This is a genomic window from Paenibacillus sp. J53TS2 (assembly GCF_018403305.1).
Classification (GTDB): domain Bacteria; phylum Bacillota; class Bacilli; order Paenibacillales; family Paenibacillaceae; genus Fontibacillus; species Fontibacillus rhizolycopersici.
The window spans coordinates 1-230,686 of record NZ_BOSK01000003.1 but is presented as its reverse complement, the minus strand read 5'-3'; the positions used below and the strand labels follow the sequence as shown (position 1 = coordinate 230,686).

Genomic DNA, 230,686 nt, shown 5'->3' with positions numbered 1-230,686 from the left:
GGCGACATCCGCCAGACTACAGTGCGGGAATTGCTCCCTTACGCATTTGCCCCCTCCCATCTGGAGGAGCGGTAACCTTCGGCTCTCGTTACCCCAAACCCGCCATACTGTTCGTAAAGACGTCAGTTGAGCAACGCTAACGGACACCAGGGCCGCTATTTGCTTGCATATGGGTGCGGTCAGATTCTAACGGACTCAGGAGTCGTTATTTCGGACAAAGTGGCAAATATGACCGACTAGAAGGCTAGATAAGGTCCTTGGAGTCCGTTACACTGGGAAATCACCGGGGATTGAGCGAATAAGGTCATTACGGTCCGTTAGCGAGCGGTTCGGCATGTACAAACACGGATAAATAGAACATCAAGCACCTTTGCGGTCAGAAACGTTGATCAGGTCATAACGAAAGGAACTCAAATATGGCAAAAGCAAAATTTAAATCCGGCTTTGTGGCGATTGTAGGTCGGCCGAACGTGGGCAAATCGACGCTGATGAATCAGATCATCGGTCAGAAAATCGCCATCATGTCTGACAAACCGCAAACGACGCGGAATAAAATTCACGGCGTATATACATCGGAATCGATGCAGATCGTCTTTTTGGATACGCCAGGGATCCATAAACGCCAATCCAAACTTGGCGATTATATGAATACGACAGCGCTCAACACGCTTGGCGAGGTCGAGGCGGTGTTATTCCTCGTCGACGCCGCGGAAGGGCTGGGCGGCGGGGATCGCTTTATCATTGAACGACTAAAGGATCTGCGCACACCGGTCATCCTTGTGTTGAACAAAATCGACCGCGTGGAGCCGGAGCAATTGCTGCCTCTCATCGATGAGTACAGCAAGCTTCACTCGTTTAGCGAAATCGTGCCGATTTCGGCGATGCACGGCAATAATGTCAATACGTTGCTGGAGCAAATCGGCAAATATCTCCCGGAAGGCCCGCAATATTATCCGGAAGATCAGGTCACCGACCATCCGGAGCAGTTCGTCTGCGCGGAGTTGATTCGCGAGAAAATTCTGCACCTAACCCGCGAGGAAGTGCCGCATTCCATTGCCGTCACGATCGAAGACATGCGTGTCCAGGAGAACGGCGTGGTGAATATATCCGCAGTGATCTTCGTAGAGCGCGATTCTCAGAAGGGGATTATCATCGGCAAACAGGGGTCTTTGCTGAAGGAAGTTGGTAAGCAGGCCCGGCATGACATTGAGAACCTGCTTGGTTCGAAGATTTTTCTCGAGTTATGGGTCAAGGTCAAGAAAGATTGGCGCAACCAGGAGCGTATTCTAAAAGACCTTGGTTTCCACAAGGACGCTTAAAGGGATATTATTTCATCGACATTATGAACATCGTCTATACTGGGAGTTATTGCAACGCATAGATCTCGCTCTTGGGCACATCCTATCTTTGAAGATGCAGGCGTCATTTCCGAAGAAAGGGTGAATACGAATGCGAGATTTTTCGTGGAAGTATTTTGCGATGACTGGAGATGTCGATGCTTACTTGCTTTATAAAGAAGCCAGTGGCCCGTACGAGGAGGAGGTTGCGGCTGCTGAAGAGCTGATCATAGAGGAAGAGGCTGAGTAACACGATCTGGCGGGAGAGGCGAGTTTGGGGGAAATGGAATGCTCTACAGAGTGGAAGGAATCGTCATCCGCAGCATGGACTATGGGGAAGGCAATAAAATTATTACATTATGCACGGAAACAAGCGGTAAGATCGGGGTGCTGGTGCGCGGCGCCAAAAAGGTCAAGAGCCGCCATGCGGCCCTGACCCAACCTTTTACACATGGAGAATACGTGTTCTTCCGTCAAAACAGCGGTTTGGGCACCTTAAACCAGGGTGAGATTATCGAATCTCACTTTTCTTTGCGTGAAGACCTTTTCTTGGCCGCATACGCCTCGTATGCCTGCGAGCTGCTGGATAAAACGCTGCAGGATGAAGAAATCGGCAGCTTCTGGTATACCCAACTGAAGGCTTGTCTTGAAGGCTTATCATCCGGCAAGGATCCGCAGATCGTTATCCACCTGTTTGAAATGAAAATCCTGCAGGCGGCAGGCTACGGACCTTCGTTTGAGAATTGCGTCTCTTGCGGCCGGAATGACGACTCGCCTTATGTCAGCCCGCGATTGGGCGGGAAACTGTGTCGAGGCTGCCGTCATCAGGATCCAGCCGCGATGCAGGTGACGCCCGGTGTCCTCAAGCTGCTTACATTGTTCGAACGAATGGACCTGCGCAGGCTCGGTAACGTGGAGGTTAAAGAGGAAACGAAGCAGGAGTTAAAAACGGTAATGCGTGCCTTTATGGACATGCAGCTGGGGCTTAAGCTGAAATCCCTCCATTTTCTCGATCAATTGGATAAGTATGAAATTTGACGAACGAGATAAAATTAGTTAAGATAGAAAAGAATTTCTGTGCGTTGAACGGGAAGAGTAACGAGGCAAGGTCTATAAAGTCAGCTTAAGGATCAGTGGCTGATTAAGCGACCGGGGGTGGTGAGAGCCCGGATAGGCGGCCTGGTGAAACGGCGTCCCTGGAGCATAAAAGAACGATCGTGAAAAGCGGATTTGTCGGCAAAGGTCACTGATAAGCGACCTCGGCGAATCAAGTAGGGTGGAACCGCGGGAACTTAACAGTGCGAGATTAATAAGTGTTACTTCTTGATTCACTTCGTGATCAAAAGCGGACTTATTAAACAACCACTTCACAGCTCTCGTCCCTACGTCTGACAGCAGGCGTAGAGGCGGGAGCTTTTTGTATTGCCTCTCTAACTCATGCTTGCTGAACAAACCTGAAGGTTAGGAGATGAGGTTCGCCATGAGTATTAACTTTCAACAAATGATTTTGACGCTGCAGCAGTTCTGGGCAGAACAGAATTGTATCGTCGTGCAGCCGTATGACGTGGAAAAAGGGGCAGGTACCCTGAACCCGATGACGTTCCTGCGTTCCATCGGCCCGGAGCCGTGGAACGTAGCCTACGTTGAGCCTTCCCGGCGCCCGGCTGACGGCCGTTATGGGGAGAATCCCAACCGGCTGTATCAGCACCATCAGTTTCAGGTGATTATGAAGCCATCCCCGGACAACATCCAGGAAATATACCTGGACAGCTTGAAGCGGCTTGGCATTAACCCGCTGGAGCATGACATCCGTTTCGTGGAAGACAACTGGGAGCATCCGGGACTGGGCGCCTGGGGCCTCGGCTGGGAAGTCTGGCTGGACGGCATGGAAGTGACGCAGTTTACTTACTTCCAGCAGGTTGGCGGGATCGAAACCAACCCGGTGGCCGTAGAAATTACCTACGGCATGGAGCGCCTGGCTTCCTATATCCAAGACAAGGAAAACGTGTTTGACTTGGAGTGGGTGGACGGCACGTCGTATGGCGATGTTTTTCATCAAGCCGAGTTTGAGCACTCGAAATATACGTTTGAAATCTCCGACGTTAAAATGCTATTTACGTTGTTCAACATGTACGAACAGGAAGCAGGCAAAGCGATGGAGCAGCATTTGGTGTTCCCGGCATACGATTACGTGCTGAAATGCTCGCACACGTTTAACCTGCTGGACGCCCGCGGGGCGATCAGCGTCACCGAACGGACGGGGTACATCACGCGGGTACGGAATTTGGCACGCCAGGTTGCCGCGACCTATTTGGAGGAACGCGAGAAGCTCGGCTTCCCGATGCTTCAGAAAGGGGGTGCTGCACGTGGCTAAGGATCTGCTGTTCGAAATCGGTTTGGAGGAAATGCCGGCCCGGTTCATCCGCGCTGCGTTGGAGCAGTTGAAGGAGCGGACGGTCAAGTGGCTGGAGGAATCCGTCATCCAGCACGGAGCGGTGGAAGCTTATGCGACTCCGCGCCGGTTGGCTATTCTCGTTAAGGATGTGGCCGAGAAGCAGGAAGACGTGCATGAAGAGGTCAAAGGACCTTCGCGCAAAATCGCCTTGGACGAAAAAGGCGAATGGAGTAAAGCGGCACTTGGTTTTGCCCGAAGCCAAGGGGCGAGTCCGGAGCAATTCACATTCCGTGAAGTTGGCGGCACGGAGTACGTTTATGTCAATAAGAGCCGTATCGGCGTAGAAACCTCAAGCCTCGTCGCTGAGGGATTGCTGGGGATTTTGCAGGCGATGAATTTCCCGAAGAACATGCGTTGGGGAAATTACGATTTTAAATTCGTTCGCCCGATCCGCTGGATGGTGGCTTTGTTCGGCAAAGACATCATCGATCTAGAAATCGCTGGCGTGAAGGCCGGGAACGTGACACGGGGACACCGGTTCCTTGGGAATGAAACGGTGATTGAAGAGCCTGCAGCTTATGTGGAAACGCTACGCGCTCAGCAGGTGATCGCGGACGTGAACGAGCGTCAACAATTGATTCAGAACCAAATTGATGCCTTGGCCAAGGAAAAGGGCTGGCATATCGCGGTGAAGGAAGATTTGCTGGAGGAAGTGCTATTCTTGGTGGAGACGCCAACCGTGTTGTTCGGCACGTTCGAGGAATCGTTCCTGAACATTCCGCAGGAGGTGCTTATCACCTCGATGCGTGAGCATCAGCGTTATTTCCCGGTGCTGAACGAACAAGGAAACCTGCTTCCTTACTTCGTGACCGTGCGCAACGGCAACAACACCTCGCTGGATGTGATCGCCCGCGGCAACGAGAAGGTGCTCCGTGCCCGCTTGTCCGACGCGAAGTTCTTCTATGAAGAAGATCAGAAGCTGGCGATCAAGGACGCGTTGTCCAAGCTCGAGAGCATCGTGTTCCATGACGAGCTCGGCACGATCGGGGACAAGGTGCGCCGTATTCGCCGCAATACGGAGAAGCTGGCGGCGATGCTTGGCGCCGATACCGGGACGGCGGAGGCTGCCGCGCGTATTGCGGAAATTTGCAAGTTCGACCTGGTGACGCAAATGGTTTATGAATTCCCCGAATTGCAAGGGGTGATGGGCGAGGATTATGCCCGCAAAACCGGCGAGCCCGAAGCCGTTGCACGAGGCGTCTTCGAGCATTATCAGCCGCGTTTTGCGGACGATGCCGTGCCGGCTTCTTCCGTAGGCTCGATCGTCAGCATCGCCGACAAAATCGACACGATCGCCGGGTGCTTCTCGATCGGTATCATCCCAACCGGTTCCCAGGATCCGTACGGACTGCGCCGTCAAGCGGCGGGCATTGTCCAGATTATTGTCGAACACCAGCTGTCCGTTTCATTGACCGATATCTTCAAGCTGGCGCTGGAAACCCATCAGCAATTCCGCGGACTTAAACGCAGCGAAGAGGAAGTGCTGAAGGATCTGATGGAATTCTTCGGACTTCGCGTCAGAAAGACGCTTTCGGACGAAGGTCTCCGTTATGACGTCGTGGACGCCGTCCTGTCGGCCGGTTATAACGATGTCGTCTCCTCGGTGGCTCGTGGCAAGGCGCTGATGGATGCTGTTAACGGGAAAGAAGACTTCAAGGCGACGGTTGAATCGTTTGGACGCGTGAGTAACCTCGCAGCAAAAGCCACCGGCGAGAAGGTTCGTTCTGATTTGCTCTCCGAACCGGCGGAACAAACGCTCTACGAGGCATGGCGTTCGGTATCTGAGAAGTACCGGGAGACGCTGGCTTCCCGCGACGCTGCGGGTGCGCTGGAGCTGATTGGCGGCTTGAAGGAAGCGATCACGGTCTTCTTTGAAGCGGTTATGGTTATGGCCGAGGACGATGCCATCCGGACAAACCGCTTGGCACTGCTGGCCGCGATTGATGAAGATCTCAAGTCGTTTGCCGATTTTGGCAAACTGGTTTGGGCATAATAGAAGAAGGAAAGTAAAGCGAATGTGTGGCTGACGGCAAACGAAGGGCTTGCCGTCAGCCATCCATCGCTTATCGGCATAAATCGATAAGATTCGGCGTAACGCTTGTTTAGATTAGGCCATTTCGAGGTTATATTGTATTACATGGAGGCATGGAGGATGCGAATCGTCGTCGATGGGGACTCCTGTCCGGTAAAGGCGGAAATTGCCGAAACTGCAGGCAGGTTCGGCGTGCCGGTGTTGATGGTGGCTTCATATGATCATGTCTTACAACCGGGGCCGGGTGTAAATATCGTTCAGGTTGATCGAAGCGGACAAAGCGCGGATTTGTATATCGCCGCCCATGTGGAGAAGGGCGATATCGTTGTGACCCAGGACTACGGTCTGGCGGCTTTGGTCATCGCGAGAGCTTGCTACGGTTTATCCCCGCGCGGCGACGTCTACCATGCGGATAATATCGACTATTTGCTAGAACGCCGCCACCACCAAGCGAAGGCGAGGCGGGCAGGGCATCACAGCAAAGGGCCGAAGCCGTTTACCGGCGAAGACCGCGAACGGTTTACGGACGCTTTGTCAAAACTTTTGTCACGTTTGCAGGAGAATGTATAGTTTTAGCGAATTACTATTTACGTGTCACCCGAGAACATCAAAATGTCGGTCATTTTGACATTTTGGATGATTCTCACGCGTGAAAGATGAAGGTGATTTGGATGAGTACCGGGCGTGGCATTCCGGAGGAAGTCATCGAGGCGGTTCTGCGTCAGCACGATATCGTCGACACGGTCAGCAAGCACGTTCATCTAACGAAACAGGGGAAGTACATGAAGGGGTTATGCCCGTTCCATTCGGAGAAAACCCCGTCGTTTACGGTAACGCCCGAACGGCAAATCTTCCATTGTTATGGCTGCGGCAAAGGCGGGAACGCCATCAAATTCAGGATGGAAATCGAAGGATTAACCTTTCCCGAGGCAGTCAGAATCATGGCGGAAGAGGCGCACATCCCTTATGAGGATAAGGGGAGAGGTTACGGTGATTCACCGCGTAACCAAGAGTTGGAGCAACTGCTGCAGGCCCATGAATGGTCCTCCAAGCTTTATCATTACTTGCTGAAGAACACCGAATACGGCAAGCCGGCGATGGAGTATTTGAAATCCCGCGGCTTTACCGACAAAGCCATCGATACGTTCCAGATTGGTTACGCACCCGCTAGATGGGATACGCTCGTCCAGTTTTTGGACAAACGATCTTTTGAACTGGAAGCGATGGAGAAGGGTGGATTGCTCTCGTCCAGGCAAGACGGTTCCGGTTTCGTGGATCGTTTCCGTGACCGGGTGATTTTCCCGTTGCACAATCGAAGCGGGAAAGTAATCGCGTTTGCAGGAAGAGTGCTTGGCGACGGACAACCGAAATATTTGAACTCGCCAGAAAGCAAGCTGTTTACCAAAAGCCGAGTTCTCTACAATTTGCATCAAGCGAAAAATGAGATCCGCAAAACAGGTCAAGTTGTCCTGTTCGAAGGTTACGGCGACGTCATTAGCGCGTGGGAGGCCGGGGTTCATAACGGCGTGGCTACGATGGGGACCGCATTAACGGAAAGTCATGCGGCTATCTTGCGTGGCATGGCCGAGGAAGTGTTGGTCTGCTATGACGGCGATTCCGCGGGACAAGCTGCGGCGTTGAAGAGCATTCCGATTCTTGAAGGCGCAGGTTTTTTTCAGGTAAAAATCGCATTGCTCAGCGAAGGGCTGGATCCCGACGAATTCATCCAAAAGTACGGGGCCGAGCGGTTCCGCCATCAAGTTTTGGACGGCGCGGTTTCTTCCGTCAAATTTAGGCTTATATATCTGAGAAAAAACCATATACTGCTAGAAGAAGATGGGAAAGTCGCTTATATCAGAGAGGCGATGCCGATTATTGCGGCGCTTTCCTCCCCAAGCGAACGCGAGATTTATCTAAAGGAACTCTCCGCCGATTTGCAAGTCTCCTTCGACAGCTTAAAGCAGGAATGCAACGAACTGAGAACGGTTATGCAAAAAAAGGCAGATGCCGGGGATAATAAGCCCGAAAGGTGGAATAATGGTAGGCATAAAAAAGGGCAGGCATCCATGCCAACGTTGCTGCCCGCTTTTCATGCGGCGGAACGAAGACTGCTGTCTTTCATGCTGCAGGACGAAGAGGTGTCCCGTTATGTAGGCGAACGCCTAGGGACGAACTTTAACATCGAAGATCATGTGGCGATTGCCGCTTATCTATACGCCTATTACGCACAAGGGAAGAACCCGGATGCTAGTCATTTCATTTCCTCACTTCAAGATGAGCGATTGGAGCAGACGGTCATTTCGATCGCGATGATGGATACGCCAGCCGAATGGACGACGCAGGAGCTGGACGATTGTATTCGTGAAATTCAGAAGGTGCCTTTGCTCGAACAGATCAAGCGCAAGAAAGAGGAAATGGTATCGGCCGAACGAGCCGGAGATTTTATGCGTGCGGCACAAATTGCAAGTGAGATTATTGCCCTAGAGAGACAGTAAGACGAACGGACTTTCGGTGATGTTTCTAGGGAGGAGGGAGCCAGATATGACGAATGACCAACATACTGAACTAGAAACGGAATTAACGCTGGATCAGGTAAGGGATCAATTGATCGAACAAGGGAAGAAAAGGTCATCCTTAACTTACAAAGAAATTATGGAGAAGCTTTCGCCTTTCGATCAAGATCCTGAGCAGATGGACGAGTTTTTTGAGCAATTAGCCGATCTTGGCATTGATGTAACAGGCGACGGCGACGAGGATCACCGGCGCGGCGATGGAGACAACTCGCATGAGGGCGACGATTTCAACTACGATGACGACCTCTCGCTTCCTCCGGGGATCAAGATCAATGACCCTGTACGGATGTATCTGAAAGAGATCGGGCGGGTACCGTTGTTGTCGGCGGACGACGAGATGGAGCTTGCCAAACGGATTGAAAACGGGGATGAAGAGGCGAAACGCCGTTTGGCCGAAGCCAATCTGCGTCTGGTCGTCAGCATCGCCAAGCGTTATGTCGGTCGCGGCATGCTGTTCCTGGATTTGATTCAAGAAGGAAACATGGGATTGATTAAAGCCGTGGAGAAGTTTGACCACAAGAAAGGCTTCAAATTCAGTACCTATGCCACCTGGTGGATCCGTCAGGCGATTACCCGCGCGATTGCCGACCAGGCGAGAACGATTCGAATCCCGGTTCATATGGTCGAAACGATCAATAAGCTGATTCGGGTATCCCGGCAGCTGCTACAAGAGCTGGGACGCGAACCTACGCCGGAGGAAATCGCTGCGGAGATGGAGCTTAGCGTAGAGAAGGTCCGGGAGATCATGAAGATCGCCCAAGAGCCGGTTTCGCTGGAAACGCCGATCGGGGAAGAAGATGATTCCCATCTCGGTGACTTTATCGAAGATCAGGAAGCCTTGGCTCCGGCGGACGCAGCGGCTTATGAGTTGCTGAAAGAACAGCTGGAAGATGTGCTGGACACGCTCACCGAACGCGAAGAGAACGTGCTCCGATTACGCTTTGGACTCGATGACGGACGCACAAGAACCCTCGAAGAAGTGGGGAAGGTATTTGGCGTAACGCGGGAGAGAATCCGGCAAATCGAAGCGAAAGCGCTCCGTAAGCTGCGCCATCCCAGCCGCAGCAAGCGGCTGAAGGACTTCCTCGAATAGGCGTGATCGCCTGCAACCTTGACCTTCTGCAGCTAAGCAGTAAGGTCATTTTTGTTGTATGAGGTGTCCGTTTCTTCTATAGGGCGCCAGTTGCTAGCTTGTAGCCGTTAACGGACCGTAAAGACCTTATTTGCCGATTTCCCGGCAATTTCTCGCTGTAACGGACTCAAAAAGCCTTATTGGGCTTTCCTTACGGTTATTTAACTGATTATGACCGAAATAAGGTCTCTACAGTCCGTTAGAGTTCGGAATTGCCTGGAATCAGGTTAATAACGGCTCTAGTGTCCGTTAGCCGTCGCATCTGTGCTTCTGCTTCGTGATTTAAAGTTGACTAAGTGAACAACCATATGGGAGAAGGTGTTCTGTTGAATCAGGATAAACGCAAGATCATCCTGAAGGAAATCGATCATTGGCGGAGAAGTCGGCTGCTGCCCGAGCAATATTGCGATTTCCTGGAAAACTTATATAAAGATCAGACCGAGGGATCGTCACCCCGCTCAGGCTTCACGCTAAACACACTGATTCAACAGGGAAGCTTGAAACTTTGGTCCCTTTCATTTGGAATAATTTCCTTCTTTTTCTTTATTGTTTTTTATTTTAACGTTTTTCCCTGGGGTTTGCAAATCGCCATAACGCTGTTGCTTTCGGCGGCTTGCTATGCCCTTGCGGCTTATCATCGGCGTGATAAAGCGCTGTTCTCCATGTCGATGGCCGGACTTGGCAGTTTAATGCTGCTAGGCTTCGGCAGTTGGATCATTGCCATCCAGGGTTGGCCGCCCGGTATCGGTACGACGCTGCTAATCGCTTTCTGCGGGTTCGTCTGGCTTGTCTTGGGATACGCGCTGCGGTTTGGTATCATCAGTTACTGCGGATTTGCTTGCGGTATGCTGCTATATGCCTTTTTGCTCGGGCAACTAAATCCGGATGCATCTTGGGGAATGCTACAAGTGTTTTGGCTGCCGTTGGCAGCAATCTTCTTCTGGCTGAGCTGGCTGGGTTATCATCGGCTTAAAGCGATGGCTCCCGTGTTCTTTGCCGTATCCGTGTCATTATGGTGTATGCCGGAAGCGGATGCTCTCCTACTGCGGGACGCCGAGATAGCAGCTATGCCGGCGCTGATCCTAATGAAGATCGTTGCGGCTTTTCTCCTCTTGTTTGGACTACGTAAAAAATGGGTGGTGTGGATTACTTCATGAAATTGTCAGCTAGATTACAGCATATTGCCGACTGGCTCCCGGCCGGTTGCCGATTCGCCGATATCGGATCGGATCACGCGCTGCTGCCCGTGGCTGCGGTACGCAGCGGGCGGGCGGCCTTCGCTATCGCCGGAGAAGTGAATGACGGCCCGCTCGAGGCGGCTCGCCGTCAGGTGGCCGAAGCCGGAGAGACGGGGCGCATCTCCGTTCGCAAAGGAGACGGACTTGCTGTCATTGCCCCGGGCGAAGTGGACGCGATCACGATCGCCGGTATGGGTGGGGCGTTGATCGCTTCGATTCTAGACGAAGGCCAAGCGAAGCTGGTTGGCGTAAAGCAGCTCGTGCTGCAACCGAACGTCGGCGGAGAATTTGTCCGCCGCTGGCTGCTTAAGCACGATTGGTATTTGGTCGAAGAGGCTATCCTGGAGGAAGACGGTAAAATATACGAGGTGATGAAGGCCGAAGCGCGGACCGATGCGGGCGAACAAAACAACGAGCTGTATCGCGAACGCGAACTGGAGGGGTGTCAGGTCAAATTGACCCGCGAGCTTCAGTTATTGATGGGGCCGAGATTAATGGCGGCTCCGAATGAAGTCTTTTTCGCAAAATGGGAATCGGAGCTGCGCAAGCTGGAGAGTATTCGTCAATCGGTTGCTACGTCGGCACTGGAGACGTCCCGTCAGAAGGAGGCGGAGCTTACCCGGCTATCGGAACAGTTGAAGGAGGTGCTGGCATGTTTGCCAAAGGACAAACCGTAGTGCAGTACATGGAGCTATTGGCTCCCAAGCATGTAGCGATGGAGGGAGACAAAATCGGACTCCAGCTGGGCAGCCTGCAAAAGGAGATTCGGAACGTCCTGGTAGCGCTTGACGTTAATGAAGAAGTCGTAGATGAGGCGATCTCCCTGGAAGCAGATCTGATTATTGCCCATCATGCGATCATTTATCGTCCGCTGCCTCATTTGCAAAGCGATACCCCGATGGGGAAGGTGTACGAAAAACTGATCAAAAACGATATCTCCGTTTATATCGCCCATACGAACCTCGACGTCACAGACGGCGGGATGAACGATTGGATGGCGGATGTCTTGGGAATCGAAAGCTCCGGTTCGCTCGAAGATGTGCATACGGACAACCTTTATAAGCTTGTCGTCTTTGTGCCGAAGGACCACCATGAGCAGGTACTGAAGGCTATGCTGAACGCGGGCGCAGGCCATATCGGCAACTACAGCCATTGCAGCTTCAACTTGGAGGGCTATGGCACGTTTAAGCCCGGGGAAGGCACTGATCCCTATATCGGGACCGAGGGTAAGCTCGAACGGGTGGAGGAGATCCGCATCGAAACGGTCGTTCCTCATAGCCTGCGTAGTAAGGTCATCCAAGCGATGCTGAAGCAGCATCCTTATGAAGAAGTAGCTTATGACTTGTACTCGATGGACCTGAAGGGGCGCACTTTCGGACTCGGGCGGGTTGGTAAGCTGTCGGAGCCGGTTACGCTGCGGGACTTCGTGGAGCGCGTCAAAACGCGGCTGGATGTGCCGATGGTTCGGGTCGTCGGCGATCTGGACCGGCCGGTTCGCAAAGCGGCTGTCCTTGGCGGTTCGGGAGGACGATATTGGAAAAGCGCTCAGTTCCGTGGAGCGGACGTGCTCGTGACCGGGGATGTGGATTACCATACCGCGCAGGATGCCTGGATGGCCGGGGTCGCGATCGTCGATCCGGGACACAATGCCGAGAAGATCATGAAGCCTCGCGTTGCGGCTTGGCTGACCGAGAAACTAACAGAGGACAAATACGCAACTCGCGTGCACGTATCCCAGGTCAACACCGAACCGTTCAGATTCATGTAGAGTATCGAAAGCAGCGAGAAAATACGCGACAGAAGCTGGTAGGATACGTCAGGTTTACCGTCAAATCGCTCTTGTCAGCAGGCAGCAATGCCTGTATACTATCAAGTGTTGCCTTTCGAAAGTTTGACAGACAATCGCCGGCGGCTGAAGAGCCGCGGGAGGAAAGTCCGGGCTCCATAGGGCAGGGTGCTGGATAACGTCCAGTCAGCGCGAGCTGAAGGATAGTGCCACAGAAATGGACCGCCGATGGACGACTTCTCACTTCGTGGGAAGGAGTCACAGGCAAGGATGGAACCGAGGTGTAAGAGACCCCGAGGAACGCTGGTGACTTCGTTCCTGGTAAACCCCACTTGGAGCAAGACCTAATGGGACGCAGCTTCTTCGCGAAGCGGCCTTTGCCCGAGGCGCGTCCGGGTTGGTTGCTGGAGCCGCCCAGTAATGTGCGGCCTAGATAGATGATTGTCACTCAACGCGGGAGGGTTGTTCCCGTTCTACCGCAACGAGTACAGAACCCGGCTTACGGCAAACTTTCAACACTAAAGGGAACATGATCTATTTCTATGGATAAAGCCTCCGCATCGCTTGGAATGAATTCCGGCGATGTGGAGGCTTTTGGTTTTAGAGCGTTTATTTGGCGCGGTCCACGGCGCGGTCCATTTTACGCTGAATCGACTGCGGCCAAAACTGCAGCGGCGCCTCGCCACCTCCGGCGGCTTGCAGCGCAGCGTAAACGTCGATCTGCCCGTATCCGTAATATTTATCGCGTCCGGTATCTCCAAGATCGATGACGTTTTTCCGGATGATGTCCATGACCTCGGTGTTTTTCAGTTCCGGATTCACCGATCGAATCAAGGCGGCAAGGGCTGCAACGTGCGGGCTGGCCATCGACGTGCCGGACAACGCCGCATATTGATTATCCGGATAGGTGCTGGCGATACTTTCGCCTGGTGCCATGACGTCGATGTAATCGCCGTAGTTGGAGAAGGAAGCTTTCTGCAGGTTGTAGTCCGTCGCGGAAACCGACAAGACTTCGGGGTAGGCGGCCGGGTAGCCCGGGCGTTCGGTATTGTCGTTGCCCGTAGCTGCGATCAGCACCACGTCCCGATCATAAGCGTACTTGATCGCCTCATGTAAGAACTGGGCGTCTGCGTAGTTACCCAGACTCATATTGATCACTTTGGCGCCGTGGTCCGTTGCCCAAATGATACCTTGGGCCACCGAATAGGTTGTACCCGAACCTGACTTATCTAGCGCCTTCACAGGCAGGATTTTGCCGCCCCACATCATCCCTGCGATGCCCTCGCCATTGTTCACGTTGGCGGAGATGATACCAGCCACATGGGTGCCATGCCCAACGTCGTCGGACGGTTCCTTGTCGGGTTCGATGACGTTATAGCCCTTCAGCAACCGACCTTGCAAATCAGGGTGCTTCAAGTCCACGCCGGTGTCGACGATCCCCACGATCACATCGTTGCTGCCTTTGGACAGCTGCCAGCCGCGGTTCGTTTCGATGATCGGCAGGTTCCACTGGTATTCGGAGAACAACATGTCGTTCGGAACTTCCGGCGTCTCTTCGGCATAACTCGTATCGTCTTCGTTAAAGAAACTCCCCGGATCGTCCCAATAACTTCCTCCGCTTTCGTTGGTCAAATACAAATAATGCGGCTCGATGTACTTCGGTTGCCATTTATTCAGGAAGTACTGCCGAAGTTGTTTCATGGTCATCGTATCCGAACGAAAAATGTAGGTGCTATTCAGGTTGCGCGGCTCTTTGCCGGAAATCTCCTGCACGATTTGCTTCATTTGCTCCGGAGTCGGCTTGCTGTGGAACGTAACAACGATTTCGTTTTCGTAATAGTGACTCGCTTTTTCGTTATCATGCCCCGTTTTGACGGTGATGTCTTTAAGCGTATCCGCATGCACCGATTCAACCTTAAATTTACCTTCTCTCGGATAAGGAATCAAACGCAGGTTTTTGTGTTGATGGTCCTGTACCCGTCCTAAAATCCCGATGTCCATCACCGCGATGACCCCTTGCTTCTTATCCTTGGCCGGCTCAGCGGCAACGAAGTATTTCGGCTGCTTCGCCGGGAAAGCAGGCGATTCGTAAGCCGTCGATTTGTTCAGCGCTTTTTTGGCGTAATTTAAGTACATGTTCAGCTGCTTCTTCACCGCTGGATCCGGGTTGAAATCTTCTCGCCGAAATTGCTTGGTTTGCCCGCTTGCGGCATCGTACCACAGAATCGCTTGAAACTGCTTATGGTCCTTTTGCAATTCTTGGGCAGAGCCGGGCAGCTTACCGCGCTTACTTTGGCTAAAGTCGGCGGCAAGTGAACGAAGGTGACCCCGGGCGTCCAATCGGGATAACCGTTCGGTTGCGGTCATGTCGCGCTTCAGCATACTCTGCTTCAACTTTTGTTCCTCAGCCGGTTGGGGTACGGAAAGCCGATTTACGGTATTCCGCGGCGTTGCTTTGTCATTGTCCGAGGAAGGGAATAGAAACGAAACCGCGACCACTGTGGCTGCTCCCGCCAGCCCTAAGGCAGCCCATCTGCGCCATTTCATCGGTTAGCCTCCTTTAAGATGTCGATAGCCATAGCGTGAGGTGATGTCCCTGTTTTTATTCCTTGAGGGATACCGTATTCGGTTAAATTGTGTTACGATATTTTCGTTAATGACTATACCGATCATTACAGGTGAAGGAGAATTGTTCGCATGTCACAAGCCAATAACATCAGGCAGTTGTGTGAAGCCACTCGAGAGAATTTGAAACGTGCGGCCGAGAAGCTTGAAGCGTTTTTGAACGAGCATTCGCTGCCGCAGCTTATGGAAGGTCAAGAAGAGGACAGAGCTTTGTTTTACCAAGGATTTTTATCGGATCTCCGGCATCTGCTCGTGTTCAGCGAGGTTTGCTACGAGAAGCTGGGCGTCGCTCTTCGGCGCGGGACCTTTGACGAGGAAGCTGCCGAGAAAGTGCTGTACCATGTATATCATGACTGTGTTAACAATTTCTTCTATCCTAAAAATGAAAGCTATTCCGAAGATGGAAGATATGCTTATACCGGGCAGGATGCGATCCGGTTCCGTAAAAAGCCGGTTCGGGCAGCACGTGATATCGTGTTGGACATTACGGGGATGTTCGAGGAATTACGTGACGACCTGACTTATTATGAAAGCGATTATTTGACCCAACTGCGATTAAATCGTTCCGCCAAATAGAAAATTGAATTAACGACAAGATGCCGAGATCTCGGCATCTTTTTCTTTTTCGGAACGATTTGCTAATGGCTTGGCGCATAAGGGGATGGGGGCGAGGAGAAAATGATACGCGAGGTGATCAACATGCCAAATGGGGAAAAACCCATGGTCAAATGTAGCGTATCCAACTGCACCTATTGGGGAGACAAAAATGTATGCAACGCCGACGTCATTATGATCGATGTCGATCAGCATGCGAACAGCCGTTATTCGGCGGAATTTGCCGGCGAAACGTTTGATACGGAACACCGAGACTCCGCCCAGTCGTCCGCCGCTACTTGCTGTCATACGTTTAAGCCTAAATCGAAATAGTCGTAAGTAAAACATTAGTTAACGGAGGTGCTTTTGATGACGGATACCAAATCAGACAAACCGGAACAACTCTCATCCGGCAAAAGCCGTACCGATTATCCGCGCAAAGTTGACCGCGAGTATCACGAGGAGTATGCGGCAGAGGTCACGCCAGCGGGGACGTTTAGCGGTAACGTGGTCCGCGGTGAAAGAGCCGAGAGAACTCGCGATGCAGATCGATCCGATCGTGTCGATGGGGTTCGTACGGCCGGTCGGACGGTAGGCTACGTTGGCGTCGGTCTGGGGATCGCTTCGCTCTTTATGTGGTCGATTATCCTGGGGCCGCTGGCGGCGGTGATGGGCTTTTACGCCTATAGCCAGGGCAACAAAACGTCCGGAGCTTGGGCGATCGGTCTGGGTATCGTATCTACGTTAAGTTATTTCGTGCTCATGCCGTTTACCCGCTAATCCTTCGGCGGTCGTTAACGATGAAATCATGAATGTCATACCCTCAGGCTAACGTCGTCTTACGGACGTTGGCCTTTTTCCCTTTTTGCGAATTTTATCGAAAAAGGGTGGTGCGAGGCGTTGAATGCGTGTAAAATATAGGCATTGAACTAGTTAATCCCCAAAGAGGAGACTTAGAAGGCATGCAAATCGATCCGCGAACGATGGGACAATGGATCCAGCTTCAGTCCTTGAACCCTGTAGACTTGCAAGGAACGTCGGCACAGCGGGCTTCTGGCGATATGGATGGTTCATTGTTTGATATATTGCTGCAAGAAATGATGCTCTCGGAACAGGATTCGCAAGGATCATCCGATTCTGCGGGCGCCAATTCTCGTTCGGTGTTGGAATCGCTTCAGGGGTACCTGTATTCTGGCGGGCTCAATGATACGGACACTTTGGACGGGCTGTTTGCGGAGTTACTTCCTAGTTCCGGGACCGTAGCCGGAATGGGGTCAGCGGAGGATTTCGCGGAAGTGACTTCGGAAGGCACATCGGATTTGCAATCCCTGATTACCCAGGCCAGTGCCAGGTACGGCGTGCCGGAAAGCTTGATCAAAGCCGTGATCGCGACCGAGTCGTCGTTTAACCCGCAGGCGGTTTCGTCCGCCGGTGCCAAAGGGCTGATGCAGCTGATGGACGGGACGGCTAGAGGGCTAGGTGTTAGCGATCCATTTAATCCGGCGCAAAACATAGACGGGGGCACCAAATATCTGTCGTATCAGATCAATCGTTACGGCGGAGACGTTAAAACAGCCCTTGCGGCATATAATGCCGGACCTGGAAGACTGCAACGACTTGGGATCGGCAACGATGAACAATTGATGGAGAAATTCCATTTGTTGCCTCAGGAGACGCAAGGTTATATTGCTAAGATTATGAGAGCACAGGCAAAGTTCGAGGCTTGATGCAGTTTGCAGCTTATCGAATATGGCGTTACATGATAAGAAAGATCAAATGGAAAACGCTCCGACCGCGGTTGTTTCGGGTATACGCGTTTTCAATTTGGTCTTTTTTGAGATGAAGGTGAAAAGATGATTTATTTCGACCACGCAGCAACGACACCCCCTTATGAGGATGTTGCCAAGACCGTAGCGGAAGTGATGGCTCGGCATTATGGGAATCCGTCGTCACTGCATCGGCTTGGCGAGGAAAGCTCGAAGCTGTTGGATAAAGCAAGGGAAGTTAGCGCCGCGGCATTGGGAGTTCGACCGCGGGAAATCGTATTTACCGGCGGGGCCACGGAAAGCAACAATATGGCGATTAAAGGCGCGGCCCTTCAGTTTGCCGGACGAGGCAAGCATTTGATCACAACCGAAACGGAGCATCCGTCCGTGCTGGAGAGCGTGAAGCAACTGGTGTCCTGGGGCTGGGAGGCGACCGTTCTTCCGGTTGACGGGAATGGAAACGTAACTGCTGAACAGGTGCGGGAAGCGCTGCGTCCGGATACCGTTCTTGTGTCGGTGATGCATGTCAACAATGAAACAGGAGCCGTACAGCCTGTGGAAGACATTGGTCGGCTGCTGAAATCCGCGGCGCCCCGAGTCCTGTTTCATGTGGACGGTGTTCAAGGCTTTGGCAAACTGCCGTTATCCTTGACGGATGGCGGCATTGATTTATACAGCTTATCTGCGCACAAACTAAGAGGGCCCAAAGGCGTCGGTTTGCTGTATGTTCGCGAGGGACTACAGCTTGCACCGCTGCTGGCAGGCGGAGGTCAGGAGGGGGGCTACCGTTCCGGAACGGAGAACATTCCTTATATCGTGGCCTTCTCCAAAGCTTTGCGTTTGGCGGCGGAAGGCCGGGACGCCCGGGCAACCGTGATGTACCGCTTGCGAGAGCAGTTGATCCAAGGGCTTGCGGAGCTCCCGGAGCTAGCGGTAAATTCATCTGCACAGGGAGCTCCGCACATCGTGCATTTTTCTTATCCCGGTATGAAAGCGGAAGCGTTGCTGCACATGCTGGAGGAGGAGGGATTTTACGTATCGACCCGCTCGGCTTGCTCTTCCAAACGGAGTGAACCAAGCCGCATTCTGCTGGCTATGGGTAAATCCAAGGAAATCGCCTCGTCGGGCATTCGGATCAGTATGGGCGATGAACACGAAGAGCGAGACATAGATGCCTTGCTCGCTGCGTTGAAGCAATCGGTCAAGCGGCTGCAGGCTTTACGATAGGAGAGAAATGTCAAGATGCTGGAATATGATATGCTGTTGCTCCGTTTTGGAGAAATTATTCTTAAAGGGCGGAACCGGTCTCGTTTCGAGAAGGTGGCCCACAAGCACGTTAAGGCGCTGCTGCACCCTTTTCCCCGCGCGGAGATCATCAAGGAATATGGACGGATCTATATTGCCTTAAAAGGAGAGCCGCTAGAGCCAATCGTCGCAGCGATGAAGAATGTGTTCGGCGTTACCTCGATCTCGCCGATCCGGGTTACGCCGTCCCGGCTGGAGGATATCATCCCAACCGCTGTAAATTTCGTTAAGGAGCTTGGCGTCGCGCCTGGCACGAGATTTAAAGTAAGCGCCCGCCGGGTCTGGAAGCCATTTCCCCACTCGACGCATGAAATGAATAAACTGGTCAGCGGCCCGATCCTAAACGCCTGTCCCGAGCTGAAAGTGGACGTACATGACCCCGAATTGGAGCTTCGCGTGGAAATCCGGGAACAGGGCACCTATTTGTTCAGTGAAGTGATTCCCGGTGCGGGGGGATTCCCGCTCGGAACCAACGGTAAAGCGATGTTGCTGCTATCCGGCGGTATCGACAGCCCTGTCGCCGGTTGGTCAGCGCTGCGGCGTGGTTTGGAAATCGAATGCGTTCATTTTCACAGCTATCCGTTTACGAGCAAAAAAGCCGAACAAAAGGTCATCGACCTGGCCACCGTATTGGCGGGGTTTGCAGGCTCGATCAAGATGCATCTCGTCCCTTTTACCGAGATCCAAACCACATTGGCGCAATCCGGTCAAGAGAACCTGATCATCACTCTGATGCGAAGATCGATGCTGCGTATCGCCACCAAGCTGGCTGAACGTAATGGAGCCTTGGCCTTGGTAACGGGAGATAGTCTGGGCCAGGTGGCCAGCCAAACGTTGTCCAGCATGAATGCGATCGGACGGGTGACCGATCTGCCGTTGCTGCGGCCGTTGGTCATGACGGATAAGGTGGATATTATCGCGATGGCACAGCAGATCGGCACGTATGACTTGTCGATTTTGCCTTACGAGGATTGCTGTACCTTGTTCGTGCCGAAGTCACCGGCAACCAATCCCAATCTGCATGTGCTGGAGAGCGTCGAGCACTCCCTGAAGGATTTGGACCAGATGATTGCCAAGGCGGTGGAGGACACGGAAACCATCGTCATTCGGCCTGGTCGCAGGATCGTGCGGCGGGAATCGACAGAAGCTGACGTCGTCCAGGAAAATTGGTTCTAATGCTACAAAAAAACCGCCAAAGCCATGTTTGAAGGCTGAGGCGGTTTTTGCTGCTCTTAACGGGTTGCCGGATGGGTCTGACGGCTATCCGTTTCCTTGCGATGCTGGCGTTTCTTCATGTAACCGGCCAACAGCACGCCGGCGACCACAATCGCGATCAGCAGATAGCGTAGAACCGGATTTTCCTCGAAGAAATGCAAGAAATGGCGTTCCTCGGTAACCATATTGGCGGCAGTGTAAGCCAGTACCGCGGAGCCAAGGTAAGCAATCCAAGGGAACTTGTCCAGCAATTTAATAAAGAGGGTACTTCCCCATACGACGATGGGAACACTGATTAGCAGGCCAATTACGACCAGAACCATATGTTGTTTGGACGCCCCTGCGACCGCGATGACGTTGTCGAGCCCCATCGCCGCGTCGGCAATGATAATGGTACGGACGGCAGGCCACAGTTTGTCCTTGGCTTCGATGTTGTCATGATCGCCTTCATCCGCTAACACCTTGTAAGCGATAAAGACCAACATCAAACCGCCGATGGCCAGCAGCCAGGGGATTTGCAATAACCAGACGACAATAAGGGTCGCGGCGATTCGCAGTACCACAGCTCCGGCCGTCCCGTATAGGATCGCCTTCTTCTGGACCGAGTTGGGCAGCTTTCTTGCCGCCATCCCGATGACGATTGCATTGTCACCCGCCAAAATAAGATCGATAAAAATAATGTTGATCAGGGCGAGAAAAAAAGCAGCACTAAATAAGTCCACGTTATGTCACTTCCTCTATAGACGTATATACGTATTAAATCGCTAAAAGGATTCATTTGTCCAGAGTTGTTTTTGTAAAGTGGCATAGCTTGGCTCCATTCCTCATACAAGTTGTAGGGGAGGGATGAGCTTGGAACAATTGCTGCTGTTGTCGGAAATTCTGATCATCAATTTGGTGCTAAGCGGCGATAATGCCGTTGTTATAGCTATGGCCAGTAAGAACTTGCCGCTTAAGCAACGCAAACGGGCCGTGTGGTGGGGCGCACTGGGAGCTGTGCTGCTGCGCTGCATTTTGACCTGGGTGGCAGTTTTACTGTTGAAAATCCCGTTTATTCATGCGGCAGGAGGCGTGCTGCTAGCGGCCATTGCCTTTAAGCTGCTGCTCCCTCAGGAGGAGCATTCTCGCGTGTCCGGCGCAGGCTCATTGTGGAAGGCGGTGCAGACGATCCTCGCCGCCGACTTCATTATGAGCCTGGATAACGTGCTGGCGATCGCCGCGCTGGCGGAAGGCGACGTATCCATCCTTGTCATCGGGATCGCCATCAGCATTCCGATCGTGGTGTGGGGCAGCAACCTGATCGCCGATTGGCTGCAGCGAATGCCGATCCTCACCTATGCCGGAGCGGGTATCCTCGGATACACTGCAGGGGATATGCTGCTGCAGGACCCTCAACTCGGTCCGGTCCTGGAAGCTGCCATCCCCGCATTGGCACATGCCGTACCTGCGGTGACTGCCGCGGTCGTTATTATGTTCGGCTGGCTGCGAAAATATAACGCTGGACGCGGGTAACTCGCTTCGGCAGTTCCATCCACACGATCCGAAAAAAAACATCCGTCCTAGGCCGTGGGCCGAGTGGTTTTTTGGGCAGATTTCATATAAACTGGAAGGGAAGGGGATGTCGTAATTTGCTGCGTCTTGTCCCTCATTGTCTTCTGGAAGGTGTGTGATGGATATGTCCGACAACAACAAGCTGATGACTGGCGTCTTTATTCTCGCTGCCGGAGTGATTATCCTGCTCGGGAAATTAGGGGTGTTCAGCTTTCTTGGAAAGGCGCTTTGGCCGCTGCTGCTGCTGATTCCGGGGATCGTGCTTCATGTATGGCATTTTTGGCGTAAAGGCCCGGCAGAGCTGTTGCTTCCCGGCGCAATTCTGGTTGTCTACAGCCTCGTGTTTTTCACCGGGGTTATTGGCGGATGGCAAACGCTGAAGTTTACCTGGCCGCTCTTCTTCCTCGGCCTGGCCGTCGGCCTGTTCGAATACGGCTACTTCTCGCCCCAGCGCCAGAACGGAATATTCATCGCCGCTATGATTCTGGGAGCCTTCTCGATCCTTCTGCTCGGCTGGACATTGTTCGCTTCCTCGATTGTATATTTCCTGGCTGCGCTCTTGATTATTGCCGGGATCTGGCTGATCGCCGCCCGCGGCAATCGCCGGAGATCCTGGTAATGTTGGGTTAGTTCTTGAATTATTCAAAATTTCACGTATAATATAAGGGATATGTCAAGCGTCGGCATCTAGTCGACGCTTTGTTTTGTGGTTAATGAGGCTGCACTTGGTCCTGTCGATTAAATACCGTTCGAAGTGCAAACTTTATATATAATTCATTACGCTTGACAACTGCTTGATAATCTATAGAGACGAAAGGATTTGGAGATAAACCTATGCGTGAAGAAAACGAAATTCGCAATATTGCGATTATTGCCCACGTCGACCACGGGAAAACGACGCTAGTCGACAAACTGCTGCAACAATCCGGGATTTTCCGGGAAAACGAGGCCGTACAGGAACGGGCTATGGACTCTAATGATTTGGAACGGGAACGCGGGATTACCATTTTGGCGAAGAATACGGCCATTACGTACAAGGATTACTTGATCAACATCGTGGATACCCCGGGACACGCCGACTTTGGCGGAGAAGTGGAACGGATTATGAAAATGGTCGACGGTGTATTGCTTGTTGTTGATGCCTACGAAGGCTGCATGCCGCAAACCAAATTCGTGCTTCGCAAAGCGCTGGAGCATCACTTGACGCCGATCGTTGTCGTGAACAAAATCGACCGTCCGGCTGCACGCCCGGCCGAAGTCATCGACGAGGTACTGGACTTGTTTATCGAATTGGAAGCCAGCGACGATCAATTGGAGTTCCCGGTTGTTTATGCTTCGGCTTTGAACGGCACATCCAGCCTGGATCCCGAGAAGCAGGACGACAATATGATGGCGTTGTACGAAACGATTATCGATCATATTCCGGCGCCTACGGAGAAGGTAGACGAGCCGCTGCAATTCCTGGTTACGTTGATGGACTATAACGAATATTTAGGCCGGATCGCCATCGGCCGGGTAAACCGCGGCATCATTCGCCAAGGCCAATCCGTGGCGGTTATGACACGCGACGGCGGCAAGAAGACCGCTCGCATCGAGAAGCTGTTCGGATTCCAAGGCCTGCGCCGCGTGGAAATCGAAGAAGCTGGAGCTGGCGATATCGTAGCCATCGCTGGGATCAAGGACATTAATATTGGCGAAACGATTGCCGATCCTAACCAGCCGGAGGCTTTGCCGGTATTGAAGATCGACGAGCCGACGCTGCAGATGACGTTCCTCGTCAATAACAGCCCGTTCGCCGGACGCGAAGGGAAATGGGTGACCTCCCGCAAACTGCGCGAGCGTCTGTTCAAGGAGCTTGAAACCGACGTTTCCTTGCGCGTCGAAGAGACGGACAGCCCGGACGCCTTTATCGTATCCGGACGCGGGGAGCTTCACCTGGGTATCCTGATCGAGAACATGCGCCGCGAAGGCTACGAGCTGCAAGTATCCAAACCGGAAGTTATCGTACGGGAAATCGACGGAGTCAAGATGGAGCCGCTTGAACGTCTGCTGATCGACGTGCCCGAAGAAAGCATGGGTGCGGTTATGGAAAGTTTAGGTTCCCGCAAAGCGGAAATGGTCAACATGATCAACAACGGAACCGGTCAAGTTCGCTTGGAGTTCTTGATTCCGGCTCGCGGTTTGATTGGATATACCACGCATTTCCTGACATTGACTCGCGGTTACGGTGTAATGAACCACGCCTTTGACAGCTATGGTCCATTCCTTGGCGGTCAAGTAGGTGGGCGTCATGAAGGGGTATTGGTATCCAGTGAAAACGGCGTTTCGACGCTTTACGGGATTTTGTCGATCGAGGATCGCGGGATTTTGTTCTTGGAGCCTGGTACCGAAATTTACGAAGGGATGATCGTTGGGGAGCATACCCGTGACAACGACATCGTCGTTAACATTTGTAAAGAGAAGCAGTTGACGAACGTGCGCTCGGCCACGAAGGACGACACGGTGAAGATGAAGACGCCACGTCTGTTCTCGCTGGAACAAGCGCTGGAATATTTGAATGATGATGAATATTGCGAAATTACGCCGAAATCGGTTCGCCTCCGCAAGAAGATTTTGAACAAAAGCGAACGTGAACGGGCGGAAAAACATCGCAAAATGTCGGAAGCCAACTTATAATAATTGTAACGTTGCCATTTGAAGGAGGGGTTCGATATGCAGGCCTGGTTTGCTGAGCATCCAGTCGTTTCCTACGTGCTGATCTTCGTGCTGATCGTTTTCGTTTACAATAAAGTATTTCGCGCACAGCAGAAGCTGCCGCTGTTTAAGGAGATCATCCTTTACCTTCTCATGGCGTTGGGTTCGTTCCTGCTGCTCATTTTTCAAATCGACAAACTGCCGATCATTCAATGCTTGCTGGTCGCTGTTGTTCTGATGCTCATGGTACGAATCCGCTATTTTGTCGAGGGACGACGGAACAAGGAGAAAAAGGCAGGTCCGCCGGCTGGAGATAAATCGGCATAATTTGGCTCCCGCCTAAATTCGGTAACTTTTTCGAAACCCGGTACGTCTTTATGGATGCGACAACATTTTTATAGAAATAAGGTGTTTGAGTTCATGAGTTCTAACCGCAGCGGCTTACCTCCTCGGGGGCATAGCCAAAGAGGCTCGGCAAAAGGTGCGAAGAATGGGTCCACCGGAAAAAAGAAGTCCAGCGGCTTTAAACGATTTTTTAAATTTGTCCTGACGCTCCTCATTATCGGGGTGGTTGGGGTTGGCCTTTATGCAGGTTATTTGTTTTATACCGCAGATCAGGTGATCGATGCGACCGGGACCACGGATAAAGTGGCACCGGGAAAATCCGCTAAGGTGAAGCCAATCACGATGCTGCTGCTCGGCACGGATTATCGACCGGAGACCGGCACACATCTTAGCGACGTAATGATGATGATCGCGATGAATCCGGACACGAAGTCCGCTACTGTCGTATCCCTGCCGAGAGACACGAGAGTGAAGATGGACGGATATAAGACAAACAAGATCAACGCGTTTTATCCCAATTTTCTAGCGGCAGAGAAAAAAACGGGTATTTCCGCCACGCAGGAAATGAAAACGATGATGAGCAAGTTTTTTGATATCGATATCGACTATGTTACGGTTCTGAATTTTCAAGGATTCCGTGATGTGGTGGACGCACTAGGTGGCGTCGACGTGAATGTCGATGCAAATATGTGTTACCGCGATACGGCGGACGGTACCGATATCAATTTGAAGCAAGGGGCTCAGCACCTAAACGGGGAAGATGCGCTTGGTTACGTTCGATACCGTAAATCGAACTGCAGCCCTCGAACGAAGGGCTCGGATGACTTTGACCGCAACCGCAGGCAGAATGAAGTGCTGCATGCCCTAATCGACCAAGCGAAGTCGCTTAATGGTGTAATGGGCGCAGGTAAAGTGATCGAGTCCGTCGGCAAGAATATGGATACCGATCTGGAATCGCAGCAGATGAAGAATATGATTCAAGCCTACTGGAGCATTTCCAAGGAAAATGTTGATTTCATGCCGGTAACCGGTGATTGGAAGAGTCCGTACGTTTATTTGCACGAGGATGAACTGGATGCGGCCAAACAAGCCTTAAGGAATCAGATTGCCGGCATCAAAACGTCTGACTCGCAGCAAGGAAATGGCGGGCAAGCGGAAAACGAGCCGGTCAACTGACGATTGAATGCAAGTTTTGCCACATGTTATAATACAATTAACTGACAGGATAGCTGAAGCGTCTTAAGTGGAATCTCATGCAATGCCGTACAGGAGGGCTGGTCGTTATGTCCGAAGTCGTTACCCAATTGTCCGATTCGCTTTATTCGATTTTCCAGTCCGAAACGTTTGTATTGCTGAACACGGTGGATCAGGAATCCGGAGGGCCCACGTCCAGCGCGATCTCTTGGGTTTACGCCGTCGATCATTCGAAGCTGCGGCTCGCTCTGGACCATCGCTCCAGGCTGGTCGGCAATTTGAAGGCCAATCCGCGAGTTACCGTCACGGTATTCGGTCAAGAGACGATTTACTCGATTAATGGCCGTGCTTCCGTTGTGCAAGATCCCCTAGACGGCGTGCCGTTCAATATGTGCTGCTTCGATATTCATATCGATGCCGTACGGAATGCGTTGTTTTATGGTGCGCAACTGGTATCGCCGCCGGAATATGCCAAAGTTTACGACCAGCGTGCTGCGGACATGCTGGATCGTCAAGTGTTTGACGCCATGAAGAAAGCCTAGCGAGGTTATCGCTAGGCTTTTTTTCCATCTTGGGACAAACTTAACGCAAGTTTTGCCGCGTCGTGCCGCCGCCAGGGGCCATTTTCATTTGTTTCGGGTTCACGCCTTCGGGAGGTCGCGTATCGCTCGGGAGCTGAGGAACGATTCGTCCGATGATATCGGCAAGCTCGGTGGCGAAACCGGAAACCGGATGGCCTTCGCGAATTTTCTTGCCGATCTCGGTAATCCGTTGGTTCAAATCCATATCGGCGGTTACGATGGCGCCAGCTCCGTGCGGATCTTTTCGAAGCGCTTCAGCGACTGTATATTTAATGCTCCCAACCCTTGCGCGCTCGAGGCGGCTATCCACATCGATGCCCACGATGGCGGTTTTGCCCATAATGACGCAATGTGCGCCTTTGACGCCGGGAACCTTTTTCACAAGCTGCTCCAAATAGACTTGTCTGTCACGGTCTGACATTGCCCTGTTGCCGTTTGTACCGGTTGTGGCGTAAGGGTCCACGCTTTGCGCTCGGGGCGTATTCTCTGTTTGATTCCTTGGAGAGGGTGATGCCTTTTCAGAACCAGTTCCGCAGCTTGTAAGCAGGGAAGCCGTCACTAACAAACACAGCCATATTCGCATGTTCGATCCGTCCTTTCGGAATTGATCTCTCGTTATCGGAGTTCAGATATCGAGATTAGATTTCCCTGGGCGGAAAAAAATATGTATGAATCACATAAGGCTGCAATGACCGCGGTTGGAGGGGTTAATGGTGAAGAAAATCTTTGTATTGGATACGAATGTATTGCTGCATGATCCGGGGGCTGTTTTCGCTTTTGACGAGCATGATGTGGTCATTCCGGCGGTCGTGCTGGAGGAAATCGACACCAAAAAGCGCAATGCTGACGAGATCGGGCGCAACGCGCGAGGCGTATCGCGCTTGCTTGACGGATTGCGGGAAACGGGTCATCTGCACGACGGCGTGCCGCTGGAGGGCGGCGGGCGAATCAAGGTGGAATTAAACCACCGCAGCTTTGTCAAGGTCCAGGAAATGTTCGGGGAGGTCACCAACGATAACCGGATTCTTGCCGTTGCCCTGAACTATCATCTGGAACAGGCGGAGCTGGCTTCGCCGCGTCCGGTCATCCTGGTGAGTAAGGATGTACTCGTTCGGATCAAAGCCGATGTCCTAGGACTGCATGCCGAGGATTACTTGTCGGACCGGACCGTTAGCCCCAGCGATCTGTACGGAGGTTACTCGACCCTCAAGGTTCACCCGTCGGTGATTGATGAATTTTATACGTATCGTTTTTTGCCGATCAAACCGCTTGGACTTAATTATTCCCTTTACCCTCATGAGTTTGTAATATTAAAAGATGAAATGGGCACCGGCAAATCCGCTTTGTTAAAGGTTAACGAAGACGCCACACGCATGGAGCCGCTGTATCTCAGCAACGAGCCGATCTGGGGGATCAGTGCTCGAAATGCCCAACAACGTATGGCTTTGGAGCTGCTGCTCAATGATGATATCCCGCTGGTTACCATCACCGGTAAGGCGGGTACCGGGAAGACGTTGCTCGCCTTGGCCGCCGGCCTGCTGAAGGTTGAGGACGAACACAAATACAAGAAGCTGCTCATCGCTAGGCCCGTTGTTCCGATGGGGAAGGATATAGGTTACCTGCCCGGGGAAAAAGAAGAAAAGCTGCGTCCTTGGATGCAACCGATTTATGATAACCTGGAGTTCTTGTTCGACACGAAAAAGTCCGGCGATATCGAGAAAATCCTGATGGGACTCGGCAGCATTCAGGTGGAGGCGCTCACGTACATTCGAGGCCGCTCGATCCCGGGGCAGTTCATCATTATCGACGAGGCGCAGAACCTGTCGCGCCATGAAGTCAAAACGATTGTGTCGCGCGTCGGGGAAGGCAGCAAGATCGTCCTGGTCGGCGATCCGGAGCAAATCGACCATCCATATCTCGACGCAACGAGCAACGGCTTGACCAGCTTAGTCGAGCGTTTCCGCGACCAAGGCATCAGCGGGCATATCACGCTGGAGAAAGGCGAACGCTCGAAGCTGGCGCAGCTGGCGGCGGATTTGTTGTAGGAGGACGTCTGGTTCCCGGACTCGTCCGGCCGGTCACCGTGGCGGAAACCGTGGTAGCCAAGTCAACGGAAGCAAGTAACGCCTTCGGCCCGCTCTTGTCCGCCGGTTGTCCAATGATGAGATGGAAGGAAGACAACCGGCTCCCAAATGCGGACGTAAACTTCATCTGGTTCGTTACTTGCTTTCCTGGAGTGGAGAAGGTGCTATTCGAGTGCTCGCCACTCGTCCTTCGCGAAATAATAGTAAAAGCCCGGCGAATCGGTATAACGTGATTCGCCGGGCTATTTTGGCCGTATGGAGGAGGGCTAACGGAACGGAGAGACGTTATTCGGTTGCAAATGAGGGAACCTGAGCTCTAACGGAACCAGATGACCTTATTTGGACACTTTTGGCGTCTACAGTTAGGTTTTTGACTAAATAGCGGCTCGTGATTCCGTTAGAACGGGAAATGTCCGGGAAATACACAAATAGCGGCTCTCAGTTCCGTTACTGAATAACATATCGCGCGCGAGCCTCCCTAGGCACAAATTAGTTAGTTTCTTAGTCCGGCGAATCGTTATAACTTGATGCGCCGGGCTATTTTGGCCGTATGGAGGAGGGCTAACGGAACGGGGAGACGTTATTCGGTTGCTAATGGGAGACTCTGAGGTCTAACGTAACCAGATGACCTTATTTGGACACTTTTGGCGACAATAGTTACGTTTTTGGCTAAATAACGGCTCGTGATTCCGTTAGAACGGGAAATGTCCGGGAAATACACAAATAGCGGCTCTCCGTTCCGTTACAGAAGAAAATTTCGCGTGCGTGCCTCCCTCGGCGCACTTAAGCTAACATAGTAGCAGGCGAATCACTATTTAAGATTCGCCGTGCTTTATTACACCATCGGCGGGAGGAGCCGGAATGGTAAACTCAATTAAGAGCGCGAAAGGCCAGAGGGGGAAATGATTCTGAAGAAACTAAAAGCTTTCTGAAAGAAAGCTACTTCGGAAGCATAGGCTGTGTTCGCCTTTGTGAGCGGATTTCTACTCCATCTGAATTAGTTCAATCAAAGGAATCCGCGAGCAACAGCGATCGTAAGAACATTTCACCCGGCGGCCCCTAGCGCTCTTGAACTCTTTGTATCGCCCGAATCCTCCCGCGACCTCCCCATATACAATTTTTTACGGGACAATCCATTCCACGATTTGCTACAATACGGAGTATCGGAATGTTTATTGACTTACGCTCCTAAACTGAGGAGAGGAAGAACAGGCGTGAAGCGAAAAAATCATTGGGTGCTTTTTGCAATCCTGCTGCTCGCTTTAATCAATCTGTCCCCTAGCGAAGAAACGACGTTGGTTCGCCCGGAAGACCGCGGTGAGACCTTGCCGTTTACACCGCCCGAAGCGAGTAACCTTCAAGAGACTGGCCATATTCAAGTCGCGGTGCAAATGGACGAGTCCGATTTCCGGCGCTTGGAGGAAATGAACCGGCAGTTTACGGTGATCCATCCGGTGGAGGTCGATCTGGTGAATGTACCGGCAGAGGAGACCTATGCTTCTTTTCAGCGACAACTCATGAAGCTAGGGGATTCGCCGGACGTGCTGCTATTGGACAATGTCTGGATTCGCCGCTTTGCTGCGGATGGTTACCTGCTGCCCACAGAGGGATATTATTCAGGTTCATTGTCTGGAGAAGTGTTAAGTGCTTCCTTGATTCCTAACGAATGGAACGGTTATGTCTGGGGAGTTCCGCTGGACGTAGACCCCTATGTGATGGTCTATAACCCGGCCAAGCTAAAGCAGTTGGGCCTGGAGCATCCGCCAGCATCGGTGGACGATTGGAACGCCTTGTTATCCGCTTATAAAAAACAACGTTCCCAACCCTACCTATTGGGCTTGGATTATCGCGATCCATATGCGGCGGCAACGCTGCTTTGGCAAATCGGGGGAGGCTGGAAGCCGGGGGGGACCGAGCCGTTTTTTGCGGTAAAGGGCAACATGCCGTTCTCACTGCAACAGATGGAGCAGATTCAACCTTGGCTACTGGATTCGGGTGCGGCGGGAGCTGATGCGTGGGGGAAATTGAATAGCGATGAGTTGGCCATGATGATCGTCCCGGCAACTGACGCCCAGAAGCATACGCATCCCCAAATGAAAGTGTGGATGCCGGAGGTGCAGCCGAATTTGGCGTCATCCTGGATACGAGGACGTAGTTATGCCGTCTCCTCCCAAACGGACAATCCCGAAGCGGCAGGTTTGTGGATCTCGGAGATGACCTCCGCGTTAAATCAGATGCGCTGGCAGGAATCATCGGGGCAGCTTCCGGTAGTGAAAACCATTTATTACGAAGCTGCTCGAAACGAGCTGCCGGCTTGGATTCCCGCTACATTGGCTGCCGGGGCCGGAGCTGCACTCCCGGCGAGTCCGGCGTTGCCAGGACAACTTGAAGCGTTCGCGACACTCACTTACGATTATTTGAGTGGGGCGATAACCGCCAAGCAATATCGCGGCCGGTTGGCTGAGCTTAGCCAGTAACGCCGCTTTACTTACAAAGCCAATTTTAATTTCACCGTCAACGTTCCCTCGGAGATGGCCGCATCGGTGGCCTCAACGAAGGGGACGATTTTTTTAGGATAAAATCCGAGATCAAAATCCCGTTCCAGCTCGGCCCGCGTCGTATCCGGCAGCGCCAAGCCGTTAAACAACAGGCGGTCAACGTGAAAGACGATTGAATTCTCCGGTTCTTGCTCTACCGTATAATGTCCCTCAACCTCGAGCTTCAAGCCCTCCCGGCTACCTCGCGCAACGATCTTATCTTTTTCGAAGCGAAAACTCATATCTTTCAACAGCTCGTTTTGACTATATAGAAAGGCATTAAGCTCTTCTTCGCGGATTTCCAGGCGATAACCGCCTTTTTCGGCAATCAAGCTGTTCTCGTTTTGCTGCAGGAAGTCGGGAAAGTGCGACATGGCGGAACTGAGTGCCTGAAAATACTTCCGCAACTCATATAATCCGACATTCTCCCAATAAGCCGTGAGCTCTTGAATCAGCGCTTTGAGCTTTTCGGGGTCGGTACTGAGCCCAAGCGTTTCATCGACCCTTTGCTGAAGAGCGGCGACACGGCTACGTTGGAGCTGAAGCTCTTCTTTCATGCGAGCCAATTCAATGGAAGTATCATCCAGTTTCTGCTTTGTACGCTTTAGCTTGGCGTAGTCCGACTTGTATTGGTTTAATACGACGCGATCCCGATCCATAATGAGTTGGTAATAGTCCAATACGGTAAAAAAATCCTTAAGGTTGTTCACGCTCAGCAAAGCGTACATTAGATTTTCCCGTTCTCCCATATAATAAGCACGCAGCCTTAAGCCGGCTTGCTCCCGGCTGACGCGAATTTGTTGATTCTTATCGGAAAGTTGTTCCTGCAAATCACGAATGGCCGATTCTGTTTCCTGCTGGCGGGACTCAATCCGTTCGATTTCCCGGTCGATTTCCTGAATCGACAAGCTTTGCTCCAGGATTTGTTGTTCTTCGGCGGTGAGCGGTGCGGCAACGGCAGGCATGCCGGTAATATGGAGGGCAGTCAATGAGAGCAATAGACAGAGCGATATGAGGCGTTTCTTCAACAGCGATCCTCTCCCGTCAATAGTTGTACTATATATATGATAACAGGTTCGGAAATAGCAGAAGCAACGAAAAAAGGCGTTCCGGCCCACAGCCGAAACACCCTTTTGGAACACTTATGAACGCTTGGGATTAGAGGGGCAAACCCATTTTAAAGATCGTCCAGTAGCTGAAACCGGTAAAAGCGACGATCATGTATCCCCAAAACAGCAGGATATAGGTTCTCTCGGTAAACTTCAAGTAGCCGAAAAGTACGAAAAAGGCGGTTTGCAAGAAAAATAGCAAGGCCATTTCCGTCATATCGCCCGCAAAGGCCATAAGCCCAATAGCCAAAGTGAAGAAGCCAAGGACGCGGAACATGCGTGCCACGAGGTAATCCCCCTTTCTTATGTATCAACGAACCTTCCATTTCTTTTCTCATTATACCCGTTAGGCCGAAAAGTGTAAACGAAAAGTCAATATTTAGCCAGATTCTGCAAATGACAATGTGAGCAATATAACAGTATTATCGACTGTCATATGCTTATGTTATTCGTTTCCGCGAACGTCATGTATGGAGTTCCTTGATTTTGGAAATACATTTTAGTATCAAATAGATTCTATGAACTCTATGAGAGGCATAGAAATGGAGTAAGAAGCATTTTACCCATACGCCTGCCGGAGACCGCCGGTTGGAAGACGGTTAGACTAGGATGTCGTTAGGAGGTTTTTATAGCATGACAGCTGTGAGACAAGATGCATGGAGCGCAGAAGACGATTTGATTCTGGCCGAGGTGACTCTTCGGCATATACGGGAGGGCAGCACCCAATTAAACGCTTTCGAAGAGGTCGGGGAACGGATTGGCAGAACGGCGGCGGCCTGCGGTTTCCGATGGAATAGCTGCGTACGGAAAAAATACGAAGCGGCCATCAGCATCGCCAAAGCACAGAGACAGAAACGGAATTATATGAAAAAGCAAACCCCGCTCATCGCGGGTTCCGGCATGGCTTCCCTCGCTTCCGTCGAAATGGACGACGGCGGTTATCGCGGCAGTGATGGAGTAACCGAGGAAACGATATCCATCGATGCGGTGATCCGTTTTTTGCGCGGATGGAAAAGTACGGTTCAGGAGACGAACCGTCAAATGAAATCGCTGGAGAAGGAGCTGCGTGAGAAAGAAGAGGAGCTTGCCGCACTTCGCGAAGAAAACGAACGGTTATCGACGCAGGTCAATGAGGTACAGACCGATTATCGGGTCGTCAACGACGATTATAAGGCGTTAATTCAGATTATGGACCGGGCCCGGCGGTTGGCTTTTTTGAACGAAGAGGACGAGGAAAGTAAATCTCGATTTAAAATGGATGCGAACGGAAATTTAGAACGAATCGAATAAGAGGGACGAGACAGAAAACTCCTGCCGAAACGGCAGGAGTTTTGTGTTTTAGGGGAAGGGTTTGGTATAAAGGGAATAGGAGGAAAGAAAGGACGTGGAGCTTCAATGCAATTTGATATTATTGGCGCAGGAGCGCTGGGGTTGCTTTTTGGTGGCAAGCTAGCGTCGTCCGGCGAGTCCGTTCGATTTTGGACAAGGACTCCCGAGCAAGCCATTTCGCTGAAGCAGGAAGGAATCCGGCTCGACGAACCGAACGGGACCTCATTCAACGTAGAGGGAAATCAGTTCGAAGCTTATTATATGGAAGAAAGCGGTTCGATCGAGATCGCCAAACGAGCCGATTGGCTGCTGCTAACGACAAAACAACGGCATCTGGATACCAAGCTGCTGAATTCCGTCGGCCAACTTGCGGGTCCGGAGACGAAGGTCGTGTGTTTTCAAAATGGAGTAGGACATATGGAGTTGATTCGCAGCGCATTGCCTGGCGTACCGGTATATGCGGCGATCACGACGGAAGGCGCGAAACGGATAAACGAATATAGCGTCGTCAGGGCCGGCCATGGGACAACGCAAATTGGCGAGAGCGGTAGCTCGCACGATCAAGTGGGGTATGGAGAAAGTTTGGTAAAAATGCTTGAGACAGCAGGATTTACCGCCCTTTTGTCGAAAGACATCGAGAGGGAAATCTATAAGAAGCTACTGATCAATGCCGTCATCAATCCGTTAACAGCTCTATGGAGGGTTGCGAACGGACAGTTGCTTGAAAAAGAGGAGCGACTCCTCCTGCTGCGGCAGTTATGCGAAGAAGGTACTGCAATCTATAACTCCAACGGGATTCCCTGCGATAATGACATGTTTGATCAAATCGTAGCGGTATGCCGGGCAACAACCACCAATATCTCATCGATGTTAAAGGATGTGCAACAGGGCACGCCGACGGAAATCGATTATATTAACGGGCGATTGGTCGAAATGGCACAAACCAAGGGGATTTCAGCCCCCGGTCATGAAATGGTATGGCGGCTGGTCCGCGCATTATAACCTGACATGAATATAAAAATATAGTTACTTACTTGGCAAGTCATCTTTTTAATTACAAATTGATGTGGAGGTGGGGCTTTGGAAGCGTTGGTCTCTTCCTTTATCGTGTTGGCCATGATCCCAATCATTCCTTTTGGGCTGGTTTATTTCATTCATTTCCAAGTGAGACGGGATAAAAAAGCGGCGCTGAAGCTAGCTATGGACGTGACGACGCTGTTTCTGATCTTTTCAGTATCCGCGTTGTTCAATAACGTGTTTCATTCAACCTTTGGCTTCTATCTCATTCTCATCATTCTGCTGGTTGTCGGAGGGTTGATTGGCGGCGCACAGACTCGCCTGAAGGGGAAGGTTGACGGTCGTAAGCTGTTTCGCGTAGTTTGGCGCCTGGCGTTTGCGGGAACCGGTGCGGCTTATGTCCTGTTATTTTTGATTAGCTTCATTACATATATTACAGCGGCATAGATCAAACTACGGATACAGGTGAATACCGAATAAATGAATGACATCTTTGGTTAATTGTTAAGGAAAACAAATGTCAATATTGTATATTGGACTATTTTGTTAAAGAAAAGCGCTGAATTTATCAAATCGCGCGAAAAATCTTTAAATTTATGTTGGATTTTTTTGACCGCTGGTTGTATAATCTAAAAACATATACCAAAACATTTTAAGGGGGATATTGCTAGATGAAGAAGAGTAAAAGTCTTTTGCTTCTTCTGACGCTCGTTCTTGCAGTCGGCACTTTGCTTGCCGCATGCGGTTCGAACGGCGGGAACAATGGCGCTGCCAATAACGGCGCAGCTAACGGAGGCAATACAGCTTCCGACAGTGGCAACAGCGGTGGAGAGAAATTGGCCGCAGATCAAACGCTTAGAATTAACCTGAGCGCGGAGCCGCCAACATTCGACCCGGCTCAAGCTCAAGACAGCCAAGCCAACACCGTTCTGAAGTTGATGTACGAAGGACTTACGCGCCAGGACGAATCTGGTCAAGTCATCCCCGCTGCAGCTGAAAGCTGGGACATCGACGGTACGAAGTATACGTTCCACCTGCGTAAAGACGCGAAATGGAGCAATGGCGACCCTGTAACCGCGAACGATTTCGTCTTCGCATGGGAACGCGTCCTGAGCCCGAAGACAGATCCGGCTGCACCTTATGCATACCAATTGTGGTACCTGAAAAATGGTCAAGAATATAATGAAGGAAAAGTTACGGATTTCAGCCAAGTCGGCGTTAAAGCAGTTGACGACTACACGCTGGAAGTTGATCTGGTAGCTCCGACACCGTACTTCTTGGGTCTGACTTCTTTCTATACGCTGTATCCGGTTCACCAATCCGTGAAGGATGACCCGAAATGGGCGGTTGACCAAAGCAAAATGATCGTGAACGGTGCGTTCACCTTGACCAACTGGGTGAAGGGCCAAACGATTGAAGTGGCCAAGAATGAAAGCTACTGGGATGCAGCCAACATCAAGTTGAGCAAAGTTACGATGTCCTTGGTAAACAGCAGCGCGACTGAGCTGGCATCTTACCAAAACAACGAATTGGATCGTGCCGGTGCGCCTAACGGTGAAATTCCGACCGACCAAATCCCGATCCTGAAGGATCAATTGAAAGATGAATTGGAAATCAAAGGTATTTCCAGTACGTACTACTATGAATTTAACGTAACAGCTAAACCGTTCGACAATGTGAATATCCGCAGAGCATTCTCGATGGCTGTCGATCGTCAAGCAATTGTTGATAACGTAACACTTGGCGGCCAAGTACCGGCGTTTGGCTTTGTACCTCCGGGTATCAAAGGCGTTAACGATGAATATCGTAATGAGCACAAAGACGACTACTTCACAGAAAACCTGGAAGAAGCGAAGAAGCTTTTGGAACAAGGGATGAAAGAAGAAGGCTACACCAAACTTCCTGAAATCACTTTGATCTACAACTCCAGTGAAGCTCACAAGAAAATCGCGTTGGCTGTTGCTGACATGTGGAAGAAAAACCTGGGCGTTGACGTGAAATCGGAAAACCAAGAATGGGCGGTATTCATTGAAAACCGTCAAAACTTGAACTACCAAGTCGCTCGTGCAGGTTGGAGTGCTGACTACAACGATCCGATGACTTACTTGGATATGTGGGTAACTGGCGGCGGTAACAACGACACTGGTTTCTCGAATGAAGAGTATGACAAGCTGATCCAAGAAGCGAAAACTAGTGACGATATGGCGAAACGCGATGCAAACTTCGCAAGAGCCGAAGAAATCTTGATGAAGGACAATCAAGTCCTGATGCCGCTCTACTACTACACGAACGTTTCGGCTACGAAACCGTACCTGAAAGGCGTAGTATTGGACTTCAGTGGCGCGATCGATTACAGCCGCGCTTACCTGTTGGAGCATTAATCGGTAAGTATCAAACTTCATAGGAATTTCGGGATATATATGTGGGTATTCCATATATATCCCGTTTTTTTTGTGCGCGGATTTCTTCCAAGCATTTCGTCCTTATACAATTATATGGAATAGACAAAGTGGTTTTTTTCACCTAAAATCGATATATGTCGAAATTTATAAGAAGGAGGTGTGAACGGGCATGGTGCGTTATATTGCCAATAAGTTTTTCTATATGTTGGTTTCGCTGTTTATACTCATTTCGGCGACCTTCTTTCTGATGAAAGCCATTCCGGGGAGCCCCCTGACATCGGAGAAGCAGGTGCCACCGGCAATCAAAGAACGACTAGTTGAACAGCTGGGACTCGATAAGCCCGTTTATCAGCAGTATCTGAAATATTTGGGTGAGATTGCGCAGGGCGATTTGGGAATTTCCATGAAACAGATCAACCAGGATGTTTCCCACATTATCGGTCAAACGTTTTCAGCGTCCTTGAAGCTGGGAGCCGTAGCTATCGTCGTCGCGTTAGTTGTCGGGGTGGTACTTGGTATGCTGGCAGCGCTGTATCATCGCAAATTGATTGACAATGTGGCGATGGTGTTAGCGGTGCTGGGCATCGCGGTGCCGAGCTTCGTCGTCGCTTCTTTGCTGCAATATGTATTCGCTTCGAAGTTGCACTGGCTGCCGACGATGGGCTTTAAGGGACCGTTGTATTACGTGTTACCGGTGGCGGCCCTAACCGCGCAACCGATTGCGTTTATCGCGAGGTTAACCCGCTCTAGCATGCTGGAGGTCTTGCATGCCGATTATATCAAAACCGCCAAGGCAAAAGGCCTCGGTTGGATGGCTATCCTGTTCCGCCACGTGATCCGCAACGGCATTATGCCGGTCATCACCTATATGGGACCGATGACTGCGAACATTGTTACCGGTTCTGTGGTAATCGAACAAATCTTTGGGATCGGCGGCATTGGCAAACAGTTCGTGCAAGCGATCAGCGTCCGCGATTATCCGCTGATTATGGGGATTACGATCTTCTATGGTGTATTGCTGATGTTGGCTCGTTTCATCACAGATATTCTCTATGTGATCGTGGATCCAAGAATTAAACTTTCGAAAGGGAAGGAGGGATAATGCGCATGGAATCGAATCCGATCAAAATGATGCCGACTCCAGCCGATCTAACCGCGGACGATTTTCGCAAAATCGGCACGGACGAGAAAGAAGCCGAAGTGATCCAACGCGAAAGTATATCCGCCTGGCGCGACGCTTGGCAACGGTTACGCAGCAACAAGCTTGCGATGACGGCTTTAATCATCTTGGCGTTGATTACGCTAACCGCGATTATCGCTCCTTGGCTCGTCGGCAAGATTTACGGCTATAACTATTATTCGAACGATCTCTTGTATACCAACAAAGGCCCTTCGGCTACGCATTGGTTTGGAACGGACGACCTCGGTCGCGATATGTTCATCCGGACCTGGATGGGGGCGCGCATTTCCCTGATCGTCGGTTTGGCTGCAGCCTGTATCGACCTGTTGATTGGCGTCATTTACGGCGGTATCATGGGCTACTATGGCGGCCGTGTCGATGAAATTATGAATAAGTTTTCTGAAATCTTGTACTCCATTCCTTACCTGCTCGTTACGATTCTTTTGCTGGTAGTGATGGAGCCAAGTTTGGGGACAATTATCCTGGCATTAACGATTACCGGCTGGATTAACATGTCGTGGATCGTGCGCGGTGAAATTATGCAGTTGAAAAACCGCGAATACGTGCTCGCTTCCCGCTCGATGGGCGCAGGCCATGGACGCTTGTTGTTCCGCCACCTGTTGCCGAATGCGGTGGGCCCGATCATCGTTACGGTCACGTTGTCCGTGCCAAACGCGATTTTCGCCGAAGCGTTCCTAAGCTTCCTTGGTCTGGGCGTACAGGCTCCGGTTGCTTCGCTGGGTTCGATGATCAACGATGCGCTGACCGGTTGGTTGTACTACCCATGGCGTATGCTGTTCCCAGCAATTCTGATCAGCTTGACCATGTTATCGTTTAACATTTTTGGCGACGGTCTTCGCGACGCGCTGGATCCTAAATTGAAGAAATAGGAGGTGGAATGAATGGAGCCGATTTTACAAGTCAAAGATTTGCATGTTTCCTTCCAAGTCAAAGGTGGAGAAGTGAAGGCCGTCCGCGGCATGAACTTTGAAGTGGGGAAAGGTGAAACGGTTGCGATCGTCGGCGAATCCGGCAGCGGCAAAAGCGTCACGGCCCAAACGATTATGCGCCTGATTCCATCCCCTCCTTCCATCATTAAACAAGGTGAAATTGTTTTTCAAGGGCAAGACCTATTGAAGAAAAGCGATAAGCAAATGGAATCGATCCGCGGGAAAGATATTGGCATGATATTTCAGGACCCGATGACCTCCTTGAATCCTACGATCAAAGTAGGCCGACAAATTACTGAAGTATTAATCAAACATCAGAATATGTCAGCGGGCGAAGCGAAGAAACAGGCTGTCGAAATGCTCAAGCTTGTTGGCATCAAGAATGCGGAAGCCCGCTTTAACCAATATCCACACGAATTCTCCGGGGGCATGCGGCAGCGTGTTATGATCGCCATTGCCCTGGCTTGCCGGCCTTCACTGCTGATCGCGGATGAACCGACGACGGCGCTCGACGTTACGATCCAGGCCCAAATCATGGACGTGATGAAAGAAATGCAATCCCGGCTTGGAACTTCCATCATTCTGATCACCCATGACCTTGGTGTCGTGGCAGGCATGTGTGACCGCGTTATCGTTATGTATGCCGGGGAAGTGGTGGAAACCGGGACGAAATGGGAGATCTTTAAGAACCCGCAGCATCCTTATACAAAAGGTTTGCTCCGTTCGATGCCTCGTTTGGACCAAAAGAAAGGCGAACCGCTTATTCCAATTATCGGCACGCCACCGGATTTGATTAAGCCGCCAATCGGTTGTCCTTTCGCTGCTCGCTGCGACCAGGCGATGAAGATTTGCGAACGCATCGATCCAAGCGCGACCGTATTCAGCGAGACGCATACGGCTCGCTGCTGGGATCTTCATCCGATGGCCAAGGAGGTACAGTCGTCATGAGCAAAGGCAAAACCTTGATTGAAGTTGAAGGTTTGAAAAAATACTTTAATGTCGGCGGCGGCAACGTTCTGAAAGCCGTCAACGATATTAGCTTTTCGATCGCTGAAGGCGAAACGCTTGGCCTCGTTGGTGAATCGGGTTGCGGTAAATCGACCGCAGGCCGTACGATCCTTCGTTTGTATGAACCGACAGCCGGCAGTGTCCGCTTTAACGGCGTGGATATCAACCAATTGTCGCCAAAGAAGATGAAGGCCATGCGTCGCGATATGCAGATGATCTTCCAGGATCCATATGCATCGCTGAACCCGCGCTTTACCGTTACGGATATCATCGGCGAAGCGTTGGATATCCACGGGATGGCCGGTTCTCACGCGGAACGCAAAAAACGCGTCGAAGAGTTGCTCGATATGGTTGGTTTGAACCCGGACCATGCAACGCGTTATCCGCACGAGTTCTCCGGGGGTCAACGTCAACGGATCGGGATTGCCCGCGCGCTTGCGGTAAATCCGAAGTTCATCATCTGCGATGAACCGATCTCGGCGCTCGACGTATCCATCCAAGCGCAGGTCGTTAACCTGCTTGAAGATCTTCAGGATCGCCTGGGATTGACGTATCTGTTTATCGCGCATGACTTGTCCATGGTCAAACATATCAGTGACCGGGTTGCGGTAATGTACCTGGGCCGGATCGTGGAACTTGCAGATAGTGAAGAACTGTATGCAAACCCGATGCACCCCTATACGAAAACGCTCTTGTCCGCGATTCCGATCCCGGATCCGGAAATTGAAGCCAACAAGAAACGGATCCAGTTAGAAGATACCGCAAGCGGCCCGATCGGCAAAGAAGGCACATCCGGCGGCGGATTGTTCGATTTGGACAACTCTGAGCTGGTTGAAGTGTCCAAAGGACATTTCGTCTCCATGCCAAAGAAAGGCTGATTGAACCTGCGAGCTCCCGCAGCCGTAAATGACGGTTGCGGGAGTTTTTTTGCGCTTAATGGTTACGGAAAGTTAGAAGTTTCGCAAAAGTAAGGATTTCTTTGACGGAGCGGCCGGACATCCGGTACAATCAAGGAAGGTTTTGATGCAGACAGGAGGACGCTACCTGATGAATGTCGTTCAAGAGCAACTTTCGTTCGCGGGGCCGCTGGCTGAGGTATATATCAATCAGTTCTCCGCGGTTGAACTATTATATGAGAGCGATCCGAGCCAGTCCGAAAGTTGGACTGAACGGGCCGTGTGGTTAGATCAAACGGAACATACACGCGTGGATCGGAAGGCTTTGGCCACCCGACTACGTGAATATAACGGACGTTATAACCCCGATCCGGCCGTTGGATGGGCGATCGGCCAACTGGAGTTGCCCGGTACAGCGGTGATTGTTGGTGGACAGCAGAGCGGGGTATTCACCGGTCCGCTGCTCGTCGTCTATAAAGCGGTGACGATCCTTAAAGCGGCAAAGGCGGCTTCGGATCGGTTAAACCGCCCGGTTGTGCCGGTATTTTGGATCGCCGGCGAGGATCACGATTGGGACGAGGTCAATCATACCTATGTGTTATCGCCGGATTTGCAAGTGCGTCGAATTCGTATGCACCGTGGGGCGATGGACCGGCTGCCGGTTAGCTTTACGAAGGTGGAGGCCGAAGCTTGGGATAAGGCCGTGTCAGAACTGGAGCAGCTGCTTCCGGACAGCGAGCATAAGGCGGGCATCATGGAACTGGTACGATGTTGTTCAGAGGATGCGGATAATTTGACGGCGCATTTTGCCAAGTTGATCGGGGCCTTATTCGGAAAGCATGGCCTGGTGCTGCTGGATTCGTCGGATCCTGAGTTGCGCCGACTGGAGATGCCGGTGTTCGAGCGGATGATCCGTCAAAATGATGAGCTGGAGTCGGCTTACCATGAGACGGTACGCGATATGGCAGGGTTGGGGTACGAACCGTCCGCGGAAGTGGCCGAAAACGGGGCTAATTTGTTCTACATAAGCGAGCGGGAACGTCTATTGTTGTTTAAGCGGAACGACCGGTTTGAAGACCGCAAGGGCAAGGTTACCTTTACGGCTGACGAATTGTTGGAGGAGCTAAGGAAACATCCGGAGCGATTCAGTAATAATGTACTGACTCGCCCGCTGATGCAAGACAGCCTGCTTCCTGTTCTAGGCTCGGTGCTGGGCCCCGGCGAGATCGCCTACTGGGGGCTTACGCGCAAGGCGTTTCAGAAGCTTGGGTTGAAAATGCCGATGCTGCTGCCCCGGGAATCTTTTACCGTGATTGACGGGACGATACAGAAGCATATGAAGAAATACGAGCTTAGCTGGAATGATGTAAAGGATCCTGAGGTCTTCCATCGCAAACGGAGCGCTTGGCTCGCTGCTCAGGAGCGTATGCAGGTCGACGAACGGTTCGATGAAGTTGTTGCTGCGTTTGGGGAACTGTATGCGCCACTCCTTGAGGAACTAGCCGGGGTCGAGAGCGGGTTGTCTCGACTTGGGACGGTGAACAGGGACAAAATTCTCGATCAAATCGATTACCTACGCGGCAAGGCGAAGGATGCGATGGAGAAAATCCATGAAACCGGCCTGCGTCATTTTGACCGGATTCAATTGTCGTTATTCCCTTTGAACAAGCCGCAGGAGAGAGTTTACAATCTATTTGATACTTTGAATCGGTTCGGAATGGATTGGATCGAAGACCTGCTGGATATTCCTTATGAGTTGACTGGCAAACATCGAATTATTTATTTATAGGAGGAGACGAATATGAGCTCAGAAGCAATTCAGAACAGTATCATCACCGACTTGAAGCTAGCCCCGGAAGGACATTTGAAAATCGATTGGGTGGAAGCCCATATGCCGGTGCTGAACCGGGTTCGTAAGCAATTCGAGGCCGAGCAACCATTTAAGGGATTGAAAGTCACGATCTCGCTTCATTTGGAAGCGAAAACGGCTTATTTGGCCAAGGTCGTGCAAGCAGGCGGTGCTGAGGTGACCATTACCGGAAGTAATCCGCTGTCGACGCAGGACGACGTCTGTGCGGCATTGGTTGAAGATGGCGTGACGGTTTATGCCAAATATAATCCTGAGCCGGAAGAATATAAGGCGTTGTTGATCAAAGCGCTTGAAACAAAACCGGATTTGATTATCGACGATGGCGGCGATTTGGTCACGATTTTGCACTCGGAACGGACGGATTTGCTGGAGAACGTACGGGGCGGCGCTGAGGAGACGACGACCGGTATTTTGCGGCTGAAAGCGATGGACAAAGAAGGAAAACTCAAATTCCCGATGGTGGCGGTCAATGACGCCTATTGCAAATATCTGTTCGACAACCGCTACGGAACCGGTCAATCGGTGTGGGACGGAATTAACCGGACGACGAATCTGGTGGTGGCCGGCAAAACCGTCGTTGTGGTCGGTTACGGCTGGTGCGGCAAAGGCGTAGCGATGCGAGCCAAGGGCCTTGGCGCGAACGTCGTCGTCACGGAAATCGACGCGATCAAAGCGGTCGAAGCCGTCATGGATGGCTTCCAAGTGATGCCAATGCTGGAAGCGGCGAAGGTTGGCGATTTCTTCATCACCGTGACCGGTAACCGAGATGTCATCCGCGGCGAGCACTATGATGTCATGAAGGACGGCGCTATTTTGTCCAATGCGGGTCATTTTGACGTGGAAGTGAACAAGCCGGAACTTAAAGAGCGTTCCGTATCGATCCGCACCGTACGTCGCAACATCGAGGAATATCAACTGAAGGACGGGCGCAAAATGTATCTGCTCGCGGAAGGCCGTTTGGTCAATTTGGCTGCGGGTGACGGACATCCAGCCGAAATCATGGACATGACGTTTGCGCTGCAAGCGTTGTCCCTGAAATACGTAAACGACCGCTATAAGGAAATCGGCAAAACGGTCGTCAACGTCCCTTACGAGCTCGACGAGCAAGTTGCCCGCTTCAAGCTGGAAAGCCTTGGCGTAAATATCGATACATTGTCCGCCGAGCAGCGCGCTTACCTGGATAGCTGGCAAGAGCATTAATTCGGTTGATCCTTGGGGCTTGAGCGGAGTTGAATTTATAGCTGCGTCGCATCGGGGGAGAATTAACGGTATTTTGCACCGCTAATTATTGCTTTTCAGCCGGTAGATGATAATTAACGGTAAATCGTACCGCTAATTCACCGGTTTGGGCAAAGTCGGGCGATGATGAAAGAAATAACGCTACAAATTACCGTTAATTCAGAATTAGGACGATCTCGTGCAGAGGAATCTGCCGGGATCGTCCTTTTTGTCGTGTTTTGGCGATCGCTGGCTCCGCCCTTCAATAGTCACGCTAACGCCACTTCAAAAAAAATTATGAACAATAGAAGGATTTTCTCTTCCAATGTGGAATAGTTACATATCACGGTGGTGTAAAGTGGTGCAAAGTGGGGGAAAGAGGTAAGGAGTGAGTCACCAATGTTTATGGGGGAATTCCAACATAGCATTGACGATAAAGGCCGGATTATCATACCGGCTAAGTTTCGTGATCTCCTCGGCAGCTCTTTCGTCGTTACCCGCGGCTTGGACCAGTGTCTTTTCGTTTATCCGATGCAGGAGTGGGAAGTCCTGGAGCAGAAGCTGAAGGCACTGCCGTTGATGAAGTCCGACGCCCGCGCATTTACCCGTTTCTTTTTCTCAGGAGCGACGGAATGCGAATGGGATAAACAGGGAAGGGTAAACTTGCCAGGTACTTTAAGACAGTATGCCAAGCTGGAGAAGGATTGCGTTGTTCTCGGCGTGTCGAACCGGGTAGAAATATGGAGTAAAGACACTTGGGAGCAGTACTTCCAGCAGTCGGAAGATACTTTCAATGAAATTGCGGAAAAACTGGTCGATTTCAACTTCGATCTTTAAGTGTGTTCAAAAAGTCAGGTTTTCAAGATGACTTTTTGAATAACCTCTTAAAATGAATTCAGGTTTGGGGGCGTAAGTCTTGTTCCATCACATCACGGTACTCAAAGAAGAAGCGACAGAAGGGTTACGCATCAAGCCGGACGGCATTTACGTGGATTGTACGCTGGGGGGCGGCGGTCACAGCTCTGTGATCTTGTCCAAGCTGGGTCCAGGCGGAAGGCTGATTGCTTTCGACCAGGATGACTGGGCGCTGGACAATGCCAAAGAGCGGCTCACAGCCTACGCAGACAAATTAACTTTGGTAAAAAGCAATTTTCGCTATATCGAGCAAAAACTGCTGGAGATCGAGGGAGTGCCACAGTTAAACGGGATTCCCCAAGTGGATGGCGTTTTGTTCGACCTCGGCGTTTCCTCTCCCCAATTTGATGAGGGGGAGCGGGGGTTTAGCTATAACGCGGACGCGCCGCTCGATATGCGGATGGATCAGTCCGCGTCCCTGACGGCGCGGGAGATCGTCAATTCGTGGTCGGAACGTGAAATTGCTCGTATTTTGTTTCAATACGGCGAAGAGAAATTTTCCAGGCGAATCGCTAGAGTCATCGTGGAACGGCGCGAGCAGGAACCAATCGAAACGACGGAGCAGCTTGTCGAGCTGATTAAGGAAGGGATCCCTGCGGCGGCAAGGCGGACGGGCGGACATCCGGCCAAACGCAGCTTTCAGGCGCTGCGCATCGCCGTGAACGACGAGCTGGGAGCCTTCGAGGAAGGGCTGCATGCGGCCATCCGCTGTTTAGCGCCGGAAGGCCGGGCTTCGGTCATCACCTTCCATTCGCTTGAGGACCGAATTTGCAAGCAGATTTTTGCTAGCTATGTTGAGAAATGTACTTGCCCACCCGACTTTCCGATGTGTGTGTGCGGAGGCAAAGGTTCACTGAAATTAATCAATCGGAAACCGCTAGTCCCGTCGGAGCGGGAACTGGCAGATAATCCACGGGCCCGCTCGGCGAAATTGCGCGTGGCGGAGAAATTGCAAACTGGTGTGGAGGTATCGTAAATGGCTTATACGCGAGGGAATCTGGCAGTTAAAGAGAAGCAAACGGAACGCAGCTATCAATCGCAGCGTTATCGGGAAACGACGAAGGTGGTCACCCGCCGATCGCCGCTGCCGGTTCGTGAGAAGCTTTTGTATATGATGACGGTCCTGTTTTGCGTGGCGATCATGGGCGGATTGCTATGGCAAAATGTGTCACTTTACAACATAAAGCGGCAAATGTTTAATTTGAATACGGACATTCAAACCATTAACGCCGAAGTGAAGGAATTGACGATCCAGAAGGAAAAGCTGGAGGAGCAGATTCCGTTGAAGGCGAATGAGCTCGGTTATGTACAGCCTGAGGTGGAAGGTTTCCACGTCCAAGTTCCTACGGGAACTGACGAGAATAACGGCGTCAACGCGGGCACCGAAACGGCGGCTGCGGCAGATGGCGTGGCTACGGCCAAGAAATAAAGTCTAAAGAGGTTTTGCCATGATCAAGCGAATAAAGCTTCGAACACTGCTGATAGGGGGATGTATTACCCTCTTTTTTGCTGTATTGATGGGTAGAGCGTTCTGGTTGCAGGTTGTGCAGGCTGATTTTTGGCAGGCGCATGCAGAGGAACTCTGGTCAACCAAAAAGCCGCTGCCGGCGACACGGGGAACGATCACCGATCGAAACGGCGATGTTTTGGCGGTGGACGCTCCGGCCTATACGGTGGCCGTGAATCCTGAACTCTTAAACAAATACGACCTTCAGGACGAGGTGGTTGAAGGACTTGGCAAAGTCCTCGGGAAAGACGAGAACGAGTTGCGGGACATCGTAAACGCCAAGAAAGAATCCGGCGAGTATTTTACGCAACGCGAAGTTCGGAATGAAGGTTGGAAAATTGACCAGGACTTAAGAGACCAGGTACAAGCCTTCATCGGCGAGTTGAAAGAAAAACATCAAGACATGCAAGACGTCGGCATTTATATCATCAAGGATCAAAAACGCTATTATCCGAAGCAAAGCTTAGCTTCCCACGTTTTGGGTTATCTCGACCGTGAAGGTAAGGCGGTATCCGGACTCGAAGCTTTTTACGACGAGCAGTTGAAAGGCGTTGACGGTTCGATCGAATACAAGCGCGATGGTCGCGGAATCGAAATTCCGAAGGCGAGTGAGATTTATACGCCGGCGAAAAACGGGGATAATCTGAAGTTAACGATCGATTATACCATTCAATATTATATCGAGCAGGCGATGATAGAAGCTTACGCTCAGCTGCAACCAATCAGTATGACGGTGATCGCAGCCGATCCGAACACGATGGAAATTCTCGGCATGGCCAATATGCCTACATATAACCCAAACGAGTATTGGGCGGACGTCGATCAGAAGAATTTTTACAACCATGCGATCAAGTCGGTCTACGAGCCGGGCTCCACATTTAAAATCGTGACCTTGGCAGGAGCGGTACAGGACGGCTTGTTCAATCCGAACGCAACGTACATGTCCGGGAGCATCCGGGTACCGGGACAAACCATCCATGACTTGAAGCGATCCGGTTGGGGCGAGATCACTTATTTGGAGGGCGTCAAGCGCTCCAGTAACGTTGCTTTCGTCAAACTCGGTTACGAGATGCTGGGACCGGAAAGGCTGAAAACTTACGTTGACCAATTTGGATTCGGCAAAAAGACGGGCATCGAGCTTCCGGGCGAATCCAAAGGGATCGTGGATCCGGTACAGCAAGCCGACTTTGCTGCGATGGCATACGGTCACGGCAAGCTGCTCGTCACGCCGCTGCAGCAAATCGTAGCGGTATCGGCGATCGCCAACGGCGGAAAGCTGATGGAGCCCCATATCGTGAAGTCGATTACGGATCCGCAAACCGGTGAAGCGCAGGACACCAAACCCAAGGTCGTTCAACAGATCCTCACGCCGGAAAAGGCTAAAGAAGTCGGAACCTATTTGGAACAGGTCGTCTCGGACCAAAAGATCGGGACCGGACGCCACGCCTACATTGACGGCTACCGGATTGCCGGCAAGACCGGGACCGCGGTAAAAGTTGTGAATGGACAATACGACTATACGAAGCAGGTCGTGTCGTTTATTGGCTACGCGCCGGTGGACGATCCGAAAATTGCGGTCATCGTTTTGATCGACGAACCGAAGGATTCCGAGCTGGGCGGGGGAACCGCAGCGGCTCCGGTATTCAAGAAGATCGTGAATCAAACGCTGCAGTACATGGGAGTTCCGAAAAAATTGGAAGGCGCGGCCGATGCGCAGTTGAAGACCAGCGTTACGGGGCCGAAGGTGCCTGACGTGGGCGGTCTTGCGGTCCAGCAGGCGAAAGATAAGCTGACGGCAAGCGGCATTTCCTATGCCACTTATGGGAAAGGGACGGAAATTATTTCCCAATTCCCTAAGGCGGGAAGTACGCTGAAAACCGGACAATTCGTTTACCTGCTCACGGAGAAAGGGTCGGATATCAACGTGCCGAACCTGCAAGGCGAATCGCTGCGCGATGCGATGGAATTGCTGTCCGTGCTGCAGATCCCGGTCACAGCGGAAGGTGAAGGGTATGTCGTTTCACAGGAGGTCGTTAATGAAAACGGAGGGAGACGTGTCATTCTTACACTGGAACCTCCTGACAAAGAGGAAGTATCTACCGACGGCGGACAGACGGAAGATACCGGCACCGATGGCGGAGAAGGCGATGGTACGGGCGGAAATGCGGTCCAGGACTCGCCATAGCTTGTTCTAACCCCTGGTTGTCCTGAATAGTCATGTGATGAGTACACTCATGATGAGGTTTCAGGATGGGTTAGGAGGGCGACCTGTGAAAGTATCCAAGTTTACCGTCAGACGAAGATTGTTCTGGCTGTTAATGGTGTTGTGTTTGCTGTTTGCGGCTCTGGCCGTACGTCTTGCCTACGTTCAAATCGGAAAAGGCGCCGAATTGTCTGCCAAAGCGGAGGATTCCTGGCGCCGAAACATTCCCTATTCGGCAAAACGTGGCGAAATCAGCGACCGTAACGGCAACGTGCTCGCTTATAATATTACGACGCCAACGGTGATGGCTATTCCGGTGCAGATCAAGAATCCGGAACAGACGGCCAAGAGTCTGGCGCCGCTCCTAGGGATGACCGAGGAATCGGTTCTGAAGTCGATTACCAAGAGACAATCCATAGTCAGGCTGCAACCCGGCGGACGCAAAATTACGATGGAAAAAGCGCAGCAAATTCGTGATTTGGCTCTTCCGGGTATTGTTGTCGCTGAAGATAATAAGCGCTACTACCCATTTGGCGGACTTGCCGCACATATTTTGGGCTTTACCGGCGGGTACAACCAGGGGTTGACCGGTGTGGAAAGTAAATACGACAGCTTGCTTAGCGGGATGAACGGCAGCGTATCTTATTTGTCCGACGCCGGCGGGCGGTTAATGCCGGGCTCCTCAGAGAAATATGTAGAGCCGAAGGACGGCTTGAATCTCAACTTGACGATCGACAAAACGATCCAGAGCATTATCGAACGCGAGCTGGATCAGGCCATGGACCGGCTGCAAGCCGATTCGGCGCTGACGATCGCGATGAATCCGAAGACGGGCGAAATCCTCGGCATGGCCGCCAGACCGGGGTACGAGCCGGGAGCCTACCAGGAATACGATTCGGCGGTTTATAACCGGAATTTACCGATCTGGATGACCTACGAGCCAGGTTCCACGTTCAAGATCATTACACTGGCGGCGGCATTGGAAGAGAAGAAGGTCGACCTACTGAATGACCGGTTCTTCGATCCCGGTTACGTCAAGGTCGGCGGAGCGACGCTCCGCTGCTGGAAGAAAGGCGGCCACGGCAGTCAAACGTTCCTTCAAGTTGTTGAGAATTCCTGCAACCCTGGATTTGTGGCCTTGGGCCAACGGCTGGGTAAAGAAACGCTGTTCCAGTATATCAAAAACTTCGGGTTCGGCAGCAAAACAGGGATTGATCTGAATGGGGAAGAAAACGGGATTTTGTTTAAGCTGCCCCAAGTTGGCCCCGTCGAACTGGCGACAACCTCGTTCGGACAAGGCGTATCGGTCACGCCGATTCAGCAAATTACCGCAGTGTCCGCGGCGATTAACGGCGGCAAGCTGTTCAAGCCTTTCGTCGCCAAGTCGTGGACGAATCCGGATACGGGCGAGGTCGTTTCCGAGACAAAGCCGCAGCTGGTGCGGCAGGTGATTTCGGAGGAGACCTCCAAGCAGATCCGCACGGCGCTGGAAAGCGTCGTAGCCAACGGGACAGGCGGGAACGCGTTTATCGATGGTTACCGTGTCGGCGGTAAAACGGGGACGGCGCAAAAGGTCGTGAACGGACGTTATTCGCAAAATGAACATATCGTTTCGTTTATCGGCTTCGCTCCGGCAGACGATCCGCAAATCGTCGTTTATACCGCAGTCGATAACCCGCAGGGCATCCAGTTCGGCGGCGTGGTGGCAGCGCCGATCGTACGTAACATCATGGAAGACGCGCTGGAATATATGAAGGTTCCGCCGCGTCAGCAGCAGGTCACGAAGAAATACAAATATGGGGAGATCCCGATCGTTACGGTGCCTGACCTTATCGGCCACACGACGCAAGAGATCTACGAGGATATGAACATGAACTTTAATCTAGCTAGATCCGGCGCCGGCAACGTGGTCATTAACCAAGCGCCGAAAGCGGGATCTCGGGTGGAGAAGGGCTCTACCATCCGCATCTACATGGGCAGTGAAGCTGAAGCAGAACTACAACATGATCATAATCCGATCACAAGTGAATAATATTCCTGAACTGAGCAATTTTTGGTGATAATATAGAATGAGTGTGTAGAGCACGTAGTTGAAAGACGGAGGGGTATCCTATGCTGCTTAAGGAACTGGCAACTTATTTAATGGCTTCGCAGATCAGAGGGGATGGGGAAACGTCCTGCACAGGGATCGCCATCGATTCGCGCAAGGTAGAACCGGGAGATCTGTTTATCTGCCTTCCCGGCCACACCGTGGATGGTCATGATTATGCTCGGCAGGCTGCTGAGCAAGGCGCGACTGCTCTTGTGGTGGAACGTTGGCTGGATAACGCCGGGCTGCCTCAGCTTAAGGTGAAGGACAGCCGACTGGCGATGGCTGTGCTTGGAGGCGTGTTTTTCGGTTCGCCGAGCTCGCGACTGAAGGTGATCGGCGTGACCGGCACGAACGGCAAGACGACCACGACCTATTTGATCGAGCGGATTTTGCAGGATCAGGGCCGGGAAACGGGCTTGATCGGCACGATCCAACGCCGGTTTGCCGGGCAAACCTATCCAATGTCGGGAACAACGCCGGAATCGCTTGAACTGCAAAATTATTTGCATGATATGGCCAAAGGCGGCGGAGAGTATTGCGTGATGGAGGTATCCTCCCATGCGCTGGACCAGGGCCGTGTCAAAGGCACTCGCTTCCGTACCGCCGTATTCACGAACTTGACCCAGGATCATCTGGACTATCATAAAACGATGGAGGACTACCGGGGGGCCAAGGCGTTGTTCTTCTCCCGGCTTGGCAATACGTATGCGGAGAACCCGGAGGAGCGCAGCTATGCGGTGCTGAACGCCGACGACCCGGCAAGTGCTTTCTTTGCCAAACAAACGGCGGCGGAAGTAATCACGTATGGGGTGGAGCAAGAAGCGGATGTGCGAGCCTCAAACATCTCCATTACCGCCCGGGGGACGTCCTTCCATGTAGATTCGTTCTGCGGCAGCACGGATATCTCCTTGCGGATGGTTGGCAAATTTAATGTCTACAATGCGTTGGCGGCCATCTCTGCAGCTTTGCTGGAAGGCATTCCGCTGGAGCAGATCAAAGCTAGCCTCGAATCCGTCAAAGGCGTAGAGGGTCGGGTGGAGGCCGTCGACGAAGGTCAAGAATTCGCCGTGATCGTCGATTATGCACATACTCCGGACGGCTTGGAGAATGTGTTGCGCACGGTAAATGAATTCGCTAAAGGACGGGTCATTTGCGTGTTTGGCTGCGGCGGGGACCGGGATCGTACGAAACGACCGATTATGGGACGCATTGCCGCGAAATACGCGCAGCAGGTGATTGTCACCTCCGACAATCCGCGGACCGAAGATCCGGATGCGATCCTACGGGATATCGAGCAGGGACTCATCGACGACAGCGTAGATCAAGAGCGTTACGAGTTGATCGTCGACCGCCGCGAAGCCATCCAAAAGGCTATTGAAATGGCAAGCCGTGAGGATGTAGTATTGATTGCGGGGAAGGGACATGAGACCTACCAATTGATCGGATCCAAGGTGCTCGATTTTGATGATCGAATCGTAGCAAAAGAAGCGATAAGGGGTTTGGCAAAGTGATTAGAAGAAACTTAGCGGAAATTGCCGCGATGTGCGGCGGACAGATTCGAGAGGCGGGCGATGCCGGCATCCTGGTGCGAGGCGTGGTTACGGACTCCCGGCAAATAACGGAAGGCTGTTTGTTTGTACCGCTGGCGGGAGAACGGTTCGACGGCCATGATTTCGCCGCGGACTGCCTGCAGGCGGGAGCAGGCGCTTGCCTATGGGCTCGATCGAAGGGAACGCCGCCGGGTCCGGCCGTACTCGTGGACGATACGCTGATCGCGCTGCAGGCGCTGGCCAAATCGTACTTAACCGAAACCGGGGCCAAGGTGGTCGGCATCACCGGGAGCAATGGGAAGACGACAACCAAAGACCTGGTATACGCTCTCTTGTCTACTACCTATAAAGTGCATAAAACCAAAGGGAACTTTAACAACCATATCGGCCTTCCGTTGACACTTCTGGCCATGCCGGAGGATACGGAAATCGTCGTGCTCGAAATGGGCATGAGCGGCCGTCATGAAATCGAGTTGCTCTCGAAACTGGGCGAACCCGAAACGGCGGTGATCACCAACATCGGTGAATCCCACCTGCAGCAGCTCGGCTCCCGGGAGGAGATCGCAAGGGCTAAGCTGGAGATCCTGGCGGGCATGAAGGCGGGAGGGCTATTCGTATACAATGGGGACGAACCTCTGATCCCTCAGGTGTTGGCCGAGCCGTCCACTGCGAAGCCGGAAGGGCTGCAAACAGCAACGTTTGGGCTTCAACCGGGAAATGACGCCTATCCAACCGGCATTCTCTTCACCGCCAATCGAACATTGTTTACGCCGCATGGCAGCGAAGGGGAGCCGCCGTTTGAGCTGCCGCTCTTAGGTGAGCATAACGTAACCAACGCGCTCGCCGCAATTACCATTGCCCGTCACTACAAGGTGAGCGAGTCGGCGATCCGCGAAGGCTTCAGCAACGTGGAGCTCACCGGGATGCGCATCGAGGTCGTTGTCGGCCGCAGCGGCATTACAATCCTGAATGACGCCTATAACGCTAGTCCCACCTCCATGAAGGCGGCAATCGGCGTTTTGGATCATATGAAGGGGTACCGCAAGAAGGTAGCTGTGCTTGGCGATATGCTGGAGCTTGGCGCTTCTGAGTTGGAGTACCATCATGGAATCGGAGAAATGTTGACGCCGGGCATGGCGGATCTGCTGTTCGCTTACGGCCCGCTCTCCCGCCAAATCGCCGAAGGAGCCAAGAAACAGATGGACCCGGACTGCATTTTTGCATATACTGATAAGTCTGAACTGATCCGTAAGCTGGTTTCACTGCTGCATCCGCAGGACGTCGTCTTGGTTAAGGCTTCCCGAGGCATGAAACTCGAAGAAGTCGTCGAAGCGATCAAAACTAGCGAGCTCACACCATAATACCAGCGAAAGGGGGGGATCCCATGGATTTTGGACTTATCTTGTTAACGATCGGCGTATCCTTTATTCTGGCGGTCATCTCGGCTCCGCTGGTGATTCCGCTGCTGAGACGGCTCAAATTCGGCCAGCAAATCCGCGGCGAAGGGCCGCAAAGTCACTTGAAAAAGGCCGGAACGCCAACGATGGGCGGCATGATCATTCTATTGGCGTTTACGCTGGCCTATCTAAAATTTTCGGTCGTGAATACCGACTTCTATGTGCTCTTGGTCGCTACACTTGGCTTTGGGCTGGTTGGGTTTCTCGATGATTACATCAAAATTGTGTTTAAACGGTCTTTGGGTCTCACGCCCAGACAGAAATTGATTGGACAATTGCTATTCTCCGGCATCATGTGCGTTTTGCTGATCTCGGAAGGTCACAGCACCGCGATCAGCGTTCCGGGAACGCAGTTTGCGTTGGATTGGGGGCCGTGGTTCTATTATCCGTTTATTGTCATTATGATGATGGCGGTGACCAACGCGGTTAATTTTACCGACGGGGTTGACGGCTTGCTGTCCGGCGTCAGCGCGATTGCATTGGGTGCGTTTGCGGTGATCGCCATGCAGGTGACCTCGCTTCCAGCTGCAGTTTGCGCGGCGGCCATGATCGGTGCCGTGTTGGGCTTCCTCGTATTTAACGCCCACCCGGCCAAGGTGTTCATGGGCGATACCGGTTCGCTGGGCATCGGCGGGGCGATCGGAGCGATTGCCATCGTTACCAAAACCGAGCTGCTGTTCCTGGTGATCGGCGGAATCTTCGTGATCGAAATGCTGTCCGTCGTCATTCAAGTGGTCTCATTTAAGACGCGCGGCAAACGGGTATTTAAAATGAGCCCGATCCACCATCACTTCGAGTTATCCGGATGGTCGGAATGGCGTGTCGTCGTTACGTTTTGGTCGGTTGGACTGGTGTTGGCGATCATTGGACTTTACTTGAACAAGGGGTTGTAAAAGATGAATCATCCAGAAGATTACCGGGGGCGTCAAGTCGTCGTTCTCGGTTTGGCGAGAAGTGGCGTTCAGGTCGCCAAAACCCTGCACAACTATGGCGCCCTCATTACGGTCAACGATAAAAAGGAAAGAGATCAGTGTCCCGAAGCATCCGAATTGGAGGCTTTGGGAATTTCTGTTGTATGCGGCGGTCACCCGGAGGGGTTGATCCATGAAGGGATTTCGCTGGTTGTCAAAAACCCTGGAATCCCATACACCGCTCCTCCTGTGGCCCGCGCGCTCGAGCTTGGCATCGAGGTAGTAACGGAGGTCGAGGTAGCCTATTTGCTTAGCCCGGCACCAATCCTCGGCATCACCGGTTCCAACGGGAAGACGACGACGACAACCTGGATCGGCAACATGCTGGAGGCCGCTGGGATGAGACCGATTGTCGCCGGAAATATCGGAACTCCACTGTGTGAGGCTGCGGAGGAGGCGGATGCAGGCAACTGGCTTGTCGCCGAGCTGAGCAGTTTTCAGTTGAAGGGCACGAGGGAGTTTCGACCTGAAGTAGCTTGCCTATTGAATGTCGCGGAAACGCATCTGGATTACCACGGAACGATGGAGGATTACATCTCGTCCAAAGCCAAGCTGTTCGCGAACCAACGAAAAACCGACCGCGCCGTCATCAATTGGGACGACCCTGTGTGCCGGGAGCTTGTGCCCTATATTCACGCGCAGCTGATTCCCTTCTCGATGGCCGAGGAATTGAAATCGGAGGGCGTCTATGTCCAGCCGGCGTACATACCGGACGTAGAGGATGGGTTGGTCCGTCGCATCATGTATCGAGGAGCCGACGGCGAGGTGCGCAGTATCGTCGATATCGCCGATATCGCCTTGCCGGGGCGCTTTAACGTCGAGAACGCGCTGGCGGCCGTTGCGGCGTCGATTGCCGCAGGAGCTGCGCCCGAGGCGCTAGCTGAGCCGCTACGGACCTTCCGCGGCGTGGAGCATCGCTTGGAGTACGTGGACGAGAAGCAGGGCGTCGCGTACTATAACAACTCCAAAGCGACCAATTCGAAGGCGACGGTCATGGCCCTGGGCGCGTTGCAAGCACCGATCGTATTGATCGCCGGCGGTTTGGATCGGGGTTCCGATTATATGGAACTGCTGCCGGTTTTCAAAGAGAAGGTGAAAGCCGTCGTTACCCTCGGCCAGACGAAGGAAAAAATCGCTAGAGTTGCCGAGCTGGCGGGTCTAGCGAACATCGTGCTGGTCGATACTGTGGACAGCGCCGCGGAAACGCTGCGTACCGCGCTGAAGGAAGCGTCCGGCCTGGCGGAGCAGGGAGATGTGGTTCTACTCTCGCCGGCATGTGCCAGCTGGGATATGTTCCCTTCCTATGAAGAGCGTGGACGCATTTTTAAAGAGGCGGTGCATACCCTTTAAGTAGGGGGGTGGAAAAGCCCCTACTTTCTGTCAAGAGGTGGCATCCACGATGGGCAAGAGCCGTACTGCGCCGGACTTTTGGCTGGCGGCCAGCATTCTAGGACTGCTGGCGATCGGAATCGTGATGGTATACAGCGCGGGTTCGGTACTCGCTTTCCATGATTACGGCGATTCATTTTATTTTGTCAAAAGACAGCTGTTGTTTGCCGTGCTCGGATTAATCGCGATGGTTCTGATGATGAATCTGGACTACCGCTTGCTGCGGAAATACGCCAAAATCGGGCTGGTTCTCTGTTTTGCCCTGCTCGTCATCGTGCTGATTCCCGGTATCGGGGTCGTGCGCGGAGGGGCGCGCAGCTGGCTGGGGATCAGCTCGTTTGGCATCCAGCCGTCCGAGTTCATGAAGCTGGGGATGATTTTGTTTCTATCCTACTGGCTCAGCAAAGAAGATTACAAGATCACGCATTTTACCCGAGGTTTGCTGCCGCCGCTTGGCATCATCGGACTCGCCTTCGGCTTGATTATGCTGCAGCCCGATTTGGGGACAGGCACGGTGATGCTGGGCGCGTCCCTGTTAATTGTGTTTACCGCAGGCGCTCGCATTCGGCATTTGGCCGGCTTGGCTGCGGTGGGCGGGTTAGGTTTCGTTGGCTTGATCCTGGCAGCGCCTTACCGGCTGAAACGCATCACCGCCTTCCTGGACCCGTGGTCGGATCCATTGGGCGCGGGTTATCAGATCATTCAGTCGCTGTACGCGATCGGACCGGGAGGTTTGGCCGGGTTGGGGCTCGGAATGAGCCGGCAGAAATACAGTTATGTGCCGGAGCCGCAAACGGATTTTATTTTCTCCATCCTAGCCGAGGAGTTGGGCTTTATTGGCGGACTCTTAGTCCTGTTGTTGTTTTTGATTTTGGTGTGGCGCGGCATGCGCGTGGCAATGACGATCGAGGATACCTTTGGCAGCTTGCTGGCTGTCGGTATTGTCGGGATGGTCGGCGTACAGGTCGTGATCAACATCGGCGTCGTTATCGGCCTCATGCCGGTCACCGGCATAACGCTGCCGCTGATCAGTTACGGGGGGTCGTCGCTTACGCTGATGCTGACCGCGCTAGGCATTTTACTTAATTTATCCCGTTACGCGAGGTGAGGATATGCGCGTCGTACTTAGCGGCGGCGGAACCGGGGGTCACATCTACCCGGCACTAGCCGTCGCCAGCCAATGCGCCGAGGAATTTCCCGGATCCGAGTTTTTGTACATTGGAGGCAAGCGCGGGTTGGAAAGCTCGCTGGTCCCCAAGCAGGGAATTCCGTTTGAAGCGATTGATATTACCGGCTTCCGTCGGAAGCTGTCGTTCGATAATGTGAGAACGATCATGCGTTTTCTCAAGGGAGTGCAGACGTCCAAGAAGCTACTTAGAGAGTTTAAGCCCGACGTAGTCATCGGAACAGGCGGTTATGTCTGTGGTCCGGTCGTTTATGCCGCGGCCAAGCTGGGTATCCCTAGCATCATCCATGAACAGAATGCCATCCCGGGTTTGACGAACCGGTTCTTGAGCAAATACGTATCGACGGTTGCCGTCAGCTTCGAGGGATCGGGTTCCGCATTTCCTTCGGCCCGACATGTCGTATACACGGGGAATCCGCGAGCAACTACCGTTTACGCAGCGGATAAACGAAAGGGCTTCGCAACTCTTGGGCTACCGGAATCCAGCTTTGTCGTGCTGGTCGTCGGTGGCAGTCGCGGCGCCAAAGCGATCAATGAAGCGATGGTAGAGATGGCACCGTTGTTGAAGCAATCGGAGCATTTACAATTCGTTTATGTGACCGGGGACAGCTACTATACCTCGACGGTGGAAGCGATCAAGGCGAAGACCGGTGAATTGCCCGCCAATTTGCAAGTCCTTCCTTATGTACACAACATGCCGGAGGTCCTGGCCTGCACTTCGTTGATCGTAAACCGCGCCGGGGCTTCTTTTTTGGCGGAAATTACGGCGCTGGGCATTCCAGCTATCCTGATTCCTTCGCCGAACGTCACAAACAACCACCAGGAGGAAAACGCCCGCACGCTGGAGAGCTCTGGCGCGGCGGAGGTGATTCTGGAGCCGGAACTGACGGGGGGCAGCTTGTATGCATCTATAGAGCGCGTGATGAACGATCTGCCACGGCATACCGCCATGTCAACCGCCTCTCGTGCGCTAGGCAAGCCGGATTCCGCCCATCTCGTTGTAGAGCAGATGCGGAGACTGTCGCAAAACCGTCAAAGCAGCTAGCGGCGGACAGCCTGGTTCCCATGGTCTGGGCGATTGTCACACTCTCCGTGAGGGAGGCATAAGATACTCTATAAATCGTGACAACCAAGCGGGGAGGGCTATCCCCCTCCGCGGGACCCGGGCTCCGGCAGTCGTTGACTGCCGATTTGGAACAGCGGCACCCGGCGTTTGACGCCGAAGGAATCCGCCATACAAGTCAAGGAGGGTTATACGATGCAGCAGTGGATATCACATTTGACCAGGCTGGAAGCCTTAGAGGTCTTGCCGAATGAGCCAATGTCAAAGTACACAACATGGAAAATCGGCGGACCGGCGGATGCGATGGTCGTTCCGGAGAATTCCCAACAGCTTGCTGAGCTGATGCGTCTACTCTATGCGGAGGGGATTCCGTGGATGATCATCGGAAAAGGCTCCAATCTCCTTGTTTCTGACAAGGGAATCCGAGGCTGTGTCATTCGGTTGGGAGCAGGGCTGGAACAGATTGCTTTCACCGGCACGGAAGTCTGCGCTGGAGGCGGGGCGTCCGTCGTCAGACTCAGCATCATGGCGGGCAAAGAGGGGTTAACCGGGCTGGAATTTGCCGGAGGAATCCCGGGAACGGTCGGCGGCGCCGTCTACATGAATGCTGGTGCCCACGGGTCCGATGTGTCACGTATATTTAAATCCGCTGACATTGTTCTGGAGACAGGTGAATTGGTCACATACACAGCGGAGGATATGAAGTTTGCCTACCGGCATTCCGTCCTGCATGAACAACGAGGGATCGTGGCACAGGCATGTTTTTCGCTTGCCGTGGGCGATCGGCTGGAAGTCGCGGCGGCTATGGCGGCCTATAAGGACCGTCGCCGTAAAACGCAGCCGCTGACGCAGCCTTGCGCAGGCAGCGTATTTCGCAATCCCCCCGGAGATCATGCCGCGAGGCTGGTCGAAGCGGCGGGACTCAAAGGGACGAAAGTCGGCGGGGCCGAAGTATCCACGCTGCACGCCAATTTCATCGTCAATACCGGGCAAGCGACAGCAGAGGACGTTCTTGCGCTCATGGAGCAAGTCAAGGCCACCGTCCAAGGCAAGTTCGACGTGGCGCTGGTGCCGGAGGTCTTCTTCGTGGGTGAACGGTAAACTCGGAGGTGATACATTGGACAAATTGGTGATCGAAGGCGGGAAACCCCTATCAGGAACCATTCGTATCCATGGAGCGAAAAATGCCGCACTGCCGATTCTGGCCGCATCGCTGTTGGCGGAAGGCAAAGTACAACTTCGAAATGTCCCCCGCCTGCTCGATATTGATGTCATGTTAGGTATCCTCGGCCGATTGGGCTGCAGAGCCGTCCATTTGGGAGATACGGTGACCGTAGATACGTCAGGAGCGGACTCCAGCCATGTGCCGGAAGATTTGATGAAACAGATGCGCTCTTCCATTTTTTTGATGGGGCCGCTCCTCGCGCGGTTCGGGGAAGTGTGCATTTATCAACCGGGAGGCTGTGCGATCGGAGAAAGGAAAATCGATCTGCATTTGAAGGGACTTGAAGCTTTAGGGGCGAAGATTGAGGAGTACGATCAGCAAATTTGGTGCAGAGCCGGAAAACTGATCGGTACGGATATCCATTTGGATTTTCCCAGCGTAGGTGCGACCGAGAACATCATGATGGCTGCTGCGCTGGCCGAAGGAACCACCATTATAACCAATGCGGCGCGGGAGCCGGAGATTCAAGATTTGCAGAACTTTTTGAATGCCATGGGCGCAAGCATTATCGGCGCCGGGACCGACACGATTACGGTCAAAGGGGTGGAACGACTTCTCCCTTGCGATTACGAGATTATCCCAGACCGTATCGTTGCAGGAACGGCATTGATTGCCGTCGCCGCAACCCGCGGCAGCGTGACCCTCACCCATAGCAACCCTTCGCATCTGGTATCCCTGCTGCATGTGCTGAAGCGGGCTGGTGTTCAAATCGGAGTGACGGATGATATAATAACGTTGAGCAGCGCGGGCCGCCCCAAAGCGGTTGAGCGGATCGTCACATCACCTTACCCTTCATTTCCTACCGATCTACAGTCTCAGGTGATGGTGCTGTTATCTTTAGCAGATGGTTTGAGCGTCATGAAGGAGACCGTGTTCGAAGGCCGGTTCAAGCATGTCGACGAGCTTGTCCGCATGGGGGCCGATATTACGGTGGACTTGAATTCTGCGTTCATTCGCGGGGTTCCCCGGCTTTACGGCGCGACCGTGGAAGCGACCGATTTGCGAGCAGGTGCGGCGCTGGTCATCGCTGGTTTGGCAGCCCAAGGGCAAACGGTGGTTGAGCAAGTTCATCATATTGACCGCGGCTACGATCGGATTGAAACGATGTTTCAGCGTTTAGGTGGCGTAGTGCGCCGAGAGTCTCCTGCCATGCGGCAGTTGGATTTGGCCTAAGCTGAAAGGCTTTCTGTTTTCGCGAACCTTCATTGGTGATAGCCCAAAACTTTTGTCCCCTCCCCTGGAGGGGATAATAGGCTTTGTAATACTTATTCAGAAAGTTGCGGAGAAATGACATGCCAAAAGCAAATGTACCCGTCCTAAAAGAACCCGCGCCTAAGAAGAAAAGCGGCCGGAAAATCAAAACGATTCTCATCTTGCTGTTCCTCGCCCTGCTGTGCGTCCTTTTCTTTCGTTCATCTCTTAGCAAAATTTCCGCAATTACGTTTGAAGGCAATACGTATACGACCGAAGCGGAACTCCTAGGCGTTACCGGCCTTCAGGTCGGTTCCCCGTTCTTTGCTGTCAGCGCGGATCATATCGCCCGCAAGCTGGAAGACGTTTCCTCGGTGAAGCAGGCGACAGTGGACAAGACGTTTCCCGGCAGCGTGAATATTCGTATCGAGGAATATCCAATCGCGGCCTATGCATTGACCGGAGAAGGTAAACTGCAGGGGTTACTCGCCAATGGGACGCGAATCGAACTCAAGGACGGATCGATGCCGGTGGACAAGCCAATCTTGACCGGTTGGAAGGCGGATGACGAGAGTCTGGTCAAACTTTGCCGAACGTTGTCGCAAATTCCGGACGAGCTGACCGCCGATATTTCCGAGATTGTCCCATCGCCTACGTTATCCTATCCGGACCGGATTAAGCTCTATACGAGGTCCAAATTTGAAATCATCTCGGCTACTTCGCTTCTGGCTAAAAAAGCGGAATACATGAACGAGATTCTGCAAACCCAGGACCCCGGTAAGCTGACGATGCTCGATGCCGATTCCTATGTTCCCTACTCCACGGCGGAGAACGAGAACGATGGACAAAATGATACTACTCATGATTGAAAAACAATGTTAAAATACATTTTATGGGCTAGTTGACGTTCTCCCTCTTTTTTCTTCTAATTTTGCAGATATGGCCAGGATCCTATTCCGTAGGATCATCGAACTTCCGCCTATTGGATGTAAAACTTGGAAGTCAAAAAATTTGTAGAAAAAAGAGGGAAAGGTTAAATGGCGTTGAATTAAGTAGATAGTGAATCTAACACGGTAAGTATATTTGATGGGGAAATAGGAGGTGCCAGGGGCTTGAGCAACAATGACATCATTGTTAGTTTGGACATCGGTACATCCAAAGTTCGTGCTATTATTGGGGAAATTAGTAATGGAACCTTTAATATTATTGGGGTTGGATCTGCCGACTCGGAAGGAATACGAAAAGGCGCGATTGTAGATATTGACCAGACGGTGCAGTCGATTCGCAGCGCTGTGGATCATGCGGAACGGATGGTAGATATTCAGATATCGGAAGTGTATGTCGGCATTTCGGGAAATCACATCGGACTCCAAACGAGCCACGGGGTAGTAGCCGTACAAAACGAAGACCGAGAGATCGGTGAAGAGGACATTGAACGTGTCCTGAAGGCAGCCGAAGTTATTGCGCTGCCGCCGGAACGCGAAATCATCGATGTTGTAGCCAAACAGTATATCGTAGACGGGTTGGAAGGCATTTCGGATCCGCGCGGTATGATCGGCGTGCGACTGGAAGTTGAAGCGACGATTGTCACGGGATCCAAAACGGCGATTCATAACTTGCTTCGCTGTGTGGAGAAGGCCGGACTTAAGATTCGCGATCTGGTTTTGCTGTCGTTAGCATCGGGACAATTGGCGTTGTCAAAGGACGAAAAAACGATGGGATCCGTCCTGGTGGACATCGGTGCGGGTTCCACAACGATCGCTGTATTCGAAAGCGGCACGATCGTAGCGACATCCACGCTTCCGATTGGGGGAGAATTTATAACGAACGACATTGCTTACGGACTCCGGACGTTAACGGACCACGCGGAAAAAGCGAAGCTGAAATACGGTTGCGCTGCAATCGAGGACGCGGCGTCGGACGTGACTTTCAAGGTGACGCGGATCGGAAGCAATGTGGACAAGGAGTTTACGCAGGAGGATCTGGCCGCTATTGCGGAGCCACGTGTACAGGAGATTTTCCAACTGATTCGTCAGGAAGTGAAACGTCTTGGCTACAGCGAGCAGCCGGGGGGATATATCCTCATCGGCGGAACCGTATCTATGCCGGGACTGCTCAAGATTGCCCAGCAGGAGCTGGAAGCTTCCGTACGGATTGCCGTGCCCGATTTCATCGGCGTTCGCGATCCGGCTTTTACCGGCGGGGTAGGGATTTTGCATAAGGTCATCAAGAACATACGTGTCCGCAGCAGCGCAAGTCCCAAGAAGAACGCGAACCGGAGCAAGGCTCCGGGACCGCAGGAAACCGCTCGGAAGACGGGCTTGATGGAACGACTTAAGAACTTGTTTAGCGAATTTATATAGTGGTTTAGGAATGATGCACGGGCCATCCATGCATATTGAGGGGGAGATGGAAGAGTATGTTGGAATTTGATTTCGAAATGGAGAGCTTGGCACAGATCAAGGTAATCGGGGTTGGCGGCGGCGGTAGCAACGCCGTGAACCGGATGATCGAGAACGGTGTGCAGGGCGTGGAATTTATTACGGTCAACACGGACGCTCAAGCGCTGCATTTGGCCAAGTCTGAGCATAAATTGCAAATCGGGGACAAGCTTACCCGCGGTCTAGGCGCCGGTGCTAATCCGGATGTCGGTAAGAAAGCGGCGGAAGAATCCCGCGATTTGATCGCCAATACGTTAAAGGGCGCGGACATGGTGTTCGTAACCGCTGGCATGGGCGGCGGAACCGGGACCGGTGCTGCACCGGTCATCGCCGAGATCGCCAGAGAATGCGGCGCGCTGACGGTTGGCGTCGTAACCCGTCCGTTTACCTTTGAGGGCCGTAAGCGCTCTTCGCAAGCAGAACTCGGTATCGAAGCCTTGAAAGAGAAGGTCGATACCCTGATCGTGATTCCGAACGACCGTTTGCTTGAGATTGTGGATAAGAAAACGCCGATGCTGGAAGCGTTCCGCGAAGCGGACAACGTATTGCGTCAGGCGGTTCAAGGGATTTCCGACCTGATCGCTGTGCCGGGTCTGATCAACCTCGACTTTGCCGACGTGAAGACGATCATGACCGAACGCGGCTCCGCCTTGATGGGTATCGGTCTTGCGACCGGCGAGAACCGTGCAGCTGAAGCTGCGCGTAAAGCGATCATGAGTCCGCTGCTCGAGACTTCGATCGAAGGCGCGCGCGGTGTCATTATGAACATTACCGGCGGGGGCAACTTGTCACTGTACGAGGTGAATGAAGCCGCCGAGATCGTAATTTCCGCTTCCGATCCAGAAGTGAACATGATCTTTGGTGCGATCATTGACGAGAACATGAAGGAAGAGATCAAAGTGACGGTGATCGCCACGGGGTTTGAGAACAAGCCGCTGCCTAACCGCAAGCCGGCGGCATCCGCTCCTGGCGCGCCAGAACCGCAGGATTCCCGTCAAGCTTCCACGCTGAGACCTTTTGGCAACCAGCCTAGCGGCGACCAACTGGATATTCCGACGTTTCTCCGTAACCGTTCGCGGAACAATAACGAATAGGTTATCAATCTTTAGATGTCTTCCCCAAGACCTTGTCCCGAAGTTGGACAAGGTCTTTTTTCTACGCCCCGATGATGCGAATCTCTTCGGTTATGTCGACAAAAATAGTGGCATTCTACTTTCAATTTTAGACAGACTTTCTCGTTCGTTCTCTTTATACTGATAACCATCTACCCAGGCAGGTGAATGCCGTTGATTGTCTATATCGATCTCCTATTCCTCATGAACCTATTGATCGATGCAAGCTTACTCCTGGTCACGGCTTGGATGCGAAAGCAAAAAATCATCTTCTGGCGTCTGGCCTTGTCGGCAGGCGTTGGAGCGATGTACGTCGTGATGATGTTTTTGCCGGAGCTCTCGTTTTTGTACACGTTTCTGGTGAAGTTTCTATTCTCTGTCGTGATGCTTTGGCTCGCATTCGGATTTGGAAGTTTGCAAAATTACTTAAGGAATATGGGAGCTTTTTATATTGTCAATTTTGCGGCGGCCGGCGGGATACTGGGAGTGCATTATTTGCTGCAGGACTCTGGTGAAATCTGGAGTGGGATTTGGTATTCGGCGTCCGGCGGGCTTTCGTTTTCGATCAAAATCGGAGCGTTCTTTATCCTGGTATGTTTTTTTGTCGTTTTGTTTTGGTTTAAACGGGTGATCGCTGCACGCCAGCGTCAGGAGCGGATTCACTCCTTTTTGGCCGAGATGGAGGTGCGTATCGGAGATACGACGATTGCCTGCACGGGATTGATCGACACAGGCAATCAGTTAACGGATCCGCTCAGCCGGCTTCCGGTAACGGTGATGGAAGCTTCGCTTTGGGAGCGGGTTCTCCCCCCATCGTATCGGGGGAAGCTGGCTGACGAGCGTGCGGACAACCTCATCCTGGAGTTGACGGAAGCCGGTGATTTTCCTTGGCCGGAGCGGTTGCGGCTGGTTCCTTATCGGGGCATCAACAAAGGCACGCAATTTATGCTGGCGCTCAAACCTGATGAGGTGACGGTGCGTCTGGAAGGACGGGAACATCGTACGACTCGGGTGCTGATCGGCTTGGACGGGGGGCGATTATCGACGGAAGGGACTTACCGGGCGATCGTTCATCCCGCCCTGATTGAGTCAGCGGAGACGAAGGATAACCCAGACACCATCAGTAAAACGGGAACGTAACTTAGGAGGACATGAAACCATGCATGTTAAGTGGAAAATGATGCTGCGGCTCCAGTATTACCGGCTGCTGTTTCTTTTTGGGCTAAAAAGCGAAGAAATCTATTATATCGGGGGTAGCGAAGCGCTGCCACCTCCCTTAACGCGCGAAGAGGAAGAATACTTGCTTCAGCGACTGCCTAGCGGCGATTCGGCGATTCGGGCCATGTTGATCGAGCGCAACCTGCGACTCGTCGTATATATCGCCCGGAAGTTCGAGAATACGGGAATTAACATTGAGGACTTGGTATCCATCGGTGCGATCGGGTTGATCAAGGCGGTCAACACTTTTGACCCTGAGAAGAAGATCAAGCTGGCCACCTACGCTTCTCGATGCATCGAGAACGAAATTCTGATGTATTTGCGCCGGAACAGCAAAATTCGCACCGAGGTGAGCTTTGATGAGCCGCTTAACATCGATTGGGACGGCAACGAGCTGCTGCTCTCCGACGTCTTAGGCACGGAGAACGATACGATCTATCGTAATATCGAAGAGCAGGTAGACCGCAAGCTGCTGCACAAAGCGCTCGACAAATTGACCGAGCGGGAACGCATGATCATGGAGCTGCGGTTCGGTCTGGTCGACGGAGACGAAAAGACGCAAAAGGATGTGGCCGATCTGCTAGGCATCTCGCAATCGTACATTTCGCGCTTGGAGAAACGTATCATAAAACGGCTGCGCAAGGAATTTAACAAGATGGTCTAAATGCGGTATTCAAACCGTCAGGTTTACAGGACTGAGCAGGTTGGATGAAGTTAGGGACTGAGTAGCGGAGCGTACATGGGGGTACGTGAGCAACGGAAGGCTCGGCTGAATTCATGATTCGACGTCGAATCGGCTTCGAGATTTTGCTTGGTCATGGAAAGATGGCTGCGGAATAAAAATGCAGTCCCGGGAGATACTGTTCATTAGTTTCTCCTTGGGAGGTTTAGACACGATGACCCGAAACAAAGTCGAAATTTGCGGTGTCGATACCGCAAAATTGCCCGTTCTAACCAATGCGGAAATGCGTGAATTGTTCCACTCGTTGCAGCAGGACCACGTAAGATCAGCCAGAGAAAAGTTAGTAAATGGCAATCTGAGACTCGTGCTGAGCGTCATCCAACGGTTCAACAATCGGGGGGAGTATGTGGACGACCTGTTCCAGGTTGGCTGCATCGGACTCATGAAAGCCATCGATAATTTCGATTTATCGCAAAACGTCAAATTCTCTACTTACGCCGTGCCGATGATTATTGGGGAAATCCGGCGTTACCTTCGGGACAACAACCCGATCCGCGTCTCTCGCAGTCTGCGAGACATCGCCTATAAGGCGCTGCAAATGCGGGACAACCTGACCAACCAGAACTCGCGCGAGCCCACGATTTTTGAAATCTCAGAGGCATTAGGCTTGCCGAAGGAAGACGTTGTCTTTGCCCTCGACGCCATCCAAGATCCGGTCTCCTTGTTCGAACCGATCTACCATGATGGCGGTGACCCGATCTACGTGATGGATCAAATCAGCGATGACAAGAACAAGGACGTTTCCTGGATCGAGGAGATCGCCCTGCGCGAAGCGATGCAGCGGTTGGGCCGCCGCGAGAAAATGATCTTGTCCATGCGTTTCTTTGAAGGAAAAACGCAAATGGAGGTTGCCGACGAAATAGGGATCTCCCAGGCTCAAGTGTCCAGGCTCGAGAAATCCGCCATTTTACAAATGCAAAAGCATGTGAAGTCGTAAGTCCGGTCCCTGCGGGGACCTTTTTTAATGTGAACATTCCCATATCTCGATTCTCTTCTCCTTCGGTATCATAGAAGTGGTGCGATAGGCTTGCGGACGTGAGATACGCTAGGAGGGAAGGAACATGAAATATTGCATTGGCGAGTTTTCCTCGCTGCTGGGTATCACCCGGGATACGCTAAGGTTGTATGAAAAGCATGACATCGTCAAGCCGATGAAGGATCGTCACAACAGTTACCGCTATTTCAACGACCTTGATGCTCGGGATCTATTGATGAGCCGTTGGTATCGAAGTCTGCAGATTCCGCTGCAGGACGTAGCTGAACTCATTCAAAACGCCTCGCTTGACGACATTCTCGATAAGATGGAGAACAGCAAGCAGGAGCTGACGGAAGAGATTCGCAAAAGCACAATGTTGCTGCATAAGCTAAACGAATTGAGCCGAGAAGTTCAGAGTATGGAGAATCGGCTATACCAATGCACGCTTGTGGAAAGGCCGGGACTTTATCGATTAAAGCAAACAGATAAAAACAACCTGCTGAACACGAAGGGTTTGGAAGGCACTATAAACACTTTGATGGAACTGTTGCCTTACTCTTTTTATTGCTTCCGCATCGAGCAGAACTCCATCAAATCGGAGGAGGAGCTTTTGGATTACAGCTGGGGCTTGTCAATCTCGGATGAAGACGTGCGTGAGCTTGGGATTGGATTAGACGAGCATCTGGAGCATATTCCTCCGTCCCGTTGTGTATCTTCGGTGATTTTGTCGCCGCAGAGCGAGCACCTTTCCATAGAGGCATTCCGATTTATGCTGGATTACATGGTTGAACATCAATATGTAATTTCCGGCGCGACAACCGGACGGTTGATGTTGACCGAAAATCATGAAGGCCAGAAACGATCGTTCTTGGAAATACATATCCCCATAGAGGAATCCTATTGACCTTGGTGCCGCACCAAGGTTTATGCTTGTAGAGAAGCCTTAGTTCATCCGTTTATGTGAAAACAATCACAAAAGGCTTCAATATGCAGTAAGGGGAGAAGAGGGAATGCGCAGCAATCGTTTTAACAAAATGCTCATGTTTTCCATCTGCATCGTATTGGTCGCATCGATGTTCGGCTGGGGGTGGCAATCCGGGAAGCTGGTAAACAGCCCTTCAACAGCGGCGGCGGCCTCGGCATTTAAAGCCGGGACGTATACCGGAGAAGCCGAAGGCAAAGACGGCGTGATCAAGGTGCAAGTGACGATGGAGCAAGCGGATCGGATCAAAGATATCAAAATCCTCAGTCAAACCGAAACCGAAGGTCTGGGCGATTCGGCGCTAAACAAAGTCAAGGAGCAAATCCTGGCTAACCAATCGCTGGCCATTGACGCGGTAAGCGGTGCAAGCGTATCGAGCGATGCCATGCTGAAAGCGGTAGAGAACGCCGTGAAGAAAGCAGGCGGCGATGTGAACGCTTTGAAATCGGTTAGCGTCAAGAAACCTGGCGTAGGCAAGACGGAGAAGCTCCAAGCGGACGTCGTTGTCGTTGGCGCTGGTGCTTCCGGCGTATCGGCAGCGGTGACGGCAGCGGACAAAGGGGCCAAAGTCGTGATCATCGAAAAGACCGGTGTGATCGGCGGTGCCAGCAACCTGTCTTGGGCAGGTAAATTCTATAACTCTTCCGCCGCGGTTGACAGCGGGTTAAAGGTGAACGTGGAACAGGAAATCTCCAACTGGATCGTCAATAACCACTGGAGAGTGGATGCGGCGGCTGTCCGCCAATACGTCACGAAATCCGGGGACACTTACGATTGGCTGAAGAGCAAAGGTTACGTTACGACCTTTATGAACTTTGGCGGAGAACAGCTTCATCTGCTTCCGGCTTATAACACCCGCGAACAGACGCTTCGCAAGATGCTGGCAGCTTCCGTAGAGAAGAACGGCGGCAAGGTCATTACCGAAACGACCGCGAAGAAACTGATGACCGACGCGAAAGGAACCGTAACCGGCGTCGTAGCGGAGAAGGCGGACGGAACAACGCTGGAAATCAGCGCAAAAAGCGTCGTCATGGCGACGGGCGGATACGCTGGCAATAAAGAAATGGTGAAGGAAGCCTTTGGCTTTGAGGGCGTTAACGGCGGACTCGCGCAGAACATTGGCGAAGGTCTGAAAATGTCCTGGGCGGCAGGCGCGAAGGTCCCGGATAACTTCGGCGGGCAAATGCTGCACCAGACGTTGGCCAGAGCGACCGGAGATTTGAAGAAGCAGTATACGTCTTTTGAAGCGACCTATCCAATGATGTTGAGTTATCTGCCTACTTTGATGAACGTCGGTCCTTCGGGAGCCCGGTTCAGAGACGAGACGGCTACCCTAACGGCGGTTGCGGCAGCCAATACAAGCGCCTTTAACGGGCCTTACCATCTGGTGGTCGTTTCACAATCACAGCTGAAAGCTTTGGAATCGAAGGGCATGAACGGCGTTAACGCGTCGAAGTTACCTGGACTTCCTCCCGAATTTTATGCGGATTTCAAGGATGAGTTCAAGCTGGACACCCCTTGGAAAAACGTCGTATCCGTATTCGATACGATGGTGAAAAACGGAGACGGCTATAAAGGCAACACGATCGAGGAATTAGCCAAAAACGCCGGAATGGACGTAGAAGTGTTCAAGGATGCATTTAATAAATACACCCAAGCAACCAAAACTGGCGTAGACACAGAATTTGGCAAAACCAAAGATTATTTACTGCCAATGGGCGAAGGCCCATACTACGCGATCATTGCCGAGATCAACAACCTGGGTTCGGTTGGCGGCTTGCTCGTAAACCCTAAATTCCAAGTGCTGAACGACAAACGCGTGCCGGTGAAAGGACTTTATGCCGTCGGGCTTGAATCCGAAGGTGTGCTGTTTAATGACACTTACGTCGGCAATGGCGTAGGCATTGGCTATTCGTTCACTTCCGGACGTCTGGGCGGCGAAAACGCGGCTGCCGGGGCGCTGGGCAAAAAATAGAAAAAGATAGAACGTGACTGATCAAAGGACGGCTTCTTCCGGTATCAAACGATTCCGGAGGGGCAGTCCTTTTTTGCATTGCCGGAGCGTCTCTTTTCCCGTGGCCAAGGGCGCATGCGCCGAATTCCTCGCACATATAGTAAAGGGACGGAGTGAAACAGACGGGATGGGGGCGGTAAAACCATGGACAATGTGGTGAGGGCGAGTATGAAAATATCCGATTTCCAGACAAAAGACGTCATCAATGTCGTGGACGGGAAGCGGCTCGGGCATATCAGCGACCTGGAGCTGGATCTTCGGCAAGGGGTTATCGAGGCGATCGTCGTGCCCGTCGGGGCGAAATTTATGGGGTTGTTCGGCGGCGGCAGCGATTTGATCATCCCTTGGAAAAATATCGTGAAGATCGGATCCGACGTCGTTCTGGTTAAAATGGAGGAATTACGCGAATCCAGAACGCAGACGACCTACGATACGACCGTGTACATCGACCGGGACGGACGGGCAGAGCGGCGGAGCTAGAAACCGCAAGCGGCGCCAGGCTTGTTTGTGGTAGACTTGAAGGAAAAGCAGTGTGAGTGACTTGAAATTTTACGAACCTCAGAGGCGTTATTCTGGCACTGATTAATTACCTTAAGGAGATGGATGATGGAACCGTTTGTAAGGAATGCTAAAGATAAACAAGTGGAACGGTTCGAGTTGGCTCCGTGGTTGGACCTGATCCCGGGGATCAGCGTCGGTTTTACCGGCCGGTCAGGCGGGGTCAGCGAGCCGCCGTACGATCGCTTGAATCTCGCATATCATGTCGGCGACGAACCGTTGCATGTCCTGGAGAACCGGCGCCGGTTATCCGAGGCCCTGGGTTTCTCGCCTGAAGGCTGGACCTGCGGCGAGCAGGTCCACGGCAGCGCCGTTGCCGTGGTCCGAGCCGAAGATCGCGGCAAGGGGTATCTGGATCGCAGCAGCGCTTTCCAGGAAACGGACGGGCTGGTGACGAACGTGCCGGGAATCCTGCTGACTTCGTTTTATGCGGATTGCGTACCGCTTTATTTTGTCGATCCTGTGCAGAGGGTCGTCGGTTTGGCCCATGCGGGCTGGAAGGGCACCGTCCGCCACATTGCCGCGGAAATGATCGAGACAATGGAACGTAAGTTTGGCAGTCAGCGCAGCGAGATTCGCACCGCGATCGGCCCCAGCATCGGTGGATGCTGCTACGAGGTGGATGAAGCGGTGATGGAGAAAGTCCGCGAGGCACTGCCCGATGAGGGAGGCTCTGCGAAGGAGAAGCCCTATGCTTCGGCGTCAGACCATGCAGGGAAAACGATGCTGAACTTGAAAGAATTGAATCGAATCATTATGATTAAAGCAGGAATATTGCCGACTCATATCGAATGTACAAGGTGGTGTACAAGCTGTCATCCGGAGTATTTTTACTCCTACCGGGCGCAAGGTGGCGTCACAGGAAGAATGGCAAGCTGGATAGGCATAAAAGAGAGGTGATCCTTCCCGTGTCGCTGAAGGAACGAATACAGCACGTGGAAGAGCGGATTAAAGCTGCCTGCGAGCGGAGCGGAAGAAAGCGCGAGGAGGTTCATGTCGTCGCCGTTACCAAATATGTGTCGACTGAAGCCACCCGTGAAGTTCTGGCGGAGGGAATTGAGCATATCGGCGAGAATCGTCCGCAAATCGCCGTCCCCAAATGGGAAGCCCTCAATGGGCAAGGGACTTGGCATTTTATCGGCCATCTGCAGAGCAATAAGGTCAAGGACGTCATCGGTAAATTTCAATATATTCATTCGTTGGACCGGCTGTCGCTAGCCCGGGAATTGGAGAAGCGGGCCGCGGCGCTGGGAACGAACGTGACTGCATTCTTGCAGGTGAATGTATCAGGTGAGGAGTCGAAGCAGGGAATTACGCCGGATACGGCGGCCGACTTTCTCAGGGAAACCGCTGAATTGAAGCATATTCGTATCGCCGGGCTGATGACGATGGCTCCGATTGAGGATGATCCAGAGCGGACAAGACCGGTCTTTCGCCGGCTGCGCGAGCTGCGTGATCAACTGAACGCCTTGTCGATTACTGCGGAGCCATTGACAGAATTATCGATGGGGATGTCGGGAGATTTTGAAGTGGCGATTGAAGAAGGGGCGACCTGGGTGCGCCTTGGAACGCTTTTAGTGGGGAAAGGGGAATTGACGTAATGGGAGTAATGAACCGGTTCATGAACTTTCTGGGCTTGCAGGAAGAAGAAGAGATTGTGGAGCGCGAACGGTTTTCCGGCCAAGAGGACACGGAAATTGAAACCCCCAGCTTTGAATCCCGTAAAAATCAGAGAGGAAACAACGTGGTCAGCATTCACTCCCAGAAGAACGTCAAGGTAATCCTGTATGAACCTCGCTCTTATGAAGAGGCGCAGGAAATCGCTGATCATTTGCGTTCCCATCGGTCGGTCGTGGTTAATCTGCAGCGGGTTCGCAATGATCAGGCGATGCGCATCATCGATTTTTTGAGCGGAACGATTTACGCGCTGAGCGGCAGTATATCCAAAGTCGGGGCGAATATTTTTCTATGCACGCCGGATACCGTAGAGATTCAGGGATCTATAACCGAGATTTTATCGGAGGATTCCGATTACAACAGAATGAGGTGATGACAGCTTGGTAGGCTATATCGATTCTATTGTTGGGCTGCTATACAATATTTATTTTTATATGATCCTGGTTTACATTTTGATGTCTTGGGTACCTAATGTCCGTGAGAGTTTCATCGGCGAGCTGCTCGGCAAGCTTGTTGAACCTTATTTGGCTCCTTTCCGGCGGTTTATTCCTCCGATCATGGGGATGATCGACATATCTCCGATTATTGCCTTGTTCGTACTCCGCTTAGCTGCCTTCGGATTGATCAGCGTTCTGCACTATATCTTCGGGTATTGAGATGAAAGCGGATGTTTATGAACATTTTAAACCGGAGGAACGGCCGTTCGTCGACCGGGCCTGGGAATGGGTCGTGAATGCCGGGGATTACCATGAGGTCAAGCTAAGTGACTTCCTGGATCCGCGGCAGTGTTATATTCTGGAGTCTTTGGCCAATCGTCATCCAGACGCGATCATCCGGCTGGACGGCGGTTATGAAGGCGCGGAACGGCGTCGTGCACTCATTGCTCCGGATTACCGGGACCTAAGCGAGGAACCGATGGAAATGAAGGTGCTCGATATCTCGTCGGGAGACCAGAAGTTTCTTACCCTTCAGCACGGCGATTATTTGGGAGCAATTCTGGGATTGGGCCTCAAGCGCGATAAAATCGGCGATATTCATGTCCGCGAGGACGGATGCCATGTGGTGATCGCCGAAGAGATTGCACCATTCCTGCAACTGAACCTTCATCAGGTGCATCGCGTTAGCGTTTTTACAGAGGTGCTGAACCTTAGCGAATTGAGAACGATGGAGAAAGAGCTTGAGCCGCTGGAATTGACGGTGGCTTCTTTGCGACTGGATGGCATTGTCAGCGATGTGTTCCGCTTAAGTCGCAGTAAAGTGCTAATTCCGATCAAAGCGGGGCGTTGCCGGGTGAACTGGAGAACGGAGGAGGATCCCTCTACACCGCTGAAGGCCGGTGACGTAATCGCCTTGCAAGGCTTTGGGCGGTTTAAAGTGCTCGAGGCAGGCGGCCTGACCAAAAAAGGCAGACATCGTGTCAAAATCGGTAAATTTGTGTGAGGTCTATTGCAGGAGATGGCGGATTCTTGTCGAATAAGATAGTTCGAACTGTTATGAAGGGTTCTCGTAACTGTATTGACCACGTCTTCCCGCTGAAGTGCGAGTTCAAAAAAGTCAGGTTTTCAGCAATTCAAGATTCGATGTCGAATTCGCTTCTCGAGTTACCTCGTGATCAAAAGTTGACTTTTTGAACAACTACTTTAAGGGAAGTTTCGAAATTTCTAGGAGGTGGGGATCATGCCATTAACGCCGCTGGATATACATAACAAAGAGTTCTCCAGACGTATTCGCGGTTACGACGAAGATGAAGTCAACGAGTTTCTCGACCAAGTGATCAAAGACTATGAGATCGTGATCCGGGAGAACAAAGAGCTTCACAACCAGTTGATGACTTTGCAAGAGAAACTGGATCATTTTGCGAATATTGAGGATACGCTGAGCAAAACGATTATCGTTGCGCAGGAAGCGGCCGATGAAGTGAAGAACAATGCGAAGAAGGAAGCGCAGTTGATCGTGAAGGAAGCGGAGAAGAACGCGGATCGAATCGTCAACGAATCGCTCTCGAAATCACGTAAAATCGCCATGGAAGTGGAAGAGCTCAAGAAACAGGCTTCTATCTACCGGGCGCGGTTCCGTACGCTGGTGGAAGCGCAGTTGGATTTGCTCGGAAGCGACGGCTGGGATACGCTGGAGACCCGCGAACGCGCTACCGAAAAAGGGCAAGAGGTGCAAGAGTTGTATTAATCAAAAAACGCCATTTGGCTTCCTAGTAAGGAGCGCCAAATGGCGTTTTTTATATCCCCCCGTTAAGCCAGTCGGTTTGGCGGGTTTGCCGGCGATATACCGAAGGAGAGAGGCCGGTGGTTTGCTTGAAAAGGGTCAAAAAATGCTTTCTGTCCGCATATCCGACATTCCGCATGATCTCGTTCACGGGCAGCCTGGTGGAGGTCAGCAGCTCGCAGCTCCTTTCGATCCTTTTCTTCTGTACGTAATCGTTAAATGTGCAGCCAACGTATTGCCGGAATAAGCGATGAAAATGGCGTTCGCTTAAATGGCTGGCGGCGGCAAGGTTGCGGGCAGTTAAGGGGTTCTGAAAGGACGTATTGATCTGGCGAACGACTTCCTTGATGACCTGATTGTCTTGTGCAGCGGGAGGACTGGACTCCCCGAACTCTAGCTGGCGTTCCAGCATGACGGCTAGCTCGATGAACAGACTGTACAGCTTGATGAGATAGCCGGGGGCTCTATCTGTAAATTCGCGGTAGGCGGTTCGGAACCAAGCATTCCATTGGCCGTCGCTATCTCTCAAATGGAGCCACCCCGGCCCCGGCAGAACTGCAGCATCCTCCCCGAACAGACAGAGACTGGAGCGGCCCAGTTCCTCAAAGCCTGGGAGGTGCTGCAGACAGGACCGAAGTTTGCTCGGCTCATACAAGCAATTGTATACGGTCAGCGGCCGATGCGGGCCCGTGTGGCCAGGGCGAAATACATGCTTTGCTCCGGCTGGGAGCAGGAACAAATCGTTTTTGGCGACGCGTACGACCTCATCGTCGATAAAGTGAAACCCTTCTCCATCGTTCACGAGCACGATCTCCACAAATCGATGGCTGTGCATCTGCAGATCAAATGTCTCCTCGGCCCGGTTAAAGTAAAAGGGCAACGTATCTGTAAAAAAGGCAGTCCCGTCCAATACCCTCTCCCCTCGGTATAAAGACAACCTGGATCCCTCCTTCGCTGCGGTTGCCCCTATTATAGGCGTCGGCCTCGGCAGGGGTCAATTAAGGCCGAGTTTCTTGCATCGGATCGGAGCATAAGGCTACACGAATATGCTCGATGACGACCTCCACCTCTCCCGGAGGTTGAACCTCGATATGAACCGCCTCTGGGGAAACGATGCGCAGATGCATCCGGACGGGAATGGTTGGCGTATGTTCTTGACCCGCTGTCACGCCGGTGGAATTCGGCGACTCCAGCCGCCAGGAGACGTCGATTCGACCGCCACCCGGAACGGGAACTGTGCCACGTGCCCAAGATAATCCGCCGCAAGGCTGGGGTGCGATGAGGACCCGGCTCCAACCAGGCTCAAGACTGCGCACCCCGAGAACGTAGGCGCCCAGGAAGTAAGCCGGTCCTGCGGACCAGGCATGGCAATGGCTTCGGGTCAACAGGTCCGGGTTCGCCCGATTTTCGGAGAAATGCGGATACATCTCCCAGCAGGTTGTGGCCCCCCAATCGATCATCTGCCCGTACTGGTGGCGGATGTCTTCGATCAAGACCTCCCATTCGCCCAACTTGGCTAGCGCTTCGTAATAGAAGAAGGACATAAATGGGCTGCCGATTTGCACGAAGGAGCTAGGTTGCCGCCGGATGTGGCTTTCGATGGTCGCGAGCCTGCTCGTTTTGGAATCGGCTTGCTCGGGAATGCCGCACAACAGTGCCACCACTTGCGTTTGAACGCTGAAGATGTCGGAGGGGCGTCCATCCGCATGGATGCAGTCGAGATAAGCCTGGCGCTCATCCGACCATAAATGCGCATTGATGGCGGCTGATAAGCGGCTTGCCTGGACGGAGTAGAACGCTTCGGCTTCGACATTGCCAAGGACCGTAGCGAAAGCGGCGGCGGCCGACAACGCTTTGACAAGGAACATGTTCTGGTGCGAAACGATGCCTTCGTTCGGTTGGTCGATCGGAGCCCAGTCGAGCAGGTTCCAACTGCGAATCTGAAGCAGTCCCTGGTCGTTCAGCCGGCTTAAATAATGCTTCAGCGTGTACTCAATATGCGGGAAAATGTCCGCGGCAAAGGATTTGTCACCATTTTGGCGATAGAGCTCCAAGCAAGCGATAACCCAGAAGAAGGTCCAGTTTGGAATCACGCTGTTCCATCCGCTTGGCACTTGGTTCGCGTATAACGGGGTTTGGAATTTTGAGCCGGGGACTAATCGTAGGCATCGTTCCACGATCCGGTCAGCTCCAAATAAATAATAATTGATGAGCGCCTCATTTCGGGCATCGCCAACCCAGAAGGTCTGCTCGTACATCGGACAGTCGACGAAAGTATCCTCCATGCAGAGCCGGGTCGTATGTTGACTGATTTGCCAAATCTCATTTAAGCGTGGATCCGAAGACTGGAACTGCCCGATCTCGGCGATGGGGTAGTTGCTTTGCAGCATCCGAAGGTAATAGATGCGAACGGGGGCAACCGCGTTTCGTACCGTAACCTGACAGTAACGCAAACCTCTTCTTACCGGAGAAGTGTAGCGACGGCGTCCGCCCGCGCAGATGTATCGAAGCGTGTGATCCAATCCATAGGTATCCTGGTGTTGACCCTCATGCATAAATTCAAATCCATAGAAATCAAGAACTGCCCCTTCCGGCGCTTCCACCTCAAACTCCAAATACCCTGACAGCTCTTTACCAAAATCAATCACCAGCTCAGTATCCGCGTCAGGAAACCAGGGGACTTCAGCAGGCTCCGGTCCAGGAATGACCGCATTCTGCAAGGTGCCGGGAATGGACAAGGGGACTTCATGCCTTTTCCATACGGAGAGGATAAAGACATCCTCCCGGCTGACCAGCGCTTCGGGGACGGACCGGACCCAAGAGGCAAACGGTAGAAGACCGGCTACATCCGAGATCTCTTTGGCCCGTAAATAATCCGGGTGCTCCTCATCCATCGGCGGGCTAGGCAGATGATCGTAACGGATGCCGCCGTCGAAGGGGCCTAGGGTCACAAAGGCGGTTTTATCGTCTTCTTGGGTGAGGTTGCCAGCCGGAAGGAACGTAAGGGGAGACAGGAACTCTAACGTCTCTTCCGCATCCATCGCAAAATGATATCCGCCTCCGTGCGTACCTCCACTTACATCGATCAGCAGAAAATGATCGCCAGGCTCAAGGTCAAAGTGAATAAAGCGTTCTGGGGCTTCTCCCGTTAATGAGGACTCATCGTAATGAACTCCGTCCAGGCTGCAACCCCGAAAAGTCCCCCCAACATCGATAAGCGCTAGCGTGGCCTTGCAATGTTGTTTACAGCGTACGACCGTTGCCAGCATGCCGAGAAATTCCGCAGGGTTAGCCGTATTCGTGCTCTCTGCGTAAAAATGGTTGCGCAGGTCGATCGCCGCGGTAAACTGGACCGGCTTGACCTTGCCCAAACGTTCGACGCGCCGAGGATAGACGGGCTCCTCCGTCAAATAAGGAATGTCCCTCGATACCGGTATTCCCCAAGGCTCGCATCCCACTGGCCCAATTACGGCAGCAGCATGCCACTCCGAACCGGGTTTGTAATCCGACTCCGTCCAGGCTTCGTCCCAAAGTCGGGCATCGATTTTCTCGGCAAAAGCGTGCTGGCAGGACATTCTGGGAGAACGACGGTCATGACCCGGGTGAGTTACGGTTAACCACGTGTCGTCGGTTACGGCCATCACATGGGGTTGCCCTTCGCCTTGAAGAGGCGAGTTGCTTTCGACCTCCAATTGGGCAAGCAGCCCACCGCGCCCCCGCAGATAATAGAAGTTACTGATGCCAAAATGCATCACCATTACAGCTATGGCATTGGTCTGTCCCGGTTTCAGCAGATGGCTGATCTCGTATTCGTCATAGGCTAATCTGAACGGCCAGGACCGCGGGGGGCCTTGCCCGACCCGGTGTCCATTGACATATAGCACATATCTGGAGTCAGCCGTCAATTTTAGACTTACTCGCCGCCCGTTCTCCTCATCCGGCCACGCAAATGTTTTGCGAAAACAACTCCAATCGTTACGTGGGCTAGCCTCGCCGGGGTGCCAGATCCATTTGGCTTGCCAGAGGGTTTCCATCAATTTACTCGCTCCTTTTCGCGTCAAATCATATCCCTTTCATTATAAAAGAGGAGTGGCTGGAACAGAGGAGGGGGAAACCGTACCCGTGAGGGGGAAAACGGACATTTCAGAATTCATGATTCGATGCCGGGTCGTCCACTGGGTCTGCTTCGAGATCTAAATCCGATGATGTTGACATGGGGGAGGCAATACGATATAACTAATTACATATTGTACTTGCATAATGGAATCATTCGATGATGGGAACCAGTACGCTGCGATTTTGTTCTCCAGAGAGTTGGCATCCTGCTGAAAGCCAACGTTCAAAGCGCGGACGGAAAATCATCCCGGAGAAGCAAGGCTGAACTCTTCTTAGTCGGATTTTCAGCACCGAGAAGGTTGGATGAAACTAGGGACTGAGTAGCGGAGCGTAGCTGGAAGCTACGTGAGCAACGGAAGGCCCGGTTGAATTCAAGATTCGACGTCGAATTATCTACTTGATCTGCTTCGTGATCAAAATCCGATTCAGTAAGCTTTGCCGGTTGTTGGCCGTTATACCAACCCCATATGAAGCGTATGGGATCAAGGTGTCATGTCCTTTTGCGGCCTCGTCCAGACGGCGGCTGCTTTCAGAGCATGAAACAAGGGTGGTAACGCGAGCAAACGTCTCGTCCCTTCTAGGGACGGGGCTTTTTTGATTTTCCAGGCTGAATTGAAGAAAGGAAGAGAAACATGAAGAAAGTCGACGTCAAAGAAAATGCGCGTTCGCGCGACTTGCGGATTCTGGACAAATGGAGCCGCGAAAATACGTTTAAACGGAGTATCGAAAATCGGGCGGGTCGGCCAAACTACGTCTTCTTCGAAGGACCGCCAACCGCCAACGGCTTGCCGCATATCGGGCACGTGCTGGGGCGCGTCATCAAGGACTTCGTTGGCCGCTATCAAACGATGAAGGGCTACCGCGTCGTCCGCAAAGCGGGCTGGGATACGCACGGATTGCCGGTTGAACTGGGCGTGGAGAAGGAGCTGGGCATCTCCGGCAAGCAAGAGATCGAGAAATACGGCATTGAGGAATTCGTGAAAAAATGTAAAGACAGCGTCTTCGGTTATGAGAAGCAATGGCGCGAATTTACCGAAGCGATTGCTTATTGGGTCGACTTGGATGATCCGTATATCACCCTGAATAACAGCTACATCGAAAGCGTCTGGAACATCCTGGCGACGATCCACGACAAGGGTTTGCTGTACCGCGGACACCGCGTCAGCCCGTATTGCCCTTGCTGCCAAACGTCGCTGAGCTCCCACGAAGTGGCGCAAGGTTATGAAGACGTGAAAGACCTCAGCGCCACGGCTAAGTTCAAGCTGAATGACTCCGGCGAATATGTGTTAGCCTGGACGACTACGCCTTGGACGCTGCCATCCCACGTGGCCCTCGCTATGAATCCGGACATGGAATACGCCCGAGTAAAACAGGAGGACGGCGTATACATCGTCGCCAAGAACTTGGTCGAGAAAGTCATGAAAGGCGATTACACGGTATTGTCGACGCATAAAGGTTCGGAATTCGTGGGCAAATCCTATACGCCGCCGTTCACCTACATTCAAGCCGAGAACATCAACGTGATCGTAGGCGCATCGTTCGTTACCGACGCCAGCGGTACGGGGATCGTACACATGGCTCCGGCACATGGCGAAGACGACTACCGCGTCTGCCGCGAGAACGGCATCAGCTTTGTCAGTGTTGTTAATGGCCAAGGGCGTTATACCGACGTGGTGACCGATTTTGCCGGCCGTTTCGTAAAGGATTGTGACCTCGACATCGTTAAGATGCTGTCCGAGCAAGGGACCCTGTACAGCAAAGAGAAATACGAGCATAGCTATCCGTTCTGCTGGCGTTGTAAATCGCCGCTGCTCTACTATGCAATGGAGAGCTGGTTTATCGAAACGACTGCGGTGAAGGATCAACTGATCGCCAACAACAATTCGGTTGAATGGTATCCAGGGCATGTCCGTGAAGGCCGCTTCGGCAAGTTCCTCGAAGAACTGGTCGATTGGAACATCAGCCGGAACCGCTATTGGGGCACGCCGCTGAACGTGTGGGTTTGCCCAGACTGCGGCGGGCAGTTTGCGCCGCACAGCATCGCCGAGCTGCGGGAACATGCGGTAGGTCATGTCAGTGAAGATCTTGAGCTGCATAAACCGTATGTGGATGAAGTGAAGGTCCATTGCCCGCACTGCGAAGGCGGAGTGATGGAACGGACGAGCGAAGTGATCGATGTGTGGTTCGACAGCGGTTCGATGCCGTTTGCACAACATCATTATCCGTTCGAGAACCAGGAGACATTTGGCGATCAATTCCCGGCGGACATGATCTGCGAAGGGATCGACCAAACGCGCGGCTGGTTTTACAGCTTGCTGGCCGTGTCCACGCTGTTCACCGGTAAAGCGCCGTACAAAGCGGTCATCGCCACCGGTCACGTGCTGGACGAAAACGGGCAGAAGATGTCCAAATCCAAAGGCAACGTTATCGATCCTTGGGAAATCATCAAAGAGTTCGGCACGGATGCCTTCCGTTGGGCCCTCCTGTCCGACAGTGCGCCTTGGAACAGCAAACGGTTCTCCAAAGGAATCGTTGCTGAAGCTAAGTCCAAAGTGGTCGACACGCTCGTAAACACCCATGCGTTCTTGACGCTGTACGCCGGCATCGACGGCTACAATCCCGAGGAGCATGCATACCGGCCTTCGGAGAATAAGCTGGATCGCTGGGTCCTGTCCCGTCTGAACAGCTTGATTCCAGTCGTTGACAAAGGATTGGCGGTTAATGATTTCGTCAACTCCTCGCAAGCGATTGAAGGGTTTATCGACGAGCTGAGCAACTGGTATATCCGTCGTTCTCGCGACCGCTTCTGGGACAGCGGCTTGACGGAGGACAAATTGTCCGCCTACCAGACGCTGACCCACGTGCTTCTTACAGTATCCAAGCTAATCGCGCCATTTGCGCCAATGATCGCCGAGGATATTTACACCAACCTGGGCGGCGGGGAGAGCGTTCACTTGGCCGACTATCCGCAGGCGGATGAATCGCTGATCGATCTGGATCTGGAAAAAGACATGGAAAGCGCACGTCAAATCGTCGAGCTGGCTCGTAATGTTCGCAACGAGAGTGGCATCAAGACGCGTCAACCGTTGTCTAGCCTGATCGTTTCCATGGATCGCGAGTTTGCAGTTAGCGAATATGAAGACATCATCAAGGAAGAGATTAACGTCAAGGCGATCGACATCGAAACCAGCGACAGCGGCATCGTTGATTTCACCTTGAAAATGAACCTGAAAGTGGCCGGCAAGAAATACGGTAAAAACATCGGTTTCCTGCAAGGATACCTGAAGAACCTTGCGGCGGAGCAAACCCGTACGATCGTAGAGCAAGGTCAATTCACCGTAACTTCTCCGGAAGGCGAAGAACTGGTTGTAACCGCGGATGAACTGCTCGTTGAGAAGCAGGCGAAGCCGGGATACGCTTCCGCTTCCGGTTACGGGTTGACTGTAGCGCTGAATACGGATATCACACCGGAGCTGGAGCAAGAGGGATGGGTACGCGAAGTCGTGCGCGCCGTTCAAGATACCCGCAAGAAGCTGGATCTGCCGATCGAGAAGCGGGTGCACCTCACCCTGGACGTTGACGACGAATTGAAAGCTGCCATCACCGCGTTTGAGCATGTGCTGCGCGAAAACGTACTGGTTACGAACGTCGCCTTTGGCAAGCCGCAGGGCTCTGTTGAAACGGTGGATCTCGGCAGCAAATCGATCGGGATTGCGATTGACGCCTAAACGCTTGAATGGAGCTTTTCCATCAAGGCCATAATAATAGCAATTGAAGCAAACGAGCCTGCGGTCTCCTTCTAGGAAGACCGGGCTCGTTTGTGTTTTAGGATACTTTGGGGAGCAAAGGATGGGGTGTAAATGACTCGTCATAAACCGGCGCCCGAATCCACGGTGGAGCCTATACCGGGCACGCCGGAGGAACAAATGAATGCCGTATATCGCCTAACCTTGAACTGGACCAGGCAACTGGAGAGATCGCGCATTGCCGAATACACCGAATTGTTGAATCGACCCTGGCGTCTTATTTGGTTGAATGTGTTGTCCGGTACGGCCCGTGGGGTTGGCGTCGCGATCGGTTTTACCTTTTTTGCGGCAACGATCATTTACGTTCTGCAGGTACTTGGGGCGTTGAACTTGCCGATCATCGGCGATTATATCGCGGACATCGTGCGCATCGTGCAAAGACAGCTTGAGCTTAATACTTATTAGAGCCGGTTCCCAGCGAGTCCTCGCTTTCCAAATGCTCCGTGGCACTCATATGTTTCCGGTAGACCCCGTTACGGAAAAAGCAAACGTTTTGGCCATAGATATCGGTAGCAATGAACGATTCATAAGGCTCGACAAATCCGTCCAGCTCTTCGGACGCTTCGATTTCCATGTCATTGTAATCATCGATTTCTGAATCCTCGGCCATTGCCGGCGAATTCGAGGTCCCGAAGCTCTCGACGATCTGCCAGGCATCCTCTCCGTCGAACCCGTTTTGGTCGTCGCGTTCATCCAAGCTCGTTCGTCCGAACGGAGGAGACAAGAAGATCTCTTCGATCGGTCGTTTGGCGGAAACGAACGTTTGCGGGCTGTGATCCTTACAGTACGCCGTTTCAGGGATAGCGCTGAGCCGTTCGAAGCTGATTGGTTTGCCGCAGGTCGCGCAGTAACCGTAGCTGCCTTCCTCGATCCGTTCAAGCGCATCTTCTACCCGAGCCAGGTGAAGTTCATGATGCTCGGCGAGCGCCAGGTCTTTTCCCCGTTCATATACTTCTGAACCAAGGTCTCCGGGATGATTATCGATCGGGCTGAGCTCATTCGTATTATCGCGCATCGATTCATTCATTCCATAGTGATCATTATCCGACAATTGTTCGACTAAGGCTGACTGAGTTTCCTTCAGCTTTGCGGTGAGTTCCGCCAGCTGGGTTTTCGTCAAATGCGGCATAAGGTTGCTCCTTCCTTTCTGTGTCTAGAGCGGTTGTTTGAAACGTCTCCTCTAGCGGTATTTTGTGCAGAACCATGACGAAATACCTAAGGAAAATCCTTTCGCGCATGGACGGGTCATTTCCGGCTGTGCTACAATAAACAAGGCTTAGAAGAGGGATATCCTGCCGCTTAGTTGCGGGCAGGAAATGAAAAACGAGGTGACTGACCGCGTGGTATATTTTTTGATTGCATTAATCGTTTTTCTGGTGGATCAAGGCACGAAATATTGGATTGCGACTGGACTTACGATCGGGGAACAGATTCCGGTGATCGGCGACTTCTTTATCATTACCTCCCATCGGAACCGCGGCGCAGCGTTTGGCATTTTGCAGGATCAACGCTGGTTTTTTATCGTGGTGACCACGGTTGTGGTAGTAGGGATTGTCTGGTATTTGCTTAAAGTAAGAAAACAACCAAACAAGCTTCTGCCGGTTGCATTGTCCCTGGTCCTCGGCGGGGCGATCGGCAACTTCCTGGATCGTGCTGTCAGTGGGGAAGTCGTCGATTTTCTGATGTTCAATTTCGGGACGTATACCTTTCCGATTTTTAATGTTGCGGATTCCTGCATTGTTGTCGGTGTTGCCCTGATCATTTTGGATTCGCTGTTGGAAATCCGTCGAGAGAAGCAAGCCGCAGCCCATCAGGAGCATGAGGAAAACGTATGAGTTTGAACAAATCAGAGGAATTCGAAGAAGAGAAGCTCGAGTGGGTGGCTGGATCGGCCGACGCGAAAGAGCGAATCGATAAATATGCAAAAACGCAGCTGGGAGAGGACGTCTCCCGCAGCCAGATTCAATTGTGGATTGAAGCGGGGAATCTGGTCGTAAACGATGCGCCGGTCAAAGCGAATTACAAGCTGGCAGAAGGCGATCGAGTGGAATTGACCATACCCGAGGCAGAACCTGCGGAAATCGAGCCGGAGAACATTCCGCTCGATATTTATTATGAAGACAGGGATGCCATCGTCGTTAACAAGCCGCGAGGTATGGTTGTGCATCCTGCGCCGGGTCATTCTTCCGGCACACTCGTCAACGCCTTGATGTACCACTGCAAGGACTTATCGGGGATCAATGGAGAGCTCCGGCCCGGTATCGTGCATCGTATCGATAAGGACACGTCAGGGCTGATTATGGCAGCCAAGAACGATAAGGCGCATGCCTCGTTGGCAGCTCAGCTCAAAGCACACAGCGTGACACGGAAATATTATGCCCTGGTGCACGGCAATGTCAGCCATGATCAAGGAACGGTGGATGCACCGATCGGCCGCGATCCCCATGACCGCAAAATGTACACGGTGATCGAACGGAACAGCAAACAGGCGGTGACGCATTTTCAAGTCGTTGAACGGTTCGGGGACTATACACTGCTTGAGCTCAAGCTGGAAACCGGTCGAACGCATCAAATTCGGGTTCATATGAAGTTCATTGGCCATCCGTTGGTGGGAGACCCGCTATATGGCCGCAGCAAAGGAATCAAGATGGACGGACAAGCGTTGCACGCCGCCGTATTAGGGTTTGAACACCCTGACGATGGGCGTTATTTAGAATTCAGCGCTCCAATTCCTGCAGATATGGAAGCGGTGCTGCAATCGCTCCGAAACCGTTAAGCAACCATTCAATTGTTCACCTCCAGGAGACAGCTTGATCAAAAAGTACAAACGATCAGGTGATTAATCCATTCTCTAAATGGGCCGAATTCCTGCATATTTAAAGTGCGAGTTCGAACCATTTGAGAATGGATTTTTTAATGTATACAAAGGAGATGGACGTCTGATATGAGTACGCTGAACGGACAAGAAACCTATATTCAACAACAATTTGCGGAGCGCATTGGCGGGGCGAATTACGGCAAAGACACCGCTATTTATAAATTTGAGAAAATCAAACGGGCTAAAGCGGCGGCGAAAAAGGATTTCCCCGAGGTCGAGCTGATCGATATGGGCGTCGGTGAGCCGGATGACATGGCCGATGCCGGTATCGTGGCCAAGCTGGCGGAGGAAGCGGCCAAACGCGAGAACCGTGGTTACGCCGACAACGGGATTGCTGAGTTCAAGGAGGCGGCAGCGAAGTACCTCCATGATGTATTTGGCGTCGAAGGCATTGATCCCGTCGCAGAGGTCGTACACTCGATCGGCTCAAAACCGGCGATTGCCATGCTGCCTTCCTGCTTCATCAATCCCGGCGATATCACGATTATGACCGTACCGGGTTACCCGATCATTGGAACGCATACGAAGTACCTCGGCGGCGAGGTTTATACGGTGCAGTTGACCGAAGAGAACGATTTCCTGCCGGATCTGGATGCGATTCCGGAAGAGATCGCCCGTAAGGCCAAACTGCTGTATTTGAATTATCCGAACAATCCGACGGGTGCGAGCGCGACAAGAGAGTTTTTTGCCAAAGTGGTGGATTGGGCGAAGAAATATCAAGTTGTCATCGTACATGACGCGCCTTATGCGGCATTAACCTATGATGGGCTGAAGCCGCTAAGTTTCCTTTCCGTCCCAGGTGCGAAGGATGTGGGCGTCGAGCTGCACTCGTTGTCCAAGTCGTACAACATGACGGGGTGGAGAATCGGATTTGTGGCCGGGAACCCGCTGGTTGTTAAGGCGTTCAGCGACGTGAAGGACAACAACGATTCGGGTCAATTCATTGCGATTCAAAAAGCAGCCGCTTATGGGCTTGCCCATCCGGAGATTACGGAGCGGATCGCTGCCAAATACTCGCGCCGTCACGAACTGCTGGTGAGCGCGCTGAATGATTTGGGCTTCAACGCGAAGAAGCCAAAGGGATCGTTTTTCCTCTACGTTGAAGTGCCGAAAGGCGTGGAAGGCGGACCGACATTTGCGACGGCCGAAGATTTTTCGCAGTTTTTGATCCGTGAGAAGCTGATTTCCACTGTGCCGTGGGACGATGCGGGGCATTACGTCCGTTTCTCCGTCACGTTCATCGCCGACGGCGAGGACGAAGAGCATCGCGTTATTTCCGAAATCAAACGCCGCCTCGGCGACTTGAAGTTCATATTCTAACCGACGACTTATACTAACCAAGCCGCTCCAAGGGTTTTATGCCCGAGGGGCGGTTTTTCTGTTTTGTCTAATTGCCCGCCGAATTGCCGGGGTTGTCCTTGTTGCCACCTTTTCACGATTATCCCTTTCGTTCAGTGGCTGAAGTTGGTGACGAGGAAGAGAAAAAGGTATTAGTACAAGATGTCTCGCCAATCGAGTTTAGGTTGTACTGATCTGCTGCTGCCTAATCTTTACCTGACATATTGGTTAAATATGCGTGTTAACAATAGAAACATACAAAATGATCAGGCGAATACTAAAGGGAATATAGCGATTCAATGCGGATAAGCCGACAAAACTCAGGGTTGAATAAATATAACATACTATGTATAATTATAAACAATCATCAACACAGCAGGCTTTCAAAGGGAGTTGGAATAAACCTCAGCATTGGGGATGTATGAACTGGGTTGGGTGTCTTGACAGGCTAGCCTCATTCTGTCATAATTCATGTAAACCATAAGCACCTTTAATTCAGTCCCGTGAGGCTGGCAAGGTAACGTGAATGGGGAATTGGGCGGACTTCGCTTCTTTGTGGCGGAACCATATACCCAAGACCTACATGACAGTCATAGTATAACTGTGGCTAAAGACTCCTTGCCTGGATTTCCGGCAAGGAGTTTTTTTATGCGCCTATCACGGACGATGCAAGGTGACCCTATCCCTTAAGGAGGTCGCAGGCTGTGAGCAACGAAAGTCATATCATAATGGACGAAACGGCGATTCGGAGGGCACTGACAAGAATTGCACATGAAATTTTGGAAAGAAACAAAGGCATTGAGGGATGTGTACTGGCCGGCATCAAAACAAGAGGTGTCTACCTCGCGAAACGACTGGCTGAACGCCTAGAGAGCATCGAAGGAACAGCTATTCCATGGGGTGAGCTCGACGTAACGAACTACCGTGACGATAAAGAGGAATCCGCTCTGGGGTCTGGCAAAGCAACTTTCCCGGTATCGATTCAAGGCAAGAAAGTGATCCTGTTCGACGATGTGCTGTACACTGGCCGTACGATTCGGGCAGCGATGGATGCGATCATGGATTGCGGTCGTCCCGAGTCGATCCAACTGGCGGTACTCGCCGACCGGGGGCACCGAGAACTTCCGATCCGTGCTGACTACATCGGTAAGAACGTGCCGACCTCGCGGGCGGAAGAAATCGAAGTTCTCCTGACGGAGCATGACGGCACCGATCTGGTTCAGATCCTGCAGGCACGGGAGGGGAACTAGGATGGCGCTGACGGCAACCGCTGTGAAGGAACGTAGCCTTCTCGGACTAAAGGATTTCAGCGCGGCGGAAATTTCCGCGATCCTCGACCGAGCGGCCTACTGGGATGCAAAGGAAGAGAAGATGATCCCGGTGCTGAAGGATCATTTCGTCGCAAATATGTTTTTTGAAAATAGTACGCGCACCCGCTTCTCCTTCGAGATGGCGGAGAAACGGTTAGGCGCTCAGGTGCTCAACTTCGCGGCAGCCGCTTCCAGCGTGGAGAAGGGCGAATCGATATACGATACCGTCCGCACGCTGGAATCCATGGGGATCGACGCCGGCGTGATCCGGCTGAAGCCCATCGGTATGCTGGAGGAACTAGCCAAGCGGGTATCGGTGCCGCTGGTCAATGCCGGCGACGGCAATAACGAGCATCCGACGCAAGCGTTGCTGGATCTATATACGATGAAACAACACTTCGGAGAACTCAGCGGACTAAAAGTGTCGATTGTCGGAGATATCAAGCATAGCCGGGTCGCTCGCTCCAATTTGTGGGCGTTGCAGAAATTCGGCGCCGAAGTGAAGCTCTGCGCGCCGGAGAATATGCAAGCGCCGGAACTGAGTACGCACGCATCTTACATTCCGATGGACGAAGCGCTTTGTGCCGATGTGGTCATGATGCTGCGAGTACAGTTGGAACGCCATACAGACGGGCTGATCAAGTCGGCCGAAGAATACCGCTTGCAATACGGCTTGACGGAAGAACGGGCCGCAGCGCTTGCGCCGCATGCGCTGATCATGCATCCAGCTCCGGTGAACCGGGGCGTGGAGATCGACGATGCGGTGGTGGAACATCCGCAATCCCGAATTTTTAAGCAGATGCAAAACGGGGTTCCGATTCGCATGGCGGTTATGGAACGCGCTTTGCTGTAAGCGATAGCGGAGTAGTAGAGGCTGCAAGACGGTCGATGGACGTTTTTCGGTACGTACTCAAATCAGCGGGGGGATTAAAGCATGCGGCTTGTCATTATCAATGCCAACATCTTAAACGAACTAGGGGAGCAAGAGTTATCTCAAATCACGATCGAAGACGGAGTCATCGCCAAGGTTGAGAAAGCAGGGCAACTTGGTCAGGCAAACGCAGAAGCCGGGACCCAGGTCATCGATGCCGGCGGCAGACTGGTCACTCCGGGATTTATCGATATGCACGTTCATTTGCGTGAACCGGGGTTCGAGCATAAAGAGACGATCGAAACCGGCTCAAGGTCAGCAGCTCAAGGCGGATTTACCACGATCGCCTGTATGCCGAACACTCGGCCGGTGACTGACAACCCGGATACCGTACGGTTTGTGTTACAGAAGGCCACAGAAGCCGGATTGGTGAATGTGCTGCCTTATGCGGCCATCACCAAAAGCGAGCTTGGCCGGGAGCTGACCGACTTCGCGGCCTTGAAAGACGCCGGGGCCATCGGCTTTACCGACGACGGCGTCGGCGTGCAAAATGCACAGATGATGAAGGATGCAATGCGGCAGGCAGCCTCACTGGGGATGCCCGTGATCGCCCACTGCGAAGACAATTCGCTTGTGGAAGGAGCACCGGTGGCTGAAGGGGAATTCGCCCGAAAGCATGGTCTAAAGGGAATTCCGAATGAATCGGAGGCGATTCATGTCGGGCGGGATATTTTGCTCGCGGAAGCGACCGGGGTTCACTACCATGTGTGCCACGTAAGCACAGAGCAGTCGATTCGGCTGATCCGCCAAGCGAAGCAAATCGGCATCAACGTCACTGCGGAGGTATGCCCTCACCATCTGATTTTGTCCGAAGAGGATATTCCGGGCCTTGATGCCAACTGGAAAATGAATCCACCGCTGCGTTCGCGCCGAGATGTCGAAGCGTGCATCGCTGCGTTGGAAGACGGCACGCTCGATATTGTCGTAACCGACCATGCCCCGCATAGCGAAGAGGAGAAAGCGAAAGGCATGCAGCAAGCGCCGTTTGGCATCGTTGGTTTCGAGACGGCCTTTCCGCTGCTGTACACGAAGTTCGTGGCCACGGGTCGCTGGAGCCTGGCGATGCTGGTGCAGCGGATGACGGCGGATCCGGCCCGTGTGTTCGGCTTGGAAGCGGGACGGTTGGTATCGGGAGCTCCAGCCGACCTGACGATCGTGGATCTGAACGCGGAACGAACGGTTGATCCGGCGGCTTTTGCCTCGAAAGGGCGGAACACCCCATTTACGGGGTGGGATCTAAAAGGCTGGCCTGTCGCAACGATCGTCAAAGGGAAGCTGGTATGGAACGACGCGCTCGAACTAGCCCGTTAATGGGCGGATGTGAATATAGTAATTCAGCTTATGGATAAAGGAGTGCTGCAGGATGCAGGCAAGACTATTGTTGGAAGACGGCACGCTGTTTACCGGAACCTCATTTGGAGCGGAAGGGGAAAAGACGGGGGAGGTCGTTTTTAATACGGGAATTACGGGGTACCAAGAGGTGCTGTCCGATCCTTCTTACTGCGGGCAAATCGTCACGATGACGTATCCGCTGATCGGGAACTATGGCATTTCGCGCGACGACTTTGAATCCGTTGCACCATCGATTCACGGCTTTGTGGTTCGCCGCTATGAACCGACCCCAAGCAACTGGCGGGCCCAATACAATTTGGGTGACCTGCTCAAGGAATACGGCATTCCCGGCATTACCGACATCGATACGCGCATGCTGACGCGCCTTATCCGCCATCAGGGAACGATGAGAGGAATTCTGACCACCTCGGCGAAATCGATCGACGAGTTAAAGGAAATGATGCTGGCCACCAGCATTGCCGAGTTGCGCAATCAAGTCGCGCAAACTTCAACGCATCATGTATACAGTAGTCCGGGATCCAAGGAACGGATCGTGCTGGTCGACTTCGGCGCAAAAAGCGGGATTCTGCGCGAGCTGAACAAACGCGATTGCGATGTAGTGATCGTGCCGCATAACACGACCGCGGACGAAATCCGCCGCCTTCACCCGGACGGCATCCAACTGTCCAACGGACCTGGGGACCCGAAAGACGTTCCTTACGCCGCGGAGATGATCGCCGAGCTGCTCGGTGAGTATCCGATTTTTGGGATTTGCCTGGGCCACCAGCTGTTCGCCTTGGCTTGCGGCGCCGATACGGAGAAGCTGAAATTCGGCCATCGCGGCGGTAACCATCCCGTCAAGGAGCTGGAGTCCGGCCGCTGCTACATTACGTCGCAAAACCACGGCTACACCGTAAACGAAGCGTCCATTGCCGGCACGGAGCTGGAAGTGACGCATATCAACAATAATGACAAAACGATCGAAGGACTTAAGCATAAGAAATATCCGGCCTTTTCTGTCCAATATCATCCGGAGGCGGCTCCGGGACCTTACGACAACAGCTACTTGTTCGACCGGTTCATTGAGATGATCCGCGAACATAAGCGGCAGAACCCGCAAAAGCCCCGCCAAGCCAAACTGATGGCCGCTGCGAAAGGAGAACTGTAAACCTATGCCGATCAACAAAGACCTTAAGAAAATACTCGTCATCGGCTCTGGACCGATCGTGATCGGCCAGGCAGCCGAGTTCGATTACGCCGGAACGCAAGCCTGTCAGGCGCTGAAAGAAGAAGGCGTCGAGGTGGTGCTGATCAACAGCAACCCGGCGACGATCATGACCGATACGAACATGGCCGACAAGGTTTACATCGAACCCATCACCCTGGAATTCGTAACGCAAATCATTCGTCAGGAGCGGCCTGACGGCTTGCTTCCAACGCTTGGCGGGCAAACCGGCCTGAACATGGCGGTTGAGCTGGCCCGCGCAGGTGTACTGGAACGCGAAAATGTGAAGCTCCTCGGCACGCAGCTGACTTCGATCGAAAAAGCGGAGGACCGCGACTTGTTCCGCGAGCTGATGCGTGAACTGGAGCAACCGGTGCCGGAAAGCTCTATTATCACCACAGTGGATGAAGCGCTGCAATTCGCTGATGAGATCGGCTACCCGGTCATTGTCCGTCCGGCGTATACGCTTGGAGGTACCGGCGGCGGGATCTGTGCCACGGAAGAGGAACTCCGCGAGACGGTAGCTTCAGGCATTCGCTACAGCCCGATCGGTCAATGCTTGATCGAGAAATCGATCGCCGGCATGAAGGAAGTCGAATACGAAGTCATGCGCGACGCCAACGACAACTGCATCGTGGTCTGCAACATGGAGAACTTTGATCCGGTGGGCGTACATACCGGGGACAGCATCGTTGTCGCGCCGAGCCAAACGCTCTCCGACCGTGAATATCAGATGCTGCGTTCGGCCTCGCTTAAGATCATCCGGGCGCTGAACATCGAAGGCGGCTGCAACGTGCAGTTTGCGCTGGATCCGCAGAGCTTCCAATACTATGTCATCGAAGTAAATCCGCGGGTCAGCCGTTCTTCGGCGCTTGCGTCTAAAGCGACAGGCTACCCGATCGCTAAAATGGCGGCTAAAATCGCGATGGGTTACACGCTCGACGAAATCGTCAACCCGGTCACAGGGCAGACCTACGCTTGCTTCGAGCCGACGCTTGATTACATCGTCAGCAAAATCCCACGCTGGCCGTTCGATAAATTCATCCACGCGAACCGTAAGCTAGGTACGCAGATGAAGGCGACCGGCGAAGTGATGGCCATCGGCCGCACATTTGAGGAGTCCATTCATAAAGCGGTCCGGTCGCTCGAGATCGGCACGCATCGCCTGTACCTGAAAGGCGCGGAGAAAATCGACGAAGAGACGTTAAACAACCGTCTGATCAAGGCGGACGACGAGCGGCTATTCTTGATCGCCGAAGCATTCCGCCGGGGCTACAAGCTGCAGCAAATCCAGGAATTAACCGGAATCGACTGGTGGTTCCTCGACAAAATCGAACGCTTGGTGGAATTCGAGAAGCAAATTGCGGGGGAAGAGTTCTTTTCCTATGATACGCTGTACGAAGCGAAGCGCTTAGGGTTTACCGACCGGGCGATCGCCGAGCTGCGTACTGCCGGGCAGCCATCAGGCACGCACCGGACCGAAGCTGAAGTAAGAAGCTTCCGCAAAGAGCACGGGTTGAAGCCGGTTTACAAAATGGTCGACACGTGTGCAGCCGAGTTTGAGGCCTCCACGCCTTACTACTACTCGACCTATGAAACGGAAAATGAAGTCCTCCAAACCGACAAAGAAAAGATCGTCGTGCTTGGCTCCGGACCGATCCGGATCGGGCAAGGGATTGAATTTGACTACTCGACGGTACATGCGGTATGGGCGATTCAAAAAGCCGGTTACGAAGCCGTCATCATCAACAACAATCCGGAGACGGTATCCACTGACTTTAACACGTCGGATCGCCTGTACTTCGAGCCGTTATTCTTCGAGGACGTGATGAACGTAATCGAAGAGGAGAAGCCGGTGGGCGTCATCGTGCAATTCGGCGGCCAAACGGCGATCAACCTGGCGGCGCCGCTACAAGCGGAGGGCGTGCGCATTCTCGGCACCTCCCTCGAGAGCATTGACGAAGCCGAGGATCGGAAGAAGTTCGAAGCTCTCTTATCGAAGCTCGACATCGCGCAACCGAAGGGCAGCACGGTCACTTCTGTGGAAGAAGCCGTGGGGACGGCACAGTCCCTTGGTTATCCGGTGCTAGTCAGACCGTCGTATGTACTCGGGGGCCGGGCGATGGAAATTGTCTACTCCGATGAGGAACTGCTCCGCTACATGGAGGAAGCGGTGAACATTAACCCGCAGCATCCGGTACTGATCGACCGCTACATGCTGGGCAAGGAAGTGGAAGTTGACGCCATCTGTGACGGGGAGACGGTGCTCATCCCGGGGATCATGGAGCATATCGAACGCGCTGGGGTACACTCGGGCGACTCGATTGCGGTTTACCCACCGCAGCATTTGTCCGAGGAATTGAAGGGTAAAATCGCCGAGATCACGATGAAGATCGCCCGTGAGCTGAAGACGATTGGCTTGGTCAACATCCAATTCGTCATCTACAAAAACGAAGTGTACGTCATCGAAGTCAACCCGCGCTCGTCGCGGACGGTACCGTTCCTGAGCAAAGTGACGAACATTCCGATGGCGAACGTGGCCACCCAATGTATCCTCGGTACGAAGCTTAGCAATCTTGGCTACCAAAACGGCCTGTGGCCGGAAAGCACCCAGGTTGCGGTCAAGGTTCCCGTGTTCTCCTTCGCCAAGCTGCGCCGTGTTGAGCCGACACTTGGACCGGAAATGAAATCGACCGGCGAGGTGATGGGCCGCGATCCGCAATATGCCAAAGCGCTGTATAAAGGTTTGATTGGCGCGGGCATGAAGATCCCTGCTACCGGAGCGATCATCGCCACGGTAGCCGATAAAGATAAGCAGGAAGCGGTTGACTTGCTGCGCGGCTTCTACCGCCTGGGCTACAAGATCATCGCTACGGACGGCACGGCTTCCGCGCTGATTGAGGCAGGCATCCACGTAACGACCGTCTACAAGCTGTCGGAAGGGGTGCCGAACATCCTGGATCTGATCCGAAACGGCGAAGCTCACTTTGTCATCAATACGCTGACCAAAGGTAAAGAGCCGGAACGCGACGGCTTCCGCATCCGCCGGGAAGCGGTGGAGAACGGCGTCGTCTGCATGACCTCGCTGGATACGGTCCGGGCACTGCTGGAGATGTTGGAGACGATCAACTTCTCCTCCCAAGCCATGCCTACGCTTTAAAGAGGAAGTTCAAAAATCGACTTTTGATCACGAAGCTGGGTAAAACGAAACATTAAGCGGCGGCTCGGAAGCATCATGCTTCGGAGCCGCAAGCATGAATGGAGGAGAGCGGATTTGCGATCGTTTGAAGATGCGGCAGGGAAACTGATCGTCGGCCTGGACTTCCCCGATGCGGATCAGGCGCGGAAGCTGCTGAAGGAGCTGGAGGGGATCCCTTGTTACATGAAGGTGGGGCTGCAGTTGTTTTACGCGGCTGGTCCAGAATTGATCCGCGAATTGAAGCAGCGGGGGTACTCCGTTTTTCTAGACGTGAAAATGCATGACATCCCGAACACGGTCAAGGGCGGGGCAAACAGTGTCACGAAGCTAGGCGTGGATCTGTTTAACGTGCATGCCGGTGGCGGGCTGGACATGATGAAATCGGCTCGGGAGGGGGCTTTGGCCGCGCTGGAGAGCGACCGTTCGCTGACGATGCCGAAGATCATCGCGGTCACGCAACTGACGAGCACGAGCCGCCAAGTGATGAACGAGGAAATCGGCATTCCGGGCGAAGTGGAGCGAGCTGTTGTGCATTACGCGGAATTGGCCCGCCAAGCCGGGCTGGACGGCGTTGTCGCTTCGCCTCTTGAGGTGACGGCGATCAAAGCGCAATGCGGACAAGCCTTCCTGACCGTGACGCCGGGAATTCGTCCGGCGAACAGCCCGCAAGGCGATCAGTCGCGCACTTTGACACCAGGCGAGGCGATGGCCCAAGGCACGGATTACATCGTCGTTGCGCGGCCGATCATTGCTGCCCCAAATCCGCGTGAAGCGGCGGAATCGATCATTAAGGAGATGATGTTGTCATGACTAACACTCAATCGGTAGAAGCGCAAATCGCCGGAAGTCTGCTGGACATCGGGGCGGTGGCGCTCCGTCCGCATCAGCCGTTCACTTGGACCTCAGGTATCAAGTCGCCGATTTATTGCGACAACCGGCTTACGATGTCGTACCCTGAAATCCGCGACTTGATCGCTGAATCGTTTGCAGCCATGATTCGCGAAACGTACCCGGATGCCGAGGTGATCGCCGGAACGGCAACGGCCGGCATCCCGCACGCGGCGTTCGCTTCGCAGAAGCTGGGCCTGCCGATGGCCTACATTCGCGATAAGGCCAAAGGGCACGGCAAAGAGAATCAAATCGAAGGTTTGATCAAACCGGGGCAAAAGGTTGTCGTCATCGAGGATTTGATCTCCACCGGCGGCAGCTCGATTAAGGCGGCGCAAGCCGTTCGCGACGCCGGGGCGGAGCCGTTGGCCGTATTGGCGATCTTCAGCTATCAGTTGGACAAAGCCGTGCAGGCCTTTGCCGATGCGGGCTTCCCGCTGCAAACCCTGTCCAACTATACGGCGCTGATTGACGTTGCCGTGAAGCGCGGCGACATCCAGTCGGAAGATCTGGAACTCCTCCAGTCTTGGCGGAAGGACCCCGCTTCTTTCGGTAACGCGGAATAGACGTGTGAATCAGACTATTGTTATACAGAAAAGAACCACCCCTGAGAAGCGCGCATTCGCTTATCTCACGGGTGGCCTTTTTTTACTTAAACGAAAATCCCTCGTATTTCTCCGCATTCTTCAGGCTGGTCCATACGTCCGGCGAGTCTCCGCCGATATGCCAGTAGGCATACCCGGCGATGCCGTATTTCGCCCCTAACCGGTATTTCTCGGATAGAGAACGGGCGTCCTCCAGCCATATTTTGTGCAGCGTGCCGTTCTTCCGATATTCCACGGTATACTGGCCTGCCGCCGCGTTCCATTTCGGCTTTACTCCATATTGGCTGACCCGGTTATTTTGCTCGGGGAGGGAAATGTCCTCCGATGACAACGTAGCCCCATTGCCACTCAGGCTCCAATCCCGCGTGTATAGCGGCATCCCAAGGACGAGCTGGTCGGCGGGTACTTTGGCGAGCAGTTTATCGATGTGCTTTTGTACCCAGCCGAGCGAAGCGACCGAACCGGCCGAAGCTCCGCTCCAGTGCTCGTCATAGGCCATGACGACCAGGTAATCGGCGCTCTTGGCCAATTCGGCGTAATTGTAAGCATCCGACCAGTCGGTGCCAAGATCAGGCGGAAGATCGACGGACAATACGGCGGAAACGGAGTGAAGCTCCTGGGCTAGCTTGCTGATAAATGATGTAAACAAGCTCCGGTCGGAGGCCGCAATATTCTCGAAATCCACGTTAATGCCGTTCAACCCGTATTTTTGTACATAGGACTTCAAACTCTGAATCGCATCCGAAGACAACGAGCTGGAAGCGAGCATCTTGTGCGTCGTTTCCTGATCAAACCGGTTGCCGACCATGGCCCATACCTGTTTGCCGTTACTTTTGGCCCAGGTTACTAGGGGAGGAACGCTGGAATCGGAGATTTTGCCGGTGCTTTCGAGAAAATACCACCTAGGCGCAAGCACGTTTACGTTCGATTGCAGAACCGACTTCTTATAAGCTTCAGTGGATTGTCCATATTGCCAGCCGATGCGAATCCCCGGATTACTATTCGTTGCAATCGCATCGGTCCAGCGCTTGTCCTGCAGCAACCGGTCCAGGATGACCGCAGTCTCCTGACGGGTGATCGCCTGCGCCGGGTAGAACATTCCGCCGCTGCCCTGCATCAGTCCCAACTGCGAAATCGAGCCGATATACGGTTTGGCCCAGACGGCGATCGACGTTTCGTCCTTGTAGTTGGTCGGTGCGTTAGCCGACGACCCTGTTTGCTTCAGCGCGCGAACTAGCCAAGCCGCGGCCTCCTGGCGGGTCAGCGGCTGTTCGGGCTGGAAAATGCCGTCGCCCATACCCTCCGTCAGGCCAAGCTCGGTTGCAGCCTGGATCGTACCGTAATACCAAGCGCTCTTCGGAACGTCGCGATAGGCCGGAACGGCGGATTCCGCCGGATTGACTTGGAAGATCCGCGTTAGTGTCGTCATGAATTCCGCCCGAGTTATCGAGCGGGTAGGGGAAAACAAAGACTCGGATGTTCCTTTCATCACGTTATTGGCATGTAATCGAATGATCGCATCTTTGGCATAGCTGGCCGATATATCCGTATACGGGAGTTTGTCGGCAGCTGCCGGCTGCAGGCGGAAAACAGCGGCGGTAAGCAATAACGTCACTGCAAGCAAAGGGGGAATCAATTTTTTCATGAAGTAGTTCTCCTTGCCGATTCTAGTAGAATTCTCCTTAATTCTAACAGGATTGTAACCTAGCATCAGCGCTTAAAATCTGGAAGAAAAATGTTCCCGTTCGTTCATTTCGTTGTAACTTTTTGCCATAGTATTTCGTTTATAATGCAAGACGTAAATGAATTGCTAGACAAGGTCAAGAAGAGCAAGACGAGGCAGAATCACAAATTAGGAAAATGGGAGAACGATACACGATGATGCGATGGCTTCGTAAACCAGAAAAAGTCGAAGTTCAGTCCGGAGCGGACTCTCCGGTCCCGCAGGCGGAAGCGGAAGTCGCTATCGCCTCGGAGGAGACGGCCATAGAGGATGCAACCGCCGAGGTCATTGCAACTCGTGCGCTAGAAGAAGAACCGGAGAAAGAGACCGGACCCATCTTGTCGGTCAGAGAAGTTCGGCGTTCTTTTCCGGTTGGCGGAGGAGAAATCCAGGTTTTGAAAGGGATCAACATGGAGGTGCTTTCCGGTCAGTTGGTGATGCTTAAAGGGCGTTCCGGCTCGGGCAAAACGACGCTGCTCAATATGCTCGGCGGATTGGATCAGCCGACGTCGGGCGAAATTTGGTTCCGAGGCCAGCCGCTTCATGAGTTGAACGACGATAAACGGACGCTGCTGCGCCGGGATCAGATCGGCTTTATTTTCCAAGCGTATGCTTTGCTTCCGTTGCTGTCTGCCTGGGAGAATGTCGAGCTGTCGCTCCGAATGGCGGGAGTTCCGCCCCAAGAATGGAAGCGGCGCGTAACCCACTGCTTGGAGCTCGTAGGGCTGGGCAAGCGGATGTTCCACCGCCCGTTCGAACTGTCCGGGGGGGAACAGCAGCGGGTGGCGATCGCCAAAGCGATCGCTCACCGTCCAAAGCTACTGTTGGCGGATGAACCGACGGCCAATCTCGATTCGCAAATGGGAGCACAAGTCATGGCAGTATTCAAGAACATCATACAGACCGAACACGTAACAATCTGTATGACCACACACGATCCTACAATCCTGGAGGTAGCGGACCATGTTTACGAAATGGTGGATGGCAAATTTATCGGGTAAAGGAGGGAAATCGGGGCTATTTCGAATGCTGGGGATTTTATCCCTAAGCTTGTCTTTGGTGGCATCCACGGGCTGTGCCTTGCTTCCGAACGAAGAAGCGGAGGAGGACCTGCCGGTCATCACGCCGCCGACGATCTCGAAGAAACCGGAGTATGAGGTACGCACGGAGACGATAGAGCTCAAAGTCAGTGCGGTTGGCAAGATCATGAGCCAGCGGGAGGAGCCGTTATTTTTTACGGAGGATAATCTCCACGTGAAGGAAGTCATGGTCAAGGCGGGAGATAAGGTCAAGCAGGGCGACGCTCTGATTCAACTGGACGTAGAAGACCTGCAGAAGGACTTGCGCAAGAAGAAGCTGGAATTCCGCAAGCAGGAGATCTCCATGAAGGAGCTGCTGCGTACGAAGGATGAGAAGGACCCGATCGAATTCGAGGAAGCCTCTATCGTTTTTGAGGAACAGCGCCAAGCGCTGGAGGATTTGGAGAAAACGATTGCGGACGGTACCTTGCGGGCGCCGTTCTCCGGCACGGTAGTTTCCGTCTCCGCCCAGAAGGGTGCGGCGATTAAAGCTTACGACACGGTAGCGGTGTTGTCCGATACATCGTCACTGGTGGTAGCGGCTCAGTTTGCCAAGGAAGATTTGGCGAAGGTCGCCGTTGGCATGAAGGCGAAGGTCGACATCAATGCGGCCGGCGTATTCGACGGTAAAGTAAAAGTGATGCCGGTCGATACCGGTTCATCCGATAACGGAAACGGTAACGGCGGCGGGGGTGGAGCCACTCCTCCAGAGAAAGATACGATCGATAAATATCTGGTCGTTCAACTCGATAAATGGCCGGCGGGCATTGAACGCGGCCGTCCGCTTAGCGTGTCCATCGTGACGGAACGCAAGGAAAACGCCATATTGATTCCGATTTCCTCCCTGCGGACGATCGGCTCGCGCACTTACGTCCAGGTCGTAGAGGAGGACGGCACGAAACGCGAAGCCGATGTCGAGGTAGGCATTCAAACCTCGACCGACGTGGAAATCGTTAAAGGACTCACGCCGGGACAGAAAGTAGTGGGTCGTTAATGGGAGTACCTTTATTACGATTGCTGTTCCGCAAAATGTGGAACACGAAATGGCTGACGTTAAGTACTTTACTGGGCCTGATCGTCGCCGTCTCGTTTACGGTCAGCATTCCGATGTATTCCGACGGGTCGTTGAAACGGGTCGTCGCGACCACCCTGAAAGCCGAAAGCGAAGGGCTTCCTGCGGGTTCGCTGATCATGAGCTATCAGGCTTCGGGCGGCACGAAGACGGATCCCGCTGCTCTTGCGGCCGTTAATCAATATATCGTCGACGAGGTGCCGAAAGAGATCGGCTTCCCTCATGACGCCTACGTCAATACGCGGTCGATCCGGAGCACGGAGGTATTCCCGGAGGATCCAACCAAAGTGGATGCAAGCCGTACCCGGACGATGTCGATTGTGTCTATGAGCGGATTGCAGGATCATATTTCCCTATCCGGCGGCCAGCTGTACTCAGATCGAGCCGACGGCGATACGCTTGAGGCTCTGATGCTGGAGGAGGCGATGTACCGCCAGGACCTGCACGTTGGCGACGTGATGGAGTATCCTGTGTACAGCGGTGTTGACGTGACGCTGAAAGTCAAGATCGTCGGCACCTTCCAGTTGACTAATGAAAATGATCCGTATTGGTACCAGGGTTTTGAAGGGATGATGAACAACTTCTACGTCCCGGATCAAGTGTTTAACGAAAACTTGCTGAATCGTTTATCGATTCCGTTGCATAATTCCAGCTGGTATTACGCTTTCGATCTCGGTGAGATCAAAACGAGTCAGCTGTCTCCATTGTCGGACACGTTGGACCGACTGAATGTGGAGTTGTACCAGAAGCTGAAAGACACAAAGGTGGACGTTTCCTTCGGCAGTCTGTTGAATGATTTCCGCAAGCAAAGCTTGCAGATGCAGACCCTGTTGTTTACGCTGGCGGCACCGATGATTGCTATGGTGTTCTATTATATCGTCATGAACGCCCGCCAAGCCCTCGACAAGCAGCAGAGCGATATCGCCGTGCTGCGAAGCCGCGGAGCTTCCACGAAGCAGATTATCTTGATCTATTTATTTGAAAGCTTGATTCTGGGTGCGGTCGCGTTGATCGCGGGCCCATTGCTTGGTTGGTTTATGTCGAAGAGCATCGGATCGGCGGACGGCTTCCTGACCTTCGTGAATCGAAAGTCCATTCCGGTCGGATTCAATTTCGACGCTCTGGCATTAGGCGCGGCGGCGGTCATTATCGCCATCCTGGCTACTTTGCTGCCTGCGGTCTCGTTCGCCCGATCTTCGATCGTCAAGACCAAGCAGAAGCAAGCCCGCTCCGATCGGGCTCCGTTCTGGCAGCGGTGGTTCCTGGATATCGTCCTGATGGGGATTTCGGGTTACGGCTATTACATGTTTAATCAGCGCCAGATGTTGACGTTCCAGACGGGGATGACGACGGATGAGTTGCAAGTACAGCCGTTTTTGTTCTTCGTTCCGGCGTTGGCGATTTTCTCGATCGGGCTATTTTTCCTGCGGGTATTCCCGTGGTTGCTGAAGTTGATCGGCTGGATTGGCAAGAAGTGGTTGCCGGTTCCGTACTACCTAAGCTTGACCCAATTATCCAGGTCGTCTTCCTCCTATTATCCGTTGATGATCCTGCTCGTGTTAACGCTGGGACTAGGGGTATATAACGCCTCGGCAGCCCGGACGATCGACCTGAATTCGACGGAGCGGACGCTGTATAAATACGGAGCGGACGTGATCATGCGGACGGTATGGGAAGGCACGCCTGAGATTACTCGCCCTTCCCAAGGAGGCTCCGGCCAAGGTCAAGGCGGGGGCTCTGGAGGTTCAGGCGGCGGCGGGAACCCGGGAGGAAGACCGGGTGGCGGACCGGGCGGCGGTGGGCAGAACCCCACTCCGACAAAGGTGAATTATTCCGAGCCCCCGTTCGAGGTCTTCCGAAAACTGGATGGGGTCGAGCATGCGGCGCGCGTGCTGCAGACGAAAGGGAATATCATCGTCTCCGGCCGTTCGGCGGGCCAAGGCAACGTGATGGGGATCGACAATGTTGATTTCGCCCAGGTGGCTTGGTTCCGGAACGATCTGTTTCCGACGCACCCATTCAACTATTTGAATTTTCTCGGCATGAATGAAAGCGCGGCTTTGGTACCGTCTACCTTGGCGGAGAAATACAAATTGAAGCCGGGCGACGTGTTTACGGTGGCCTTGGGTGAGCAGACGGTGGAATTTGCCGTTTATGGAATCTTGCCATATTGGCCTAGCCAATACCCGGACCAAACGCCGTTTATTATCGCGAATTTGGATTATATCTACGACCAGGTTCCCCTCATTCCGTATGAGGTATGGCTCAAAATGAAGCCGGGAGCCAAGGTTGCGCCGTTGATTACCAAGCTGGCGAACGAAGGGATCGAACTTTATTCGGTTGACGATGTACGCAGCGAATTAGCGGCCCAGAGCAAGCACCCGACTCGGGGCGGCGTATTCGGGATATTAAGCCTCGGCTTTCTCGTCTCGGTGATCGTTTCGTTGATTGGGTATGTGCTTTACTGGTTTTTCAATTTGTCGGGCCGGGTCGTCCAATTCGGGATCTTGCGGGCAATGGGCTTATCTCGTAAGCAGTTGACGTTTATGCTGCTGGCTGAACAAATCCTAACCGCAGGCCTGTCGATCGTGCTTGGGATCGTCATCGGGAAAATCGCCGGCAAGCTGTACTTGCCATTCCTGCAAACGGCAGACAACGTGACAACGCAAGTGCCTCCGTTTCGGATCGTGTTCGATTCCCAAGACACCCTACAGTTGTACGTCGTCGTGTTCGTGATGCTGTTGATGGGAGCCGGCCTGCTCTTCTGGCAAATCCGGCGACTGCGCGTGCATCAGGCGGTAAAAATGGGAGAGGAGCGCTAAGGGATGATTCATTGCGAAGGACTTGTCAAAATTTTTAAATCCGAAGATATCGAAGTTGTTGCGCTCCAAGGCCTGAACTTAACCGTAGAACAGGGCGAGATGATGGCGATCATCGGCAATAGCGGTAGCGGCAAATCGACGCTCTTGAACATCCTCGGCGGTTTGGATCGCCCGTCGGCAGGTCAGGTTACGGTCGGAGGTTGGGATTTGCTCAAGATCCGCGATGACCAGTTGGTGGAGTATAAACGGAATACGGTGGGCTTTGTTTGGCAAAATAACGCTCGCAACCTGCTTCCTTATTTGACCGCACTGGAGAACGTGGAAATGCCGATGCTGCTCACCGGCAAGCTGGATCGGGCTTATGCAAGAGAACTGCTGGAACGAGTGGGTCTGAAAGACCGAATGCATAACAAGCTGCATCAGCTCTCCGGCGGGGAACAGCAGCGGGTCGCGATTGCCATCTCGCTATCCAACCGGCCGAAGTTGCTGTTGGCCGACGAACCGACGGGTTCGGTCGACACGGCAACCTCCGATCAGATCATGCAGATCTTTCGCGAGGTGAATCGGGAGCTTGGAATCACGGTTGTCATCGTCACGCACGATTTAACGCTCGCAGGGAAAGTGGACCGCGTGGTCGCTATCCGCGACGGATTGACGAGCACTGAATTCTTGAAGCGGAATCCGAATCTCGATTTGGCGGCAGCGGAACTCGGTGCGGGCGGACTTCAGGAAGTTCACGAAGCCTTCGTCGTTGTCGACCGCGTGGGGCGCTTGCAGGTTCCGAAGGAATATTTGGAATCCGTCGGGATCAGCGGCCGGGCGAGCATGGAATTTGACGGGGAGAAAATCATTATTACCGCACCTAAATCATTGGAGGGGGATCCATCATGAGGTTGAAAAAATTATTATCCGTTTCGCTAGCGGCAACGCTGGCATTAGGCCTGCTGGCTGGCTGCAACGGCAGCAAGGCAGCGGACCCTGAACAGGAGAAAGTACTGCGTATCGGCGTGCTTTATGGCAGTTACGACGATTCTTATTTCCGGCAGCAATATACCGATGTCTATGAGTTTACGCATCAAAACGTACGTATCGAGGTTGTGCCTGCCATCGACCAGTCGCAATACCGTTATCAAGATAACTCGCAGCCTTACGTGCAACCCGATTATCTGGATAATATGAAGAAAATTATGACGGGTAGCAATCCGGTCGACGTTGTCGTAACCGACACATCGGTGCTGAACCAACTGATCAAGGAAAATATGGTGAAGCAGCTGGATCCCTTGATCCAGGAAGACAAATTCGATACGTCCGACTATGTCCCGGCAGTCATTGACGGAATTAAGGATCTCGGGGAAGGCAGCTTGTACGCCTTAACGCCTAGCTTCTCTTCTTCGGCCCTGTTCTACAATAAAAAGATGTTCACGGATGCCGGCGTAGAGCCGCCAACCGATAACATGACTTGGGATGACGTGTTTAACCTGGCACGGCGGGTGGCTAAAGGGGAAGGTAAAGACCGAGTTTACGGATTCTCCTTCAACCGTTATGTAGGCAATGACCCGTTCTGGGATATGCAATACAGCTACGTCAACTCGCTGCAGTTGAAGACGTACGACGACAAAGCCGAAACGATGACGGTCAACACGCCGCAGTGGACCAAGGTTTGGGAAACGATCAGCAAGCTATCGAAAGACAAAGTAATTCCGGACAACACCAGCAATCCGATGGACGGTAGCGATTGGTCTTCGATCAGCAGCGATCTGTTCCTATCTGGGAAAGTCGCCATGACCATAGGCGAGAGCTACTACATCAATGAAATTTCCGATGCCAATAACAATGCTTCGAAAATCAAAAACTTCAAGCCCGTAGATTGGGATGTCGTGACTTTGCCGTCTCATCCAGAGAAGCCGGGCGTTGGCGGCAACATTTGGCTCAGCAATACGTTCGCAATTAACAGCGCGGCTCCGAATGCGGATACGGCCTGGGACTTTATCAAATTCATTAATGGAGAAGATTGGGCGAAATTGAAATCGCGCAGCAACTCGTATGAGATGCTGGCCCGTAAATCGTATATCAAGCCGAAATCCGGGCTCGATTACAATATCCAGGCGTTTTATTTGCTGAAGCCAACACCTCCTAACGATCCGAAGCAGGATAAGCTGATGAGCGAGAAACCGGGGCTTTACAGCGTGACGGACAGTGGGCGTAAGTTCTTCCAGGAGGTCCTGGAGAACAAGAAAACGCCGGCAGAGGCGCTCAAGGAATGGGAAGAAAAGGGCAACAAGATGCTGCAGGAGATTAAGAACAATCCGAAGACCCAATTCCAGGAGGATGGTACGCCATTCGTTCCGCAAGAAGGAGCTGCCGCTGACGGAACCATTATTAAAGGTTAATCCGCAGTTTCAGGAAAAAACAGAAATTACCAGAGCAATCCGAGGCCGCCGGGCAGAATCCGGCGGCTTTTTTTGTTAAGGTTGGGTATTCTATAGGCAAGGACAATTTGCTCTAGTTGAAGAAAGGATGGACGAAAAAGTCATGCGGTGGATCTATTTCAATAAATTGTACAGAACGAAATTCCAAGCCGGATGCCTGGCTCGACGATTGGAGCAAGACGGCTGGATCTACGGTTTCGACGACATGCGGCAAATTGAAATTTTTCGCTCGCGCAAGGGCAAATACGGCGTACGCTTCATTCCATAATGTATTGCTTGACGTGCCCCGCAGGAATCGTGTATATTATTAATTGTCGCTATTTATTGACGCGGGGTGGAGCAGCCCGGTAGCTCGTCGGGCTCATAACCCGAAGGCCGCAGGTTCAAATCCTGCCCCCGCAATCCAAGCTTCCCCGGGCCCTTAGCTCAGTTGGTTAGAGCGGTCGGCTCATAACCGATTGGTCACAGGTTCGAGTCCTGTAGGGCCCATACGTGCGAAACCCCCTTGATCATCAAGGGGGTTTCTTTTTATGTGGTTATTAAGATTGGGGAATATTCGATGAAACGTCACCGGCTCGGATCCGTCGGAAAAATGAAAGCCCCACTAACACTCAAGTTAGTGGGGCTTTCATTTTCGCTCAATCAACGAAGATAGTCATTGTGACAATAGCCTGATATTGACTTGCCATTTATATCTTTGCCCCATACATAAGTCCAATCTGCAGAAGGTATAGGGTCTATAGCGCCATAATTGACGACAGTTCCATTCGCGAATTTACCTATTATGGAATAATTAGTTCCTGGACCGCTGCGTACATTCAAGTTCGATCCATCGGTTGTTACCACCGCAGTCCACTCATCACTGGCGTGAGCTTGTTGGACGGGCGCGATAGAAGGTGAAAGGAAAAGCAAGAACATGGATAAAATGATCATTGTTCCTATCTTTTTCATTGAAAAACCTCCTCTTCGAATGTGAAATTTGGAACATATATTATCAAAAAAATAGGTTGGCCAACCTTAATTTACCATAACATAATAAGGAAGGTATGTATATAGATGTTTTGGATTGTCGTGGAATATATTAACCTCTAATGACGATAAACAAGACAAATCATCCAAATGATCGCAACGATCCATACGAGTAGGATGAGACTTCCTGCGAACCAGTTTCTGGGTTTGCCCTTCTTCAATCGTTCTTCGGCAATGGCTTCATATTCTCGGATCACGGACTCGGGGATCATTCTTAAAGCGATCGCAATACCGAGCGGAATGAGTATCACATCATCCAGATACCCTAATACAGGGATAAAATCGGGTATCAAATCAATTGGACTGAAGGCATAGGCGACGACGCAAACGGCAAAAATTTTGGCATACCAAGGCGTCCGACGATCCTGATAGGCAAAATAAAGCAAGAAGATCTTTTTTTTTAGTTTTCTTGCCCACGTCCTAATTTTTTGAATCATTCCGCTACTCCCGTGTGCTTTTTTCTTCATGTTACCATGCGGCGCTGAGGTTTGCATAACGATAAGACCCATCCAGTATTATAGAAAGATCACTAGCAGTGCCCAAGTTAGAAAATACCCTCCGATGATCAGAGAAACGAACCCCTTGAATCTCATGGATTCCAGATAGGACTCGCTAGGTTCCGCGCTACCTCTAACTTTCCAAGCCTCATCCATTCGCCAGAACACATCCTGATGAAAAAAGGAGCCGCTCTCGCGGCTCCCTGAATCATTTGACTTGCTGTTGGATCACCAATCGATGGTATTCGTTGAGTAACTCGTCCAGTCGTTGACTTACCATGACCAGTTCCCTATCGACCAGACGTTTGCTTCCGGCGAGTCTGTTTAGTTCCATCCGGAGCTCTTCAATTTTGAGGATAAGATCCAAGGCGAACAACTCCCAGAATTGAAGTATCTATTGTATACGTCCGCTGTGCACTGGCGACCGTCCTGCGGATCCCACTTTATATCTGTCCGCACCAGGCTAAAGTGGTAACTATACTTTCTATGTCCGTTTTTGTAAATCCTCCCTAAATCCTGAGATAATATGCAAAAAACTGTCGATTCAGTGAATTTTATTAAAATTGAAGGTTTTTCGAAAGGCAGAAAAGGACCGCGGGTGGGCGGTCCTTTATCGGCGAAAGCGACGCGATTATTTGCTATCTTGAGTCGGCGCAGGGTGCGCAGCCAAATATTCGACCGCGTTGTAAGTCAGTACGGCGGCCTCGGCCCGGGTGATTTGATCCCCCGGATGGAATTGCTTGTTCTCATCCAGCTTGGCGATCCCCAGCACGAGCGCACGCTGAACGGTTCCCTGATACGAAACGGTGAGCTGGTCGTCATCGGTAAATTCGATCGGTTTAATATTGATCTTTGGCAAATCGCCATGCTCCTCCATCGCCAAAATCAGCTGATGGGTAAATTCCTCACGCGTCATCGGCTTGTCCGGGTTCACGGCTGCTTCCAGATCAAAACCGCTATTTTTCGCGATCACGAACGCCGGGGCATACCAAGCATCTTCCTTGACGTTAGTAAAGTAGTCGCTTGCTCCCTGGTTGACCTCCGTTTTGAGCTCCAACCCCAGCAGGTTAACGATGAGCTGAACGCCTTGGCTGGTGGTCAATTGGTCGTCCGGCAGAAAACTGTCGGCGCCGACGCCGCGAACGATTCCTTTGGCCTGCAGTACAGATATACTATCTTTGGCGGTGGAGTGGCTTACGTCTTTAAAGGCGCCTGCGGCGGCAAAGCTTTCTCCGGCAAGCGACAGACTCAGAATGGCAGTGGCGGACAACAGGGCTAAATTACGTTTAAACATGGGGTCATCACCTCGTCTTGTTATTTTTGACAACTACTAGACGAGAGCTTACTGAAAATGTTGCAAACTATCCGAAAGATTTTCCAAACGGGATGATTCGCGTCACATGATTGATTTCGTCAAGCTGAACCCACACAGCTCCTTCTGTTGTTCGCAGCTGTACTTTGTCTGGTGCGGAACCCCATTTAGGCAGTCCCGTCATCATTTGTCCATCTTGGAGCTGAACGACCACTTGATGGCCGAGAGTAACCGCCATTTTTAATTCATGCATGAAACCAAACCTCACCTTTCCTGAAATTCGAGCCGATCAACGTGCTACAACTAACTTATCATAAATCCCAATCGAATAGTTTATCGGAAAAGTCTGGTCCAGATTTTTGGTTGAATTTGATTCGAAATCTGTATATAATCATAAATACGGGATTTTTCTTGACGTGCCGGGGTGGCGGAATAGGCAGACGCACAGGACTTAAAATCCTGCGATGGGTGACCATCGTACGGGTTCGACCCCCGTCCTCGGCATCTAGAACAAGAAAGAGCGTATTCGATAAACGAATGCGCTCTTTTTTTATAGGAAAAAAGGATTATTTTCGCCAAAAAACGTTACGAAATATGTACCAAATGTCGATATAAAACCCAGAGGGCTGGAAAAAGGTTCCGGTAATTTAGCAATGAAGATAAAGGAGAGAAATCAATGATTGCTAACAGGAAAATGACGTATTGGATGCTCGTCTTGACGCTGCTCCTTTCGGTAATGGTTCCGACGGGCGTGTTTGCGGCAACGGGGGACATCAACTCCATTGCGATCGATGGAGAAAATACGACCATCGAACTTGGCGTGGGTAAAACGAAACAGCTCAAGGTTTCGGCTTCGGTAGAGGGGTCCACCTCAAAGAAGGACGTGACCAGCACCGTGGTTTGGACCACTTCCGACGCGAGTATCGTCAAGGTTGACGAAGGTTTGGTGACAGCGCTCAAGAGCGGCACAGCTACCGTTACGGCGTCTTATAATAATCCGTCAACGCAAGTCGGTTCCAAATCGTTGATCACGATTAAGGTTACGGACACCTACACCGCGTTAACCTTGGATTACAAACTGGACGGGAAATATAGCCTGGACAGTTCCGCATCGGATCTAACCGTTACGGCTAAGGCGAAGGTGGACAACGCCTCGATCGAACCAAAGGATGTTACGGCCGATGCGGAATGGACCTCCTCCAATGCTGGGGTTTTAACCGTTGAGAAAGGCCAAATAACGTTAACCGGTTCAGGGGAAGCCACGATTACGGCCAAATATGCCGGACTGACTGCTTCTTTTAAAGCTAAGGTAACTTCGCCGTACTCCGGTTTGAAATTGTATCAGACGGTTGGAACGACCGACACCGAGATTCAGGAGAAGGAAGACCTTGAGTTGATCATGGCCGACAAGGAAGTGAAGCTTCGGGTCAAAACAGTGTTGGCTAGCGATTCTACCACCAATAGCGACGTCTCGGATAAAGCGACTTGGGCTTCGACGGACAACGGCGTAGCTACGGTGGAAGATGGAACGGTTAAGATCGTATCCACGGGGAAAGCAACGATTACGGCATCGTATCTGGGGGAGCAAGTCAAAGTTGATATTTATGTGCGCGCTCCTTATGAGGCGATCCTGTTGACGCCATCCGGCGATCAAATGATGTTTATCGGCGAAGCGCTGGCCATGGATGCCGGCGTGCGCGTCAAAGCGAACGAAACGCAGGACGTTAGCGATGTCGCTGATTGGTCTTCTTCCAATAAATTAATCGCCACCGTGGACGACAAAGGCGTAATTTCAGCCAAGTCAACGGGGACGACCACGATTAAAGCCAGCTACCAAGGCGTAAGCAAGAGTATGAAATTAACGGTACTCCCTACAGTGACCAAACTAGAAGTCGAGAAAGACCAACTGGACGTTTATCTAGGGGGATCTGCCAGCTTGCCGAAAGTCACGGGCACGAAGTTGGACGGAGAAACCGTTGATCTAAGCAATGCAATCGCTTGGACCTCAAGTCAAGAGAATATCGCGATTGTGGAAGACGGGAAAATCGTTACGAAAGAATTGGATGATTCGGTAGTATCCGCCGAGGTAACGTTAACCGGGAAGCTTACGGAAGCTGGAACAGGACTGACGCCAAACGCGAGCTTCCCGATTCGGGGGACGACCGTCGAGGTTAAGGTGAGCGTAAAGGAGAAGGTATTAACCTTGCTCGCTTCGGAAGATTCTTTGAGTATCGTCATCGGGACGGAAACCGCTCTGCCGCAAATCACGGCTGTCTACGAAAACGGGGTAGAGCAAGCGAACCCGACGGGTGTAGAGTGGACGGTATCGGGTTCCAATGCAGTGTTGAAGACGACGGTAGACGGGAAGAAGCTCAAAGGTCTCAGCAAAGGCTCCGCTACGCTGAAAGCGACTTTTGAGAACAAAACGGTCAGCTTTTCCGTGACCATCGAACCGAAAATTACCAAGATTGTTGTGGAGCCACAATCGTTCGAGCTGAATATCAAGAAATCGAAATCGATTAAGGTAACGGGGTATTACACGGACGGCAAAAAGGTAACCCTCTCCTCCAAAATGGGCTGGGTTTCCTCCGACGAGAATATCGCTACGGTTTCTTCCTCTTCGGTGAAGGCCATTGCTGAGGGTTCGGTGACATTGACCGGCTCTTACCAAGGCCAAACGGTAACCGTGAAGGTGAACGTGATTCCGAAGCTGATGAAACTGGAGGTTAGCGAGAAAAAACTGCAGTTGGCTCCAGGATCGGCTAAAACGCTCGTGCTCACGGCTACTTATGATAACGGTAAAGTAGTCTCCGTGACCGGCAGCGCCAACTGGACGAGCTCGAAGACGAATGTTGCCAAAGTGTCGGCCGGCAAGATTGAAGCGGTAGCGAAAGGCTCTGCTTCCATCAAAGCGCAATACGACGGCAAAACGGTGACGGTTAGCGTTTCGGTAAAGTAATGTAGATCGTTTTTTCCAAGAGTCTGCCTTCGTAAAGGTGGGCTCTTTTTTTGCGAGTTAGCAAGTTTTGGTTGATTTTAGGCTAGGGCTTCCCCTATAATTGGAACAAATGTTCTGGGAAGAGGACGATCATCTATGATTAGACAGAAGACAAGAAGGACGTTAGTTTGGGGATACCTGCTTTGGTTCTGCGTTCTGATTACGGGTTGCTCGCTGGGAGGCTGGGAGGCGGCTGGGGGACAACCGGGGGAGAACGCGTCATGGATTTCCAAAGAGCAGGACGAAGGTCAACTTCGCGTCCTATTCCTGGATGTCGGACAAGGCGCTTCACAGTTGCTGATCAGCCCCTCCGGGCACACGATGCTCATCGATGCCGGCAACAATGACAAGGAAGATGAGATGCTAGGCTATCTGCAGGCTTATGGGGTACGCCACCTGGATCTCGTGATCGGGACGCATCCGGATGCGGATCATATTGGCGGTTTGGATCGGGTGATTGATCGCGTGGACATTGGCCAGGTGTATATGCCGAAGGTTCAGTCCAACACGAAGACGTTTGAATCGTTGTTGATTTCGATTCGCAACAAAGGATTGAAGGTCAAGACGGCCAAGGCCGGATTGGATCTGGCATGGGACGAACAGGTACAAGTGAAGATGCTCGCCCCGGCAACGTCAACCGACGACAACAACAATATGAGCGCTGTCGTTAAGGTGACCTATGGCGATACCTCGTTTCTACTGACCGGAGATGCGGAATCCGAAAGCGAACGGGCGATGCTCGAATCAGGAGCGAACCTTCACGCCGATGTCCTGCTAGTAGGTCACCATGGCTCAAAATCGTCAACCACGGCACGGTTCTTGAACGCGGTTAAACCAAAGTACGCGGTGATCCAAGTGGGCGAGAATTCCTATGGGCATCCGACGAAGACGATTTTGGACCGACTAGCCAAACAGAAGGTGGAAGTGTATCGCAACGATCAACAGGGTACTGTGGAGATCGTCAGTGATGGTAAAGAATATCAAATTATAACGGAAAGGTAGGAATGGGGATGGTCCATATCGTTGAAGGTTTTGAAGGTGAAGCCTGCATCCTGGAGTCGGGCGGGAACCTCCGGAACATCCCGCGGTCCCAGGTTGATCCTTCAGCCAAGCCGGGAGACGTTGTGGAATGGGATGGAGAGAAATGGGTTCCCAACAAGCAGGAAACCGAGCGGAGGACCCGCCAAATCCACGCCTTAATGGAAGAAGTGTGGGAAGAAGAATAACGCTTAATCTTTACCAGTAATCTTAAAATAAGAGGAGGAATGAAGTAAATGTTGACTAGACCGCAAACAGGGGAATACGCGGAGCATTTTGCACCCTACATTAACGAAGTGCCAGAAGGCGATCTGCTTGCCTTCCTGGAGTCGCAGACGAAGCAATTGCGCGAGGAATGGGGCGGAGCCAGCGAGACGCAGGCCAACTATCGGTACGCCGAAGGGAAATGGAGCGTCAAGGAAGTGCTGGGCCACATGGCCGATACGGAGCGGATCATGAGTTATCGAATGCTGCGGATCGCTCGCGGCGACACGACGCCGCTTGCAGGATTCGACGAGGAATTGTACGCCCGTCATGCCGGGTTTGATCGGCTGTCTCTAGAGGAACTGCTGCGCGGCTTTGAGATCGTGCGGGAAGCCACGCTGGTATTGGCTCGCCAGTTGTACGACGCTGCATGGGCCCGCACGGGAACCGCCGCCGGCGGACCTGCCTCCGCTCGTGCCTTCGCCTACATTCTCGCGGGGCATGCACAGCACCATACACGGATTTTGAGCGAACGCTATACCCAAGCCCAAGCTTAAACAGGCGGACCTAAACGCAAAAACGGACGGGATCAGCCATCCTGAGGATGGTAGCTTCCGTCCGTTTGTTTTGAATCGGGATTATTCGTGGGACATGATCATTTCCAGCTCTCCGCTTAAGCGGTAGGGGCCAAAGCCGGCTGGCAGGATGAAGTGCTCGCCTTTGGCCAAGTCGTAGCTTTGTCCGCCTGCTGTCAACGTACCGCTGCCAGCGAGTACGCTGAAGATCGTATATTTCTCGTTTGCTTGAACTTCGGTTTCCCCGCCGGAAACGTTCCATTTTTCCACGGTAAAGAAAGAGTTGGAGACGAAGGAGGTGACCGTCAGCGCGCCATTAGTTGAGGTTGCGTAGGATGCCGGAACATAGGCTTGCGGTACGGTGGTGACATCAATCGCTTTCTCCAGATGCAGCTCGCGGGTGTTGCCGTTCTTATCGCGGCGATCGTAATCATAAACGCGGTATGTCGTATCCGAGCTTTGCTGCGTTTCGAGCACCACGATGCCTTTGCCAAGCGCGTGTAGAGTACCGCTAGGGACGTAGAAGAAGTCGCCCGGCTTTACCGGTACTTTGGTCAGGAAATGTTCCCAGTCGCCGTTTTCGATCATCGTGACGAGTTCTTCTTTCGTTTTTGCCTCATGACCGTAAATGATCACAGATCCCGGTTCGGCATCCACGATGTACCAGCATTCGGTTTTGCCGAGCTCGCCGTTTTCGTGTTGGCCGGCATATTCGTCGTCCGGATGTACCTGTACCGACAAATCGTCGGAGGCGTCAAGCAGCTTCGTCAGGAGCGGGAATACGTTGGACGTGGAGCGGAACAGCTCCGGATGCGAGGTCCACAAATCCCCCAGCTTCATGCCTTGGTGTGGTCCGTTCTGAACAACGCTTTGTCCGTTGGGATGAGCGGATACGGCCCAGCATTCGCCGGTACGGTCATTTGGGATGTCGTAGCCGAACAGGTCTCTTAATTTCGTTCCGCCCCAAATGCGTTCTTGAAAAATCGGCTGTAGAAAAATCGGTTCATTCATGGATTTCGCACTCCTTTATCTATAGATCAATATGAAATGTGAACTAATGCAGCGGCGCCAATTAAGCCGGCATCTTGGTGCAGCGCGGCAGGGACGATAGGTGTTTGACGACCCGAAGGGTTCAGCGCGTACTTGGACACATAGTCCCGCACCGCGTCAAACATTGGAGCACCGACTTGAGAGACGCCGCCGCCAATGACCAGCTTCTCTGGATCAAAGGTGTTGATCAGAGTTACGCAGCCTACGCCGATGTTCTCAAACACCTTGGCGACGAGCTCCTGAATCGAAGTATTCCCGGCCGCCGCCAAATCAAAAGCTTCCTTCGAGGAAACTTCCCGGCCGAGCAAGGCCGAGGCTTGTCTCGCGACCGCCGTGCCGGAGGCGACGTATTCCCAGCATCCTTTTTGCCCGCATACACAGGTGCCGGCCGAGGGATCAACGACGAAATGCCCGACGTCGCCGGCATTGCCGGAAGCGCCGGTAATGAGTTTGCCGTGGGAGTAGATCCCGGCGCCGATCCCCGTGCTGATCGTGATAAATACGAAGTGTTCGGCATCCTTAGCAGCTCCCAGCCATTTCTCGGCCAAAGCAGCGGCAGTAGCGTCATTCTCCAGCCGGATCGGCCGGCTGAAATGGCGCGCCAGCGAGGCGACGACAGGGAAGTTCCACCAGCTTCGCAAATTCGGCGGTTCGGCTATCTTCCCTTCCTTCGTGTTCAGCGGTCCTGGGGCCCCAACCCCGATTCCCAAGAGCTCGGCTTCCGTAATACCTTGTGCGGTAAGGATGTCCTGGATGGCAGCAGCCATTCGGTCGACCATCACCTCCGGCGTTACTGTCTGATCGGTCGGCAAGGAAACCTTGGCGCGAACCTCGCCGTCTGCGCCAACAAGCCCGATGGCGGTTTTGGTGCCGCCGATGTCGATACCTATTGCATAACTCAACGTTCATACCTCCTGTGGAAGTGAAGATTCATTAACAACTTGACAAACTTGACAAAAACCGTATTTGTAAAGTAGGATGTAGGCTAAGTGTAGCATGATTCGAAAGGAATGAAAAGAATGGGCCGCAAAAAGAAAATATCCATGCAGGATATCGCTGACCGCCTCCAGATTTCCAAAAATGCGGTGTCGCTTGCGCTGATGAATAAAAAGGGGGTCAGCGAAGAGATGCGCCGCCTCGTGCAGCAAACCGCCAGGGAGATGGGCTATGGACCCTATGCTCCCCAAGAAAGCGGAAAGGCCAACATTCTGGTGCTCGTTCCCGAGCGAATCATGAGTTATCAGGATAATGATCACTTTCAGTTTTTTCACGATATGATCTGGGGTTTGGAACGGAGTGCCCGTAAAAAAGGCTTTAACGCCGTCATAACTCCACTTGATCGCGAGACGGAAACGTCGCTTTCTTTGCCTGGAACGTTTGCCGATATTCCGTATCGTGGGGTAATTTTATTTGGTATCACGGATCGGGCTTATGCCGGGCGTATTTGGGAAATGGATACACCGCTCGTGCTGATGGATTCCTATTACCGCGACCTGCCTTGTCCGGCGGTCACTTCGGCCAATCTGGAAGGAGCTCACGCTGCGGTAACACATTTGATTGAAGCCGGTCACAAGCGAATCGGCTTCATCGGGCCAACGAACTTGTCGACCAGTCATGAGGAGCGCTGGTTTGGGTATGAGAAGGCAATGAAGGAGCAGGGGCTTGCTATCCGAGACGCGGATTGCTTAACGATCTCTCGGGGGTATGATTACACCACGGCGGAAATGGATGCCTTTTTGGAGGGGCTCGGCGAATGGCCGACGGCGTTCTTTTGCAGCAATGACCGGATTGCTTATTTGCTTGCGGGCTTGTTGAAGGAGAGAAACCAGCGATTGCCGGAGGACGTTTCGATCGCCGGGTTTGACGATTTGCCTTACGTGAACGGCGAAGGGCTCAACATGACGACGATGCGGGTGGAGAAGGAGCGTATGTGCGACGCGGCGATCAGTCTGCTCTTGTCGGAGCTTGGCCGTACCCGGGAAGCGATTCATTGGCAGGTCCAGCCGACGTTGGTGGTGCGCGAGTCGGTGGTCTGGAGGTCATGAGGAGCCGGGAGCAGGCATGGAGTCGATGGATAAAAAAAAGGGTGCCCCAGGGAGCCGGTTAACCGGTCCATCGGGACACCCTTTCTTAGTCACGCAGGCGCTTAACCCACATTCCAACTTATTTGTTCAACGCTGCTTCGTAACGTTTCTCTACTTCAGACCAGTTGATAACGTTAAAGAAAGCGGCGATGTAGTCAGGACGTTTGTTTTGATATTTCAGATAATAAGCGTGCTCCCATACGTCCAAGCCAAGGATTGGCGTTTTGCCTTCCATGATCGGGGAGTCTTGGTTCGGCAAGCTGTATACGGACAATTTACCGCTGCCGTCTACAGCCAGGAACGCCCAGCCGCTGCCGAAACGAGTTGTCGCAGCTTTGGAGAAGTCTTCCTTAAATTTGTCGAAGCCGCCGAGCTCGCCGTTGATCGCTTCAGCCAGCTTGCCAGAAGGTTGGCCGCCGCCGTTAGGTCCGATCGTTTCCCAGAACAGGGAGTGGTTCGCGTGACCGCCGCCATTGTTGCGAACTGCGGTGCGGATGCCTTCCGGAACGCTGTCCAGATCAGCGATCAGCTCTTCAACGGATTTGGATTGCAGTTCCGGAGCGGACTCCAAAGCTGCATTCAGGTTCGTAACGTACGTATTATGGTGACGATCATGGTGAATCATCATCGTTGTTTCATCAATATGAGGCTCAAGTGCATTGTTCGGGTAAGGCAAAGCAGGCAATTGATGTGCCATTCCAAATCAATCCTTTCTTCTCCGATATGTAATAGTAATTCCGACAAATTTAATTATAGATCTGGACGCCAACTTAGTCAACATAAATGTATGTTAAGTATGTTAAATGATTCGCAAGCATTGACAAATGATTTTGGTATCCTCATAATGATGGTTCAAGCAGAGTTATCGACAAGTTTGGGGTGAAAGACGTCATGGGTTTGGGCATTGTGATCGTTGAAGTGTGCGATAGCAACCTGATGAGCGCGCTTGAGCTGGAGCAACTGGAGGAGGATTATCCGGAAATTGCCGTGATGCGCCAGGACTGTCTTAGTTTATGCGGCTTATGCAAGCTTAGACCGTATGCGCTAGTTAACGGCAAACGGGTTGCCGCCAAGACAACGGAGGAATGTATCCGGCTCGTTAAGCAAGCCATTGAGGACGAATTAAACGTCTATGACATATAACGTAGAAAAAGCAGCCCAAGGGCTGCTTTTTTTCTATTCGCGGTTTCGCTGACGGATTACATATACGCATTTCTTCCCTTGCTGGGCCAAGCATTCCGTGCGCTCGACGTCGGCGTCCAGCAAGGATTCGAACAAATTCAGCTCGCAGTCGCAGGCATGGTTGTAACGATTGGCGATTTGTGAGATCGGGCAGTTATGCTCCATGAGCACGTATTCGCCGCGATCGTTCTGTTCAAGCTCCGTCATATAGCCGTTATCATTTTGGATTTCCGAGAGCGTGCGCACTTTTTCGGTTAGCGATTTGCCTTGCATGTCGGCCATGTATTTACGGCTCAGCTTCTCCTTGCGCCGGTCAAATAGGCGATCCACCATTCCTTCGCCGCTTTCCTCGGCCAGTTCATCCAGCAGGTCCAGGGTGAGCGAATGATATTTTTTTGGAAAAATCCCCTCGGCCAGCTCTGTTAATCCATACACCGCCGTTGGCCGGCCCTGCGTTTGCCGGATCATCTTCGACTCGATCAGCCCGTCGCGCTCCATCGTTCCGAGATGCCGGCGTACGGCCATTTCCGTAATCTGCAGCTCTGTCGTGAGCTCTTTCGCGCTAAGAGGTCCGGCGGTTTTCATTAGATGAAGAATCCGCTCGCGGGTAGAAAGGTCTTTGTTCGTGTTCATGCGTGACACTCCCTCTCGGGTGATAGGTTCCGGCAATTCTTAGCTTTGCGGGACGGCGAGGGCTGCCTCCCGGCATGCATCCGAACAGAAGCCGTGATGCTCGTCTTCGCAATCCTCGCAGCATACATACTGAAGGTTGCACACAGGACAGTTAATGTACCGGTCATGCGTTATGCCGCAGTGGAAACAGCTGGCGATTACGATATCCTCGTCTGTGCGGTTGATCGGCACGGAGATTCGTTCGTCAAAGACATAACATTTGCCGTCAAACAAACGTCCGTTGACCTGCGGGTCTTTACCGTAAGTCACAATCCCGCCCTCCAGTTGGGCGACGTCGTTAAAACCTTCATTTAACAGGAAGCCGGTCAGCTTCTCGCAGCGGATGCCCCCGGTGCAGTAAGTCAAAATCTTCTTATCTTTGTGATCGCCAAGATTCTGCCGGATCCATTCCGGAAACTCGCGGAAGGAATCGATCTCTGGCCGAATCGCTCCGCGAAAATGGCCGATGTCGTATTCATAATCGTTGCGCCCGTCCAGAACGATCACATCATCTTGTTGCAGTTGCTCGTAAAATTCGGCAGGGGAGAGGCGTTTGCCGCTGATGACGTTCGGGTCAAGCTCCTCCTCGTAACGGAAGGTGACCAGCTCTTCTTTATGGCGAACGAACATTTTCTTAAAAGTATGGCCTTCCGCTTCGTCGATCTTGAACACGATATCGGCGAACAGCGGGTTGGTTCTGAGGTCGTTCATATACTTCTCGGTTTGCTCCACCGTACCGGACAATGTTCCGTTAATGCCCTCGGCGGCGATCAGGATGCGTCCCTTGAGGCCCAGTTCTTTGCAGTATTGCAGATGCTCGGCCGTGAAGGCGGCAGGATCCTCGATCCGGACAAACTTATAAAATAATAATACGCGGTAAGCGTGTGGCTCCATTAATTTAATCACCCATCTATTCTATGTTGAATTCTACTGCATTGTAGTTCAAGGTTCCCAACTTAGTCAATATATAAGTATAGTAAGTATATTAATGCAGGTCTAGCGGATATTCTTTCCTTGCAGACCCTAGAATGAATTAAATTTGAAATAAGGGTTGCCGACAAATCAAGATTCCCGGTAAAATAACTTGGATTCGGGTGAATGTTTGGAGAGAGGGGAGAGTCGGGTTTGAAAAAATGGTTTTGGCCGGTCCTTCTGGCCGTCTTGTTTACGGTGCTGAGCGGGTTCATCCATACGGAGGGGCTGCGCTCCATTGACCGTAGTATTGGGGATTTCTTCTATGGGCTGCGAAGCGATAGCTTGACTCCTGCGGTGAAAGCTCTTGCTGAGCTGGGGACGACGACCGGTTTCGTTGTGGTGCTGTTGCTCACTCTCGTCTGGACCCTGGTATACTTGCGTAACGGACGTTATGCAGTTTGGCTGACGGTCAGTTTGGTGGGTGGGTGGTTACTCAACAAAGGATTGAAAGCCTTGTACTCTCGTGAACGTCCGGACTTGTGGGACTATCTTGTCGTGCCGGACGGGTACAGCTTTCCCAGCGGAAATGCGATGATCTCCGCGGCTTTCTTCGGGCTGATCGCCCTGTTGCTGCTGCGCTCCGGCAGGGCGGGGAACCGCGTATGGGCAGTTATCGTGCTGCTGATCATTTTACTGATCGGGGTCAGTCGCTTGTATTTAGGCGTACATTATGCCAGCGATATCGTCGGCGGCTTCCTGGCAGGAGCGGTGATTGCCGAGGTTTGCTCATGGGGGGCCGTACGGCGGCGCCGCAAATAAAGAAGAGGGCCTTCCATTTGGAAGGCCCTCTTTCATTCACGCGGCTATTATGCCGTGCGTTTTGCGTTCAGCGGTTGTTTAGGCGCCGGGGTTTGCGTACCGGCATCGTCTTTCTTATGAAACAGTTTGCGGAGGTAAGGAAGTACGTAGGTGTCGAGGCCGATTTTGCCGGCGTTGGCGGCGGCGACGAGGACCAGCACTTCAAGAATCAACATTTGCGCGTTGGTGCTTACCGTACCCGAGAAGAGGAACGCGGCGTTCATCACGAAGCCCATCAACACGGCGAAGGTGGTGAAGGTACCGAGAATGAGCCCGATGCCGACCAGGAATTCGCCGTAAGGCACCATCACGTTGAAGAGGTCGACGTTCGGCAGGGCGAAGTGTTGCAGGAAGGTTGCCCACCAGCCTTGCACGGCGGGATGGTCACCGGTGCTGTTCGCAATCGCTCCGGTCAGGAAGCCTGCGGCGTCGAAGCCGCCGGTCAGTTTATGATAGCCGGCTTCGATCCATTGATAGCCGAGGTAAACGCGGATGACGGTCAAGAGCCACATTGCCACTTTGTTTGTTCTAAGGAAATTGTTAAACATGATTCCCACTCCTTTGGTTTGTCGTTCGATTTTGTTTTTCGGATGATCATCTTTGATGTCTTTATTATATGTGATTTTTTTCACTATATATGTGATTTAAATCACATATATTAAAAATTGAGAAAATAAAATTTAAATAAAACAGCAAGGTGGATTTGCTCCCACCTTGCTGCGAATTCGTACGTTCGTTATTTGGCTTGTTCTTTGCCCGGATCCTTGCCTGTCAGCGTCTCCGACCATTCCTCCATCATTTCGCCAACGAGATCCTCGAGGTTCTCCGTAGCTGAGGTGGGGTGTTTGGGTACGGGAATCGGATCGACACCGGAACCTTTTCCAGGCGGCAGGGTGTCCTGTTCCTGCATCTTGTCCACTCGTTCTTGCTCCTTTCTGAATTAGGATAGGATCGCAAACGGCTCGTTTTCCAAGCTAATGATTGACCTTGATATGATGATCCGGCGTGACCTTATGGGTCAGCAGTTCAGAGACGGTAACGAACCGATATCCCCGGCTTTGGAGTTCAGGCAAAATCACCTTTAGCGCCTCGATGGTTTGCGTACTGTTATGCACGTAATCATGCATGAGGATAATGTCGCCGTTTCGTGCGTTATTTAGTACCTTGCGAACGATCTTGTAAACGCCGGGCGTTGCCCAATCCTTTGTATCTTGATGCCAAGACCAGAGGATCATCTTCAGGTCGTTATCTTTGGTTAACTCGACGATGGCTTCATTATAGTAACCGCCTGGTGGACGGAAGAGGACCGGTTTGCTTCCGGTTGTCTCTAATACGGCCTGCTGGGTCATCGCCATCTCTTCCGTTAAGGTCTTTAAAGCCAACCGGTGAAAGGAAGGATGGTGATAGGAGTGGTTGCCGATTTCATGCCCCCCGGCTTGTTCCAATCTAACGATTTCGGGGAAACGTTTGACGCGGTCGCCAACGACGAAAAAGGTCGCTTTCGCTTGGTACTGCTCCAGAAGTTCAAGGATTTTCGGGGTTTGATGCTCATCCGGCCCGTCGTCAAACGTCAAGGCGATGTATTTTTCCTGCATTGGCACTTCCCAAACAATGTCCCCGCGTTCCTCGTAGTAGCTCCTTTCCTTGCCCTGGGCCGGGGAAGATGCCTCCACGGCAGGGGTGAGAAGCGAAGCCGAGAGGGCGATAGCGAGCGCTGCCCCCAGTTTGTTTTTTAACATCGTTTCTGCGTGCCTCCATCAACTAAACTTAAAGAGATTGTCCAGCCCAGCCAGCAAGAAAACTCTTATTCCCGGCGGTCGGCGCTGTCCGTTTAGTGTGGCTGATCTCCGGCACTTTTATCCTTGTACGGGAGAATCGTCCTCTCTTTCAAAAAAATCGCCGCTCTGCAGTCGGTCGACGAACTGCTGCAGCCACTCGTAATAGCTTGTGGCATGCTTCAGCTTGTGCAGATCCTCCAGGCACCGCTTCCGCTCTTCCTCGGAGGTCTCCATATCCAGAATGGTCTCCGAGAGCGACGGAATGACGGAGTCGAGAGCTCCGCGCATGACATCGATTTCTCGTTGCAGCTTCGTCGCAAAAAAGGCCTGAAACGCTTTGAAAAAATCGGTTTCCGCGGCATACAGATCTTTGCGGGCGTCTTTTTCGTCCAATTTGCTCACCATCTTCGAATCGACAAGTGAGCGGACGGCATAGCTCATATTGCTTTTGCTCATGTTCATGCTCTGTTGCATTTCCTCTAGCGTCATGGGCCGATCCTCAAAAAATAGGATGCCGTACAGCTGCCCATAGGAGTAATTTACGCCGTAGAGGTCCATCGTTTGCGCAATCGCATCAATGACCTTGGCGCGAAGCACTTCCCGGAAATTTTGCGGTTCCGGCATTTTCCCCGACGTTGGCTTCTTCACCTTCACACCTACCTGCCTCGAAAAATTTTACACAAAATTAATCGCCGCTTCACGCAGAGATAACCCAATAAACGCAAAACGAACGTACAATAAATATTGAACACAAGAGATTATTAACGTGATTTATCTACCATTATAACAAATATTCAATGATTACTGAATGGAACAAAAGGAGGATCCATGAAACGTTCGCTTTGGGTGGAAGATGTCCGGGCCTTGTTGTTTACGCTCCCGGCGATGGTTCCGCTGACGTTGTTTTGGTTTTATCCGTTGGGGTACATCATCTATCTCAGTTTCACGGAATGGGATTTCATGAGCCCCGATAAGTTGTTCGTCGGACTGCAAAATTATCGCGACCTGTTTACGGATCCGTCGTTTTATCAGTCGCTCCGGGTCACTGCGTTATTTTGCGCAGGCAGCGTACTGCCCGTCGTTGTGTTCGGCTTAGGGCTGGCCTTGCTGCTCAACCGGAATATGAAGGGCGGATCCGTCTACCGGATGCTGATGTTCTCCCCTTGGGTGACGCCGACAGTGGCTGTTTCGATTGTTTGGTCCTGGATTTTTGAGCCCGAGGTGGGCCTAGCCAATACGTTGCTGAAAAGTTTCGGGATCGAAGGTATTCGTTGGCTGGAGGATCCGAACTGGGCGCTCGTGGGTGTCCTACTCGTTACCGTCTGGAAATCGGCCGGTTGGGGGATGATCTTCTATCTCGTGGCGCTGCGCAGCGTGCCCACAGAGCTGCTGCAAGCGGCCGAGCTCGACGGCGCAAGCCGCTGGCACAAGTTCTGGAACGTGACATGGCCGCTGATTTCGCCGACAACCTTTTTCCTGGTGATTGTTCAACTGATTCAGGCTCTGCAGGCGTACGACCAAATCAATGTGCTGACGCAAGGCGGGCCGGCCGGTTCGACACGCACGTTACTCTACCTCTATTATCAGTCCGCCTTCGACGCGTTTCAAATCGGGCAAGCCTCTTCGGTGGCGATCACGCTTATCGTCGGGTGCGTTGGATTATCGCTGCTGTCGTTCTGGGTAGGGCGGCGTACCGTTCATTACTCTTCATAGAAGAAAGGGGACTAAACCATGCAAGGGATCGAAAAATGGGGCACCGCCATTCGCCATGTCTTGTTGGCGGCGGTATCGCTGATCATGGCGTTTCCGTTCTACTGGATGGCGACCAGCGCGTTGAAGAGCAATGATGAGATCTGGCAGTTTCCACCGACGCTCTGGCCGCACAGTCCGAAATGGGGACAATTCGCCGAGGCTTGGGTCGCCGCTCCATTTGAGCGGTACATGTACAATAGTATCTTCGTCGCTGCGGCCATCGTAGCCATCCAGGTTGTGAATTCAGGAATGATGGCCTACGCCCTGACCCATATGAAATTTCGCCTGAAAGGGGCGTTTACCGCATTGGTTCTGGTCGGGTACATGGTGCCGAGCACCGCGGTGTACCTCCCGGGTTATATCGTCTTGGGCCGGCTGGGCTTGCTGGATTCCTATGCCGGGTTGATCTTCTCCAACTGCGTGAGCGTGTTTTCAATCTTCTTGATCCGGCAATCTTTCCTGCAAATCTCGCATGAGCTGGTGGAGGCCGGGCAAATTGACGGGGCGTCGCATTTCCGTATCCTTTGGACGATTCTGCTGCCGTTGACACGCTCCTCCTTTGCGGTACTCGGACTGATTACCTTTATCGAGCAGTACAACAACTACTTCTGGCCGATGCTGATCACCAAAAGCCAACACCTCCAGCTTGTTTCGGCCGGTCTGCGCAGCTTCTTAGTGGAAGGGGGTGCTTACGGGCTGAAGTGGCCGTTGATCATGGCCGCCAGCGCCTTCACGATCGCGCCTTTGCTTGCGTTGTTCGTGCTGACCCAGAAAACGATCATGCAAAGCGTCAATTTGTCCGCAGGTGCTAGTAAAGGATGAGAGAACAAAACTGAAAACCATTTATGGAGGTTATGAAATGTCGAATTGGAAAAAATCGTGGTTCGGATTGTTAATGACTTGTATCTTCCTCGTAATCAGTGCTTGCGGCGGGGGTTCCGGTGCGGCGGGGAATACGGCCGATCCCGCTCAGGCTGCGCCGGCGGGGAATGCGGCGAATGCCGGAGACCAAGCGCAATCGGTAGAACCGGTAACGATCGAGTTTTGGTATGGTCTTGGCGGCAAGCTAGGCGAAAATATGCAAGCCCTCATTGACAAGTTCAACAGCTCGCAGCAAAATGTCATCGTGAAGCCGGTCGTGCAAGCCGATTACAGCGAAACGGAACAAAAGCTGCAAGCGGCCATCGCCGCCGGCACCGTGCCGGCCGCCGTTCTATCCTCTAACGTAGACTGGGCACGCAAAGGGTATTACGCACCGCTGGACGAGTTGATCGCCGCTTCGCCGGATTTCCATCCGGAGGATGTCGTGCAGACGTTCCTGGAGCAAGGGAAAGTCGACGGCCAACAATTTTTCCTGCCGATGTACGGCACGACGCAAGTGATGTATTACCGGAAGGATGCCCTCGAGAAGAGCGGCCTTAAAGCCGAAGATTTGACCACCTGGGAGGCGCTTGCCGATGCAGCGGCGAAAATGACGGTTAAAGAAGGCGGCAAAACCGTGTTCTACGGCTGGGAGCCGATGTGGGGCGCGGAGAACATGATGGATGCCGTATACGGCAAAGGCGGTAAAATCCTCAGTGATGACGGCAACACGGTACTGATTGATTCTCCGGAATGGGTGGATACCTGGGAGTTATTCCGTAAATGGATCCATGAAGATAAAATCATGCGTATCCATTCTGGCGGTCAAGGCTGGGAGTATTGGTACAAAACGATCGACGACGTGATGAAAGGCCAAGCGGCGGGGTATACCGGTTCCAGCGGCGACCAAGGTGACCTCGATTTTAATATCGTGGCGGCTATGGAACAGCCGGGCTGGGAAGGGATCGGTGCAGGAAAGCCAGTCGCCCAGGCGATCATGGCAGGTATTCCGGCAGCCGCCAGCCCCGAGCAGCAACAAGCAGCGATGAAGTGGTACAGCTTCTTTATGAGCCCGGAGAATACCGCATTCTGGTCGATGAACACCGGTTATATCGCGGTCCGTCAATCCGCGCTGAACGATCCGGAGTTCGTAGCCTACAGCGAGCAAAACCCGCAGGCGACCGTGCCGCTGAAGCAGGCGACGCATGCCTCGAAACCGTTCCAGGATCCAACGGGCGGGAAGATTACGGACGCGCTGAAAATCGCTGCCGACAAGGTACAGATCAGCAATACTCCGGCAGCCGAAGCGCTGAAGGAAGCGAAGGAGACGGCGCAGCGTGAACTCGACCGAATTCGGAAATAATCGTACCTCCGCGGCAACATTAGATGTCGCAGGAATCAAGTTTAGGGTCGATGCAATTTTGTTCGATAAAGACGGAACGTTGATGGATTTTATCTATACGTGGGGAAGGTGGGGCGAGCGGTTGCTCGCCCATTTTTCCTCCGAATTGATGAAACGGCAACGATCGCCGCTACCTGCCGATCAGTTGCAGGTCTGGGGAATCAGCTACGACGCGGAAGGGCAGATCTCCGGGTATGATCGGAACAGTCCGTTGTCGATGGGCACGGTGGATGATCTGCTGACGCTGCTGGCAATGGAAGGTTACAAGGCAGGCCTCTCCTGGGCGGAAGCAAAGGTGCTGGCGGCGCAGAGTCGCGTGGCCGCGGACGAAGCACTGGAGGGTTCTCGCACGGCTCGGCTACTTCCAGAAGTGCTGCCGTTCTTGGAGCAATGCGGTCAGGCGGGGCTCCGCCTTGGGATTGTCACCTCCGATGAAACGGCGGCGGCGGAGAAACATCTGGAATGGCTCGGGATTCGCCCCTATTTCTCCGTATGTGTTGGCGCGGATCGGGTGAACTGGGGGAAGCCTTTTCCGGACATGGTGGAGTTAGCTTGCCGTGAACTTGGTGTGGAGGCGGCTCGGGTAGCCGTCATTGGCGATACGGACGGCGATATGCAGATGGCTCGCTCCGCCGGGGCGGCTGCGGCCATCGCCTTGGATGAGGGTCATACATCGGGGAAGGAGGGCTTCCCGTCGGCGGATGTCGTGATGACCAGTTATCGCGAGCTCCGGCTCGGGGAAGTTCGGTAATTCCGGAAAGGTGGAAGAAGAAATGGGTTGGTTATTCCTGGCTCTAGCCATCGTGCTGGAGTTGTCCGGCACGGTATCGATGAAGCTGTCGGATAGCTTTACCCGGTTGGTTCCCTCGGTACTGATGTTTCTTTTTTACGGGGCCAGTTTTACCTGCTTGAATTTTGCGCTGGGGTATATGAAGGTGAGCACCGTTTACGCGGTTTGGTCGGGAATCGGGATCGTGTTGATCTCTGTCGCGGGCGGAATTCTGTTTCAGGAGAAATTGTCGGTACCCTCGATCTTGTGGATCGGGGTGATCGTTCTCGGCGTCATCGGGTTGAATTTGAGCGGCAAGGGAGGTTAAAGAAATGGTGGATCGAAATGAGTTGCAGGTAGGGAAAGGTCAGCGGGACGAAGGGATTTTGCTAACTTTTCAGGTGATCACCGATACGCATGTCCGGACAGATGGGCAGCATACGCATAATGTTAACCTGGAACAGGCTTTACGGGATATCGCGGAGAATGGTGCCGGAAGCGCCGGAATCATGCATGCGGGAGACGTGACCGATCATGGATTCCCGGAGGAGTATGAAGCCTGGAACCGAATCTGGGAGCAGTTTGGTGGGACATTACCTCCGCTGTATGTGACGATGGGCAACCACGATGTCGCGTTGGGGAACTGGGAGGCGCGTTTGGGGCAGTTTTTGCGTGGTACCGGCACGGAGGGCATCTATCATGATCATTGGATTGACGGCTATCATTTCGTCTTCCTCGGAACGGAGGAGGGGCTGGAGTTATTTAGCTCCTTATCAGAAAAGCAGCTGGCCTGGTTGGACGATAAGCTGGGGGAGAGCGCTGCGGCGGACCGTCCAGTATTTGTATTCCTGCATCAGCCGCTAATGAACACGGTGGCCGGCTCTTATGAAGCACAACGCTGGTATGGCGTCGTGCAGGACGCCGAACTACTTGCCGTACTCGCCCGTCATCCGCAGGCGATCCTGTTCACGGGGCATACCCATTGGGAGTTGGATGCACCTAACACTTCTTTTGGCGTTCGAGGCGAAGGGCCAGCGATGTTCAATGCCGCTTCGGTTGCTTACCTGTGGACCGATGAAGACGAACACAAGGATGGCAGCCAAGGCTTCTACGTAGAGGTTTACCGCGACCATGTCCTCGTGCGTGGCCGGGACTTTACCCGCGGCGAATGGGTGGAGGCGGCGCAGTTTCGGGTGGATTACCCGCGAGGCTAGTAGAAGATCGGTCCGACGTGGAGACGAGCAGGACACTTTAATGGGAACGCGTGCCAGTTTTGGCGCGCGTTTTTGGCGTGCGGTGCAATGGCGAGCTAGAGCGATGCAACAAGCAACAAGCAACGCGCAACGAGCAGCGAGCCCGTTTGCTGTTTGCTGGTAGCGGTGCTGTGCTAACGGACACCAGAGCCGCTATTTGGGTTCTGATGTTGCCCTCCCCATTCTAACGGACCTCAGAGACCTTATTTGGGTGAATGGAGGTGAAATGATCGCCTAAAGGGTCAAATAAGGTCGCACCAGTCCGTTAGCCCGGGAAATCACCGGGAAGTATACAAATAAGGTCGCTACGGTCCGTTAGAAGTTTGGGAGCAACGAAACGACTGGGACATTGGAGATACCTGGATTAGGTCGAGGGGGTTGAAGAGCCGTGGAGTCGTTAGCCCTTTTGTTCTGACTATATAGGAAGCCCCCCGCAATTCCACCGCTAAGCGGTAAAGGGGCGGTAAGTTATGGGCGAGTCATTATCCGCGACCACCCAACGCATAGAGCGAAGTTGCTCGCCGCATAATACGACCTACAGGAGGTGTATTGTGAGTTGAACAAGAAGAATGATGCGAAGCACAGCTCCAAGCAAGTAAAAAAGAAATTAGGGGTACCAAATCTGAATGCGGAATTTGCTGATGCAGATACCTCGAAAAAGACGAAGCAATAGAATGAGCATAAGACCACCAGGGCATAAGCCTCAGTGGTCTTTTTTCATATGTATCGAGGGGGAGTATCAGGATCGCCCACTTGTGGTTGCTGGTGATCCAGAGCGCCGATCAGGGAATATCTTGGCCGCCTGCCCGCTGGCTACAATCATATGGGGTCACGACGACGGAGACGCTCCCAAAAGAAACTCTTTGGACTATGAAATTCGTATCATAGGCCAATTCAGACCTAAGAAATAAAAATCCCCTGAAGCCTTACGCTTCAAGGGATTTTTGCGATGATCTGCAGTGGGCTCGAACCACTGACCCCCACCCTGTCAAGATGGTGCTCTCCCAGCTGAGCTAGCAGATCAAAATTATAGTGAAGACAAAATTTATCTTATCAGGCAGCAGGGTTCTTGTCAATACTTCCTTGAAGTATAAGGGGCCGGGACCCTGCCAACAATGGAGGAGGAGCGTAATTCCGGTCAGGATACGTATGACGTCAGAAACGCACCAAGCTTGGAAAGGAAGATGTTCAGATGCATCAAACCCACCGTAATCCCCATGACCACCATCATAACCCGTCACGACCCAACGGGACGAAACGGCCCTGGCCCCTATGGGTAGCCGTGGCGGGAGCCGTCCTCCTGCTGGCCTTAACCAGCGCTTGCCGTCTGGCACCCGACACGGAGACGATGAACCGGCAGGCTCGCGCCTTTCCCTGGCCGTTTGGGCCTTCGGTATCGGATGGCGTTTATTCACCGACGATTGTGGAGGACGTTTATTCTACGGAATAACAAGCTTTATTCCTCGTCCCACTTGCGGGAATAGCCTTTCTTCGTCACATAAAACATGGAGACGATCAACAAAACCGCGATCAACACCGCAGCGGTTATCGTTATGCCCATGACCATAACCCTTTTGCCAGCTCCTTTCAGCCGATATCCATTTAGAATAACTATACATGAAAATGATTTTTTTGTATAATGATGCAGTTTAAACAAACCAATGGACAAGGAATGCTGGGAGGGGAACGAAGTGTCGGCTGCAACAATCATTCATGTAGATAACGAGGAACAACTTCAAAGATGCCTGGACATCCGTAAAGAGGTGTTCGTCGAGGAACAGAAGGTCCCCATCGATTTGGAGATTGACGAATACGACAAGATCGATCCAGATGTGCATCATGTGCTGATCGAAATGGAAGGAGCCTATGCCGCGACGGGCAGGCTGATTTACTATAAAGACAATGCGGCCAAAATGCAGCGGATCGCCGTACGCCAAGAATTTCGCTCAAAGGGCGTGGGCAAAATCCTGCTGCTTGCCTTGGAGGAGCTGGCTCGGGAGCTGGGCCTCACAAAATCGGTCCTGGACGCACAGTGCCATGCCGAAGGGTTTTATGCCAAACTTGGTTATGAGACGATCTCGACCGAGCCCTTCGATGACGCCGGGATTCCGCACGTCCGGATGGTCAAACCGTTGAAATCGTAATAATCATAGGTTTTGAGGTTTCGGGGCAAGCTAAATCTAACTTGAATGAAGAGGAGATGAGCTAGCCAATGGCCCTGAATACCAGAGAAACGTTTATTGCCGTGCGAAAGAACGGAGACGGGGATTTGGAGGCATTTAAAACGTCCAGCGGACGCGTGCTTGATTACCAGCAAGCCCTACAGGAAATTAAGGCCGGTGCGATCGCCGGCGTCAACGTGTTTAAGGGGCGGGACGGAGAAATGTATATCCGTGGCGATGCCGACGGAGACCCGTCCAATAACCTCGACAACTTGCCTGGTTTCGAATAACGTTGCTCCTAACCATAAACGAATGAACCCTGCGGGCGTAAATGCCCGCAGGGTTGTTTTCGTTACAGCGTATATACTTCATGTTGACGGAGGAACTCCATCTCCCCGATAGCCCCGAGGAACGTCTCCATTTCATCCCCATAATGCATCAGCAGGGTTTGGCTCTGAATTTCGGAAGGCAGAGTTAACAATTCTTCCAATGTCGTATGAACTTCGCCCCGCCCGGTTAACTGGACTTCATGCAGGATTCGTTGGCAGCCACGTTCGCGCACCAGCTTCTCGAGGAGCTCCGGCTGAAACGTTTTGTCCGCACTGTAAAAGATCTCGTCGTTGAAATAAAGCGAATAGCTCGGTTTACCCGGGATATGCGGTGTTCGGATAATCTCCACCTTCAATTCAGGCGCAAGCTGCATTGGCCGGTCTTCCGCTAGCAGACGCACGTCAAACACGTCGTGCAACGAGGCGATCACCCCATCCTGGCTTAGCCCGCCTTTCAGCGTATTTTCCCATAACGGCTCTACCAGGTTCTCGGCGACATAAAGGATCGGTTTCCGCCCAGACCCGAACTTTCGACGGAAGGCTAGTTCCTCCAGTCCGCCCACATGATCTCCATGGATATGGGTGATCAGCACGGCGTCGATGTCCTCCACCGGTTTACCGATTGCGTGCAGCGCCATGGGGGCGGTGATTCCGCAGTCGATCAGCAAGGTGAAATCTCCAGCATAGAGAAGCGCATTATTATTGAAATATCGTTTGGCAAACGCCCCGCCCGTACCCAGCATTTGCAGACGTAATGGCATGAGGAATCCCCCTTAAGTAAAGTATGGATCACCCCTTAAATGTACACAATTTCCATTAGAAACAAAAGACTGGCATCTCTCGCCAAAAAAAGTGCCGCCTTTTACCATAACCACCGCAACTTGACCGAAATCGAGGAGTATAACATTACATCAACAGGAATCAAATGGAGGGTCAAATTCATGAAATGGAGAAGAGTTGCATTATTGGTGGTTGCTTTCTCCCTAATGGGAGGTTCCCTGCTGTTTGCCGATGCCGCTAGCCAAAAGGTAAAGCTGATGCTGAACGGCCACGAGCTGGAGGATGGCGGATATATCGTAGACGGGAAAACCTATGTGCCCGTACGCAATCTCGAAGGATTGGTCGAATACAATGACAGCACCAAAACGGTGAATTATTATAAACCCAACGTTCATATGTTTTTGTTCACAGATGATGCGGTGTTTGGCGACGTGAAGAAGACGGGGAAGCTGAAGTTCAACGTATTTTCACAAATCGATAATTTACGTACGGATATCGCTGCAGTGCGGGTTTCGATCACGGCCCCTGACGGAACTTCCAAGGAGATTCAGACGGATGAGATCAAAGAGCAGCGGGATAACTTCTGGTTCCGGACGAAGGACATTACCTATGATTTCAAATCGTCAGGCCGCTATGTCGTAGGGTTCTACATGCAGCCGTCGAACGGAACGGACTTCGTGCTGATCTCGGAGAAAGGCATTAACGTCTTGAAATAATCGCAAGTTTAGCTTTACACTCGACAGTACTTACGAAAATTGACCTGTCCCACCCAAAAGTGTTACGATACGGGGGGAATGAAGCAAGGGATTCTTCTTCACTCCATTAAAACATACTTAAAGCGAGGTAATTTCATGAGCGACCACAATCACGAACACGGCGAAGCATGCGGCTGCGGCCACGATCATGACCATGATCATGAGCATGAAGAGTTTGTGTTGACGCTGACTGACGAAGAGGGGAAAGACGTAGAGATGGTTCTTGTCGAGACCTTCGACGTTGGCGAGAAAGTGTACGCGTTGCTGCTTGAGCGCAACAATCCGGAAGCGGACGGCATCATTCTCCGCATGGAAGAAGAGAACGAAGAAATGGTGCTTTACAATATCGAAGACGAACAGGAATGGAAACAGGTGGAAGAAGTTTATAACGAGCTTGTCGCCCAAATGGATGAAGCCTGATCCGAGTTTAGTCCCCTGGTTTATAAGATAAAAGCTCCCCGGAAGCGGGGAGCTTTTTGATTTGGGTTGAATCAGAATATCGGGTCAGCTTCAACGATCACCTTAACCTTATCGATATATCGATCCTCCGGTCCTTTGACCGGCAGTCCGACTTCGACATGATCCACGATGTAGTCGATATTGTCCTGGGAAATGACCTCACCCGGGAGCAAAATTGGAATCCCCGGCGGGTATACATAAATAAATTCGGCAATGATTCGTCCGGCTGATTCCTTAAACGGAATGACCTCGGTATCCGCATAGAAAGCATCCCGTGGAATGAGGGAGAGATGCGGAATTTCCGGGACTTTGACGATCAGCTCGTTGGCGTTATTTTCCTTATAATAGGTCTTAGACAATTCGCGTAGAGCCGTCAGTAAAATATCGGCGGTTTCCTGCGTATCCCCCGGCGTAATCAGGCATAGGATGTTATACATGTCGCTGAGCTCCACTTCGATGTTGTAGTGCTCACGCAGCCAATTCTCCGTTTCATAACCGGTAATCCCCAAGTGACGGACGTGGATCGTCAACTTGGTCGGATCGTGGTCATAAGTCGCTTCCCCGCCCAGAATCTCCCGCCCGAAGCAGTACAAGCCTTCGATTTGGTTGATTTCCGACCGTAGATAATGCGCCAACTCCATCGCTTGTTCGGCCATTTCTCGCCCGTGCAGCGCCAAATTACGGCGCGACGTGTCAAGGGAAGCCAGCAGCAGATAGGATGTTGAGGTGGTCGTCAGCATGCTGATGATCGTCTGCACGCGTTGCGGGTTGACGTAGCCATTCTTCGTATTGAGGTTGAGAATCGAACTTTGCGTCATCGAGCCGCCGAGCTTATGCACGCTGGTGGCCGCCATATCGGCGCCCGCCTGCATGGCCGACATCGGTAACTTCTCATGAAAGTGAATATGCACCCCATGCGCTTCATCGACCAACACCGGTACGTGGAAACTATGGGCCAGATCGACGATTTCCTTCAGGTTCGCGCATACGCCAAAGTACGTCGGGTTGATCACCACGACCGCTTTGGCATCGGGATGGCGCTGCAGGGCGCGGCGGACCGAGGAAGTCGTAATCCCGTGGTCGATCCCCAGATTGGCGTCCTGTGCCGGCGAGACAAAGACCGGCTTCGCTCCGGCGAAAATAATTGCCGACATTACGGATTTATGAATATTTCTCGGGACGATAATTTTATCACCCGGAGAACAAACGGATAGTATCATGGTCATGATGGCCCCGCTGGTCCCCTGTACCGAGAAGTAGGTATAGTCGGCGCCAAAGGCGTCGGCCGCCAGCTTCTGCGCCTCTTCGATGACGCCGGTAGGCTGGTGCAGGTCGTCCAGGGGAGCGATGTTGATCAAGTCGATGGACAAGGCGTTATCGCCAATGAACTCGCGGAATTCTTTATCGGTGCCGAGCCCTTTTTTATGCCCGGGAATATGAAACTGAACGGGATTGCCGGCCGCGTGCTTTTTGAGCGCAGTGAAGAGCGGCGTGCTTTGATGATCCATACGGGCCATCCCTGCCTTTCGTCTACATAATTTTCAAACAAGCTTGAGTATAGCAAAATGCGCCCGGAATGCAAGCGAATGACGACGGTTTTACGCAAAATTGACGTTATGCGGGTTAATTTGCCGGCGAAAACGGACAGAATGAAGAAGGAAGCCGTGATCGGAAACTAGGAGAGGGGGACTTTTCGTGGAACTGACAAGCGGAATCGCGCGAAAAAAACTGCTGAATCCCACGTTCGCCAGCCTGTGGCTCATCATGTTTTTGGTGGAATTTGTCAAGGGGGCACTGATCGTATCCATCCTTCCGGTCTATATGGGGGATGTCCTGAGCCTGAGCGCGTTTGCGATTGGTTTGTCTTTTTCGATGCAGTATATCGGGGATAATTTGTTTCGCAGCCCGGCAGGCTGGCTGATCGAACGGATCGGCTTTCGCCGAACGATGAGCTTGGGGCTATGCATCACGCTCGGCGCCGTGGCGGTGATCGCGTTCCTGCCCACCATGGGGTTTCTGGTGCTTGGCTGCGCACTGTTAGGCATCGGTACCAGCCCGCTTTGGCCTTGCGTATTGATGGGGATTACCGCGGTCACGGAGGAGAATAACAATTTCGCGACGGCGATGGGCGTCATTCAGATTTCCAGCCTCGGCGGAACCGGACTCGGTCCCGTTATCATCAACTTTTTTTTACATGATTCCTATCGGCCGGTCTTTTGGTTCCTACTTGGATGTATTGCGTTTGTCGTTCTAGTATCGTTGTTGTTGCCGGGAAAAACGGGCGGTTCCACCGCCGCGGGAACGGCGAAATCCGCCATCCCCGGGGAGGCATCCCCCTTCGCCAAGCGCGGGGGGGTGTGGAGCCAAATGCGTGCCTCCATTCGCCATATTCGCACGCACTTGAACGTCAGCCCGCTGTTGTACCCGGCGCTGTTCCTTCAATCGTTCGCCGTCGGGCTGTTGACGCCGGTCATCACGCTGTACGTCCGCACCGAGCTCGGGCTGTCTCCGGAGACCTTCAGCGCTATGCTTGTCATCGGGGGCGGGATCACCGTCTTGGGGCTGATTCCGATCGGCAAATTGGTCGATCGCTTGGGGACGCGCTGGTTTTTGCATATCGGTTTCGCCCTGGCGGCGGCCTCGATCGGCTTGTTTGCCCTGTCGCGGGAGGTATCGCTCGTTTGGCTGTTTGTCATCCTGATCGGTTGCAGCTATGCATTTATCCTCCCGACTTGGGATACGATGATCTCGCATATGCTTCCCAGCGGCGAGAAGGGGACGGTCTGGGGCCTGTTCCTGACGATTCAGGGCTCGGGCATGGTCGCTGGGCCGATCATCTCCGGCAAAATGTGGGACCTGATCGGCCCGACTGCCCCGTTTCTGGCCAGCTCGGCGATGATGGCACTGCTCTTCTTCCTGCATATCGGCCTTGTGCGCACGCAAAAAGCCTCCCCGAAGATATAGATCGGGGAGGCTAAATGCGCAGTAATGGCCAGGCACGTAGCCGAGCTTTAAAACGCGTTCTTATAAAGCGGAAGCAGCGTCTGAAACGTCTCTTGGACCGTGCGTATCAGTTGGGTCCCGTCGGACACAAGAGGGTCGTTCCGGTCGAGTCGCAGCCCGCACAACGCTTCGGATTTTTTCACCGTCTTCAGTTGCTCGGCCCAGGCTTTCAATTGATTGGCGTCGGCTTCCTGGTGCAACGTACCGCCCGGGCTCATATGGTCTAAGGACCAGTAGAAGCCGTCCGGAATCGTCTTCTTGATCTGGGCCGCCTGCTTGTCCAAATAGTTTGCGAACACCGATTTATTTGGGCTTTCGTAGATGACGGCGAAAATAATAAATAAGTGAGTGGAGAACATCCCCACTTGGAAATGCGGCAACGCTTTATACCCGCGTTTGCTGGCCGCCCAGGCGACCCAGGTGTCATTCGGCGGGTTCACCGTCCGGCGGGCATGCTTGGCGACATGCGGGAACATCTCTTCTCCGCATAATGCGGACAAGAAGGGAGCCAGCTCCGTGCCCAGCGTCTCCAGCTTCGGTCTGATGCGGCTTATGATCGCTTCCATCCGGGGCTCCAGGCCGGGGACGGTTAAGGCGTCGAAATCTGGTGTCGTAAATCCTTCAAAGGACATCGATGAATACCTCCAACTCGAGCATGAATCTGACTCTGGTGTGTTTGGTTTGTAACGGTACCAGTATATCATAAATTTGCGCGTCATCCGCGGCCCGTTCAGGGTAAAAATAATCAATAAACCAAGTTCCATTACATAAGATGGAGTATAAGATAAGGTAAACCGTTAGGAGGGAGTGCCGTGAACAAAAGTTACGAAGTGGAATACTGCAACCTGGAACTCCGATTCGACCGCCGGCACATTCAACAATTGATCCGCGACTTGATCCAAGACGGGTATTCTTTATATTGGAGCGAAAACGAAACTCTCTTTATCATCTCGGTCCGTACCGGACGTAAGCTGACCAAGCTGCGGTTTCAGCGTCTTCCCAAAGGATACAAGCTGGTGGGTGATTACTTGATCCGGGATGCCAAGCTGGCCGAATGGCTGGAGAAGCTGATTGGGGATCTACGCGGCCATGCGGTGGTCAAGCGGTTCAAGGATCGTCAAATCTTGGTCGAAAATATTTTGTTTGGTGAAGTCATTCGCCTTGTCGAAATCTCGGGGATGGAACATCGCGTCATCTATCAAAAGGGACCGGTCCTCGACACGGCGCAGATGGCCGAAATGTACGCTTCCGAATCTGCGGAACAGCAGTTGGCCCATCTCCAGGAGGAATTGGATGCCGAGCTGGAACGGTTGTTCGAAGCGATCCAGCAAGGAGATGCCGAAACCTCCGAGGCTTGCAAGGAGAGGCTGCGCAAGCTACGGCTCGAATTGCTCCGTCTTGAATGGTAAGCGCCAAATCCGCCCATCCTAGAGGAGTGATTACCTGCCTCGCTGTCGGCACAACCCATACGAGAAAATTGAAAGGCAAGTCCTTGGCTCCCACGGCGTTGGGGGTTGTTTTTTGAGCGAAACGGCGCAGGGTTCACTTCTGTACACAAAAGAGTTAAAATGATACTATTGAAAAAAATATAGTGTGCAAAGGATGGAGACCATGTCAAAACAACAAATCGGCGTCATCGGCCTGGCCGTCATGGGCAAGAATTTAGCCCTTAATATTGAAAGCCGGGGCTTTACCGTGTCGGTATTTAACCGCTCCCCGGAAAAAACGCATGACCTGCTCGATAACGAAGCCAAAGGCAAGAACCTGGTCGGCACGTTTTCCGTCGAAGAGTTCGTGAACTCGCTGGAAACGCCGCGCAAAATTCTTATCATGGTACAAGCCGGTCCGGCCACAGACAGCACGATCGAACAATTGCTGCCATACCTGGATCAAGGGGACATTATCATCGATGGGGGTAACGCACACTTCCCGGATACGCAGCGCCGCAGCAAAGAACTGGAAGCTAAAGGATTCCGCTTTATCGGTACAGGGGTATCTGGCGGTGAAGAAGGCGCCTTGAAAGGACCAGCCATCATGCCGGGTGGCCAAGAATCCGCTTATAAGCTGGTTGAACCTATTTTGACGGCAATTTCCGCAAAAGTGAACGGCGATCCTTGCTGTACATATATTGGTCCGGACGGAGCCGGACATTACGTGAAAATGGTGCATAACGGCATCGAATATGGCGATATGCAGCTGATTGGCGAAGCCTACCATCTGTTGAAAGACGTGCTGGATGTTGATGCGAAAGAACTGCACGAGATTTTCAGCGAATGGAACAAGGGCGAGCTGGACAGCTACCTGATCGAAATTACCGCCGACATCTTCTCGCAATACGATGAGGAAACCGGCAAACCGATGGTAGACGTCATCCTGGACGCTGCCGGTCAGAAGGGTACTGGGAAATGGACAAGCCAAAGCGCGCTTGATTTAGGCGTACCGCTGTCCATGATCACCGAATCGGTCTTCTCCCGTTTCCTCTCGGCAATGAAGGAAGAACGTGTTGCGGCCAGTAAAATTCTGAACGGACCGGCGAAGAAGGCGTTTAACGGCGATAAGAAGGAGTTTATCGAGAACGTCCGCAAGGCACTGTTCGCTTCGAAGATCGTCTCGTATGCCCAAGGATTTGCGCAAATGCGTTCCGCTTCGGACGAATACGGATGGGATTTGAAATATGGCAACATCGCGATGATTTTCCGCGGCGGCTGCATCATCCGCTCCCAATTCCTTCACAACATCAAGGATGCTTACGATCGCGATCCTGCGTTGAAGAACCTGCTGCTTGACCCTTACTTCAAAAATGTCGTGGAGAGCTACCAAGACGCATGGCGTAATGTGGTATCCGCGGCTGTGGCGAACGGGATTCCGGTGCCGGGTTTTGCGAGCGCGCTGTCCTACTACGACAGCTACCGCACGGAACGCCTGCCGGCCAACCTGCTGCAAGCGCAGCGCGATTACTTCGGGGCCCACACGTTCAAACGTGTCGACAAGGAAGGCGTCTTCCACCATCAGTGGTTCTAAGCCGAAGAACGGATCACGAGGAAGCCGGAGGGACGGGAACGTCTCTGCCGGCTTCTTTTTGTGTTGAAAATGGATCGGCCTGTGTTATGATATGAAAAAGTTTACTCTGAGCGAGTTCTCAACAAGCTGAACAGAGCAAGTAGGTGAACGAACACATGAATCAACCGCTAAATAATATCGTGCTGATCGGCATGATGGGCACGGGGAAGTCGACCGTGGGTTCGTTGTTGGCGGCCGAAACCGGCCTTGCGCTCGTCGATCTCGACCAGCGGATTGTCGAGGAAGCCGGACGGACGATCCCGGACATTTTCGCAGCCGAAGGGGAAGCTTATTTTCGCGAGCTGGAATCCGCGATCTTGCGGAGTACGCTGCAGGAACGTGGCATTGTGCTGGCGACCGGCGGCGGCGCCGTACTTCGCGAGGAGAACCGCCTCGTGATGCGGGAAGGTGGCCTTGTGGTCGCGCTCCAAGCAACCGCGGAGGAGATTGTCGCGCGGGTCGGAGAAGATCCAGGTCGACCGCTGCTGGCTGGAGGCGCGAAGGAGCGGGTGATCGCTCTTCTGGAGGAACGGAAAGACGCTTATGCTTTTGCCCATCTGACCGTCGATACATCGGGGAAAAGTGCGGAACAAGTATCGGATGAGATTTTAACGCATTACCGCGGTTCTTGATCAATCACAATAAAGGGGAATGTGAACCATATGGACGTTATCGTAAAGCCAACGCCGGAGTTAAAGGGCGAAATCGGAGCATTATCTTCCAAAAATTATACGACCCGTTACTTGCTGGTTGCCGCTCTGGCGGAAGGGACAAGCACCGTTTATTATCCGGCGCATAGCGAGGACAGCGACGCCATGCGCCGCTGCATCGCCGATTTGGGCGCGGTATTGGAAGAGGACGAGGAGAAGATCGTCATTACCGGTTTTGGGCGTCGGCCGAAGGACGTCAAGGAGTTGAATGTCGGCAACGCCGGTGCGGTGCTGCGATTCCTTATGGCGATTGCGGCGTTGTGTCCAGAGGTGACGTTCGTGAACACCTACCCGGATTCGCTGGGGAAACGTCCGCATGACGACCTCATCGACGCGCTGGGGCAACTGGGCGTGGAGGTTAGCCATAATGAAGGCCGGCTACCGATCACGATTAGCGGAGGAACGCCGAAAGGTGGGAAAATCCGCGTGTCCGGTTCGGTCAGCTCCCAATATTTGAGCGCTTTGTTATTCCTGACTCCGCTGCTTGCTGAAGACAGTGAAATCGAAGTGCTGAACGACCTGAAATCGAAGGTGGTCATTGGGCAAACGCTAGAGGTGTTGGAGCAGGCCGGGATTGTCATTCATGCCAGCGATGATTACATGCATTTCCGCGTACCCGGTGGGCAAAGCTACCAGGCGAAGACGTATACGGTGCAGGGCGATTACCCCGGTTCGGCGGCGATCTTGGCTGCAGCCGCGGTGACGAAGTCGGACGTTAAGGTCCACCGTCTTGCGGAACGCAGTAAGCAAGGCGAACGTGCCGTCGTGGACGTCCTGCAGATGATGGACGTGCCGTTATCCCATCAGGACGGTACGGTGCACATTCAAGGTAACGGCCGTCTTCGGCCGGTGGAATTCGACGGTGATGCAGCGACCGATGCCGTGCTGGCGATGGTAGCGGCTGCGGTGTTTGCCGAAGGAACGTCCCGTTTCTATAACGTGGAAAATTTGCGTTATAAGGAGTGCGACCGGATTACTGATTTTTTGACCGAGCTGAAAAAAGCGGGAGCGAACGTGGAGGAACGCCAGGCCGAAATTATCGTGCATGGCCGCCCGTCCGGACTGGAGGGCGGCGTGACGATCAATGCACATTACGACCATCGCGTCATTATGGCGCTGACCATCGTAGGCCTGCGCTGCCGTCAACCGCTGGTGATTAAGGATGCGCATCACGTGGCCAAATCGTATCCGCAATTTTTTGAACATATCGTCTCGCTTGGCGCATCCGTGGAACGGGTAGAATAAACTTGAACTAAGACGCAAGGCGCTGGTTTGGGACCGGCGCCGGCAAAGGAGGCATTTCAAATGGCATTTGACAATCCAAGCCGTGAGGAAATCAAAGAAATTCTACTGAGCGCCGGGAACATTGCGGTTGTGGGACTGTCGGACAAAACCGACCGAACCTCATATATGGTAGCCCAAGCGCTGCAAAATAACGGCTACCGCATCATCCCGGTTAATCCGACGGTAAGCGGCGAAATCCTGGGTGAGAAGGTGTATCCGAGTTTGTCGGACATCCCCGAACCCGTGGATATCGTAAACGTGTTCCGCCGCAGCGAGCAGACGCCGCCGGTGGCGGAGGAAGCCGTGAAAATCGGCGCCCGCGTGCTTTGGCTGCAGTTGGGGATTGTGAGCGAGGAAGCGTACGAAATCGCCTCGAAAGGCGGTCTGACCGTGATTATGGATCGCTGTATCAAGGTTGAGGACAGCATCTTGATCGGAAAACGAAGTTAAATGTAGCGAGGCCAATAGGACCCGTCCGCAATCGGAGGGCCCTTTTTTGGCTTCTCGTTTTTCCTTTGACAAATTTGAGGGGCTAGGATTACCATAATGAAATAGATAGAGGGCATCCTATAGAGGAAGTTCAAAAATCATCAAAGTTGATTTTTGAACTCTATTTTAATGTGCCTTGAACAGGAACTTACAAGCAGGACTAGGGGGTCACTACATGATACAGGGGATCGGAGCAGCAGCTGGCGTCGCCATCGGCAAAGCTTTCGTGCTGCCCGCCTGGGAATGGGACGTACCGGATCGCCGGATGGAAAAGGTGGATCTCGCTAAAGAATTCGAGCGGTTGTACGAAGGCATTCGCACGTCTAAAACCGAAATCGAAGTGATGAAGAACGAGATTAAAGAGACGGTGGGTGCGGAGGAATCCGGCATCTTTGACGCTCACCTGGCTATCCTGGAGGATCCCGTCTTTATGAGCGAGATCCGGGGGATCATCGAACGCCAGTACAAGGCGGCGGAGGTTGCTGTTAAGGAAGCGATCGACCATTTTGTAACGATGTTTGACCTGCTGGACGACGAATATATGAAAGAACGGGCGCTCGACATCAAGGATGTCGGCAACCGTCTGCTCAAGCATCTGCTCGGGACGCCGGACATCACGCTGCCGGCGGATACACAGCCGTACATTTTGGTGGCCAAAGAGCTTTCACCCTCCCAACTGGTCCATTTGAATCCGGACAACGTGCTGGGTATGGTCACGATGGCTGGCGGCAAAACTTCGCATTCGGCGATTATGGCTCGGGCGCTGGGGATTCCGCTAGTTTCAGGTCTGGAGAACAAGTTGGTTGAGCCGCTGCAAACCGGCGACATGTTGGTGATCGACGGGGACGAGGGATGGGTGTATCTCAATCCCGAACCGGCGATCGTGACGCGCTTTACGGAGCTGGCGGAGAAACAACGCCGCCGCAAGGAGCAACTGCAGCTGTTAGCTGCGGTTGAAGCGATAACCAAAGATGGCGTACGCATGCGGCTCGCCGGGAATATCAGCTCCGTCAAGGATTTGGAGCTGGCTTTGAAGCACGGTGCGGAAGGCGTTGGCTTGTTCCGTACGGAATTTTTGTATATGGACCGGTCCACTTTCCCTGGCGAAGACGAGCAGTTTGAGGTGTATAAACAGGTCGCGGAGAAAGCCGGGCCGCATCCGGTCGTCATCCGGACGCTGGACATCGGCGGCGACAAGCAGTTGGAATACTTCGAGCTTCAGGAAGAGGAGAATCCGGTGCTGGGCTACCGGGGGATCCGCATCAGCCTGGACAGCCGCGAGCTGTTTCGGACGCAGCTTGCCGCCGTTTTGCGCGCCAGTGCCTACGGCAAAATGAAGATCCTGTATCCGATGATCTCTTCGCTGGAGGAAGTCCGCGGGGCGAATGCGATTCTGGAGGAAGCCAAGCAGGATTTGACCCGGCGCGGACTCGCCTATGATCCGGAAATTCAGGTTGGCATTATGATTGAAATTCCGGCCGCGGCGGCGATTGCCGATCTGTTGGCGCAGGAAGTGGACTTCTTCAGCATCGGCACCAACGACCTGGTCCAGTACGTGCTGGCCGTCGACCGGATGAACGAGAAGATCGCCCATATGTACCACCCGTTCCATCCGGCGGTATTGCGTCTGCTGCGACAAACAGTGCAATCGGCCAAAGAGGCGGGCATCACCGTCAGCGTCTGCGGCGAGATGGCCGGGGACGAGAAAGCGGTGCCGTTATGGCTGCATCTCGGCGTCACCGACCTGAGCATGTCGCCGCAGGCCCTGCTGCGAGTGAAGCACCGCGTCTTGAACTCCGATTCGCGGGAGAGCAAGGAAGTGGGCGCTGCCTGCTATCGCTTATCGACCAGCGATCAGGTCGAATCCGAGCTGGTACGTTATGCGCATGAGCTGGAACAAGAACGGTTGGGCAAATAACAACATAAGCCGTCCCTGGGGTCAAGAGTGAGTGACACCAGGGACGGCTTGTTGCGTTTCAGACCTGCACTTTTACATTTGGCGGGAGCAGGAACGGCGCGGGGAACCTTGTCCGGTGCGTCGTAAGTCATGTCCAAATCATGTCACGCCATTTCATGGCAGAGCGGAGTCGGGACGAGACGACTAACGCAGATCAGCCACCGCATCCACGAACGCTTTGCCGTAAGCCGGCAGGTCCGGCGGACGGCGGGCCGAGATGATGTGCCCGTCCACGACGACGGGCTCGTCGAGCCAGATCGCGCCGGCGTTCTGCATATCGTCGCGGATGCCCGGCGTAGACGTTAAGGTCACGCCCTTCAAGATCCCGGCGGAGATGAGTACCCAGCCGGCGTGGCAGATTTGCCCGATCGGCTTCTTCGCTTGGTGCAGCTCACGGACGAGCTGCAGCACCTTGTCGTAACGCCGAAGCTTGTCTGGCGCCCAGCCGCCGGGGACAAGAATCCCGTCATACGCGCTGGCATCGATTTCCTCAAAGGCAAATTCCGCCTCGGCGGGGACGCCGTATTTGCCGATGTATTTTTTCCCTTTCACCGGGCCGGCTAAATGCACCTCAGCCCCCTCTTCGCGAACGCGGTAGATCGGGTACCATAGCTCCAAATCTTCAAATTCCTCATCCACCAGGGCAATAATTCTTTTGCCAGTTAATCTCAAATCCAACTCCTCCTGTCTTTTATGGTACTTGACGAAAACTCGATTCAATATTTTAATTGTATCAAAAATGATAACTATTACTATGCCCGGCGGTTTCTGAAACCTTTCCAATTATGGCAATTTAAAGTATCTTTCGCCAACAGAAGGAGATTCTCGCAAGCGGGTCGAATAAGATCATTATTCATAAAATTTATCGAATCAAAAAAATGCAAAGGACTAAGATGAGGTGGTACTGTGCGAAAGCACTGTCATTGCGGGCAAATGATGAACCTAGGCTTCAGGCTGGTCATTTTTGAAGGAATCTATGAAATCGACCGCGTTCCCATTTACGAGTGCGAGGATTGCAGCTATTATGAGGTGCTTCCGGAGGTGAAGTCGGATCTGACGGACTTGTTGGCCGAACTCAAAAAAGAGCAGCCTAACGGCCGCGTGTATTTTACCGAGATGAACGAGCTGGCTGACCTGATTTTCGCCATCTACCGTCAGTGGAATCGAACCGAGAACGCTTCCTTCGAGAGTCTGTTGGAGCAGCAATGCGAGGAACGAATCAATCTCCTGCTGGACTTGTACGGCGGGGCCAAGAACATCGGCGATTTGGATTGGATGAACGAGATCTCTAAACGCCTCTCTCAATTATCTAAATATGTCAAGAATCGACAACTTTCCAGAGCCAATTGACGATTTTGCTCGATTTTTGCAAATCATTTTGTAAATGATGTTGTATTTTCATTTCTCTTTTTGTTAAGATATCAACAGAACATCTGGAGATTCTTATTCGCACAAAAGGGGATGAAATGTTATGTCCACATGGATGAGAATACAATCGATCCAGGAGCTGAATGATGCTTTGGTACGCTCCTCAAGCCAGCCGCTGCTGCTGTTTAAGCACAGTACCCGCTGCCCGATCAGTGCCGGGGCACATAAGGAAGCGGAGGCGTATTTGAACGGGACTCCGCGCGAAGACGTTACATACGGGCTGATTTACGTCATTGAGAACCGGGACGTATCGAACGAAGCAGCCGAACGGCTTGGCGTCAAGCATGAATCCCCTCAAGCCATCCTGATCAAGGAGGGACAAGCCGTCTGGCACACGTCTCATTCTAAGATCACGGAGACCGCGCTGCAGGAGATTTTACGCTGAGTGAAGCGTTATCATTGCATAAAGTAGTATTTTGTCGTATCATAAATTTAATTGAAGCTCTGGAACTTTACCGGATGAACGAGTGAAAATCTATTGGCAATGGAGAGAAGAATGTGACGGTTACCATTTACGATGTGGCACGTGAAGCAGGCGTCTCGATGGCCACGGTTTCCCGGGTTGTCAACAATAATCCGAATGTGAAGCCGCAGACCCGGAAAAAGGTTTACGAAGCGATAGAACGGTTAGGCTACCGGCCCAATGCCGTAGCGAGGGGTCTTGCCAGCAAGAAGACCACCACTGTAGGTGTGGTCATCCCCGATATTTCGAATTCGATCTTTGCGGAAATCGCTCGGGGCATCGAAGATATTGCAAACATGTATCACTATAACATTATTTTGTGTAATGCCGACAAGCGCAAAGAGAAGGAGATTCGCGTCATCAACACGTTGCTCGAGAAGCAAGTGGACGGGCTCCTCTTCATGGGCGGAACCGTAACGGAGGAACATATTCAAGCGTTCCAGACGTCCGCGGTGCCAATCGTGCTTTGCGCAACGAGCGACGAGAACGGATTGTATCCTTCCGTGGATATCGACCACGAAGCGGCGGCTTTTGACGCGGTCAGCACGCTGATCCGTCATGGACATCGCGAGATTGCGATGATCAGCGGAACGTTGCAGGATCCGGCGAACGGTTATGCGAGATTCCAAGGGTACAAGCGCGCGTTGGAGACGGCGGGCATTCAGTACCAAGAGGATCTGGTGCGGATTGGCAACTATCGTTATGAATCCGGTGTGGAAGCGATGAAGTATTTCCTCGGGTTGAAGAAGCGGCCGACAGCGATCTTTGCGGCAACGGACGAAATGGCGATTGGCGCGATTCACAGCATTCAGGACGAAGGCTTGAAGGTGCCGGACGACTTCTCGATCATCAGCGTTGACAATATCCGTATGGCTTCGATGGTTCGCCCTCAGTTGACGACGGTCGCTCAACCGATGTACGACCTCGGTGCGGTAGCGATGCGTTTATTGACCAAGCTGATGAAGAAGGAAACGGTTGAGAACCCACGGGTGATTTTGCCGCACGAAACGATTTTGCGGTTGTCCGTTAGCCACGTCTAAGGGCCTCGCTTCGGGTATCTTGCAACGCTGGGTATAGAGAGATAAGCTACACATAGAAAATATATATGAAAAAGGTTAACTACGGATAAAAAAGCTCCTTATTTTAAGGAGCTTTTTTGAGTATTCGGGGACAATAATTCTGCCCGCACGATGGACGGGAGAACAGGAGGGAGAGGCTGACATGAATCAAACGATAGGCCTGATGGGGGCCATGGATGAAGAAATCGCATTGCTTCTCGAAAAGGTAGAGCGTCAGGAAAAGGTTGACGCCGCAGGAGCCACTTTCGTCAAGGGCGTACTGCACGGACGGGATGTTGTCGTGTGTAAATCCGGCGTCGGCAAAGTCAATGCCGCAACCACAACGCAAATCCTGATCGATCGCTTTGGAGCGGAAACGGTCTGGTTTACCGGAGTGGCCGGCGCGGTGCACCCGAATTTGAACGTTGGCGATATCGTCATTTCGTCGACTTGCTTGCAGCATGATATGGATGTTCGGCCGCTCGGCTATAAGCGCGGTATTACGCCGTACCAGGACGTCTCCGACTTTCCCGCTGACCCTGCCTTGATCCGCTTGGCAGAAGACGCCTGCGCCCGTCAGTGCACGGATCATCATTACCGGGTGGGACGGGTGCTGTCCGGTGACCAGTTCATCGCGGATCCGGAATTCGTTGGCTCTGTTCTGTACAAGGAGCTGGACGGCGTTTGCGTCGAAATGGAAGGGGCGGCGCTCGCACAGGTATGCCATCGGAACGGGGTGCCATTTATTGTACTTCGCTCTATCTCGGATAAGGCGGACGGCTCCGCCGACGTGAATTTTGCCGAGTTTACCGCACTGGCCGCCCGGCGTTCGTTTGCCATTCTAAACGATATGGTAGAGCATGCCGGCGAGTTAAAATGAAAAGACTTTGGGTGAGTAAGCAACCTCACCCAAAGTCTTAGGGATAATCCTGTAAAGCGACCGCGAGAGTCTCGCGGTTTTTTGTCATGATTTCCGTTCGGCGGGGGATGCCCTCCCAATGGGACAGGTCATCAAGCCAAGCGACGGGAAGCTCGAATGGAGTCTGCGGCTGCCAGCGATCCATCCAGGCTTGCGGCAGCGGGAGCAGCGGGTCTTGGCGCAGGGCGGCAGTTAGCGGATGATCGCTCATCTCCAGCCACAGTAAGCTCCAGGCGCGGGGAACGACCCGCCAGAAATCGTAACCGCCGCCGCCCATGGCGACCCAGCGGCCCTCGCAATACGTATGGGCCAGCTCATGCAGGATCGCCGGCATATCCCGGTAGATCGACATGCTGCAGTGCATGTGCGACAGCGGATCCAGCGCATGGGCGTCGCAGCCGTGCAGGCTGACGATCAGATCCGGCTGGTAATGAGCGGTTAGCCGCCGGATGGACTCCTCGAAGCATTCCATCCACGAGGCGTCTTCGGTATAAGGCTGAAGCGGCAGATTCATGCAAGCGCCGTAGCCTTGATGTTCGCCGCGCTCCGGCAGGAAACCGGTACCCGGGAACAAGTATTTCCCCGTCTCATGGATAGAGTAGGTGCACACGTCAGGGTCTGAATAGAAGCTCCATTGGACCCCGTCTCCGTGATGGACATCCGTATCGACGTACAGAACGCGTGCGCCGTAATTGCGTCGGGCATAGTCGATGGCCACCGCAGCGTCGTTATAAACGCAGAAGCCAGCCGCTTTGGCCGACAGGGCGTGATGCAGGCCGCCGCCGAGATGCAGCGCATGCGGACTGGAGCCGGAGAGTACGGCCTCCACGGCCGTAATTGTCCCTCCGGTAACCCAGGCGGCCGCTTCGTGCATGCCGGGAAAATACGGCGTGTCTTCGTCCAGCAGCCCAAACTGCTCGCCGCGCGAAATCCAGTCCGCTGTGGGGGTCGGGCGGCTCAACTGCTTAACGGCTTCAACATATGCCGGCTGATGGATCCAGAGCAGCTCTTCGTCGGTCGCCGGCCTCGACAGGCGCATTTGCTGCGGCGTCAGTGCGCCGATCTCCTGCAGCAAATCCATCGTCAATTCCAGCCGGATCGGATGGAACGGATGGCCATCGTGAAACCGGTAGTTCATCGCCTGTTCATGGTGGACAAATAAAGCGCTTCCAGGCATGGATTCATCACGCCTTCCTGTATACTGTCAGTACATAAAACGCTGCTGAAAACGAATCCGGTCAAACTGCTCCTCGGAGGACAAGGGAACTTCTTTGCCGATGCGAACCATCAGGCAGTTGGCCGGATGGGAGCAAATTTCCGGGTCGTCGGTGGCGTACCAGACCATGTCGACCGTCTTCATCAGCCGCTCCATCATGGTGCGGTAATCCCAAACGGAGAGGCCGCTCTTTTTCAAATCCCAATGCCAATAATATTCGGTCGTAAAGACAATGTATTTCTCCATCTGACCGTCCTCGAACGCCGTGCGGATCATCTTCGATCCGAGCCCGAGAGAACGGTAATCATCAGCAACTTCGACCGCTCCGAGCTCGATGAGATCGGGCATGTGGCCTTGCGACCATCGTTCCATTTCGTCGGGATAATGAAAGGTGACATACCCGACGATGGTCGAATCCTCGCGGGCCAGTATAATGCGTCCTTCCGGTAGACCGGCGATTTCGACTAGTGCGGCGTGTTGATCTGCCGGCTTGCGGAACGCATCCAGATCGGGGTGCATCTTTAAGGTTTGGAGATGGGAAGGGGATACAGGTCCTTCCACAACGATTTCACGATTCTGATGGGGCAGGGTGTGGCGGATATACGTTTTTTGGTGTTCCATGGAACCGCCTCCTTTGCTCGTTCCCCTCACTTATAACAGAAAAATGAAAATTTGAAAAGTGTAGCCTGTGCGCGAAAACGTGTGCTATAATGTTCTCCGACATAAATTATTCACATTTTCAGGCCGTGCGTGTGATCGTTGTACTCGAAATACCGCCTCAAATCGCTTGAGTTCTGTCGTTGCTTTTTCGATCAAAACGGATGCCCTCACCCATGACGCTGAATGAAGCTCTCAACTTACGCTGCTATGTATCCGTTTTCATAAACTTTGATCTATTGCTTGGAGATTTCCAAAGATTAAGGGAGGATGAAACGATGAGTCAACTGCAAGGGGAAGTTATTTCACCGGGCGTTCCGTCGTCCAACATGGGCAGCTACGAAGAGGCGTATAAGAATTTTCAATGGGAGGATGTCGAAAAGCAGTTCTCCTGGTACGTCACAGGCAAAGTCAACATGGCCTATGAAGCGATCGACCGCCACGTTGATGCAGGCAAAGGGGCGCGTGTGGCGCTTCAATTCAGCGATCCCTCGCGCGAGGAGTCGTATACGTACGAGGACATGCAGGGGCTGACGAATCGGTTTGCCAACGTGCTGCGTAAATACGGTATCACGAAAGGCGATCGGGTATTCGTCTTTATGCCGCGGACGCCGGAGCTCTACGTGAGTGTGCTGGGCACGCTTAAGGTCGGCGCGGTCGTGGGACCGCTGTTCGAGGCGTTTATGGAAACGGCAGTTAAGGATCGCCTGGAGGACAGCGGGGCGGTTGCGCTGGTCACGACGCCGGCGTTGCTGCATCGGGTGAAGCGCGAGGAGCTGCCGACGCTGCGGACCATCATCGTTGTAGGTGACGAGGTGGCGGCCGGGGACGGAATCGTCGATTATAAAGCGGAGATGGAAGCCGCATCCTCTGAGACCGAGATCGAGTGGGTGAATCGCGAGGATGGCCTGATTTTGCATTATACGTCGGGTTCGACCGGCAAACCGAAAGGCGTTTACCATGTGCATAACGCTATGATTCAGCACTATCATACCGGCAACGTTGTGCTGGACCTGAAGGAAGGGGACGTCTATTGGTGTACGGCGGACCCGGGATGGGTCACCGGGACGTCCTATGGCATCTTTGCTCCGTGGCTGCATGGCGTGACCAACGTTGTCCGCGGCGGGCGCTTCAGCCCGGCCGACTGGTATGAAACGATCCAAAAGAACAAGGTAACGGTCTGGTACAGCGCACCTACGGCATTTCGGATGCTGATGGGTGCGGGACAGGACGTTATTAAGCAATATGATCTGTCGTCACTCCGCCATGTCATGTCCGTTGGTGAACCGCTGAACCCTGAGGTAGTGCGCTGGGGGATGAAGGTGTACAATCATCGGATTCACGACACGTGGTGGATGACGGAGACAGGCGGTCAGCTCATCTGCAACTATCCGTCGATGCCAATTAAACCCGGTTCCATGGGTAAACCGGTGCCCGGCATTGAGGCGGCGATCATCGACGAGAACGGCAAGGAGCTGCCGCCGTACCGGATGGGTAACTTGGCCATCCGCACGCCGTGGCCGTCGGTCATGCGGCTAATTTGGAACAACGCGCCGAAATACGAGGAGTATTTCCGCATCCCGGGATGGTACATTTCCGGCGATACGGCTTACATGGACGAGGACGGCTACTTCTGGTTCCAGGGCCGGATCGACGACGTGATCAATTCCTCAGGCGAACGGATTGGACCGTTCGAGGTCGAGAGCAAGCTCGTTGAGCATCCGGCCGTCGCGGAAGCCGGGGTGATCGGCAAGCCGGATCCCGTGCGCGGGGAGATCATCAAAGCGTTCATCTCGCTGCGTGAAGGCTTTACGCCGTCCGAGGAGTTGAAGGCGGAGATCGCCAAATTCGTCAAGGAAGGGCTGTCCGCTCACGCCGCTCCGCGCGAAATCGAGTTCAAAGATAAGCTGCCCAAGACCCGCTCCGGCAAAATCATGCGCCGCGTGCTCAAAGCCTGGGAGCTCAACCTCCCAGCCGGCGACTTGTCGACGATCGAGGATTGAAGTCGGTTGATCTATAGCAGGAGTCCCCTCAAGCGAAGGCTTGGGGGGACTCTTTTTTTTGCGGGAAAGCGATCTCTGTAGCCGAATCGAGATTATCTTCGAAAAACCGAACATATTCGCTCAATTCAGGCGGATTTCTCTCAATATATATGAAATTTCATACATTATTGTCCCTTTGGAGCGCCAATCTCAAGATTTTATATGAAAAATCAATCATATTACCGCTAAACCGGTGGTTGGCTGTGAATTATGTTCGAAAAATCATATATAATCGCTCAAATCAGGTGGATTCCTCCCAATAGATATGAAATTTCATATATAATCATCCCTTTGAAGCCCAACCTCGAGATTGTATATGAAAAATCGAATATATTTCCTCCAGACGGGGGGGCGCAGCGAATTATGTTCGAAAAATCATATACATTCGCTGGATGGAGGAGGTGGATTGATTTTTCAGTTTAATGACACTATTTAAACCACAAAAAAGCAGCAGGCTCACACCTGCTGCTTTTTGCTGCTTACTTACTATACTGCACCGGCGCCGACGGCGGGGATTCGCCCAGCACGTTGACGGCGGTGACCTGGATCCAGACGGAGCTGGAATCGGTTTTGAACGAGAAATGCGCGTCCGAAGTGGAACCTACCTTCGTGTAGGAGCCGCCTTGGGCATCGGACACGTAGACGTTGTAGCTCGTCACGAGGTCGAGGGCGCCGTTCGCGTCCCAGCTAACGGTGAACCCGCGGTCGTCCTTCTTGACGCTCACCTTAGCAGGCGAAGCGGGGAGCGGACCGCCTTCACCATTGTCACCGATCGTACCGTCGTTGCTGCCGCCCGGCGTTTCACCGCTTGGATCCGGCGTCGAACCGCCGTCCGGGAACACGCCGCCGCCAAAGGCGCTAACGATCGCGCTTGGCGCCGATTCCTTGCCGGCCACGTCGACTGCCGTGACGTAGTACGCCGTTGTGAAGCCGGCTGAGCCGCCGTCCGTTATCGCGGCTGGATCTCCAACCAGCGCCGCTTTCCCGGCGTACTGGAAGGTCACGCCGTCATCTGCACGGTACAATCGGTAACCGACGACGTCTTTCTCCGTATTTTCGCTAAATGTGATCGTGGCCGCCTCTCCGCCGCCAGAAATGGCGACATTCGCCGGGGGCGCCGGCGCTTGGCCGTCGTCAACCCGCGGATCCGGTTTGTAAGGCGCGTCTTCACCGGCATCCTTCGGCAGGTAGAAACTCAGCGGCTTGTGGCCGCCGGACATGCCGGCGAATGCTTGCTCCAGCTGTTCCTTGAGCAATTCGATCGGCGTCTCGCGTTTTACTACGACCTTCTCCCGCAGCATATCGGAAGGCGTCGTTTCGAGCGGTACATAGTTAATTCCTTCATACGTGACGTATTTGGCCCGGATCAGCACGTCGTCCGGCTCTGTCGGCACATACTTGGCGTTGAAAATATCCGTAACCAGTTTGCCGGCCTGCTGCGTTAATTGGGTCGGCAGTTTGCCGCTATACCCGGACACCGTTTTTGACACGATGCCGTCCGGTTTGGTGAAGGCTTCGGTCGCGAACAAATCTGGTTCATTTTCAGTCACTTCGTTCATGACAAGCGCCCAAATTTTGCGCGCCCGCGATTTGCCGGCATCCGACAGCGTGTTCACCGGCTCGCGGTACCCGATCCATACGCCCAGTGTAACGTCCGGCGAGTAGCCCATGAACCAGACGTCGGCGTAGTTTTGCGTTGTACCGGTTTTCCCGACGACCGGGATTTTACCGTAGTTCTTGAAGTCACTTTTGATCGATTTGCCGGTTCCGTCCTTAATGACGGTGCGCAGCATATCGGTCATCAGGTAAGCCGTTTGCTCGGAAAATACTTGCTGCGGCTCGACCTCGTGCTTATAGACGATATTCCCTTTGGCGTCGGCGATTTTCTCGATCATGTAAGCATCGGTGAACTTTCCGCCGTTAGCGATGGCACTGTACGCGTTGGTCAGTTCCTCGACGGTAACGCCATATTTCAAGCCGCCGAGCACGCCGGTTTGGGCGCTGTAGTCCTCGTCCTCCAACGTCGTGATTCCCAGCTTCTTAGCGAAGTCCCAGGCTTTGTCGATGCCAACGATGTTGTTAAACACGCGAAGTGCCGGGATGTTCCGGGATTCATTCAGCGCGGTCCGCGCCGTCACGAGGCCTTTATAGCCGCCGCTGGAGTTCACCGGGATGTGGAAGCCTTTTTGATAATCCTTCAAAATAATCGGTGAGTCGTCGATGATGCTGGCCGGCTGTACGAGCCCGGCATCGAGGGCCGGCAAATAAGCGGCGATCGGCTTCATCGTCGAGCCTGGCTGCCGTTTCATTTGCGTAGCATAGTTCATTTGCTCCGTGTAGAAGTCGCGTCCTTCGATCATCCCAAGGATCGCGCCGGTCTTGTTATCAATCATCATCGAAGCGACTTGCTCCAGGCCTTTCTTCTCGCTCGGTGGCGAGAAATTGTCGGCGTTGTCCGACACCTTGTGCATGGAGTTGTAGACCTTCTTATCGATGGTCGTATACACCCGATACCCCCCGGTCAGCAGCTCCTGTCGAGCTTCCTCGAGGATTTGCGTATTTGCAGCAACCTCCTCTTTGGTCATCTCCGGATTGTTCAGCATCGCGATCGCGATCGCGCCCTGACGTTCCGTCTCCAACATCAGATAAGGGAAGGTATCGTAAGCCTTCTTCGTTGGTTTGGCCAGCGAACCCTTGATGTCGAAGGCCAGCGCTTCGTCATACTGCGCCTGTGTGATTTTGCTCTCCTCGAGCATGCGCTGCAGCACCAGTTGTTGTCGTTTGACCGCCCGACCGAACGCCTCCTCGTTGAATTCCCCTTTACCGTTAAAAGCGGAATACGTCGAAGGAAGCTGCGGCAAACCGGCCAAATAAGCCGCTTGGGCAACATTCAGGTCCGCCAGATTGCTGACGTTAAAAAGACCCTTGGCCGCGGCTTTGATGCCGTAGACCTGATATCCGTTCGAACCATTGCCGAAAGGAACCTTATTCAAATAAGCCGTAATGATTTCTTCCTTGGATAAAAAACGCTCCAGCCGAAGCGCAAGCAGCATTTCCTTAACCTTCCGGTCCTCGGTCTTATCCAGGTTCAGGAACACGCGACGTGCCAGTTGCTGCGTCAGCGTACTGCCGCCGGTCTGCACGTCCTCATGGAGCAGGCGCTGCTTGACGGCCCGCAGCGTGCCTTTAAAATCGATGCCGATGTGTTCCTCGAAATGATTGTCCTCGATGGCGATCACCGCATCCAGCACCGTTTGCGGGATCTCCTTGTAAGTGACGGGGCGGCGGTCCTCTTCCGAACGAAGCTGGCCAATAGGTTGGCCGTCACGGAAATAGGCGAAGCCCGTCATTTCATTATGATTGATTTTCGCTTCAATGTCGGCACGCGACCGCACCGGATCGTCCTTGACGATGGAGGATACGTATCCGAATACGGCCCCCCCGGCAAACAGAGCGCCGGCTAATCCAAACAGAACGAGCCAACCCAATATCGCCCAAGCAATCCGGCCTTTTTTGCGCTTCCGGGCGGGTTTAGCGGGTTTTTCGCTCCGGGTATTGCGCCGCAGCTTGCCGGAGTTTTTGTCGTTCTCATGATCCATGCATGATCCTCCTTTATAAACAGCAACATTATAGCATAAAAAAGGGGATTTGGATGTTTTTTCAGCGTATTTTGGCGCGCTATGACGCCTTATTCGTGCTTATGACCTAGCTTTCGTAGGTTTGACTTTGGGAATGCATCTATGATATATATTATTTTAAATCGCATATCGACAAAAGGCTTGGAAAGACTCAGTAGAAGGCGGAATCCCGCTGCTCAGAGAATCGGTGGTTGCTGCGAACCGAATGGGCGGATCCCTTTTGAAATACCGTCTGGAGCCGTCCGGGGGAACGCGCGTGAACGATTAGAAGCGCCAGTAGTCCGGTACCGGGGGATCCCGTTATGTGAATGAAGTGAAAACCGCGAACAGTTCGTTCGTAACCTTGCGCGATCCGAGCAGCGGTTTTAATTAGGGTGGTAACGCGAGCGCTCCTTCTCGTCCCTTGGGATGAGAAGGGGCTTTTTTGTGTTTATTTTCATAAGCGGTTATTTTACAAATTAGATGGAGGTAGGAGCAATGAAGTGGGAAGAATTAAACGCGGCACAGCAGGCCGAGGTGGAACGACAGCTTCAGGTGATTTCACGCGGTGTGGTGGAAATTGTACCCGAGGATGAACTGAAACAGAAAGTGATCAAGTCTGTGGTGACTGGCAAGCCGCTGAAGGTGAAGCTGGGGCTGGATCCTTCCGCGCCGGACATTCACGTCGGCCATACCGTGGTGATGCAGAAGCTTCGCCAGTTTCAGGAGCTGGGGCATCAGGTGCAGTTGATTATCGGGGACTTCACAGGACGGATCGGGGACCCGACCGGTAAATCGGAAACCCGTAAACAGTTGACAGAAGAAGATGTGCAGCGGAATGCGGAAACGTACCGCCAACAAATTTTCAAAATTTTGGACCCGGACAAAACCCAGGTCAACTTCAACTCCGAATGGCTGGCGCCGATGACGTTCGCTGATGTCGTCAAGTTGTCCGCCAAAGTCACCGTAGCGCGTATGCTCGAACGTGACGATTTCACGAAGCGGTACACCACAGGGCAACCGATCAGCATCCACGAATTCTTCTACCCGCTGATGCAGGGGATGGATTCGGTAGCGCTGGAGAGTGATATCGAGCTTGGGGGAACAGACCAGAAGTTTAACCTGCTCATGGGTCGGACGCTGCAGAAAGAATACGGCAAAGACACGCAAGTCGCCATCATGACCCCGATCATCGAAGGTCTGGACGGCGTGCAGAAGATGAGTAAGAGCCTTGGCAACTATATCGGTATCGATGAGGCGCCAAACGAAATTTACGGCAAGGCGATGTCTGTGCCGGACGAGCTGATGACGAAATACTACGAACTCGTGACAGACCTGTCTCTAGAAGAGTTTGCCGCTCTCCGTGAAGGTCTCAAGTCGGGGGAGGTACACCCGCGCGATGCCAAGATGAGACTCGCCCACACGCTGGTGCGGATGTACCATGGTCAGGAAGCGGCTGATGCGGCTCAGGAGCATTTCGTAACCGTGTTCCAGCAACGGGCGCTGCCGGAGGATATCGAGGAGAAGGAAGTTCCTGCCGCCGAGCTGGAGAATGGGAAAATCCGCTTGATCAAGTTGCTGACCTTGATCGAGTTTGCGGCCTCCAACGGAGAAGCCAAACGCAGCATCCAGCAAGGCGCGGTCAAGCTGAACGAAGAGAAAATCAGCGATCCGAACGCCGAAGTAGAGCTGGCAGGTGGAGAGATCATTCAAGTCGGGAAGCGCAAGTTTGCCAAGCTGCTAGTCAAGTAATAACAAGAACCCCGAACCTTCAAGGAGGATTCGGGGTTCTTGTTATCGCCACGAAAAAACCGGCCCAGGTCGATAACGACTTGGGCCGGTTTGCGCTGTTGAAATCTTAACGGTTGTAGAATTCGACGATTTGTTTCTCGTCGATGTCTTGCGACAGTTCGGAACGTTCTGGCAAACGAATGTATCTGCCTTCCAGAGCCGTGTCGTTGAATTCCAGGTAAGCTGGAAGATGCGAACGGTTTTCCAGAGCTTCCTTCACAGAGGAAAGGCCGCGGCTTCTTTCACGAAGACTGATCACGTCGCCAAGGTTTACACGGTAAGAAGCGATGTCCACTTTCTTGCCGTTCACGGTTACGTGGCCATGGGATACGAGCTGACGCGCGCCAGCGCGGGAGTTCGCGAAGCCCAGACGGTAAACGAGGTTGTCCAAACGGCTTTCAAGCAAGAACATGAACGTTTCGCCCGCGATACCAGGCATATGCTGCGCTTTTTCGAACAGCGTGCGGAATTGCTTCTCGCCCAAGCCGTACATGTGGCGCAATTTTTGTTTTTCGAGCAACTGTGCTCCGTAGTTACTTACTTTTCTGCGTTGGTTAGCGCCGTGTTGACCCGGAGGGAACGGACGCTTCAAATCTTTGCCTGTACCGCTCAAGGAAATGCCAAGACGGCGGCTGAGTTTAAATTTAGGACCAGTGTAACGTGCCATTGTATAGGTAGACTCCTTTGTTAGTTAAATTTCGTATAGGGTTCTACTTGCGCGGGTTTTGTTTGGACGAGCGAAGGATAGATAAAAAATACGCTCCCTAACAGGAAAGTTCAGCCGCTGTCCTGTCAGCAACAAAAACCGAGAGGGTGCTCGCATGCGTTACGCCCTAAGCAAGACTCTATCCAGTCTTCATCAACAATATATATTATATGAATTTAGGGGGTAAAGTCAATAAGTGTTTTTGTTGGGAAAGGAGGTATTTTGTCGATAGGGCTTTTGGCCTAAAAAAATGCCATGAACCTTAGGAATTATAATGCAAAACCCTAAGGAAGATAGTAAAATAGAGTTAACAGACATGAACGGATCCGGCGGAGATGGACAAGCTTGAACTTCAGGGAAGGAAGCTTGTCCGTTTGGTGTTTATCGTAAGTTGAAGGGCTAAAATCCAACGCAGCATATAAAAGGAGCTTTTTTTATGGCCGATCAATCCATGGGTCAGCCGATGCTGAACCTGAATCACGCTTCTGGCCTGCAGCGGCTCGATGATGGCGACAATTATACGGATTGGCTGCGGCAGCTTGATATCACTGTCCATGATTTCCCCTACATTGAGTCTATCTTAAAACAGGGGTACGCGGAGTGGCGAAAGCTGGTAAGTGCAATGCCGGAACTTGGTAAGGCCGACTTTTTCATTTCCGGCAGTCGCGGCGAAGTGCTGCTTGCCGATTCGCTTGATCCGGGAGGGCCAATCAGCCCGACCTGGCCCAAGCCAATGGAAGAGGCGATCCTGCAAAGCCTTCGCGAGCATAGAGCGGTCACAGCCGAAACAGCGGACGGTGTTTATGTTGCCGTGCCGGTGTTTTCCCGCATTCATGGCGATTTGTTCGCTTCATTTGGTTGCTGCTTGCATGATTGCGGCGCTACGGCGGCTGTTCTGTTCGCCAAAATGGCGGCACAACTATTTCAATCTTGCTTTTATAAGTGTTTTGAAGGCTTGTTCGTTTCCGATCTGCTGCGCGTTCAGCAGCAGGCCAAACGCGAAGAGCAGCGCCGTTCCAAGCTTTTTCAAGTCGTGCAAAAGCTCCATGATAAGATTGATGTGGATTCGGTCCTGACCGAAGTGTTTGAACGGGTTTCTGGAATGTATCCTGCAGCCAAGTTGGAGCTGTTGATGTCCCAGGATCACTTAAGCCGCGATCCGCGGGTCAAATCGCTGCAGTTGCATGGACAAGGCGATGAGCTGCTTATGAGGGCGTTCATGGAAGGGCGGATGCAGGTCAGGGAATCCACAGGTCCAGGTCCCGAAGAAGGCGGCGAGAGAAGGCTGGAAATTGCGGTGCCCCTCAGTGGGAAACAGGGGGTCTATGGTGTTTTTCATTTGCAAATTCAGCGGGAAAAGATCGATGATGTGGATCTGCAACTGATCGGTATGCTGGCGGATACGGCTGGCACGGCGTTCGAGAATGCCAAGCTGTATGAACAGTCCAATTTGTTAATTAATGAACTGAGACTGATCAATGAGCTCACCAAACGGCTGAATCAAAGCCTGCGGCTGAAGGAAGTGTTCAAGTTTGCTACCGAAGAGCTGTTGTCGATTTTCAAAGCGGAATATTGCTGCATCTCCCAACTGAATAAAGAACGGGAAACGTTTGAAATTATGTCTAGCAACGTGCCGGGGCTGTCGAAGGAGCATTTTTCGAAAAGCTACGGGTTCAGTGGACTTGTCTATTCCACGCAGGAGCCGATCATTCTCTCGGACTTTCAGGCATATGGTAAAGTATCCTCGAGATTTATGGAGGAGACGGATTCCCGTTCACTGATCACCGCACCCTTGATCGTTCGGGGAGAGGTCAACGGGGTCATTATGCTGGCACACCGTAAGACCCGCTTCTTCTCCTATGACAACTACAAGCTCCTTCAGGTCCTGTCCTCGCACATCGGCTTGGCGATTGCCAACGCATCGCTGCATGCGGAGGTTCGCCGTATGGCCAATCGCGATATGCTGACCGGACTTTATGCTCGCCACTATGTCGATGATGCGATTCAAGAGTTCCAGAAGAAAGATACGAACGGCTCCTTGATTATCGTTGACATTGACCAGTTCAAGCAGGTCAACGATACGTATGGCCACCAAACCGGGGATAAAATCCTGAAGCAGGTGTGCGCGATCGTCAAGAGCTCGATTCGCAAAACGGATATCGCCGCCCGGTGGGGAGGCGAGGAGTTGGCTGTGTATTTGCCAGGGGCAAGCGCCGATAACAGCTATCAAATCGCGGAAACGATCCGGCTGCGCGTTGCCATGGATACCGATCCACCGGTCACCGTATCGTGCGGCATCGCCGAGTGGATTCGGAGCGACGATAAGCTTAGTGTGGAATCGCTGTTCTATCAGGCGGACATGGCTTTATATAAAGCCAAGAACAGCGGGCGGAATCAAACGCAAATCGGTTCCAGTGACGATGCCCAAGCTCCGTAAACATTCATTCGGATGTTCCTGTTGGTTTTGGACGCTCCGAGCCCTACTTTGGGCCTCGGAGCGTTCTTTATTGCGCGATCCGCTTCGGCGAATAGAGCAGCCGTTCCCGTGGCAGGATACTGCTAGATGAGGTAAGGAGAACAGTCCGGTGGAGAACTGGTGCATTATTAAAGGCGGGGGCTTGCGTATGAGAGGGATGACACAGAGAGGGCTGAGATACCGGTTAGCCGTCATTGTAAACGGGTTGCTGTTGACACTGATGTTGGCGTCCTGTGGGATGAACGAAGCAAAGACGCCGGAGCAATGGTTCGATTTCACTTGGTCAGGGCTCGCGGGTAGCGACACTTTATCGTTCCGCGGTTTAGCTACCTTGCAGCGCGGAAACGAGCATGGGCTGGAGGAGAGTCTAAATTATACGGGTCGCTTACAGAATCACCGAGAACTGAGCATCCGAACTGAGCCGGCAAACAACCGCAATGGCAACCTCGGCAGCCGACTGCAGATGACGGGATTAGCGAAGCCAAGCGGATGGGAAGCCAAGCTGCGCTTAGAAAACGGAAACTGGCTGGTACAGTCTGACAACCACGATGCCTTGCTGCAAGGGGTTGTGCGGTTAAATCCCTTGGATCAGCTTGAGGAAATCCGCATGGCAGCAAAGAAAACCATCACCTCCGAAAGTGGCGCCGCACGGGGGACGAAGGTACTCCGGATCGTGATGGACCCGGCGGAAGCCAGCATCAGATTAAAGGATCGTCTGCTGTCCGAAATGGAGCTTACACGCGAAGGGGGCATGGAACGGCTCGCGAGTGTTCCGGCTCCGCTTCAGGAGTCGCTGCGCGGCGAGTTATCGAAGATTTGGACGGCGGGGAACGATCAGTTGTCGGCCATGCTCGAGCAGTTGAACGCGACCGTTGTTTATCACTTGACGATTGATCGCAAATCCGGACTTCCCGCCAGGCTAACCTCGGAAACAACGTTAACTTACCTGTCAACCAAGGGCGTACCGCAACGAGAGGTGCTGCGCACTGATAATCGATTCGAGAGCTATAAGTAGTCGTGACATCCTGGGTTAGGCTGACTTTCCGCCCCCATCGTGCTACAATAACAGAAGAATTAACCAATGGTTAAACAACGCGGGACGTTTGAACGGCACGGGTTGCCCAACAAAAGTCCCGCTACGAATTTTGGAGGAGAGTGAGCCAGATGCGAGATCCTAGAGTTCAGAAGCTGGCGGAGAACCTGGTCGGTTATTCCGTAGATGTACAGCCGGGAGAGAACGTCCTGGTCGAAATGATCGGTGATGAACGCGATTTGCTGAAAGCCGTGGTGGAAGAGGTTGGGAAGAAGGGCGGCAATGCCTTCGTCGAGATTACCGACCGCACCGTGCAGCGTGCGCAATTAAAATACGCGACCGAAGAGGGCATGAAGACCTGGGCGGAATACGATTTGAAACGGATGCAGATGATGGACTGCTACATCGGCATTCGCGCCGGTTCTAACGTCAATGACATGTCCGACGTACCTGAAGACAAGATGAAGTTGTACAACTCGCTTTATTCCCATCTCGTACATAGCGAACAGCGGGTAAAACGCACGAAATGGGTCGTGCTCCGTTATCCGAATGCCAGCATGGCCCAATTGGCCAACACGAGCACCGAAGCTTTCGAGGATTTCTACTTCGATGTATGCAACCTGGATTATGCCAAAATGGACCGGGCGCAGGACGCCTTGGCCGAGTTGATGAACAAGACGGACAGAGTTCGGATTGTCGCACCGGGCACGGACCTGAACTTCTCGATCAAGGACATTCCGGCCATCAAATGCTCCGGACAGAAGAATATTCCTGACGGCGAGGTCTATACCGCTCCGGTTCGCAATACTGTAAACGGTACGATCAGCTACAATGCGGCAACACTGTATAATGGGATCACGTTCGAGAATATCAAGTTCCGCTTCGAGAACGGCAAAATCGTCGAAGCGACAAGCAACGATACAAAACGCATGAATGAAATCCTGGATTCGGACGAAGGGGCTAGATACATCGGCGAGTTTGCCATTGGCTTCAATCCGTACATCTTGCATCCCATGAAGGACATCTTGTTCGACGAGAAGATCGCCGGCAGCCTGCACTTTACGCCGGGGCAAGCGTACGAGGAAGCCGATAACGGCAATCGTTCTTCGATCCACTGGGATCTTGTGCTGATCCAGCGCCCGGATTACGGCGGCGGAGAAATTTATTTCGACGACGTGCTGATCCGTAAAGACGGGATTTTCGTGATCCCTGAGCTTGCGGGATTGAATCCGGAAAACTTGAAATAAGAAGAAATTTCCTTGCTAGGAAAGCGGATTCAATGTATGATTAAAGTATGTAATTTCCAAAGTTAAAGACGGAGGGATCCCTATGGCCACGAACAATGAAGCGGTAGTCGAAATTGCCCAAACTGCAGGCAAATTCACTTCTTCCATTGTGCTCCAAGCGGACAACAAGTACATCGATGTAAAAAGTATCCTCGGCCTCTTCACCACACTCGTAAACACGAAGAGCTATGAGCTTCACGTTCACGGACCGGATGCGGATGAAGCAAAGAAAGCCGTAACCGAAGTGTTCGCCAAGCACGGTTTGGATGTCAAAGTCGTCGCTGAATAACGAAACGAAAGAAACGCTCCCGCTTGAAGCGGGGGCGTTTTTTAATGCCTTCGAATGGCGACACTCGGCGTTTTCTTGTGTTTAGGTTAATTTGAGGAGGTTCTTGTATTGGCCTTCGATTTCGTCTAATATTAAGATTAGAGCAGATTGGTAGGCGATTTTGGACATAGGGGGGAAGAAGCATGACTTCATCTGAGTTGCAGGAGCAACTTAACCTGAAAGCACTTAATCTTCTGAAAGAAGATGCAGATAAAATTGAGAAGCTGATCGAAGTACAGATGGAGAACTTGGCCACACGTTACTGCCCTCTCTATGAGGAAGTGTTGGATACCCAGATGTATGGATTCTCCAGACAAGTAGATTACGCGATTCGCGTCGGACTTATTCAAGAAACGATAGGCAAGCAAATCATCAGCAGATTGGAACGGAATTTGGCTACACTGTATGAAGCCATGAACAATAAACAGCAGTAAACGTAATTTGCCGCTAAATGATACAAGCGTATGCTTACGGAAAGCTTCCGGGAGCATACGCTTGTTTGTTTTTTCTTATTGAGGTTATACCAGGTAGAACGAAACGCCGAGTATGGCATAAACCGCCAGAAGCAGTAAACCCTCATACCAGTTTGTTTGACCGTCTTGGGTGATCGACTTGGCGATGAACACCGAGACGCCAATCGCGGCCAACTCGATCACGGTAAAGACGATATCCATTGGTTTGCCGAATAGATGGCTGACGAAGATCAGCACCGGAGCGACGAACAAAGCGATCTGCAAGCTGGAGCCAACGGCGATCTCTACGGCTGCTCCGATTTTGTTCTTCAAGGCCAGCATGATGGCTGCGCTGTGTTCGGCGGCATTGCCGACGATAGCTACGACAAAGGCCCCGACGAAGAGTTCGCTCAGCCCGAATTCAGCGGTAAACGTGTCAAGCGTATGTACAAGCCATTCGCTGACGAAAGCAACCATAACGGTGGCGATCACCAGGTAGAGAATGGATTGACCTTTTGACCAGGCCGGAGCATGCTCGTGCGGCAACTCCTCTGCGTCTTTCTCACTGATGTCGGCAAGGTAATTCTTATGCGTGACCATGGAGAAGATCAGCCACAGCAAGTAAGCGACGATCAGGATCCCGGCGACGACCAGGCTGAGCGTAGAACGGTCAGCCTCATGGAGAACATGGGTTTGCAGAAATATCGCCGGGACGAACAAGGCGATGATCGCCACGATCATGAGCGAGCCGTTCATGCCAGCCAGGGCGACGTTATATTTTTGCACCTTGTGCTTCAGACCCCCGGCAAACAAGCTGAGTCCGAGGACGAGCAGCAGGTTTCCGATGATGGAGCCGGTAATGCTGGCCTTCACCATATCGAATAGTCCTTCCCGGACGAGCATGATGGCGATAATTAATTCGGCGGCATTACCGAAGGTCGCATTGAGGAAGCCGCCCAGCCGTTGCCCCGCGTAATGCGCTACACTTTCCGTCGCCCGGCCGAGAAAGCCGGCCACCAGAACCACGGCGATCGCGGAGATGATAAATTCCAAAGTTGCTGACCAATGCGCGTAATGCCCGATGGCACTAAGTGCAAAGAAAATCAGCAGCAATGCAGGTGAAATATACTTTTTCATGGAACACCTCGTGTTAGTCATTTTTTGGCAAAAGCCGAATGTAACAATTTTACTCAAAAATAAGCTGAAGGTCTACATTTGCTTTAAATCGACTTCCGATTTACAATGAAACTAATGAGGTTGAAGGAGGAATGACCATGACCGAACAACTGCAGTTGGATAATGGGCTGATTCGGATTTCAGACGATGTCGTTGCGAAAATCGCCGGAATGGCCGCTCTGGAGACACCGGGGATTGCCGCGATGTCCGGAGGGCTGTCCGAAGGCTGGGCGAAACGGTTAAGCGGCAAAAATGTGCAAAAGGGCGTGACGGTCGAAGTCGGTCAATTGGAGGCGGCCATCGACTTGCGGATTATCGTGTTGTACGAGACACCGATCCACGAGGTTTGCCGGATGCTTCAGCAAAATGTTCGAGAAGCGGTAGAGAGCATGACGGGGCTTAAAATTGTAGAAGTGAACGTGAAAGTCGAGGGCGTCGCGTTTAAGGACGATGAGATCTGATCGATCCTACCTTGACCTTCTGCAGCATATAGAGTTTCGCTTTCGGCCTCGAATGACCGGATTGCTGGCATAAGCAACAAACACAAAGAAGACTACGGAGCGATTGCTTCCGTAGTCTTCTTTGCGATTAGGACTATTATCCGCGCCGTGTCTGGCTTCGCATTTCAAACGGCGTTGATTCACGAATCACCACCGACTTGGTGCGTTCCTGCTTCACCGGCAGAGACGATTCGCGCGATATACTAAGCACGATCCCCATTGACACCATCGTGACGAGCAGCGAAGAGCCGCCGTAACTGATGAAGGGCAACGTGACGCCGGTCACCGGAATGGTGTTGGTGACGCCGCCGATGTTAACGAAGGCCTGAATCGCGATTAATCCCATGATTCCGACCCCAGCGAGCGTGCCAAACGTGCTTTGACAGCGAAGCGATACCAGCAGCCCGCGCCAAATGAAGTAAATATAAAATAGCAAGAAGATCAAAGTCCCGATAAAGCCAAACTCTTCGCCGATGACGGAGAAGATGAAGTCATTATACGCATTCGGCAAATAGTGCAGTTTCTGAATCCCTTGTCCGAATCCGGTGCCGGTGAGTCCGCCATGACCGATTGCGGTGAGCGATTGAATCAGGTTATAGCCGGTTCCTTGCGTATCATGCCAAGGATCCAGGAAGGCCTCGATCCGGCCCATCCGATAATCGCCACCCGCAGCAACGGTCGGATCGGGAGGGTTGATTTTGTCCCACAACGCTCCGACACCAAGCACGATGCTTGCGCCAAGCACGAGTAGCGCGATCGAACCGAGAATATGCTTCAAATTAGCGCCGCCGGCGAAAATAATGAGCCCAGCCGTAGCGACGAGAATCAGACAGGAACCAAGGTCTGGCTGGAGCATGATCAAGCCGGCAACGAAGCCGACGATCACCATAACCGGGATATACCCGGTTCTTAAATCCCGAAATCGCTCGCCTTTCTTGGAAATGAGGGCCGATAAGTACAAGATCGTCGTGATTTTGGCCAGCTCCGTTGGTTGAATCCCCAGCGTGCCGATAGTAAACCAACTGGTCGCGCCATTGATGCGCCCACCGATGAAAGGGACGAGCAACAGCATGATGATGGCCAGAATAAAAATGGGTATAAACAGCTTCTTATATTTCTCGTAAGGGATATTCATCGTCACGAACATACCGACAAGCCCGATCAGGCCGAATATCATTTGCCGTTTGGTAAAATACATCGGGTCATATCCGAAATTTTCGTTGACCAGCGTGATGCTGGAGCTGGAGCTGAATACCATGACGATTCCGAAACCGACCATCAGTAAGGTCAAGATGAGCAATTGAAAATCGGGGGCTCCGCGTCTTGGTTTCTCTGTGCCTTCTTTCATCGCCGTGTCCGCTTAGGCCTCAAGAAGTTCCTTCAATTCCGTCAATTTATGATTGGCGGTCTTCATTACCATTGCGGGAATCTCCGATTCATACTCTAATCCATGCGGAAAAGTGGCCCGCCCCATATAGACCGCTTCGATCGCCAGTACCGTGTCCGGACGTTCCAGTTTGCCTTCTACTGCCCGCGTGTTGATACGGAGGTAGTAGTCACTGTTATTGTATTCGATTTTAAAATCGTATGTAGCGCGATAGTATTCCCATTGCCAGCGTACGAAGCCCACCTTCTCCGCAGCTTCGTCCAAGTATGCCAAATCGCTTTGCAGTCCGTCCAATCCGGTATTTTCTACGATCATTGTAAAGAGTGCCCCCTTAAAAATATTGGTCCAAAAGTTCGCTGTTCAAATTGTGAACTTTCATCAAACTTATCACACTTATCCTCATGATATTATGTTTCCATCGGTTGTGCAAGCATAGGAAAACCTCGCAAATCGGCGATTTCTCGCAAGGTTGACCTGATCCATGAACCCGTTTTCTGCTACAATAAGCTAAATGAGATCGTGAAAGAAAAGAGGAGTGGGACGATGGAGGAGAAGCGATTAAGCGATTTGTTTCCATCCATGGTGGAACGGCGGCGGCACTTACACCGTCATCCGGAGCTTTCCTTCATGGAGAAAGAGACTTCGGCGCAGATCGCCGGAATCTTGCGGGGGCTAGGCATCGATACAGTAGCCAACGTCGGCGGCTTTGGACTCGTGGCCAAAATTCGGGGGGAGCTTCCCGGCAAAACGATAGCGCTTCGAGCCGACATGGACGCGCTGCCGATCCAGGACGAGAAAACGTGCGAGTACGCCTCTTTGCACCCCGGCGTGATGCACGCCTGCGGGCATGATGGCCATACGGCTACGTTGCTGGCGCTGGCCGAATACTACAGCCGGACCCAAGCGAAGCTGCGCGGAGAAATCCGACTGCTCTTCCAGCCGGCGGAAGAAGTGTGCCCTGGCGGGGCAAAATCGATGATCGAGGAAGGGGCGCTGGACGGGGTAGACGTCATTTACGGAGTTCACTTGTGGACACCCATTCCCGTCGGCATCGTGGCGAGCGCCCCGGGACCGCTGATGGCCTCGACCGATGAATTTTTCATCGATGTGCAGGGGCGTGGGGGACACGGCGGCATGCCGCACAAAACGGTGGACAGTGTAGTAGCCGCTTCGGCACTGGTGCTGCAGCTTCAAAGCGTTGTGAGCCGTTCGGTTGATCCGCTGGATCCGGCCGTCGTCACGATTGGCTCCATCCAGGGCGGCACGGCGCAGAACATCATCGCTGACCGCTGCAGGCTGTCCGGTACGGTTCGTTGCTTCCGTGAGGAGACAAGAGAGCTGATTCGCGAGCGAATCCATGTTATGGCTAAAAATACGGCAGAGGCGTACGGCGCGGAAGCCCAAATCAACTATATGATGGGTTACCCGAGCTTGGTGAACGACGAAGGTGAATACCGCCGATTTATGAAAGTGGCTCCCGGTGTATTCGGGCTTCGGGCCGAGTTGTCGCCGAAGATTATGCCGGCGGAGGATTTCGCTTACTATTTACAGCAAGTGCCGGGCTGCTTTATGTTCGTCGGGGCCGGAAACCCCGACAAAGGCGCGATTTACCCGCATCACCATCCGAAATTCGACATCGACGAGGACGCCATGCTGCATGCGGCGGGTCTGCTGGCCGCGATGGCGGAATCCTATCAGGACGAACACGCATAAACCGCTTCCTTCTTTGGCACGCTATGTCCGAAGGAGGGATATATGTTGAAAAAAGTTAGCGAAATCATGACCGATGACATCGTGACTGTGACCCCACAAGATAATGTCTATGAAGTGGCGGTAAAGATGAAAGAAAACGACACGGGGTTTATTCCGGTGGTCGAAGGCGGGGATAAGCTGATCGGCGTTATCACCGACCGGGATTTGGTCATTCGCGGGATCGCTGAGAAGCGGCCCGGCTCTACCGCGGTCGATGAAGTGATGACCAAAGGGATCAAAACCGCTTCCCGCGACATGTCGGTGGATGAGGCGGCTGAACTGATGGCCCAGCAGCAAATTCGCCGGCTTCCGGTATGCGAAGGGGATCGCTTGATCGGAATCGTTTCGATCGGCGATATGGCCGTGCGTAACATCTTTGCCGACAATGCGGGAGAAGCTTTGTCCGAAATCTCGGAGCAGGTGCATTAGGAGATGGAAACAAGCGGGAGAGGTCCGCGGCCAGTGCGGCGGACTTCTCCTTTTTGCTGATTGCGGCGAACTGAACTAAAGGAGGGCAAACCGATGAATGAAACGGGAGCATGCATCGTTCAAAGAGATTTGACGGTGCTGCTGGAGAAGGAGCATCCCGGCTTCGATACGGCACGGGAGCAGTTATCCCATTACGCCGAGTTGGTGAAGAGCCCGGCTTTCTATCATACATATCGAATCACCCCACTCACTTTATGGCACGCCGCTTCCTGTGGAATCGACGCGGACCAAGTGCTGGATCAACTTGCGTCCTTGGCCCGGTACGGGCTGCCGAGTGGTGCTGCCGAAGACATCCGACGCTGGATGGGCCGGTATGGGCAATTAAAGCTGCGTCCGATTCCTGGGGAATCGGACCGGCTGGAATTGGAGTGCGACGATACCGTTGAAGCCGGCTTCCTGGAGCATATAGCCGGCCAACTGGCTTTGCCGGCGGGGACATGGTGCCTGGTGGACGAGCGACGCCTCCATTTGCCAGCCTCGTGCCGCGGCTCCTTAAAGCAGGAGCTTGCCCGGCTGGGCTATCCCGTGCTGGACGAAGCAGGGTATCATCAAGGCCGCACCCTCGAGATCGTACTTCGGCAGGAGCTGGACGAGGGGCATCCGTTCCTGCTCAGACCGTATCAGCGGGAAGCCGTCGCTGGATTTGCCAGCGAGACGGGCGACGGCGGCAGCGGTGTCGTGGTGCTCCCCTGCGGTGCGGGCAAAACTGTGGTTGGTCTTGCGGCAATGGAAAGGTTTCAATGCGAGACGTTAATTCTGACTTCCAATGTGACTTCGGTGCGCCAATGGATTGCCGAGTTAAATTCGAAAACAACGCTGCCTGCCGAGGCGATCGGGGAGTATTCGGGCGAGAAGAAACAGGTCAAGCCGGTTACCGTATCTACGTATCAAATATTGACGCACCGCTCGCGGAAAGAGGAAGGCTTCAAGCATATGTCTTTGTTTAATGAACGTGATTGGGGGCTGATCATATACGATGAAGTGCATCTACTTCCGGCACCGATCTTTCGCGCAACGGCCGACATCCAAGCGACGAGACGCCTCGGCTTGACCGCCACGCTGGTTCGAGAGGACGGCTGCGAGCGGGATGTCTTCTCCCTGATCGGACCGAAGCGGTACGATGTTCCGTGGAGAACCCTGGAAGAAAGCGGGTTTATCGCACAGGTTGATTGTCAGGAGATCCGGGTGGCGATGCCTGAACCCCAGCAGGACAAATACGTTCAAGCCGAAGGACGGGAGAAGTTTCGCATCGCTGCGGAAAATCCATACAAAAACGAGATTGTACGGCGGCTTTTGGATCGGCATCGGGATCGTCAGGTGCTGGTTATCGGACAGTATTTGGACCAACTGCAGTGCATGGCAAGGGAGCTTCAAGTCCCGCTCATCACCGGAAGTACACCCCAGGCGGAGCGTGGCAAACTGTTTCAGGCTTTCCGCGATGGGGAACTGCAGGTCCTGGTGGTTTCGAAAGTCGCCAATTTCGCGGTAGATTTACCAGATGCTTCGGTGGCCATTCAAATATCCGGCAGTTTTGGCTCACGCCAAGAGGAGGCCCAGCGTCTGGGCCGGATCTTGCGGCCGAAGCGGGACGGCAGCCGAGCCTATTTTTATACGCTTGTTTCGGAGAACACCCGGGAGCAAGAGTTTGCTTTACGGCGGCAGTTGTTTTTGCTGGAGCAAGGTTATGAATATGCCGTGCTGAGAGATCGGGAGGGGGTTGAAGCATGAGCAGGGGATCAAGTATGCCGGCTTATGAAGGCGAGCTTCCTTTGAAGGAGATGCGGAATGCGAACTCGTTGAATGAAGCCGAAATGCAGGCGCTTCAGCTCCTGTTTCGCCGCTTTGCCGGTCAGCCGTTTAAGCTGGAACAGGCCAACGCCGCTGCGGCCGGAGACGTAAGCGGAGCGGACATACGCGCAGCGCTTCCGGCGTTGCTGCGCTCCGGAGACCTCGCCGCGGTGCGCAAAGCTTGGGGCGAGAAGCTGTATTACCTGCCGCTGGACCGGCTGCTGGGAATAGGGGACGCGTGGGGGTACGCGGAGCTGCGAGAGCAGTACTCTACGCGGGTTAGTCTGCAGCGGGAGGCGAAACCGGGCTTAGCGATGGATCTATTCCGCGCCTTAACCTGGATCGCAGGAAATGGGCTGCGAATGACGGCAAAAGGGACAATTCATCAGAAGGAACGCGGCAAGCTGGAAGCGCGGATCGCGTTGAAAGCGGAGGACGTTGCCGATCTAAAGCTAAACTATCCGCATCCGGACGTGTATTCACCCGCGCTTGCCGTCGCGCTGGATCTAATGCTGGCGTTGGGGTTGATCGTCAAGGAACGGGCGTTATGGCGGGTTCATCCGCCGGGATTGGCGGCGTGGCTATCCTTTGACCTGCAGGCAATGAACGTCGTCCTGATGCACGAAATGCTGCAGCGCTATGTACCGGCAGATGCCGCGTTACAGCATGTTGTTTTGCGAATGACGGCGGCGGATCTGAGAACCGGCGTTTGGTATTCGCTCGAGGAATTACTCGGTTCGCTCCAAGATCAGGGGCTGCTGGGACCGGACAGCAATCCGTCCACGGAGCGCGAAGTCTGGATCCAAGGTTGGTTGGACACCCTTTGCGGCTGTGGCTGGATGGAGCTCGCAAGCCATCCTGAGGACGGTGCAATGTTCCGTTGGCTGATCGAACGGAGCCCTTCTTCGTCTGTGACATCTCAAGCCGCTGAAGGAAAGCTGATTGTACAACCCGATTTCGAGCTACTCGTTCCGCCAGACGTGCCCTTTACAGTCCGTTTCGAACTGGAGGCTTATGCCGAGTTGGCTTCGTCCGGCATGATGAGCATCTATCGACTGACGCGTGCGGGGCTGGAGCAGGCTTGCCGCAAGGGCCGTACCCCACAAGACATCCTGCGGCATCTGGAGGCGTGTTCTGCCGGCATACCGGAGCCGGTTCGCGAGGCGCTCCTTCAGTGGGGACGAGAAATCGGTCGGACAACGCTGGCTGAAGCGAAGTTGCTGAGCTGCGCCGATGAGGAAGCCGCAGATCGTATCGGCAGCCTGCCGCTATTGGCCGATAAGCTAGAGCGGATTGGCCCGCTCCATTTTCTCATGAATCCGGGTTGCGAGGTGGAAGTTCTGAAGATCTTGGACGGAGAACGTTTGGCTCCCGTCAACCGGGCTTCGCAAGATCCGGACGAACCGATGTATCCGAAGTTGACGGAGATGTCAAATCCGAATGGCGAGAATCGGCAACCTCAGGAAAACCAAGGGTGGATTTACAAAGGAGCGGACTTGCATTTTTACGAACCGGATCTTGATCCGCCAGACATCGAGGAGTTGTTCCCGGGATGGACGGAATTGCCAGCCATGTGGTGGAGAGAATTGAGGAAGTATCACGCATCGACCGCACGAGAACTCGTGCAACGAGCCTTGGCCTGGCAAGCCAAACTGATGGTGCAAATCGGTGGGGAGGCTATTCTTTACGTACCGCTTACCGTGGAAGGTGAAGCGGATTGGAGAGTTAAGGTGCGGACGCTCCCTTCTTCCGAAGAACCGTCAAAGGAGACCGTTCTTTCCCCCGGGGACTGGCAAGCAATTCGCCTCATTCTCCCCGCAGGTTTACGCTATACGGGAGATTAGGAAGGATGAACCTCTTCTGCTCGCTAAAGGATTGTGGTATGATAATGTCGTCTACCTCAGGGTGGAACATTTCACATCAAAGCGAGATGAAAATTCATGAGCGTAATCGAGAAGAACACGGTCGACATGGCCGAAGTGCTGACAAACGCCTATGAATTGGGCGATATGATAAATCAATCCGCCGCCGTATCCGAATACTTATATTGGAAGCAGCGCGTGGAGGAGGATAGCGAAATTCAGGCATGGGTCAAGAAACTGGAGGCTCAGAAGGAGCTGTTCCGGGAGACCGAGCGTTTCGGACACTTCCACCCCAACTATCACGAAGCGAAGGACAAAGTGGCTGAGGTAGAGCGGGAATTGGAACGCTTCGAGGCGGTCCGCAAATTCAAAGCGGCCGAGAACGAGCTGGACGATATTCTTCACCAAATGTCGGAAATGATCGCTTATGCGGTTTCAACTACGATCAAGGTGCCAAGCAATGATCCGAACCCAAAAGGCGGCTGCGGCAGCGGCGGAAGTTGCGGCTGCGGCTAATGCAAATAGGCAGCCGAGAATTCCGGAAGAAGCGGCGGAGTCGCTGACTTTCCGGAATTTTCAATAGTTGAGGAACGGGAGGGAGAAAGTCATGTTTCCGGAGCGTACAGGCTATATCATTTGGGTCAGCGACTTAAAAGCGGCAAGGAACTTGGATAAATACGGAAGCGTGCATTATTTGTCCCGCCGGATGCATTATGTGGTGATGTATGTAAACACCGATCGGGCGGAGGAAACGATGCGGAATATCCGCAAGCTTTCTTATGTTCGCAAGATTGAGCGGTCTTACCGCGGAGAAATTAAAACGGAATACACCAAAGACGTCCCGGATAAAACCCGCTTCTATGGATTGTAACCTTCCCCATTTAAGGGGCGTCAGTGCCGTGCAGCGAACACCTTCGTTGCGCGGTATTTTTTTGCCGAAAATCGCCGTAGGACGGATGACCTGCATAGGTTGATGAGACTAAAGTTCTAAATACTCCTTTTTCTTGGGAAAAGAGAGCTTTGACCTTGTAGAAAAATAGGGTTTGTTGTAATATAATAGGCGAAAGTGCTTAGTTAAAAAGACCTAATTCAATCGTCTTCTATTTTTACAGACCTATTTAATGCGAGGTGCGGCATGAGAGACCGGGCAACGGAACGCTGGAGAACCTATGAATCCTTCCATATTGCGCTAGGGGACAAGAGAGTTGCCGATATCGTAGTGACGAATCATGCCAAACTCAGATATCAGGACAGAATCGATCGGGACAATATCGGGTTTGAACAGATTGCCGGATGGGCATGGGAATGTCTGAAGCAGGGCCGGATTACGCCGTACTATCGGAAGGAAGAGGACGTCTACCTGATTGATGACGATCTTGTGATGGTCGCTGAATTTGCGGAAATTCCGGGCGAATTTGATCTCTCCGGACGCCCGATGCACCGCATGATCATTGTAACCTTCCTGGGACGGATGTCGGAAACCATCGAACTGCGCGATTTGAAATCTTATTATTCCTGGTTGCGCCATTCCCGGCGAATGACGTTGATGAAGAATAGCCGCAAGCGCCGATAGGATGGTTACGGTGGAAAGTAGATGATGAAGAGGCTATGGAATCAAGCATGCTGGGTGACGGCATGCTTTTTTTGTTGGTCCGGGCATGCTATTGTAGGGGAAAGAACGAGAAAGGGGAGTGCCGGACGATGGCGTTGAACTACCACCAGCTCCATATTTTCTATACGGTGGCGCAACGGGGCAGCTTCTCTGCAGCCGCCCAGGCGCTGCATATGACGCAGCCTGCGGTCACGATGCAAATCCAATCGCTCGAAGATTACTTTGGCACCAAGCTGCTGGTCCGGTCCACGAAAAAGATCGAATTAACCGAAGCCGGGCATACGCTGCTTCCGTTCGCTCGCCAAAGCGTGGAATTGATCCGCGAAACGGAACAGGCGATGTCGCGGCATACCTCCATGTTGGAAGGGCGGTTACAACTCGGTTCCAGCTTGACGATCGGGGAATACGTCCTGCCCCGGTTACTAGGGCCATTCGGCCAACGGTATCCGCATATTTCGATCGTTATGAAGGTGATCAATACGACGCAAATCATCGATGAAATCATGAATCACCAGCTTAATTTCGGATTGGTCGAAGCCCCGGTTCAGCATCCGGATATGGTATCCGAGCCCGTCATGGAAGACGAACTCAAGCTGATCGTTCCTGCCGGTCACCCGTTGTCGGGGAGAAAATCCGTCACGATGGAGGAAGCGGTTCATTACCCATTCGTGCTGAGAGAGAAAGGCTCCGGCACCCGCCAGGTGATGGAGGATGAAATGCGCAGGCGAGGGGTCGATATCAGCCGAATTCACACCGTTATGGAACTCGGAAGCACCGGGGCGGTGAAATCGGCGGTGGAGGCCGGAATCGGCATCACGATCATTTCGCCTTCTTCCGTGAAGCATGAGCAGGCGCTGGGACTGCTGGAGGTGCTGGATATTGAAGGGCTGTCATTTAAACGAATGTTTTATTCGATTCATTTGAAATCGACGCTGCTACCGGTTACCGCGGTGACATTTTTAACCTTCTTGCGGGAATATCCGCAAACGACTTCAGGGCATAGCTCACCTTAAGGAGGGGATGGACATGGAAAAGCAGACAGCAATGGAACGTTATGACCTACATACGCACACTCAAGCTTCGGACGGGATGAATCAACCGGCGGAAAATGTGAGGATGGCCAAAGAGAAAGGGCTAACGGGCTTGGCCATCACGGACCATGATACCGTTGCCGGGATCGCGGAGGCACTGCTGGCCGGGAAAGAGCTTGGATTGGACGTCGTCCCCGGCATCGAAATCAGTACCCGGGTCGGAGAAAAAGATATTCATGTACTGGGGTACTTTGTAGATCCGGAGGATAACCGGTTTAAGGAGCGGTTAGCCCGGCTGCGCTTGGTGCGAGAAGAGCGGAATGGGTTGATTATCGCTAAGCTCCAGCAATTAGGCCTTTCGATTACACTGGAGGAGGTGAAGGCGGGGCTATCCCGACCGCTGCGTCCGGATGAAAGCCTCGGTCGACCCCATATCGCCGATACCCTCGTCCGCAAAGGGTATGTGTCCGATATGCGGGATGCCTTTGATCGGTATTTGGCCGAAGGCAAACCGGGATACGCCTCGTTGCCGCGCATCGCCCCGGAGGAGGCAATCGCCTGGATCCGTGAGGCGGGCGGAGTGCCGGTGCTGGCTCATCCAGGTCTATACAGCGATGATGATTTGGTACGGTCGATCGTAGAGCGCGGGAAGCCGGCCGGGATCGAGGTGTACCACTCCGACCACGGGCCGGAGGAGGAGCTCCGTTATGCTGCGATGGCTGAGAAGTATGGGCTCATCGTCACCGGTGGGTCCGATTACCACGGCGTGCGGCAGGGCGTCGTATTCCATGGGGATTTGGGCGGACGCACGGCTCCGCCAGGGACGGTTGAACGGCTGAGGCAGACGGCGGCAGCTGCATGGGCAGAAGAGAACTGAAAAAACGGTGTTCCGAAGGGGTTATGAATCTTGAATCCCTTTGGAGCACCGTTTATTTATGGAGCAAATGCAAAAGTGCAGCAGTTTCGGAAGAGTTCAACTGCACTTTTGCATTTGGACCTTCATATGGGCGGGCGGTCCTTCCCACGCGAGCCTCGGTCATCAGCCGTTTTTCACCGTATTCGGCAATGTCTTAATCATCTGCTCCTCCGGCGTGACGAATAACGTCCGCTGATGGTCGTAAATCACGAAGCCGGGTTTGGCACCGCTTGGTTTGCGGACGTGACGGATCAACGTGCAGTCGACTGGGACGCTGCTCGATTGCTTCGCCTGGCTGAAATAGGCGGCGAGCTGCGCGGCTTCATTCAGCGTCGCGTCACCATACGACTCGCTGCGGATCAGCACGTGCGAACCTGGAATGTCTTTGGTGTGCAGCCAAGTATCGTTGGGTTTGCCGAGCCGATTCGTGACGTATTCGTTTTGCAGGTTGTTTTTGCCGACGTAAATTTCGATGCCCTCCGACGAGGTATAGACATGCAGCGTCGGACGATCGCCTTTTTTCTTCTTCTTCCCCCGTTTGGCCCGATCCCGTAAGTACCCTTGCTGGGTCAGCTCCTCGCGGATCTCGTCGATATCGCTTAACGTCGCGTCATTCAACTGCTGCAGCAAGCCTTCGAGATAGGCGACTTCCCCCTTGGCTAGTACCATTTGCTCGTCGATGACAGCGAGGCTGTTCTTGAACTTGTTGTATTTCTTAAAATAACGCTGGGCGTTCTCCGAAGGCGTCAGCAGCGGATCCAACGGAATCGTCTCCATCTTCTGCTCTTCATCGTAATAGTTGACCAGTTCAGCGGAGGTGTCGCCTTTATGGATCGCATGTAGCGAAGGAAGGAGCAACTCACCCCAGATGCGGTAACGTTCGGCGTCCTCCGCTTCGTTCAAGTCTTGCTCCAAGTTGGTCAGCTTCTTTACATTTTTGTTCCGCTCGTTCTGCAGGAAACGTAGCAGGTCGCTCGTCTTTTGCTTGACCGTATCCCGCAGTGCTTTATCCCCGTAGTAGTCCTCCATGCATTCGCTGATCGAAGGGTAGGTGCGAATTTCCCCGCAGGCGCTTGTGAGCCGAATAGCGGAGAAGATGCTCTTCCCCTTTGCGTTCTCGCCGGTCATGGGGGCGTATTGTTGGCCGCGAACCTCCTCCATTAATTCGGAAGAAGCCTGCCACAACCGCTCCGCCTCCTCCGGGTTCAGCCCGATCTCCATCGCGGCAACGCCAACTCCGGCACGAGCGTAGATTTCGCCGGCCATCAGCGGACTTAGTCCGCCAAAGGCGTCGACCAGCCATCCGCTGCCAGTGCCTTTGCCTTCGGCCGTTGCCGCTCGCCAAGCAGCCATAAAGGACTCGCGATCCGCTTCAAGCGGATTGCGCTTATGCTGCTCCGGCGGCGCCGTATAGGCGAACCCGGGCATGACGACCCGGTAGCCGGAAATCGCCGGCGTTACGTGATGAATTCCGTCCAACTGGGTCCCGGTGGCCGGATCGACCAGAATGATGTTGCTGTGTCGTCCCATCAATTCGACGATGATTCGTTTGATGGATAAGTCGCCGAGCTCGTCGCGCGTACGAACGTCGATATGGATGATCCGTTCCATGCCGACCTGGGTCACGGCTTCAATGCTGCCACCTTCGCAGTACTTGCGCAGCAGCATGCAAAACATCGGCGCCTCTAGCGGATTGGGAAATGACGCTTCCGTGAAATGAACCCGCGGATACGTCGGGTTTGCCGACAGCAAGAGTCGTTTGTTGCCAGCCTGCGTGCGCAGGTGAAAGACGAGATCGCTCCCTGCAGGCTGATGTATTTTATTGATGCGACCGCCGATGCAAACTTGCAGTTCGTGTACGATCGCTCGAGTTACGATACCGTCGAGTGCCATTTTATGAGATTCTCCTATTCTTTTCTTATAAATGAAAGAGGTTGTTCAGCGATGGAGCCTTCCTCTATGATGCCATACTTCGGGCAAAAACTTAAGGGCTCCTCTGTGATAATTTGGGACTGGCCGGAATACATTTACCCTAGGTGGAAAAGCCTTCACGCCGATACTGCATAATAAACGGAAGGGGAATAAGGAGGATGGAACAAAAATTCTGGCACCAGTGGAGCAGTGAAGCGCTTCTGGAACGCTTCGGCGTCACGCGTGAACAGGGCCTGACCGATGAAGAAGCGCTGAAGAGACGCGAGGAGTCCGGCTGGAACGAACTGCAGGAGGGAGAACGTATCTCCCCGATCCTGCTGTTTCTGAACCAGTTTAAGGATTTTATGATGCTGGTGCTGATGGGCGCCACGCTGATTTCTGGTTTTCTCGGCGAATATCTGGATGCCATCACGATCATCGCCATCGTTATTCTGAACGGGGTGCTTGGATTCATCCAGGAATTCCGCGCGGAACGTTCCCTACGGGCGCTGAAAGAGCTGTCCGCGCCCCATGCTAACGTACTACGCCATGGTGTCGTCAAGAACATACCGGCTAGAGAGCTTGTTCCGGGAGATATCGTTCTGCTGGAAAGCGGGGACCGGATTCCTGCGGATATCCGTTGGTTAGCCACAAATAGCCTGGACGTGGAAGAATCCGCATTGACCGGCGAATCCCATCCGGTGGGTAAACATGCGGGAGTGCTTAGCGAAAGCGATGTTCCGCTGGGTGACCAGAAGAATATCGGCTTCATGGGCACGATGATCACGCGCGGTACGGGTCGAGGAGTCGTCATTCGCACGGGTATGGACACCGAGATGGGAAAAATCGCCGATTTGATCCAAAATACCGAGGTCCAAGAAACCCCGCTGCAGCGGCGTCTGGAGCAGCTCGGCAAAATTCTGATTTACATGGCGCTTGGCTTGACCGTTGTTGTGGTGCTGCTGGGGATCCTGCAAGGACAGCCGGCAAACAGCATGTTCTTTGCCGGGGTCAGTCTGGCCGTTGCGGCTATTCCGGAAGGTTTGCCGGCCATCGTGACGATCGCATTGGCGTTGGGCGTGCAGCGTATGATCAAGCGCAAGGCGATCGTCCGCAAGCTGCCGTCGGTGGAGACCCTGGGCTGCGCCTCGGTCATCTGTTCGGATAAGACCGGCACGCTGACCCAGAACAAAATGACCGTTACCCGGGTGTGGTTGGAAGGACGGTCGCTGGAAGTGACGGGCGAAGGGTACGAGCCTGTAGGGAACATTCTCGATCAAGGCATGCCCGTCGATTTGCGCAAGGACCAAAGCCTGCGCCGGCTGCTGCAAATCAGCGCCTTGTGCAGCAACGCGGTCATCTATGAGGACGACCCGGAGAAGCGTGGCCGCCGCAAGACGAAGGAAGAGGCTGCCCAAGTCGGCCCGCTCTGGAAGCTAAAGGGCGACCCCACTGAGGGAGCATTGGTCACGCTAGCTTCCAAAATGGGCTTGTCGCCCGTAACCTTAAGCGGGATGTATGCCCGCGATCAGGAGTTTCCTTTCGATTCTAAGCGCAAGCGGATGTCCGTGATCGTCTCCCATCAAGGTGGCAAAATGGCGCTGGTCAAAGGCGCGCCGGACATGCTGCTGGAGCGATGTTCCTATATTTTGTGGGAAGGCAAAGTCGTCCCCTTCACCGGCACGTTCCGGCAGAAAGTGCAAGCGGCCAATGAACAAATGGCGCGCAGCGCGCTGCGCGTGCTCGGGATGGCTTACCGCGACTTAAAACCAGCGGAAGGGTCGGATCACGAGGATCATGTGGAATCGCAGCTGATCTTCGTCGGCTTGACCGGGATGATCGATCCGCCGCGCCGCGAAGCACGGGATGCCATCACGGTCTGCCGCCGGGCCGGCATCAAGACGGTGATGATCACCGGCGACCACGGATTAACGGCGGAGGCGATCGCAGCGGATCTCGGCATTTTGCCGCGAGGTGGTACCTCGATGTCGGGCCAACAGCTGGAGATGCTTAGTGACGAAGAACTGGAGAAGCAAGTCGAGAACATTTACGTGTACTCCCGGGTATCCCCGGAGCATAAGCTGCGGATCGTTAAGGCGCTGCAGCGGAATGGGCATGTCGTGGCGATGACGGGCGACGGTGTGAACGACGCGCCGGCGATCAAGGCGGCCGATATCGGCATCGCCATGGGCATAACGGGCACCGACGTGTCGAAGGAAGCGTCCTCGCTGATCCTAAGCGACGATAACTTCACATCCATCGTGGCTGCGATTGAAGAAGGCCGCAGTATTTACGAGAACATCCGTAAATTCATTCGTTATTTGCTGGCTTCCAATGTCGGTGAGATTTTAACGATGTTCTTCGCCATGCTGGCCGGCTTGCCGCTGCCGCTCTTGCCGATCCAGATTTTATGGGTCAACCTCGTGACCGACGGTTTGCCAGCGATGGCGTTGGGTGTCGACCAGCCAGAGAAGGATCTGATGGAGCACAAACCGCGCGGCGCAAACGAGAATATCTTTGCACGGCGTTTGGGCTGGAAGATCATCAGCCGAGGGGTGCTCATCGGCCTTTGCACGCTAGGTGCCTTCTGGCTGACACTTCGGGTCGCGCCAAGCGATCCGGCGCAGTTGATCAAAGCGCAATCGGTCGCTTTCGCCACCCTGGTCATGGCACAGCTGATCCATGTGTTCGATTGCCGCAGCTCGCGTTCGATTTTCCACCGCAACATTTTGCAAAATAAATATCTGGTAGCCGCCGTTCTGTCGTCGATCGCGCTGTTGCTAGGAGTCATGTACATCGAACCGCTGCAACCGATCTTCAAAACGGTACCGCTTGGCATGCGGGAGTGGGCGATCACATTGGTAGCCGCAGGCATTCCGACCTTCCTGATGGGTGCGGGCAGCGTTTGGTCCAGCAAACGAAACCGGCGTAGCAGCGGGCCTCGCCCGTTCGTCACCGCGAAAAGTACAAATATTCGTGCATAAAATCAATACCTTTTGCCCCGGGCAAAAGATAGACTAACCCTATCATTTAACGATGCAGGAGTGGGTTAGCATGGAATTTACGAAAATGCACGGACTAGGCAATGATTTCTTAGTATTTTACGGTGAACAACAACTGCCGGACAACGTATCTGAGCTGGCAATTCAATGGTGTGACCGATATTTTGGGGTTGGCGGGGACGGATTGGTGTTCATACTCCCGTCGGAGAAAGCGGATTTTCGAATGCGCATCATCAATTCGGACGGCACGGAAGCCGAGCAATGCGGGAACGCGATCCGCTGCGTGTCCAAATACCTATACGACCATCGTTTAGTGGATAAGACGGACGTAACGATCGAAACGTTAGGTGCAGGCGTTCAGCAGGTGACCTTGCAGGTTGAAGACGGAGCCGTTAAGACGGTCCGGGTAGATATGGGTCAGCCGATCTTGGACGGTCTGGCCGTGCCGACGACGTTGGATCAACAACCGGTGCTAAGTCAGCCGATCGAGACGAGCGGCCGGGAATTTACTTTTACGGCGGTTTCTATGGGCAATCCGCACTGCGTCATTTACGTCAACGATGCGCCAAACTTTGATTTGGCAACATGGGGCCCGAAGCTGGAGGTGCACCCGTTCTTCCCGCGTAAGATCAACGTCGAATTCGCCACCGTGACGAACCGTCAGCGGGTCGAGATGCGCGTTTGGGAGCGCGGTGCGGGCCCAACGCTGGCTTGCGGCACAGGCGCATGCGCCACGTTGGTTTCCTCGGTGTTGAACGGATTAACGGATCGAGCCGCCTGGATCGGACTTAAGGGCGGCGACCTGTTCATCGAATGGAGTGAACGCGACAATCACGTATACATGACGGGTCCGGCGGAAGAGGTATATAAAGGTAGCATCGAAATGTAACATTCCGTTAATTCTTGTTGCAAGTAAGCCGGGCTCTCCTTAGCGGGGGTCCGGCTTTTTTGTGACGAACCTTGCAGGAGATGTGGAAGGATACCTTATCATTCTGAGCGATTTATGCTAAATTAATATGATAATAGTTTGCGCCGGGTTGATCATGAGGCGAATCAGACATCACGGCAGTCAGGGGGCAGAAGCATGAAACCGGATTTGCGTACGACATGGAAACGCGAAATTCTCGTTGGCGACGGAGCCATGGGTACTTACTTGTATCAGCTGGGTTTTCCGGTCGGCATTTCATATGAAGAATTTAATTTGCTGCGCCCGGACGTGATTGGCGACATTCATCGCCGCTATCTCGATGCCGGTGCTCGGCTGTTGGAAACCAATACGTTTTCGGCGAATTACTATAAATTGTCTAAATTCGGGCTGGAGGCCAAGGTAGAAGACATCAATCGGGCCGCGGTACGGATCGCCAAACAGGCGGCGGGAGACCGCGCATACGTTGCGGGTGCGGTCGGTTCCATCCGCGGGGGCAAGCGGGCGAACGTCACTGCCCAAGAGCTCGGGAGTTACTTCGAGCAGCATATTGCCGCCTTGCTGACCGAAGGGGTGGATGCGCTGCTGTTCGAGACGTTTTACGACCTGGAAGAAATGCGGATTGCCTTGGGGAGAGCCCGCAAGCTGACGGACATTCCGGTCATTTGCCAGTTCGCCGTCGATCAAATCGGACGTACGCTGGATGGATTTACGATTCCGGAGGCCTTCGGGGCGCTGGTGCAGGAAGGGGCCGACGTGCTTGGCTTTAATTGCCACTCCGGGCCAAAAGGCATTATGGCTGTAATGGCCGGGGTGGGCGGTCCTCTCGAAGTACCGATGTCCGTCTTCCCGAATGCAGGTTTGGCAGACTACATCGATGGAGAGTATGTATATGGAGCGACGCCGGAATATTTTGGGGAATGTGCCCGCTCCTTCGCGGATTTGGGCGCGAGATTGATCGGCGGCTGCTGCGGGACGACGCCGGAGCATATTGCCGCCATGGCGACCGCACTTGAGGGATATGCCGTTGCGCCGCTGGCGAACGAGACGAAGCTGCCCGAGCCGCGTTCGTCCGTTGCCGTAACGCTGAAAGAGCGGCCGACTACTGCAACTGCCGGCATCGATGGCGAGGATCGTGATCTTTCGAGCTTGACCGAGCTCGTGAAGCAGCGTCATACCGTCATTGTGGAGCTGGACCCTCCGCGTGACCTGGACATCGGCAAATTCATGGAAGGTGCAGCGGCTTTGAAAGAAGCAGGCGTCGACGCGCTCACGCTAGCGGATAACTCGCTTGCCGTAACGCGGATGAGCAACATGGCGCTGGGGCATCTGGTCCAGTCTCAGCTTGGCTTGAGACCGCTGGTGCATATCGCTTGCCGCGACCGCAATCTCATCGGTACGCAGTCGCACATGATGGGCTTCGATGCGCTTGGGATCGACCACGTCCTGGCCGTGACAGGCGATCCTGCCCGTTTCGGCGATTTGCCGGGAGCCAGCTCGGTGTATGACTTGACGTCGTTCGAGATCATTCGGATGATCAAGCAGTTGAACGACGGGATCTCCTTCTCAGGGAAACCTTTGAAGCAAAAAGCCAAATTCGTCGTTGGCGCAGCGTTTAACCCCAATGTGAAGCATCTTCACAAAGCGGTGGAACGGCTGGAGAAGAAAATCGCCTCCGGTGCCGATTACATCATGACCCAGCCGGTCTACGATCGCGAGCTGATCGTGGCGATCAAGCAGGCGACGGCGCACCTGGACGTGCCGATATTCATCGGCATTATGCCGCTGGCTAGCGGAAAGAACGCCGAATATCTGCACAACGAAGTCCCGGGAATCCAGCTGTCGGATGACGTCCGCAAACGGATGGAAGGACTTCAAGGCGAAGAGGGGCGGGCGATGGGGGTCGAAATCGCCAAAGAATTGCTCGATACGGCGATGGAGCATTTTAACGGAATTTATCTCATGACCCCGTTTATGTTCTACGAAATGAATGTCGCCTTGATGAATTATGTTCGCGAGAAGTCCAAACCGAGCTCGGCCCACTTGTCTCGGTTCACATAATCAATTACAATAGGGTAACGGATGTGATGCCTGTGTCGCACAGTATGACAGGGTACGGTGGGGCCGTCAGATCGTATGGCGGTTACGTCGTCCAATTTGAAATCAAGTCCGTCAACCACCGGTACGCCGAGGTCGTCCTGCGGATGCCGCGGGAATGGACGTGCTATGAAGACGGACTTAGGCGTCTGGTTCAGCGCCATATCAAACGGGGACGTATTGATGTGTACATCAGTAAAGAACGCGATGAATCCGGCACCCTTCCTTATGTGTTGAACCGGCCGGCCGTCGAAGCGTATCTAAAGGCTGCTGATGAGCTCGCCCGACACTATAGCGTTGATGCGAAGCTTAGCGCCAGGGATCTCTTGTCCCTGCCGGACGCTTTGACGGCACCTGCGGAAGTAACACCGGCCGGCAGTGCCGAGTCTGACTGGGAACAGATATTGACCGAAGGCTTGGAGGAAGCGCTGATTGGGCTTCTGGGCATGCGGGAGCGGGAAGGGAAGCATCTGGCCGCGGATTTGGGTCAACGCCTGCAGCGGTTGGAGGCGATTCACGGTGAGTTAGTCCGGTTGGCTCCGGAAGTCGTGAGTGAATACCGGAGCCGTCTGAAAGGGCGGCTTGCCGAATTGCTGGATGGGAATTATGATGAACAGCGATTTGCGATGGAAGTGGCCGTGTTTGCAGACCGGTCCAACATTGACGAAGAGCTGATTCGTCTGAAGAGCCACTTCGAGCAGTGCCGCAGCCTGCTTCAGGCATATGAACCGGTAGGCCGCAAGCTGGATTTTCTTATACAGGAAATGAACCGGGAAACCAATACGATCGGATCTAAAGCCAATCATTTGGCTCTAGTCAACCTGGTCGTCGAGATGAAGGCGGAATTGGAGAAGATCCGCGAACAGGCGGCGAATCTCGAATAAGCCATCCCATCGGCACCAGGTGAGTCAAGCAAATTAGGGGGAACTACCTGAACATGGCAATCAAACTTATTAATATCGGCTTCGGAAATATCGTATCGGCCAACCGGATTATTTCGATCGTCAGCCCTGAGTCCGCGCCGATCAAGCGGATCATTCAGGAGGCGAGGGATCGCCATATGTTGATCGACGCTACATATGGGCGACGGACGCGTGCCGTGATCATCACGGACAGCGATCATGTGATATTGTCGGCGGTGCAGCCGGAAACCGTCGCTCACCGTTTGTCCACCAAAGATGAAGACAACGACGAATAAAATGGAGAGAGATATGTCTAAAGGGTTACTTATCGTATTGTCCGGGCCGTCTGGCGTTGGCAAAGGCACGGTATGCACCGAGCTGCGCAAACGGATGCCGGAGCTGGTTTATTCCGTATCAGCCACCACGCGGCAACCCCGGTTGGGGGAAGAAAACGGCATTAACTATTTTTTCAAAAGCCGGGAGCAGTTTTTGGGAATGATCGAAAATGACCAGCTCTTGGAGTATGCGGAATACGTCGGCAATTATTACGGAACTCCCCGCGATTTCGTGGAAGAGACGCTGGCTGGCGGGAAGGATATCATTTTGGAAATCGAGGTTCAAGGGGCGCTCAAGGTTAAGGAGAAATTCCCCGAAGGCGTGTTCGTGTTCCTGCTTCCTCCTTCACTTGATGAGCTGAAAGGCCGTATTCAAGGCCGGGGCACGGAGAATCAGGCCACGATCGATCACCGCATGAGTGTGGCGGCCCACGAGATCGGATTGATGGAGAATTATGATTACGCCGTCGTGAATGACGAGATCGATTTGGCCTGCCAAAGAATACAATCCATTATCATCGCCGAACATTGCAAAATTAGAAAGTCGTGCTAAAGTCCAACGTTCATAGAGTGATGAGTCCAAATAAGAAGAGGTGTTTTGAACATGCTGTATCCATCGATTGACAAAATGCTCGGAATAGTCGGAAGCAAGTACTCTTTAGTTGTCGCCGCCTCCCGGCGTGCCAGACAGCTGCGCGAAGGGGAGAAAAGCGAATTGAAGCAGCCAAGATCGCATAAACAAGTGGGCATCGCCCTTGAAGAGATCTATGGCGACTACATCAAGCTGAAACCCCAAATCGGAGAGATCGTCGAGAATACCAAAGACTAGATAACTTATAGACATATACGAAAGGCCTCCGGGCTTCTTTTTACGACAACCGCGAGGTTGTTATTTTTTTCGTTTGGGGAAAGCGAGGGGTAGCGATGTTAACCGGCAAAAAGATTCTATTAGGCGTGACCGGCGGCATTGCCGCGTTTAAAGCGGCGTCCTTATGCAGCAAGCTGGTGAAGGAAGGCGCGGAGGTCCGCGTGATCATGACCGATTCTGCGACCCAATTCATCACAGAGCTGACGATGCAGGCGTTATCGAAAAATTTCGTATACACCGACACCTTTGACGAGAAGCATGCCGAATCGATCGCACACATTCATTTAGCCGATTGGGCGGATCTGGTATTGGTAGCGCCGGCAACGGCGAATATCATCGGAAAAATGGCGGCAGGGATCGCTGACGATATGCTGTCGACCACGCTGCTGGCGACCCAGGCTCCGATCATGCTTGCGCCGGCGATGAATGTGCACATGTATGAGCATCCGGCGGTCACCCGCAATTTAGCGGAGCTGGCGGCGCGAGGCGTCTTGATGATCGAACCCGGGGAAGGTCTGCTGGCGTGCGGATATACCGGGAAAGGGCGAATGGAGGAGCCGGAGTCGATCGTCCAGGTTGTTAACGACTATTATGCCCGGGAAGCCCGTATTTCGCAAAAGCCTTTGAGCGGCAAGAAGGTTGTTATCACCGCAGGCGGTACGGTGGAACGGATCGACCCGGTCCGCTATATCACCAACGATTCCTCGGGAAAAATGGGGTTCGCCATCGCCAAAGCGGCACAGCGCCTCGGTGCGGAGGTCGTGCTGATTGCGGGGCATACCCAGGTGGAGCCGCCGACCGGCATCCCGGTCACCCGTGTACTCTCGGCTCAAGACATGTACGAGGCGGTACGGGCGGAATGGGCGGATACGGATATTCTGGTCAAGGCGGCGGCCGTAGCGGATTATCGGCCGAAGGAAACCGCTGTCCAAAAAATCAAAAAAAGCGATGATTCTCTCGTGCTGGAGCTGGTGAAAAACATCGATATCCTAGAAACGCTGGGTAAGCAGAAAACGACGCAGTTCCTGATCGGATTTGCAGCTGAAACGGAGAACGTGGAGCAGCACGCCATGGATAAGCTGAAACGCAAAAACTGCGATCTCCTGGTCGCGAACGACGTTACCGCGCAGGGAGCGGGGTTCGGTTCCGAAACCAACATCGTGAACATTTACGATTTGTCCGGCTTGGTTCTGTCCGTGCCGCAAATGGCCAAGGACGAAGTGGCGCTTCGAATTCTGGAGCTGGCCAGCGAGCGTTTGGCGGGAACGAACCGATGACCTACCGTATGGCCAAAGTAATTGTTGATGTGCCGAGCCGGGAAACCGACCGGCCTTTTGACTATATAATCCCTGAATCGATGGCCGGCTGGATCGAGGTGGGCAGCCGGGTTGGCGTTCCGTTCGGGCGTCGTACGGTTCAGGGGTTTGTTGTTTCCCTGCACGAACAGCCGGAGATGGACCGGGCACGGATGAAACCGATTCAGGAATTGCTCGACATGACGCCGCCGATGCCGCCGGATCTCGTTGAATTGGCGGAGTGGATGAGCCGTAAGTACGCTTGCAGCCTGATTGCGGCGTTGCAGGCGATGATTCCGGCGGCTTTAAAGGGCAAGGCCGAGCGGTATATCCGCGTGGCGGGCGCCGATGTCACGGTCGAAGAGGGATCGTCGGATAGCATAGACCGCCTATTTACGTTGCCGCGTCTCGTTACGCCGGAAGAAGAGGAGATTCTGGGCTTTGTCCGGGCCTCCGACTCGGTAACGATGACCCAGTTGGGCGCAAGATACCCGGACGCAGCCAGCTTGATCAAAGATATGCTGGCCCGGGGGGTGCTGACGGAAAGCCAAGCGATTAAGGACAAGGTGCGCAAGAAGACGGTCAAAACCGTGTCTGCCTCAGTTAGCGGCCAAGCAGCACAGGAAGCGTTAGCTTCGTTTGGTCCGCAGGCGCGCCGTCAAAAGGAAGTACTGGAGTTTCTGCTGGAGCTGGGTTTGCCGATGTCGCTGCAGGAAGTATTGTCGACGCTACAGGTAACGGCCGGAACGGTCAAAAAGCTGGCGGAAAAGGGCTTTGCTGTCATTGAGGACGTTGAGGTGTTTCGCGATCCGTACCAAGGTCGGCGCTTTCAACATAGCGAACCGCTGACGCGAACGCCGGAGCAAGAGCGGGTCTACCACCGTCTGGCGGAATCGCTGGACGCGGAGCGGCATGAAGTATTCCTGCTGCATGGCGTCACGGGCAGCGGTAAAACCGAGGTGTATTTGCAGACGATCGAACGCTGCATCGCGTCGGGCCGGCAGGCGATTGTGCTGGTGCCGGAAATTTCGCTAACCCCGCAGATGGTCGAACGGTTTAAGGGGCGTTTCGGCGCGAAGGTAGCGGTGATGCACAGCCGCTTGTCCACCGGCGAACGTTACGACGAATGGCGTAAAATTCGCGAGGGTCGCGTGGAGGTGGCCATCGGCGCACGCTCGGCGATCTTTGCTCCGTTTAACCATCTGGGGTTGATCGTGATGGACGAAGAGCATGAGACCTCCTATAAGCAAGAGGAGACGCCGAAATATCATGCCCGGGACGTGGCGGTGATGCGAGCTCGCCAGCATGGGGCAGCCGTGATTCTGGGTTCGGCCACGCCTTCGCTGGAAAGTTATCATGCGGCGCGTTCGGGAGGCGGCGATTACGGCGAGTTTGCGCCTGTATTGCTGGAAATGAAGCAGCGTCCTTCCGGCAGTCAGTTGCCGGGCGTTCAAATCGTCGACATGCGGGAGGAGCTGAAGGAAGGGAATCGCTCGATGTTTAGCCGCGCGCTACATCAGGGGATTGCAACCCGGCTGGAGCGCGGCGAACAAACCGTGCTGTTGCTTAACAGACGCGGATATTCGACGTTCGTGATGTGTCGGACCTGCGGTTATGTAGCCGGGTGCCCGGATTGCGACATTTCGCTGACTTATCATCAGAAGTCGAACAATCTGCGTTGCCATTACTGCGGTTACGCGGAAGTCGCGCCGTCCGTTTGCCCGGAATGCGGCAGCGAGCATATCCGGTACTTCGGAACCGGGACCCAGCGGGTCGAAGGGGAATTGGCCAAGCTGTTCCCCGGCATCCGCGTCATTCGCATGGACGTAGACACCACCAGCGAAAAAGGGGCTCACGAGAAGCTACTGCAAGCGTTCCGCGAAAAGAAAGGCGATGTGCTGTTAGGAACGCAGATGGTGGCGAAGGGGCTAGATTTCCCCGACGTAACCCTGGTTGGCGTCATCGCCGCGGATACGGCGCTGAACTTTCCGGATTTCCGTTCGGCGGAGAAAACGTTCCAGCTCCTGACGCAGGTCGCCGGCCGAGCAGGGCGGCATCAGCTCCCTGGGGAAGTATTCATTCAATCTTATATGCCGGAGCATTATTCCATCGTTCACGCCAGCGGTCATGACTATTTGTCGTTCGTCCGCGAAGAGTTAAAAACGCGCAAGACGCTCCATTATCCGCCTTACAGCCGGTTAATCCTGGTCACGTTGTCGCATGAGAAGCTGCCGCTGCTGCTGCGGATGGCGGAGAATTTTGCCGGTGACCTGCGAGCTAAAGCTCAGCGCCAAGGGTGGTTTGGTAGCCTGGATCGGTTTGCGCCAGCCGCACTGGACATTCTAGGCCCGGTGGCCTCGCCGATTCCGCGGATCAAGAACCGCTACCGGTTCCAATGCATGGTGAAATACCGCGGCGAGCTCGACGCGGTGGGCCTGGTCCGGGAGACAGCGGCGACGACGCTGGACCAATTGCGCGATGCGATCCTTCAGATCAGCATCGACGTTGATCCCCAAATGCTGATGTAATGGATTGCGCTTGAAATGATCCATTTTTTATCCGTTGACATATATTTGGGTTAGAATAAGGAAAGAGCCATAGAAACTAGCAAAGTGAAGACGGGAAAGGGAGTGTCACCATGGCGATTCGGATTATCGTGAAGGAACCGGACGAAGTGCTGCACGAAGTAGCCAAGGAAGTCAAGAAAATTACACCCAACATTCAGAAACTGTTAACCGATATGGCAGATACGATGTACGACGCAGAGGGCGTCGGTCTGGCTGCACCGCAAATCGGCATCCTCAAACGGTTGATCGTGGTGGATGTCGGGGATGAGCACGGACTGATCGAGCTGGTTAATCCAGAAATCGTGTCCACGGAAGGCGAGCAATTTGGGCCGGAGGGCTGCCTTAGTATTCCAGGTTATCGCGGGGATGTCCGCCGGGCGATGACCGTTACGGTCAAAGGGCTGGACCGCAACGGCAAGGAAGTGACGTATACAGGTTCGGAACTGCTGGCACGGGCTTTTCAACATGAGATTGACCATCTGAACGGTGTGCTGTATACGGATGTGGCGGAAAGAGTATATGAGATTACACCTGAAGGTGAAGAGAAGGAGTGAATACCGCCCGATGAATATCGTTTTTATGGGGACGCCGGCGTTTGCGGTGCCTTCACTCGAAGGGCTGCTGCGCGAAGGTTATAACGTTGTTGGCGTCGTCACGCAGCCGGATCGGCCGCAAGGCCGTAAGAAGGTGCTGACGCCGACGCCGGTGAAGGAAGCCGCTTTGCGCCGTGGGCTTCCCGTGCTGCAACCCACACGGATGCGCGCGCCGGAGGCTGTGGCGGAAATTGCTGCACTTCAGCCAGATTTGATCGTTACCGCGGCGTATGGCCAGATTTTGCCGAAAGGCGTGCTTGAGCTGCCGCAATACGGCTGCTTGAATGTGCACGGATCGCTGCTGCCGAAATACCGCGGCGGGGCGCCGATTCAGCGGGCGATCATTAACGGTGAGAAAGAAACGGGTATCACCTTGATGTACATGGCCGAGGGGCTCGATACCGGCGACATGATCGCTAAAGCCGTTGTGCCAATCGAGGATGAGGATACGTCGGGCACATTGTTCGAGAAGCTGAGCGAAGCCGGAGCGCGGTTACTGCTGGAGCAGCTGCCGCAGATCCTTGCCGGGACGGCGGCACGCATTCCTCAGAACGATGCGGAATCGACCTATGCGCCGAATCTGTCGCGTGAGGACGAGCGCATCGACTGGAGCGCAACCTCGCGGCAAATTTATGATCGCGTACGGGGACTTGTACCTTTCGCCGGCGGATTTACGACCTGGAACGGCGAGGTGTTCAAGGTCTGGGCGGTAGCCAAGCCAGCGGAAGGCGGTGCATCTGCAGGGGCGGAACCGTTGAGGGTTGGACAAGTGCCGGGGACAGTGCTGGCGCTCTCGCCGCAGGGGATTCAAGTTAGAACCGGTGACGGCTCCGTATGGCTGACCCGGGTTCAGCCTGCCGGCAAGAAAGCGATGGAGGCCGGCGAGTTCATACGCGGCGGTGTGATGAGCATCGGGACGGTCCTGTCATGAGCCGCGCCAATCATGGCTCGGGTTTGGGCACAGGCACGGGCACGGGCTCGAGCGGCAAAGGGCCGGGCCAAGGCCGAGGAGCAATGAGACCAGCCGGCGGGGACGGCCGAAAACCAGCGAAGCCAACCGGAACGTCATCCTCCCAGGGGATGGGCCGTGGTTTGATAGCTCCGTCGGCCCGCAGCGTGGCGCTGCAGGTATTGACGGCCGTCGAGCAGGAGGGCGCCTATAGCAATCTGCTGCTGAACGGGGCCCTGCAAAAATCCGGGTTGACCGGACCGGACGCCGGACTTGCAACCGAGCTTGTCTACGGCACTATTCAGCGGTTGAATACCATCGATTATTTTCTGGAGCCGTTTGTAACGAAGGGACTGGCGAAACTGGCGCCCTGGGTCCGTAATTTGTTGCGGCTCAGCTTCTACCAGCTGCATTACCTTGACCGGATTCCCCCGCATGCTGCCGTGAACGAAGCGGTGAACCTGGCTAAAAAGAAGGGGCATCAAGGGATCTCTGGCATGGTAAACGGCGTCTTGCGCAGCGTCCTGCGCAGAAAGGAAGAACTGCGTTTCCCAGAGGGAATGGACCCTGTGCAGCGCATCGCTCTTGAGCATTCCCATCCCGAGTGGATGGTCAAGCTCTGGATTCGGCAATATGGCGAGGAGGCGGCCGAAGCGATTTGCCGAGCCAATAACGAGCCACCTTCGGTCAGCGTTCGGGTCAATCGGGCGAGAATAAGCAGGAACGAAATGATACGTCTGATGGAGGAGCAAGGTCTGCAGGCTGCTGCTTCGAAGATCTCGCCTGACGGTATCGTAGTACATAGCGGCGGCAATATGGCGCTGACCTCGTGGTACCGGGAGGGCTTGATTTCCGTACAGGATGAAAGCTCGATGCTGGTGGCCGAAGCGCTGGATCCGCGACCAGGCATGACCGTGCTGGATTGCTGCGCGGCGCCCGGAGGCAAGACATGCCATATCGCCGAGATCATGGAAGGCCGCGGCCGAGTGCTGGCGAACGACATTCATCCGCACAAAGCGAAGCTGATTGAGGACCAGGCTAAGCGTTTAGACCTGGAAAATATCGATACGTTGTCGAGCGATGCGATGCAGTTGGCCGAGCGGCTGGATGCGTCTTCCTTTGACCGGATTTTGCTGGATGCTCCTTGCTCCGGGCTTGGCGTCATCCGCCGGAAACCGGATTTGAAGTGGGCAAAGACCCCGGGAGATGTGGCGGAGATCGCCGGCGTTCAGCGGGCGCTCCTAGACTCGGCGAGCGGGCTGTTGAAACCGGGCGGCTTGCTTGTCTATAGCACCTGTACGATCGAGCCGCGAGAAAATGCCGAGATGGTCGCCTCCTTCCTGAACCGCCATCCGGAATTCGAGCTAGCCGTGGATGAACCGGCTGGCTGGAGCGGGCGGCAGCCTTTGGAAGCCGCTGCAGGGCGGGTGGAAGCCGGCCTGCAGATTTTGCCGCAGGACGCCCATTCGGACGGATTTTATATCGCCAGGTTGCGCAAGAAGAGCGAAGGAAACGGATGACAAGATAGGTCAAGCGGCTGCCGTAACTGGCGGGCTTGGCCTTTTTGCGTGGACATGTCACGGCTTGCGACTTTAGTCGAAAGGCGATTTATGATAAAATGGGAAGAATGAGTGGACAAATTTTGAAATTAACATGGACAGGTGTGTGAAAATGAAACCTTTTATATATGATTATACGTTGGAAGATTTACAGGAATGGGCCGTCTCGCAGGGAGAACCTGCGTTTCGCGGCGGCCAAATTTTCGATTGGCTGTACGTGAAGCGCGTGAGCTCCTTCGAAGAGATGACGAATCTGTCCAAGCCGCTCCGGCAGAAGCTGCACGATGAATTCGCGTTCGTTACCCTGCGGGAAATTACCAAGCTCGAATCGAAGGATGGGACGGTGAAATTCCTGTTCGGGCTGCATGACGATCATGCGATTGAAACGGTTATCATGAAGCACAATTACGGCAACAGTATCTGCGTAACTACCCAGGTCGGTTGTAAAGTGGGCTGTACGTTTTGTGCCTCGACGTTGGGCGGCTTGAAGCGTAACCTGACGCCGGGAGAAATCGTCGCTCAGGTTGTGCAGGCGCAGAAAATCCTGGATACGAGAGGGGAGCGCGTTAGTAGTATCGTTATTATGGGAACGGGCGAACCGTTCGAAAACTATGACGCGACAATGAAATTTTTACGGATTATGATTCATGAAAAGGGTTTGAACATCGGACAACGGCATATTACTGTATCAACGAGCGGGATTGTCCCGAACATTTATCGGTTTGCGGACGAGGACACGCAAATCAATCTGGCGATATCGATTCATGCGCCAAACGATGCGCTCCGCTCCAAGCTGATGCCGGTCAACCGGCGCTTTCCGTTTGACGACGTGATGGAGTCGCTGCGCTATTATATCGCTAAAACCGGCCGCCGCATCACGTTCGAGTACGCGCTCATCGGCGGGGTTAATGACCAGCCGGAGCATGCGGAGGAACTGGCCGGCGTGCTGAAGGATATGTTATGTCACGTCAATTTGATTCCGGTCAACTATGTGCCGGAGCGCAAGTACGTGAGAACGTCGCGCAACGATATTTTTCAATTTCAGCGCATACTGGCGGATAAAGGCATCAATGTGACGATCCGCCGCGAGCAAGGCCATGATATTGCCGCGGCCTGCGGGCAACTGCGGGCGAAGCACATGGAGTCTGGTGCGAGGTGAGCGAATGTGATGAATTGTGTTTATGTGAGTGATGTGGGACGAGTTCGTTCCGTCAATGAGGACAGCACGTGGGTAGGCCGGCTGGAGTCGGGGTATACGCTAGCGATTGTCGCGGACGGGATGGGCGGCCATCAGGCTGGAGACATTGCCAGCCGCATGACGGTTGAGACCATTACCGGGGATCTGGGAGAGCTGCCGGCGGGGTTATCGGCGGAAGCCTGCGGGGAAGAATTAAGGAAAGCGATTCTTCACGCGAACGATGCCGTGTTCCGCAAAGCAACAGAACATGTGGAATACCACAGCATGGGCACCACGGTGGTTGCCGGAATATTTGAGGGCAGCGACGGGGTGATCGCCCATATCGGAGACAGTCGGGCTTACCATTTCCGGCAAGGTCAGTTGGTTCAACTGACCGATGATCATTCGCTCGTCAACGAGCTGTTGAAAAACAAACAGATCAGCGAAGAGGAAGCAACGGTTCATCCACACCGCAACGTGGTAACCCGCGCGCTGGGCACCGATGAGCACGTGGAGGTGGACATGAACCGGGTGTCGCTGGAGCCGGGGGATATTCTGCTGCTATGCAGCGACGGGCTCAGCAATTACGTGACGCCGGAACAAATGATCCTGACGCTCGGAAAGGGCGATCTTGGATTACACGATCGGGCCGATCGTTTGCTCCAGCTGGCGTTGAACGCGGGAGGCGACGACAACATCAGCGTCGCTCTGCTGGAACAACATGAAGATGCCGGGTCAGGCATAAAGGAGTGGAATTCATGATCGGACACGAATTGGGCGGTCGTTATCAAATTATCGAACGGATCGGCGGAGGGGGCATGGCGCTGGTATACAAGGCGCAGGACCTTTTGCTGAACCGCTACGTGGCCATCAAAGTGCTGCGTCAACAATTTGTGAACGACGAGGAATTTATCCGGCGTTTCCGCCGGGAGGCGCAATCTGCCGCTTCCTTGTCGCACCCGAATATCGTCAGCGTGTACGACGTCGGACAAGAAGACGAAGTCCATTACATCGTCATGGAATACGTTGAAGGTCAGAACCTGAACGAAATCATCAAAGAACGCGCCCCGCTGCAGGTCGATGAATCCGTACGGATCGCATCGCAGATCGCTGATGCATTGGATCACGCCCATCAAAACCAAATCATTCATCGCGATATTAAGCCTCATAACATCTTAATTGGGCGAAACGGACGAGTGAAGGTAACCGATTTCGGGATTGCGCGTGCGGTCACATCGGCGACGATTACGCAAACCGGCTCAGTAGTGGGCTCGGTGCATTATTTCTCGCCGGAGCATGCCAAAGGTGTCGCCACCGGAGAGAAGTCCGACCTGTACTCGCTCGGAATTGTGTTGTATCAAATGCTGACAGGCCGGTTGCCGTTCCTTGGCGAAAGCCCGATTAGCGTAGCGTTGAAACATCTGCAGGAGCAATTTGACGAGCCGCGGTTGGTTAACCCGATGATTCCGCAAAGCGTAGAGAACATTATTCTCAAGTCGATGCGTAAAAATCCGGCTGAACGGTATCAATCCGCCAAGGAGATGCTGCGGGATCTGGAAACCTGCCTGCTGCCGGAACGAAAAATGGAATCCAAACTGGCCTTTATTGAAGATCATGACGAAGACAGCACGCGAATCATTCCGGCGATCCGGCCGCAGAATCAAGGTTCTTCGGCAGGTCCTTCCAAGCTATCCCGTGATGGAGGGACGGCAGTAGAGGAGCGAGGCAGTTCCCAAAAGAAGAAGGTTTTGGGAAAGCCGGCGCTCTGGGTCAGCCTGACATTGGTCGTCTTGCTCGCTTTGGCCGGTGTCGCCTGGTATGTCACGAACCTGGTCACCGTCCCTGAAGTCGCGGTGCCAAACGTAATCAACCTGGAAGAGGAAAAGGCCATTCAGACGCTGACTGATAAAGGTATTGCCGTCGGGGACATCACCCGGGAATACAAAGAAGGCGTGAATGAGGGCATCGTCTATGAGCAGAGCAAGCCGGAGGGCACGATGGTGAAGGAAGGTTCGGCCGTCGACCTGAAGGTTAGCACGGAGAAACCGCTGGAGAAAATGCCGGCGTTAACCGGGACTTACGAAGAGGCGCTGAAGCAATTAAAGGATCTTGGTGTTGACGAAGCCCGTGTGACGAGAAAAGAGGAAAACAGCAACGAGATCGAACCGAACATGATCATCAGCCAATCGCCGGACGCCGGTGCGGAGTTTAATCCGGAGTCGGTAGACATCGTGCTGAAGGTCAGCAAAGGACCGGCTGAGGTGAAAATGCCGGATCTCGTGAACAAGACGCAAGCGGAAGCGGAAGCAGCGATTACCGAGCTTGGTTTAAAGCTGGCCGCGGATGGCATAAAGCAAGAGACGAGTTTTGAAGTTGAGGCGGGCAAAGTCACCAAACAGTGGCCGTACGCGCCAAACGATACCGTAGCTCCGGGTTCGGAGGTCACCTTGTTCGTTAGCACCGGGTATCCGCCGGAAGCGATCAACTATACGTTCCAGGTGCCGGCCGTACCAGCCCAAGAAGGTCAAATCAGCAAATACACGATCGTATACGGGGATGCTCGAGGCGAAGGCCGCGAATGGGGCACGCAGAAGGTAGGTAAAGCGCAATACTTGGCGGTAGATCTGGTTCTGGCGCCAAACAAGAACGGTTACGTGACCGTAACGCGTGACGGCGTCATGCTGGATACCTACCCGATCTCGTATATCGATGCCAAGCAAGGAACCGTCCCGGTGCCGCAATTCCCGGATACCGGCGGGACGGATCAGAATACGATGGATATGGATTCAGGTGATAACCCACCCGATACCGGCATGATTTTATCTGGCAAGCTGGCTTCACTCCAGAATGAGTTGGGCATAGTCAAAGGTAAAGGAAAGGCGGGTAAACGAGACAAACATGGCGATTAAGTCAGACCGATACGAAAGAGAGGCCGGCCGATATGCCTGAAGGCTTAATTGTGAAGGCATTAAGCGGTTATTACTACGTGAAGCCGACGACGGCGCAGGCCGGGGCACCGGACGGTTACGTCCAGTGCCGTGGCCGCGGCATTTTTAAGAAGAGAGGCGAGAGTCCACTGGTGGGCGATCGGGTCATCTATTCCCCAACGGAAAACGGGGAAGGGACCGTTGACGAGATTTTGCCGCGGGAAACGGAGCTCGTCCGCCCGCCGGTCGCCAACGCCAAGCTGGCTGTGCTGCTATTTTCTTTGCGGGAGCCGGATCTCAATCTGCAATTGCTGGACAAGTTTCTGGTGCATATCGAGCATGCGGGTCTTAAAACGCTGATCTGCCTCACCAAGGAGGATCTGGTGGAGGAAGACGGACCTGAGGAAACGCCTGAAATCATTAGCCAGGTTAAAGCGTTGTACGAATCGATCGGTTATGACGTCATCGTCACCAGTTCCGTGACCGGGATGGGAACCGAGGAAGTGAAATCGAGCCTGGCTGGGGAGATCAGCGTCTTCTCGGGACAGTCGGGCGTCGGGAAATCCTCGCTTCTTAACGCCATGCTCGGCTTATCGCTGGAGACGAGCGAAATCAGCCTCAGGCTGGGCCGCGGACGCCATACGACGCGTCATGTCGAGCTGATCGAGCTGGAAAACGGCGGTTACGTAGCCGATACACCGGGCTTCAGTCAGCTGGATTTTCTCGAGCTGGGCGTCGAGGAGTTATCCAGCTGCTTCCGGGAATTCACGGATTACGCGGAAGGTTGTAAATTCCGCGGCTGCAGCCATTTGCACGAACCGGGCTGTAAAGTAAGAGAAGCCGCGGACAAAGGCGAAATCGCCGCGACTCGCTATGAGCACTATGTACAGTTCCATGAAGAGATGAAGGAGAAGAAGCGGAGGTATTGACGTCATGAGCAACAACGTATATATAGCGCCATCTATTCTATCGGCCGATTTCGCCAAGCTGGGCGAGGAGGTCGCCGATGTAGAGCGGGGAGGCGCCGACTGGCTGCATGTGGACGTCATGGACGGATACTTCGTTCCGAACCTGACCTTCGGGGCACTGGTGCTGCAGGCCATCGCTCCGCATACCAAGCTGCCGCTGGACGTCCATCTGATGATTGAGAAGCCGGAGGAATACGTTCCGGCCTTCGCTAAAGCGGGCGCACACCTCATTACGGTGCACGCCGAAGCCTGCGTGCATTTGCACCGGGTGCTGCATCTGATCAAGGAGCAGGGGGTTAAAGCAGGGGTCGCGATCAACCCAGCCACGCCGGCTTCGGCCATTCGCGAGGTGTTGGAGGATGTGGACCTTGTCCTTGTCATGACGGTAAACCCCGGTTTCGGCGGGCAAGCGTTCATTCCGGCTACGTTGCGCAAGATTCGTCAGTTGAAGGCCTGGAAGGAAGAACTGGGCTTAAGCGATTTGCGGATCGAAGTGGATGGCGGAATTGCGGCTGCAACGGCGCCGCTGGTCGTGGAAGCGGGGGCGGATGTGTTAGTTGCCGGAAATGCGGTGTTCGGCCAAGCCGACCGACGTGCGGCGATGGCAGAAATCCGCGAGAGCCTGGCCGGATTGGCATAGGCGCTTCAAGATGTGCATACAATGGGTTACATGAGCGAAGGTTCTCATGTAGCCTTTTTTTTGTGGCGGGAATACACGGGTAAATGACATCGAACATAGAATATGGGTGAAGGCATGAGCACGATGGGGAGGGTGAACGATGAAATTTTACACATTCAAGCTGCCTAAGTTTTTGGGAGGTTTCGTTAAGGCGGTACTGAACACGTTTCACAAGAACTAGCGGGCGGGGCCTGAGAACCCGCCCCAAGCAGCGAAAGGGCGCGCCTGGCGGTTCCCGCCATGAAAGGAATGCATCGACCGCGGCTAGAAATGCAGCTGGCGTTAGCCTTTTTGGCGGCTTAAAGCAAAAAGCGTAGTAAAAAAGCACCTCCATAGGAAAAGGTGCTTTTTGTCTATAGTTCGTCCCGAGCCATTACACGCGGGTCACTTTACCGGATTTCAAAGCCCGAGTGCTGACGTATACGCGTTTCGGTTTGCCGTCTACCAAGATCCGGACCTTCTGCACGTTTACGCCCCAAGAGCGCCGATTGCGATTGTTTGCGTGAGATACATGGTTACCGCTGCCTGGCTTCTTGCCAGTCACATAACATTTGCGAGCCATTCATTACACCTCCTGTTCCAGTACACACTGTCTTGAAAATAACAGTTTCTCTTCAAATCACGGTTATTGACAATACTTAAATATAATATCACAGTAAAAAAAGCCCCGTCAACAGATATTGACGTTGGACTCTTTTATTTATTTCTCTCTGTTCTTATAGTACAATATAGTTTAGTCCATAATAATTTCTATGGAAGGAGTGAGGTTGGCGTGGCTGTGAATCTTACGACCGAATATGGACGAATCGATATTTCGGAGGAAGCCATCAAGGTTATCGCCGGATCGGCCGCCATGGAGTGTTATGGACTGGTAGGAATGGCAAGCCGAAAACAGTTGAAGGACGGTATTGCCGAATTGCTGGGGCGAGAGAACTTGGCCCGGGGTGTGGAAGTGAACCTGGATAATCATCGATTAGCTATTCATCTTTATATTATAGTCAGTTATGGCACGAAAATTTCCGAGGTCGCACACAACATACAGCTCAAAGTGAAATACGTATTGAATGAAATCGTTGGACTCGAAGTGGATCAGGTGAATATCGTAGTCCAAGACGTACGCGTATCAAGCTAGGAAGGGGAATTTTCATTGAGTAAGCGTTCTTTAACTGGAACAGATTTCACCGCTATGGTATTGGTCGGTGCGCAGCGGCTCACGGAGCATGCTGAACACGTCAATTCTCTAAACGTATTCCCGGTACCCGATGGGGACACCGGTACGAATATGAATTTGACGATGACCGCTGGCGTAACGGAATTGAAAAACCATGGAGCCGGAGGTTTAGGCAGCAGAGCAGCCACTTTATCCAAGGGCCTCTTGATGGGCGCACGCGGGAACTCTGGCGTCATCTTGTCCCAGCTGTTCCGCGGGTTTAGCCGTTATGCCGCTTCGTTAGAAGAAATGAATACCGTTCAATTTGCCGCTGCTTTGCAAAGCGGGGTGGATACTGCCTACAAAGCGGTCGTCAAACCGGTGGAAGGGACCATTCTGACGGTGGCCAAGGAAGCTGCCAAGCATGCCGTATATTATGCGCGCAGAACAACGGATATCACGGAATTGATGACCGAGGTGCTGGCCAAAGCGAAGGAAGCGCTCGCGGGTACGCCGGAGCTGTTGCCGGTATTGAAACAGGTTGGCGTCGTGGATTCGGGCGGTCAAGGACTTGTTTATATTTATGAAGGATTCTTGCAGTGGTTGACCGGAGGTGCCAGCAGCGAGGCTGCAGCGACTTTAGGACAAGCCCCCGCGGCCATCGCCAAACCGGAACTTCACACGCCAGTCGCTGCACCGATACATGTCCCGGCTTCGGCACAAGCAAAGCTGGAAACCGAGGATATTGAATTCTTGTATGACATGGAATTTTTCATTAATCGAACGATCGGCGAAATTAAGAATGCTGTTTTTGACGAGGATCAGTTCCGGAAAGCGCTTTCAGTCAATGGCGATTCGATTATCGTGATTGCGGACGACGAGATCATTAAGGTCCACGTCCATTCCAAAACACCGGGTGATGTGCTGAATTTGGCGCTTCGTTACGGTGAAATTACTCAAATTCATATTTTGAATATGCGCGAGCAGCACCGTGATCTGTTGATCGCGGGCATGGACGCAGCACCGATGCCGGAGCTGTTTGCCGAAGTCCCGGTAGAACCTTCACGCCTCGTCGATCCAGCGAGTTTGCCTGCCGATGAGCTGGCACCTTATGGATTTATCGCCGTTGCTTCGGGCCAAGGCATTTCGGAAATCTTCACCAGCCTGGGTGTCGATGTCGTTTTGTCCGGTGGGCAAACGATGAACCCGAGCACCGAGGATTTCGTTAAGGCGATCCAATCGATTTCGGCTCAGCACGTGTTTGTGTTGCCGAACAACTCCAATATTATCTTGGCCGCTCAGCAAGCGCGCGATTTGCTTGAAGGGGAACGCAGCGTTACCGTTATCCCTAGCAAGAGTATCCCGCAGGGGATTGCCGCAGCGTTTGCTTTCCAAGAGGAAGAAAGCGTGGAGTCCAATCAGGATAACATGCAGAACGCCGTACAACATGTGAAGACGGGCCAAGTCACGTATGCGGTTCGCGACACCATGTTCGACGATTTGGAAATTACGGCCGGCCACTATATCGGCATCGCCGATTCCAAGATCGTAGCAACCGAAGAAGGCCTGTTGGAAACAAGCCAGGGTTTGCTGGCTAAGATGTTGGCCGGGGGCGACGAAATTGTGACGGTTCTGGCCGGTGAGGAAGCCGACGGAGCAATGACAGACGCATTGGTGGGCTGGATTCATGAGGAGTATCCTGACGTCGAAGTCGAGGTCCATAACGGCGGACAACCGATTTATTATTATTTATTTTCGGTAGAATCCTGATCCCGAGGAGAGGATGAAGATACCTATGAATCAGGCTGTCATCATTGCCGACAGTACGTCGGATATCCCGCAGGAGACGGTGTCGAAATACGGTATTCATATCGTTCCGATGCGGCTCGCCTTCGGTGACCAATCTTATCTCGAAGGCATCGACATCACGGCGGAAGAGTTCTACGACAAGTTAACGAAGTCAAAGGACCTGCCAACGACGTCGCAAACCTCACCCTCCCAGTATGTGGAGGTTTACCGCAACCTACTAGCGGCCTATCCGGGTTCGCCAATCATTTCAATCCATATCTCCTCGGGGATGAGCGGGACCTATCAATCCGCCGTGCTTGCCAAGGAGATGCTGGAGGAGGAATTGGGGCACCCCGTAGACGTAACGGTAATTGACTCGCTGTGCGCGACATACGGCTTTGGCCTTCAGGTTGTGCATGCCGCACGGATGGCGAAGCAAGGGGCTTCGGTCGAAGAGATTCAGGCGGAGGTTGAACGGTTAGGAAAAGCTCGGCGACTGTATTTTCTCGTTGATTCGCTGGAGTATTTGCAAAAGGGCGGACGGATCGGCAAAGCTGCTGCGATTCTGGGCACGTTGCTGAACATCAAGCCGATTCTGTCGGTGGACCAGGAGGGCGTCATCTACGCTGTCGATAAGGTCCGAGGCCGTAAGAAGGCGGTGTCCCGTGTCATCGAATTGTTCGTGAACGATTTCGGTGGGGTGAAAGATATCAACGTCGCCGTTTGCGACTGCGTGAATCCGGAAGGGTCCGAGGAGATTCTGGAGATGTTACGCCAACACTTCACGTTGCACGAAATCGTCCGCACCAGTATCGGCGCGGTCGTTGGCACGCATGTCGGTCCGGGTACTGTGGCGACGTTTATTTGGCCGGCGAAGTGATTGAGGTTAGGTTGTGGACCTCAAACTCGTGAGGTTTGGAAGAAGCACGTGGTTTGTGCTTGGGCAGCAAACCTAACGGGACGGACCGTAACGTAACTTAACGGACCGTAGAGACCTTATTTGCTTATTTCCCGGGTATTTCCCAAGCTAACGGACTTCAGAGACCTTATTTGGCATATAGGACAGCCATCCTGTTGTTTTTGTCCGAAATAAGGGCCTCTCGGTCCGTTAGAAGCGGAAGCTGCCGAGAATCGGGCGAATAACGTCACTGGTGTCCGTTAGGTTGGATGAAGCTAGGGAGTGAGTAGCGGAGCGTAGCTGTAAGCTACGTGAGCAACGGAAGGCCCGGGTGAATTCAAGATTCGACGCCGAAATGGCTTCCTCGCTTGTGCTTCATGATCCAAGGATGACTTTTTGAACTACCTCAATAAAGTGGGGGATTTGGTGTGATGGATTTGCATAACATCCCCGTAAAGCAAGTTAGCGGCGTGAGCGCTCTTAAGCAAGAAGAGCTTCACGCCTTTGGCATCTTTACGGTGAATGATTTGATCGAATATTATCCGTTCCGGTACGAGGACTACCGGCTGCGCTCCCTGACGGAAGTCAAAGATGGGGACAAGGTGACGGTACAGGCAAAAATCATGGGCTTGCCGGTACTCCAACGGTACGGTCGAAAATCGCGGCTCACGTGCAAAATGGTCGCGGAAGACTGGATGTTTACGGCGACGTGGTTTAACCGTCATTTCCTCAAGGACCAGTTGACGACGGGGCGAGAGATTGTTTTAACCGGAAAATGGGATATGCGCCGGAGCCAGCTCACCGTGACGGATTCGGAGTTTCCCGACCGGGGGACGCTGCGCAGCGGCAGCCTGCAGCCGGTCTATTCCGTTGGCGGCAAAATCACGCAGGCCTGGATGCGCAAAACGATCGGACAAGCGCTGCTGCAATATGGGGAGATGATCCCGGAGAATCTGCCGCCCGATCTGTTGCTTAAATACAGCCTGATGCCTCGCAAGGCGGCGATCCTGCGGCTGCATCAGCCGCAGGATAACGAGGAGGGGCAAATCGCCCGACGCCGTATGGTGTACGAGGAGCTGTTCCTGTTCCAGCTCAAGCTGCAGGCGTATCGGGCGATGAACCATGATCGCATGGACGGGGTGGCGCATGTCGTGGATAACGCCACGATTCGGGAATTTGTGCGCAGCCTTCCGTTTGAGCTCACCGATGCGCAGAAGAAGGTCGAGCTGGAAATTTTGCAGGACATGCGCTCGCCTTACTGTATGAACCGGCTGCTGCAGGGAGACGTTGGCTCCGGCAAGACGGTCATTGCTGCAATTGCCCTGTACGCGGCGGTGAAGTCCGGGCACCAGGGCGCTTTTATGGTGCCGACGGAAATTTTGGCCGAGCAGCATATGCGCTCCCTCACCCGGTTGTTCGAACCGTTTGGCATCACGGTTGGTTTGCTGACCGGCAGTATTACGGGACGCAAGCGTAAGGATTTGCTTGGCTCCCTGCAAATGGGGCTCACCGATATCATCGTTGGCACGCATGCGTTGATTCAGGAGGACGTATTTTTTCGTTCGCTCAGTATGGTGGTTACCGACGAGCAACATCGATTTGGCGTTAATCAGCGCAGTATTTTGCGGCGCAAAGGCTTTAACCCTGACGTGTTGACGATGACGGCCACGCCGATTCCGCGCACGCTCGCGATCACCGCCTTTGGCGACATGGATGTATCGACGATCTCGGAGCGGCCGAAGGGGCGCAAGCCGATCACGACTTATTGGGTGAAGCACAGCATGATGGACCGCGTGCTTGGCTTTATTGATCGCGAGGTGTCGCAAGGCCGTCAGGCCTACGTAATTTGCCCGCTCATCGAGGAGTCGGACAAGCTGGACGTGCAGAATGCCATCGACCTGTATGTGTCGATGCAGCAGGCGTTCCCGAACATGAAGGTCGGATTGCTGCACGGCCGGATGACGGCGGCCGAGAAGGACGAAGTGATGCGCGCGTTCTATGAGAACGAGGTGCAGCTGCTCGTCTCGACGACCGTCGTCGAGGTCGGCGTTGACGTGCCCAATGCCACGCTGATGATTGTGATGGATGCCGATCGGTTCGGCCTATCCCAGCTTCACCAGCTGCGCGGGCGCGTTGGCCGGGGAGAGCACGCGTCGTATTGCGTGCTCATCGCCGATCCGAAGTCGGAGGTCGGTCAGGAGCGGATGAAGGTCATGACCGACACGGACGACGGCTTCGAGGTGGCGCGGCGGGACCTGGAGCTCCGCGGTCCCGGGGATTTTTTCGGCACGAAGCAAAGCGGCGTGCCGGATTTTCGCGTCGCGGACATGGTCAGCGACTATGCGGTGCTGGAGGCGGCGCGGGACGACGCCGCCCGGCTGGTGGCGGGCGAGACCTTCTGGACGTCGCCCGAATACGGCCCGCTGCGGGATTATTTGCGGCGGGAGCAGATTTTTCAAGGTGAGCTGATCGACTAACGAAACATTTAGCAAGGATGGAACCGTTCGCGGGATATGCGGGCGGTTTTTTTGCGCCAAAATAATAATAAATAACATGCCTTGAAATATAATTTCATCCATAAAATAATATGTTGAAATAATATCTCAATTGCATTATAATCAAGTCGAAAACGATTACAACCATGTGGATCCACACAAAGGAGAGTAACCTATATGTTGGAAAATCTGACAACCGAGGCAAGAAACGAGCGGACCATGCGCTTGGACGAAATGGGTGTGACCGAGTTGCTTAAGGTGATGAATGAAGAAGATGCCAAGGTAGCCGGAGCGGTAAACCAAGAGATTCCGAAAATCGCCGAGGCCGTGGCAGCCATCACCGAGTCGCTCCGCAAAGGAGGCCGGCTGATTTATATGGGGGCCGGCACAAGCGGACGGATCGGGTTGCTGGATGCGGTGGAATGTCCGCCAACGTTCGGGACTTCCCCGGACCAGGTGGTTGGGCTGATCGCTGGCGGAAGCAACGCTTTTATCAAGGCTGTTGAGGGAGCGGAGGATCGGGCTGAGCTCGGGATGGTTGATCTGCAAAATCTCGGGCTTACCGGAAACGATGCAGTCGTCGGATTAGCTGCCAGCGGGCGTACGCCTTACGTGATCGGCGGATTGGAATACGCCAAGCGTATCGGTGCTAAGGCGATTAGCATCAGCTGCAACAAGAATGCAGCGATAAGCTCCATTTCCGACATTGCTATCGAGATTGAGAACGGTCCTGAAGTATTGACCGGGTCGACTCGGCTCAAGGCAGGAACCTCGCAGAAACTGGTCTGCAATATGCTGTCTACGGCCTCGATGATCGGCTTAGGTAAGGTATACGGCAATTTGATGGTTGATGTTCAGCCCACCAATGAGAAGCTGGCGGATCGGGCGAAGCGAATCGTCATGGAGGCGACCGGTTGCGATGTCTCTACCGCTGAAAACGCCTTGGACCTTGCCGAGGGGAAACCGAAACCGGCGATCCTGATGATCTTGACGGGATGCACGTATGCGGTGGCCTTGGAAAAATTGGAGCAGAGCCACGGGTTTATCGGTAAGGCTGCGAAGTCTACGATGCAGTGAAGAAACAAATAAGACCATCCCATAGGGGCAGGAGGCTTCCCAATGAGCAAATTTGAAAGCATGGCAAAACGGATTATGGAATCCATCGGCGGTTCCGGCAATGTGGAGCAATTTACGAACTGCATGACCCGGTTGCGCGTTTCGGTCCTGGATCGCAGCCGGATCGATGAGACTGGGCTCAAACAGATCGATGGGGTACTTGGTGTGGTTGATGACGAGACGTATCAAGTTATTCTCGGGCCGGGTGTTGTCAACAAGGTCGCAGAGGAGTTCGGTAAGCTTCTGCAAGCGGAGGGGAATGGCGGCGACGGGGCAGCAGCTGGCGGCAAAACGACGCCGTTCCGCGAAGGCTCCGACATCAAGGCGGAGCTCAAGCAGAAGAACAACACTCCTTTCAAAAATTTCTTGCGGAAAATCGGCAACATCTTTATTCCATTGATTCCTGCCTTGGTGGGAGCGGGGATTATCAACGGCATAGCCGGTTTGATCAACAACCTGGTTACCTCCGGGAACGCTGCAGACTGGCTGCTTACGCTCCAACCGATTATTAGCGTGATTGGCTCGGCGTTCTTCGGGTATTTGACGATCTTTGCCGGGGTGAACGCCGCGAAAGAGTTCGGAGGTACGCCAGCGCTCGGCGGAGCCGTGGCGGCGATCATCGTCGCACCGGCGGTGGCGAATATCTCCTACACCTACCCCTTGTTTGGTGAAATTAAGCTTAACGCGGGGCAGGGCGGAATCATCGGGGCGATTTTGGCCGCAGGATTCATTTCTTTGCTGGAAAAATGGATCCGTAAGCGGATGCCGGCTGCAATTGATATCATCGTCACTCCTACCATTTCGCTGTTGATCGCAGGCCTGGTTACCGTGTTCTTCCTGATGCCGGTCAGCGGGATTATCTCCCAGGGCATCGGACAGGTAACAACTTGGCTGTTGGCTCATGGCGGACCACTATCTGGATTCGCCCTAGCTTCGCTGTTCCTGCCGCTGGTCATGTTCGGCTTGCACCAGGCGCTGATTCCGATTCATGCCGAATTGATTTCTCAGGTCGGATACACCGCTCTGCTGCCGATTCTGGCCATGGCGGGTGCGGGACAGGTCGGCTCGGCGATCGCCATTTATGTCAAGCTGAAGCATAACACGCGATTGCGTAATATGATCAAAGGGGCCTTGCCCGTCGGGTTCCTTGGTATCGGCGAACCGCTTATTTACGGGGTCAGCTTGCCTCTGGGCCGGCCGTTTGTGACCGCTTGTCTCGGCGGTGGTTTTGGCGGCGCGGTGCTGGGCTTGTTCGCGATGACGGGGAATTTCGTCGGCTCGGTGGCGATCGGTCCTTCCGGACTCGTCCTGATCCCGCTGATTCAAGGTCCAATGGGGATTGGCATGACGATTCTCGGTTACTTATCCGGGTTGATCATCTCCTATGTGGCCGGCTTCTTGCTCACTTACTTCTTAGGTTTTACAAAGCAGATGCTTATAGAGCATAATAGATAATACAGCTAGCGGAGGAACGTTTGGCGGCCTTATATCAGGCCGCCGCGTTTCTTTTGTATTTGTATCGGAAATATGGAGGGGATGACCGTGACGACGGGAAGCATACTTACGCAAATGGAGGCGGTGCTGGAACAACTGCCCGAATCAGAAAGAAAAGCGGCTCAATATATTTTGACGGCTTCGGCGGAGGTTTCCGGTTTAAGTATTCATGCAGTCGCTGATAAAGCGGGGACCAGTGCGGCGGCGATTACCCGGCTATGCCGTTCGCTGGGGCTAAGCGGATTTCCTGATCTGAAAATGCGTTTGTCGGTTGATAATGCTAAACCGCAAAGGCCGGGTTATTACGATATCGAGCGCGGAGAGACGATTCAAACCGTCATTCAAAAGACGGTGTCCAACAGTGTCCAAGCCATTCAAGATACGATGCTTCACCTGCAGCCGGAATTAATCGAGCAGGTGGTGGACAGCTTCCGAAAGGCCTCCGTCATCCATATGTACGGGGTGGGGGCTTCGGCTATCGTAGCAGCGGATGCCGCACAGAAATGGCTGCGCCTGGGGAAGCAAGCGTTCGCGCTACAGGATGAGCATCTAATTGCAGCCGCGCTGGCAAGCGCTCCGCCAGGGGCCTTGTTTATGGGCGTCTCTTACAGCGGAAATACCAAGGAAGTACTGCAATTGTTCCGGGTCGCCCAAAAGTATGGTGTACGTACCATCGGCTTGTCCCGTTTCGGCAATCATAAAGTATCCGAGCTCGCCGATTTGATGCTGTACACGCCGCAGGCACCTGAAGCGACCCTGCGCAGCGGAGCGTCTGGCTCTCGCCTGGCTCAACTGGTTATGATCGATATTTTATTCTTCGCTTATGCCTCAACGCAATACGAGGAGACGATCGTCAGATTGGGACAAACCCATGAAGCGACGACGTTCCTTAGACAGAGCTAGCGACTTGCGAGTGCTTTCGGATTTAGAGGCACTATGGACAGCCTTCCCGTCATATAGTAGAGGTGAAGTCCGGAAATGACGGGACAGGAGGTGCTAGTCACAGTGCCCAGTTATCATCAATATGGAATCAGTCCGCAGCTGGTCGAACGGGTTAAACTCAAAATGAAAAATCCGGCGATCAAGGACCGGGTCAAGCAGGTCGTCGACGGCCTCACTCGCGCGGATTTGCAGGATCGCGTCAAGGTACGCAGGCTCGTTAGAACGGCCTCTTCTGTGCTTGGCGAAAGACTGAGCGGCGCTCAGGAAGAGCAAATCGTCCAATTTGTCATCGATCAGCGAATCGACCCGCGCAATACGCTTCACTTGCTGCGGTTATGGGGAATGTTCCGTTAAGCAGCGCGCGGCGATACGGCGGTAACGGGTGACAAGGCCCTGGGGAAATGGTGCCCCGGCGGCCTTTTGCTATTTCCGGAGGTTGTTTTTGGAAAGAGGATGCGCTAAGACGGGGCTGGTTAAGCTAAACGAGAAATCATCGGTTAGGCTTAAAAATTCGGGTCTTTCCCGCTTGCCAATTTCCTCAAATTGTTTTATATTGACATGAGAGTAGGTCAAAAATAAAAGGGGATGAGGCGGATGACACCGCGTACGAAGGAACAAAATGAAGAGATCCGATTGCGGCGGCTTGCTCAAATTCGTATGGCGGCCGCCGATGTATTTCTTGATAAAGGTCTGACGCTGGAAATTCGGGATGTAGCAGCCGAAGCCGGGCTCGGTTACGGAACGGTTTACCATTATTACAGTAATAAAGGGGATTTGCTGCACGACGTGCTTTGGACAGCGATGGATCGAGCCGGGGAATGGATGGGCAGGGGAGCCCCCGGGGACATTCACCCTAAGGAGGGCATTGACTCAAAGGCGGATCCCCTCGTGGCGGAAGGTGCCCGGCTGCTGAAATTGTGGGCCGAAGATCACGGCGTTTACTTGTTGTATAAATTTGCGGCGGAAGACTTCCGCTTGCTGCCGGAGGCGCGAGCGTTACCGCTGACGGATGCGTTCCGCCGCGAGGTGCTGCTGCCATTTGCAGCGGTGCTTAGGCGCGGCCAACCGCTTGATCCTGGCGAGATCGTCGCTTCCGGAACGGCTGACCGGGGGGCGAACGCGGCGGAGCAAGTCTCGCAGGCGGAAATGCTGCTGGCCGCCTTGGCCGGTTGCGCGAGCTTTCCGCTGCGCCGCGGGACGCTGGATCGTGAGGCAGAGGGCATCGCTCGCTTGTTATTGCATCGGCTATCGGAGCGCACCATACCCGATGGACCATTGAAGGAGTGAAGACAAATGATTATATTAAAATCTCCGCGGGAGATCGAAGAGATGAAGCGGGCGAACCAGATCGTTGCGGACTGCCATCGGGAGGTCGCCAAAATGATTGGGCCCGGGATCACGACGCAGGAGATCAATGATTTCGTGGCTCGGCATATTACGAAGCTGGGCGGCAAGCAGTTTACGAAAGGTTATAACGGATTCCCCGCCGAAACCTGCGCCTCGGTCAACGATGTGGTCGCCCACGGGTTCCCGTCGAACCGGCCGCTGCAGAACGGCGACCTGCTTAAACTGGACATTGTCGCGGAAGCGGACGGCTGGTTCGGAGATTCGTGCTGGTGTTACGCCGTGGGTCAGGTGAGTCCCGAAGCGGAAAGGCTGATGCGGGTGACGAAGGAATGCCTGGAGCTGGGGATTGCCCAAGCGCTCCCGGGCAACCGGTTAGGTGACGTGACTTCGGCCATTCAGAAACATGCGGAGGCAAACGGCTATGCCGTCGTACGCGATCTGCTGGGTCACGGGATCGGGCGTAGTCTGCATGAGGAGCCTAACTATGAGCATATCGGCGTGGCGGGCAAGGGAATTCGCCTTAAGGAAGGCATGGTGTTTACGATCGAGCCGATGATCAACGAAGGCACGTTCCGCATTGCGATTGACGACGACGGCTGGACGGCGCGCACGGCGGACGGCAAATGGTCGGCCCAGTATGAGCATACGATCGCGCTGATGGCGGACGGACCGCTGATTTTAACAGCTCAATAAGCGTCAACAGGAAAAGAGGCTGATTCCCAAAGTCCGACGGACAGGGGGAATCAGCCTTTTTCATGCGCGTTCACCCTGCCAAATTATCCAACATAAACCTGTTGCCAGAGGGAATGTTTGTTCGTATTATGAATATAATAGGAACAAACGTTCTGATTAGAGGGTGAGTTTATGACAGACAGCATGAAGAAGGGAGCGGCATGAGCCCGGTTCCTTGGCAAACGCAGGAGGAGGCGGAGATCATCAAGCAATACGTGCTGCTTCCCCTATTGCTCGATGCGCTGGAACGGGACCGGCGCATTTTGGCGTCGGCTTCGCTGAAGCTGCCGCAGGTGTATAAGGGGCTGATCGGTTTGCTTCAGAACGCCGCAACCGCCGATCTGACCCAGGTGCGCCAAAGCATGCGCGAGCATGGATTGAAGGTGTTTGAGGAGCGGCGGACGAACCTGGGGATTGAAGCCCGCTATTTATGCCGGGGCTACACGTATGAGTTTTCCATGCTGTGGGGGCTGGTTAAAGCGGAGCTGATCAGCCGGCTTTACAGCTATCTCGGGATGGATGTAACGAAAGAGGGGATGTTCTCATGAAATCGGAACGCGTGATCATGATGGCGGATTGCCAATCCTTCTACGCCAGCGTGGAGAAGGCTGATCATCCGCAGCACCAGAACCGCCCGCTGATCGTGGCCGGGGATCCGGAACGGCGCTCGGGGATCGTGCTGGCCGCTTGTCCGCTGGCCAAACAGTATGGAGTGACAACGGCGGAGACGCTGGGCACGGCTTTGGCAAAATGTCCGGACCTGGTGGTGATGCGGCCGCGTATGGAGCGGTACATCGCCGTGTCGATGCAGATCACGAACATCATGAAGCAGTTTACCGATCTGGTGGAGCCGTACAGCATCGATGAGCAGCATCTCGACGTGACCGGCAGCCTGTCGCTGTTCGGCGAGCCGGAGACGCTGGCCCTGACCATTCAGCAGAAAATCCGCCGCGAGACCGGCATCTACAGCCGTTTCGGCATCAGCTACAACAAGGCAGTCAGCAAAATGGCCTGCGACAATTTCGCCAAGAAAAATGCAAACGGCCTGTACGTTCTGCCTCGTGAAGCCGTTCCGAAGGTGCTATGGCCGCTGCCGATCCGGCAAATGTTCATGGTCGGCTCCCGCATGGAGCGCCATCTGCTGCGAATGGGCATCCGCACGATCGGGGAGCTGGCGAACCTACCGCTGGCGCGGCTACGGCAGCGCTGGGGCGTCAACGGCGAAGTGCTGTGGCGACTGGCCAACGGCATGGACGACTCGCCGGTCGACCCGAACAGCCATCAGGGGGAGAAGTCGATCGGTCATGAAATGACGTTGCCCCGCGACTACTATTCGATGGAGGAGACGGCGGTACCGCTGCTGGAGCTGACCGAGCTTGTCTGCCGCCGGTGCCGGGAAAAGGGCTACATGGGCGGGGTCGTCAGCGTTGGCTGCCGGGGGGCGGATTTCGACCATCCGACCGGGTTTTACCGGCAGATGAAGCTGCCCGATCCGACCAACGTGACCATGCAGGTTTACGACGGGGTGATGCGGCTGTTCCGCCGTCATTGGGACGGCCAGCCGGTCCGTAAGGTGGGGGTCACGTTAACCGGGCTGGTGCGGGACGACGAATACCAGCTGACCTTGTTCGATGAACGGCCGAGATACCAAGCGCTCGAACGGGCCACCGACGAGATCAAACGTCGTTATGGGGAATCGGCGATTTTTCGCGCGGTATCGCTGACGGGTGCCGGTCAGGCGCGGGATCGAGCCGGCAAGATTGGAGGGCATTACCGATGAAAGGAAAGCTGTATGGCAACGGATTATGGGAGTCGTCGCGGATGATGCTGCCGGAGCACAAGGAGGCGATTTTGCGGGGCAACCACAGCCAGGAGCGCAAGGCGCGGTCCTTCCTCGACGAACAGGAACTTGAGCGGATTTCACGCCTTCTCACGACCTCGCTGCAGACCGGGAAGCCGGTGCGCCTGCATCTCTTCGGGGAATGGCAGGGGCGGGAGGTCCTAGGAACCGTGACGAGAGTCGACCCCGGAGGGCGACAGGCGCGCCTTCAGACCGAGGCCGGTCCCGAGTGGATCGCGTTCGCGGACATTGTTGGAGCCGAGACCGATTAGGCAAGTCAACGACGGGTAAAGCCCGCGTTAAACGAAGGTAAATCTATTAAGCTGCTGATCTGCCGCTGGCGGATGGGGAGCTTATTTTGTTAACGTCTGGTGAAATCTGTATTTCGAGCCCCAAGATGGAAAAGGGCGGAAAAACGTCATTTTTTAGGAAGGAAGTCGCCGAACAAGGCGGGATGGCCCGACGAAAATCCGTCATCGTAAACGACGGAAAAACGCTAGTCCCAGGCTGGGACCAGGGAAGCTTTTTTTGACAAGGGCTGTAACCTTAGAAAATCGTGGAAAACCGCAGAATGACGCGATTTTCAGACAAGACTTTGGTATCAATTTTGTAACCATTATGGAAAAGGGTGTAAAAATTGAGCGAAACCTAGATGAATTTTGTACGTCTAATATCACGAAATGACCAAGCGGGACAGAGATGCCGAAAATCCGTCTCCCCCGGAAAACAGCCCCAGCTGTAAAACACTCCCATTAGCCTAGTTACATGATAGGGGCGCTTGGTTCATGATAAATAGTGATTTTGAGAAGCGGAGGTGCGAATCGGCCATACTGAATCATCACCTGTATAGCTGCATAGAAAGCGGCCGTTCGATAGGACGCTGTGCTCCTCGGGAATGTCGGTGTGCGGCCGGGGGATTCGGTTGTTCAGAACGAGCACGAAAAGAAGAACAGCGAGGTGAAATAAGGGTAATCCGATGACGACATTAGCGAAAAAAAGGTTGGCGATGGGGCTTGTCCTGGCGGGCGTCTTCATCGCAGGCTGCGTGGTTCTGGCCGTTCTAAATTGGCCGCCGCCTCATTACAGCTATGCGGCAAAGGACGGAACGGAGCTGAAGTTCCGTACCGAAGGCGACAAACTTCTCGCCTATGACGGCGAAAGCAGTTGGGAGGAGTTGTTCGTCAAAGGCGTCAACCTGGGGGCGACGGTGCCGGGATATTTTCCCGGGGAATTTCCGATTACGGAAGACGATTACTTGCGCTGGTTCCAGCAGATTGATGACATGGGCGCAAATGTGATTCGAATTTATACGGTGCATAATCCGGTGTTCTACAAGTCTCTGGTTAAATACAACCGGGACAAGGGGAAGGACCCCCTCTATTTCATCCAAGGCATCTGGTCGCCGGAGGAGCAGTTAATCGAGCAGCAGGATGCTTACATTCCCGGAATTAAGGAGGCTTTTCACCGAGAGATCGAAAAGGCGGTTAAAGCCGTTTACGGCGATTTGAAGGTCCCGAAACAGCCGGGAACGTCGGGCGGCAAGTATACCGCAAATGCCGGTCCCTACCTGATGGCCTGGCATATCGGCACCGAATGGGACCCGGAGATGGTGGATAACACGAACCGCAAGCACGCTGAACTTCCGCCGTATCAAGGGCAGCATTTCACGGCGACAGACGAGGCGAGTCCATTCGAGAGCTGGCTGGCAGAGCTGGTAGACGACACCGCCCAGAAGGAACGCGCGTACGGGTGGGAGCATCCCATCACGTTTACGAACTGGGTGACGACGGATGTGTTGCAGCATCCCGGTGAACCGTTGTTCGAGGAGGACCTGGCCAGCGTCGACGCTACGCATATTCGGCCCGTGGAATGGGAAGCGGGTTATTTCGCCGCTTATCATGCGTACCCGTATTATCCGGACTTTTTCCATCTAGACAAAACGCTGGAGACGATCCCTGATGGGGATGGGGACTTCAACACCTACAAGGCTTATTTGCAGGAACTGAAAAATTACTATAAGGACATCCCGGTGATGATTACCGAATATGGCGTTCCTTCCTCGCTGGGCGTCTCCCACCTCGGACGGGGCGGACGGAATCAGGGCGGCCACAACGAGCAAGAGCAGGGAGAGATCAACGTCTCTCTGACGAAGGATATTTACGATACGGGGTATGCCGGTGCCATCTTGTTCATGTGGCAGGATGAATGGTTCAAGAAAACGTGGAATACGATGCGGTTTGAGATCCCGGAGGATCGACGCGCTTTTTGGCTAAACGTGTTGACCAATGAAAAACAATTCGGTCTGTTGTCGATGGGCCCTGGTAAAGAGGACGACCTCATGATCGACGGCAAGCTGGAGGATTGGGAATCCCTGCCGGAAGGGGAGGTCCATGCCTGGGATCGTCCGTCGGCAGGGATCGACCGGTTGCAGGTCACGCACGACGAAGCTTATGTCTACGTGGGTCTTCAGCTAAGCGACCCGTTCGACCCGGCCAAGCGGTTGATCCGGCTTGGCGCAGATACGCAGCCCGGTGGGAATCAGCCGGTGGCGGAGCTGCCTGGGCGAACGCTGAGCGACGGCCTGGAGGCGATCGTGGAGATCGGAAATGACGAGGAGACCGAAGTGCTGACGGCGCCAAGTTACGATTTCCATCGCCGGCTTTACGGGCGATACGGATATTGGATGCTTGACGATCCTACGGAGGAGCAAACTGTAGAGTTTCAACCTTGGAAGCTGGCGGTCAGCTTGACGATGACGCCGCCCGACACCCGCTTCGCTCATCCGTTCCGGGACATGACCGTCGGTAAGCTGATTCGCGGCACCACCGATCCGGGAAACGCCGATTTCAACTCGCTTGCTTCTTGGCAGTACAGCGGCAACGAGGTAGAACTGCGCATTCCCTGGATGCTGCTGGGCTTTGCGGATCCTAGCTCGCGGCAAGTGATTGACTACCGGCCTTTGAAGGAGGACCGGGCCTTCTCGACGACCGAATCGGACGGCCTGACCCTAATTCCATGGATCATGGAGCGGGGCGAAGCGGGGGTTCTGGGTCCGGGAACGGAAAGCGGAGAAACCCGAGAAAACGTCTCATTGGACGCATTCCCGAAATACGTGTGGCAGCCATGGGAAACCGTGCAGTATACCGAACGGCTCAAGTCCGGTTATTACGCCCTGCAGGCGTTCTACCAAAGCTTGCCGGATCGGCGAACGACGGGAGAATAACTGGCGCCGAAAGGAGGAAAACAGGATGGCGGGTCAGCATCTTGGACTGGCAATTGCCTTTATTTATGTATGCCTGGGGCTGATCGGCATAGGCATGCTGCTCTTGTTTTATATGAAAATCCGGCATTTGCGCATTCAGCGCAAAACGAAGGAATATCAGCGGAAGCATCAGGATTACTTCCTGTTTCTCCAAGCCCATCTGGGCGATGCCGAGGAGCTTCCGCTACCGCCCGGCAAGCTTGGGGATCTGGAGCGGCGGGTGATCCAGCAACGGGTAACCGAGTGGATCGAACAATTTAAGGGCGATTTGCAGCAGAAGCTGATCGCTTTATGTTACAACGCCGGTTTTGTCCGGGAAGACCTGAAGTTGCTCGACAGCTTGTTTTACGGGCGGCGGATCGCCGCTGCCTACCGCCTCGGCGGAATGCGGGCGGCCGAAGCGGTGCCGCGGCTGCTGGAGATGCTGAAGCATCAGAAATATAGTCCGCTGAGCATCGTGCTTGCCCGCTCGATCGCCAAAAGCGCGGAACAGGAGCAGCAGCTTAGGGATATGCTGGTCCATCTCCTGCGCCACGGCAAGCCGATTCATCACCTTGCCGCCGATATCCTGATGGAGACACGGCTGGATGCGAGCCGGCTTCTGCTCCAGTTGTTGAAGGAGGATAACGAGGATTTGGTCAAGGTGGCGCTGGCTGCGATGCGAGGACAAGAAGTGCCGGAGGAGGCACCGGCACTGGGACGATTTGCTTTTGCGCTTGAGAGGAGGGAGACCACTGCTTAGAGATATTTTGCTGATCTATGGCCTGTTTGCGACGTATTACGTCATGACGGTCAACTTGGTTTATTTTTCGATCATGACCTTTTCGTTCCGGCAAATTCTTACGATCTTCCGCCGGGCTGCCTATTCGAAATACAACACGTTGTCCGGTTCCGAACTGGTACCGCCGGTTTCGTTGCTGGTGCCGGCTTTTAACGAGGAGATCACGGTCATCGAAAACGTCAAATGCCTCCTGACCCTGAATTATCCGACTTACGAAGTGATCGTGATTAACGACGGGTCCAAGGACAACACGCTGGGGGTGCTGCGGGACGAATTCGAGTTGATGCTGCTGCCGGATCCGGACATCCGTCACACGATCGACTGCCAACCGATTACGGCGGTGTACCATAACCCGAAGTATCCACATCTGTACGTCATCGACAAGCCCAACGGCGGCAAGGCCGATTCGCTGAATGCCGGCATCAACCTGTCGCATTATCCGCTCATCTCTTCGATCGATGCCGATTCGCTGCTGGAGAAGGATGCGTTGATCCGGATGGCCCGCATGTATATGGAGAACCCGGAGGAGACCGTCGCCATCGGCGGCGACGTGCGAATCGCCAACGGCTGCGTGATCGAGAACGGGGCGGTGAAGGAAGTTTCGCTGCCCCGTAAAATCTGGCCGATGTTCCAGGCTACTGAATATCTGAAGGCGTTCCTCGGAGGGCGGATCGGTTGGAGCTCGATCAACGGGCTAATCATTGTGTCGGGAGCGTTCGGCCTGTTCCGCAAGGATTATGTCATCGCCGTCGGCGGTTATCGCGGAGGGTATCCCGGCGAGGATATGAACATCATCATCAAGCTCCACCGTTATATGCTGGAGAATAAGTTGAAATACCGTATTTCATTTTGTCCGGAAGCGGTGTGCTGGACGCAGGCGCCGGATACGTACCGGATTCTGTCCAACCAGCGCAAGCGATGGGGCCGTGGTAATCTGAAGAACATGATCGAGAACTACGACATGGCCTTCAATCCGAAATACAAGGTGATGGGGCTCCTGACGATGCCGTACAACATCATTTTTGAAGCATTAAACCCTTATTTCAAAGTTACCGGGCTGCTCGCCCTGATCGGGTACACGTTGCTCGATATGACGCATTGGCGGGTCCTTGCGGTGTTCTGGCTGATCAACTTCCTCAGCGGTTACGTGCTCAGCATCGGGGCGTTACTCCTTGAGGAACTCGCGTTCAAGCGGTTCAATAAGCTGTCGGACTTGTGCAAGCTGCTGTTGTTTTCGGCGTTCAAGTTTTTCGGTTACGCACAGCTCGGGGGATTGTGGCGGATTCAAGGGCATATCCAGTTTCTGCGCAACAACAATTCCTGGGGGACGATGACCCGCCAAAGCTGGCAGGACAAAGGGGAGGCGGCCGCCAAAACGGCGAAACCGGCCAAATCCGCATAGCCTTCGGGCATCTCTCCTCCTCCCCCCGCTTCGCGGCCGGTGGCCGGAAAGGGGATGATAGGGTAAAGGGAAGGCTTGGATCCACGAAATAACCAAACAAGGATAAACTTACGGAAGAAGAAAGGCGGGAATGAATGATGTCAAACCTGATGGCACTGCAAAACCAAACGGAACGATCCGGCTTATATGCCGACATGGAACAACGCGTGAGGGAAACGGCCAACGAGGTGAACGGGGTGCTGTTCATTTATTCCGCAGGCGGCCCCTCTTACGTGGCTTCCCAAGTGCGGGGAATTCTGGAATCCGAACCGGGACTTCAGTTTGATGTATGGGGCGGAGACGAGCCGGGGAGCGTGGCGGTACTACTGCCGGGCCTGGCGCTGGATGCCGTCCATTATCAAGGCTTGCGGCTGAAGCAGCAGCTACAGGAGCGCATTGCCGATTATCGTCCGCGGATGGCGCTGTCCAGCTTCTCTACACGGGAGGAAATCACGCCGCAACTGCTGAGTCAAATGGAGGAGAAAGCCAAGCAGAATTACTCCGATGATATCCATATTTTTACGAAAGCGGACTTGTTGCTCGTAAAAAGCCGGATCCTGATCGTAGAGGGAGACCCGGCGGTACGCGAATTCCTACAAATCCGGCTGAATATGCAGGGCTATGAGACGATGATAGCCGATAACGGCATCACCGCCTTGGATTTGATCACCGACTGGAAGCCCGATCTGGTACTGACGGAGCTGAACTTGTACGGCATCGACGGTCTGCCTTATATACATCAAATCCAGCAGGCGAGCGGCGAGGAGATGCCGAGTATCGTCGTCCTGACGGAACAACGCGTAGAGAAGACGATCAGCTTGTGCTTCCAAAACGGGGTGGACGATTACATCACTAAGCCGTTTTCCCCGGTGGAGCTGGATGCCCGAATTCGGCGTTGCATCCAATAATTTGACCCGAATCAATTACAGACAAAAAATGGAGGTAGAAACCTGTGAATAATCATTACCAGAAGCTGATGAATGCGATTGAATCGAAAACCGCCGTATTGGGCGTTGTGGGTCTAGGCTATGTCGGACTGCCGCTAGCGGTCGAAATGGTAAAGCAGGGTTTCCGGGTGGTTGGCATCGATCTTGATGTCGCGAAAATCGATAAAATCCTACGTGGAGATTCGTATATCCACGATATCTCTTCCCAAACATTGGCGGAAGCGATGGGGACGGGACGGTTTCTTCCAACCACGGATTATGCGAATTTGTCCGAAATTGACGCGGTCAGTATCTGCGTGCCGACGCCGCTGAGCGAAAACCAGGACCCCGATACCTCCTACATCGTCACCGTGGTGGATCAGTTGAAACGATACATGAAGAAGGGCATGCTAATCACGCTGGAAAGCACAACCTATCCGGGGACGACCGAAGAGCTGATCCAACAAGAACTGGAGAAGCTGGGGTATACGGCTGGCGAAGATTTCTTCCTCTGCTTTTCACCGGAGCGGGTGGATCCATCGAATTCGAAATTCAACACCTTCAATACCCCGAAGGTCATCGGAGGAACGACGAAGGCCTGCCTGGATTTGGGGAAGGCACTGTATTCCCGGTATGTCCAAACGGTCGTGCCGGTTTCTTCGCCTAAAGTAGCGGAAATGTCCAAACTGCTGGAGAATACGTTCCGCAGCGTCAACATTGCCTTTGTCAACGAAATGGCCATGATGTGCGACCGCATGGGCATCGACATTTGGGAAGTGATCGATGCGGCGAAGACCAAGCCGTTTGGGTTTATGCCGTTTTATCCGGGACCTGGCATCGGGGGTCACTGCATTCCGCTGGACCCCATGTACCTGAGCTGGAAAGCGAAGGGTTTCCGTTTCTACAGCCAGTTCATCGAGCTGGCGCAGTCAACCAACGATAACATGCCATATTACGTCGTCAACAAGACGTCCAAAATCATGAACGAATACGCTAAATCGATCAAGAAATCCCGGATTCTCATACTCGGCATGGCTTACAAGCCTGATATCGCCGACCTGCGCGAATCCCCAGGTTTGTCGGTGTACGAGCTGTTTAAGGATAGCGGAGCCAAAGTGGATTATTATGACCCGTATGCGGCAAGCTTCCGTGAAAAATCGGGCGGCGTCGTGCACAGCGTTGCTTACGAGCTCGACAAATTCAAGGCCTACGACTGCATCGTGTTGGTGACCAATCACAGCAATTTCGATTATGAGGGGATCGCCCGCCTCGGCGTGCCGATCGTCGATACGCGTAATGCGTTCCGTGAGTATCCGCTGCCGCATGTCTACAAGATTGGACACTCCGTTGCGCAGGTCAACGAAGAGTCTCCTGCGCTGATCGTAGGATAAAAGGACAGGAGCTTGATGTTCAGAAAGCCGATATTCGTTCGCCTTCGGGCCTTTCCGGGAAGCAAGCGGCCAGCCCTGCTTGCGTTCGGCGGGATGCTAATGATGGTTTTGCTTGTTTTATTGGCTTTTATCCGGCCATCGGGTTCACAAGCGAAAGCCACCTGGATCTGGGAGACCACGGTCATCGAACAGCATCCCGGCGAGGTGCTGGCCTTTGCACGCAAGCAGGGCGTGGACACCCTCTTTCTGCAGATCGGCGGCGGGGTGGGGAAGGAGAGCTATCGTAGCTTCATCCGAGCCGCTGCTAAAGCCGGCATTCAGGTGCATGCCTTAAGCGGCCACCCGGATTGGGCGCTGCGGGAGCACAGGAACGAGGCCGAGGAGTTTCTGAAGTGGGTGGTCGATTACAACCGGGAAGCGAGGGCCGAAGAGCGGTTTACCGGTGTACAGCTGGACGTCGAGCCCTATTTGCTGGACCGCTGGCAGACGGATCAGGAAGCCGTGGTGGAACAGTGGATGGAAGGCGTCCGCGCCTGGACGGAAGAAGCGAGGTATAATGAGCTCGCGATTGGTGCGGCCGTTCCGTTCTGGCTGGACCAGATCGACCACCCGAGCGGGACTCTGAAGTTGCCGCTTGGCAATTGGATGGTGGACCAGTTCGATTATTTGGCGATCATGGCGTATCGGGATGTCGCAGGCCGCATCTATGAAATCTCGAAGCGCACGCTGAATGAAGCGGATCGGCAAAATAAGCGGGTATGGGTTGGCGTCGAGGTGGGCGAAAGTCGGGAAGGGCCTGGCATTTCCTTCCATAAACAGCCGCTTGCCTCGCTGAACCGGGAGATGAAAGGGTTGGAGGAACTGGGAAGCAAGCACAACTCGTTTGCCGGTATTGCCGTTCATAGTTATGAGGCTTGGCACAGTAAACTTAGTGGGCCTTAAACCGAAGGCTGTCCCCTAGATATAGACGGGACAGCCTTTTGCTCGCCCCCCTGAAAGACCGGATCTTCGCATTAGGACGTTCGGGACAGCCTTCCCCATTTTTGCTATAATAAAAATAATTGCGTTTTGAAGAAATGGAGAGATTGTCATGATATTACATAAAGGCGAAATCTTGTTCCGGCAAGGGGACGACGGTTCTTTTCTGTACCATATCAAAAGCGGACTGTTCAAAGTGACACGACTGCATGAGAACGGGAACATGGTCTTGTTTAATATCTTGTACCCGGGGGAAACCGTGCCCCATCACTCCCTGATCACCCCGAAAGAGGTGCATGGGACGGCGATTGCTTTGATGCGCAGTGAGGTAGAGGCGATTCCTTCTCAGGTGTGGTATCGCGAGCTTCAGGAGGATCCGCAGAAACCGCTTGAGGTTGCTCAGCTCCTGCAGGAGAAGGTACGTTTCATGCAAGAGCGGCTTGACCATTTAACGGTCGGCACGCCGGCCGAACGGCTGGAACTGCTGACGAAATGGCTGGGTCAGCACGCCCATGGCGTACCCTTGACCGATTACTTAACCCAGGAGGAAATCGGCCAACTGATCGGCGTGCGGCGCGAAACGGTCAACCGGCTGTTGCGCGGCCATGGACACGAACGGGCCTAAACCTGAATAGATGACAACAGCGCGGACGAGGGGAGATTTCCCGTGTCCGCGCTTTTTGTTGGTCTTCAGGGAACTAGTTGATCGTATCTTCCAGGCTGTCCGCCGGGCCGAAAAATTCAAAGTGAATCCGTTCGTCCGGAATGCCCCATTCCTTCAAGGCGCGTCGAACCGCCTTCATGAACGGTACCGGTCCGCAGAAATAAAAGTCGCTATCGGCCGTTGTGACCGTCTTGAGCCAAGGAAGATCGATGTAACCGGCTTTGTCGCTGCTATCGCCGGTTTCCGGCGTTTCGTATACGGTGTAAGAGCGCAGGTTATCGTGGGTCTGTGCGAGTTCGTCGATGTGCTCCTTCATGGCATGATGTTTGCCGCTGCGGGCGGCGTGGATATAGACGACATCTCGCTTGGCTCCGCTTTGCAGCACTGTTTCCAGCATGCTGACCATCGGGGTGAGGCCAACGCCGCCGCTCAACAGCACAAGCGGCAGGTTCTGCGTTTGATCCAATGTGAAGTCACCGGCTGGAGCACTGAGTTCAAGCACGTCGCCTTCCCCAATATGGGAGTGCAAGTAGGTGGAAACGACACCCGCCGGGCGATCTTCGGCGGCCTCCTCACGCTTCACCGAAATTCGGTAATAGGGCTGCCCGGGTGCCGCAGACAAGCTGTAATGGCGCAGATGGGTATATTCCTGGCCTTTCGGCTTTACGCGGACGGTAATATATTGTCCCGGCAAGTAGGAGGCGATCTCATTGCCGTCCTCCGGCTTCAGGTAGAACGAGGTGATCACATCGCTCTCGGGGACTTTACGTTCAACGACAAAGCGGCGAAATCCGCGCCAACCGCCCATTTTCTCCGCTGTCTCACGATACATCTCGGCCTCTACACTGATAAACACGTCAGCAATCACGCCATAGGCTTTGCCCCAGGCATCGAGAATTTCATCGGTTGCTGCGTCACCAAGCACCGTTTTGATTGCCGCAAGCAGATTCTCACCGACGATCGGGTAATGCTCCGGTTGGATCCCCAGCGCCCGGTGTTTTTGGGCAATCCCACGAACGACCGGGAGAATCTCTTCCAGACGATCGATGTGGGCGGCGGCGGCATAAACCGCATTGGCCAGCGCCGTAGGTTGTTTACCTTGACGTTGATTGGCATGGTTAAATACGTTCAGCAGCTCGGGGTGATTTTTAAACATCGTCTGATAGAAGTTTTTCGTAATGGTTTGTCCATGGATCTCAAGAACTGGTACCGTAGATTTGATAATCTCAATTGTTTTGGCGTCAAGCATGGGTGAACCCTCTTTCTAGAAAATTTCGTTCCACCTCAGTATAGGAAGCGTCAGCACGTAAAAAGGTGACTTCTGTCACATTGAAAGTTGCCAAAATGTGAACTGTTACTAAAATGCAATGACAAGTATCACATTATTCGCTAAAAAACAAAAAAGCTTGTAGGCTGTCCCGTGCAGTCATGATCAGATATGTGGTATAATATAAATAGAAGAAATTCTAACAGAAAGGATCAGGATACCATGTGTCCCCGAAGGACGAAATCCCAAAGGACGATTTGGAAACGTTGTGATCTCTCTTATACTTAGCTCCTTTCGTGGCTAGTCGGTAATTTGGCGACAAACCTACGAAAGAAGCGTGAAATCATGCGAAGGATGAACTCCTCATGGATCTGCTCCGTAGGGTGTTGCCGGATGGTCAACCAAACTACGATAAGAGGGATTCCAAATGAGGACAAAAGCAAGATGGCAAACGTACGGTACTCGATTATTTACGATGTTGCTAGGATCTAGTTTATTGGCTTTTACGTATTACCACATCAATTTTCAGAACGGATTGTCGGAAGGCGGATTTGTCGGCCTAGCGTTGCTTGGCAAATACCTGTTTAACCTGCCTCCGGCATTGACGATGATCGCGCTGGATTTGCCGATCGTGGTACTCGCCTGGTGGCTGAAAGGCCATAAGTTCGTGATCAATACGGTGGCGGCTTCGCTGACGTTCTCGCTGGTTTACGAGCTGTGCGAGAAATACTCGCCATTGACGATGAACCTGCAGAACAACTTGCCGTTGGCTGCGTTATTGTCAGGGCTCTTGACCGGTTTCGGGGCAGGACTCGTGTTGCGGGCAGGTGGAGCGAGCGGCGGGGATGATATTCTGTCCATGCTGCTAAGCCAGTGGTCCGGCATCAAAATCGGTACGATGTTTATCATCATGGATGCGGTCGTGCTGACGGTCTCCTTGTTATATTTACCATTCAAAGAAACCATGTTTACGATATTGGCGGTGCTGATCGCTGGGAAAATGATTACTTGGACCGTCCATTACGGACAGGGACAACTGGCGCCGATGCGTCTGCCTTACCCAATGAAAGAGAAAACGGCTCGAGCTTAAGGCTCGGGCCGTTTTTTTGACTTCTCAGGATCTCCAGGAACCCTGCTGCCTGCGAATCAACACGATTTGTCCCGCATGGTAGGCATCATGCAGCATCCAGCGGGAGAACTCGCGTCCCACGGATTCGTTCGTATTCGCGTAAGGCGCTTCCAATTCCTCATTGGATAAGGAAGCGATCGCCTCGCGCAGTTCCAGCTGAATCCGTTTCGTTTCCGCCAGCACCTCTGCCCACACGGCTTCATCCGGCGTTCCGCCAGCGAAGGTCTCCTCGTTGGTTTCCACGCGAGCGTCCGGCTCCACCCCTTTTAGGCGGCTAAGCATCCGCTCGTTGTAATAATTAATATGACTGACCGTTTGCCATATCGTGTTGCCGCCGCCCGGCGGAGCCCAAATGGCTTGCTCGGCGGTCGTGCCTGCCAAAGCCGTTGACAACGGTACGATCCACTCCTCCAATTCCCAAGTGTTGTCTTTTTGCAGTACAAGTAAATCCACGGCACTTACGCTCATCTGATCTCCTCCTCGTCATTGTAACTGGCTAATCCATATTTAAAGGGTTACAATGGTATTGTAGCAGAAGATGGCAAGAATGTAACTATTCATTTATAGATTTGGTCGTTACATCTTGGGGGAGGCCTTCGGAGTTGGAGACATTATGGAGTGATTTTCTAAATAGCCAATGGCATGACTGGCGGGGAAGCGGACGCAGCGAAGATCGGCTGGAACTACGGGCTTGGCAAGAGCGATTCCTTAGCGACTGGCATCTCGCCGCACCCGTACCGATGCCTGCGGAAGCAACTTCGGCAATGCGTCATTTTCGGGAGCGTTTGCATCTGCTAGCCGTCAAATTGGCGGACGGCGGCGGCATGGAAGATGGGGATTGGCAGCTGCTCAACGAGCATTTAGCGCTTGATGTAGTGAGCCGTCGTCTGATTGGCCGGCCGGGAGCGGTTCGGCTGGTATATGTTCCGGTAACGGAGGATTGGCGCCATGTGCGGGCGGAAATCGCCGCGAGCTTCGGCGAAACCTTACTTGGGGGAGAGACGGGAAGGATTCGCGTGTGCGATAACCCTGATTGCCGCTGGATTTTTTATGATGATACGCGAAATCGAACGAAAAAATACTGCGATGATAAAATGTGCGGCAACCTCATGAAGGTGCGGCGGTTTCGTGCCCGTAAAAAGGCCGGAGAGGAGCGGGGCGAAGAATCATGATCCTCTCCCAAAAGAACAAGGCTGCCGGGATCGGCAGCCTTGTTCTGTACTAGCTTCTTTATTCTTGCGTATCTTGGAACAGGTAAAGATATTCTCCGTACCCTTCCTTCTCTAGATCCGCTAACGGTACAAAGCGGAGCGCCGCGGAATTAATGCAATATCTGAGGCCCGTTGGTTCCGGGCCATCCTCGAAGACGTGGCCCAGGTGGGAGTCGCCCAGCCGGCTGCGCACTTCGGTGCGGATCATGAAGTGACTCGTATCGGTTTTTTCCTTGACGTGGTAGCTGCGGAGCGGGCGCGTAAAGCTGGGCCAGCCGCAGCCTGCGTCGTATTTGTCGCGGGAGCTGAACAGCGGCTCGCCGGAGACGATATCGACATAAATCCCTTCTTCTTCGTGGTCCCAGTACTCGCCTGTAAACGGCCGCTCGGTCGCGTTGTTTTGCGTCACCTCGTATTGCATCGGGGTCAGCCGGCGCTTCAGTTCCTCTGGATCCTCCGGGCCGGACCAGTGGCGTTCCAGAAAGTCCTCGCGTCCGGAGCCTTTGCGGTACAGCTTATAATGGCCCGGATTTTTCTTGTGATATTGCTGATGATATTCCTCGGCAGGATAAAAAGGCGCCGCCGGCAAAATCGGTGTGACGATCGGCTTGTTAAAGCGACCGCTTTGCGCAAGCTCTTGCTTAGAAGCCTCTGCCTCCAGACGCTGCTCCTCATCATGGTAAAAAATCGCGGTGCGATACGATTCGCCGCGATCATGAAATTGGCCGCCTTCGTCCGTCGGGTCGATTTGCTGCCAATATAACTCCAGCAGCTTGCGGTAAGGAAACACGGCCGGGTCGTACGTGATCTGCACGGCTTCGTAGTGGCCGGTGTGTCCGGCGCAAACCTGCTCGTAAGTTGGATTAACCGTATGACCGCCGGTATATCCGGAAATAATCCCGTGAATGCCGGGCAGCTCTTCGAATGGCGAAACCATGCACCAGAAGCAACCTCCGGCAAAAGTGGCCAGTTTGACATTGGAATTTGACGCTGGACTCATTGTGATCCCTCCGTTTCGCTCCTTATTATAACTTGTTTTTGCACCAAACCCAAAACGCTTTGCATAAAAGGCTGGTGCTCTCCTGGAGTACGTGCTATAATAACTCCATTAAACATGCATGGTTCCCAAAGGGGAGTAGCTGCTACAATAAAGTCGTCATTACGGGAGTATACATACCCCCGGCTTTATTGGCAACGAAATGTTGTTAGCGAGACCTTTGCCCGTAGCGAGTATTGGGTGAAGGTCTCTTTTGATGCATAAATTGCGTCGTGCCCAATACGGACACGGCGTATTTTTTTTGGATCACTGATGGGGATTGTTCCCGTAATCCCTACCGCATCAATTGTCCGTAGGCCTGACACACTACCTTTACAACAAAGTCAGCGGTCGGTCGTGAGGCGGTTTTTCCGGAAAAAGTGGGATCGCTGCATGGAAATTAGAAAGGGGAGAGAATATGGATTTATTTTCGCCGGAATTTTGGATGGCTTTATTATCCATCGTCCTGATTGACCTCGTCCTAGCCGGAGACAACGCGATCGTTATTGGCCTTGCCGCCCGTAACGTGCCTCACCAGGATCAGAGAAAAGTCATTATTTGGGGGACCATTGGCGCGATTGTGATCCGGGTAATCATGACCTTGCTTGTCGTGCAGCTGCTAAACATCCCGGGATTACGACTCGCCGGCGGCCTTGCTCTTGTCTGGATCGCCTATAAGTTGCTGGTCGAGGAGAAGAACCACGAAATAAAAGCAGGCAACCAAATGTGGGCAGCCATCCGTACGATCATTATCGCAGATGCGATGATGGGCCTCGATAACGTGCTAGCCGTAGCGGGTGCAGCGCATGGGGACACCCTGCTGGTCATTATCGGTCTCGCCGTTTCTGTACCGATTATGGTATGGGGCAGCACGATGATTCTGAAGTTGACCGAACGTTATCCGATCGTGATCACGATCGGTGCCGCCGTACTGGCTTGGACCTCAGCCAAGATGATCGTCGAAGAGCCGCTGATCCACGATTGGTTCGCCAGCCCTTGGATCAAATACGGATTCGAGATTCTCGTCATCGCTGCGGTGGTGCTGCTTGGCACCCAAATGAAGAAGCGTAAAGCGCGCCTTCGCCAAGCGATACCGCAAACCAACGGAGGTTAAGGGTAAAAAAGAACAACGCCGCGGGCGGCCGTTACAATGGCCGCCTACGGCGTTGTTTGCATTTCAGGCAGACCCAACACTATGCGCCATTGTCACGGGAGGTTTGGCGGAATTGTTTGGGAGACATCCCAAAACGTTTGCGGAAAACTTTGTGGAAATAATTGTAGCTCGGGAAACCGGAACTCTCCGCAACGTGCTCAAGCGATAAGGGGCTGAAGATGATCCGCTCGCGCGCCATGTTCAGTCGCACGTCCAGGGTGTATTGAATCATGCTGGTGCCAAACGCCTGCTTGAAGAGATGCACCGCCCGCGACACGCTGATGCCGACGTGGACTGCGGCGTCCTCCAGCTTAAAGGGAGTGGAAGCGTTTTCTTCGATATAATTTTTCAGGCGGTGGGCAAGATAGGTTGGATAGGTAGGTTGCGGCTGCTCCAGTAAATTTCGTTCGATCTCCATGCACAGGATCTTTAAATAGTATTCGGATATTTCTGGTGTCGGGTTGGAGATGCGGCGCTGCTCCAGCATGATCTGACGGAAGGTTCCAACGATGCCCTCGGACAAGGGAACCTTCAGTCGATGAGGAAGCGGCCGGCGGTTCCACCAGGCTTTGATCCATTCCCCAGATAAAAAAATATGGTAATCGCCGCTGGAAACCGCCGGTTCCCCTGTACTGTTCGGTTCCGCTTCAATTTTCAGCTCGTAGGGATCCCCAGGGGCGAACAGCAGCAAATCGCCGGGTTCCAAAAGCTCTAGCCGCCCGTTTAATCGCGAACGGCATTTGCCTAATGTTTGCAGGCGAATGAGATAATTTTCGTGTCCGTCTATTTGCGTCGTGTGGAATGGCTTGCGGTGCAGCGAATAGCCGGCATGCAAAATTTGCAGGTTTGCTTCTTCCTTCATTGGTGTCCTCCACAGGGTCTTCGAAAAAAATGACCAGATTGTTCATGTTTCAATCATATTATTCATTTTACAACGGAGCGTTTTGAAATACCATGGTACATGGAAAGCGCTTTATATGGATCCATCTGATGGCATGAATGGAGTTCTAGGTTATACCACAACTATGGATGAGGTGAACGAGAAGATGACGCAGATTGGTTTGCAGTTGTATACGGTAAGAGATCATTTGGAGCAGGATTTTGAGGGAACGCTGCGCAAGGTGGCGAAACTTGGTTATAAAGGTGTGGAGTTTGCCGGATTTTACGGTCGCTCGGTAGAGCAGGTGCAGGAAATATTGCGGGAAACGGGCTTAACCGCGATCGGTGCGCATACTCCATATAACCGGTTGAAGGAAGCCTTGGATGAGGAATTGGCGTTTAATAAAGCGATTGGCAGCCGTTATATCATCGTTCCTTATTTGGCGGAGGAGGATCGCAACCGCTGGTCGGAAATCATCGAGGATCTGAAAATATTCGGAGAGCGCTGCAAAGAAGAGGGTTTGGTCCTTTGCTATCATAACCATGATTTTGAACTGACGTTGCAGCACGAGGGCAAACCGGCGCTAGATGCGATATACGAGCAAGTTCCCGAATCCTTGCTGCAGGTTGAACTCGACTCTTGCTGGGTTGCGTTTGCCGGGTCGGATCCGCTGGAATATATCGCGACATACCAAGGGCGGCTTCCGCTGGTGCACTGGAAAGACTTGGTTAAGAAAGCGGACGGTTCTCCGGAAACGGTTGAGTTGGGCCGCGGAGAAATCGCCATTACGGACATCGGCGATGCGTCGATCGCAGCAGGTGTAAAATGGTTGATCGTGGAGCAGGATTATTGCGCCGCTGATCCGCTGGACAGCATCCAAACAAGCATGGAGTGGGTGCGTGCCTACGCGGAAAAGGGGGGTAAGCTTCATGTCTAAAACGTTGAAAGTCGCGATCATCGGTTGTGGCGGGATTGCGAACGGTAAGCATTTGCCAAGCCTAGCTCAGCAGCCTGAGGTGGAAATGGTCGCGTTCTGCGACATCGTCCAGGAGCGCGCAGCCAAAGCTGCGGAACAATATGGCGCGGAAGGCGCCAAGGTTTATACGGATTTCCGCCAATTGTTAGCGGAATGCGATGCCGAAGTCGTGCATGTCTGCACGCCGAATGACTCCCACGCGGAAATCACCGTCGCTTCGCTGGAATCCGGCCGCCATGTGATGTGCGAGAAGCCGATGGCCAAAACGGCTGAGCAGGCTCGTCAAATGCTCGATGCGGCCAAACGCACGGGCAAAAAGCTGACGATCGCTTACCAGAACCGCTTCCGCAACGATAGCTTGTACTTGAAAGAGCTGTGCGAAAATGGCGAACTCGGGGACATTTATCTCGGCAAGGCGCTGGCGCTTCGCCGCCGGGCGGTGCCTACTTGGGGCGTATTTCTGGACGAGGAGAAGCAGGGCGGCGGTCCACTGATCGACATCGGTACCCATGCGCTTGATCTTACCTTATGGCTGATGAACAACTACGAGCCGAAGAGCGTCACCGGCTCCGTCTTCCATAAGCTCGGGAACCGCGAAAATGCGGCGAACGCGTTCGGTCCATGGAATCCTGAAGAATTTAAAGTGGAGGACTCCGCGTTTGGTTTCATCACGATGAAGAATGGCGCTACGATCATCCTTGAATCAAGCTGGGCGCTGAATGTGGTTGAAATCGGCGAAGCCAAAACGTTGCTGTGCGGCACGGAAGGCGGAGCGGATATGACCAACGGACTTCGTCTCAATGGCGAGAAATTGAGCCGTTTGTACGAGACGAAGGTCGATTTGGGCTCGGGCGGCGTCGCTTTTTTCGAAGGCAAGCAGGAAACCGATGCCACTCGCGAAGCGAGAGCTTGGGTGCAGGCCATTCTTGAGGATAAGGAGCCGCTCGTTAAGCCGGAGCAAGCGCTCGTGGTAACGGAAATTTTAGAAGCCATTTATGAGTCGGCGAGAACGGGAAAAACGGTTTATTTTGATTAACACTACCCATCGATTTGGTGAACGTAAATGGTAACGGATTCAGCCGCCGAGATGCAGGGGTATAAGTTACAACCAGCGTAATATACTATATTAGCGGCCGCCGCCAAGGCGGCCGTTTTTCAAATGACAAGGGTACCCCCTTACTTTCCAAGGACAAATGTGCTAATATGAAATATACTAACAAAATGTAAGTCTTAAGCCTTTAGGCGGGCAATGATAACGAGGTGAATTTTATGGATGAGCATTCTCATGCGATGTGTCCGCGTTTTGAATCGGCTTTTTCGTTTCTCGGCAAACGTTGGAACGGTTTGATCATCAATACGCTGATGAGCGGGCCAAAACGATTCAAGGATATTTCCAATCAGATTCCTTCCATGAGCGATAAAATGTTGTCGGAGCGGATGAAGGATTTGGAATGTGAAGGGATTCTGATCCGTCACGTTTATCCTGAGACACCGGTTCGTATTGAATATGAATTGACCGAAAAGGGGCGTGCGCTTCGTCCGGTGATGGATGAAGTTCAAGCTTGGGCAACGGAGTGGATCAAGTGATCGGCATGCCGTTACCGGAGAGCGGGCGGCATGAAAACAATAGAAAGTGGGTGTACTTGTGGCTGAGGTAATTGTTATCGGAGCAGGACCGGCGGGAGCCAGCGCAGCGCTTTTCTTGGCCAAAGCGGGTAAAGAAACGCTCGTTCTGGACAGCAACGCTAGCATGACCAAACGGGCATGGATCGAGAATCATTACGGCGCGAAGGATATTTCCGGACCGGATCTTCTAAAGATCGGGCGGGAGCAAGCGGAGAAATTCGGCGCGAAATTCATTGAAGAAAAAGTGACGGGCGTAGATACCAACGGCGGATCGAAAGTGACTGTCAAGACCGAATCCGGCCGCAGTTATGAAGCGTCCCATATCGTATTAGCCACCGGTGCCTTAACCGATCTTGCAAGCGCTATCGGCTTGGAGCTGAAGGATGGCCGGGAACCTAGAATCAAAACCGTGATTGCTACCGATGGCGAGGGCCGTACGAGCATTCCGCGCGTTTGGGCAGCAGGAACGGTTGCTGGGGTTAGCGTGCATACGATCATCACCGCCGGTGACGGTGCGAAGGTTGCGATCGAGCTGATCAGTGAGCTGAATGGCGAGCGTTACGTTGATCACGACGTACTTAAGTGATAAATAAGAACATACGACAGGCCTCCTGATGATATGCTCCCCCTACTGTAGACAGGTGAAATAATAAAACCTGTTTACCGTGAGGGGGAGCATTTTTCATGCCAAATAAAAAGCTTACCGACGTAGAGAAGTTAGCCATTGTACAGGAAATCGAGG

The 230,686-nt window shown here is 53.3% G+C and carries 212 protein-coding genes, 4 tRNA genes, 1 other RNA gene, 2 pseudogenes and 1 other annotated feature (1 of these 220 cut by a window edge); of the genes and pseudogenes, 177 read left to right on the top strand and 42 right to left on the bottom strand.

Annotation, left to right across the window (positions count from 1 at the left end):
- From KJS42_RS08940 to rnpB, 13 genes are all read left to right on the top strand, one after another.
- Positions 1-75 carry the 3' portion of a cytidine deaminase gene (locus tag KJS42_RS08940; protein ID WP_155608713.1) on the top strand. It extends 333 nt beyond the left edge of the window, so the window shows 75 of its 408 coding nt (coding positions 334-408); the start codon falls outside the window, past its left edge; the stop codon is at positions 73-75.
- A 341-nt stretch (positions 76-416) separates the two neighbouring features.
- A complete protein-coding gene (gene era, locus KJS42_RS08935) occupies positions 417-1,319 on the top strand; it encodes a GTPase Era (RefSeq protein ID WP_213622627.1) in 903 nt (300 codons plus the stop codon).
- A gap of 130 nt (positions 1,320-1,449) precedes the next feature.
- Positions 1,450-1,587, top strand: a complete 138-nt coding sequence (locus tag KJS42_RS08930) for a YqzL family protein (RefSeq protein ID WP_155608715.1) — start codon at positions 1,450-1,452, stop codon at positions 1,585-1,587.
- Positions 1,588-1,625: 38 nt separating this feature from the next.
- Positions 1,626-2,375, top strand: coding sequence for a DNA repair protein RecO (gene recO / locus KJS42_RS08925; RefSeq protein WP_155608716.1), 750 nt, complete (start codon positions 1,626-1,628; stop codon positions 2,373-2,375).
- Between the two features lie 448 nt (positions 2,376-2,823).
- A complete protein-coding gene (gene glyQ, locus KJS42_RS08920) occupies positions 2,824-3,711 on the top strand; it encodes a glycine--tRNA ligase subunit alpha (protein WP_193416576.1) in 888 nt (295 codons plus the stop codon).
- Positions 3,704-5,785 carry a glycine--tRNA ligase subunit beta gene (glyS, locus tag KJS42_RS08915; RefSeq protein WP_213622626.1) on the top strand — a complete coding sequence of 694 codons (2,082 nt, stop codon included), beginning with the start codon at positions 3,704-3,706 and terminating at the stop codon, positions 5,783-5,785. The genes glyQ and glyS overlap by 8 nt, the downstream gene beginning before the upstream one ends.
- Positions 5,786-5,944: 159 nt before the next feature.
- Complete coding sequence (locus KJS42_RS08910; RefSeq protein ID WP_239483591.1) at positions 5,945-6,394, top strand: YaiI/YqxD family protein; 450 nt, start codon at positions 5,945-5,947, stop codon at positions 6,392-6,394.
- A gap of 101 nt (positions 6,395-6,495) precedes the next feature.
- Positions 6,496-8,319, top strand: a complete 1,824-nt coding sequence (gene dnaG / locus KJS42_RS08905; RefSeq protein ID WP_213622625.1) for a DNA primase — start codon at positions 6,496-6,498, stop codon at positions 8,317-8,319.
- Between the two features lie 46 nt (positions 8,320-8,365).
- On the top strand, positions 8,366-9,490 hold the full coding sequence (gene rpoD / locus KJS42_RS08900) for an RNA polymerase sigma factor RpoD (RefSeq protein WP_155608720.1): 1,125 nt from the start codon (positions 8,366-8,368) through the stop codon (positions 9,488-9,490).
- Between the two features lie 365 nt (positions 9,491-9,855).
- Positions 9,856-10,686, top strand: a complete 831-nt coding sequence (locus KJS42_RS08895) for a hypothetical protein (protein WP_213622624.1) — start codon at positions 9,856-9,858, stop codon at positions 10,684-10,686.
- On the top strand, positions 10,683-11,444 hold the full coding sequence (locus KJS42_RS08890) for a tRNA (adenine(22)-N(1))-methyltransferase (RefSeq protein ID WP_155608722.1): 762 nt from the start codon (positions 10,683-10,685) through the stop codon (positions 11,442-11,444). The genes KJS42_RS08895 and KJS42_RS08890 overlap by 4 nt, the downstream gene beginning before the upstream one ends.
- On the top strand, positions 11,420-12,535 hold the full coding sequence (locus KJS42_RS08885) for a Nif3-like dinuclear metal center hexameric protein (RefSeq protein WP_213622623.1): 1,116 nt from the start codon (positions 11,420-11,422) through the stop codon (positions 12,533-12,535). Before KJS42_RS08890 ends, KJS42_RS08885 begins: the two co-directional genes overlap by 25 nt.
- 118 nt (positions 12,536-12,653) lie before the next feature.
- An RNA gene (gene rnpB, locus KJS42_RS08880) (RNase P RNA component class A) lies at positions 12,654-13,070 on the top strand.
- 92 nt (positions 13,071-13,162) lie between these two features.
- Here rnpB and KJS42_RS08875 read toward each other — a convergent pair.
- Positions 13,163-15,100, bottom strand: a complete 1,938-nt coding sequence (locus tag KJS42_RS08875; RefSeq protein WP_213622622.1) for a S8 family peptidase — start codon at positions 15,098-15,100, stop codon at positions 13,163-13,165.
- A gap of 150 nt (positions 15,101-15,250) precedes the next feature.
- Between KJS42_RS08875 and KJS42_RS08870 the strand changes: the two genes are divergently transcribed.
- From KJS42_RS08870 to thiI, 6 genes are all read left to right on the top strand, one after another.
- Complete coding sequence (locus KJS42_RS08870; protein WP_155608725.1) at positions 15,251-15,754, top strand: YpuI family protein; 504 nt, start codon at positions 15,251-15,253, stop codon at positions 15,752-15,754.
- Positions 15,755-15,898: 144 nt separating this feature from the next.
- Positions 15,899-16,105 (top strand): DUF1540 domain-containing protein, encoded by a 207-nt coding sequence (locus KJS42_RS08865; protein ID WP_244868424.1) that lies wholly within the window; start codon positions 15,899-15,901, stop codon positions 16,103-16,105.
- A 36-nt stretch (positions 16,106-16,141) separates the two neighbouring features.
- On the top strand, positions 16,142-16,552 hold the full coding sequence (locus KJS42_RS08860) for a hypothetical protein (protein ID WP_155608727.1): 411 nt from the start codon (positions 16,142-16,144) through the stop codon (positions 16,550-16,552).
- Positions 16,553-16,734: 182 nt separating this feature from the next.
- Positions 16,735-17,499, top strand: a complete 765-nt coding sequence (locus KJS42_RS08855; protein ID WP_193416371.1) for a lytic transglycosylase domain-containing protein — start codon at positions 16,735-16,737, stop codon at positions 17,497-17,499.
- Positions 17,500-17,625: 126 nt separating this feature from the next.
- Positions 17,626-18,765, top strand: a complete 1,140-nt coding sequence (locus KJS42_RS08850) for a cysteine desulfurase family protein (protein ID WP_213622621.1) — start codon at positions 17,626-17,628, stop codon at positions 18,763-18,765.
- Positions 18,766-18,783: 18 nt separating this feature from the next.
- Positions 18,784-20,019 (top strand): tRNA uracil 4-sulfurtransferase ThiI, encoded by a 1,236-nt coding sequence (thiI, locus tag KJS42_RS08845; RefSeq protein ID WP_213622757.1) that lies wholly within the window; start codon positions 18,784-18,786, stop codon positions 20,017-20,019.
- 56 nt (positions 20,020-20,075) lie between these two features.
- On the opposite strand, the gene KJS42_RS08840 is transcribed toward thiI, so the two are convergent.
- Complete coding sequence (locus KJS42_RS08840; protein WP_193416369.1) at positions 20,076-20,780, bottom strand: TerC family protein; 705 nt, start codon at positions 20,778-20,780, stop codon at positions 20,076-20,078.
- A gap of 130 nt (positions 20,781-20,910) precedes the next feature.
- On the opposite strand from KJS42_RS08840, the gene KJS42_RS08835 reads away from it, so the two are divergent.
- From KJS42_RS08835 to KJS42_RS08810, 6 genes are all read left to right on the top strand, one after another.
- Complete coding sequence (locus tag KJS42_RS08835) at positions 20,911-21,570, top strand: TerC family protein (RefSeq protein ID WP_155607775.1); 660 nt, start codon at positions 20,911-20,913, stop codon at positions 21,568-21,570.
- A gap of 157 nt (positions 21,571-21,727) precedes the next feature.
- Entirely contained in the window at positions 21,728-22,228 is a 501-nt protein-coding gene (locus tag KJS42_RS08830) for a hypothetical protein (RefSeq protein WP_155607774.1), read from the top strand.
- Between the two features lie 215 nt (positions 22,229-22,443).
- Positions 22,444-24,285 (top strand): translational GTPase TypA, encoded by a 1,842-nt coding sequence (gene typA / locus KJS42_RS08825; protein WP_155607773.1) that lies wholly within the window; start codon positions 22,444-22,446, stop codon positions 24,283-24,285.
- A gap of 36 nt (positions 24,286-24,321) precedes the next feature.
- A complete protein-coding gene (locus tag KJS42_RS08820) occupies positions 24,322-24,630 on the top strand; it encodes a YlaH-like family protein (RefSeq protein ID WP_155607772.1) in 309 nt (102 codons plus the stop codon).
- A gap of 93 nt (positions 24,631-24,723) precedes the next feature.
- A complete protein-coding gene (locus tag KJS42_RS08815) occupies positions 24,724-25,824 on the top strand; it encodes an LCP family protein (protein ID WP_213622620.1) in 1,101 nt (366 codons plus the stop codon).
- A gap of 107 nt (positions 25,825-25,931) precedes the next feature.
- Positions 25,932-26,384: a pyridoxamine 5'-phosphate oxidase family protein gene (locus KJS42_RS08810; RefSeq protein WP_155607770.1), complete on the top strand. Its 453-nt coding sequence runs from the start codon at positions 25,932-25,934 to the stop codon at positions 26,382-26,384.
- A 40-nt stretch (positions 26,385-26,424) separates the two neighbouring features.
- On the opposite strand, the gene KJS42_RS08805 is transcribed toward KJS42_RS08810, so the two are convergent.
- A complete protein-coding gene (locus KJS42_RS08805) occupies positions 26,425-27,006 on the bottom strand; it encodes a YhcN/YlaJ family sporulation lipoprotein (protein WP_193416367.1) in 582 nt (193 codons plus the stop codon).
- A 130-nt stretch (positions 27,007-27,136) separates the two neighbouring features.
- Between KJS42_RS08805 and KJS42_RS08800 the strand changes: the two genes are divergently transcribed.
- Positions 27,137-28,468 carry a PhoH family protein gene (locus tag KJS42_RS08800; RefSeq protein WP_193416366.1) on the top strand — a complete coding sequence of 444 codons (1,332 nt, stop codon included), beginning with the start codon at positions 27,137-27,139 and terminating at the stop codon, positions 28,466-28,468.
- Between the two features lie 1,253 nt (positions 28,469-29,721).
- Entirely contained in the window at positions 29,722-30,984 is a 1,263-nt protein-coding gene (locus KJS42_RS08795; protein ID WP_213622619.1) for an ABC transporter substrate-binding protein, read from the top strand.
- A gap of 11 nt (positions 30,985-30,995) precedes the next feature.
- Here KJS42_RS08795 and KJS42_RS08790 read toward each other — a convergent pair whose 3' ends face one another.
- On the bottom strand, positions 30,996-32,072 hold the full coding sequence (locus KJS42_RS08790; protein WP_244868423.1) for a coiled-coil domain-containing protein: 1,077 nt from the start codon (positions 32,070-32,072) through the stop codon (positions 30,996-30,998).
- 130 nt (positions 32,073-32,202) lie between these two features.
- Positions 32,203-32,439: a DUF2626 family protein gene (locus tag KJS42_RS08785; RefSeq protein WP_193416364.1), complete on the bottom strand. Its 237-nt coding sequence runs from the start codon at positions 32,437-32,439 to the stop codon at positions 32,203-32,205.
- 347 nt (positions 32,440-32,786) lie between these two features.
- Here KJS42_RS08785 and KJS42_RS08780 point away from each other — a divergent pair, with 347 nt between their 5' ends.
- From KJS42_RS08780 to KJS42_RS08595, 38 genes are all read left to right on the top strand, one after another.
- A complete protein-coding gene (locus KJS42_RS08780) occupies positions 32,787-33,443 on the top strand; it encodes an RsfA family transcriptional regulator (protein WP_155607767.1) in 657 nt (218 codons plus the stop codon).
- A 105-nt stretch (positions 33,444-33,548) separates the two neighbouring features.
- On the top strand, positions 33,549-34,484 hold the full coding sequence (locus KJS42_RS08775; protein ID WP_193416363.1) for a ketopantoate reductase family protein: 936 nt from the start codon (positions 33,549-33,551) through the stop codon (positions 34,482-34,484).
- Positions 34,485-34,562: 78 nt separating this feature from the next.
- Positions 34,563-34,946 (top strand): DUF3397 domain-containing protein, encoded by a 384-nt coding sequence (locus tag KJS42_RS08770; protein ID WP_206106935.1) that lies wholly within the window; start codon positions 34,563-34,565, stop codon positions 34,944-34,946.
- A gap of 224 nt (positions 34,947-35,170) precedes the next feature.
- Complete coding sequence (locus KJS42_RS08765; RefSeq protein ID WP_155607765.1) at positions 35,171-36,880, top strand: peptide ABC transporter substrate-binding protein; 1,710 nt, start codon at positions 35,171-35,173, stop codon at positions 36,878-36,880.
- A gap of 190 nt (positions 36,881-37,070) precedes the next feature.
- Positions 37,071-38,003: an ABC transporter permease gene (locus tag KJS42_RS08760; protein ID WP_155607764.1), complete on the top strand. Its 933-nt coding sequence runs from the start codon at positions 37,071-37,073 to the stop codon at positions 38,001-38,003.
- Between the two features lie 5 nt (positions 38,004-38,008).
- Entirely contained in the window at positions 38,009-38,971 is a 963-nt protein-coding gene (locus tag KJS42_RS08755; protein ID WP_155607763.1) for an ABC transporter permease, read from the top strand.
- A 12-nt stretch (positions 38,972-38,983) separates the two neighbouring features.
- Positions 38,984-39,979 carry an ABC transporter ATP-binding protein gene (locus tag KJS42_RS08750; RefSeq protein ID WP_155607762.1) on the top strand — a complete coding sequence of 332 codons (996 nt, stop codon included), beginning with the start codon at positions 38,984-38,986 and terminating at the stop codon, positions 39,977-39,979.
- Positions 39,976-40,917, top strand: coding sequence for an ABC transporter ATP-binding protein (locus KJS42_RS08745; RefSeq protein ID WP_155607761.1), 942 nt, complete (start codon positions 39,976-39,978; stop codon positions 40,915-40,917). The genes KJS42_RS08750 and KJS42_RS08745 overlap by 4 nt, the downstream gene beginning before the upstream one ends.
- 169 nt (positions 40,918-41,086) lie before the next feature.
- Positions 41,087-42,724, top strand: coding sequence for a bacillithiol biosynthesis cysteine-adding enzyme BshC (gene bshC, locus KJS42_RS08740; protein WP_213622618.1), 1,638 nt, complete (start codon positions 41,087-41,089; stop codon positions 42,722-42,724).
- Between the two features lie 12 nt (positions 42,725-42,736).
- Positions 42,737-44,005, top strand: coding sequence for an adenosylhomocysteinase (locus tag KJS42_RS08735; protein WP_213622617.1), 1,269 nt, complete (start codon positions 42,737-42,739; stop codon positions 44,003-44,005).
- Between the two features lie 417 nt (positions 44,006-44,422).
- A complete protein-coding gene (gene mraZ / locus KJS42_RS08730) occupies positions 44,423-44,860 on the top strand; it encodes a division/cell wall cluster transcriptional repressor MraZ (protein ID WP_059044096.1) in 438 nt (145 codons plus the stop codon).
- 79 nt (positions 44,861-44,939) lie between these two features.
- On the top strand, positions 44,940-45,914 hold the full coding sequence (rsmH, locus tag KJS42_RS08725) for a 16S rRNA (cytosine(1402)-N(4))-methyltransferase RsmH (RefSeq protein WP_213622616.1): 975 nt from the start codon (positions 44,940-44,942) through the stop codon (positions 45,912-45,914).
- Positions 45,915-46,367: a hypothetical protein gene (locus KJS42_RS08720; protein ID WP_244868422.1), complete on the top strand. Its 453-nt coding sequence runs from the start codon at positions 45,915-45,917 to the stop codon at positions 46,365-46,367.
- 19 nt (positions 46,368-46,386) lie between these two features.
- Positions 46,387-48,630 carry a penicillin-binding transpeptidase domain-containing protein gene (locus KJS42_RS08715; RefSeq protein WP_213622615.1) on the top strand — a complete coding sequence of 748 codons (2,244 nt, stop codon included), beginning with the start codon at positions 46,387-46,389 and terminating at the stop codon, positions 48,628-48,630.
- Positions 48,631-48,715: 85 nt separating this feature from the next.
- Positions 48,716-50,680 carry a stage V sporulation protein D gene (locus tag KJS42_RS08710; RefSeq protein ID WP_213622614.1) on the top strand — a complete coding sequence of 655 codons (1,965 nt, stop codon included), beginning with the start codon at positions 48,716-48,718 and terminating at the stop codon, positions 50,678-50,680.
- Between the two features lie 80 nt (positions 50,681-50,760).
- Complete coding sequence (locus KJS42_RS08705) at positions 50,761-52,251, top strand: UDP-N-acetylmuramoyl-L-alanyl-D-glutamate--2,6-diaminopimelate ligase (RefSeq protein ID WP_213622613.1); 1,491 nt, start codon at positions 50,761-50,763, stop codon at positions 52,249-52,251.
- On the top strand, positions 52,251-53,651 hold the full coding sequence (locus KJS42_RS08700) for a UDP-N-acetylmuramoyl-tripeptide--D-alanyl-D-alanine ligase (RefSeq protein WP_430144840.1): 1,401 nt from the start codon (positions 52,251-52,253) through the stop codon (positions 53,649-53,651). The genes KJS42_RS08705 and KJS42_RS08700 overlap by 1 nt, the downstream gene beginning before the upstream one ends.
- Positions 53,652-53,674: 23 nt before the next feature.
- A complete protein-coding gene (mraY, locus tag KJS42_RS08695; RefSeq protein WP_155607754.1) occupies positions 53,675-54,640 on the top strand; it encodes a phospho-N-acetylmuramoyl-pentapeptide-transferase in 966 nt (321 codons plus the stop codon).
- 3 nt (positions 54,641-54,643) lie between these two features.
- Complete coding sequence (gene murD, locus KJS42_RS08690; RefSeq protein ID WP_213622611.1) at positions 54,644-56,068, top strand: UDP-N-acetylmuramoyl-L-alanine--D-glutamate ligase; 1,425 nt, start codon at positions 54,644-54,646, stop codon at positions 56,066-56,068.
- A 49-nt stretch (positions 56,069-56,117) separates the two neighbouring features.
- Positions 56,118-57,215 (top strand): stage V sporulation protein E, encoded by a 1,098-nt coding sequence (gene spoVE, locus KJS42_RS08685; RefSeq protein WP_155607752.1) that lies wholly within the window; start codon positions 56,118-56,120, stop codon positions 57,213-57,215.
- Positions 57,216-57,219: 4 nt separating this feature from the next.
- Complete coding sequence (gene murG, locus KJS42_RS08680) at positions 57,220-58,338, top strand: undecaprenyldiphospho-muramoylpentapeptide beta-N-acetylglucosaminyltransferase (RefSeq protein ID WP_213622610.1); 1,119 nt, start codon at positions 57,220-57,222, stop codon at positions 58,336-58,338.
- A 213-nt stretch (positions 58,339-58,551) separates the two neighbouring features.
- The gene (gene murB / locus KJS42_RS08675; RefSeq protein ID WP_155607750.1) at positions 58,552-59,457 is read left to right on the top strand and encodes a UDP-N-acetylmuramate dehydrogenase; all 906 of its coding nucleotides are present in this window, start codon (positions 58,552-58,554) and stop codon (positions 59,455-59,457) included.
- A 16-nt stretch (positions 59,458-59,473) separates the two neighbouring features.
- Positions 59,474-60,754 carry a UDP-N-acetylglucosamine 1-carboxyvinyltransferase gene (gene murA / locus KJS42_RS08670; RefSeq protein ID WP_239483585.1) on the top strand — a complete coding sequence of 427 codons (1,281 nt, stop codon included), beginning with the start codon at positions 59,474-59,476 and terminating at the stop codon, positions 60,752-60,754.
- A gap of 119 nt (positions 60,755-60,873) precedes the next feature.
- Positions 60,874-61,641: a cell division protein FtsQ/DivIB gene (locus KJS42_RS08665; RefSeq protein WP_193416349.1), complete on the top strand. Its 768-nt coding sequence runs from the start codon at positions 60,874-60,876 to the stop codon at positions 61,639-61,641.
- 243 nt (positions 61,642-61,884) lie between these two features.
- On the top strand, positions 61,885-63,135 hold the full coding sequence (gene ftsA / locus KJS42_RS08660; RefSeq protein WP_155607747.1) for a cell division protein FtsA: 1,251 nt from the start codon (positions 61,885-61,887) through the stop codon (positions 63,133-63,135).
- Between the two features lie 56 nt (positions 63,136-63,191).
- Complete coding sequence (gene ftsZ / locus KJS42_RS08655) at positions 63,192-64,307, top strand: cell division protein FtsZ (protein WP_155607746.1); 1,116 nt, start codon at positions 63,192-63,194, stop codon at positions 64,305-64,307.
- Between the two features lie 186 nt (positions 64,308-64,493).
- Positions 64,494-65,465, top strand: a complete 972-nt coding sequence (spoIIGA, locus tag KJS42_RS08650; RefSeq protein WP_213622609.1) for a sigma-E processing peptidase SpoIIGA — start codon at positions 64,494-64,496, stop codon at positions 65,463-65,465.
- A gap of 19 nt (positions 65,466-65,484) precedes the next feature.
- The gene (sigE, locus tag KJS42_RS08645) at positions 65,485-66,207 is read left to right on the top strand and encodes an RNA polymerase sporulation sigma factor SigE (RefSeq protein ID WP_155607744.1); all 723 of its coding nucleotides are present in this window, start codon (positions 65,485-65,487) and stop codon (positions 66,205-66,207) included.
- A 232-nt stretch (positions 66,208-66,439) separates the two neighbouring features.
- A complete protein-coding gene (gene sigG, locus KJS42_RS08640) occupies positions 66,440-67,222 on the top strand; it encodes an RNA polymerase sporulation sigma factor SigG (protein ID WP_036621413.1) in 783 nt (260 codons plus the stop codon).
- A gap of 124 nt (positions 67,223-67,346) precedes the next feature.
- Positions 67,347-68,165 carry a MerR family transcriptional regulator gene (locus tag KJS42_RS08635; RefSeq protein WP_155607743.1) on the top strand — a complete coding sequence of 273 codons (819 nt, stop codon included), beginning with the start codon at positions 67,347-67,349 and terminating at the stop codon, positions 68,163-68,165.
- A gap of 106 nt (positions 68,166-68,271) precedes the next feature.
- Positions 68,272-70,218 (top strand): FAD-dependent oxidoreductase, encoded by a 1,947-nt coding sequence (locus tag KJS42_RS08630; RefSeq protein ID WP_213622608.1) that lies wholly within the window; start codon positions 68,272-68,274, stop codon positions 70,216-70,218.
- A gap of 183 nt (positions 70,219-70,401) precedes the next feature.
- Complete coding sequence (locus tag KJS42_RS08625) at positions 70,402-70,737, top strand: YlmC/YmxH family sporulation protein (protein ID WP_068784979.1); 336 nt, start codon at positions 70,402-70,404, stop codon at positions 70,735-70,737.
- A 126-nt stretch (positions 70,738-70,863) separates the two neighbouring features.
- The gene (gene pgeF, locus KJS42_RS08620) at positions 70,864-71,715 is read left to right on the top strand and encodes a peptidoglycan editing factor PgeF (protein WP_213622607.1); all 852 of its coding nucleotides are present in this window, start codon (positions 70,864-70,866) and stop codon (positions 71,713-71,715) included.
- Between the two features lie 8 nt (positions 71,716-71,723).
- On the top strand, positions 71,724-72,416 hold the full coding sequence (locus KJS42_RS08615; protein ID WP_213622606.1) for a YggS family pyridoxal phosphate-dependent enzyme: 693 nt from the start codon (positions 71,724-71,726) through the stop codon (positions 72,414-72,416).
- Positions 72,416-72,865: a cell division protein SepF gene (locus tag KJS42_RS08610; RefSeq protein WP_213622605.1), complete on the top strand. Its 450-nt coding sequence runs from the start codon at positions 72,416-72,418 to the stop codon at positions 72,863-72,865. The genes KJS42_RS08615 and KJS42_RS08610 overlap by 1 nt, the downstream gene beginning before the upstream one ends.
- A 7-nt stretch (positions 72,866-72,872) precedes the next feature.
- Positions 72,873-73,148 (top strand): YggT family protein, encoded by a 276-nt coding sequence (locus KJS42_RS08605; RefSeq protein WP_155607738.1) that lies wholly within the window; start codon positions 72,873-72,875, stop codon positions 73,146-73,148.
- A 1-nt stretch (position 73,149) separates the two neighbouring features.
- Positions 73,150-73,932, top strand: a complete 783-nt coding sequence (locus KJS42_RS08600; RefSeq protein ID WP_155607737.1) for a YlmH family RNA-binding protein — start codon at positions 73,150-73,152, stop codon at positions 73,930-73,932.
- Positions 73,933-74,169: 237 nt separating this feature from the next.
- Positions 74,170-74,676 carry a DivIVA domain-containing protein gene (locus KJS42_RS08595; protein ID WP_155607736.1) on the top strand — a complete coding sequence of 169 codons (507 nt, stop codon included), beginning with the start codon at positions 74,170-74,172 and terminating at the stop codon, positions 74,674-74,676.
- 49 nt (positions 74,677-74,725) lie between these two features.
- Here KJS42_RS08595 and KJS42_RS08590 read toward each other — a convergent pair whose 3' ends face one another.
- Both KJS42_RS08590 and KJS42_RS08585 read right to left on the bottom strand, forming a co-directional pair.
- Positions 74,726-75,649: an AraC family transcriptional regulator gene (locus tag KJS42_RS08590; RefSeq protein WP_213622604.1), complete on the bottom strand. Its 924-nt coding sequence runs from the start codon at positions 75,647-75,649 to the stop codon at positions 74,726-74,728.
- 61 nt (positions 75,650-75,710) lie between these two features.
- The gene (locus KJS42_RS08585; RefSeq protein ID WP_213622603.1) at positions 75,711-78,746 is read right to left on the bottom strand and encodes a family 78 glycoside hydrolase catalytic domain; all 3,036 of its coding nucleotides are present in this window, start codon (positions 78,744-78,746) and stop codon (positions 75,711-75,713) included.
- Positions 78,747-79,460: 714 nt separating this feature from the next.
- On the opposite strand from KJS42_RS08585, the gene ileS reads away from it, so the two are divergent.
- Entirely contained in the window at positions 79,461-82,556 is a 3,096-nt protein-coding gene (gene ileS / locus KJS42_RS08580) for an isoleucine--tRNA ligase (protein WP_213622602.1), read from the top strand.
- A gap of 132 nt (positions 82,557-82,688) precedes the next feature.
- The gene (locus KJS42_RS08575) at positions 82,689-83,039 is read left to right on the top strand and encodes a DUF5665 domain-containing protein (RefSeq protein WP_155607732.1); all 351 of its coding nucleotides are present in this window, start codon (positions 82,689-82,691) and stop codon (positions 83,037-83,039) included.
- Here the strand turns inward: KJS42_RS08575 and KJS42_RS08570 are convergent.
- Complete coding sequence (locus KJS42_RS08570) at positions 83,026-83,763, bottom strand: TraR/DksA C4-type zinc finger protein (protein ID WP_155607731.1); 738 nt, start codon at positions 83,761-83,763, stop codon at positions 83,026-83,028. The genes KJS42_RS08575 and KJS42_RS08570 overlap by 14 nt on opposite strands.
- Positions 83,764-83,974: 211 nt before the next feature.
- Between KJS42_RS08570 and lspA the strand changes: the two genes are divergently transcribed.
- The 10 genes from lspA (at position 83,975) to pyrE (ending at position 96,301) form a co-directional block, all read left to right on the top strand.
- Positions 83,975-84,469, top strand: coding sequence for a signal peptidase II (gene lspA, locus KJS42_RS08565; RefSeq protein WP_193416339.1), 495 nt, complete (start codon positions 83,975-83,977; stop codon positions 84,467-84,469).
- Positions 84,466-85,410 carry an RluA family pseudouridine synthase gene (locus tag KJS42_RS08560; protein WP_213622601.1) on the top strand — a complete coding sequence of 315 codons (945 nt, stop codon included), beginning with the start codon at positions 84,466-84,468 and terminating at the stop codon, positions 85,408-85,410. The genes lspA and KJS42_RS08560 overlap by 4 nt, the downstream gene beginning before the upstream one ends.
- A gap of 168 nt (positions 85,411-85,578) precedes the next feature.
- The gene (locus KJS42_RS08555; RefSeq protein ID WP_213622600.1) at positions 85,579-86,832 is read left to right on the top strand and encodes an LL-diaminopimelate aminotransferase; all 1,254 of its coding nucleotides are present in this window, start codon (positions 85,579-85,581) and stop codon (positions 86,830-86,832) included.
- A 722-nt stretch (positions 86,833-87,554) separates the two neighbouring features.
- Positions 87,555-88,100, top strand: a complete 546-nt coding sequence (gene pyrR / locus KJS42_RS08550; RefSeq protein WP_193416337.1) for a bifunctional pyr operon transcriptional regulator/uracil phosphoribosyltransferase PyrR — start codon at positions 87,555-87,557, stop codon at positions 88,098-88,100.
- Position 88,101: 1 nt separating this feature from the next.
- Positions 88,102-89,013 carry an aspartate carbamoyltransferase catalytic subunit gene (locus tag KJS42_RS08545; RefSeq protein ID WP_213622599.1) on the top strand — a complete coding sequence of 304 codons (912 nt, stop codon included), beginning with the start codon at positions 88,102-88,104 and terminating at the stop codon, positions 89,011-89,013.
- An 81-nt stretch (positions 89,014-89,094) separates the two neighbouring features.
- Positions 89,095-90,402: a dihydroorotase gene (locus KJS42_RS08540; protein WP_213622598.1), complete on the top strand. Its 1,308-nt coding sequence runs from the start codon at positions 89,095-89,097 to the stop codon at positions 90,400-90,402.
- Positions 90,403-90,454: 52 nt separating this feature from the next.
- The gene (carA, locus tag KJS42_RS08535) at positions 90,455-91,591 is read left to right on the top strand and encodes a glutamine-hydrolyzing carbamoyl-phosphate synthase small subunit (RefSeq protein ID WP_193416334.1); all 1,137 of its coding nucleotides are present in this window, start codon (positions 90,455-90,457) and stop codon (positions 91,589-91,591) included.
- A 4-nt stretch (positions 91,592-91,595) separates the two neighbouring features.
- The gene (carB, locus tag KJS42_RS08530) at positions 91,596-94,808 is read left to right on the top strand and encodes a carbamoyl-phosphate synthase large subunit (protein ID WP_213622597.1); all 3,213 of its coding nucleotides are present in this window, start codon (positions 91,596-91,598) and stop codon (positions 94,806-94,808) included.
- 114 nt (positions 94,809-94,922) lie between these two features.
- Positions 94,923-95,657 carry an orotidine-5'-phosphate decarboxylase gene (gene pyrF / locus KJS42_RS08525; RefSeq protein ID WP_244868421.1) on the top strand — a complete coding sequence of 245 codons (735 nt, stop codon included), beginning with the start codon at positions 94,923-94,925 and terminating at the stop codon, positions 95,655-95,657.
- Positions 95,654-96,301: an orotate phosphoribosyltransferase gene (gene pyrE / locus KJS42_RS08520; protein ID WP_193416332.1), complete on the top strand. Its 648-nt coding sequence runs from the start codon at positions 95,654-95,656 to the stop codon at positions 96,299-96,301. The genes pyrF and pyrE overlap by 4 nt, the downstream gene beginning before the upstream one ends.
- Positions 96,302-96,383: 82 nt before the next feature.
- Here pyrE and KJS42_RS08515 read toward each other — a convergent pair whose 3' ends face one another.
- Positions 96,384-97,985 carry an S-layer homology domain-containing protein gene (locus tag KJS42_RS08515; protein WP_213622595.1) on the bottom strand — a complete coding sequence of 534 codons (1,602 nt, stop codon included), beginning with the start codon at positions 97,983-97,985 and terminating at the stop codon, positions 96,384-96,386.
- Positions 97,986-98,218: 233 nt separating this feature from the next.
- On the opposite strand from KJS42_RS08515, the gene KJS42_RS08510 reads away from it, so the two are divergent.
- The 8 genes from KJS42_RS08510 to KJS42_RS08475 all read left to right on the top strand — a co-directional run bounded on the left by KJS42_RS08510 (position 98,219) and on the right by KJS42_RS08475 (position 105,954).
- On the top strand, positions 98,219-99,064 hold the full coding sequence (locus KJS42_RS08510) for an ABC transporter ATP-binding protein (RefSeq protein WP_213622594.1): 846 nt from the start codon (positions 98,219-98,221) through the stop codon (positions 99,062-99,064).
- Complete coding sequence (locus KJS42_RS08505) at positions 99,027-100,136, top strand: efflux RND transporter periplasmic adaptor subunit (protein WP_213622593.1); 1,110 nt, start codon at positions 99,027-99,029, stop codon at positions 100,134-100,136. The genes KJS42_RS08510 and KJS42_RS08505 overlap by 38 nt, the downstream gene beginning before the upstream one ends.
- Entirely contained in the window at positions 100,136-103,036 is a 2,901-nt protein-coding gene (locus KJS42_RS08500; protein WP_213622592.1) for an ABC transporter permease, read from the top strand. The genes KJS42_RS08505 and KJS42_RS08500 overlap by 1 nt, the downstream gene beginning before the upstream one ends.
- Before the next feature lie 3 nt (positions 103,037-103,039).
- Positions 103,040-103,927 (top strand): ABC transporter ATP-binding protein, encoded by an 888-nt coding sequence (locus tag KJS42_RS08495; RefSeq protein WP_155607717.1) that lies wholly within the window; start codon positions 103,040-103,042, stop codon positions 103,925-103,927.
- On the top strand, positions 103,924-105,426 hold the full coding sequence (locus tag KJS42_RS08490; RefSeq protein WP_213622591.1) for an ABC transporter substrate-binding protein: 1,503 nt from the start codon (positions 103,924-103,926) through the stop codon (positions 105,424-105,426). Before KJS42_RS08495 ends, KJS42_RS08490 begins: the two co-directional genes overlap by 4 nt.
- Positions 105,427-105,568: 142 nt before the next feature.
- Complete coding sequence (locus KJS42_RS08485; RefSeq protein ID WP_167521270.1) at positions 105,569-105,733, top strand: hypothetical protein; 165 nt, start codon at positions 105,569-105,571, stop codon at positions 105,731-105,733.
- A gap of 60 nt (positions 105,734-105,793) precedes the next feature.
- Positions 105,794-105,867: transfer RNA gene (locus tag KJS42_RS08480), tRNA-Met, on the top strand.
- 13 nt (positions 105,868-105,880) lie between these two features.
- Positions 105,881-105,954, top strand: a tRNA-Ile gene (locus KJS42_RS08475).
- 153 nt (positions 105,955-106,107) lie between these two features.
- On the opposite strand, the gene KJS42_RS08470 is transcribed toward KJS42_RS08475, so the two are convergent.
- The 6 genes and pseudogenes from KJS42_RS08470 to KJS42_RS08450 all read right to left on the bottom strand — a co-directional run bounded on the left by KJS42_RS08470 (position 106,108) and on the right by KJS42_RS08450 (position 108,556).
- Positions 106,108-106,416: an SH3 domain-containing protein gene (locus KJS42_RS08470; RefSeq protein ID WP_155607715.1), complete on the bottom strand. Its 309-nt coding sequence runs from the start codon at positions 106,414-106,416 to the stop codon at positions 106,108-106,110.
- 137 nt (positions 106,417-106,553) lie between these two features.
- Positions 106,554-106,931, bottom strand: coding sequence for a YkvA family protein (locus KJS42_RS08465; protein ID WP_213622590.1), 378 nt, complete (start codon positions 106,929-106,931; stop codon positions 106,554-106,556).
- 78 nt (positions 106,932-107,009) lie between these two features.
- Positions 107,010-107,162 (bottom strand): annotated as a pseudogene (locus tag KJS42_RS23345) (DUF6199 family natural product biosynthesis protein); the annotation flags it as partial.
- A gap of 37 nt (positions 107,163-107,199) precedes the next feature.
- Entirely contained in the window at positions 107,200-107,358 is a 159-nt protein-coding gene (locus tag KJS42_RS08460) for an aspartyl-phosphate phosphatase Spo0E family protein (RefSeq protein WP_206106934.1), read from the bottom strand.
- Between the two features lie 264 nt (positions 107,359-107,622).
- The gene (locus KJS42_RS08455) at positions 107,623-108,285 is read right to left on the bottom strand and encodes an S-layer homology domain-containing protein (RefSeq protein WP_155607712.1); all 663 of its coding nucleotides are present in this window, start codon (positions 108,283-108,285) and stop codon (positions 107,623-107,625) included.
- Positions 108,286-108,352: 67 nt separating this feature from the next.
- Entirely contained in the window at positions 108,353-108,556 is a 204-nt protein-coding gene (locus KJS42_RS08450) for a hypothetical protein (RefSeq protein WP_239483580.1), read from the bottom strand.
- 165 nt (positions 108,557-108,721) lie between these two features.
- Here KJS42_RS08450 and KJS42_RS08445 point away from each other — a divergent pair.
- The 5 genes from KJS42_RS08445 to KJS42_RS08425 all read left to right on the top strand — a co-directional run bounded on the left by KJS42_RS08445 (position 108,722) and on the right by KJS42_RS08425 (position 113,100).
- A tRNA-Leu gene (locus tag KJS42_RS08445) sits at positions 108,722-108,807 on the top strand.
- Between the two features lie 172 nt (positions 108,808-108,979).
- On the top strand, positions 108,980-111,262 hold the full coding sequence (locus tag KJS42_RS08440; protein ID WP_213622589.1) for an Ig-like domain-containing protein: 2,283 nt from the start codon (positions 108,980-108,982) through the stop codon (positions 111,260-111,262).
- A 135-nt stretch (positions 111,263-111,397) separates the two neighbouring features.
- Entirely contained in the window at positions 111,398-112,303 is a 906-nt protein-coding gene (locus KJS42_RS08435; RefSeq protein WP_213622588.1) for a ComEC/Rec2 family competence protein, read from the top strand.
- Positions 112,304-112,311: 8 nt separating this feature from the next.
- Positions 112,312-112,527 carry a DUF3006 domain-containing protein gene (locus tag KJS42_RS08430; protein ID WP_213622587.1) on the top strand — a complete coding sequence of 72 codons (216 nt, stop codon included), beginning with the start codon at positions 112,312-112,314 and terminating at the stop codon, positions 112,525-112,527.
- Positions 112,528-112,575: 48 nt separating this feature from the next.
- Positions 112,576-113,100 carry a DinB family protein gene (locus KJS42_RS08425; protein ID WP_213622586.1) on the top strand — a complete coding sequence of 175 codons (525 nt, stop codon included), beginning with the start codon at positions 112,576-112,578 and terminating at the stop codon, positions 113,098-113,100.
- An 81-nt stretch (positions 113,101-113,181) separates the two neighbouring features.
- Here the strand turns inward: KJS42_RS08425 and manA are convergent, their stop codons facing one another.
- Positions 113,182-114,129, bottom strand: coding sequence for a mannose-6-phosphate isomerase, class I (gene manA / locus KJS42_RS08420; RefSeq protein WP_213622585.1), 948 nt, complete (start codon positions 114,127-114,129; stop codon positions 113,182-113,184).
- 26 nt (positions 114,130-114,155) lie between these two features.
- The gene (locus KJS42_RS08415) at positions 114,156-115,070 is read right to left on the bottom strand and encodes an ROK family protein (RefSeq protein WP_155607705.1); all 915 of its coding nucleotides are present in this window, start codon (positions 115,068-115,070) and stop codon (positions 114,156-114,158) included.
- Between the two features lie 117 nt (positions 115,071-115,187).
- Between KJS42_RS08415 and KJS42_RS08410 the strand changes: the two genes are divergently transcribed.
- On the top strand, positions 115,188-116,213 hold the full coding sequence (locus KJS42_RS08410) for a LacI family DNA-binding transcriptional regulator (protein WP_213622584.1): 1,026 nt from the start codon (positions 115,188-115,190) through the stop codon (positions 116,211-116,213).
- 118 nt (positions 116,214-116,331) lie between these two features.
- On the opposite strand, the gene KJS42_RS08405 is transcribed toward KJS42_RS08410, so the two are convergent.
- Entirely contained in the window at positions 116,332-116,949 is a 618-nt protein-coding gene (locus KJS42_RS08405; protein WP_155607703.1) for a superoxide dismutase, read from the bottom strand.
- A gap of 194 nt (positions 116,950-117,143) precedes the next feature.
- On the opposite strand from KJS42_RS08405, the gene KJS42_RS08400 reads away from it, so the two are divergent.
- Positions 117,144-117,395, top strand: coding sequence for a YuzB family protein (locus KJS42_RS08400; RefSeq protein WP_193416319.1), 252 nt, complete (start codon positions 117,144-117,146; stop codon positions 117,393-117,395).
- A 33-nt stretch (positions 117,396-117,428) separates the two neighbouring features.
- Here KJS42_RS08400 and KJS42_RS08395 read toward each other — a convergent pair whose 3' ends face one another.
- Positions 117,429-118,067: a helix-turn-helix transcriptional regulator gene (locus KJS42_RS08395; RefSeq protein ID WP_155607702.1), complete on the bottom strand. Its 639-nt coding sequence runs from the start codon at positions 118,065-118,067 to the stop codon at positions 117,429-117,431.
- 39 nt (positions 118,068-118,106) lie between these two features.
- The gene (trhO, locus tag KJS42_RS08390; protein WP_193416318.1) at positions 118,107-119,000 is read right to left on the bottom strand and encodes an oxygen-dependent tRNA uridine(34) hydroxylase TrhO; all 894 of its coding nucleotides are present in this window, start codon (positions 118,998-119,000) and stop codon (positions 118,107-118,109) included.
- A gap of 231 nt (positions 119,001-119,231) precedes the next feature.
- On the opposite strand from trhO, the gene KJS42_RS08385 reads away from it, so the two are divergent.
- Positions 119,232-119,840, top strand: coding sequence for a phosphatase PAP2 family protein (locus KJS42_RS08385; RefSeq protein ID WP_213622583.1), 609 nt, complete (start codon positions 119,232-119,234; stop codon positions 119,838-119,840).
- Between the two features lie 47 nt (positions 119,841-119,887).
- Here the strand turns inward: KJS42_RS08385 and KJS42_RS08380 are convergent, their stop codons facing one another.
- From KJS42_RS08380 to KJS42_RS08365, 4 genes are all read right to left on the bottom strand, one after another.
- A complete protein-coding gene (locus KJS42_RS08380) occupies positions 119,888-120,427 on the bottom strand; it encodes a DoxX family protein (protein ID WP_213622582.1) in 540 nt (179 codons plus the stop codon).
- Positions 120,428-120,615: 188 nt separating this feature from the next.
- Positions 120,616-120,798, bottom strand: a complete 183-nt coding sequence (locus KJS42_RS08375) for a hypothetical protein (protein ID WP_155608762.1) — start codon at positions 120,796-120,798, stop codon at positions 120,616-120,618.
- 55 nt (positions 120,799-120,853) lie between these two features.
- Positions 120,854-121,618, bottom strand: coding sequence for a polysaccharide deacetylase family protein (locus KJS42_RS08370; protein WP_213622581.1), 765 nt, complete (start codon positions 121,616-121,618; stop codon positions 120,854-120,856).
- Positions 121,619-121,735: 117 nt separating this feature from the next.
- A complete protein-coding gene (locus KJS42_RS08365; protein ID WP_213622755.1) occupies positions 121,736-122,281 on the bottom strand; it encodes a GbsR/MarR family transcriptional regulator in 546 nt (181 codons plus the stop codon).
- Positions 122,282-122,485: 204 nt separating this feature from the next.
- Here KJS42_RS08365 and KJS42_RS08360 point away from each other — a divergent pair, with 204 nt between their 5' ends.
- From KJS42_RS08360 to KJS42_RS08335, 6 genes are read left to right on the top strand one after another with little or no spacing between them, the layout of a single operon-like run.
- Complete coding sequence (locus KJS42_RS08360; protein WP_213622580.1) at positions 122,486-123,370, top strand: carbohydrate ABC transporter permease; 885 nt, start codon at positions 122,486-122,488, stop codon at positions 123,368-123,370.
- A gap of 18 nt (positions 123,371-123,388) precedes the next feature.
- Positions 123,389-124,231 carry a carbohydrate ABC transporter permease gene (locus tag KJS42_RS08355; protein ID WP_213622579.1) on the top strand — a complete coding sequence of 281 codons (843 nt, stop codon included), beginning with the start codon at positions 123,389-123,391 and terminating at the stop codon, positions 124,229-124,231.
- A gap of 37 nt (positions 124,232-124,268) precedes the next feature.
- Positions 124,269-125,633, top strand: a complete 1,365-nt coding sequence (locus tag KJS42_RS08350) for an ABC transporter substrate-binding protein (RefSeq protein WP_213622578.1) — start codon at positions 124,269-124,271, stop codon at positions 125,631-125,633.
- Positions 125,608-126,423, top strand: a complete 816-nt coding sequence (locus KJS42_RS08345; RefSeq protein ID WP_244868420.1) for an HAD family hydrolase — start codon at positions 125,608-125,610, stop codon at positions 126,421-126,423. Before KJS42_RS08350 ends, KJS42_RS08345 begins: the two co-directional genes overlap by 26 nt.
- A 22-nt stretch (positions 126,424-126,445) precedes the next feature.
- A complete protein-coding gene (locus tag KJS42_RS08340) occupies positions 126,446-126,769 on the top strand; it encodes a DMT family transporter (RefSeq protein ID WP_213622577.1) in 324 nt (107 codons plus the stop codon).
- 4 nt (positions 126,770-126,773) lie between these two features.
- The gene (locus tag KJS42_RS08335; RefSeq protein ID WP_213622576.1) at positions 126,774-127,655 is read left to right on the top strand and encodes a metallophosphoesterase family protein; all 882 of its coding nucleotides are present in this window, start codon (positions 126,774-126,776) and stop codon (positions 127,653-127,655) included.
- 989 nt (positions 127,656-128,644) lie between these two features.
- On the opposite strand, the gene KJS42_RS08330 is transcribed toward KJS42_RS08335, so the two are convergent.
- A tRNA-Val gene (locus KJS42_RS08330) sits at positions 128,645-128,717 on the bottom strand.
- Positions 128,718-128,886: 169 nt separating this feature from the next.
- Between KJS42_RS08330 and KJS42_RS08325 the strand changes: the two genes are divergently transcribed.
- The 3 genes from KJS42_RS08325 to KJS42_RS08315 all read left to right on the top strand — a co-directional run bounded on the left by KJS42_RS08325 (position 128,887) and on the right by KJS42_RS08315 (position 130,146).
- A complete protein-coding gene (locus KJS42_RS08325) occupies positions 128,887-129,144 on the top strand; it encodes a hypothetical protein (RefSeq protein WP_155608769.1) in 258 nt (85 codons plus the stop codon).
- Between the two features lie 241 nt (positions 129,145-129,385).
- Positions 129,386-129,838, top strand: coding sequence for a GNAT family N-acetyltransferase (locus KJS42_RS08320; RefSeq protein ID WP_244868419.1), 453 nt, complete (start codon positions 129,386-129,388; stop codon positions 129,836-129,838).
- Positions 129,839-129,906: 68 nt separating this feature from the next.
- Positions 129,907-130,146 (top strand): DUF3892 domain-containing protein, encoded by a 240-nt coding sequence (locus KJS42_RS08315; protein ID WP_213622575.1) that lies wholly within the window; start codon positions 129,907-129,909, stop codon positions 130,144-130,146.
- Between the two features lie 62 nt (positions 130,147-130,208).
- Here the strand turns inward: KJS42_RS08315 and KJS42_RS08310 are convergent, their stop codons facing one another.
- Positions 130,209-130,946 carry an MBL fold metallo-hydrolase gene (locus KJS42_RS08310; protein WP_213622574.1) on the bottom strand — a complete coding sequence of 246 codons (738 nt, stop codon included), beginning with the start codon at positions 130,944-130,946 and terminating at the stop codon, positions 130,209-130,211.
- A 180-nt stretch (positions 130,947-131,126) separates the two neighbouring features.
- On the opposite strand from KJS42_RS08310, the gene KJS42_RS08305 reads away from it, so the two are divergent.
- Positions 131,127-131,681 carry a stalk domain-containing protein gene (locus tag KJS42_RS08305; RefSeq protein WP_193419037.1) on the top strand — a complete coding sequence of 185 codons (555 nt, stop codon included), beginning with the start codon at positions 131,127-131,129 and terminating at the stop codon, positions 131,679-131,681.
- A 135-nt stretch (positions 131,682-131,816) separates the two neighbouring features.
- A complete protein-coding gene (locus tag KJS42_RS08300) occupies positions 131,817-132,140 on the top strand; it encodes a DUF1292 domain-containing protein (RefSeq protein WP_213622573.1) in 324 nt (107 codons plus the stop codon).
- 71 nt (positions 132,141-132,211) lie between these two features.
- Here KJS42_RS08300 and KJS42_RS08295 read toward each other — a convergent pair whose 3' ends face one another.
- Positions 132,212-133,687: an aminotransferase class I/II-fold pyridoxal phosphate-dependent enzyme gene (locus tag KJS42_RS08295; RefSeq protein ID WP_155608775.1), complete on the bottom strand. Its 1,476-nt coding sequence runs from the start codon at positions 133,685-133,687 to the stop codon at positions 132,212-132,214.
- A 187-nt stretch (positions 133,688-133,874) separates the two neighbouring features.
- On the opposite strand from KJS42_RS08295, the gene KJS42_RS08290 reads away from it, so the two are divergent.
- Positions 133,875-135,143 carry an MFS transporter gene (locus KJS42_RS08290; RefSeq protein WP_213622572.1) on the top strand — a complete coding sequence of 423 codons (1,269 nt, stop codon included), beginning with the start codon at positions 133,875-133,877 and terminating at the stop codon, positions 135,141-135,143.
- Positions 135,144-135,190: 47 nt separating this feature from the next.
- Here KJS42_RS08290 and KJS42_RS08285 read toward each other — a convergent pair whose 3' ends face one another.
- Positions 135,191-135,814: a YktB family protein gene (locus tag KJS42_RS08285; protein WP_193419045.1), complete on the bottom strand. Its 624-nt coding sequence runs from the start codon at positions 135,812-135,814 to the stop codon at positions 135,191-135,193.
- Between the two features lie 180 nt (positions 135,815-135,994).
- Between KJS42_RS08285 and KJS42_RS08280 the strand changes: the two genes are divergently transcribed.
- The 6 genes from KJS42_RS08280 (at position 135,995) to ptsP (ending at position 142,643) form a co-directional block, all read left to right on the top strand.
- Positions 135,995-136,591 carry a hypothetical protein gene (locus KJS42_RS08280; RefSeq protein ID WP_213622571.1) on the top strand — a complete coding sequence of 199 codons (597 nt, stop codon included), beginning with the start codon at positions 135,995-135,997 and terminating at the stop codon, positions 136,589-136,591.
- Positions 136,592-136,793: 202 nt separating this feature from the next.
- Positions 136,794-138,203, top strand: a complete 1,410-nt coding sequence (gndA, locus tag KJS42_RS08275) for an NADP-dependent phosphogluconate dehydrogenase (RefSeq protein WP_155608777.1) — start codon at positions 136,794-136,796, stop codon at positions 138,201-138,203.
- A gap of 155 nt (positions 138,204-138,358) precedes the next feature.
- Positions 138,359-138,874 (top strand): shikimate kinase, encoded by a 516-nt coding sequence (locus tag KJS42_RS08270; protein WP_213622570.1) that lies wholly within the window; start codon positions 138,359-138,361, stop codon positions 138,872-138,874.
- A 30-nt stretch (positions 138,875-138,904) separates the two neighbouring features.
- On the top strand, positions 138,905-140,197 hold the full coding sequence (aroA, locus tag KJS42_RS08265) for a 3-phosphoshikimate 1-carboxyvinyltransferase (protein WP_213622569.1): 1,293 nt from the start codon (positions 138,905-138,907) through the stop codon (positions 140,195-140,197).
- Positions 140,198-140,257: 60 nt separating this feature from the next.
- On the top strand, positions 140,258-140,686 hold the full coding sequence (locus KJS42_RS08260; protein ID WP_193419055.1) for a CoA-binding protein: 429 nt from the start codon (positions 140,258-140,260) through the stop codon (positions 140,684-140,686).
- 214 nt (positions 140,687-140,900) lie between these two features.
- Complete coding sequence (ptsP, locus tag KJS42_RS08255; protein ID WP_213622568.1) at positions 140,901-142,643, top strand: phosphoenolpyruvate--protein phosphotransferase; 1,743 nt, start codon at positions 140,901-140,903, stop codon at positions 142,641-142,643.
- Between the two features lie 183 nt (positions 142,644-142,826).
- Here the strand turns inward: ptsP and KJS42_RS08250 are convergent, their stop codons facing one another.
- Positions 142,827-143,354 carry a type 1 glutamine amidotransferase domain-containing protein gene (locus tag KJS42_RS08250; protein ID WP_213622567.1) on the bottom strand — a complete coding sequence of 176 codons (528 nt, stop codon included), beginning with the start codon at positions 143,352-143,354 and terminating at the stop codon, positions 142,827-142,829.
- Between the two features lie 234 nt (positions 143,355-143,588).
- Between KJS42_RS08250 and KJS42_RS08245 the strand changes: the two genes are divergently transcribed.
- From KJS42_RS08245 to KJS42_RS08230, 4 genes are all read left to right on the top strand, one after another.
- Positions 143,589-144,032: a hypothetical protein gene (locus tag KJS42_RS08245; protein ID WP_193419059.1), complete on the top strand. Its 444-nt coding sequence runs from the start codon at positions 143,589-143,591 to the stop codon at positions 144,030-144,032.
- Between the two features lie 121 nt (positions 144,033-144,153).
- Positions 144,154-144,495, top strand: a complete 342-nt coding sequence (ytxJ, locus tag KJS42_RS08240; RefSeq protein ID WP_193419061.1) for a bacillithiol system redox-active protein YtxJ — start codon at positions 144,154-144,156, stop codon at positions 144,493-144,495.
- 113 nt (positions 144,496-144,608) lie between these two features.
- Entirely contained in the window at positions 144,609-145,613 is a 1,005-nt protein-coding gene (gene ccpA, locus KJS42_RS08235) for a catabolite control protein A (RefSeq protein ID WP_059043810.1), read from the top strand.
- A 181-nt stretch (positions 145,614-145,794) separates the two neighbouring features.
- Entirely contained in the window at positions 145,795-146,511 is a 717-nt protein-coding gene (locus KJS42_RS08230; protein WP_213622566.1) for a 5'-methylthioadenosine/adenosylhomocysteine nucleosidase, read from the top strand.
- Positions 146,512-146,548: 37 nt separating this feature from the next.
- Here the strand turns inward: KJS42_RS08230 and KJS42_RS08225 are convergent, their stop codons facing one another.
- Together KJS42_RS08225 and KJS42_RS08220 are read right to left on the bottom strand one after the other, a co-directional pair.
- The gene (locus tag KJS42_RS08225) at positions 146,549-147,727 is read right to left on the bottom strand and encodes an acetoin utilization protein AcuC (protein WP_280516401.1); all 1,179 of its coding nucleotides are present in this window, start codon (positions 147,725-147,727) and stop codon (positions 146,549-146,551) included.
- Between the two features lie 27 nt (positions 147,728-147,754).
- Complete coding sequence (locus tag KJS42_RS08220) at positions 147,755-148,387, bottom strand: GNAT family N-acetyltransferase (RefSeq protein WP_193419065.1); 633 nt, start codon at positions 148,385-148,387, stop codon at positions 147,755-147,757.
- 314 nt (positions 148,388-148,701) lie between these two features.
- Between KJS42_RS08220 and acsA the strand changes: the two genes are divergently transcribed.
- Entirely contained in the window at positions 148,702-150,426 is a 1,725-nt protein-coding gene (acsA, locus tag KJS42_RS08215) for an acetate--CoA ligase (RefSeq protein WP_213622565.1), read from the top strand.
- 518 nt (positions 150,427-150,944) lie between these two features.
- Here acsA and KJS42_RS08210 read toward each other — a convergent pair.
- Positions 150,945-154,064 carry a transglycosylase domain-containing protein gene (locus tag KJS42_RS08210; protein WP_213622564.1) on the bottom strand — a complete coding sequence of 1,040 codons (3,120 nt, stop codon included), beginning with the start codon at positions 154,062-154,064 and terminating at the stop codon, positions 150,945-150,947.
- 172 nt (positions 154,065-154,236) lie between these two features.
- Positions 154,237-154,510, top strand: a binding site (T-box leader).
- Positions 154,511-154,580: 70 nt separating this feature from the next.
- Between KJS42_RS08210 and tyrS the strand changes: the two genes are divergently transcribed.
- Positions 154,581-155,834: a tyrosine--tRNA ligase gene (tyrS, locus tag KJS42_RS08205; protein ID WP_213622563.1), complete on the top strand. Its 1,254-nt coding sequence runs from the start codon at positions 154,581-154,583 to the stop codon at positions 155,832-155,834.
- 106 nt (positions 155,835-155,940) lie between these two features.
- On the opposite strand, the gene rpsD is transcribed toward tyrS, so the two are convergent.
- Positions 155,941-156,540 (bottom strand): 30S ribosomal protein S4, encoded by a 600-nt coding sequence (rpsD, locus tag KJS42_RS08200; protein ID WP_155605556.1) that lies wholly within the window; start codon positions 156,538-156,540, stop codon positions 155,941-155,943.
- Between the two features lie 475 nt (positions 156,541-157,015).
- Here rpsD and KJS42_RS08195 point away from each other — a divergent pair, with 475 nt between their 5' ends.
- The 5 genes from KJS42_RS08195 (at position 157,016) to KJS42_RS08175 (ending at position 162,136) form a co-directional block, all read left to right on the top strand.
- Positions 157,016-159,016: a diguanylate cyclase gene (locus KJS42_RS08195; protein ID WP_213622562.1), complete on the top strand. Its 2,001-nt coding sequence runs from the start codon at positions 157,016-157,018 to the stop codon at positions 159,014-159,016.
- Positions 159,017-159,203: 187 nt separating this feature from the next.
- Positions 159,204-160,070, top strand: a complete 867-nt coding sequence (locus KJS42_RS08190; protein WP_213622561.1) for a hypothetical protein — start codon at positions 159,204-159,206, stop codon at positions 160,068-160,070.
- 149 nt (positions 160,071-160,219) lie between these two features.
- On the top strand, positions 160,220-161,335 hold the full coding sequence (locus tag KJS42_RS08185; RefSeq protein ID WP_155605554.1) for an aminopeptidase: 1,116 nt from the start codon (positions 160,220-160,222) through the stop codon (positions 161,333-161,335).
- Between the two features lie 82 nt (positions 161,336-161,417).
- Positions 161,418-161,663: an HPr family phosphocarrier protein gene (locus KJS42_RS08180; protein ID WP_155605553.1), complete on the top strand. Its 246-nt coding sequence runs from the start codon at positions 161,418-161,420 to the stop codon at positions 161,661-161,663.
- Between the two features lie 182 nt (positions 161,664-161,845).
- On the top strand, positions 161,846-162,136 hold the full coding sequence (locus KJS42_RS08175; protein WP_155605552.1) for an Fpa/YlaN family protein: 291 nt from the start codon (positions 161,846-161,848) through the stop codon (positions 162,134-162,136).
- 84 nt (positions 162,137-162,220) lie between these two features.
- On the opposite strand, the gene cax is transcribed toward KJS42_RS08175, so the two are convergent.
- Positions 162,221-163,291 carry a calcium/proton exchanger gene (cax, locus tag KJS42_RS08170; protein WP_155605551.1) on the bottom strand — a complete coding sequence of 357 codons (1,071 nt, stop codon included), beginning with the start codon at positions 163,289-163,291 and terminating at the stop codon, positions 162,221-162,223.
- Between the two features lie 137 nt (positions 163,292-163,428).
- Here cax and KJS42_RS08165 point away from each other — a divergent pair, with 137 nt between their 5' ends.
- Entirely contained in the window at positions 163,429-163,791 is a 363-nt protein-coding gene (locus tag KJS42_RS08165; protein WP_016311598.1) for an Asp23/Gls24 family envelope stress response protein, read from the top strand.
- Between the two features lie 136 nt (positions 163,792-163,927).
- Here KJS42_RS08165 and ftsW read toward each other — a convergent pair whose 3' ends face one another.
- Positions 163,928-165,178, bottom strand: a complete 1,251-nt coding sequence (gene ftsW, locus KJS42_RS08160; protein ID WP_155605550.1) for a putative lipid II flippase FtsW — start codon at positions 165,176-165,178, stop codon at positions 163,928-163,930.
- A gap of 12 nt (positions 165,179-165,190) precedes the next feature.
- The gene (locus KJS42_RS08155) at positions 165,191-165,532 is read right to left on the bottom strand and encodes a YugN family protein (protein WP_155605549.1); all 342 of its coding nucleotides are present in this window, start codon (positions 165,530-165,532) and stop codon (positions 165,191-165,193) included.
- Between the two features lie 228 nt (positions 165,533-165,760).
- Here KJS42_RS08155 and KJS42_RS08150 point away from each other — a divergent pair, with 228 nt between their 5' ends.
- The 9 genes from KJS42_RS08150 to KJS42_RS08110 all read left to right on the top strand — a co-directional run bounded on the left by KJS42_RS08150 (position 165,761) and on the right by KJS42_RS08110 (position 174,628).
- Entirely contained in the window at positions 165,761-166,930 is a 1,170-nt protein-coding gene (locus KJS42_RS08150; protein WP_155605548.1) for a M20 family metallopeptidase, read from the top strand.
- Positions 166,931-166,975: 45 nt separating this feature from the next.
- Positions 166,976-167,398 (top strand): CBS domain-containing protein, encoded by a 423-nt coding sequence (locus tag KJS42_RS08145; protein ID WP_155605592.1) that lies wholly within the window; start codon positions 166,976-166,978, stop codon positions 167,396-167,398.
- Positions 167,399-167,491: 93 nt separating this feature from the next.
- Positions 167,492-169,186, top strand: a complete 1,695-nt coding sequence (locus tag KJS42_RS08140) for a DNA repair helicase XPB (protein ID WP_213622560.1) — start codon at positions 167,492-167,494, stop codon at positions 169,184-169,186.
- A complete protein-coding gene (locus KJS42_RS08135; RefSeq protein WP_213622559.1) occupies positions 169,183-171,090 on the top strand; it encodes a helicase-associated domain-containing protein in 1,908 nt (635 codons plus the stop codon). Before KJS42_RS08140 ends, KJS42_RS08135 begins: the two co-directional genes overlap by 4 nt.
- Positions 171,091-171,186: 96 nt before the next feature.
- The gene (locus KJS42_RS08130; RefSeq protein ID WP_155605545.1) at positions 171,187-171,624 is read left to right on the top strand and encodes a YlbF/YmcA family competence regulator; all 438 of its coding nucleotides are present in this window, start codon (positions 171,187-171,189) and stop codon (positions 171,622-171,624) included.
- Positions 171,625-171,715: 91 nt separating this feature from the next.
- On the top strand, positions 171,716-171,979 hold the full coding sequence (locus tag KJS42_RS08125) for a YlbG family protein (protein ID WP_155605544.1): 264 nt from the start codon (positions 171,716-171,718) through the stop codon (positions 171,977-171,979).
- 264 nt (positions 171,980-172,243) lie between these two features.
- Positions 172,244-172,681, top strand: a complete 438-nt coding sequence (locus KJS42_RS08120) for a hypothetical protein (RefSeq protein ID WP_155605543.1) — start codon at positions 172,244-172,246, stop codon at positions 172,679-172,681.
- A 128-nt stretch (positions 172,682-172,809) separates the two neighbouring features.
- On the top strand, positions 172,810-173,733 hold the full coding sequence (locus KJS42_RS08115) for a selenium metabolism-associated LysR family transcriptional regulator (RefSeq protein WP_155605542.1): 924 nt from the start codon (positions 172,810-172,812) through the stop codon (positions 173,731-173,733).
- Between the two features lie 13 nt (positions 173,734-173,746).
- Positions 173,747-174,628, top strand: coding sequence for a PHP domain-containing protein (locus KJS42_RS08110; RefSeq protein WP_213622558.1), 882 nt, complete (start codon positions 173,747-173,749; stop codon positions 174,626-174,628).
- Between the two features lie 162 nt (positions 174,629-174,790).
- Here KJS42_RS08110 and KJS42_RS08105 read toward each other — a convergent pair whose 3' ends face one another.
- Positions 174,791-176,560, bottom strand: coding sequence for an Rqc2 family fibronectin-binding protein (locus KJS42_RS08105; protein ID WP_213622557.1), 1,770 nt, complete (start codon positions 176,558-176,560; stop codon positions 174,791-174,793).
- A 197-nt stretch (positions 176,561-176,757) separates the two neighbouring features.
- Here KJS42_RS08105 and KJS42_RS08100 point away from each other — a divergent pair, with 197 nt between their 5' ends.
- The 18 genes from KJS42_RS08100 (at position 176,758) to spoVM (ending at position 197,602) form a co-directional block, all read left to right on the top strand.
- Positions 176,758-179,562, top strand: coding sequence for a calcium-translocating P-type ATPase, SERCA-type (locus KJS42_RS08100; RefSeq protein ID WP_193418630.1), 2,805 nt, complete (start codon positions 176,758-176,760; stop codon positions 179,560-179,562).
- A gap of 70 nt (positions 179,563-179,632) precedes the next feature.
- Positions 179,633-180,469: a diaminopimelate epimerase gene (dapF, locus tag KJS42_RS08095; RefSeq protein WP_213622556.1), complete on the top strand. Its 837-nt coding sequence runs from the start codon at positions 179,633-179,635 to the stop codon at positions 180,467-180,469.
- A 195-nt stretch (positions 180,470-180,664) separates the two neighbouring features.
- On the top strand, positions 180,665-182,566 hold the full coding sequence (locus tag KJS42_RS08090) for a bifunctional homocysteine S-methyltransferase/methylenetetrahydrofolate reductase (protein WP_213622555.1): 1,902 nt from the start codon (positions 180,665-180,667) through the stop codon (positions 182,564-182,566).
- Positions 182,567-182,598: 32 nt separating this feature from the next.
- Complete coding sequence (locus KJS42_RS08085) at positions 182,599-183,486, top strand: YicC/YloC family endoribonuclease (RefSeq protein ID WP_193418623.1); 888 nt, start codon at positions 182,599-182,601, stop codon at positions 183,484-183,486.
- A 53-nt stretch (positions 183,487-183,539) separates the two neighbouring features.
- On the top strand, positions 183,540-183,800 hold the full coding sequence (gene remA / locus KJS42_RS08080; RefSeq protein WP_018751582.1) for an extracellular matrix/biofilm regulator RemA: 261 nt from the start codon (positions 183,540-183,542) through the stop codon (positions 183,798-183,800).
- A 13-nt stretch (positions 183,801-183,813) separates the two neighbouring features.
- Positions 183,814-184,392, top strand: a complete 579-nt coding sequence (gene gmk, locus KJS42_RS08075) for a guanylate kinase (protein ID WP_155605535.1) — start codon at positions 183,814-183,816, stop codon at positions 184,390-184,392.
- Between the two features lie 51 nt (positions 184,393-184,443).
- On the top strand, positions 184,444-184,668 hold the full coding sequence (gene rpoZ / locus KJS42_RS08070) for a DNA-directed RNA polymerase subunit omega (protein ID WP_155605534.1): 225 nt from the start codon (positions 184,444-184,446) through the stop codon (positions 184,666-184,668).
- 95 nt (positions 184,669-184,763) lie between these two features.
- Positions 184,764-185,984 (top strand): bifunctional phosphopantothenoylcysteine decarboxylase/phosphopantothenate--cysteine ligase CoaBC, encoded by a 1,221-nt coding sequence (coaBC, locus tag KJS42_RS08065; protein ID WP_193418621.1) that lies wholly within the window; start codon positions 184,764-184,766, stop codon positions 185,982-185,984.
- Entirely contained in the window at positions 185,981-188,530 is a 2,550-nt protein-coding gene (gene priA / locus KJS42_RS08060; RefSeq protein ID WP_213622554.1) for a primosomal protein N', read from the top strand. The genes coaBC and priA overlap by 4 nt, the downstream gene beginning before the upstream one ends.
- A gap of 110 nt (positions 188,531-188,640) precedes the next feature.
- Positions 188,641-189,123, top strand: a complete 483-nt coding sequence (def, locus tag KJS42_RS08055; protein ID WP_155605531.1) for a peptide deformylase — start codon at positions 188,641-188,643, stop codon at positions 189,121-189,123.
- 10 nt (positions 189,124-189,133) lie between these two features.
- Positions 189,134-190,093 (top strand): methionyl-tRNA formyltransferase, encoded by a 960-nt coding sequence (fmt, locus tag KJS42_RS08050; RefSeq protein WP_193418617.1) that lies wholly within the window; start codon positions 189,134-189,136, stop codon positions 190,091-190,093.
- Between the two features lie 149 nt (positions 190,094-190,242).
- The gene (rsmB, locus tag KJS42_RS08045) at positions 190,243-191,631 is read left to right on the top strand and encodes a 16S rRNA (cytosine(967)-C(5))-methyltransferase RsmB (RefSeq protein ID WP_239484121.1); all 1,389 of its coding nucleotides are present in this window, start codon (positions 190,243-190,245) and stop codon (positions 191,629-191,631) included.
- Between the two features lie 151 nt (positions 191,632-191,782).
- Positions 191,783-192,829, top strand: a complete 1,047-nt coding sequence (rlmN, locus tag KJS42_RS08040; protein ID WP_213622553.1) for a dual-specificity RNA methyltransferase RlmN — start codon at positions 191,783-191,785, stop codon at positions 192,827-192,829.
- A 6-nt stretch (positions 192,830-192,835) separates the two neighbouring features.
- A complete protein-coding gene (locus KJS42_RS08035) occupies positions 192,836-193,609 on the top strand; it encodes a Stp1/IreP family PP2C-type Ser/Thr phosphatase (RefSeq protein ID WP_193418610.1) in 774 nt (257 codons plus the stop codon).
- Entirely contained in the window at positions 193,606-195,756 is a 2,151-nt protein-coding gene (pknB, locus tag KJS42_RS08030; protein ID WP_213622552.1) for a Stk1 family PASTA domain-containing Ser/Thr kinase, read from the top strand. Before KJS42_RS08035 ends, pknB begins: the two co-directional genes overlap by 4 nt.
- 32 nt (positions 195,757-195,788) lie before the next feature.
- On the top strand, positions 195,789-196,703 hold the full coding sequence (rsgA, locus tag KJS42_RS08025) for a ribosome small subunit-dependent GTPase A (protein WP_155605525.1): 915 nt from the start codon (positions 195,789-195,791) through the stop codon (positions 196,701-196,703).
- Positions 196,704-196,707: 4 nt separating this feature from the next.
- Positions 196,708-197,382 carry a ribulose-phosphate 3-epimerase gene (gene rpe / locus KJS42_RS08020; protein ID WP_213622551.1) on the top strand — a complete coding sequence of 225 codons (675 nt, stop codon included), beginning with the start codon at positions 196,708-196,710 and terminating at the stop codon, positions 197,380-197,382.
- Positions 197,383-197,521: 139 nt separating this feature from the next.
- Positions 197,522-197,602: a stage V sporulation protein SpoVM gene (spoVM, locus tag KJS42_RS08015; RefSeq protein WP_036621610.1), complete on the top strand. Its 81-nt coding sequence runs from the start codon at positions 197,522-197,524 to the stop codon at positions 197,600-197,602.
- Positions 197,603-197,794: 192 nt separating this feature from the next.
- Here the strand turns inward: spoVM and rpmB are convergent, their stop codons facing one another.
- The gene (gene rpmB, locus KJS42_RS08010; RefSeq protein WP_009225259.1) at positions 197,795-197,983 is read right to left on the bottom strand and encodes a 50S ribosomal protein L28; all 189 of its coding nucleotides are present in this window, start codon (positions 197,981-197,983) and stop codon (positions 197,795-197,797) included.
- Positions 197,984-198,193: 210 nt separating this feature from the next.
- Between rpmB and KJS42_RS08005 the strand changes: the two genes are divergently transcribed.
- From KJS42_RS08005 to KJS42_RS07910, 20 genes and pseudogenes are all read left to right on the top strand, one after another.
- A complete protein-coding gene (locus KJS42_RS08005) occupies positions 198,194-198,553 on the top strand; it encodes an Asp23/Gls24 family envelope stress response protein (RefSeq protein ID WP_193418606.1) in 360 nt (119 codons plus the stop codon).
- Positions 198,554-198,568: 15 nt separating this feature from the next.
- Entirely contained in the window at positions 198,569-200,341 is a 1,773-nt protein-coding gene (locus tag KJS42_RS08000; protein ID WP_193418603.1) for a DAK2 domain-containing protein, read from the top strand.
- 25 nt (positions 200,342-200,366) lie between these two features.
- Positions 200,367-201,239 carry a DegV family protein gene (locus KJS42_RS07995; protein ID WP_213622550.1) on the top strand — a complete coding sequence of 291 codons (873 nt, stop codon included), beginning with the start codon at positions 200,367-200,369 and terminating at the stop codon, positions 201,237-201,239.
- A gap of 449 nt (positions 201,240-201,688) precedes the next feature.
- A complete protein-coding gene (gene recG, locus KJS42_RS07990; protein WP_244868418.1) occupies positions 201,689-203,734 on the top strand; it encodes an ATP-dependent DNA helicase RecG in 2,046 nt (681 codons plus the stop codon).
- 186 nt (positions 203,735-203,920) lie between these two features.
- A pseudogene (gene murQ, locus KJS42_RS07985) lies at positions 203,921-204,829 on the top strand (N-acetylmuramic acid 6-phosphate etherase); the annotation flags it as partial.
- Positions 204,830-204,871: 42 nt separating this feature from the next.
- Positions 204,872-206,323 carry a PTS transporter subunit EIIC gene (locus tag KJS42_RS07980; RefSeq protein WP_193418599.1) on the top strand — a complete coding sequence of 484 codons (1,452 nt, stop codon included), beginning with the start codon at positions 204,872-204,874 and terminating at the stop codon, positions 206,321-206,323.
- A gap of 87 nt (positions 206,324-206,410) precedes the next feature.
- A complete protein-coding gene (locus KJS42_RS07975; protein ID WP_193418597.1) occupies positions 206,411-207,265 on the top strand; it encodes a MurR/RpiR family transcriptional regulator in 855 nt (284 codons plus the stop codon).
- Positions 207,266-207,340: 75 nt separating this feature from the next.
- A complete protein-coding gene (locus KJS42_RS07970) occupies positions 207,341-207,658 on the top strand; it encodes a stage VI sporulation protein F (protein WP_155605517.1) in 318 nt (105 codons plus the stop codon).
- Positions 207,659-207,898: 240 nt separating this feature from the next.
- Positions 207,899-208,591, top strand: coding sequence for a TetR/AcrR family transcriptional regulator (locus KJS42_RS07965; protein WP_213622548.1), 693 nt, complete (start codon positions 207,899-207,901; stop codon positions 208,589-208,591).
- A gap of 6 nt (positions 208,592-208,597) precedes the next feature.
- Entirely contained in the window at positions 208,598-209,344 is a 747-nt protein-coding gene (map, locus tag KJS42_RS07960; protein WP_155605515.1) for a type I methionyl aminopeptidase, read from the top strand.
- A gap of 200 nt (positions 209,345-209,544) precedes the next feature.
- Positions 209,545-209,931 (top strand): YhjD family protein, encoded by a 387-nt coding sequence (locus KJS42_RS07955; RefSeq protein ID WP_213622547.1) that lies wholly within the window; start codon positions 209,545-209,547, stop codon positions 209,929-209,931.
- Positions 209,928-211,163: a DNA polymerase IV gene (locus KJS42_RS07950; RefSeq protein ID WP_155605513.1), complete on the top strand. Its 1,236-nt coding sequence runs from the start codon at positions 209,928-209,930 to the stop codon at positions 211,161-211,163. The genes KJS42_RS07955 and KJS42_RS07950 overlap by 4 nt, the downstream gene beginning before the upstream one ends.
- A complete protein-coding gene (locus KJS42_RS07945) occupies positions 211,160-211,495 on the top strand; it encodes a YolD-like family protein (RefSeq protein WP_213622546.1) in 336 nt (111 codons plus the stop codon). Before KJS42_RS07950 ends, KJS42_RS07945 begins: the two co-directional genes overlap by 4 nt.
- A gap of 704 nt (positions 211,496-212,199) precedes the next feature.
- On the top strand, positions 212,200-214,446 hold the full coding sequence (locus KJS42_RS07940) for a hypothetical protein (protein ID WP_213622545.1): 2,247 nt from the start codon (positions 212,200-212,202) through the stop codon (positions 214,444-214,446).
- A 25-nt stretch (positions 214,447-214,471) separates the two neighbouring features.
- On the top strand, positions 214,472-215,227 hold the full coding sequence (locus tag KJS42_RS07935; protein WP_193418589.1) for a hypothetical protein: 756 nt from the start codon (positions 214,472-214,474) through the stop codon (positions 215,225-215,227).
- 43 nt (positions 215,228-215,270) lie between these two features.
- On the top strand, positions 215,271-216,668 hold the full coding sequence (locus KJS42_RS07930) for a glycosyltransferase family 2 protein (RefSeq protein ID WP_155605591.1): 1,398 nt from the start codon (positions 215,271-215,273) through the stop codon (positions 216,666-216,668).
- A gap of 134 nt (positions 216,669-216,802) precedes the next feature.
- Positions 216,803-217,615 carry a response regulator transcription factor gene (locus tag KJS42_RS07925; RefSeq protein WP_155605510.1) on the top strand — a complete coding sequence of 271 codons (813 nt, stop codon included), beginning with the start codon at positions 216,803-216,805 and terminating at the stop codon, positions 217,613-217,615.
- A gap of 68 nt (positions 217,616-217,683) precedes the next feature.
- Complete coding sequence (locus KJS42_RS07920; RefSeq protein ID WP_213622752.1) at positions 217,684-219,024, top strand: nucleotide sugar dehydrogenase; 1,341 nt, start codon at positions 217,684-217,686, stop codon at positions 219,022-219,024.
- A gap of 15 nt (positions 219,025-219,039) precedes the next feature.
- Complete coding sequence (locus KJS42_RS07915) at positions 219,040-219,966, top strand: hypothetical protein (RefSeq protein WP_244868416.1); 927 nt, start codon at positions 219,040-219,042, stop codon at positions 219,964-219,966.
- Positions 219,967-220,114: 148 nt separating this feature from the next.
- On the top strand, positions 220,115-220,627 hold the full coding sequence (locus KJS42_RS07910) for a Crp/Fnr family transcriptional regulator (protein WP_155605508.1): 513 nt from the start codon (positions 220,115-220,117) through the stop codon (positions 220,625-220,627).
- A 73-nt stretch (positions 220,628-220,700) separates the two neighbouring features.
- Here KJS42_RS07910 and hmpA read toward each other — a convergent pair whose 3' ends face one another.
- Positions 220,701-221,915, bottom strand: a complete 1,215-nt coding sequence (gene hmpA / locus KJS42_RS07905) for an NO-inducible flavohemoprotein (RefSeq protein WP_213622543.1) — start codon at positions 221,913-221,915, stop codon at positions 220,701-220,703.
- Positions 221,916-222,360: 445 nt separating this feature from the next.
- Here hmpA and KJS42_RS07900 point away from each other — a divergent pair, with 445 nt between their 5' ends.
- Positions 222,361-223,023: a YitT family protein gene (locus tag KJS42_RS07900; RefSeq protein ID WP_155605506.1), complete on the top strand. Its 663-nt coding sequence runs from the start codon at positions 222,361-222,363 to the stop codon at positions 223,021-223,023.
- Between the two features lie 24 nt (positions 223,024-223,047).
- Here KJS42_RS07900 and KJS42_RS07895 read toward each other — a convergent pair whose 3' ends face one another.
- Entirely contained in the window at positions 223,048-223,530 is a 483-nt protein-coding gene (locus KJS42_RS07895) for a DinB family protein (protein WP_193415886.1), read from the bottom strand.
- 134 nt (positions 223,531-223,664) lie between these two features.
- Here KJS42_RS07895 and KJS42_RS07890 point away from each other — a divergent pair, with 134 nt between their 5' ends.
- A complete protein-coding gene (locus tag KJS42_RS07890) occupies positions 223,665-224,234 on the top strand; it encodes a CGNR zinc finger domain-containing protein (protein WP_213622542.1) in 570 nt (189 codons plus the stop codon).
- A gap of 58 nt (positions 224,235-224,292) precedes the next feature.
- Here the strand turns inward: KJS42_RS07890 and msrB are convergent, their stop codons facing one another.
- Positions 224,293-225,273, bottom strand: coding sequence for a peptide-methionine (R)-S-oxide reductase MsrB (gene msrB, locus KJS42_RS07885; RefSeq protein WP_155605503.1), 981 nt, complete (start codon positions 225,271-225,273; stop codon positions 224,293-224,295).
- 454 nt (positions 225,274-225,727) lie between these two features.
- Between msrB and KJS42_RS07880 the strand changes: the two genes are divergently transcribed.
- Positions 225,728-226,423 carry a TerC family protein gene (locus KJS42_RS07880; protein WP_213622541.1) on the top strand — a complete coding sequence of 232 codons (696 nt, stop codon included), beginning with the start codon at positions 225,728-225,730 and terminating at the stop codon, positions 226,421-226,423.
- Positions 226,424-226,502: 79 nt separating this feature from the next.
- Here the strand turns inward: KJS42_RS07880 and KJS42_RS07875 are convergent, their stop codons facing one another.
- A complete protein-coding gene (locus KJS42_RS07875) occupies positions 226,503-227,324 on the bottom strand; it encodes an AraC family transcriptional regulator (protein WP_193415890.1) in 822 nt (273 codons plus the stop codon).
- A 184-nt stretch (positions 227,325-227,508) separates the two neighbouring features.
- Between KJS42_RS07875 and KJS42_RS07870 the strand changes: the two genes are divergently transcribed.
- From KJS42_RS07870 to KJS42_RS07855, 4 genes are all read left to right on the top strand, one after another.
- The gene (locus KJS42_RS07870; RefSeq protein ID WP_155605589.1) at positions 227,509-228,279 is read left to right on the top strand and encodes a sugar phosphate isomerase/epimerase family protein; all 771 of its coding nucleotides are present in this window, start codon (positions 227,509-227,511) and stop codon (positions 228,277-228,279) included.
- A complete protein-coding gene (locus KJS42_RS07865; protein ID WP_213622540.1) occupies positions 228,272-229,354 on the top strand; it encodes a Gfo/Idh/MocA family protein in 1,083 nt (360 codons plus the stop codon). The genes KJS42_RS07870 and KJS42_RS07865 overlap by 8 nt, the downstream gene beginning before the upstream one ends.
- Before the next feature lie 233 nt (positions 229,355-229,587).
- Positions 229,588-229,905 (top strand): winged helix-turn-helix transcriptional regulator, encoded by a 318-nt coding sequence (locus KJS42_RS07860; RefSeq protein WP_068785129.1) that lies wholly within the window; start codon positions 229,588-229,590, stop codon positions 229,903-229,905.
- Between the two features lie 58 nt (positions 229,906-229,963).
- Positions 229,964-230,530, top strand: a complete 567-nt coding sequence (locus KJS42_RS07855) for an FAD-dependent oxidoreductase (RefSeq protein WP_193415892.1) — start codon at positions 229,964-229,966, stop codon at positions 230,528-230,530.
- Positions 230,531-230,686 lie beyond the last annotated feature (156 nt).

Excerpts from the sequence above, each read along its gene's own strand:
- KJS42_RS08105 (WP_213622557.1), bottom strand. The coding sequence starts at position 176,560 with ATGGCACTCGACGGTATCGTAACTCGAGCGATCGTACACGAACTGCAA.
- KJS42_RS07875 (WP_193415890.1), bottom strand. The coding sequence starts at position 227,324 with ATGAAGGAAGAAGCAAACCTGCAAATTTTGCATGCCGGCTATTCGCTG.
- KJS42_RS08875 (WP_213622622.1), bottom strand. The coding sequence starts at position 15,100 with ATGAAATGGCGCAGATGGGCTGCCTTAGGGCTGGCGGGAGCAGCCACA.
- KJS42_RS08295 (WP_155608775.1), bottom strand. The coding sequence starts at position 133,687 with ATGGATCATCAAAGCACGCCGCTCTTCACTGCGCTCAAAAAGCACGCG.
- KJS42_RS08305 (WP_193419037.1), top strand. The coding sequence starts at position 131,127 with ATGAAATGGAGAAGAGTTGCATTATTGGTGGTTGCTTTCTCCCTAATG.
- KJS42_RS07930 (WP_155605591.1), top strand. The coding sequence starts at position 215,271 with ATGACGGTCAACTTGGTTTATTTTTCGATCATGACCTTTTCGTTCCGG.
- KJS42_RS08855 (WP_193416371.1), top strand. The coding sequence starts at position 16,735 with ATGCAAATCGATCCGCGAACGATGGGACAATGGATCCAGCTTCAGTCC.
- KJS42_RS08545 (WP_213622599.1), top strand. The coding sequence starts at position 88,102 with ATGGCGCTGACGGCAACCGCTGTGAAGGAACGTAGCCTTCTCGGACTA.
- murD (WP_213622611.1), top strand. The coding sequence starts at position 54,644 with ATGAATCATCCAGAAGATTACCGGGGGCGTCAAGTCGTCGTTCTCGGT.
- KJS42_RS07935 (WP_193418589.1), top strand. The coding sequence starts at position 214,472 with ATGGCGGGTCAGCATCTTGGACTGGCAATTGCCTTTATTTATGTATGC.
- KJS42_RS08450 (WP_239483580.1), bottom strand. The coding sequence starts at position 108,556 with ATGCATGAATTAAAAATGGCGGTTACTCTCGGCCATCAAGTGGTCGTT.
- KJS42_RS08400 (WP_193416319.1), top strand. The coding sequence starts at position 117,144 with ATGGGTTTGGGCATTGTGATCGTTGAAGTGTGCGATAGCAACCTGATG.
- KJS42_RS08625 (WP_068784979.1), top strand. The coding sequence starts at position 70,402 with ATGGACAATGTGGTGAGGGCGAGTATGAAAATATCCGATTTCCAGACA.
- KJS42_RS08575 (WP_155607732.1), top strand. The coding sequence starts at position 82,689 with ATGACTCGTCATAAACCGGCGCCCGAATCCACGGTGGAGCCTATACCG.
- KJS42_RS08350 (WP_213622578.1), top strand. The coding sequence starts at position 124,269 with ATGTCGAATTGGAAAAAATCGTGGTTCGGATTGTTAATGACTTGTATC.
- ileS (WP_213622602.1), top strand. The coding sequence starts at position 79,461 with ATGAAGAAAGTCGACGTCAAAGAAAATGCGCGTTCGCGCGACTTGCGG.
- KJS42_RS08125 (WP_155605544.1), top strand. The coding sequence starts at position 171,716 with ATGTTTCCGGAGCGTACAGGCTATATCATTTGGGTCAGCGACTTAAAA.
- spoIIGA (WP_213622609.1), top strand. The coding sequence starts at position 64,494 with ATGCCGTTGATTGTCTATATCGATCTCCTATTCCTCATGAACCTATTG.
- KJS42_RS08500 (WP_213622592.1), top strand. The coding sequence starts at position 100,136 with ATGGGAGTACCTTTATTACGATTGCTGTTCCGCAAAATGTGGAACACG.
- trhO (WP_193416318.1), bottom strand. The coding sequence starts at position 119,000 with ATGGAGCCACACGCTTACCGCGTATTATTATTTTATAAGTTTGTCCGG.
- gmk (WP_155605535.1), top strand. The coding sequence starts at position 183,814 with ATGTCTAAAGGGTTACTTATCGTATTGTCCGGGCCGTCTGGCGTTGGC.
- KJS42_RS08430 (WP_213622587.1), top strand. The coding sequence starts at position 112,312 with ATGGTCCATATCGTTGAAGGTTTTGAAGGTGAAGCCTGCATCCTGGAG.
- KJS42_RS08110 (WP_213622558.1), top strand. The coding sequence starts at position 173,747 with ATGGAAAAGCAGACAGCAATGGAACGTTATGACCTACATACGCACACT.
- KJS42_RS08185 (WP_155605554.1), top strand. The coding sequence starts at position 160,220 with ATGCGAGATCCTAGAGTTCAGAAGCTGGCGGAGAACCTGGTCGGTTAT.
- KJS42_RS08175 (WP_155605552.1), top strand. The coding sequence starts at position 161,846 with ATGACTTCATCTGAGTTGCAGGAGCAACTTAACCTGAAAGCACTTAAT.
- KJS42_RS08910 (WP_239483591.1), top strand. The coding sequence starts at position 5,945 with ATGCGAATCGTCGTCGATGGGGACTCCTGTCCGGTAAAGGCGGAAATT.
- KJS42_RS08850 (WP_213622621.1), top strand. The coding sequence starts at position 17,626 with ATGATTTATTTCGACCACGCAGCAACGACACCCCCTTATGAGGATGTT.
- KJS42_RS08805 (WP_193416367.1), bottom strand. The coding sequence starts at position 27,006 with ATGCGAATATGGCTGTGTTTGTTAGTGACGGCTTCCCTGCTTACAAGC.
- KJS42_RS07895 (WP_193415886.1), bottom strand. The coding sequence starts at position 223,530 with ATGAGCGTAAGTGCCGTGGATTTACTTGTACTGCAAAAAGACAACACT.
- gndA (WP_155608777.1), top strand. The coding sequence starts at position 136,794 with ATGTCAAAACAACAAATCGGCGTCATCGGCCTGGCCGTCATGGGCAAG.
- KJS42_RS08780 (WP_155607767.1), top strand. The coding sequence starts at position 32,787 with ATGACAGCTGTGAGACAAGATGCATGGAGCGCAGAAGACGATTTGATT.
- KJS42_RS08495 (WP_155607717.1), top strand. The coding sequence starts at position 103,040 with ATGATTCATTGCGAAGGACTTGTCAAAATTTTTAAATCCGAAGATATC.
- KJS42_RS08190 (WP_213622561.1), top strand. The coding sequence starts at position 159,204 with ATGAGAGGGATGACACAGAGAGGGCTGAGATACCGGTTAGCCGTCATT.
- KJS42_RS08630 (WP_213622608.1), top strand. The coding sequence starts at position 68,272 with ATGCGCAGCAATCGTTTTAACAAAATGCTCATGTTTTCCATCTGCATC.
- map (WP_155605515.1), top strand. The coding sequence starts at position 208,598 with ATGATTATATTAAAATCTCCGCGGGAGATCGAAGAGATGAAGCGGGCG.
- KJS42_RS08490 (WP_213622591.1), top strand. The coding sequence starts at position 103,924 with ATGAGGTTGAAAAAATTATTATCCGTTTCGCTAGCGGCAACGCTGGCA.
- KJS42_RS07880 (WP_213622541.1), top strand. The coding sequence starts at position 225,728 with ATGGATTTATTTTCGCCGGAATTTTGGATGGCTTTATTATCCATCGTC.
- era (WP_213622627.1), top strand. The coding sequence starts at position 417 with ATGGCAAAAGCAAAATTTAAATCCGGCTTTGTGGCGATTGTAGGTCGG.
- KJS42_RS08830 (WP_155607774.1), top strand. The coding sequence starts at position 21,728 with ATGGATATGTCCGACAACAACAAGCTGATGACTGGCGTCTTTATTCTC.
- manA (WP_213622585.1), bottom strand. The coding sequence starts at position 114,129 with ATGAATGAACCGATTTTTCTACAGCCGATTTTTCAAGAACGCATTTGG.
- KJS42_RS08100 (WP_193418630.1), top strand. The coding sequence starts at position 176,758 with ATGGAACAAAAATTCTGGCACCAGTGGAGCAGTGAAGCGCTTCTGGAA.
- rsgA (WP_155605525.1), top strand. The coding sequence starts at position 195,789 with ATGCCTGAAGGCTTAATTGTGAAGGCATTAAGCGGTTATTACTACGTG.
- mraY (WP_155607754.1), top strand. The coding sequence starts at position 53,675 with ATGGATTTTGGACTTATCTTGTTAACGATCGGCGTATCCTTTATTCTG.
- KJS42_RS08090 (WP_213622555.1), top strand. The coding sequence starts at position 180,665 with ATGAAACCGGATTTGCGTACGACATGGAAACGCGAAATTCTCGTTGGC.
- KJS42_RS08335 (WP_213622576.1), top strand. The coding sequence starts at position 126,774 with ATGGTGGATCGAAATGAGTTGCAGGTAGGGAAAGGTCAGCGGGACGAA.
- KJS42_RS08870 (WP_155608725.1), top strand. The coding sequence starts at position 15,251 with ATGTCACAAGCCAATAACATCAGGCAGTTGTGTGAAGCCACTCGAGAG.
- murG (WP_213622610.1), top strand. The coding sequence starts at position 57,220 with ATGCGCGTCGTACTTAGCGGCGGCGGAACCGGGGGTCACATCTACCCG.
- KJS42_RS08720 (WP_244868422.1), top strand. The coding sequence starts at position 45,915 with ATGGCTTATACGCGAGGGAATCTGGCAGTTAAAGAGAAGCAAACGGAA.
- KJS42_RS08140 (WP_213622560.1), top strand. The coding sequence starts at position 167,492 with ATGAATGAAACGGGAGCATGCATCGTTCAAAGAGATTTGACGGTGCTG.
- KJS42_RS08300 (WP_213622573.1), top strand. The coding sequence starts at position 131,817 with ATGAGCGACCACAATCACGAACACGGCGAAGCATGCGGCTGCGGCCAC.
- KJS42_RS08220 (WP_193419065.1), bottom strand. The coding sequence starts at position 148,387 with ATGGAACACCAAAAAACGTATATCCGCCACACCCTGCCCCATCAGAAT.
- KJS42_RS08340 (WP_213622577.1), top strand. The coding sequence starts at position 126,446 with ATGGGTTGGTTATTCCTGGCTCTAGCCATCGTGCTGGAGTTGTCCGGC.
- KJS42_RS08595 (WP_155607736.1), top strand. The coding sequence starts at position 74,170 with ATGCCATTAACGCCGCTGGATATACATAACAAAGAGTTCTCCAGACGT.
- KJS42_RS07995 (WP_213622550.1), top strand. The coding sequence starts at position 200,367 with ATGAATCAGGCTGTCATCATTGCCGACAGTACGTCGGATATCCCGCAG.
- hmpA (WP_213622543.1), bottom strand. The coding sequence starts at position 221,915 with ATGCTTGACGCCAAAACAATTGAGATTATCAAATCTACGGTACCAGTT.
- aroA (WP_213622569.1), top strand. The coding sequence starts at position 138,905 with ATGGACGTTATCGTAAAGCCAACGCCGGAGTTAAAGGGCGAAATCGGA.
- KJS42_RS07950 (WP_155605513.1), top strand. The coding sequence starts at position 209,928 with ATGAAATCGGAACGCGTGATCATGATGGCGGATTGCCAATCCTTCTAC.
- KJS42_RS08285 (WP_193419045.1), bottom strand. The coding sequence starts at position 135,814 with ATGTCCTTTGAAGGATTTACGACACCAGATTTCGACGCCTTAACCGTC.
- KJS42_RS08555 (WP_213622600.1), top strand. The coding sequence starts at position 85,579 with ATGAGTACGCTGAACGGACAAGAAACCTATATTCAACAACAATTTGCG.
- KJS42_RS08760 (WP_155607764.1), top strand. The coding sequence starts at position 37,071 with ATGGTGCGTTATATTGCCAATAAGTTTTTCTATATGTTGGTTTCGCTG.
- KJS42_RS08560 (WP_213622601.1), top strand. The coding sequence starts at position 84,466 with ATGAGTTTGAACAAATCAGAGGAATTCGAAGAAGAGAAGCTCGAGTGG.
- KJS42_RS08225 (WP_280516401.1), bottom strand. The coding sequence starts at position 147,727 with ATGCCTGGAAGCGCTTTATTTGTCCACCATGAACAGGCGATGAACTAC.
- KJS42_RS08765 (WP_155607765.1), top strand. The coding sequence starts at position 35,171 with ATGAAGAAGAGTAAAAGTCTTTTGCTTCTTCTGACGCTCGTTCTTGCA.
- KJS42_RS07925 (WP_155605510.1), top strand. The coding sequence starts at position 216,803 with ATGATGTCAAACCTGATGGCACTGCAAAACCAAACGGAACGATCCGGC.
- KJS42_RS08155 (WP_155605549.1), bottom strand. The coding sequence starts at position 165,532 with ATGATCGTAGAAAATACCGGATTGGACGGACTGCAAAGCGATTTGGCA.
- KJS42_RS08315 (WP_213622575.1), top strand. The coding sequence starts at position 129,907 with ATGGCCCTGAATACCAGAGAAACGTTTATTGCCGTGCGAAAGAACGGA.
- KJS42_RS08485 (WP_167521270.1), top strand. The coding sequence starts at position 105,569 with ATGCGGTGGATCTATTTCAATAAATTGTACAGAACGAAATTCCAAGCC.
- KJS42_RS08705 (WP_213622613.1), top strand. The coding sequence starts at position 50,761 with ATGCTGCTTAAGGAACTGGCAACTTATTTAATGGCTTCGCAGATCAGA.
- KJS42_RS08135 (WP_213622559.1), top strand. The coding sequence starts at position 169,183 with ATGAGCAGGGGATCAAGTATGCCGGCTTATGAAGGCGAGCTTCCTTTG.
- KJS42_RS07865 (WP_213622540.1), top strand. The coding sequence starts at position 228,272 with ATGTCTAAAACGTTGAAAGTCGCGATCATCGGTTGTGGCGGGATTGCG.
- KJS42_RS08465 (WP_213622590.1), bottom strand. The coding sequence starts at position 106,931 with ATGATTCAAAAAATTAGGACGTGGGCAAGAAAACTAAAAAAAAAGATC.
- KJS42_RS08890 (WP_155608722.1), top strand. The coding sequence starts at position 10,683 with ATGAAATTGTCAGCTAGATTACAGCATATTGCCGACTGGCTCCCGGCC.
- KJS42_RS08115 (WP_155605542.1), top strand. The coding sequence starts at position 172,810 with ATGGCGTTGAACTACCACCAGCTCCATATTTTCTATACGGTGGCGCAA.
- KJS42_RS08505 (WP_213622593.1), top strand. The coding sequence starts at position 99,027 with ATGTTTACGAAATGGTGGATGGCAAATTTATCGGGTAAAGGAGGGAAA.
- KJS42_RS08370 (WP_213622581.1), bottom strand. The coding sequence starts at position 121,618 with ATGTTAAAAAACAAACTGGGGGCAGCGCTCGCTATCGCCCTCTCGGCT.
- KJS42_RS08365 (WP_213622755.1), bottom strand. The coding sequence starts at position 122,281 with ATGCCGGAACCGCAAAATTTCCGGGAAGTGCTTCGCGCCAAGGTCATT.
- rpoD (WP_155608720.1), top strand. The coding sequence starts at position 8,366 with ATGACGAATGACCAACATACTGAACTAGAAACGGAATTAACGCTGGAT.
- KJS42_RS08395 (WP_155607702.1), bottom strand. The coding sequence starts at position 118,067 with ATGAACACGAACAAAGACCTTTCTACCCGCGAGCGGATTCTTCATCTA.
- KJS42_RS08750 (WP_155607762.1), top strand. The coding sequence starts at position 38,984 with ATGGAGCCGATTTTACAAGTCAAAGATTTGCATGTTTCCTTCCAAGTC.
- KJS42_RS08585 (WP_213622603.1), bottom strand. The coding sequence starts at position 78,746 with ATGGAAACCCTCTGGCAAGCCAAATGGATCTGGCACCCCGGCGAGGCT.
- KJS42_RS08540 (WP_213622598.1), top strand. The coding sequence starts at position 89,095 with ATGCGGCTTGTCATTATCAATGCCAACATCTTAAACGAACTAGGGGAG.
- ftsW (WP_155605550.1), bottom strand. The coding sequence starts at position 165,178 with ATGAAAGAAGGCACAGAGAAACCAAGACGCGGAGCCCCCGATTTTCAA.
- KJS42_RS07860 (WP_068785129.1), top strand. The coding sequence starts at position 229,588 with ATGGATGAGCATTCTCATGCGATGTGTCCGCGTTTTGAATCGGCTTTT.
- KJS42_RS07980 (WP_193418599.1), top strand. The coding sequence starts at position 204,872 with ATGAGCAAATTTGAAAGCATGGCAAAACGGATTATGGAATCCATCGGC.
- typA (WP_155607773.1), top strand. The coding sequence starts at position 22,444 with ATGCGTGAAGAAAACGAAATTCGCAATATTGCGATTATTGCCCACGTC.
- KJS42_RS08120 (WP_155605543.1), top strand. The coding sequence starts at position 172,244 with ATGAGAGACCGGGCAACGGAACGCTGGAGAACCTATGAATCCTTCCAT.
- fmt (WP_193418617.1), top strand. The coding sequence starts at position 189,134 with ATGAATATCGTTTTTATGGGGACGCCGGCGTTTGCGGTGCCTTCACTC.
- carA (WP_193416334.1), top strand. The coding sequence starts at position 90,455 with ATGCAGGCAAGACTATTGTTGGAAGACGGCACGCTGTTTACCGGAACC.
- KJS42_RS08355 (WP_213622579.1), top strand. The coding sequence starts at position 123,389 with ATGCAAGGGATCGAAAAATGGGGCACCGCCATTCGCCATGTCTTGTTG.
- KJS42_RS08885 (WP_213622623.1), top strand. The coding sequence starts at position 11,420 with ATGTTTGCCAAAGGACAAACCGTAGTGCAGTACATGGAGCTATTGGCT.
- KJS42_RS08860 (WP_155608727.1), top strand. The coding sequence starts at position 16,142 with ATGACGGATACCAAATCAGACAAACCGGAACAACTCTCATCCGGCAAA.
- KJS42_RS08570 (WP_155607731.1), bottom strand. The coding sequence starts at position 83,763 with ATGCCGCATTTGACGAAAACCCAGCTGGCGGAACTCACCGCAAAGCTG.
- KJS42_RS08455 (WP_155607712.1), bottom strand. The coding sequence starts at position 108,285 with ATGTTTAAACGTAATTTAGCCCTGTTGTCCGCCACTGCCATTCTGAGT.
- KJS42_RS07945 (WP_213622546.1), top strand. The coding sequence starts at position 211,160 with ATGAAAGGAAAGCTGTATGGCAACGGATTATGGGAGTCGTCGCGGATG.
- dapF (WP_213622556.1), top strand. The coding sequence starts at position 179,633 with ATGGAATTTACGAAAATGCACGGACTAGGCAATGATTTCTTAGTATTT.
- KJS42_RS08260 (WP_193419055.1), top strand. The coding sequence starts at position 140,258 with ATGGCATTTGACAATCCAAGCCGTGAGGAAATCAAAGAAATTCTACTG.
- KJS42_RS07920 (WP_213622752.1), top strand. The coding sequence starts at position 217,684 with ATGAATGCGATTGAATCGAAAACCGCCGTATTGGGCGTTGTGGGTCTA.
- rpmB (WP_009225259.1), bottom strand. The coding sequence starts at position 197,983 with ATGGCTCGCAAATGTTATGTGACTGGCAAGAAGCCAGGCAGCGGTAAC.
- remA (WP_018751582.1), top strand. The coding sequence starts at position 183,540 with ATGGCAATCAAACTTATTAATATCGGCTTCGGAAATATCGTATCGGCC.
- KJS42_RS08515 (WP_213622595.1), bottom strand. The coding sequence starts at position 97,985 with ATGAAAAAATTGATTCCCCCTTTGCTTGCAGTGACGTTATTGCTTACC.
- KJS42_RS07965 (WP_213622548.1), top strand. The coding sequence starts at position 207,899 with ATGACACCGCGTACGAAGGAACAAAATGAAGAGATCCGATTGCGGCGG.
- rlmN (WP_213622553.1), top strand. The coding sequence starts at position 191,783 with ATGAAACCTTTTATATATGATTATACGTTGGAAGATTTACAGGAATGG.
- KJS42_RS08610 (WP_213622605.1), top strand. The coding sequence starts at position 72,416 with ATGGGAGTAATGAACCGGTTCATGAACTTTCTGGGCTTGCAGGAAGAA.
- KJS42_RS08230 (WP_213622566.1), top strand. The coding sequence starts at position 145,795 with ATGAATCAAACGATAGGCCTGATGGGGGCCATGGATGAAGAAATCGCA.
- KJS42_RS07970 (WP_155605517.1), top strand. The coding sequence starts at position 207,341 with ATGACGGGACAGGAGGTGCTAGTCACAGTGCCCAGTTATCATCAATAT.
- KJS42_RS08410 (WP_213622584.1), top strand. The coding sequence starts at position 115,188 with ATGGGCCGCAAAAAGAAAATATCCATGCAGGATATCGCTGACCGCCTC.
- ytxJ (WP_193419061.1), top strand. The coding sequence starts at position 144,154 with ATGTCCACATGGATGAGAATACAATCGATCCAGGAGCTGAATGATGCT.
- KJS42_RS08865 (WP_244868424.1), top strand. The coding sequence starts at position 15,899 with ATGGTCAAATGTAGCGTATCCAACTGCACCTATTGGGGAGACAAAAAT.
- KJS42_RS08405 (WP_155607703.1), bottom strand. The coding sequence starts at position 116,949 with ATGGCACATCAATTGCCTGCTTTGCCTTACCCGAACAATGCACTTGAG.
- KJS42_RS08755 (WP_155607763.1), top strand. The coding sequence starts at position 38,009 with ATGGAATCGAATCCGATCAAAATGATGCCGACTCCAGCCGATCTAACC.
- msrB (WP_155605503.1), bottom strand. The coding sequence starts at position 225,273 with ATGAGTCCAGCGTCAAATTCCAATGTCAAACTGGCCACTTTTGCCGGA.
- pyrE (WP_193416332.1), top strand. The coding sequence starts at position 95,654 with ATGACTAACACTCAATCGGTAGAAGCGCAAATCGCCGGAAGTCTGCTG.
- KJS42_RS08310 (WP_213622574.1), bottom strand. The coding sequence starts at position 130,946 with ATGCCATTACGTCTGCAAATGCTGGGTACGGGCGGGGCGTTTGCCAAA.
- priA (WP_213622554.1), top strand. The coding sequence starts at position 185,981 with ATGACCTACCGTATGGCCAAAGTAATTGTTGATGTGCCGAGCCGGGAA.
- KJS42_RS08735 (WP_213622617.1), top strand. The coding sequence starts at position 42,737 with ATGAGCTCAGAAGCAATTCAGAACAGTATCATCACCGACTTGAAGCTA.
- KJS42_RS08930 (WP_155608715.1), top strand. The coding sequence starts at position 1,450 with ATGCGAGATTTTTCGTGGAAGTATTTTGCGATGACTGGAGATGTCGAT.
- KJS42_RS07915 (WP_244868416.1), top strand. The coding sequence starts at position 219,040 with ATGTTCAGAAAGCCGATATTCGTTCGCCTTCGGGCCTTTCCGGGAAGC.
- KJS42_RS08440 (WP_213622589.1), top strand. The coding sequence starts at position 108,980 with ATGATTGCTAACAGGAAAATGACGTATTGGATGCTCGTCTTGACGCTG.
- KJS42_RS08635 (WP_155607743.1), top strand. The coding sequence starts at position 67,347 with ATGAAATATTGCATTGGCGAGTTTTCCTCGCTGCTGGGTATCACCCGG.
- sigE (WP_155607744.1), top strand. The coding sequence starts at position 65,485 with ATGCATGTTAAGTGGAAAATGATGCTGCGGCTCCAGTATTACCGGCTG.
- coaBC (WP_193418621.1), top strand. The coding sequence starts at position 184,764 with ATGTTAACCGGCAAAAAGATTCTATTAGGCGTGACCGGCGGCATTGCC.
- sigG (WP_036621413.1), top strand. The coding sequence starts at position 66,440 with ATGACCCGAAACAAAGTCGAAATTTGCGGTGTCGATACCGCAAAATTG.
- KJS42_RS08150 (WP_155605548.1), top strand. The coding sequence starts at position 165,761 with ATGGAGGAGAAGCGATTAAGCGATTTGTTTCCATCCATGGTGGAACGG.
- rpsD (WP_155605556.1), bottom strand. The coding sequence starts at position 156,540 with ATGGCACGTTACACTGGTCCTAAATTTAAACTCAGCCGCCGTCTTGGC.
- bshC (WP_213622618.1), top strand. The coding sequence starts at position 41,087 with ATGAATGTCGTTCAAGAGCAACTTTCGTTCGCGGGGCCGCTGGCTGAG.
- tyrS (WP_213622563.1), top strand. The coding sequence starts at position 154,581 with ATGAAGTGGGAAGAATTAAACGCGGCACAGCAGGCCGAGGTGGAACGA.
- KJS42_RS08775 (WP_193416363.1), top strand. The coding sequence starts at position 33,549 with ATGCAATTTGATATTATTGGCGCAGGAGCGCTGGGGTTGCTTTTTGGT.
- rpe (WP_213622551.1), top strand. The coding sequence starts at position 196,708 with ATGAGCAACAACGTATATATAGCGCCATCTATTCTATCGGCCGATTTC.
- KJS42_RS08470 (WP_155607715.1), bottom strand. The coding sequence starts at position 106,416 with ATGAAAAAGATAGGAACAATGATCATTTTATCCATGTTCTTGCTTTTC.
- murB (WP_155607750.1), top strand. The coding sequence starts at position 58,552 with ATGCAGCAGTGGATATCACATTTGACCAGGCTGGAAGCCTTAGAGGTC.
- recG (WP_244868418.1), top strand. The coding sequence starts at position 201,689 with ATGGATTTGCATAACATCCCCGTAAAGCAAGTTAGCGGCGTGAGCGCT.
- dnaG (WP_213622625.1), top strand. The coding sequence starts at position 6,496 with ATGAGTACCGGGCGTGGCATTCCGGAGGAAGTCATCGAGGCGGTTCTG.
- rpoZ (WP_155605534.1), top strand. The coding sequence starts at position 184,444 with ATGCTGTATCCATCGATTGACAAAATGCTCGGAATAGTCGGAAGCAAG.
- KJS42_RS08425 (WP_213622586.1), top strand. The coding sequence starts at position 112,576 with ATGTTGACTAGACCGCAAACAGGGGAATACGCGGAGCATTTTGCACCC.
- recO (WP_155608716.1), top strand. The coding sequence starts at position 1,626 with ATGCTCTACAGAGTGGAAGGAATCGTCATCCGCAGCATGGACTATGGG.
- KJS42_RS08820 (WP_155607772.1), top strand. The coding sequence starts at position 24,322 with ATGCAGGCCTGGTTTGCTGAGCATCCAGTCGTTTCCTACGTGCTGATC.
- KJS42_RS08270 (WP_213622570.1), top strand. The coding sequence starts at position 138,359 with ATGAATCAACCGCTAAATAATATCGTGCTGATCGGCATGATGGGCACG.
- carB (WP_213622597.1), top strand. The coding sequence starts at position 91,596 with ATGCCGATCAACAAAGACCTTAAGAAAATACTCGTCATCGGCTCTGGA.
- KJS42_RS07900 (WP_155605506.1), top strand. The coding sequence starts at position 222,361 with ATGAGGACAAAAGCAAGATGGCAAACGTACGGTACTCGATTATTTACG.
- KJS42_RS08380 (WP_213622582.1), bottom strand. The coding sequence starts at position 120,427 with ATGTTTAACAATTTCCTTAGAACAAACAAAGTGGCAATGTGGCTCTTG.
- cax (WP_155605551.1), bottom strand. The coding sequence starts at position 163,291 with ATGAAAAAGTATATTTCACCTGCATTGCTGCTGATTTTCTTTGCACTT.
- ptsP (WP_213622568.1), top strand. The coding sequence starts at position 140,901 with ATGATACAGGGGATCGGAGCAGCAGCTGGCGTCGCCATCGGCAAAGCT.
- ftsZ (WP_155607746.1), top strand. The coding sequence starts at position 63,192 with ATGTTGGAATTTGATTTCGAAATGGAGAGCTTGGCACAGATCAAGGTA.
- KJS42_RS08325 (WP_155608769.1), top strand. The coding sequence starts at position 128,887 with ATGCATCAAACCCACCGTAATCCCCATGACCACCATCATAACCCGTCA.
- KJS42_RS07955 (WP_213622547.1), top strand. The coding sequence starts at position 209,545 with ATGAGCCCGGTTCCTTGGCAAACGCAGGAGGAGGCGGAGATCATCAAG.
- KJS42_RS08745 (WP_155607761.1), top strand. The coding sequence starts at position 39,976 with ATGAGCAAAGGCAAAACCTTGATTGAAGTTGAAGGTTTGAAAAAATAC.
- mraZ (WP_059044096.1), top strand. The coding sequence starts at position 44,423 with ATGTTTATGGGGGAATTCCAACATAGCATTGACGATAAAGGCCGGATT.
- KJS42_RS08665 (WP_193416349.1), top strand. The coding sequence starts at position 60,874 with ATGCCAAAAGCAAATGTACCCGTCCTAAAAGAACCCGCGCCTAAGAAG.
- KJS42_RS08600 (WP_155607737.1), top strand. The coding sequence starts at position 73,150 with ATGAAAGCGGATGTTTATGAACATTTTAAACCGGAGGAACGGCCGTTC.
- KJS42_RS07910 (WP_155605508.1), top strand. The coding sequence starts at position 220,115 with ATGATATTACATAAAGGCGAAATCTTGTTCCGGCAAGGGGACGACGGT.
- spoVM (WP_036621610.1), top strand. The coding sequence starts at position 197,522 with ATGAAATTTTACACATTCAAGCTGCCTAAGTTTTTGGGAGGTTTCGTT.
- pgeF (WP_213622607.1), top strand. The coding sequence starts at position 70,864 with ATGGAACCGTTTGTAAGGAATGCTAAAGATAAACAAGTGGAACGGTTC.
- KJS42_RS08815 (WP_213622620.1), top strand. The coding sequence starts at position 24,724 with ATGAGTTCTAACCGCAGCGGCTTACCTCCTCGGGGGCATAGCCAAAGA.
- KJS42_RS08715 (WP_213622615.1), top strand. The coding sequence starts at position 46,387 with ATGATCAAGCGAATAAAGCTTCGAACACTGCTGATAGGGGGATGTATT.
- KJS42_RS08165 (WP_016311598.1), top strand. The coding sequence starts at position 163,429 with ATGACCGAACAACTGCAGTTGGATAATGGGCTGATTCGGATTTCAGAC.
- pknB (WP_213622552.1), top strand. The coding sequence starts at position 193,606 with ATGATCGGACACGAATTGGGCGGTCGTTATCAAATTATCGAACGGATC.
- KJS42_RS08435 (WP_213622588.1), top strand. The coding sequence starts at position 111,398 with ATGATTAGACAGAAGACAAGAAGGACGTTAGTTTGGGGATACCTGCTT.
- KJS42_RS08810 (WP_155607770.1), top strand. The coding sequence starts at position 25,932 with ATGTCCGAAGTCGTTACCCAATTGTCCGATTCGCTTTATTCGATTTTC.
- def (WP_155605531.1), top strand. The coding sequence starts at position 188,641 with ATGGCGATTCGGATTATCGTGAAGGAACCGGACGAAGTGCTGCACGAA.
- KJS42_RS08360 (WP_213622580.1), top strand. The coding sequence starts at position 122,486 with ATGAAACGTTCGCTTTGGGTGGAAGATGTCCGGGCCTTGTTGTTTACG.
- KJS42_RS08210 (WP_213622564.1), bottom strand. The coding sequence starts at position 154,064 with ATGGATCATGAGAACGACAAAAACTCCGGCAAGCTGCGGCGCAATACC.
- KJS42_RS07940 (WP_213622545.1), top strand. The coding sequence starts at position 212,200 with ATGACGACATTAGCGAAAAAAAGGTTGGCGATGGGGCTTGTCCTGGCG.
- KJS42_RS08180 (WP_155605553.1), top strand. The coding sequence starts at position 161,418 with ATGGCCACGAACAATGAAGCGGTAGTCGAAATTGCCCAAACTGCAGGC.
- rsmB (WP_239484121.1), top strand. The coding sequence starts at position 190,243 with ATGGGCCGTGGTTTGATAGCTCCGTCGGCCCGCAGCGTGGCGCTGCAG.
- KJS42_RS08195 (WP_213622562.1), top strand. The coding sequence starts at position 157,016 with ATGGCCGATCAATCCATGGGTCAGCCGATGCTGAACCTGAATCACGCT.
- spoVE (WP_155607752.1), top strand. The coding sequence starts at position 56,118 with ATGGGCAAGAGCCGTACTGCGCCGGACTTTTGGCTGGCGGCCAGCATT.
- acsA (WP_213622565.1), top strand. The coding sequence starts at position 148,702 with ATGAGTCAACTGCAAGGGGAAGTTATTTCACCGGGCGTTCCGTCGTCC.
- KJS42_RS07870 (WP_155605589.1), top strand. The coding sequence starts at position 227,509 with ATGACGCAGATTGGTTTGCAGTTGTATACGGTAAGAGATCATTTGGAG.
- KJS42_RS08510 (WP_213622594.1), top strand. The coding sequence starts at position 98,219 with ATGATGCGATGGCTTCGTAAACCAGAAAAAGTCGAAGTTCAGTCCGGA.
- KJS42_RS08130 (WP_155605545.1), top strand. The coding sequence starts at position 171,187 with ATGAGCGTAATCGAGAAGAACACGGTCGACATGGCCGAAGTGCTGACA.